This is a genomic window from Vibrio coralliilyticus ATCC BAA-450 (assembly GCF_000176135.1).
Lineage (GTDB): Bacteria > Pseudomonadota > Gammaproteobacteria > Enterobacterales > Vibrionaceae > Vibrio > Vibrio coralliilyticus.
The window spans coordinates 403,185-633,870 of the sequence record NZ_ACZN01000018.1 but is presented as its reverse complement, the minus strand read 5'-3'; the positions used below and the strand labels follow the sequence as shown (position 1 = coordinate 633,870).

The window sequence follows — 230,686 nt, the reverse complement described above, 5'->3', positions numbered from 1 at the left end:
ACGGCGCTAGTCGTGAGCAGAGATGTTCAGCCGGGGAGCTATTTGAGTGCGGGCGGCGCAGTCGCCACTTTATACAGTATTGAACGTGTTGAAGTGGAAGTGCCACTGTCAGAGCAGCAATGGGGAAATCTGCCAACCTCCAACGATATGGGGGACTGGCAGGTGACATTGACTGACAGTAGCGGTGCTCACCAATGGATTGGGCAGGTTGAGAGAAAGTTTCAACACGTGACTCAGGACACGCGCCAGCGCTCGCTGGTTGTGGTTGTAGATAAACCTCTCGAAGCCGACTCGCCTCTTTACCCGGGTACCTTTGTAAAAGCAACACTGAGTGGAGCTGAAGTTAATGGCCTTTGGGAAGTGCCAGCGTCAGCGATATCTCAGCAGGGCGAAATCTGGACGGTAGATGAGCAGGGTTTGCTGCACAAGTCGAACGCCAGCAAGCTATTTGGTCGTGATGGTAAAGTATACGTCACTCCGAGTTTGGCTGAAGAAAGGGCACAAGTGGTTGTCAGACCGCTGAGTAATTTCAAACCAGGTATGAAAGTCTCGCCAAGTGAGGAGGGGTAACATGGAGCATCAATCTAAAACGCCAAAAGGGATGATTGCTTGGTTTGCTCAAAATCCGGTTGCCGCTAACCTGCTCATGTTAGGGGTGATTATCGTCGGCCTGCTCTCGGTCAATTCATTGCGCAAGGAAGCCTTCCCAAGTCTAGAACCGGACATTGTGACCGTGTCCGTTAATTATGACAGTGGCGATCCTATCCAGGCAGAAGAGGGGATATCGATAAAGATTGAGGAAGCTCTGGAAACGGTCGCTGGCATAAAACGCATTACGTCGACTTCCAGCGCATCGGGTAGCCACGTTTCCATCGAAAAAGAGACCAACTATAGTCTCGATGCTTTGCTGACTGACGTGAAGACCAAAGTAGATGCCATCAACAATTTACCAGCGGAAGCCGACAACCCTGTGATTGATAAGGCTCGGATGCAGGACCACGCTTTATGGGTTCAACTTTATGGCGACGCAGACCGCGCTACATTGCAGGATTTGGCGGAGCAGCTTAAAGCCGATTTGCTAGCCGAAAGCGCCATTCGTGACCTGGAGATTAAAGCGGAAATTGATCCTATGATTTCGGTCGAGGTCAATGAAAGTCGATTGCAAGCCTATGGTTTAACACTCACCGATGTATCGGATGCGATCAATGCGGAGTCATCCACTAGTATTTCAACCAGTTTGCGCAATGATGAGAAAACAGTACGTCTTAAGGTCTCTGAGCAGGCTTACGAGATTGAAGACTTTAAAGCGATCCCTGTTCTCACCCATTCCGACGGCAGCCAAATTACGCTAGGCGATATTGCCCGTGTTACGGATACCTTTGAGGAAGACACTTTCAGTCTGTCCCGATACAACCAAAGCAACTCGATGGGCATTCAGATTGTCATGGATGAGTACAGCGACGTTGTGCAAATCGTAGAACAAGCCAAACAAGTGGTAGAACAGTGGCGTAGCAGTAACCTGTTGCCTGACAACGTAAGTGTTGAGACTTGGTATGACAAAAGTACGCTGATCAAAGAGCGATTGTCTCTTCTGGCCAAAAATGCCCTCACAGGTATTGCTCTAGTGTTTATCGTACTGGCGCTATTTTTGAACATTCGTGTCGCATTTTGGGTTGCGGCGAGTTTACCTTTCGTATTCTTCGGCACATTGTTCTTTATGACCGATTCTTTTGTCGGTTTAACCATCAACGAGATGACCACGTTTGGCTTTATTATGGCACTGGGAATTGTCGTAGATGACGCCGTGGTCGTCGGGGAAAGTATTTATTCGACACGACGTAAAGAGGGTGACTCGCTCAATAGCACGATTGTCGGAACATTAAAGGTGGCGGCGCCGACCGTATTTGGCGTGCTGACAACCGTTGTGGCGTTTCTTTCAATTGCGGCGGTTGATGGAAAAATGGGCCAGATTTACGCTCAGTTTGCCACTGTGGTTACCATCTGTTTGCTACTATCGTTGGTTGAATCCAAGTTCATTCTTCCGTCGCATCTTGCCCATATCAATACCCATCGAAGTGATAAGAAAGGCATCTGGAACCGCATTCAACAAGGTGCGGACAATGGGCTAGAGTGGTTTAATCATAAAGTGTACAAACAGGTGATTAAGCAGGCGTTAAAGTTCCGTTATGCTGTGGTCATGGCCTTTATCGCTCTGTTTACTCTCGTGATTGGTATGCCACTGACCGGAGCGGTGAGAATCGCTTTCTTCCCTGATATTGCTGGCGATACCGTTAGTGCAGAAATAAGTATGTATAACGATTCCAGCTTTGGTCAGACTCGAACAAATCTTCTTGAACTGGAAGCCAATGCGCTTAAAGCCGATCAGCAGTTGAGAGCGAGTAGCGAGAGTAACGATCAGAATGCATCTTACATTACTAGCCTTCAGGTGATTGCCGATGAAGACCGCACTGGAACCGTCCAAGTAGAACTTTCTACGGATGCGACTTATAGCTCAGGTGAGTTTGCTGACTTGTGGTTGCAGATGTCCGGGCAGATGGAAGGGATGAAGAAGCTTAAAGTGCTCTCTTCAATGGAAATGGTCGATAACTTTAAAGTGGAGCTCAAAGCTAGCGACGACACGATCCTAACTCAGGCAGGTAATACATTTAAACAGGCTCTGGAACAGACACAGGGTGTGAGCGGAATTGATGACAACTTAGATCTTGGTGAGCCGCAATACCGTTTTGAGCTGACCGAGCAGGGACGTGCGCTAGGGATGGATACTTCGAGTCTCGCGAAGCAGGTATTACAATCCTTCGGTGGTGATATTGTTCAGCGCTTCCAGCGTGGGAAAGACGAAGTCAAAGTTCGAGTTCGCTATCCAGAAGGTGATCGTCAAACGCTGGCGGATATTCAGCAATCGAGTGTCCGCACTCCAGATGGAAAAGTAGTTCCAATGTTATCGGTCGCGAATGTCTATTCCGACTATCAGCAAGCGGAAATTACACGTATCGACAACTTACGTGCTGTTTATTTGACTGCGGTGGTAGATAAAGATGTGGTGTCGTCGAATGAGCTGGTGGCTCAGTTGGAGAAAACACTGGTTCCACAGCTTAAATCGGAATACCCGACGCTTAAAATTGACTTTACTGGGGAAGCGGAGCAGCAGCAAGAGTCGACAGATTCGATGCAATCGACCTTTATTATGGCGTTGATAATAATCTTTGCGTTGCTGGCGATACCATTAAAGTCTTACGTTCAACCGCTCATCATTATGGTAGCGATTCCGTTTGGTATAGTTGGAGCAATCTTAGGTCACTGGCTGAATGATCTGACGATCAGTATCCTGTCGCTAAATGGTATCCTTGCCTTGAGTGGTGTCGTGGTCAATGACAGCTTATTGCTGGTATCACGCTTCAATGAACTGACGCGAAAGCATAACGTTCCGGTGAGTGAAGCGATTGTTGAGTCATGCAGCAGCAGACTCAGGGCAGTGTTGCTGACTTCAGTCACGACCTTTGCTGGTTTGGCACCATTGCTGAGCGAAACCTCGATGCAAGCACAGTTCCTAATTCCAGCTGCCGCTGCATTAGGCTACGGTATTTTGTTCGCGACAATGATTACATTGGTGCTGACCCCATCACTTCTACTGATCCAATGTGATATTCATAATGGTCTTAACAAAATGAAGGCAGCGGTGTTGGGTGAGAAAAAGCTCGCTCAAAGCGTTTAACGTCTAAATTAATAGTAGTTTCATAGAGTAAGAGGTAGTCATGGAAAACTTGCAGCTGTTACTGGTCGAAGATGATCTGGATTTAGCTAAGGCGATTGTTGACTACCTCGCTCTGGAAGACATTCAGTGTGACCACGCTGCAAATGGCTTGTCCGGATTAAACCTGATTCAACAAGGCCAGTACGACACGGTGATTCTAGATTTGAACTTGCCAAAAATGAATGGCCTGGAAGTGTGTGCAAGGCTCAGAGAGCAAGGGATTGACGTGCCTGTTCTGATGTTGACGGCAAAAGATACCCTTGATGACAAGTTAACAGGCTTTTCGAAAGGAGCGGATGACTATTTAGTGAAGCCTTTTGCTATGGAAGAGCTGATTATTCGAGCGCAGGTTTTGTCTCGTCGGCGCAGCGGGCAAGTCACTAAGCTTTCTGTTTCCGATCTCGAAGTTGACTTGCAGACTCAGACCGCCACCCGATCTAGTGAGTCATTAAAGCTCTCGCCAATCGGATTCAAGCTACTTGAAACGTTGGTTAGGGCGAGTCCAAATACTGTCTCTCGTGAAAAATTGATGCAGAGTGTGTGGGGAGATGAGCAACCAGACAGTAATAGCCTAAAGGTGCACATGTTTAATCTGAGAAAAGCCGTCGATAGCCGTTTTGAAACCAAATTGATTCATACGATCACAGGACGTGGCTTTGCATTGAAAAAAGAGAGTTTTCAATGAAGATAAGACGTAGCCTGAGGCTTTATTTTTTGTTTGCCATGCTACTGACAGGGTCGTTGACGATTATAGCGATGTCTGGTGTTGCGGTAAGTTACTTCTTTTCAGGTTTGGATATGGCTATGACAGGGTTCATGCGAACGCAGGCGTACCAAGTTGAATTGACGGATAGCACTCCAGTGAAAATCAATGATCTGACAGTGGCAAGACGATGGCAAGACTTACCTCAGCCAATTCAAGATAACCTGAATCCAAACGAACTGGTTCTCAATGAAGTACTTAAAAAAGTTGTCGGAGTCCCTCTTATTGAATCGCCTAAAGCGGGCTATTTCGCAATGAAAATGGAGCACAAAGGAGACGTCAGGTACGCGTCGGTGTTGTTTCTCGATAATGAATTTTCTCCGGGTGAAATGCCCCAGTTTATCTACATCGTGTTTGTTGCCATCGCTGCAATCTTAGCGTTTTCTTTGATACTTATTGCCTTTATTCGCAGTGTTTCAACTCCCGTAGAGGAGCTTAAAGACTGGGCGAAATCCTTGGACAAAGAAAAGCTCAGCCAGCCAATTCCGGGGTTTGACTACAGTGAGCTCAACACATTAGCAGAAATTATTAAATCCAGTCTCAGCTCTGTACAGGAAGGCCTTGAACGAGAGCAGCGTTTTTTGGGTTATGCCAGTCATGAATTAAGAACGCCTATAGCTGTTACTCGTACCAATTCAGAGCTACTAAAAAAGATGATCCTCAAGAAGTTGGATGAGGATAAGCAGCTTGAAGTGTTGGAACGCATTGAGCGTGCAGGGTACACAATGACAGATTTGACTGAAACGCTATTGTGGCTCAACCGACAAGAAGACAAGACACTGCCATTCAGTGATCTCGTAATTGGTGACCTCATTACTCAGATCGATCATGAACTCGAATACCTACTGCAAGGAAAAGAGGTCAAAGTGAGTATCAAAGTAGATGCCACGCAGCATTCATTACCACATGGGCTGTGTCGAATCATCATTACCAATTTGATTCGTAATGCGTTTCAGCATACCTATCAGGGGGAAGTGATTATCGAGCAGTCTGGAAGTCGACTGGTTATCACCAATCACAGCGTATCCCAAGGCGACAGAGAAGAGGAGCTGGGCTTTGGTTTAGGTCTTGAGCTAACCGAGCGATTGATCAATCAGTACGGTTGGTTTTACGACAATAGCACAACCGATTTAGGTCGCCGTGTTGAACTGCATTTTTCTCTACCTGATGACGCTGACTTAAATCAGCCCAATATTAACAAGTAGAACTAGTCCTGCGGTACAGGTGAGAGTTGAGATAACCGTCGTCATGGCAACAATGTTAGCAGCGAGTATTGAGTTTCCGCCCATTGAGCGGGTCATTACATAGCTTGCTGCTGCAACGGGTGAGGCGTTCATGAAAAACAGGATCGCAAGTTCTAGCCCTCTAAACCCATACCAGTAGGCGGCACCGGTGATCAGCAGAGGAGCCAGTACAAGCTTGTAGCTACTAGCAAACCAAGCTGGCCCTTGTTCTTTTCTCATTTTACTTAAATCCAGCGAGCCACCAGTGCACAACAAAGCCAGTGGTAGGGTCATTTTCGCCAGATAGTTACCCGCATCGACGGCGACCGTTGGGACAGGTATAGAAAGCAGATAGAAAACCACGCCAGAAACAATGGCGATGATAAGTGGATTCTTGGTTAACGTTCTCAGCATCACTTTAGCGGCTTTGGCGGGGGACGTTCCCCCTTTGGGTGCTAAGCAGATAACCGCCTGAACGTTGTAAATGAAAGTGGTGATGGCGACATACAGTGCAGCGAGCGCGATCCCTTGTTCTCCAAACGCATTCGCCACGTAAGCAATGCCAATGATGCCCGTGTTGGCGCGATAGCCACCTTGGGTGATGACGCCTTTGTCAGGGGAAGACTTGAATAACAGTGCGACAGAGACCGTGGTAAAGACAAAAAAGGTAATGCTCGCAAACGCGGCAAATCCAAGGAAGCGGCTGGCAGCAGTGAAGTTATGTTCAGATACGACAATACTGAGGAACAACATCGTTGGCAGGGTCACCTGAAAGACTAATTTCGAGGCGACTTCTATGAAATTGTCGTTAATCAGGCCGATGCGTTTGAAAAACACACCTAACAACAGCATCAAACAAATAGGGCCGGTAATCGACAGTGAGAAACTCAATTGCTGAAGTAATGCGTCCATACATGCCCTGAAAGTGAGTTGGTTGGAGTAAAGTTACCCGCTTTTAGTTTAACGGCTGGTGGTGTTTCGCTCGAGCAGTTTCACCGGCACCATCATTTTAACCATACTGGTGTTTTGCTCGTTGATTTGGTCTACCACAATTTTGACACTTTCTCTTGCCAGACGTTTGAAGTCTTGCCTGAACGTCGTTAACTGATAACTCAGCCATTCAGTCTGGGGGATGTTATCGAAACCGATTACCTGCAAGTCTTGTGGAATACGTAAGTTGAATTCGTAGCGAGCAACGTCCATTAATGCCATCGCGAGATTATCCGTTGCACAGAACACCGCATCGGGGCGATCATTCTTTTTTAGCAGCTGGCGAATATCGTCAAGCGCAGCAGTATAGTCATAGTTTGCTTCAACAACCTGAGGGAGCGTACCTGTCAAATCTTCAAATTCACTACTGAAGCCTTTGTGCCGTTCATCATTGGTAAAGGTAGGGACTTCTCCCGTCAGATAAACGGGATGTTTCACACCACAATCCACTAACAACTGAGCGGCTTGCTGTCCTGCTTCGTAGTTGTCGCTGATCACGTAACTGCTTTTGGTTCCTTCCACCACGCGCGCGTACTGAACGATGGGAATATTAAACTCTTCACACTCTTCATAGAGGCTTTTATTGAATGTGGCAGAAGCCGCAATCACGCCGTCTACTCGGTACTGGAAAATATTCGGGATAGAATGATTTTCTTTGTCGTCAACTTGCCACGGAATCAAAACTGCTGAGTAACCCAGTTTTTGCAGTTCTGATGAAATGAGCTGTAGGGTTTTCATATGAATTGGATAATCAGCATCAGGAAAAACCAAGCCAATCAGTTTTGATTCGTTGGTTGTCAGACTACGTGCAAACGCGTTAGGGCGGTAATTGAGCGCTTTCGCCGCTTCGTATACTTTCTGTTTCGTTCTCTCTGACACTGAACTGCCAGGGATAAATACGCGAGAAACGGTCGATTGAGAAACGCCGGCGAGTTTCGCGACATCTTTCGAAGTCACCGTCTGCTTAGTTGAGTTCATGGACCATCATTCATTTGGTAAGAAATTCACAGCAAGCCTAACATAAATAGGTACGTAGTCATAAAAGGAAAAAGCCTTACTCTATTCAAAGTAAGGCTTTTTCACTTTAATTGGGTACAACCCAGAACTATTCAGCTGTTTCAATCTGCTCCGGTTTGGCCGTTTTAGAGCCTCGTAGTGAGTAGACAGCGTAAGCGACAACACTGATTGCAACCACAATTGAGCAGCCACGAACAAAATTAATAAGCATTGGTGCATTATCGGTAAAAGCGTTAATGCCCCACAGCAGAATCAATGAGAAGACAAACATGACCAGCAAGCCATAACATGGTGCGTCAATCTTTCCAGGGATAACATACCAGCCGTCTTCTTTGACAGGCTTGTTCAGACGAGCGTATTCCGCCTGTTGTCCTTTGATTGTGTATAGGTGCATTTCTTCCTGTTTTCCTGTCAGAAGCAAGCTTGCAGCATAAGCCACAACAGCGTTGACCACGACACCAATCACGCAGTACCAAGGCCAAGCGATATCAGTAGCTACCGCGACATACCAGATGGCGATAAAGCTGGCGAAAACACCGATAAGCAGGCCTTTTTCTGTGATGTGCTTTGAGTAGAAACCCAGTACAAACATACAGAAGCTCGCACCCACGAAATAAGAACCTGCTTTACTCAACACTTCAAGCACCGAGCCTGTGCTGGTCGCGAACATCAGAGCGGGAATGATGACCAGAATCGCCCACGCGACAGTAAAGACGCGAGATGCTTTCAGGTAATGCTCTTCAGATTCGTTCTGCTTGTAAAAACGCTTGTAAAAGTCTGCTACCGATACCGTCGCCATAGAGTTGAATGCGGAGTCAAGGCTCGACATACTTGCTGCCAGAATCGCTGCTGCAATGATGCCCATAAGACCCGGCATACCATACTCACTGGCGTAGTGAAGAATAATTGTATTGCCGTTTTCAAACTCTTTACCGTCGTAATACGCGTTGAACAGAACACCAAGTAGAATGAACACGAAGTAGATGAAGAAGGCGACGTAACCCATCATCAACATAGCTTTCTTCGCATCACCCATGCTTTTCGCTGCCATACAGCGCTGAACCATCATCTGGCTACCACCGTAGACTGTTGTGTGGAACATCGTCATGGCAATCACCCCAGCCCAGATAGTCGTTACCTGACTTAAATCCATGCTGGTTTGCAGAGCATCTGTCATGCCTTTGGCTTTTAGCTCGGCCATTACATCGGTCATCGGCTCTGGCATGCCATTCCACACGGCTTCGATAATGATGAATGCACCAATGAAAAGAATCACGGCTTGAATCACATCAGTCCAGATAACAGCGGCGATGCCGCCCATGACGGTATAAATCAGCGCAATGGCAGTAACGATCATGATGCAGTACACCACGTCTATTCCTGTGATGAACTCCAGTATTATCGCTGTCGCGTACAGTACCGCAGCTGAGCTTAACGCCTGCTTAATCAGGAAAATGAATGATAAAGTCACACGTGACGCTTTGCCGAATCGTCTTTCCTGATATTCGTAGATAGAAGTCAGACCGTTGTTGTAAAAGAATGGCATAAATACAGCAACGATAAAGAAGATCACCAGCGGGTAGTTGAGGTGAATTGCGATAACCGACAAACCCTCTTTATATGACCATGCTGGGCCGCCCAAGAACGACATAGCACTGACATAGGTACATACAACAGAAATACCGATCGCCCACCATGGGATATTTTTATCACCGAGTGCGAACTGGCTCGCCGAGGTTACTTTTTTGCCGACCACGGCCCCCAACAATAGGGTGAGGGCAATGTAACCGCCAAGAATAGTCCAGTTAAGTACACCAAACTCATGCATAATTAGGTCCTTCTAATTGTTCTTTCATTTGGCCGAAAACGTCATAACCAAGTTGGAGCAAGATATGAACGATATCAATTGCTACCCAGTTTTCTTTCAGCAAGTCACCTTCTCGTCGCCAGATATCCATGACGCGAAGTTCTATATTTTTTCCTGTTGGGGCAAGGCCTAACCAGCCACTATGACCCGTATGAGTACCATGCATGTGAGGCCAGCCTCCAGTGGATACGTAGTCATTTTTAGCCAAAAAATTGAGCTCAATGTCCACACTTCGGTCGGGGAAGGCGAAGACAAATGGGGCTTGGTGGTGGTTGCGGAAACCTTTGATGCCGCGTGTAGTACCAATACCTGCTGGGCCATACCACATAAAGTCTTTATGCCAGTAGTTTTCCAGATCCATTGAGTAGAGATCTTTTCCGTCAAAACGACCAAGACATGCCAGCATGTCATGCACAAGCTGACCACTTTTTGCGCTGTGTTCTTCACATACGTCAGAGTTTTGAATGCCATCTGCCGTTGCGGGTGAAGGGATTAAACCGTCGTGACCTAAGCTTTTGCGCAGAGGGTTCACACGCGATTGGTTCATGGCATCGATAAAATCTGGGATCATGTAAGATTCAGTGATCTGATCATTTTCGACGCACACCATCTCTGTGTATCTGAGATACAGGGTTTTTCCCGTTGCTGGAATGCCGAACAGTGGTTGCTCAAAAGTGCCAACAAAGTAACCCGTTGAGTTGTACCAAGTACGGCCTTCAAATTCGCCGTTCATCACGATCATCGGGCGTCGCTCAACGTCAGGCATTGCCGTTACCAAAGGTGATAGAAACGAAGTGTGTGCAGCCTCTGGGCCGTTCAGGTCATTGACTGGGTGCGCGACACACCATTTGACGTCTGGGTTCAACGCTTGCTGGGCAACACTCGCCTGCTCACTAAGCGTGGCGTTGAAGTACTGTTGATAGAACTGTTCAATGATATTGAGTGACATTTTGCTTCCTTACTGAATGTGGGTTTATGACTGGGCGGCTTAGCCTTGCTGAAGCAGAATCTGCTTCCAGATCGCGGTTTCGTCGATCAGCGTAAACTCGCGACGCAGTCCCCATGGGCCAAACTCAGCGTGGCTGATGCCCATGATGTAAACGTCTTTGCCTGTCGGCTTACCAAATGCGCCATAACCTTCGTGCTTACCATGTAGAGACCAGCGAATGGCGGCGCGTGGAGACATCATTGGATCTTCTCGACCAATGCGATGGTGAACTTTGAACTCGGCATTTGGGAATGAAGAGCGCAGTGAAATCCAGAAATGATCAATTTCGCTGTGTGATAGGGCGGTACGGCCGCCACTGTACTCACCGATACAGGCTCGGTCGTATTCACGTGGGATGGCGGAAAACTCAGCATTCATGATGCTATTTAGAATGGCTTCGTATTGCTGACCATATTGATTGTCATTGCCAACACCCGTGTAAGGGCCTTGCATATCGACATCTGGAGTAAAAGGGAAGGAGGCTTTTTCTACGCCACCTTCGAAATCAATTTGTTTTCGGGCGAACTCTTCGGACGTCATGCCGAGCTGTCTGGCGATGTCGGCTTGGTCGCGTACTAGCCACTCATCGTTAATTTGATTGTTGATCGCATGGCAGTCGGCGATGATGCGAAAACGCAACTTGCTGTTTGTTGCTTTGCCATAGAACCCATCGCTGCTGTGTGTGGCAGTCGAAATGATACGGTGAGAGGACAACATGCCTTGTTCAGGTGAGCCAGACCAGATGACATCTTCTCCGTAAAGTGTACGATCCGGGAACTCAGCCAGTGTAGCCATGGTCGCGCTGATGACGTCGTCGTTACCTTGCACAATAGACAAAGGTGTACGCACAACAATATCAGGTGAGTAATAGTGCTCAAGGGTATTTAGGCCACGGTCTTCCCAAATCTCTTTTGTAATTCCCAAAATATAATCGGGAAAATCACGCCATTTTTCGTCAAAGCCAACCATAGCCATAAATCACCTCCTGAGTTTAATTCTTGTTTACTTTATTCTTTGGTTACGTATCCAAAATGAAGTTGTGTTGCATTTTTGTCAATAGATTGTTCCTGTGATGTTTTAATATCGTGCTTAAGATCGGGTTTTTAACAAGTGTTCGAAAAGTGTTCAGAGTGATTGCGCTAATTTGTTACTCATATTTCGGTGAATAGAACTGTATTCAGCGGTTTTAAAACAATAGATTAGGTCAATAGTAGGAGTGCTAGTCGCTTTATTACTTGATGAGTACGCGTCAGGGATGGGAAGATTTTCGTTTAGTAGAACAAAGAAAATGAAGTGAGAAAAGTTACCTACACTGTATTCAGTTGTCTTTACTCGGGATAACTTTAATAGATTAATTCTTGTTGCATACGAATGCCATTTGTCTTTGTCTTGAAAAAAACCTCACCGTAGGGTGAGGCTTTTACATGTGTTGATAAGGTTTAGGCTAGCTGAGATGAGTGCTACCGCGCTCAATCAGAGTGCCTTGTTCAAGCAGATAGTCGCCAGACGCGTCGGTATTGTTGTTGATACGATCCATCAAATCTTCGACAGCGCGGCTTACGATCTTGTCGACAGGCTGTGCGACCGTGGTTAAGTCGTAAGCTGGCCAGCCAGACATCGGGATGTTATCGACGCCCATTACTGCATAATCTTCCGGTATCGACGCGCCTGCTTTTCTGAGTCCATCCATCAAACCCAGAGCGATGATGTCGTTGGCGCAGAAAATCGCTTCCGGCTTCACCGCGTGCGACTGAATCTCTGTTGCGGCTTCCATCCCCGCATCGAAGCAGTATTTAGCTTGAATAAATACAGGGGTTGGAACACCTAACTCTTTGAGCTTTGATGAAAAGCCAAGCCAGCGCTCTTCGCTGGTCATTGAACCTGAATCGCCACTGACATACGCCAGTTGTTTATAGCCTTTTTTCACCAGATACTCGGCCGCTTCTTGGCCGGCCTGGCGGTTGTCGACACCGGCACAGTTAGCATTGATGCCATTGGTATAACGGTTGATAAGACTCAGGTGAACGCCAAATTTTTCGCACTGGACAAAAGCGCGTGAAGTCAGACGGCTGGTGGCGATGATCAGGCCATCAACTTGATACTCAATCGCGCGGGAAATCGCCAGATCAAGGTCGTCTTTGTCTATCGGGCAGAGAACCACCTGACCGCCACGTTTTTGGATTTCCATTGCTAACGCACGTGATTGCAGGTCATACATCGGGTTTGACTCACTGTCTAACGCGATGGCAACAAGACCAGAGCGATTTGAGATTAGGCTACGAGCAATCGCGTTGGGGGTGTAACCGAGCTTAGCGGCGGCATCCATCACCATCTTACGCTTCTTCTCGCTGATGCTAGCGGTCGGGCTGAACGCTCTTGATACGGTCGACTGAGAGACGCCGAGCATTTTCGCGACGTCTATCGAAGTTACTTTCGCTTTAATGGTGATACTCCTTTCCGTGGGTTTGCTGACCCTTTTATCTGCCAGAGTGTATGGGTTAGGGGATTTCTCTGTCTAGCGCTGTGCATTGATAGCAATTAAATATCGGATAAAACTCAGGAATTCATCACATTTCTTTCTTGCCTGAAGCCATCGATGATCATTTTGTGCTCCGACCCCACGCCAAAGAAGTTGACGCCAAGCTCGCTCCAGTCTTTTGCTTGTTGCGCTGTGGCAACGAACATACCGACGGGCTTGCCACAGGCTTTGGCGGCTTCAATAATTCTGATGCTTGCTTGTCGCACCTGATCGTCGTTTACGCTTTTAGCGCCATACGCCACGGTGAGGTCGACCTGACCAATAAACAGGGCATCTATACCATCGACGCGAGCGATGGCTTCCACATTGTCTACGCCTTCGGGATCTTCTATCTGAGCCACGATCACAGTATTCGCTTTACTGTCAGCCAGATGTTGCACCATAGGCTTGGTTGCGTAGCTTGCAGCGCGGCTGGAGCCTGCGTAGCCGCGCCCCCCTTCACCGTAGTGACATATCTTAACGATTTTCTCTGCCTGTTCTGCATTGCAGACATGTGGGATCTGAACACCTGTCGCACCACAATCCAAAGCATTAAGAATGGTGGCGGGCTGGCTGTCCTGAACTCGAACTAGACAGGGTAACTGATTAGCGCGGGCAGCAAGGATACACAGGTCGAGAGACTGACGGTCAAACGGAGCGTGCTCGGCATCGAGAATGATGAAGGACAAATCAGACAGTGCTAGCACTTCGATAATGTGGGGGTGAGGGGTTTTAACAAATGTTCCCAGTAAGGAAGGCTGGGTTAGCGTTGATTTGAAATTAGTCATGAAAAAACTCCATTGCAAAGGTATGCAAAAATTAGCACGAACAAATGTAAATGATCAGTGAATTTTATGTGATCTAAATAATGTTTTTGATTATTTAATCATCGATTAATCGTGTCTATTACGCTTCTTTATGTCTTTAATTCTTATTAAAACAAGTAATTAGATGGCTTTTTGGGCTTGCGTACGATTATCTTGAAAGTTGTTAATATTGTGTTTAATCTAATTTTGCATTCGTATCCAAAATTACAAAGAAGCAATTGTCAGTCTAAACCCTCAAGGAGAAAATCGCATGGCACGCATTTTAAAGAACGGAATCACTGAAGAAGCATCAGCATCAAATGACGCGAAAGTGCGTCAGATAGTAGAGAACATTCTTGCTGATATTGAATCTAAAGGTGACAGCGCCGTACGCGAGCTTTCAGAAAAATTTGATAACTGGTCACCAGAGCAGTTTCGTTTAACACCAGATCAGATTCAGGCATGTGTTGATGCATTAGATGAGTCAACTCGCCACGATATTGAATTCGCTCAGGAGCAAGTACGTAACTTTGCTCAAATTCAGCGTGATTCAATGAAAGATGTCGAAGTTGAAACCATGCCGGGTGTGGTTCTGGGTCATAAGAATATTCCGGTTAATAGCGTAGGTTGTTATATCCCAGGCGGTAAGTACCCGCTAGTCGCGTCTGCTCACATGAGTGTACTCACTGCAAAAGTGGCAGGCGTAAAACGAGTGATCGCTTGTGCTCCGCCATTTAATGGCCAGCCAAATGTGGCAATCGTTGCGGCGATGGCGATGGCTGGCGCTGATGAGATTTACTGTTTTGGTGGTGTTCAGGCAGTAGGCGCAATGGCACTGGGTACTGAGACAATTGCCCCTGTAGATATGATTGTTGGCCCAGGCAACGCGTTTGTTGCTGAAGCCAAGCGTCAATTGTTTGGTCGCGTGGGTATCGATTTGTTTGCTGGTCCAACGGAAACGCTGGTTATTGCTGATGAAAAGGGCTGTGACCCAGAGCTGGCAGCAGCAGACTTATTGGGTCAGGCTGAGCATGGCTACAACTCTCCGGCTGTTCTTCTAACAAACAGCGAGACGTTTGCCGAGGAAACGATCAAAGAGATTGAGCGCCAGTTGACGATTCTGCCAACGGCGGAAGTCGCAGGCAAAGCATGGGCAGATTACGGTCAGGTGATCGTGTGTGACAGCTATGAAGAAATGGTTGAAGTTGCAGATGACATCGCCTCAGAACACGTTCAGGTGATGACGGAAGAGCCAAAGTATTTCCTCGACAACATGTCTAACTATGGTGCGCTGTTCTTAGGTCGCGAGACCAACGTTTCTTACGGTGACAAATGTATCGGTACTAACCATACGCTTCCGACAAAGAAAGCGGCTCGCTACACCGGTGGTCTGTGGGTAGGTAAATTCATCAAGACTTGTACGTATCAGCGTGTCACTGAAGCGGCATCTCTGAAGGTGGGCGAATACTGTTCTCGCTTGTGTGCACTGGAAGGTTTTGCTGGGCACAAAGAGCAGGCGGATATTCGTGTACGCCGTTACAAAGGCAAAGTAGAAGAGGCTTAATATGTCGAAACTTGCCTTAGTAACAGGCGGCAGTGGCGGTCTAGGGGCCGCCATATGTAACAAGCTGGCCGATTCCGGCTACCGAATTGTCTTAACGTACAACAGCAATCAACAGTCGGCGCACAAAGTATTGTCAGAGTTGTCTGGTGAAGGTCACTTAGCTTTTCAGCTCAATGTGTCGGATTCGCAAGCGATAGATTCGTTAGCCAGTCAGGTCAATGAAATTAACGGCCACCTGGATTTGCTGGTCAATTGTGCCGGTATGACAAAGTTTGTCGCGCATTCAGATTTGAGTGGTTTGAACGACGAGCTGTTTGACCAAATCTTCCAAGTCAATGTTCGCGCGCCGTTTGCCATGGTCCGCGCCTGTGAATCTTTGCTGCGTGAGGCCAAAGGTTGTGTGGTGAACATTACTTCCATCGCTGCGCAAACCGCGATGGGCAGCAATATTGCTTACTGTGCGAGTAAATCCGCCGCAGAGAATATGACTCGCTCATTGGCAAGAGCGCTTTCACCGGATATTCGCGTACTTGCAGTTGCTCCGGGGCTGGTGGACACCGAGTTTGTTAAAGGGCTCGATGACAGCTGGCGCAATCAGCAGGAGCAGTCGACACCACTCAAACGTCTTGCCAGTGATGAAGAGGTGGCAAATGCAGTCTACGCCGCTGCGGAAGTGCTGACGTTCTCAACGGGCAACACGATTGCCGTCGATGGTGGCAGACCTCTTGGTTCCTGATCTCATTGGTATGAGAGCCAGCAAAGCAAAGCGCTAACAAGGTCAATGGCTAGACCCAAGAAAAGAAAGAACAATTAGGATTATCTATGACTCTACAAAATCGAATTAACGACAATCTTGTTCGTTACATGGAGCTGATACCGGGAACCAGTGCGTTTATCGATGCGCGTACTCCGGGCAGTGACCTGAAAGACAACTTCTGCATCATAGGTGCAGGCGTTGCTGAAAGCAGCCGTCAGCATGTTCACATTCGCGAAACAGCAGGCTTCAATATCGGCGCAGCAGGTCAGCCGCCGGGTATTAAGAATTCACTCCATTCGCACCGAACTGCTGAGCTGTTCGTCGTGTTTAAAGGTCAATTCCGCTTTTACTGGGGTAATGATGGTGAACATGAAGCGGTGCTCTCTCACGGCGATGTGATTTCAATTCCGACCAACCTTTTCCGTGGCTTTGAAGTTGTCGGCCGCGATTATGGCTTCATGTACTCGGTACTGGGTGGCGATGATTCAGGTGGTGGTGTGATCTGGCACCCTAACGTTATCAAAGACAGTCAAGGTTACGGCTTGTACTTAAAAGCGGACGGCACTTTGGTCGATACTATTGACGGTGATGCGGTTCCACAAGAGTCTGAACTGATGCCATTGCTGACCAAAGAAGAGATGGCTTCGTTTGATAGCTACACCGCTGAGCAGATGATGCCTTTCGTGGCGCTAAAGAACGACTACCGCCCGATTGAAAGTGACTTTTCAGCACCAAACGTCAAACAATATGCGCTAACTGGTCATCCGCTGGCTGATTACGATTTCCACGTAAAAAGTGAAGATGAGGTCAGTATCATGGCGTATGAACTCACAGAGGGTGGCTCCATTCCTCAGCATAGCCGTGATGATAAGCAGGTACTGATTAACTTTGATGGTGATACCGAAGTGGTTGTGACCCATCAAGGCGAACAAGCCAGCCTGATCCTTACCCGAGGTGATGTATTCAGCGTACCGGAAGGTGCCTCATACTCACTGACGAACTTGCGTGGTAACAGCTTCACATACTGTGTACTCGGCTCTGATAAGCCAGCCAAACTGTAAGGAGTGCAACATGACACAACCACTGCCTTTGATCTGGTTACCCGGGTTGCTGTGTGATGGTGCACTGTTTGAAGATGTGAATCAGGCGCTACCTAAATGGATAGCGCCTGAGTGCGTTTCACTGAGTGCGTTGCCGACCATGGAACAACTAGCGGCTGATGTGTTGGCTAAAGCCCCACAAGAGTTTGTGCTTGGTGGTTTATCCATGGGGGGCATTTTGGCGTTTGAGGTGTATCGTCAGGCGCCGGAGCGAGTCAACGGTTTGATTCTGATGGATACCAACTCGGCGGATGAAAAACCGGAAGTCTCAGAGAAACGCTATGCACTGGTTAACAGGGCGTTAAGAGGTGAATTTGATCAGATTACGCCTGAGGTGTTGATGTCGGTGTTGATTCATCCAAGTCGTGTTGACGAGTTGGATCTGACGGCGAGAATCGAACAAATGGCGCTCAATGTCGGCCTAGAAGCTTTTCAAGCTCACGCTGATGCTTTAGCGACAAGGCCCGACGCTCGGCCACTTCTGGCAGACATCTCGGTGCCAACCCTCGTCATTACCGGCAAAGACGATTTGCTGTGTCCTATCGACAATCACTTACTGATGGCCAAGCACATCCCAGATGTGACACTGCACGTATTACCAAACTGCGGTCATCTCTCCAGCATGGAGCGGCCAGACGAAGTAGCACGGCGTATATCCCACTGGCTGACACTCAACCAGCCAAAATGGTTTTAGTCCTAGCCCCGCTGATTTTGGCGGGGTTTGTTTTTTATATACGAGTTAGCTCTGCCGAGGAAATGTTACCGTTACTGAGTGAACATCAGCAAATTGGGCCGATTCATCTAGGTATGTTTGCAATGGTCTGCTCTAGAGGCCTACTGCCACACTGTATAAGGGAGCCTGATGCTGAATAGTGGTTCCCAGCCATTGGCACAATGTGTCCTCCATACCACCTCCTATACAGCAATGTTTCCAGCCCTGCTCTGTTGCAAGGAGACTTACGTTTTGTCCAATATGTCCTGCTTCTAAGAAAGCATAACGCCATCCTCTATCACCATATTTCTCAGTGATAGCAGAGTGCTCAGCCGTGAGAAATAGGATAAAGGCAGCATCGGATAAGTTATCGAAAGAGTAGGTTTTATCTACACTCTTATCATGTTCAGTAAGTGCGTAAAGGCGTGATGGTGTTGATTCATGATGATTAGGTAAGTGGTATGCGCCTGGTTCCAAACCTTCGACTCGATTGACGATATAGTAAGGAGTTACCTTATAAAGTCCGCCTGCTGAAGGGTAGCTGCGAGTACGAAAAATTGAACGATGGAAAAACAACAGTTCGCTCAGTTGCAGAGTTGAACCTGAGTAGGAACGATGGCTATTTCGATCTGAAAAAAGGCGTAAAAGCGGGCTGGCATCGTTTTCTATAGTTAATGCTTCAGGCAATTCAAATATTTGGCCTGATGCAGATTCATAAAACGCCTCGAAGCGGTTCACAGATTCCTGATTAGTAAACTGGCTTCGGAGACAAGTATCAATGTACCATTGTGAAATACTACGCGTTAGTTTTCGTTCAAATCTGTTCTTTTGCTTAATGATGGGCATAAGTGCGTTTCTCGTCAAAGAAATGGATGCGGCTCGCGCTCAGCTGCGCAACACCCTGTAATTCTCTTTATCGCTGCCAGTGGTCGACACCGATCATCGTGGTTCAAGGAGATCAAATCCGGAGAATACGACTTGAGTACTATTCCCCCCATAGCGGCGACTTCTAGAGTGGTAAGGTCAGCGGTATAGATACGTATATTTAGCTCTTTCAATCGATTGATAAGCTCAGACAAGGTGCTGATGCCTGCTCTCATTTCTTCTGTAGCTGAAACACCTTGAGTAAGAAAGTGGGTTAGATGGAGATTTTCTTCCTTGTAATAATTGAGGCTATCTTCAAAGGACTTTATACCGCTAGTTTCTTCAACATTTTCTGTATTATCGTGAAGTGCAGATACGATTTTTAGCTGCTCAACTTCTGAAGAGGCCTTGTCTATAGCTTTGTTTTTATTGAAGTCCGCGCTTGTACCTATCAATATATGCTGGCGATAAATCTCCACTACAGCAACACAAGGAACTCCAATACGTCCAGTGATATCCAAAACAAACCGGTTGTCTTCTTGTGAAATCACCGCTGGACTTAACTTAGCCCACCAAACATGAAGAAAAGCGTCTCGCTCTATGAGTTCTAGTAAACTGTTCAAAAAAGCTTCATCTTTTTCGATGTGAAAAGCTACTCCATTAGAGTTAGGACTCCAATACGGTACTTCTTCTGGTTTTTGAGGGACGAAAATCTGTGCCGGCAAATAAGTGCTTTGATTATCAAGGTCAGTCGTCTTTAACCAATAAATAGGCTCTCCTGTTCCCAATTTTTTAAGAGGAAATGTAGGCTCGGAGTACTGGGTTTCTGAAAAAGCATTTATGATTTCGTTAAGTGGCGACGCGAAATTTCCTTCATTGATCATTTGTTCCCAACTTTTGGGGGCTTTACCATGATAAATAGAAAGGCTATACCAGCAATAACGCTCAAAGTATTCGGCAGCAACTTTCACTGCTGACAGATTTAGACTGGCATCATTGCCACATGAGACAATGTCATTTTTCCTTCCGGTTAGTAGACTGATACCAGAATTTGAATGACATCGAGTTATGTATAGTCCGTTCTCAAATTTGAGTTTCTCGGCAGAGGGAATTATGCCTAACTTGTTTGAACATACCTTGCTTAATTTGTCTAAGAAGGCTTGGCTTTTTAAGTTTGGATAAAACATAGTTATCACTCAAAGCAGAAGTTACACGTGTTGATATTAGGTATTCTAACTTTTTCAAAATCAAGGTTTTGAGCATCAAACAGTATTGCATGATCATAGTCGCCGTAAGGTTTTCCTGAAAGTAAACGCTCAATCCATAATTGCAGTGTGGATTCTCCCTGCCTTAATGTACTTTTTGATATTTTGAACTTTTGTTTTCTCTCACTGAAATAATGCTCGATCCTATTATGTTCATCAATTGAAGACAGGTTGGATAGGAAAAGCATACGGTAGCAATTATAACAAGGCCCCATACTCAATCCGAATACAGGGGTAATACTAAAACCGAAATGGTCAAAGATTATGGCCGCCCATGGTGTCGAAAGCGTTTCATGTAGATGCTCTAGGTGTTTATATTGATGTTGACTGACCGCAATGAGGAGTAAAGCTTTCTCATCTAACTGGCTCAAGCTATGTGAGTTTGGGAGTACTTCGATGGAGTTGTGAGCGCGTAGCGTCTCAAGTTCTTCTTCATCGGGTAGGAAGCTCTGGAAGTAGACTTTGTTTAAGATTTTGTTTTCTACTAACTCAAGTTCTTGCAGGGACTTGCAAATATTTCCTTCAAATAGACCATAGTCGTAAAGCGAACATATCATGCCTGATCGGATGTCGCATAGTGAATCAATGTCTATATCATCCAAAGCAACGTTTTGAAGTTCTTCAATAAAAGCATTTAGTTCATTAGATGAAATGCTTCCTGTTTCAAAATAAAGTGAGCTGCCCATATAGTATAAATGAGTTACCTCATTCTTCGTAGAGATAAAATTTACGTTTCGACTGAGTTTCATTATAAAGCCTTTATATCTTAGGGCAGCTAAGTAATTAAATATTAACTAATATTTAGCAAACACATGTGCAGCACATACCTGCTGCTTTCTTCGTTACTTTCTTAGTTTTAACTTCTGTGTTTCTTTTCTTCTTATTTAGTTTTTCAATAGTAGTCATTGTTTTTCTCCAAAAATTAATAAGGTTATGTTGCGATGATTAAACATCGGGTGAATAAAATCACTCTAATAGGATTGGAGTCAATAAAATAAATCTATTAACTTAGGGTTGATTTTAATAACTCGATATATATGCAAAATATCACTGTTAATAATAATTTTTTTGTTTTTAGTGTTATATTTATTTTTGTTATTAGTATGTGCATGAATTATATTTACAATTTTTATTGGTAAGGTGTGAGCATTTGGTTTTTATATTTTTTGTAAATTAAAATTAGATTTTTATTATTTGTTTTGTTTATTTTATTTACGTTATTATTTTTGAAAGATATAGATGTTTGTAATTAACATTAATTTTTAACCCGTATATTTAGATAAAGGTAATTCCTATGATATTAGTATTAATATCCTTATTTGTTTTTTAACAACTAATCACAGGTTTTATAATAAGCCCTATAAAAATATTATGCCTATGGAAAGATATTTTTGGGACAACAAACCTCATAAGGAAAATAATGAAACGTACTATATTGGCTTTATCCTTCCTGTTTGCTACAGCTGCGCAGGCCGACAATCAATGGTCTAAGTATTTGAGTCTTACCTATGGTGGGTTTTCTAACCTAGACTCTGATGGTTTTATGATGACAACTGGTGAAGGACGTGCACCTTTACCGAGTATGCAGCAAGATACGAACCACCGACGTCATCCCATCTATGACTTTACCTCAAAGATCGATGAAAATGGCGAGGTAAGTTGGCTAAAATCATTTGAGCAAAGCAGCTATTACCAAGGTATGGATATTGTCGAGTCTGGCGGAATATACTACCTAGCACTATCCTCGCATCACAACCTTGACTCTCAGTTACTTCTGATAAGTAAAGATGGGGTTGAGATTGACCGAGTCACTTCTGAGAACGCGGAATATCGTTCTTTAGAATCAGATGGTGCTGATGGTGTGATCATTACAGGTCAATATCCGAGCGAAGGAAATGGCTTTGTCGCGCATTATTCTGCTAGCGGGGAAATGCAAACTTGTACCATTGAGGTTGGTGAAGGTGTCACACTAAATAGTTCTGCTTATCAAGATGGTATCGCTATTTCTGTGGGCCATTCCGATTCAAGAGGCGTTATATATGCGACATCATTTTCTGCCGGCGAATGCTACTCAGAGCTGGTTTATGAGGAACCCGCTGCCTCTAATGGGTTTACGGATATCATTATCAGTCAATCACAGCTTTATGTAGCTCACGATTCCTTCGTTACAAAACTTGATGAAGACTACAACATGATTTGGTCGATAAACTATGAGGGAAATATCATTAATGGTTTATCGCAAGGGAGCCAAAACAACATTCTAGCTGCGGGTATGAAAAATGGGGATTCTTGGCTGCTAACCTTTGATACCGATGGGGTAATAGGTATAGATGAAACCTATGCTTATGATGAGTTTGATGACTACGCCAATAGTGTTCTAGAGCGCCCAAGTGGCGATGGTTATATGCTTACAGGCAAGTTTAGCGATAACTCCTTCTTCTTATCTGTTGATGAGAATGGCTATATCGAAGATCTTACACCAGAAGATATCACTCCAACTGGCGTGAGTCGTTAAACCTATGCTTTATTGATTCATATGGGTACGTGTAAAACGTACCCTTTTATTTGGGATACCTAACTATTGGTTTCTCTTATCAACGTAATTATCTAACTTTCCCAACTGTCTAGTATCAGTGTGTAACCCTGTCTAAAAGCAAATTTAAGAGATCAGAGATTGCTCATCTTGCTCACACCCGACTGTGATCGTCCTGATAGTTTAAGTACTCCACACATAAATCGTGAAACGCTTGTGCCTGCGGAGAAATAGTGCGGTCGCTGAGTGTGAAGATACCGATTTGTCTTTCCAATGGCGGGTCGATAAGTGGTATCCATACCAATCTGGTTTCATTGGTAGGGAAGGCCAATTTCGGCAGGGTTGTGACACCGATGCCCAGTTCTAATACGGAAAACAGCGAGGTAATGTTCTCTACCGAGTAGAGGGCTTGCTGACTTAGAGCTCGGGCAGGCGTCGGATCAAGCAAAGTGCAGGTCCCGTTACGAATAAATGGCTGCTTGAGCAATGTTTGCCACTCAATGCCTTCTCGGCTAGTCGCAATCGGGTTATCACTCAAACACACCACACCAATCGGGTCCGATAATAAAGGCGTGAACGTCATGTTGTCATCATCGAGATGAGACGGGTTTCCCAGTGCTAAATCAACCTCGCCAGAGAGTAATCTCGCTTCGACCCCTGCGGCATTGTCATCGATCAAACTGACTTCTACGTTTGGGTGTTGCTCGCAGAATGCCCCTAAAACGCTCGGAATGAGTTTAGCGGCAACAGAGGGAACACTGGCAATTTTTACCCTTCCTTGCTGGCCGGCTGCAGCAGCTCGCAAATCATTGTCTAGCGCTGTGTAGATATTGAGAAACTGAACGATCTTCGGCAAGCAGATTTCACCAAATGGGGTTAACTTGGCTTTGTTACCCGCTTCGAATAATGCTTGTCCCAATATCTTTTCCAGCTCTTTTATTGATGTGGATAATGCGGCCTGAGAACGGTTGGCTCGATGTGATGCTGCGCGAAAACCGCCTTCTTCGACCACCATCACAAAATGCTTTAATTGTTGAAATTTGATGCTCAACTCGGACTCCTTACCATCCCTTTATTCACCATAGTCTCAGTAAGGTGATAAGTTTTTTTTATCGAATGTAAGAAATTTACCGTTCGATTTATCGTCTGTCAAAGTGCAAGATTTAACTATTGCGAAACAATTTTGTTACAAAAGGTTGAGGGCACGTGAATACTCAAACTCAAAAACACCCAGTCAAAACATCACTGTTCGCCTCTAAGGCTCCTCTGGAATGGGCGATTGTTAATAATGGCACTCTCTATACCGCGCAAATCCCGATTGATGCCACTGGTACTGTCGTGGAAGGGGGTATCGAAGCGCAAACCCGTCAGACATTTAACAACTTGGTGCACACCCTAGAATGCGCAGGCGAGTCACTGGACTCTGTTCTACAAGTGCTGATTTACGTGACTGACCGCGAATATCTCAAAACGGTTAATCAAGTTTACGCCGAGTACTTCAACGCGCCGTACCCAAATCGCGCTGCCATGGTCGTTGCTGGCCTGGCAAGAGAAGAGATGTTGGTGGAGTTTGTCGTTTACGCTTCAGCGAGCCAAGACCAGTAACCCCTTATTACGAATAACAGCCTGATGGCGAGTAAAGCCGTCAGCAAGAACAAAGGAAGCAATCATGACATCATTAAACAACGTTCAGGCCGAAAAATCGCTCTACATTGGCGGCGAATGGCAATCAGGCATCAATACCGTTGCCAACATTAACCCATCCGACATCAGCGAGAATCTGGGTGATTTTGCTCAGGCGAGTGAAGCTCAGGTTCAACAAGCTATTCAGGCGGCTAAGCAGGCTCAACCGGAGTGGGAAAAAACACCCATCGAGCGCAAGCAGGCGGTACTGCAAGCGATTGGTGATGAACTGATTGCCCGTTGCGATGAGCTAGGAAAGCTACTATCGAGTGAAGAAGGCAAGCCGTTTGCTGAAGGTCGCGGTGAAATCTACCGTGCAGGCCAGTTCTTCCAATATTTCGCTGCTGAAGTGTTGCGTCAGATTGGCGATAACGCTGCCTCCGTCCGTCCAGGGGTCTCTGTTGAAGTGACTCGCGAAGCCGTAGGCGTTATCGCCATTATTTCTCCTTGGAACTTCCCGACTGCAACCGCTGCTTGGAAGATAGCGCCAGCGCTGGCATTTGGTAACAGCGTTGTTTGGAAACCTGCCAACTTGACGCCAGCCAGTGCCGTGGCACTGACTGAAATTGTTCATCGTCAAGGGCTGCCAGCAGGCACATTTAACTTGGTATTGGGTAGCGGTTCTCAAGTTGGTAACACACTGATTAATTCAACAGACGTGAATGGTGTGAGCTTTACTGGCTCCGTCGATACAGGGCGCAAAGTGGCGGCGGCAACAGCACCAAACTTTGTTCGGTGCCAGCTTGAAATGGGCAGCAAAAACGCCCTAGTTGTTGCCGATGATGCAGACATTCAAATTGCAGTTGAAGCAACCATCGCGGGTTCATTCTCCGGCGCGGGTCAGAAGTGTACAGCCTCTTCACGTTTAGTGGTGATGGACGGGATCCATGACGCTTACGTAGAAGCGCTGATCAAACGCATGAGCGAACTTAAGGTAGGCCATGCGTTGGAAGAAGGCATCTTTATGGGCCCTGTCGTCGATGGCAATCAGCTAGAGGCAAACTTCGAGTGGATTGAGAAAGCACGTCAAAGCGGTGCTGAGCTAGCGTTTGGTGGCGAGCGTTTGAACCTCAAACACGATGGCTACTACATGTCGCCAACGTTATTCCTCAACACGCAAAACAGCTGGGAAGTGAACCAGGAAGAGGTTTTTGCACCAATGGCGAGCGTGATTCGAGTTGCTGACTTAGATGAAGCGATTGCCGTCACCAACGATACTCGCTTTGGTCTGACTGGCGGGATTGTGACGCAAAGCCTGCGCACGAGTGCCATCTTCAAGCAACAAGCGCAAACTGGCTGTGTGATGGTCAACCTACCGACAGCAGGGACAGACTACCACGTTCCATTTGGTGGCCGTAAAGAGTCTAGTTTTGGTCCTCGCGAGCAGGGTCAGTATGCCAAAGAGTTCTACACCGTAGTGAAAACGGCATATCAACGTCCGTACTAAGTCTGCATTGGGCAACCGCTGCGCTGCCCGACATAGAGCGGTTCTAAGAATTATTGAGGAATGGTTATGTACCAACAACGAATCATCATTGATGGACTTCAGTACTGCAACTGGGACAGAGAGTATTTCCAAACTCTCAAGGCCAGTGGAATCACCGCAGTACATGCGACCATTGTTTATCACGAAAATGCACGTGAAACCCTGAGCCGATTTGCTGAGTGGAATTTACGTTTTGAACAAAACTCCGATCTCATCATGCCCATCTACTCAATGGCCGATGTGGAAACCGCTAAGCGACAAGGCAAGGTCGGTATCTTCTTTGGTGCGCAAAACTGCTCGCCAATTGACGATGAAATTGGCCTGATTGAGGTGATGCGCCGCCAAGGTTTGCTGATTATGCAGCTGACCTATAACAACCAAAGTTTGCTTGCGACCGGATGCTACGAGGCGAACGATACGGGCATTACTCGCTTTGGTAAGCAAGCCATCGCGGAAATGAACCGAGTGGGGATGATCATTGATATGTCCCACAGCGCGGAACGTTCGACGCTGGAAGCGATTGACCTTTCTTCCCGCCCGATTTGCATTAGCCATGCGAACCCGAGCTTTGCTCACGATGCGCTTCGTAACAAATCCAACACAGTGATTAAAGCGCTGACCGAGCGTGGTGGCTTGATTGGCTTCAGCCTCTACCCATTTCACTTGCCAAACGGCAGCCAATGTTCACTAGAAGACTTCTGCCAGATGGTGGCGAAAACGGCCGAGCTATTCGGTGTTGAACACCTTGGTATTGGCAGCGATCTATGCCTCAACCAACCACAACAAGTGTTGGAGTGGATGCGCAATGGGCGCTGGTCTAAGGCGATGGATTATGGCGAAGGCTCTGCGAGCAATTCGGGCTGGCCGGATGCGCTGCCGTGGTTTAGCGGAAGTAAAGGGATGGAGAACATCTACAACGGATTAGTTCGTCATGGATTCAGTGAATCCGAGGCGGGACAAATACTGGGTGATAACTGGTTTAACTTTCTGAAAGAAGGACTTGAGCCTATTTCATAAACCTTAACCCAAACATGGAGCAGCCCACCACAACAACTAAAACAAGGTGGGTCGTTGAATACACTCGTGTAGCTGGCCTGATGGCCACTACCGAAAAACTTCTGGAGTCAGCATATGTCTGATTTAACCAATAGCATGAAAGCTGCCGCAATGAACATGGCATCTGACAAATCACAGGCTAAGCACAATACGTCTGCCAATGAAAATTCGCCTGACAAGCTTGGGCTGAGCAATCCCGCTTTCTGGTATAGCGGTGGGTTCATCGCTCTGTTTGTTGCTTTAGCGCTCTATGATGGCGAACTGCTGTCTAATCTGGTCAATGCAGGATTTGGCTGGTCAGTGAAAGTGTTTGGTCCATACTGGCAGTTGCTACTGCTTCTCACCTTTCTTATTGGCCTTGGGCTCGCTGCAGGGCGAACAGGTAAGGTGATACTCGGTGGCACAACCAAACCCGAAATGGATACTTTCCGCTGGACTGCGATCATCTTCTGTACCTTACTCGCTGGTGGTGGAGTGTTCTGGGCTGCGGCAGAGCCAATCGCCCATTACGTTAGCCCACCGCCTCTCTATGGTCCACAAGATAACCCTCAACAGTTAGCCGTCAACTCACTGTCGCAATCCTTTATGCACTGGGGATTCCTTGCATGGGCCATTGTTGGCAGCCTGACAGCTATTGTGGTGATGCATCTTCATTACGATAAAGGTCTGCCGCTGAAACCTCGTATTCTTCTCTATCCGGTTCTTGGTGAACGTGCATTAAAAGGCCATACGGGTGCGATCATTGATGCGTGCTGCATCATCGCGGTTGCTGCAGGGACGATAGGTCCAATTGGCTTCCTAGGTCTACAGGTTAGCTACGCGTTAAACGCATTGTTTGATATTCCCGACGGCTTTACCACTCAGCTGATCATTATTCTGATTGCCATCGCACTTTATACTTTGTCTGCTCTGAGTGGTCTGAATCGTGGAATGCAGATGCTTAGCCGTTACAACGTAATTTTGGCTATCGCCCTGATGATCTACATTCTTCTATTTGGCCCAACGAACTTTATCTTCAACGGCTACATTCAGGGTGTGGGCAGCATGCTCGATAACTTCATACCAATGGCGACTTATCGTGGGGATGAAGGCTGGCTTAGCTGGTGGACGGTCTTTTTCTGGGGATGGTTCCTTGGCTATGGACCTATGATGGCAATCTTTATTGCGCGCATTTCCCGCGGTCGCAGTATCCGCCAGTTAATCTCGACTATTAGCATTGTGGCACCACTGGCGACCTGCTTCTGGTTTACTATTGTTGGTGGTTCTGGTCTGGCGTTTGAAATTGCCGAGCCGGGCAGTGTCAGTAAAGCCTTCGAAGGTTTCAACCTGCCAGGTGCGCTATTGGCGGTTACTCAACAACTACCGTTACCTATGGTGGTGTCGGTGCTGTTCCTTATCCTGACGACGATCTTCATCGTTACAACCGGTGACTCTATGACGTACACCATCAGCGTGGTGATTAGTGGAGAAACCGAGCCTAATGCTATCGTTCGCACATTCTGGGGTGTCGCCATGGGTGTGACGGCGCTGATTCTGATTTCACTGGGTTCAGGCGGAATCTCCGCATTGCAGTCTTTTATCGTGATCACTGCGGTTCCGGTGTCATTGATACTGCTGCCATCACTTTGGAATGCGCCACAAATCGCAATCAAGATGGCGAAGGCGCAAGGGTACTAGTGGTTAATTATTAACGACAAATAACGTGAACAGTGTGCGGAAATTGTCCGCACACTCCAACCATTCTTACAATAACAACAGGTGGTGAGCAAAATGGATGCACATCGTTCTACTTACACTGAAACATCGCTGCGCAATGCAGAGGTGGTCATGGCGCCAGAAAGGCTAGGAGCTATGCACCAGAATCGAATCAGTTTTGTACGCAGTCTGATTCGTAAAATGGCTAGACAACAATGGCAGGTGAGTCGTCATGATTGGCAACTTTGCCCGCAAGGGTTTGGCCATGTCATTTACCGACTTAACACCCCACACCATGTTTATCATCTCGTGGTGTTTTGTGATCAGATTGCAGACGAAGAGCGCAATGACAGAGTCATCGCGGAAAGGTGGGATGTCACGTTTGCCTTGGTTTACGGTGATGTTGATGTGAGTTTGCTTGAACAATTGCGTGCCAATGTTCCGCTTCAGGAAGCAGGGCGCAATCCAAACAATGTGCTGGTGTTGGCAAGAGCAAATAAAAGTGTACGAGTGTTCGAACATATTGTCTCGGCGCTGGCTAAAGGCCTTCAACCACAAGGCGAAGAGCTGGCACAGGTGGGTTATATCCTCAGAACAACAGCCGTGTATGGCAACGGTAAGTTTGGGATTGCGGACTTCAAGCTACTGGAGAACAATCCGGACTTTAGTCTGTCCTTCAGTGCGCAGATGTGTGCTGTGTACCTGCTACGTGAGTTCAGTCTCGATTGGGTGCATTATCTTGCACGTCAGGAAGGTGGCGATAATGCAGTCGAGCTAGACCGAGGGCTGCAACGCTATCTTGGCGTCGGCAATGCCACTGGGTTGGGCATGGCGCCTTATTTGATTAATCACCCATGTATCGTTGATCAATGGATGACGGCCCGTGAAAGTGCTTTAGCGCTTGTTCTGGCAAAGCCATGCGATTCAGAGATGCATGGGCCTTTGAGTCAGTTATTGAATAAAGCCATCAAACACTTAGAGCAGGTAGTGACCATCAATCCGCATCAGGATACGTTGAATCAACAGGCGATTGCTGAGCTTACTATTATTCATAAAGATCTGGCGAACATCACCTCACAGCAGCCCAACTGGCAGAGTGTGATGGAGGGTTTGACGACCTACAGTTTGGAAACTCAAGAGATTGTCACTTCTTGTTTGATTGAACTTTACCCAGAACTGGTTAACGGTTTTGAAGAGCAGATGAACACCGACGAAACGTTGTCTGTTGCTACCGGAAAAAGCGTTGGTGATTTGCTTAGTGTGTTAAACGATAAGTATCGCTGGGCGATTGACGCCGATTACTCGCTGGCAGAAAACAACTATTGGTTCTGGTATCGCTCTCAGGATAAAGAAGAGCCGAGACTTGGGGTTCGCGGAGAAGAGTCCGGTGAAGACCGAGAGCTGCCGCTCGATATTGGTCGTCAGGTCAACCGCCTGTTTAACGCAGCCTCTCAGCAGCCGAGTGAGATGTCACTGGCTCAGTTTCTATTACAACATCCTCAATATCGCTCTGTTGCGCGTCGAGTCTGGACCTTGGGGCATCGCCAGATGGGCGATATTCAGATGAACGTGTTACGCCAAGATGCACTGCCTATGCACTTGCTGCGCTGTAAGCTGTCTTTCTTTGGTGCGACGAAGTTTGATCCCCGCTCAGATCGCTGGGTACGGGTGACCTTCTTTCAAGGTGCCCCTTTGCTGGACGAAATCGACTCAGACCAACACAACGACAATTGGATTTTCCCTTTGATGCCAACCGAAAGTGAGATCCAGAATCGTCAGCCGAACAAGGTCCAAGGAGGAAACGCATTATGATCGTGTCACACAATGAGCTGGTTGCTGCAGTCAATAAAGCGTTCTTAGGCGCACGTCGTTTGTGTGGTGAAGCGGATGTTATTGCCAATATGGTGGCCGATTTACAAATGGCGGGGCTGCATGGTGTTCGTCAATTTAATAATGCCAGCCGCTTTCTCGGTTTAGACTCTGACTGCGCGGTGTCGATTTCACAACGTTCTGATGAGAGCCTAGAGGTGGATTTGCACAATAGCAGTGTGGCTTGTCACTTACCTGCCGTGTTGGACTTTGCGCTGGAGAAAATGGTCCAGTCTAAAACCATTACTATTGAGCTTAAGCAGTGCCATAACCGTTGGCTGGCGTATAGCGAGTTAGTGAAGTTGGCAGCTAAAGGTATCGCGTGTCGTGCCCGCTGGACCAATGGCACCAGCCCTAAAAATGTATTGTACGTGTTAAATCGAGGCCAAATTGCGCCGGAACTGTATTTCTCAGAGGAGAGCCGTGGTTCGATAGAAAGTGAACACTCGATGACGATTGAATTAGCGGTAAGTGATTTTGATGTCAGTGCTAGTTCGCAAGGCTACAACGTGTATGTTGATGCTAAGGAGCTCGTCGATGCACAGCAGTCCTCATGGCGAGAGGGTATTTTCGTTGAAGACGAAGAATGGGAATTACTAAAGCAGACCGCGACTGTGTTTCTGGTCGAGAATAGCGAACGTTCAAGGCAGGGTGCTGGAGAGCTGGTCTAACACTGAAAAAGCCAAGGTTAAGACCTTGGCTTTTTCATTCAATCACACATCCAATGGTGGCATGCCATGTAAAGACGCAAGTTGTGAGAGTGAGAGATTGCTTTTCGCCAATGAACTGCGGGAGGCGACTGCTGGTTTTACCGCGGCGGGTTTCACTGCGAATTCGTGTCCATCCAGTATGCCTTTACCCTCCTTGAGTTCATTAAGTCGAGCGTTAACCACGCCATCGGTGCTGGAGAAATCAATTTTGTAACTGCCGACGTATTCCTGAACGTATTTGGTCGAAAGCGATTTAAGCTTATCAATGTAAACCACGGCTTTATCATACTCGCCTTGAGAAACAGCATCTAACTTAGGCGTAAGCAATTGTGCAAACTTCATTGGATGGCCGACAAAACCACTGCCCATAACGAGTGCGGCAACAATTGGAGTCGTCACCACCGCATTCTGAAACCACTCAGAAAACATCTTGTGATCACTGACCAAGCTGCCATTGGCGGTGCGATTGTGCCATTCTTTTTTGGCACGTTTGAGGACTTTGTCGAGTAGAGCGCGCTGAACAAAAAAGTCGACCAATTTGATAATACGCTCTAAAACAGCAACGATAAGGCTGATGATAGAACCAATGCCGGCGGCAGTGGCTCCCGCGATCCCAGCGACGCTAAGCGCAACACTTTTGATGCCACCTAGTGCGCCAGTTGCAGAGTGGCGAGCCAACGCTTTGGATATAATGCTAGGGTGGCCGCCCAGTAGCTCGACACCACGACCTTTATAGATTTGAGTAATGAGGTCTTTCGATTTCAGAACTGACTTTTTGACTGCTGAATAAAGAGAAGAAGCACTTCTTACATGCCCCCAACCAGGAATCAGATCCGCGAAATTACCGGCAAATTTACTGATCAGCCAGCTCCCAACCTCGGCTAGCCACTCCAGACCATGCAGTAAATCACCATAAACATGGCTGACTTTGTTGAGCAAGGTGCGGAAAAAATCAGACAAAAGGTCTTTGATACCATTCTTCATTGAAGTGGTGACTTCCGCGACTTTTGAAGCGGCTTTCGAAATCTTTTTCGCTGCTTTGCTATTTTTGAGCTTAGTCATGGTCTCAGTGTTGTTGAGTAGGCCCATGGCAGCATCTTTGAAGTCTGTGAAGGGTTCGGTGCCTACAACAAATGCACTAAAAAAGTGTGCATTCGAAATTTTGGCAACTTTAGTAATTTCTGTACTCGCTAACATGTACATGGCGCCCATGCGAGCATCCGCCATTTGTGCAACCTGAACACCGCGCGCAGTATTAGAAGTATTACCAAAGATTTTGTCTTTGATGAGACGTTTAAGTAGTTTGACTTGCATAGAAACCTCCACTTAACGATGTTGAACGCACCGGGTCATCTTTGAACAGACATAGCCGAGGCTTGGGGATGTATTAACTACATTAACGAAAATGAACTCGGTGATCTTCGACTTTTGGTTGAAACTTTCTAATTAGAGGTACGACCACTAAGTTTCAAGGAATAACCACTCTTTATCCATAAGTGCTGAGAATATAAAACGTTACAGGCAGTGTAAAGATGGCAAGAAAAGTCTGGTGAGCAATGATAGATGCCATGGCGGTGCTGTTTCCACCGAGCTGTTTTGCAAGAATGTAAGCGGAAGGGGCGGTGGGAACTGCCATCATGATGGTAACAATCGCGAGTATCATGCCTTCAAGCCCAAGTGAAAGCGCGAACACAAAAGTCATTCCCGGTTTAATAAGCAGCTGCATCACAGAAGCAACGACGACCATTTCTTTGAATGATTCATTGCGGTCTGTTTTCAGAGCTGCGCCAATGGCAAGCAGTGCTAACGGCAGTGCACATTTGCCTAATAAACCAAGGGTTACATTGATTTCATCGGGTAGAGACAGCGGGCTTAGATTAACCGTTAATCCAATCACGCAACCAAGAATAAGGGGGTTGCGCGATAGGCTGATAAATATCGATTTCCAGCTTTTCACTTCCTGACCATAAAAAGAAAACACCAAAAGACACAGTACGTTTACGGTGATGATGATTACTGACATCGATATAGCGGCGGCAACGATGCCAGACTCCCCAAACAAGTTGTAGACGATGGCCAACGCCACAAAACTATTAAAGCGCACGCCTCCTTGAAATATTGACGTAAAAGACGCTGGGTCAACAGAGCGCACATAGCGTTGCCAGACGATGAGTAAAACACTGCAGGTAAGAAGGACGACAACCAAGACGCTAGCAATGCTGAACCATGGCAGATCATCCAATGGTTTGTTGCCAAGCGAGTAGATTAATAAAGCGGGAGTGAGGAGAAAATAGGTCAACTTGGCCAATTCGTCCCAGAATGAATCGTTAAAACGCATTAAGCGACGAATCAAATAACCCAATAATATGATGAACATGACCTGCAGTAAGGCCGAGATAGCAGCTGACATATTTTTCTCCTTTCTTCATCCAAGAGTACAAAGAAAGAAGGCGAAAAAATAATTATGGATTTTTAACAAAAACGTAAAATTAATTTATGGGTAACAACTCATCGAGCAAGACTTGAACTAGCTCTTTTCTGCTGTGATGTTCTCTCTGGTACAAACCCATGTTGCGGTGCAGTCGTGGTATACCAAAGGGAACGAGTTTGTATTCTTCTCGTAGTTTGTTTGCTCTGGCTTCCCCTAAAGCCATAACGGTAACGCCCAGTTTTTCCTGCACCATGATCAACGACGCTTGGAGGGAATCCAGTTCCATCACAGTATCTGTGATCAAATTCCTACGTTTGAGCTCGTTATCAATCATTGTGCCAGCCCAAGCTCGCGCGTCCAGCTTTATAAATGGGTGGTTTTTGAGTAAATCGCTATCGGAAGTTTCGGCTGTATCCTTATGAGCGACAACGTAAAAAGGTTCTTGCTCTATGGTCGTCCAGCTAAAGCCAGTCGGTATCTTCCGTTGTGGTTCAGTAATTAAAACCGCGTCCAATTCTCCGGTCTCAACCCGCTCAGCCAAATCGACTGACATACCTCGAAATACTTTAATCGAGAGCTTGGGATATTGGCGACGAATTGAAGCTAGGGCAGGGCCAAGTGCGCCAACCTGAACACTAAATACTGCCCCTACCAGTAGCTCGCCGCTGTAGAGACCGTTTTGACCTAAACCGTCGCCGAGAGAATCATACATTGATAAAATTTGCTCCGCTCGTTGCATGACTTTTTCGCCATCACGAGTAAGAGCCAAATTGCGACCGATCTTCTCAAACAGTTTGGTATCAAGTTCCGTTTCAAGTTGTTTCATTTGGGTACTGACCGCCGCCTGCGTTAAACCTATTTTGTCACCTGCTGCAGAAAAACTGCCGTGGGCAATAATCGCCCGCAAGGTTTTCAACGCTTTGATGGACATAAATAAAGTACTCCAAACTTTAACCAAAAACGACTTTGAGAATAACATAGCTGGTTGAGATATTGTCTGAACTTGCGAGTAGGTTTATGTGGCTGACTCAGATGATAGTGAAACCAAAACGAACAAGTAGTAACATTTCGGCTGTTTCGCAAAATTTGTTGAAGAGAAAAGAGTCGCCAATGTTGTTACCTACAAAGTACGCCATTACCCGTAATGAGAAGAGTCTAGATGAGTTGGCGCAATTACTTGTTTTGCAAGGCGTTGACAGTTTGTGCCAGGTACGAGCCAAGTCGTACAGTCTATCGTCTCTAAAGCAAGCAATTGGTCCCTATGTGAAAGGGATTGTGTTGGTCAATTCTGCTTCCTATGACGGCTCGGATGTAGCTCCTTTTTATGGCGTGCACTTTACCTCAAAAGACCTCTCAGATAAGGCTTTGATTCAGTCAGTTCGTCACAGCGGCGCGCAATATCTGTCGGCATCGTGTCACAATGAGCAGGAGATTGAGCTGGCGAATAAAGCAGGGTGTGATTTCATTACTATTTCGCCAGTGGAAGCGACGAACTCTCACCCTGATGCCACTCCGATTGGTTGGCAGCGTTTTGCTGAGTTGTCCAAGTTGGCGAACATGCCAGCCTTTGCCTTAGGTGGGCAAAATACCCATAACGTAGAACATGCTCAAAGCTACGGTGCGCACGGTGTTGCCGGGATTTCAGACTTTTGGCAGGTTGAGAAATGAAAAAGGCTGGTGATTTCACCAGCCTTTGCATTTAGCCCAAGTAACGATTCTTGAGATGATCTTTAAAGAATTGCGCGTTGAGTGTGTCACCTGTTGCTTGCTTCACCAACTCATCGGTAGTGAGTAAACTTCCCTTACTCCAGATATTGTCTGATAGCCAGCTAAAGATTGGCGTTAAATCGCCAGATTGAATGGCTGCATCCACATCGACAGTTTGCTTCATTGCTGCCATAAACTGCGCGGCATACATTGCACCCAATGTGTAAGATGGGAAGTAGCCGAATGCGCCGTCGGTCCAGTGGATGTCTTGCATGCAACCGTTCTTAAAGTTGTCTTTGGTCGACAACCCAAGGTAAGCCTGCATTTTTTCATTCCACAGTTCAGGCACATCGGTGTGTTTGATCTTACCGTTGATCAGATCGCGCTCAATCTCGTAGCGCAGAATAACGTGAGCAGGGTAGGTTAGCTCGTCGGCATCAACACGAATGAAGTCTTTTTTCACGCGGGTGTATAGTTTTTGGAAGTTTTCCTGCGAGAATAGCGCTGGGTTATGACCATCGAAATGCTTGGCTGCAAAACCTGCTAGATGAGCGATAAAGGCGTCGCTGCGCCCGACCTGCATTTCAAAAAATAGCGATTGTGACTCGTGAATACCCATAGAGCGAGCTTCACCAGAAGGTAATCCAGCAAGAGATTTTGGTAGTCCTTGTTCATAACGAGCGTGACCTGTTTCGTGCACAATGCCCATCAGTGACTGAACGAACTCGTTTTCATCGTAGCGAGTCGTAATTCGTACATCCGATGGCACACCGCCACAGAATGGGTGCACACTCTCATCTAGACGACCATGTTCAAAGTCAAACTGCAGTAGCTTCATCACTTCGAGACCAAGTGCTTTCTGCTTGTCTGTTGCGAATTTACCTTCAGGTTGAATAAACTGCTCAGAAGATTGCTTTTCAATCACTTCATCAATAAGTTCTGGCAACCAGCTTTTCACATTGCTAAACAAGGTGTCTAGGGAAGCGGAGCTGGTGCCGGGCTCGTAGATATCCAACATGGCATCGTATGGAGTGAGTCCGTTTGCCTCTGCTCGGATTTGCGCTTCTTCCTGAGAAAGTTTCACTACCTCAGCCCAGTTCTTCTCGAACCCAACCCAGTCATTGTCACCACGTTGTGTACGCCATGCATGTTCACATTTGGAACCTGCAAGGGATTTAGCTTGCACCAGTTCTTCTGGGAGAAGGTTGGCTTGCTGCCACTGGCGTTTCAACTCGCGAAGTGTCGCCTTGTCATCTGTATTGAGTGATTCACCTTCGGCTTCTGCAAACCAGTCTGCCAGTTGAGGCTGAGTATGAAGGCCGTGAATATGAACCGAGAGTTCCGCCATGGCTTCAGAGCGAGCTTGGTTACCGCCGCTAGGCATAACTGCTGCTTGGTCCCAACCACAAATAGAAGCAAGGTGGCTGAAATGAGAGATTTTTTTAGAATGTGCTTTGAGTTTTTCGAATGCGCTCATGGGTCGCCTTCCGTGACTATTTAGGAGAAGGAAAGTGTATCAACCTCGCGTAGTCAGACCAAGTACTATCCGGTTACATCCTTTGGATTGAGTCTCTGTTAAATCACACTATTTCGAGCATTTAGTGATTTAAATGTTATTGGTATGGCGGAAAAGAATTCCGTTTCGTTGTTTATTCACTGACGTTTTGATGATAGAAGAGGATTATCAAATGGCCTCGATGAATTCGAGAAGAGGCATAGAAAGGAGTAGATGTGATTAACAATATGGAAGCGTTTCTGATCGCCATTACCATTTTAACGCTAACACCGGGTCTGGACACTGCGCTGGTGCTACGCAATTCTTCCCGAGGTGGAGTGAAAGATGGCGTTGCCACCAGTCTAGGTATTTGTTTAGGTCTGTTTGTCCACGCGACGTTTTCTGCAATTGGTATCTCCGCTATTTTGGCTCAGTCGGCAGAACTGTTTAATGCAGTAAAGATGGTTGGTGCCGCTTATCTTATATGGCTGGGGGCGACAACTTTAAGAGAGGTCTGGAAAGGAGATGTGGCTCTGTCGAATATGGAGTCTCATACGCATAATCTGGATATGAAACGCTCTCTTCGAGAAGGCTTTCTGTCAAATATTCTCAACCCGAAAACAGCAGTTTTCTATCTCGCGTTCTTGCCGCAGTTTATCAATCCCGAGGGTTCGGCATTTTTGCAATCCAGTTTGATGGCGGCTATCCACTTTGTGATTGCCATGATTTGGCAGTGTGGCTTAGCAGGTACTTTGAACTCAGCAAAGAACCTACTTAAAAGCCCTAAGTTTATGCGCCGAATGGAAGCAACAACAGGAGTGGTTCTCGTTGGCTTAGGTGTGAAACTTATAGTGGAAGAATAAAAAAACAGCGGCTTAAGCCGCTGTTTTTTTTATTGGTTAGCTCTGCATCTGAGGTTGCTTTAAGTTATCGACAGCGGCTGAGAAATACGCTTTCGTTTCCTCAATCACGACATGACGGAGCAAGATCAAACCGATCAGGTTAGGCACCGCCATCAAGCCGTTAACGATATCAGCGATAATCCAAATCATATCGAGGTGTAGGAAAGCGCCTGATGCCACCAAAGCAAGGAAGATAACCTTGTATGGCAGAACGGCTTTGGTGCCGAACAAAAATACGACACAGCGCTCACCATAGTAGTTCCAACCCAGAATGGTTGTGAAGGCGAAGAAGATCAAACCAACGGAAACCAGAATAGGGCCAAGCGTTTCAGCATTCAGGCCAACAGCAAAAGCGTGAGTCGTCATCGCTGCACCAGCAAAGTCACTTTGCCATGCACCAGTCAGGATCAGTGCAAGACCTGTCATCGTACAAATGATAATGGTATCGAAGAAGGTACCTGTCATCGAAATCAGACCTTGTCTCACACACGAATCGGTTTTCGCAGCCGCTGCTGCCATGGGAGCACTGCCAAGACCCGATTCGTTAGAGAAAACACCACGAGCAATACCCGACTGGATGGCTAGCATGATGCTTGCACCAAGGAAGCCACCTGTTGCCGCCGTTTGTGTGAAAGCAGACACCAGAACTAGCTCGATAGCATTGAACAGTTGATCGCTGTTGATGACAATCACGCTCAAACAAGCCAATACGTAGAACAGCGCCATCGTTGGAACGACTTTGCCTGCAACTTTAGCAATTGACTGAATACCACCCAGCGTGACAAACGCGACTAGTACCGTCAGTACCACTGCGGATGCTTCTCGCGGCACGCCAAAAGAGATCTGGCTGGCGTCTAGAATCGCGTTTACCTGAGGGAAAGTACCAATACCGAAGCAGGCAACACCCAAAGCGAAGAAGGCGAATAGCGAAGCGAGCGTACGAGAACCCACCCCATATTGGAGGTAGTACATTGGTCCACCAACCATCTGGCCTTTGTCATCTACCTTGCGGTATTTAACAGCCAATAAGCATTCCGCGTATTTAGTCGCCATTCCGAACAGAGCAGCAAGCCACATCCAGAACAGTGCACCCGGACCACCGAGTTTTATTGCGGTTGCGACACCAACAATGTTACCTGTACCGATGGTGGCAGAAAGCGCGGTACAAAGAGCGGCGAAGCTTGAAACATCACCTGGTTTTTTGGAATCATCTTTGCTGAAAACCATTTTCAGTGCAGTCGGCAGGTGTCGAAACTGAAGTAAGCCTAAGCGAAAAGTAAAGTAGACACCGGTTCCCACTAACAGGATAAGTAGTGGTGGACCCCAGACAAAGCTGTCGATAGTTTTAAGTAAAGATTGAAGGTTATCCATGATTTCCCCTTAATTGATAAAGCATTACTAAGGAGAAGAGTGAAAGGGCAGAGACGACGAGTCTCAACAAACGCTACAGGCAGCAAAGCGATCATAGCTAGGTTGTTCTTTTCACTCCTCTGTCCTTTTGCCTGAGAGTTTCACCACACACCTGATGGTGTGAGGTTTGCTCCTTCGGCGACCGATTTAACGGTTCTCTCCAGAGGTTCCTCCAACTACAGTCCTCGCTGTTTTCACAGCACCTGAAAGATTTACTTCTTCGGTAGGTTATTTCGTCCAAATGTTAAAATTTGGTTAATAACCACTCTCCTGTAGTCTTCATCGGAACGATTGCTCGTAAAGTGAGCAAAAGTTGGTTGATAGCACTGGTTGCTACCAACGTGTGAACTCTATCATTATTTTTGTGTAATTCAATTAGTTTTTTGCATGAATAACAAAATGGGGGAAATGAGGATAATTAGAGCCTTTGAAAGCTTCAAAGGCTCTTAGTTAAAACTCATTCTTTGTTTTGAGTACGGATGCTAAAGATGGAATTTTCATCCACGAAGTCATACTCAAGTTGCGAAGGGGTAACGTCACAGACTTCGGAGACAGGTGTTAAGGTGCCGCTCGTACCATAGCGAAGATCAAATTGAATAAATCGACTAAAGACATTGTCTTGATCTCCTCTAGGAATCTCCTCTATGTACATTTCAGTATCGCGGCAGCTTCCTGAGATGGTCATGATGGTGGGAAACATAATCGGTTCCGAAATAGTAAAGTCTTCGAGCGTGACATCTCGATATGTTCGATTGAGGTCAATGGGTTGACTGGTGTAAATCGCCCCAGCAAATTTTTCTGCGTAAAGGCTGCCACTCCAACCTCTTGGAACAGGTAAGGTGTATGCGCCATTAGCGTCTGTTTTAGCGCTGGAGAAGTAACCTCTTACATCTGCGTTTTGGACAGGGATGCCATCCTGAGAGTATACGTATCCTTCAATGTTTACTTTTGAAGTAGGGCGCGTAAATAGGTGTGAATTGCTAATATCACCAATCAATAAAGTGCCTGATTCAAACCCAAAACTGGAACCATACCTACTGTTCCCGTCTCCAGTCTGAAAGATTTCAGCCAGCTGCCAAGACAACTCTTTACCTTTTTGGATATCGAAACGATAAACTTTCCCTAGTGCGTCATCACCAATCATGAAGGTGGTCCGATCTAGCTCCACGTCATGACCAAAATAGCCTGTTTCCGTATCGATATCCGCTTGATTGATCGTCTGCTGAAGGCTCCAAGATTCGTAAGGATGACGTCTCATGAAGACATGCACGTACGACGTTGTGTAACTACTTACGACTAAAAAGTGCTTATTCACATCAAAGGCGAAACCAAACTGACTGGATTGAGTTGGGGTCTTATCCGGCGACTCAATAACATCACCTAAGTGCCAAGTATTAAGATCTCGACTGCGGAAAATAAAGATACGCTCTGCTGACGATTCGCTGATGTACAACTCGTTGGCATAACGGCGAACAGTAAACCCTAAAGACTGATAAGTAGGGTCGGGAAAGCTGTTGACGTCTAGCTTATCGACCAGTTGCCATTCCCCAGAGTTTCTGAGGTATACATAAACGCTTCTTTGCTTGGGATCGGAAATTGTGAGTAGCTGGTCATCAAGGTAAACAGACTCACCAAATTGAGAAAGTTGTGGGTCAACGTCGTCCGGCAGTTCGATTGTGCTAGATAACGTCCAGTTTGGTTTGAATGCGTTCTCGCGCTCGTACAGCCAAACTTTGTGCTCAGAGTTGGAACCGATAGCAATAAAGCGGTCTGTGTTGTAGACGTACTTATCGGTATATCCACTGCCGGTAACCGGAAGCTTTGGACCAAACTTCCAAACGCCAAAATCTTTAAAAATAATTTGGTTTTCGATGACGCCGACGTTACGCGAAAGTGACGTTGTTCCTGATACCTTGTCGATTTTTTGATAATCGGATAAATCAGGAAAATTGGGTGATGCATTTGTACCTAATGAAAGTAGGGCAGCGAGTAATGCTAAATATCGCATGGAGGTCTCTCCTCACTAATGAAGTAGTAATTCATGGTGGAATGAGACTTACAACAAGTTGACTACGAACTAACTTAAGTTCTCGATGAACATCAGAGCAGGCGAAAAAGTTGAATCTCGTCGCTCTGAAGAAGTCATACTACATATAAAACAATCATCATATCAATAGTGTTTTGAGTATTTATACTAAGTGATATATATGTAATTTTAACCCATTAAAATAATTGGAATTCAACTGGTTTAAAACTGTTGAGTGGAGTGTGTCGAGGGGGTTAAGTTGAGTTCGGTTTTAAAGACTCTATAGTGTCTTTTTGACTTTATTGTTGTGATGTCTTATTGACACTATTTTTGTTGGTTTGATTTCTATTGTATTGATTATACGGAGATTTTAAAGTTGGCAAGAAGAATGCAATGTAGAGAGAAAAACAAAATAATCTAGTGAGGTCTCTATGTTTGTTCAACCAACTCGCACTACATTCAAAACACTTTTGACTGTTTCAAATATTGGACTGGTCGTCACTTTTCTCGCACTGGTGGTCAGCGTGCTGATTTCGTATCCATACGCTAACTCCTTCAGCCTGAATGCTCAAATTGCTGCGCATATCAGTACCATCGTAATAGCTGCATTTTTGAAAGTGAGTTATGTCACCCGATGCTTGGCGCAATACAATCTAGGTTTAGAAGTGAAATAGATATGACATAGCAATAGCGCCCTAAGTAGGGCGCTATTGCAAAGCTTAGAAGTAGTTCGCGTCAACCAGCTCGCTTACTTGCACTGATTTCACATCAGCGCGAGCATCCAGCCATTCAGCGACTTTTGCTTGTTGTTCTTCTGTTACGCTTTGGTATCTTTCTGAGTGACAGATAAAGCCTTCAAACAACTCAAGACCACCGCCGCCAAAGCTTAGACCAAGCGCATCAATGTAATCAATGAACTCGTCAACAAACGCGTCGTAGTTGTCAAAGTCAGTGATCGTTGTTTCACAGCTGACTTCGAATCCAAGCATCGCGAACTCACCCAAAAATAGCTTCTTCTGGATACGACGTTTCTTATTTTCTAACTTAAATGGTTTCATTATTTTGCCTCAAACTTTCGAGTTAGCTCCTTATACCTCAAATTCTATGCAAGCCCAAATATAATTCTGTTAAAGGGGTAAAATTCTAATGTTGTTTGGGAAAGGTCGCGTTTTGTTACGATTAAACCACGTGGAAGTGGAGGAAGCGGGAATGGGAGTGTATATAATTAAATCAAATGGGTATAAAACAAACCTAACTCTGACCCAATGCTCTTAAAAAATGGTATAAATGAACGAGTTAACAGGCCATTGAGGTTCGCGCAGAGTCTGGCTAAGGAGACGGTATGACAAGATTGATTGCGATTGTTTTTTTGGTGGCATTGGCGTTTGTTCTGATCCGGTATCGAACCAACGAAAAGCTGCAAAAATATGTCGTTGTTACTCTGATCTCCGGCTTTTTAGTTTATACCGCCACTTTGGTGGTAACCGAACTCATGCGCTAAACCAGTAGGAGCAAAGAAGTGAACAACGAGTCTGAAATGGATAACAATGATGATGTGGTGGTTATCGAAGAAAGAGATAAGCGCAGTTATTTATACATCATTATTGCTGGTGTCTTAGGATTAGCACTAGGTGGGTTAGTTGGCTCCGTCGTCACGGCCGGTAAATGGCAAAATGCCTACAATGGGCTGGAAGAAAAATATCAGTTACTTGTAGAAGACAAAAAACAGCTGGTTGTTGAAGTCGAAGATAAAGTGGCGAAAGTGGATGATGAAATCGCAGTTAAGCTGCAACAAGCCATCGAGGAGCAGCAGCAAGAGCACGAAGATGCATTGGCAGCTCTACGTTCAGAGGTTTCTGAGCTGGAAAAAGTCAATTTATCCCTTGAGGAACAACTGAATCAGCAGAAGCAGAAGATTGCTGAAGCGAACCGAGAGAATAATCAACTGAATCGACAGGCTGATATGCAAGCGACGATGTTTGAGCGATCACGAGAGTTATTCCAACAAGAGCTCAAAGTTAAGCAAGAACTGGAAGCATTAGAAAAAGAACGCGAAGAGCTCGAACCTAAAGTCAAACAGCTGAAAAAAGATTGTGATTTGTACCTATCAGGTACGTCATGGGATGCAAAATCTGACTCATGTGATAAGCAAGATGAAGCAAACTCTCGCTTAAGTCAGGTCAATCAGATGATCAGAGTGCATCAGATGGATCTAAAACAAATGAAGGCACTTACAGACGAATTAGGTTTGCAGTAACATCGCGCTGAAATTGTTATTAAACCTCCCACTAGGGAGGTTTTTTTATATCAAAAGTAGGCAATTAATAGATTTGTTACTAATTTTAATGGATAGACCAATAACCTCGACAAACGTGCTTATGCGGTTAAGGAAGCGGCGTGCAGAAGAATAATGGTACAGAGTGGGTAAAAATCATTGCTAACCTTGCCTTTCTCTGTGCGGTAGGGGTTGTCTCCTATGGGTTGGTAAATCAGGACCACAGCTGGTCACGCATTTTCTTTATTTTTCCGATACTCATGATCTTGGCTTTGATTGCAAACGATCTCACGTTGCGCCACTTATTTGCCTTTTCTTCAGTCGCGATGTTCCTAATTGGTGGGTTGGTTCAGCCATTTGAAATCGGTTCTGTCAGAGACGCCTTAATACTCATTCCACTCTGCTACATCGTACTTTTCCCAGGGACTTTGTGGCCAATCGCCGTTGGGGCGGCGCTAGTGAATGGTTATCTATACCAATTAACTTCAACGGACTTACAGCTATTTATTGAGGTAGCGACAGAAGTCAGTGCGATTACTGTGTTCGCGACCATCATGGCGTATTTTTATGTCAAAGTGCGTGAGCAGGCTATGGCTTACAAGCAGGAGAGTGTGACGGATTACCTGACCAAGCTGCCAAACCTTCATGCTTTCTATAGTGATATCAAACAAGTAAACAAAGACAACGCAGAGCATTTTGGCTTATTGCACATTGGGCTTGATGGGTTCAAGAACGTCAATGATCGTTTAGGATATCGCCATGGTGACATATTACTAGTGGCGTTTGCCAACCATATCAATGAACTCATTGGAGGGTACGGAAAACTCTATCGCCTAGGAGGTGACGAGTTTGTTTTAATCGCTGAATCCCATGATGTCGAATTGGTTTTAGATGAGACGATTGAAATCTTGCTTAGACATAAGAAGACTCTTTTCAATGTTAACAACACTTCTCACAGGCTTGGTTTTTGTATAGGTATAGCATTCGCCAGAGACGCAGTCGATAATCTCGATGTTTGGGTTAAAAATGCCGATTTTGCTTTATTTAAAGCTCGCTCTGAAGGCGCGGGTTCTGTGTGTTGGTTTGATGACGAGTTGCTTGGTGAAACAATTAGGCAGCATCAAATTGAAACTGAAATTAAAAACGCGCTGGTTAAAAACCAGTTCTCCTTGTATTACCAACCTAAAGTTTCGGCGACGACTTCAGAAGTGGTCGGGGCAGAGGCGCTGGTCCGTTGGAAACATCCTCAGCTAGGTTCAATCACTCCTGCTGAATTTATTCCAGTGGCTGAGAAAACGGCTCAGATAGTTCCCCTTGGGCACTGGGTTTTACGAGAGGCCTGTAATCAGATCAAAGAGTGGCATGATGCTGGTGTAGATTTGTGCGTGTCCGTCAATGTCTCAAACGTGCAGTTCGATCACACTGACCTGTTTAAAGTGATTTGTGAAATTTTGCGTGAAGTTCGTTTACCTTCACATCTACTTCAGATCGAAATTACCGAATCTGCTTTGATGAGTGACCCAGATGCAGTGACCGATATATGTGGGCAGTTGAGAGCACTGGGGATCTCTGTGGCGATTGATGATTTTGGGGTGGAGTATTCCTGTTTGCGTTACTTGAAACAGCTCCCCGTTGATGTACTTAAAATTGATAAGTGCTTTGTTGATGAATGCGCGATTCATGAAGCGGATCGTATGTTACTCAGAACAATCGTCCAGATGGGTCACAGTCTGAATATTAAGGTTATTGCTGAAGGCGTTGAAGACGAACAGCAGCTAGAGGTACTGCGTCAGGAAAACTGCGATGAGTATCAGGGCTACCTTTTCTCCCAGCCTCTTTCAGGTAAAGAGTTCTTTTCGCTCTTTAATGTCAGCTCTGACTCCAGTAAAGCCTCGGCATGAAGTGGATTGTCAGGTAGAGTATCTCGGTTGTTCGTTAACTGAGCCCTGCAATGCCGTCAGAAAACCTTGTTATATCTCTCCCTTCGCTTATTCACAGAATTGGTGGTGACGCGAACAAGCAGTTGCGTATTGTCGCTAAACAGCACGATTGTGAGCTCAAGCGTGTTCGTCGTTCGAGAAACTGGCAACTGATTGGTCAACCCGAGGCGCTACTCGACCTGTTTAATAATCTATCTGAGCAATCTACAGAATTCGACTTTGTGTTAAGCAAGTTGAATGTACAAATCAGTCAAAGTGTTAAACCACGTGAATCCACTGAAGAGCGCCTTAAGCGCATACTGCTTGCCGACCCGACAATCACGCTCACCGAGTTGATGGAACGCACTGGTTGTTCACTCTCAGAAGCTCGTACCGCTAGATTTGAGTCTGAAATCTTATAACTTAGTTCAGGTTATCTAGAGGGCTGGTGGTTCCTGCATAGTGTTGACCGATAACATGGGTGTAGATCTGTGTCGTCTTTACGTCATTGTGACCCAGCAGTTCTTGAACACTGCGAATGTCTCTTCCTGCCTGCAATAGGTGTGTTGCAAAGCTATGACGAAACGTGTGGCAAGTTACCTTTTTATTGATGGTCGTTTTTGCGACGGCACGACTCAACGCTTTTCTAATCACACTGCTATGAAGGTGATGACGAGAAGGATGATCACTATTGTATTGACTATGCGAAATAGAAGGAGAGGGGAAAATAAACATCCAAGCGAGTTTACGAAATGCGTTCGGATATTTTTTATGGATTGCGTAGGGGAGTGAGGGGCCGATCCCGTGTTTGTTGTCGGCAATTTGAACTTGCTCGGCCTGTTCAATCAACAGTTTCAGGACATCGACACACTGTTTACTAAGTAATGTCTGCCTGTCCTTTTTTCCTTTTCCATCTCTAACTGTAATGGATAGATTACTCAAATCGATATCTTGAACTCTCAGCCTTAAACATTCTGAAATTCGTAATCCACTTCCATAAAGCAGCTCGACGATAAGCTTTTCCTTTCCGTTTAGATGAGAAAGAACCTGCTTGACTTCATTTGGTGTTATTACAACGGGTAACTGCCTTTGCTTGGTTGCGTGGCGAAAGCCCAATTCTCCCAGTTCAATTTTGAGGAAGGCTTGATAAAGGTAAACCAGAGCATTTAGCGCTACTTTTTGTGTATTGATTGCCACATTGCGAGAGTTGGCTAAATAGGACAGAAATTGAATGACTTCCTCTGATCCCATTTGCATAGGGTGACGTTTTTCGTGATAGAAAATATAAGACCGAATCCAGTACAGGTACGATTTTTCCGTTCGAATACTGTAACCACTTAGTCTCATGTGCTCACATACTTCTCTAAGAAAAGGACTTTTCTCAGGCATAACGCTTCATCATCTTTCTAGGCATTGTGTAGATGCGTTCATTTATAGCGTGTTTCCCGACAACAAAAGTATGACTTTAGGATTAATTATGTTGAGTTATCTAGGGTAACTTTTGAAAGGGAAGTTGATGCTTAACATAAAGCACAACCTGCACGGAATGTTTCTGATTTCACTAAATTGCTAATTACCTTTGGTTAAGAAAGGAATCATTTTGTATAATTCCTTTTATTTTTCAGCTACTCAGCACCAATTCTAAGCAAATTATCATGCCTTTCTTTATTCTTATCGCGCTCCTTTTTGTTCTATTAACCCTCTTTGCCTTGTACTTCTATTTTGAAGCTAAACGGAAAAAGGAAGCCCAAGACGCGAAAAAAACACTGACCGTGCGTGTCGAAAAAATGAAAAAGCGATTCAAATCAGAAACTCAGCAATGGGTGTTTTCTGGTGCCTTATCGAAGCAGGATGAGAGCACGATGATTCGATTGCCGAACTATTTTTTTGTTTTTCAGCCGATAACGCCTGAAAATGTAGAACATTACGAACAGTCATTAGAAAGCGTGTTATTGACGGTTAATGAAAAGGTGTTGCTTGTCCCTAATGATAGTGATGACGTCACTGCGCCTTGCGAGCCATTGTGTCAGTTTGTTCAGTCTCTACCATCTGCTGCTCAAGGTTACAATGCAAGTTTTTATCGTAATGATCTGCCTGTTCTCATTCAAAAGCTAAGAGATGCTGAGATTGAGCCATTAGATGAGCAGAGCCAAGAAGAGACAGAAGTTGCCTAAGAGCTTTTCATTCAAATGGAGAGCGCGTTATAGATTAAACCTGTCACATTTTACGATGTAACAACCTATAGCTATTTGTAAATCAATTGGTTTCTTCAATTGAGTATTTACATACCTTACCTGTGATTAATAGCATTCGTTAATTGATTTTAGGTTATTAATAACAAATGGCTATAGGTTGATGTAATGAAAACAAAACTTCTGTTGGCTCTTCCCTTTCTCTCATTCGTCGCTGTTGCGAATACTAATCCTCACTTGGAAACGTTCAATACTCAAGTAAGTCAGACGTTATATAAAGGTCAGCGCTTGAATATCCCTGTTAACCTTTCACTACCTGCAGACAGACGCCACTTGGCAACGTTAGGCTATGACAACAACCAGCCGTCTTCAATGGATTGTAAGATTAGTATTTACGATAGTGCGAGTACGTTACTGCACTATCTAGACTGTCGCGCCGGTATTGGTGAGCACACATTTGCTACGCCTATCGCTTACTGGCAGGATAATTATCGAGCTGTTATCTCTTTGTATAATGCAGATTTTTCTCAATCGAGTCAGCGATTTGAAGGGAATTTTCGTTTTAACTTTGGCGAAAGCTCGCGTATAGACAACGATCATCTACCGACATGGTGGAAGAAAACTTATAACTCAGTTGGACTCGATGCTAATACAGATTATGACGGAGACAGCTTTAGCTTAATTCAAGAGTACTTTGGTAACAGCAAACCGAACGATGCAAGCAGCTTTCCTGACCATGACCCCGTGATTGATTTTGACGAAACACACTCGGCAGGAACATCAATGTATGTCCGTTTTGGTCAGGCAGTGACGGATTGGATTGAAATTACCCCAACTTATAATAAGAAAGTGAAGTCTTTAGAGTTGGTCGTTGAAACAAATGACAACGCTCGAAATCAATCTGTTGTTGCATTCGTTCATGATGAAAATGGTAACCGCGTATATCCAAGCTATCTGAAATTCCCAGGCCGACAGTCTGTTGCTTTGGAACAACCGGTTGATGTAGAGAAGCTGAAGATAAAACTGGTTGCAAGGCACTACTCATCAAACATTTATGCTCACTATAAAGTGAAACTGAATGCCACGTTTACAGAGTAAGCTTTGAACTTCTCGAGAGAGCGCCAATGGGCGCTCTTTTTGATTGTTAGCCCTGCATTGACTTTTTGGAGTACGAGATTTTTAGCATTGTTAATGTCGGGTGATGAAACATCGATAAAACTGAGCTGCAATCTTTTGCTCTGAATTAGAAACAACGATAAAGTGCTGCCTATATAGCCACCAGACTCTCTGCCATGAAGGTGGACCATTAAAATTAAGAAGGAAATTTTGTGTCAGATACCGTGATTAGTATTAGGCCCGCTAAGCCGGATGAGCTGGAAACCATTCATGCTCTTGTGGTATCCAACGATGAATGGACAAAGTTCAATGGACCCTATTTCCCATATTCGCATCCTTCACTTGAACAGTTTGAAAGAGGGTCTTTTCAACGAATGATAAAAGGTGAAGATCTTCAATTGGTGACGGTAAATGATGCCCCTGTTGGTACCGTGAGTTGTTATTGGGAATGTGAAGAAACACGCTGGCTCGAAGCTGGAATTGTCGTTTACGACTCTGCTTTTTGGGGAAAAGGAATAGCAGCGACTGCAATTCCTCTTTGGGTTACTTATTTGTTTAAAAACAAGCAAATAGAGCGAGTTGGGATGACAACGTGGTCCGGAAACCCTCGCATGATGTCACTTGCACTCAAGCTCGGTTTTCAGCAAGAAGCTCGACTGCGAAAAGTAAGATACTTCAATGGCGAGTATTATGACTCAGTTAAATACGGAGTATTGCGTTCAGAGTGGCAAAAACTCCACTCAATAAGTTAACCAATTACTATCTACATGTTTAATGGTGACTTTTATGGAAACACAGAGGATTAAATTAACCCCGCCTTCTTTAGAATATTCAGAATCCATGTTTACTGTTATTGAAGATAGCAAAGAGGAGTTTGCTCCTTTTCTCCCTTGGGTCACAGATTCACTAACATTGGCCGATATCGAAGAAAACACCAAAACTGCGTTAGTGAACTTTGAGCAGTTTGTCGATGAGTTTTGGTTCAACATTATCGAAAAAGCGACTGGGCATTTTATCGGTGCAATAGGCTTTATTGTTAGAGATAAAAGTCTCCCTTATTTCGAGATCGGATATTGGCTACGCACCTCAGAGACAGGAAAAGGGTACGTTACAGAAGCTGTTAGTCTGGTTGAGCGATACGCATTTCAGGTTCGTTGTGCGAGGAGACTGGAAATAAAAATGGCTGAGTCAAATACTAAAAGCCAGGCCGTGGCAACGCGGTGCGGTTATCACTTTGAAGCTTGCTTGGTCAATGGCAGACGACTACCTAGTGGTGATTTGGATAACACCTTAATCTATGTGAAAACACATTTATAGCCATTTTGAGGTCAAGCTAAACTGGCCTTAGCTTGACGAAAAAAGCGATACCAATCTTGGTATCGCTCTAAGAGGGCGTTGCATGAGTCCGTTATCTATCAAGTCCGCAGTGGGGCCCCCAATTTGCCCTTGAGCTAACTTTTAAGAGCACAGACACACGCAACAATCTTTAAATTCAGTTTTCACCCACAAGTCATTACTGGCCGAGGCAAGTGTCACCAATACGGGCAGGTGCGATCTTATCCAGCACTTGGTTGAGCTCTTTCCAATCACTTGCCATCTTGTTGGCTTGCTCTTTCGTTAGAACCGCACCATTTGCAGCTATACGATCTTCTTCAACTTTGGTGTAGTGGAAAATCGTCATGTCGACAGAAGCGTCATCTTTATATGCTTCTTCCATATTCACGATGTTTTTCTTACTGTCATCAATAAATACGACGCTGCTGAAGCTCTGGCCTGTTTTATCCAGAATATAATCCAGCATTGTGCCCTTGTTCATACCTGTCGTCATCATGATGCCGTTGATGTAGCTCAGAGGACGCTTAGGGTTATCAATGTAAACAGGAAGCTGATCAGAACCCTTCTCTTTGAGTGCGGTACGTGTCATGTCGTACTGGTTGCGAATCATTTCACGCTCAGTTGCATAGCGATAGTTTGGTGAACGGGATGTCAGAGCCATGACGGTTAGCCCCTTGTCCTGCCAACCGCTTACCGTTGCTGGAACGTCGTCTTCAATGATTTTCATTGGTACTAATTCGTAGAGTAGGCCAATTGAATCTTGGAAAAGACAGTCGACTTTATCGCCTTCCGCAGGTTTTACATCCAGTTTACCTCGTTGCCATTGGTACCAAATGTCGCCACCGATATCAGAAGTAGAGGTCAGAAGAGTGTTATCTATATCAATAACAATCAGCGGTTTCTCACCTTGTTTCGTCAATTGATTTACTTTCGCAGCCACATCCTGAAACTTGGTTGTTTCCTTCACGACTACGTCTGCCATTGCATTGCTTGCAAATGAAAGAGCACAAAGTGCTGCTACTTTTTTTAGCATCATATGGAAAATCTTCCTTAGATTGGTTCTTCTTTGGCGACCTGATGAACGCCAAGTAATATAATGGTTATGTTATAACATTGCAAAAAATATCGCAGATTGTCGATCGAATCTAATTTTCAAACTAGATCGGCATCACACTAGAAAAGGTTTTCTGGCAAAGAAGCGAAGGAACAAGTGCGCAAACCATTAATCAACACAAAGCGTTATATTCTGAAGCGTTGGTTGTTTTGCGTTTGAAGGGAAATGGTTTAGCTTAGTGGTGAGAAGCCAACACAAGGTGCGTGAAAAGTGAAAATCAACACAATGAGAATCCCATGTCGTTGTTTAATCGAGTCAGAAAAGTTCTACACGGAAAAACTTGGACTTAACAAGGTGTTCGGTTCACCAGAAGAAGGGTTCATCGGTTACCAGTTGGAGAACGTTCAGGTGTTGCTGGAGGGAGAAGAAAGCGGTGAGTTTGAAGCGGGGCGATTTTTAGGTTTTAGCCTGGAAGTCAAAAACATCCATAGCTTCTACGAGACCTTAACAGCAAAAGACGTTGAATTTACGGGGCCGCCTGAAAAACAGCTCTGGGGCGGATTGATGACTCATATCGTAGACTGCAACAAGAATAGCTTCTCCATCGTGCAAGTTGATTTGGCAGAATAATGAGTCGTTGTGTCAGAAAATATTTTTTGGTTAAGGGTTAAGAAATGGAACTTACCTTATACGTGTCTGCTTTACTTCTGATTGCCATTTCGTTCATTCATTCCTACCTTGGTGAACGCTATATCCTGATGCGGCTATTCAAACGAGACAATTTGCCTAAGCTTTTTGGGAGCGATGACTTTACCAAACGCACTTTACGTTTCGCTTGGCACCTAACCTCTGTCGCTTGGATAGGGTTTGCTGCCATTGTTTTCAGCCTCACTCTACCTGGGTTTAGTCAATCGACAGTCGTAAAAATAATCGCGATCACATTTGCTATCCATTGTGTAATGGCTTTTTGGGGCTCGAAGGGCAGGCACCTTTCGTGGATTGTATTTGGAACAGTGAGTGTTCTGCTCTTTTTCTATTTAATGGCTTAGATAAGGAATCTTTATGCGCCAACAATATCATTTTCGCCAATCTGAGCAGGGTTTATTGGCGTGGGATGTTCTTAGGTTAATCGAAATTACTAAAAAGCTTCCCATTATAGACGTGCCTATCTCTGATATTAGTGAGCTGGATGAAGAGTTTTGGTATGAACTCGGTGGGGCGAAACCGACTTGCCGAAGTGTTCTGGAGCATGCTGCTTTAATTAACTATGTGGATTTATCCTATCCAATCATATTGTGTCATCAGGGAAGGATAATGGATGGTATGCATCGAGTATGTAAGGCTCTACTCATGGGGCAAAACTCGATACGTGCGGTTCAGCTTCCTGAATACGTTGAACCTGACTACATCGGTGTAGATCCAGAAGATCTGCCATATGACGACGAAACAACCCGAACCTTCCAATTAATTCTGATTAAGCGCGCTCGTCTCTTGGCGTTCCCTAGCATTACTAATACAATTCTCACTTTTTGAGGGAGAGCACGTATGTTCATTAATGAAGAAGAAAGAGATGCACTTTATAAAGTGATTTTTTCCCGTCGGGATGTACGTCGCGATTTCATTCCTAAAGCGATTCCAGAAGATGTGTTGTTGAGAATTCTTACCGCTGGGCATCATGCACCCAGTGTAGGTTTTATGCAGCCTTGGGACTTCATTCTTGTCACCGAAGAGGAAACCAAGAAGGCGATCAAGCGGGGATATGAGAAGGCTAGGGTCGAATCAGCCGAGCAATTCTCCGAAGAGAAACGTGAACAATATCGTAGCTTCAAACTTGAAGGCATCTTGGAAGCACCGCTTGGAATATGCGTCACATGTGACAGAGAACGCAATGGCCCTGTGGTTATAGGGCGGACAATTAAGCCTGAAATGGACCTCTATAGTACGGTTTGCGCCATTCAGAATATGTGGCTGGCAGCCAGAGCAGAAAACATTGGCCTTGGCTGGGTTAGCATTATTCATGATGAAGTGCTTAGAAACGTGCTGGGTATTCCTGAAGACAAGGATATTATTGGCTACTTGTGCTTAGGTTATGTGTCAAAATTTAATGATAAGCCCGAGCTTGAAGAGTTTGGCTGGCTCAAGCGAGAAGAGCTCAACCAGCTGATTCATAAAGAAAAGTGGTCACAGTAAGTGGCCGCCTCATTTTAATTCTGTATACTTATTCAAGGCTTTAAATGGCCTAGCACTCCAAATTCCTCCATCTCCCCTTGATTTGTCCTTGAACAAATTATGAGCGCTTTACTCGGTTGTCAAACCGATAACTAGCTCACTTATTAATAAGCCTAATAGTTATGCCGATCACAATAATCGTGCTGATTACTTTCCTTGATTAAATTATCACTTCAGGATGGGATCGATCCCATGGGATTGTTCCCATAAATCATAAAATATACAAACTTGAATGAATCAATTGAGCTTTAACGCTACAAGGAAAGGATTATGAAACTATTACCTATTGCCAGCGCACTTTCCGTTGCCATCCTGTCAACCAGTACATTAGCCGCCACTTCTCCCGTCGAATTTTATGGCTACATGCGTGGTGGTGTCGGGCTGAGTAATGAGGGCGGTTCTAACAGCAAGTGGGAGGTAAACAAAGTCGGTCGTCTTGGAAACGAAGATGATCTGTATGGTGAATTTGGCCTGAAAAAAGAAGTGTATGCAGAAGACGATGTGTCATTCGTTGTTGACTCGATGCTTAAATACTGGGAAGGGCAAGACCAAAACTCCAAAGATCGCAGTGTTGAGTTAGCACAGCTGAACGTTCAGGCAACAGGTTTATTTGAAGATAAAGACATCACTATCTGGGCGGGTGAACGTTACTACCAGCGTCACGATGTTCATATCGTAGATAACTACTACTGGGATGTCAGCGGTATCGGTGGTGGTGTTGAACACATTAATATGGGGCCGGGTAAGCTGTCCGTTGCGCTTCTACAAGATACTGTGGCTGGCGATCTAGATGACGGTCAGGAAACGACGGCTGTTATTGCCGATGTTCGATACGCTGGTATCCCAATGTGGGAAAACGCAGATCTGGAAGTGGGCTTGGATTATCACGCAGGTAACGAACGTAGTGGTCAGTCTCTGGATGCTGACAACAGCCTGATGTTTACGGCAAGCCTTCAACAATCATTAGACAATGGTTTCAACAAAACAATCCTACAGTTAGCGAACTCTGGTTACGCGGAGCAAATGACGACATTTGGTCATGGTAATGGTCTGGTTCGTGATGCTGCAAACAACGATGCGAAAGGTTACCGCCTGATCAACTGGGGTGTCGTTTCTGTCGGAGACAAAATTGAATTTGGTCACTCCATTCGCTATGCCGCAGCTACAGATGTGGATGGCACCGCGACGGATGATTCCACACTCAGCGTTGTGGTTCGCCCGCTATACAAATGGACAGATAGAATGCGTACCATTCTGGAAATTGGTGGTTTCTCAGAAAAGATCAATAACGTAGACAGTGCGGGCAGCAAGTTTACTGTTGCACAGGCTTGGGTACCTAAAGCGGGCTTTTGGTCTCGACCTGAGATTCGCGTATTCGCTACATATCTGAATGATGCAGAAAATGATAATGCTTTTGGTACTGGTAAAGACACAGAAATCAGTGTTGGTATGCAGGTAGAAGCTTGGTGGTAAGCGCTTCGTAATCGACTGATTTTTCTTGCTGGGCGGGATCGAGTTATCCCGCCTAAACTCTTCAAGGTAGCTCTTCTCAGATTTCACTTCTTTCTTGATAACACATCATTGCTGTACCATTAGTTTTTCGCTAAGTCGCAATAAAATAAGATTTATCCTTTCAGCCAATAGGAATTCAATGGAACGTTTTATTGTATTTACAGGTGGGCCCGGATCAGGGAAAACATCGGTAATTGAACACCTGCAAAATCTGGGGTACAAGACCGCTGACGAAATTGGTCGACGAGTGATTCAACAACAGGTTGAGAGCGGTGGCAATGCCCTTCCATGGTTGGATAAAACCGCTTTTCGTGACGCCATGGTTTCAGAAGAAGTCGACAAGTATCGTCGAATCGGTGTTGGGGAAGAGTTCGTATTTTTCGATCGAAGTATTGTCGATAGTTACGGTTATAGCTTATTAGAGGACTTGGCCCTCACTGAGAGTCTCACGCAGCACTGCAATCAACTCAGGCACAATCTACAGGTGTTTGTTTTCCCTCCTTGGAAAGAGATATTTTCCAACGATGCGGAAAGGAAGCAAGACTTTGCTGAAGCCGTGGCCACTTATGAAAAAATGCGCGAAGCGTATCAATTGTTTGGCTACACCTTAACGGAAGTACCGAAAGGTAGCATTGAGCAACGATCACGATTTGTTCTTGAGGCGCTAAGCTCTCGTTAACCTCAATCTATAAGTGACTGAAGAGATAAGTATGACTTACGAGCAGTTTAATCAGTTTTGTTCTGAGCTTCCCGCGACTACCCATATCGTGCAATGGGGGGATTCTCATGTTTGGAAGGTGGGAGGAAAGGTATTTGCTATCGGCGGTTGGGGCAAATCGGACAAACCCGCCTTTACGTTTAAAACCTCCCCGCTAAATTTTGATTTTCTCAGCGATCATGACGGGTATATTCCTGCGCCTTACTTTGCGAACCGAGGAATGAAATGGATTCAGCAAGTGGAAACGTCAGGTGAACTCGATGAAGAGCTGGAGTACTACCTGCGAGAGTCTTATCGGCTGGTGGCTTCAGGTTTGAGTAAACGTAAGCAAAGTGAACTTGGGTTGAATCTGGAAGCGAAAAGTTAGCATCCTGTCATTTCCTTTCTCCAATCTATACTTTGTTTCTCGCGGTTGTTAGGATCCGCATTCGCGGCTGCACATGGATACAACTTACGAATTAAGTGACTCATTATGAATGTAGAAAATGTGCTTCCTGAAAATTTCGCAGAGATGCTGGATGTTTGGGAAAACTCAGTCCGAGCGACTCATGACTTCATAACAGAAGAAGATATTGAGTTTTTTAAACCTATTATCATTGAAGAAGCTTTTCCGGCCGTCACACTGAAGTGTATAAAAAACGAAACCGGCAACATTCTCGGCTTTGTGGGTGTTCATGAAGCAAAAGTAGAAATGCTGTTTGTGTTAGACGCCGCGAGAGGCAAGGGAGTGGGGAAAGCATTATTGCAATATGCCATTAAGCATCTTGGTGTAAACAAAGTAGATGTGAATGAGCAAAACCCAATGGCGGTCGACTTTTATAAACACATGGGGTTCCATGTTGAGTCGCGCTCGCCTGTTGATGATATGGGAAAACCATTTCCAATTTTGCATATGACGCTCTAAGTCTCGGTTTGTCGTCACTCAATCTGTTAGAAGAAACGCTCAAAGCTAATAACTTTGAGCGTTTCCGTATATATTCATTATTTACAGTGACTTATATAGCCTAAGTGATAGGTTATTTACGCAATTTAATTTTCATATAAGGAACCTAATGGCTGTTTTAAAGATTCTTACCGCACCAGACCCAAAGCTAAAGATAAAAGCTGAAAAAGTATCGGACATTCAATCCGTTCAGACCCTAATCGATGACATGCTGGAAACGCTCTACGCGACAAGTAATGGAATTGGTTTGGCGGCAACTCAAGTGGGCCACCGTGAGGCTATCGTGATTATTGATCTGTCGGAGAGCCGAGATCAGCCACTGATATTAGTGAATCCAGAAGTAGTAGAGGGTAAGAATCGAGCGATGGGACAAGAAGGGTGTTTATCCGTCCCGGATTATTATGCTGATGTTGAGCGTTACACATCCGTTGTCGTTGAAGCTCTAGATAGACACGGCGAACCTGTGAGGATTGAAAGTGATGATTTTCTTGCGATTGTCATGCAGCATGAAATTGATCACTTGGCAGGTAATCTGTTTATCGACTATCTTTCTCCATTAAAGCAGCGTATGGCATTGAAAAAAGTGAAAAAACACATCAAAACAATGGCAAGCTAAACATGACAAAATGATAAATACTGGGAGTGTACTTAATGCAGCCTTTTGAATGTGTGTCATTTCTTTTAGTGGATAATAACCAAATACTGCTGGAAAAGAGATCGATACATAAAGCGAGTGACCCTGGCTTAACCTGTATTCCCGGTGGACATATAGAAGATGGCGAAACTCAGCCACAAGCTCTGTGCCGTGAGCTAAAAGAAGAATTGGATATTACCGCCAATAAGTATCACTACTTGTGTTCTTTGTACCATCCCACCTCTGAGCTACAGCTACTGCATTATTACGTGGTGACTGAGTGGCAAGGTGAGATTAAAGCACTGGAAGCGGAAAGCGTAAGTTGGAAAAAGCTTGAATCAGATTCAGTTTCGATTGAGGCCGATAAGCGAGCGATAGAAGAATTCAAACGAGTGAATCATCATCTTTGTTAGTGACTTGAGAGGGGGGACTATGAACCAAGCTGAGGCATTGTTACCTCTCTTCTGGCGTGAATCCCATGAAGAGCTGCGTGAGCTTAAAAATATAGACGAAACGGTGCAGGCTAGTGACCGGTATGAAGCGTGGTTAAATGAAAAACGTCCGCTCACGTTTTGCGATATTCAAGATACGCATTGGATTAAATCCTGCACTGGCGGCTACATAACGGAAGTCGTCTTTCATGCTGATGGAACGTTAGAAGAGTACCGTTTGTTTGACCGATTTCCGACTCAAGGTCATTGGCAACTGCACGACGGTATTCTGCACGTGGAAATTTATAAAGCGGAGAACCGCTACAAATTTGCCGTAGTAGGCTGCCAAGCCGTCAATATTCATTCCGCCATCGAATACAAAAACGGTGAGCTACACTCATATCTCAAGCTCGCTCAGGTTAAGCCAAACTAGTGTTTTAGAGGTAGAGGAATCTTCCCTATGTCAAAAGGCCTCATTCTACTGACTTCTGCCGTATTCTTTTTCTATGGTCTGGCGTTCGCTTTTGCCCCAGTCAGCATGCTTAGCCATGCGACCGGTGGGTATGCGACATCCGCATCTATGTTAGTTGACATGCGGGCAACCTATGGGGGCATGTCTGTCGGTGTCGCGCTTATCCTGTTCCTGCTTTCGCAAAAACCATCAACACTCGCCACTGGCTTGCTGGCCGTCATTTTTGTCAATGCGAGTATGGCAACAGGGAGAATCATCGGCTTGGTGAGTGATGGTGAAGCTAACAGCACGATGCATTTCTATCTCATGTTGGAAGTTGGAGTGTCGCTGCTTGCCCTGTATCTGTTTAAATCGGAAAAAGCTGGGGGCTGATATGCCAATAGCACATTGTACAATCTCGCCAGATTTGGTTTTCAAGGTAGAGACTGGTGAAGTTATGGAACGCTGGGGCAGTTTGTCTGAGCAGCCTACCACAGATATGACTATTAATTTTGTTCGGGCGAATCGACAAGAGGGGAGGCCGTACCTAATCATTGCCAACCTTTTCTTACCGTCAGTCTGGTCAGAAAAATCAGTGAGCGCGCTACAGTTGGGGTTGGCTAAAGCCCTATCGGAGAGTTTTTCTGTCGAGTCCCAAAACGTATTGGTTATGACAACGATTTTAAGTTCAGGCTTCGTGGTGGAAAATGGACGCGAAGTGACTTGGTAACGTCGCGCCCAGATTTTAATCTTCGTTATGAAGTTAGTTCTTCATATTAAGAATGAGTACCGCTGCTAACGCTAGAAAGGCGGTCATCATCAGGAAGACATCGTTGTAGGCCATGATCGCGGCGTCGCGTTGCATTGTACTGAGTAAACTGGCTTCAGCTTGCATCATGGCTGTTGCGGCGTCACTTCCAGATTGCATAAAGAAGGCTTGCTGCTGGTGCAGCGTGTCCCAACCTAATGTACTCACCGACGGCAGAGATTCTTTAATATGTGCGAGGTGTTCACGGGTTTTGTTGTCGAGCAAGGTCGCAATAATAGCAATGCTAAAAGCACCGCCAAGGTTACGCATAACATTGGTCAGTGTTGAGGCATCTGGAGTGTCAAGCTTGCTGATGTTTTTCATCGCGACCAGAGATAACGGCACCATAATGAACGGGCTGCCAATTGCTCGTAGAATCATCGACAGAATGAGCTGGTGACCACCAAAATCCATCGTCATGTGAGTATTGACGTAGCAACTCAAGCCAAACATCGCGAAGCCAAAGGTAACTAAATACTTAGGTTTGATGATTTGAGTCAGCTTCGGAACCAGCGGAAAGATCAGGAGCTGAGGAAAGCCCATCCACATCAGGACTTCACCAATCTCCATCGCGTTGTATTGCTGGATCTGAGTTAGGTAGAGAGGCAGTACATAGATTGAACCTAGTAAGGCCATGCCCAAAATCAGATAAGCAATACACGACATGGCAAATTGCCCATCACGCAGTAATCTCAAGTTCACTAGTGGTTTCTTGTGCTGTAACTCATTGATAACGAAGTACACTAAACTCACGGCGGAGATAATGCTTAGCGTAATGATAAAGCTAGAGCTGAACCACTCTTCACGGTTTCCTTCTTCCAATACTACTTCGAGGCAGCCCAAACCTAACGCCATAGTCACAATGCCGAACCAATCGGCTTTTTTGAGGGTATTTAGATTTAGCTTCTCGTCATCCAAACCATAGCGAATCATTGTAATCACCAGAAGCGCTGGTGGAATGTTGATATAAAAGATGTAATGCCAGGAAAGATTTTCTGTGAGCCAGCCACCAAACGTTGGACCAATGGACGGAGCAAACGTAGCGGTAACACCGAACAACGCCATACCGACGGCTCGCTTGTTAATCGGAAGTAGCTGAATAACCAGAGAGAAGGCGAGAGGAATTAATGCACCGCCACTAAACCCTTGCATTGCACGGAAGACGATCATCGAGGTCATGTTCCATGAGAAGGAACAAAGCAGTGATGACAGTGTGAAGATTGCTGTAGTCCAAGTCAGGTAACGACGCTTGCCTAGGGCTTTAGACAACCAGCCACTGAGTGGAATAGCAATCATTTCTGCGACTAAATAGGACGTCGAAATCCATGAGCTCTCATCCAGAGTCGCAGACAACGCACCTTGTATGTCTTTCAGTGACGAGTTGGTGATCTGTATGTCGAGAATGGCCATGAAGGCACCAATCAAACCACCAAATAAAGCGATCCAGTGGCGTGTTGGCACTTCATTCTCTTGAGCTGAAGGTGCGTTTAAGGTTGCTTCCGACATGGATTAACCTCTTGTGTCTATGGTTGCCACAACCGATAACCCCGGTAGCAGTCGGCCTTTCAACGCTTGTTGGTCAGGGATGGTGATCTTAACTGGTACTCGCTGGACGATCTTGGTGAAGTTACCCGTCGCGTTCTCCGGAGGTAGTAGCGCAAACTTAGCCCCTGTTGCTGGCGAAAAGCTGTCTACGATGCCTTCTAATGGTTGCCCCGGAAAGGCATCCAGCTCTATCTCAACTTTTTGCCCCTGATGAATGCCACTCAATTGAGTTTCTTTGAAGTTCGCTTCTATCCAGACGTCACTTGTCGGTACCAAGCTCATTAATGGTGTACCAGCTTGAACCAACAGACCTTCACGTACACTGCGCTTGCCTACGATACCATCTACCGGCGCGTAGATTTTGGTGTAGTCTAGGTTGAGCTGGGCTTGCTCTACGGCTGTTTGAGACTCAACAATGGATGCTTGAGCTTGTTTAATGTCGCTATCGATGACCGCGAGTTGATCGTGAGCGGCAACCAGACTGGCTTTTGCTTCATCTAGTTCGGCCTGAGTAACTTTTTGTTGCGCCAGCATGTTGTCGACTTCATCTTGCGAAGCGTAATTGCGTTTAAGAAGGCTACGCGAGCGTTGTACTTGCTGAACAGCGCGGTCATATTCTGCTTTTGCTGAATCTACGCGGCTTTCTGCTTGATGGATTTGACTTTGCTGCAAGGTTTGCTGCGCTTTCAAATTTTCAACGCTGGACTGTGTGACGGTAAGGTGCGCCTTCGCTTGTTCGAGAGCAGTGCGGTAGTCACGGTCATCAATTTGGACTAACAGATCGCCCTTTTTGACTTTTTGGTTGTCACTGACAAAAGAGTGTTCAATGTAGCCAGCCACTTTAGGGCTAATCGTAGTGATCTCTCCCTGAAGGTAGGCATTGTCGGTGGATTCGAAATACTGACCGTATCCAAACCAGTACCCACCGCCCAGTAGCCCTAGTGACAGCATAATGGCTGTCGCGATAAGAGGGGCTTTTCTGGATTTTGCTGGCTTAGTCTCGGTATGTGTATTCGTCATTATTTTTCTCGTATTCAGTTTTCGTCTTCGGCAGATGTTACAAATTGTAAATGATTTGAATTGATTGATAAGATAGGAAAAAAGAGAAACACTGTTGCAAAAATTTAACTAATGAAGGCGTGAGGTGATGAGATGGATTTGAATGCGATTGCTGTTTTCGCACAAGTTGTTGATTGTGGGAGTTTTACTCATGCAGCGGATGCACTGAATATGACCAAGTCAACTGTGAGCCGAAAGTTAGTTGAGCTGGAAAAGCATCTAGGCGTGCGCTTGATCACGCGTTCAACGAGAAGTTTAGTGTTAACACCGGAAGGTGAGCGGTTTTATCAATCCAGCCTGCAAATGCTGGAGATTATGAATCAGGCTGAGCTTGAAGTATCTGCCAATCAGGATTTGATTCGCGGGCCTTTAAACGTGGTGTTGCCAGTAGAGTTAGGCCATCAAATCATGGGCTCATACATCAATGCGTTTTTAAAAGAGTACCCAAGTGTGACGATTAACCTTGAATTGTCGAATCGAGAAGTCGATATCATCGCAGAAGGCATTGACTTGTATGCGCAAATTGGTGAGTTAGAAGACTCTGCTTTGGTTTCTCGCCCACTGACGAAATCCCAGCGCGTACTGGTTGCCAGCCCAGAATATCTTGAGGAGCATGGAGGAATTGAGTCTCATCGTGACTTAATTCCACCGCATCAAATGGTTGAGGTATTTAACCGCGCGGTGAGGTTGCCTAAGTGGCATCTGATTCCGGAAGACGGAGACTCCTTGCAAATTGACCTGCCACACCGATTACGAGTCAACACCATTACCGCCTGTCTGAAAGCCTGTCTGGACGGGCTTGGCATCGCAGTATTACCTGAATTCATTTGCCGAGAGCACTTTGCCAGCGGGCGACTTATTCAACTGCTTCCTGAGTATCAAATGCCAGAAGTGCTTGTGAGTTTGGTCTACGCAGATAGGCAACTCATGCCGAAGCGTAAAAAGGTCTTTATCGACTTTTTATTAGAGGCATTCAGCAAAGACCTTGCTGCACGCGGGTGAGCCAAATTCGCAAGCCTCTGTTATATCTGCTGGACTAGACTCTATTTAGAAGGATTGATAAAGGTAAGGTCTGCGAATGAGGTTGAAGCCTTGGCTTGTTAGTGTGGTACTACTGATGGTTACTTCAGTTTCCTACGCCAGTGATAGTAAACGAATTAAAATAGTTAGTCAGGAATGGCTTGGATACACCAATAGCGACGGCACAGGCCTTTACTGGGAGATCGTTAAAGCCGTTTTCCAACCTTTGAATGTTTCCCTTACCCTAGAAGTATTGCCATGGAAACGAGCCAAGCATCTTGTCCGAAAACAGGAAGCCAGCGCTTATTTGGGCGATTACTTTTATCCAAACGCGGATGCGTTTCTATATCCACAGTGGCACCTTAGTGTGGAAGAAGATGTAATTGTTGTGTTTGCTCGAGGCTCGCTTGATTGGGAAGAGCAGCAGCTTTCATCATTGGTAAATAAGAAGGTCGCTTGGGTTCGGGGTTATGGCTTTGAGAAGGGCTTCCTTAAAGATATTCCGCTTGAATTGGTAGAGGTAGACAGCGCCGAGCAAGGGATGAAACTTCTAAAAAAGGGCAGAGTGAGCGCTCTAATAGATTATCCATCAAGCATGGCTAGTTCAGAATTGTTAGCGACAGACGCGTTTGTTACTGAAGTTGCCAAGAAAGGGGAGAAACTTTACGTCGTATTTTCTAACACCGAGTCATCAAACACACTCATTGAGATGTTTGATACCCATATGCCACAACTTATCCAGTCTGGTGAACTAAAACAAATTTATCTTACTCATGGTCAAGATTATGAGGCTTACATGTCATCGATTGGGGAGTGAGTACAAATAAGTAGAAATTGCCCCAGAGGGGACTGAGGCAATCAAAATGTATATGTGGCTACTATATTGTTGTCGCCTTCAATTCACCCACAGAAAGATCGCAAGACTTCATCATGGCTAAATTAGTCTCCCACGCGTTTGCATCTAACTTAACTAGAGAGCTAGATAAAAATGTGGAGTAGATAACTAAACTAGTATCCACAACGGATAACCCTAGCTTGGTCATTTCTCGGGAGATATCCGCACATGCTGTGTTCATATCTTGGATACCGTCGCGGTTTAGGCTTCCTGATGCAAAAGCCGTCAGGTAGGTTTTGTCATTCAACCGTTTTACGCTAGGCAGTTCACCGATCAAACTACTGACTGAAACTTTATTGCTGTCATTAAGTTTGTAGAGTTCGGTATCAAGAACGCGGTGATAATCCCTATTTCGCTTAAACTCACCAAACACTGCTTCCTTAGCTTTGGCGTAACTTTCAAAGCAATTCTTGCCTTTGATGGCATTTGGTTGGCCCGAAGAGTCCTTACCACATACATGGTAAGGGTATATCGCGCTGATTCTTGGAGCGTCGAATCTAACTGACCATATACCTACGGTTGCCAATTTTTCCGCTTCCCAGTCGGTTTTTTCGTCCTTCGGAAGTTTCATCTTCAGCGTATAGGTATCACCGACAGACCAGCTGTCCATTCTAAGCCCGAGCGTTTTCGTTTCAATCAAGCTTTCTGAAAATGCATTCGCTATCGCTTTATCTATTGCCGCAGATTTGTCTGACACAGATTGCTTGTTCAGAGACGTAATCAAACTTGATGTTGGTGACACGATAGAAACAGCGCCAATGGCTATATCTAACGCTTTGGCTGAACTAAAACTGGTATCTTCATTTCCAGTGAAGCTGTAATCGAGCGTAGCGTGAGTGATGTTTTGTGGAACAAGGAATAGTGGCTCAGTAGTATGGTCATCAATGATATAGCGTTCCCAACGAGAGCCGACTTCACTAGAGCTTGTTTCATCAATACTGAGCAGAGACACGGTTGTTTTGTAAACGCCAAGGTCAACTTTGGCAGAGGCATTTAATGTGACGCGCTTGGGGAAGAAAAAACGAGTTAGCCCCCATCGCTTCTTGTATTCGAGGTCTTTAATCACACAGCTTTTATCTTGGCTACAAGTGTCATTGTCATAGGCCGTATATATCAGCAACTTTGTATAAAGACCGTTTAAAGGTATTCGCTCATTTTGTTCGTTAACTGATTTTGACGTATCAATGAATCTGACGGTGTTCAGAAATATGTCGACGTCATGACCACTTGCGGAAATAGGGTTAGGCGTTAGAGGAGCACTCTCTTGTCCATTCTTTTGAGATGTAGGGTTCTGAGGTTCATTTATTTGAGCAGATTTTTGTGCATAGTCGGAACTGGCGCATCCATAGACGAATACCGACAGCATGAGAACTCGTAGAATTGCGAACATAACATGGTCCAGCTTATCATTAACCAAAAGACACCTAAGGCATAGTGCGGTTAATGGTATATGTCAATGGTTGCGCATTTTTTGTGTGAATAAATTGCTACCGAGTAGGGCAGGGCTCTTGCTAAACCAGTAATAATACCGCGCCGTTGCTAAGCGTTGGCGCGGCACAAAGCTTAAGAGCGTTGTAGAGGATGTGCTGTTGTATGAGTCAGAGCGTTGAGACTGCTGCCTTGCGCAGCGAGAAACTGCTCGAAGTGAGGCAGTAAAGGCCCTAAGGTCTCAGCGACAGATGCTTTGATGGTATCGACAACCACTTGAGTTCCACGGTCAATTTCAATGTTAACTCGGTCGCCAACCAACTTGCTACCCAGCGTCGTCTGTCGTCGGGTCTCGGGAATAAGCCAGACTTCAAACCACTGAGCTTGATGATCGACAGCGGACACGGTCAAGCTGGCACCATTGATGGCGATGTATCCTTTTGCAAACACATAAGAGCTCAAGATTTCAGGGAGCCCAAAACGCAGACGATAATTGCTGTCTATTGCTTCGATTAAGACAACCGGAGCTTGCGCATCGATATGCCCGGACAAAGGATGACCACCAATCTCGGCGCCGTCTTTGGCAGCCCGTTCCACATTGACGAGTGAGCCGACCTGCTCGCGACCGAGAGTCGTAATCTGAATGCTCGGTAGGACAACATCAAAAGACGCTCGGGTGTCACTGATTTGGTCTGTGACCGTTAAGCAGACACCGTCAACGGCTACACTTGCTCCGATGGTTAAGTCCTTACAAAAGTCATCGGCAAACTCAAGCTCAAAGGTTCGAATTCCTCCGCGATCGTCAATCCGTTGGATCGTCGCGATGGAGGAGACAATTCCTGTAAACATAGGCGTTACTCCTTACGATCAGCTGGCTAAAGCGCTGGTGTTTTGTAGTCGATAGGCGACGATGTCTTCGATCGTTAATACCGGCATCCCATGCTCTCGTGCGAACTCAACAATCTGTGGAGCGCGAGCCATGGTGCCATCAGGGTTTGTTACTTCACATAGAACGCCAGAAGGAGCTAAGCCCGCTAGAGTCATTAAGTCGACCGTTCCTTCTGTGTGGCCGCGGCGACTTAAAACGCCACCAGAGCGTGCACGTAAGGGAAATACATGCCCAGGGCGCGCCAAATCCTGCGGCTTTGCATCTGGCGCAATAGCGGTCTGGATAGTGGTGACGCGGTCATGGGCTGAGACGCCGGTGGTAACGCCTTTTTTAGCTTCAATTGAAACTGTGAATGCCGTCTGATTCGCACTGTCGTTACTGCTAACCATAGGCGGTAAATCGAGTTGAGTGGCTTTGTCATCCGTTAAGCACAGGCAGACAATCCCGCTGCATTCTCGAATCATTAGTGCCATTTGCTGGGGTGTGAGATGTTCAGCAGAGTAAATTAAGTCACCTTCATTTTCTCTGTTTTCATCATCAAGTAATAAAACGCCTTGTCCGCGCTTTAGAGCATCAAGAGCCGCGTTGACGCGGTCGATAGGAGTGCCAAATTCGGCAAGTAAAGATGTCTGATTCATGGTGTTTCCTTATCGTTTACCAGAATCAGGGCAATATGGGATAGAAGACAACGCAAAATGCACCAGCGTTTCGCAATGAAACATCTGGTGTGCATCAATTCTCTCTCATCCGGACTATAACCGTCGGCTCTGGCATCTCACCAGATCTGCTGACCTCGACGAATCGAGCGCTCGCGGGCTCATCTTGTTAAAGATATACCGCCGGTGGGGAATTTCGCCCCGCCCTGAGAATAAATATATGTATTAAGTACCCATTGTTATGGGCGGCCTTAGCATAGTGCATTTCGGGATTGCAGGGAATGGAAAAGTGACACAGAGTCTTTAGAGGCCGAGTGAGCAATTTGGACTCTTTCGTAAACAAGGTGCATCTAAGAAATTGGTTCTTGATCTCAAGTTAGGTTGAGGTTTTATCCTGCGTTTTCTTAGTTTCAAGGAGGCCCAGAGATGGGCCATCGCTGAGCACAGGATTTTGATAAGGAGCAACTATGATCCCAAGGAACTCAACATTGCGTGTCGCTCGACCAACGAACGATCTAGATACTCTCACCAATATGTATATTAACGGCTTAGGCTTTGAATTGCTGAGCAGCTTTACCGACCATGAAGGCTTTAGTGGAACCATCATCGGTCATCCAGCTCACCCCTATCATTTAGAATTTACACACCACTACGGCAGCCATGTAGGGCCTGCACCAAGTCAGGATAATTTGCTGGTGTTTTACGTACCCGACGAAAGTGATTGGAAGCGTTGCTGTCAGAATATGCTCGGTGCGGGTTTTCAGAAAGTGACCTCATTCAATCCTTATTGGGAAAACGTTGGATGTACTTTTGAAGACATCGATGGTTACCGCGTTGTATTGCAGCGTCAGGTTTGGGAGGCGTAATGGGCAATTTAGAGCATGTAAAATTAGATCGAGATATGCGAATCGCGATTGTACTTGGCTCGTCAAAGGCAGATGGCAATACACATCAATTCGCTGAAGCTGTTGCTGCGGTTTCCGGGGGGCGCGTGTTTGACTTGTCAGATTATGACATCACATATTACGACTACAAACATCAGAACGAATCCGATGATTTTCTTGAGTTGATGCGTACATTGGTGGATGCAGACCATATAGTTTGGGCGTCCCCTGTGTACTGGTATTCGATGTCAGCTCAGATGAAAGTGTTTTTTGACAGGTTGTCGGACTTGACGGAGAACGACAAGCTTTTAGGTCGGCGATGGGCAGGAAAAAGCATGTCGGTCATTTCTACGGGCTATCAATCTACGTGTCCATCGTGTTTTATTGAACCATTTGTGATGACCGCTCGGTATTTTGATTTAGATTTCAGAGGCCACCAATATCTCTCTATTCAAACGGAAGCTGATCTTACGCATATAGAATCGGCTGCTAGAAAAGCGGCAGCGCATATCAACAGCCAGCAAATTCGTGAGAAAGACGTCAGCGTACAATAACTGTGAAAGCGTTCAATCTGGGCGTTGAAACTTTCGCCCAGATTGAAGCCGAGCTATTCGTAGTCGCTAATGATAAGTGACTGTTAAAACGGGGCCCATTCCCAGTTCGCGGGAGCTGATATCAAGACCATTGAGGCTCTTGGGTACAATGATAAGCCCAGTGTTTTCTCCGTTAAGCCAAGATTGAAGTAAGCCCGAGTTGGTCAAATCGATACGGTAAACACCAGTCTCTTTTGGTGAGAAGGTGGTTAGGTAGTCGCCAGAACCGCCATTATCGTAAATCGATTGCCAGGTCGCCGTCTGCTCATTCCAATTTTGATTGACGCGATACAATTCAAAATTGCCAGTCGAAGCATTGGTCACGTGTAATGCCAATATCACTGAATCGAATTCAACGCCTTCAGGTAATGCAGAGACATCAAACTTCATCAGCGCATTGGTTTTTCCATATTTGGTATCAAGCAAGTCAGCAAGTAAGCCGTCTGCATGATTGTTGAAGCTTTCAGAAGCTTTGCTGGAGGCGATAAAGGTATCGTCGCTGGTTGGTAACGATAATGAGTTAACAGGTGCCTCACAGTCTTTGCGTTCGTTGTAGCTCACGACTAGTGCTGGTGGTGTACCTGTTTCGCTTGAATCAAAGTCAAGGCCATCTGTCGTACCGGCTGACGCGATGACTAGGCCAAAATTGCCATCATGCTCCCATAAGTCGAGTAGGTGGCTGTCGGTTAGATCAACATCGACCGTTCCCGTTGATGATGGTATGAATTGGGTCAGTGTTCTTCCGGCGATTTGTTCACCATCCACTGAATTCCAGGTCGCCGATGAGTCTTTCCACTCCTCTGCAGCGACATGAACGCCATACTCTCCATAAGATTTGTTGGTGACTTGCAATTCAAGCTTAACACCGGCTATATCGACACAAGTTGGAATGGATGAAACGTCAAAGGCCATTAGGCTCATAGTTCGGCCATAGGTAGAATCAGATGCATCGGCGAGCAAGCCATCTTCGTGTCCATCAAAGTTAGTGTCTGGCTGTGATTGTGCGACAAAAACATCTTGTGTGGCGGATAAGCGAATGAACGAAGGGGAGGTATCAGGATCTTGATTTTTAAGTATCGAGAGACGATCCGCGGATTGAACCAATTCCATCGTTTCTCCGACTTCGTTGAGTGACCACCAATTCACGTTCTCTGGTAAACGGAGGCTATCCGCTTCTCTCTCCTCTCTTGTCAGCGTTGAAGCTGAAGTATCAAACTGCGCAGTTCGGACGGTCATGGAGTCTTTCAATACTTGAATGACTTTTACTTGCTGAATACTTGCTGCGTCTAGAGTCCAGCTTTTAGGGTCATTAGCAGAGCGGGCTGCTGCCCCCCAACTGCCTTCACCGATGTACACTGTTCCTCCGGTTGGCGAACTAACAAAGTTGTTACCGTCCGGTTTTAGTTCTCGGGTCGCTTTGGTTAAGTGACTATCTGATTCGACAACGAGATTCATACTGTGCTGGTAAAACAACTCTGCCCACCAGCTAAACAGATCTGGGCTATCAGACTTGGATGAAACGTGAGGAAACATTGGTCTGTGGTATTGTGCCACGCGCCAGATATTCTCTTCGCCATGAGTGGCCAAATCCTGTTCTAGCCATTCGTTCATTTGGGAGGCATAGCTTGACCAGCCACTTTTGCGAAACTGGCTGTTCAGTGTATAGATGCGAAGTAATGGCGAAATGTTAACAACGTTGTAGGTATCAAAAGGATTACACTCGCCATTACCGTCAGCATCGACTCCAAACACTTTACACAGCGTTGAGTAATCGTAATCTTCGTGGTTGCCGTGGGTTGGAATGAATGGGTAGGTACGTTTGTACGCTTTGCCATCTATCTGGTCACTGGAAAAGGTCAATGCCCAATCTTCTAAGTACTGAGCCATTTGCGACGCGCTGTTTTGGCTGGTGTAATCGCCGCCGTGAAGGATGAATAAGGGGCGAACCTTCGCTACTAGCTGATTCCCCATTCTTCGGTTGGTCCACCCTGTGCGAGTATCGCCCCCAGCGATCATGACAAACTCACTATTGTCTATAGGAGCGGTGCGGAACCAAAAGCGCTCACCACAACCTTGTTGGTCACAGACACGATAGTAAACGGGGGAATCCGGCATCAGGTTATCCAATCGGACAAAATAGCTGAGTAAGTCGCCAGCAAATACATGATCGTAGCTAGGTTGTTTGGTTAGCCATGTGGCTTCATCGGTTGACGTTCCATATTGCACATAGGGTTGTTCACTCTCGCCGTTAGGCGAGAATCCAATGACCGCTTCTCGCGCAGGGTCACCGTCCCAGACTACTCGATGATATTGTGTCGCGGCTCCCGCATTCAGGCTCGTGAGCCCGGCTACGGCTAAAAGTGACAATGTTGCAATCCTTCGAATCATAATAAAGTCCATAGTTTATGGGTTAGAGTCGGTCTAAACTGACCATGAAAATTCGACTACCGAGCTTGAGTGACCAAGATTAAAAAGGCGGCATTTCGATAGGGGAGGGTTTTCACTTGGCCATCACGAAAGTCAACGGCGTTTGCCCCTTCGCCCAATCGAGAGTAAAAGCCGCTTAAAGGAATCGAATGGTCTGCTGTCCAATAATCACCTTTGCGCACCCTAGGAAAAAATCCGCCACTGATTTTGGCCTGCCCATTTGGAACCGAGAGGTTAATCAGTGTGGAGAGCTCGTCCGTTGTGGGGACTCGCCAATCACTGCGGCCACACAAGGATTCGGCGTTGGTTCGAGTGACATGGTCGAAACTGTCGCAGCGACCATCGTCAAAGAAACAATCGCCGCGATCTGGGACACCTCGCGTGCCATCAAACCATGAGTACGACCAATACGAATCATGGATGTTTTCAGAGTCTGTTTTTACTTCCCAGAGTAATCCCGTTTTCTTATCCAACACGCAGCTCCAAGGCCCACTCCAGATATCGATTGGTTGACCTCCCATAGTTATCTTTTGCCATCGTGATGGTTGTGGTTCTTCTTGCTCAATAGGGTTGAAGTAAGCGATGACTACTAAGCTTGAAATCAAAGTAGCGAGTATCGACAGTCGTTTGATCATTGTGTTACCTCAAGTGCTAAACGTATGCCTTGAGCATGTCGCGTGTGTGCTATTTGGGAATGGTCAAAAGCGGCAACCCAAAGGCATACACCATCACGTATTGCAATGTCCTGAGCTGATCCTGTATCTAATTTTCGAGCGATTTCGAGTGACCATGCTCCGTTGTTCCACTGCCCAAATGCACGGACATCACCTCGGTCACCTTCAAACTGATTGGAGTTATGTAATACCGAAGGAAGGGTCGTCTTGAGGGGAGATTGCTCAATGTTATGTGAGTAAACCTTAGTGTCGTGCCAGCTCAGGTAAGGAGCGTGATTCGTAGATTGGTTGATAGACGAAAAAGAGCCGGTTAGGTCTGTATTAGGCAGTCGTTTCGGGGTGACGCCATTAGGTGAATACCACTGCCAATTCATGACGTAAGCCCCAGATTCTTTGCCGTCAGTCATATAGCCAGCGGTATAGCGCCTCTTAGCTGGGTCAACTTGCTGAGGAGTAGTGAACGAATTGTCATCCGCCTGATACATGCCATTGGTTCGTACAGCCTTCCAATGCCATAGATCACGAAGGCTGTTATCTGGCGAATAGTGATAACCTTTGCCGTGCCAATTGGCAGGTTTTCCTTCTAGTGGCTTAGGCCCAAGGTGAGCGGTTCCATCGGCGCCTAGGTTGCATGAATTGGAGATCATGATTGCAAGTTTGTCTTCATAGAATTGCTTTTCGTCGAAGCGATAAAAGCCGTCTTCTTGGACTTGCCAACCTTTGTCTGTTTTAACCAAAGGGAGGTGATCCAGACTTTCGGTTGGATCATCCCAAGTGATGTGGAAGAAAATATCCTGCTGGTTCTGGAGCGCTTTGATACTGATGCGAGTATACCCATTTTCAAACCCTTCTCCACCATAGGTTTCTACGTAGGTCGACGGTGTATTTTGCCAAATGGGCTCTTCGGCAATGCCATCAATGTTGATAACTTGCTCTGAAGGTAGGGTTGTGGCCGTCAGCACCGCAGAGGAAGTCAGAAAGATGCCCGCCCAAGGGAGAAGGGTAAGCGTTAATACTGCTAATATTTGCAGTATTTCATGCTTGGTTATTCGAGTTGAAAAGATAGTGAGAAATGTCGCCACACCATATTGGAGAAAGTAACCGCCAGCGTGCAGAAATAAGTAAAGTAGTGCCCCGTGTGCAAGATAAAAGTGAAGCTTGCTTGCATCACCTGCGTAACCGCTAAGTAGCAGCCACCCAGTCACAATTAATGCAGGGAAGAGCACGTAGCTCACTTTAATGAAGCGTTTGTTAAATGCGTTGATGCCTCGACGCTGGCTCGATTTAACACTCGGCTTGAGCTTCCAACGATAAATACAATATGAGAGCGCCAAAGCACTTAACGCAATACCGGAATAGATGTGGATGGAATGCAATTGCCCTTGAGGAAGCCACACCGAGAAGAAAAGCCATTGCGGATGGCTTACTGTTGCAATGCGAAAGCCTGTTAAAAGATTCATCAGAACACACAGCATGGCAAAGCCATGCAGCACGACCCAAAGTAGTGTCCGTTTCATTAACCAGATTGAGCAAGTTGATAAGGGTGAGCCAACTTTAAAGTAAATGATTCAAAAGGATAGGATATGAATCACATATGAATAATGTTTAATATGAATTTCTTGTCGTTGTAACAATTGGGCGATGGGGAACCAGTCAATGCTATCACTCAAAAAGGCGGCCAACATCGCGATTTCCATGCTTGGAATCTTTTAGCTCATGGCTTATCTAGTATCAATAACTTATATGCGCTTGATGGGACAACCTATCAAAGGACGCCAGAACTTTCGTTCCGGCGCCTTCCATTTTAGGCAGTGAGATCAGCGGTTTGTTTATGGTTGGAGAAGGTTTTCCATACCATACGCGGTGTAGATCGTCTGCATGGCTTTTTCTGTTGAGGCGTTAATCTCGCCTATTACTGGGTTTAAACCTGTTCCGTCAACAACCGTTCTAAAAGTACGTTCTTCCGGTATGGTTTCTATCAGTTTCAATATTGCATCAGCAACCATTTGAGGGTTTGGAGCGTCTTCTGCATCGTGGCTCTGCTCAGTCCCTGCCCACATCTGCTCTGGTGCATTGGCATGTTCGCCATAACTTTGTGAAACGGCTGTGTCACTCGACTTGAGTAAATTGGCGCCGAAGTCTGTGCCAAACCCGCCTGGCTGAACAATCAGCGATTGAATTCCAAACTGAGTGAGCTCGGCGCGATAGTTTTCGACCAGACCTTCAACCGCATGCTTTGAAGCGTTATAAGAGCCCAGGAAAGGCAAAACGAACTTACCCAAAATGCTGGATATCTGAATAAGAGTGCCTTGCTGCTGTTTTTTCATATAAGGCAAAACAGCTCGCGTTAGTCTTTGAACACCAAAGACATTGATATCAAACACTTTCTTGAAGTCGTCGATGGTGAAGCTTTCCTGCCAACCCAGAGTTCCGACACCTGCATTGTTTATGAGGATGTCTATTGTTCCTGTTTTTTCTAGGGCATGCTGCACACCTCGAGTCACGCTTTCATCATCGGTAACATCAATGTCAACGATCATGACGCCTTTCGCTGCAAACTCGTTGGCGATGGAAGCATTGCGGCCTTGCGGGTCGCGCATTGTCCCAATAACGGTGTAACCATTGTCACTAAGTGTATTTGCGGTCAGGTAACCGAAGCCTGAATTGACACCTGTAATAAGTACTGTCTGAGTCATAATATGGTTCCTAATATATAGATTGTGTAAGTTGTGGACTGAATAATGAACGATTTACTTGTCCAGCAGCTCTAACATGGCTAAAGCGACACCTGTCGATGATTTGTTGTTCTGACCTGTGACTAGCTCTCGGTCGACAACAATATGTGGCTGCCAATCTTCTGCACCACGAGAGTAGTTGCCGCCTGCTTTTATTAATGCGTCCTGCGGCCAGTAGTACAACTCATCGCCTCCTAGGTAATACTGAGTAGCTACTGTTTCTTCGGAGTTGCTGAATGTGGTCATGTTGTAGTCGTCATAGATCCAACCTTTGGCTGGTTTTGCTCCGGAACCACTCTTCATTTGCGTTTCGAATTCTTTGCTGTTGTCTAGTGACGAAAGGAGAGCCACAGGGCCATGGCAAACCAGCCCAGTAGGTTTTGATTCAGCATTGAAGTAGCGTAAAAAATCACCTAACTGATCGTTGGCAACCAAATCGCCTAATGGTGCGTGACCACCAGGTACAAACACTGCGTCATAATTTTCAATCCCAATTTGTTCAACGCGTGAGAAGCTAAGTACTGGGCTAAGCTCGGAATTTGTTAGTTGGAGTTTGTTCAGTAATGCTTTGTGTGCTTCGTAGTTGGCCTTACTTTCATCTAAGAAGTGGCCAGGAGTATCCGAAACGGGATCAAGCGTTGGTGCTTGTCCTGTTGGTGATGCGAAAGTCAGTGTGTGCCCTGCGTCCAAAAAGATTTTCACCGGTTCCATCAGCTCATTGAGATAGAAACCAGTCTGGTAGTCGTAGCCACCTTTTAACTTCATCTCAGATACGTCAGATAGAACGACTAAGATATTGTCAGCCATGGTTACAGGGCTTGCGATTAAGGCTGCTAGGGTAAGAAGCTTTGGTGTTTTCATGTTGTTCCCTCATTAGATTACGTTGGATTCGAGATAAGAATATGTCTGCCCTATTCATTAATGAAATTAATTGGGGTAATCTAGGTATGAGTATTTTTAATGGGATGTAATGGATGTCAAACATTTCGGATATTGAGCTGAGCCAACTTAGGCTGCTGCAAATTATCTTTGAAACCAAAAATCTTACCCAAGCAGGAGAGCGGGCAGGGCTAACGCAATCGGCTGTGAGTCATACGCTTAAAAAGTTGCGTCACAGTTTTAATGACTCTCTAGTTATCCGCCAGGGTAATAAAATGGTGTTAACACCCAGAGCGGAGTCACTTCAAACATCCTTAGGACGTTGGCTGAACGACTTTGAGAGAAACATTCTTTTCCAAGAAGTATTTGATCCCTTGACGTCTGATCGCACTTTTTACATCGCCACCAGTGATCTGGTTGAACATATCCTCGCCCCCCATTTAAGCCGTCATTTTGGGCGAATAGCACCGAATATCCGGATTGTTTTCAGGAAAATTGAAAAACGAGCATTGGCTAGTCAGATAGAGAGTGGGGAAGTGGATTTTGCGATTAGTGTTATAGACTCAACCCACCCTAACTTAATGGTGAGGACGCTTTATCGAGATGATTTCGTTTCGGTAGTGAGAGCAGGGCACCCATTGTTAAATTCAAAGATAAAGGCTAAGGACTTTTGCCAGTACCCCCATGTTCTCGCTAGCACAGGCAATGATAATCGAGGCATGGTTGATGATGCACTTGAAGGTTTAGGGCTATCACGAGTGATGCAATACAAGGTCGCGAACTTCTCTAGCGCACCATACATTGTCGAATCAAGCGATGCGATCCTGACCGCGCCCAGAACGTTTGTCGATTTGATTGCAGGTAAGTTTAATGTGTCGTCTTTTACGCCCCCTGTTGAGCTTGAAAGCTACGCCATGAAAATGTACTGGCATATCAAAAATAAAGACGATCAGGCTAACCGATGGTTTAGAGAGCAAATTGCGGAGATTACCGCAGCAGCAGAATGACTAATGAACGCGGCTGATCGTTAGTTTGCATATCGTGACAGTAAAACTGGTACGCTATAGAGAGGTTTTATGATTCAGGTGGTCTCTCAATAGGAAGGCCATCTTAAATGGGGGATTCACTGATTTATTTTGGTCATTCTCTTTTTCAATTCTCTTTGAAGAGTGTTGATAGCGTAAGGCTTCATTGTTTTCCAGTTCTGACACTCTTCACGTGTTCGAGCGCACCCCAAACACCAACCTTTTGGACCTGAAAAGTCACACACATCAATACACGGGCTTTTTTGTTTCTTCATATCATCCCTTACTTACATGTAGCGGTTCGGTCATAGTCTCTGTAGTACTTTCTCAATGCTGGCTTCCAGCATTCGAAGGCGATTGAACTCTTCAAATAGCCTCTGTTCGAGATTTTTAAAGTTCAGAGGCAGCGTACGCTGGCAAATACCATAGCTATTATCCAGAGCTTTATAACCTTTCCAGCCTTGGATTCGCTCACCTTCTAGCTCCATTAACTGGCGAATAAATTCAGATTGAGATGGGCAATCTTCCTCAGCGTGAACGCATACCGGAAACTGTTTTTGCTTGATCTGCGGTGCTTCGATGAAGGTCTCAAAATGGACACCGCCTTGGTTGTGATTGAACCAATTTTCTTTGTAAAGCTGAAGGTAATTTCCGCGATTGTAAATTTCCCAGCCGTCATCAAACCAGCTTGCTTGCTGGAGCATTTTCTCAAGGTTACGGAAGACACCTTTAACATCTTTCATCGGTTGATTCTCTTGTTTTACTTCGATAGCAGATACAAAGCTCAGTGCGTTATGGGGGAGAGCCTTGTATCTGAAATAAACTATACTCCCCCATAGTATAAAATACTACCCCCCAGTATAATGCAAGTGCTACATTATCAGGTAGAATCTCGCCACTGAATAAAGGGAGTGAGTAAGCCATGTCACACATAGCGAAAGATCAAAAGAAGCTCAAGGCACGGGTTAGCAAGATACAAGGTCAGGTAAACGGCTTAAAAAAAATGTTGGATGAAGAGCATGAGTGCCAGAATGTGCTCCAGCAAATAGCAGCGATTCGTGGGGCGGTGAATGGCCTGATGCGTGAAGTGATCAAAGGCCATCTACTGGAGCATGTTGTGCGTGAAGAAGATACTAAGCAGAGAGAAGAAGATATGGAGATCGTGTTGAAAGTGTTGGATTCCTACATCAAATAATCTTGCTCAAACGATCCCATTGAAGCTTTAAACCGAGGCTGCTCGTTACATTCCTCTTCAGAAAATCGCCTTCTTCCTATGTTTGACATAGAAAAAAGCGCTGATTGCGATGAACAGAAACGTAAAGTAATAGAAAAATGAAGAGAGTGAGGCGATGAAGTCGATGTGCTGTTCTATCTCCTGCTCAGTATAATTCTGAGACACCAGCTTATAGTAGTAGGCGTATAGAATACCGATTGAGCCGTATCCTAAGTTGAACATTAAACCTTTGAAACTCAACACCGTTGCTCTGTTGTGAGACTCAGTCTTTTTATTGAGGTGATAACTAATGAAGATGTTCATCGTCATGATAATAAAGATGAGTAACAGGGCAGGGATTACCCCATAGATTGACCACCCTAGGCTGATCCAATAGTACGTTGCCATGCTTGCTAACCCCATGATCGCAATAAACCTTTTGGGGGCGATACGTTCCGCTAGTTTACGACTCTGCCCAGCCAATAGGATTTGCAAGACGCTTATCCCCGCACCGATGAAGCCGAAATAGATAATCGGAATATCTATTGCGCGATAGTATTGGCTGTTCATCGTTAAGAACATCCGCGATGTATGCTCGAACAAGCTGTAGTAGAGCAATATGAATAGTACGTAAGGGGTGGAAAGCACCCACTTACCCGTATTCAGTGTTAATTTGAGGCTGGCGATTGTGGTGGCAAATTTGCTGTCGTGCACAGGCAATGCACTGTTGTCTTCTTCCATATTTATTGCGGCATAAAAGGCGATAAGCGCAACGAACAGAGTGGCATAGACTGGAATCCGCATGATGTCTTGTGTCTTTTCTGGAGCGTCGAGGCCAAGGAGGTTAAACACCGACGCCATAAAGTTCACGTCATACATGGCTGCGCCAATTAGGGTGACCAAGATCCCCACGCTGGAGGAAATACGCAGCTGGATCTGCAGCACTTGCGGCCAGACGTCCTCTTTCCCTTGTTCTTTGAGTGTGTCGTAAGCCAAAGCCTCATCGGCGCCACTCGCTAATGCCATCGCCAAGCCACTCAACACTCGGTTAATCAAAAAGACAAAGAAAACAATAGTAGGGTTACCCGTCGGCACGAAAGCGATCATGGCGATCTCTATAAACATGACCACCGAAGATAACACCACCAGCTTTTTACGCCCCAAGGTATCAGCAAAGGCGCCAGATGGGACTTCTGCAAGAACAATGGTCGCCGCCCAAACGACGTTAAGCATCGCGAACTGAGACAGGGTTAAGCCATAATCGAGATAGAGTAGGGTGAATACAGGGTAATAAAAACGCGCAAAGTAACTGCTCCGAAAGATTAAGAAGCTGCGGACATTACGGATATGAAGAATTTCTCGGAGCGTCATGAAGTATTCAACATTTTGATGATCTTAAGATTATGTATATACCTTTTGAGGCTCAATGGTAAAGGTTTTGTGCTTGATTTAATTAGATTATTGCCACGTTTAACCCGTAAGTGAAGGAAAGCGCGTTCAGAACTTGTCTTGCGATGAAACCGCTTTCCAGTTGAATGGCCGTTATTCATCCATAGTAAGTGGTGTATTTGTCAGCATAGATAGTAGTCTTGCTACTCGTTTCTTCATATCACGTCTATCGATAATCATATCGATTGCTCCATGATCCAAAAGAAACTCACTTTGCTGGAAATCTTCGGGCAATGTCTCACGTACGGTTTGTTCGATTACACGACGCCCAGCAAAGCCGACTCTTGCCTTTGGTTCGCCAATATTAATGTCTCCAAGCATCGCTAAGCTTGCGGAGACACCACCATAAGTTTGGTCAGTGAGTATTGAAATGTAGGGTAATTTAGCAATTGAGAGTTGTTTCAATGCTGCACTGGTTTTAGCCATTTGCATTAACGCCATCAAGGACTCTTGCATCCGAGCGCCGCCACAAGCCGAAAAGCAAACCAAACCGCAGTTGTTCTCTATCGCAGTGTTAACAGCTTGAACAAACCGAGCACCCACCACGGAACCCATCGAGCCGGCCATAAATGAAAACTCAAAGGCGCAGGCTACAACAGGTAGGCCCATAAGCTCACCTTTCATTGCGATTAACGCATCTTTTTCGCCTGACTCTTTTTGAGCCAAAGCAATACGGTCTTTGTATCGTTTTTGGTCTTTAAAGCCCAGCGTATCTCGTGGTTCATGATGACTCGCAATTTCAACCTTTTCCCCTGCATCTAAGAAGCGATCAAGCCGACAGCGTGCTTTCATTCTCATGTGGTGATTACAGTGAGGGCAGACGTCCAAGTGAATTTCCAGCGTTTTGTAGTAAAGAACTTGATTGCACTGAGGGCATGTTTTCCATAAGCCTTGCGGTATTTCTGATTTTCCAGCACGGACAATATTCTTTTTATGTATTAGCTTTTCAAGCCAACTCATGAGTCACCTTTAGTTGTTTAATCCAGTTCATGCATTGTATAAACCCAAATTAGGCAATAAAGTGTGATTAATGAGTTAGTAAATCCAATTTAATGGGATAATCGATCGTGCTTGAGAAAATTGAACAGCAATGGCTGACAAGTTTTCACTCTGTATATGAAAACATGAGCTTTAAACGTGCATCCGAGTTTCTCCAGTTGCCAACTTCCAACGTCAGTCGCCACATCAGTATGCTCGAAGAGCGACTTGATACACGACTATTTGATAGGACGACTCGAAAAATAGCTCCGACAAACGCGGGAGAACACCTATATTTGCTGACGCAGCCGTTAATGAGCAAATTGAACGATGCACTTGAAGAGGTCACTCGCCACTCTCAAGAAGCTGTTGGGCAGCTTAGGGTATTGATGCCAGACTCACCGCCATTAGCGAATGCCGTGGTCAGCTTTTGCGAACAATACCCATCCATCTCATTGTGCTGTGATACGAGCATCAGCCCTAAAGAAGATTTGTTCGATGGGTTTGATATTATCTTGAAATTCCATCGCGGACGTCTTGAAGATTCAAATCTGGTTGCGAGAGAGATTAAGCGCTGGCCGAGTGTTGTTGTCGGTTCTCCTAAACTGCTAGAGCGGTACCCGGCACCTTTTCAGACGACTGATTTACAACACATTCCATGCATCAGCAGCCTGACCGCAATAAACGGAGCTCCGTGGGTTTTCAAAAAAGATAGCGGCGAACTTAGTACTCAGAAAGTACGATCTTCGTTTAAGGTCAACAGTGGTCATCTGGCGAAAACGGGCGCGATATCTGGGTTAGGGCTTGCGATACTGCCAATTGAAACGTGCCAAGCTGAAATCAACTCAGGTGCTTTAAAGATCATAGAAATGGAGTACCAACCCGATGACTTGGTTCTTTATGCCTTTTACGCATCAAGAAAACACGTAGCCAATAAGATTCCTATGTTCATTGAGCATATTAAGCAACATGCGAATTTTGGCAGCTGAACAGCGTTCTAATTCGCATGAAGTATTAGAATTTGGCTGGCTGAAAGTAATCTGGTCATGAGTGTAAGCAAGGGAACCCCGCAAATCATAGGTTATCCAAACATTGGCGTTCCCAAGCTGAGAGACTATGAAGGGCAGGGGGACACACCTTCAGTCCGCCAAACCTTGTTCATATCATTTTGCCTCTCGTAACGACGTTAAATTAGAATTCGTAGAACAGACGTACACGAGCACCGAAATCATCTTCTTCAGCAAACGCAGATGCGTCCGACTGCTGATCCAACTTGTTGTCGACGGTTGTGTAGTATGTACCTAGAAGAATCGAAAAATCTTGTACCTCCAGTACATCACGGAAAGCGTATGATGCATACCATGTTGATACATTTACGTCGCCTTCAGCCCACGAAGAAAACTCTTTATTTTTATACTCATTTGTCGAGTGAATGTAACCCAATCCAAAGTTATTCCACAGTGCATTAACACCGGCTGATAAATTGTTTTCGTCAACGGCATCCAAATACGCAACGTTGGCATTACAGTCCAATCACCGCTCGTCCAGTTACCTGTTAAGCCATAACCTGTACGATCTGAGATATCCACACCATCAGCGACAACTGCGTTAGAAACGAGGTTGGTTTCAACCGAAGCGGCTACCTTGAAATCACCCATTTGGTAAGCGACAACTGGGCGAACTAGAAAGGAATCTTTGCTCGATTCGATCTCTTTACCGTGGTACTTGCCGTCAAGGCCGTCATCGAACAAATTAGAACGATCACCAAGCATAGCGCCAACTTCAATGTAGAGATCACCAAATGTTTGGCTATACATGATTTGTCCGTCAGCGCCACGGCCACGGGCTTCTTTTGCTTGGTATGAATATGCAGCTCCATCTGAATACAGATCATTCGCTGTATCACCTGAGTATTCTAGGAATACATCAAGGCCAACAGGGAACATGTCGTAAGCTTCAAATCGCCCCGCTTTAATTGCCCAGCCATCTTTTTTACCAAACTCAAAGTACGCATCATCCAATGCAATATTGCCTGTGCTCTCAAACAGCGGCTGCGCTTTCACACCTACATAGTGTCCCTTACTTGTGTATTTTTCGCCTGCAAACTCAATTAGAACGCGGCCGTCTTGGTTAAACTCACTGTCGTCACTAATGTGTGATTCACGATCTTGGTAGTTGAAGTTCAGCTCCACGTTACCACCAACAGAGAAGTTGCCTTCTTCAGTATCAACAATGCTGATTCCAGCGTTTGCTGTCGTTGCGGCCATTACTGCAGCCGCAGCAAGCGACATTTTTAATGTATTTTTCATGTTAAACCCTATATTTTGGCAATAAGAGGCCCTCCCCGACGAGGGCCTTATTTTTTGTTTTGGAATAATTTACTGGTGGCTAGCGAGTAGCCTGTATCGCAGACATGTAATGCAGTGTGCCACTTGCCTGATTGAGAGAGACTAGAGACAACTCATCGATGAAGATTCGAGAGGTGAACACTGTCTTGCCGTTGTCAGCAAAAATTTCAATCGCTGAGTTATCGACAAAGACGCGAATGGTTTGCGCTTGCTCTAGACGATGAGCATAGCGAACCGTGCCGTATGCTTCTGCATGTAGGTGAGAGACTTGAGTACGGTCTAGAATTAACTCATCTTGATCGCCTCGGAACACCATCTGCTCACCTTTCTGGTTAGCCAGAGTCAAAGTGAAAGACTCATTTACATTCAACTCCAACTCGAATGCTCGTGACGTTAGCTCTAGAGCTTCAGAGTCCTCGACATCAATCGAACTTTGGCGCAGTGCTTCAAGCTCTTTCAATGGTTTTTGAATTAGGTAGTCGCCATCGATGATCAACTCACGTGGTAGCGTGAGCATATGCGCCCAGCCGTTTTTATCCGTCGGATAGTCGCTCTTTGAGTTACCTAACCAACCAATAAGAATGCGACGTTGTTGGTTATCGAGATACGTTTGTGGTGCATAGAAATCAAAGCCTTTGTCTAGCTCTCGATAGCCTTGGTTTTTAAATACTTTCGATTCAAAATCAATAGGCTCACCCACCATATAAACCACAGAAAATACGTTTTTAAGGTCATATTTATTCTCTGAGCTCACGCCCTGTGGTGAGAAGATATAAACCCCATTTTCATCCGTCTCATAGTAGTTCGGACACTCCCACATGTAGCCAAAATCTTCTAGCCCCACATCGATATCACCTTGGTGATGGTAGTCATCAATATCGCTACCGCGGTAGTAAGCGAGAGTACCCTTTTCGTTATGACCTTGAGCGCCAATAAGCATGTGATACTCGTTGTCACGACACACCAACACTGGGTCACGAATCTCTGCGGTATACGCACTCGGATCGAAGTCAACTACGATACCTTTCTTTTCCACGTTACCTTGCTTGTCCATAATCGCGAGAACTTGGGTCGGATGACGTTGGTCATTCTCCTTTTTCAAGTTCGCTGTGTAGAAAATGTACAGCTGGTCATCGTGTGGTACACCAACACCGGTATAACAACCATGATGATCGTAATCTTGGTCTGGGTACATCGCGATACCGCGGTCAGTAAAGTTCACGAAATCTTTGGTCGATACGTGGTACCAGTGCTTCAAACCATGTACTGGGCCAAGTGGAAACCACTGATAGAAAATGTGGTGTTCACCATTGAAGTAACTCAAACCATTTGGGTCATTCAGTAACCCGTGTTTTGGTGCGATGTGATAACTCGGATAAAACGGGTCTGTTTGCGTTCTATATTTAATGTCTGCCAAATATTCCTCACTCACCTCATGAATTCGGACAAAGCGGTTTTGACGATTAGAAAAATCCATAACAACTCCAGAAAATGCTATTCACTCAAATTAGTGGTGAAAAATTATTTAGGCTCTTTGTAAAGTAGCTTTGTTAGCGCGAAAGCAGAGGCTGCGCCGACTAGCATCACAAGAACATACATTCCTAGACCGCCGCCAAGATAAAGTAGGACACCCGGTAGCATGGTTGCGCCCGTACCCGCTGAGCCGATACCCGCAATTGCGCCCAAACAGCCACCTAGCGCACCACCAACACAGCCGTATAAGAAAGGTTTTACGCGAGGTAAGGTAATCGCGAACATGGCTGGCTCAGTAATGCCAAATAGAGCTGGCAGTGCGGCACCAAACATTCCCGTGCGTTTAACCTTGTCTGTCTGCATCGACATCACTGCCATTGCCGCTCCAAACTGGCCAGCGATTGCAGCGGTACCCAATGGGTTGATGTAGTCAAAGCCTGTGTCTGTCACCATCGCGATCGTGATAGGCACGATGGTGTGGTGCATACCTGTTACCGCCATGAATTGAATTGCGCCGCCGTAAATCAAGCCACCAATGCCGTATGGGATTTGTAAGAAGTAGAGCACGGCTTCGGTAATCAGCTTCTCAATTCCGAGTAGGATTGGACCAACGAACACCAAACCTGCAATCAAAGAGACCAATAGAGTGATAAATGGCGTCAGAATGAGGTCCAATACTTCAGGGATGTATTGGCGTGATTTACGCTCAACTAGAGCAGCGAACCAACCCATAAACACCGCTGGAAGAATTGAACTCTGTAAACCAGTTACCGCAATCTCAAAGCCCATAAACGGAATCATCATCGCTTCTGCGTTACCGAAAGCGACATCCCATTTACTAGCTAGTTGCGGAGCCACCAGCATCAAGCCCAAAACAATACCGAGCACTGGATTACCACCAAATACGCGCATCGCCGACCAAGTCACTAATACTGGAATAAAGATGAAGGCTGTGTCGGTTAAAACTTGAGACAGCGTATTGAGCTGTGGAGAGAGCTCAATCCCGAATCCGTTGACTAACAATCCACGCAGCCCCATTAGCAAACCAGTGGCAACTAGGGCTGGAATAATGGCGACGAAGATGTCAGAAAAAGTACGAGTTAACGTTTGGAAGGTGCTTACTTTGTCATTTTTCTCTTCTGCTTCTGGCGTTTCTTCAATGGCTTCATTGCCTTTCATGATGGCAAAAACCTTACCCACAAAGCCTGTACCCAAGATCACCTGGTGCTGACCATTTTGGAAAAAGTACCCGTGTACGCCTTCCGTTGCGCTGAGTCCTTCAGCGTTGACTTTTTCATCATCCTTGGCCACAACACGCAATCGTGTTGCACAGTGATTCAGTTGTACGATATTGCCCTCACCTCCCAGTAAGGACATGACTCTATCCGCTACAACTCTCGCATCTCGCGCCATAAATTTCGTCTCCAAAGAGTGCAAAGAAATAACAACCTGTATTTAACTTGTATTTATGATAATACAGGTAGGATACAGGTTGTATTTTTGGTTGTCGTTTTTTGTTATTCGTCACACTTGTTGTTTACCTGAAATGCATAAGATTGCTTACCTTCAAAAACCTATAGATAAAAAAATAGCCCACAAACGTGGGCTATTCGACATTCTCTAAACTCGTGCGGTTATCTCAAAGTCATACAGACTAGATTTATAATAAACCGTTGAGTATTCGTATATTTTCTGCTCTTCATAGAAGTTCTGAGAGTGGTTGATCAAGATGGGATCAAGCTCTCCAACATCCAAAAATTGCTGAACTGTCACGTCGGGCAACGCGGGTAACAGTTTCTGTTGCGTCTTGACCATCTCAATACCGTGACGACTCAAATATTCGAACTTTGATCCCTTGAGATCGTCTTTTGTTAGGTTGGGAAGTAGTACTCGAGGGATGTAGAACTCTTCAAATGAGACGACTTGGTCGTTAACCAGTCTTAAACGACGAGCAAAATTAACGGGCTCACCAACAGCGATATTGAGTTTTTGAGCGACAAGCTCGTCTGCAGGCTGCACCTCAAAGGCATCGACAATATTGGTCGCTTCTAGACCCGCACCAGCTGCCTCTTGCGCCAATCCAGACATAGATAAGAAGTCATGACGCAGCTTATTGGATTTAACAAAGCTGCCTTTGCCCTTTTCGGAAAAGATATAACCGCCATCATTGAGCTGTTGCAACGCTTTACGCACCGTAACACGGCTGACTTTCAACAGCTCCACCAACTGATTCTCAGACGGTAGCTTACTGCCTGCTGGATAAGTGCCTTTATCAATCTCGCGCTTTAACTCTCCCGCGACTTGAATGTACAACGGTTGCAAATTTTTTTGCTCAAATAACTCAGTCATAATTCCATAAAAACTAAGGGGGGTAGGGGCATCTTACTTAAGGTACGAGGGAATACCAAGTCTACCCGGTGAGAGAAAATGACGTGTATCCTAACAAACAGTGGGTAGATTACCTGAAGAAAGTATATTTAAATCAAAATTGTTCTGACTCAGAGGTGCCTTGGTAAGGGGGCATTTCCTAGCGGTACCACGCTGAGTTTGCTTTACGATGACAAAGACATGGCTACTAAATTGGAAATGTGAGATTGTGAGGGGCCAAAAACGGTGAAACCCCGATGTTGGTAGCATCGGGGTTTCGAATTTTTAGAAGTCTCGGTTGGTAAGGCCGATATTCTTTATGCAAAAGGCTGGATGTAATCCGATTTAATTCCTTGGTAGGGAATTAGATGCGGATGAAGTCCATGTGCTCAACTTTTGGCTTGTAAGCGTGACGTTGAACGTCTTGTGGCTTAACTTTAACTTCAGCGCCGTCGATCACTAGAACGATGCCTTCGTAGAACTCAGGCTTGTCCATTTGGTTAACAACGTCGTCGTGGTTAAGAACGATAGATACTGGCGCAGCCTCACCACCGTAAACGATAGCAGGGAATTGACCAGCGTGACGTAGGCGGCGGCTCGCACCTTTACCTAGTTCAGTACGTACTACTGCTTCAAATTTCATAGTATTTACTCTCAAATATGAAAAAAATAACGTCACATTCTGCGATGCGACCTCGCGTGAATGTGGTAAACGCTTTCGAGTAATTGGTAGTAACTCTTCAAGCGAGCGCGGATACTATCACTCTCTCGATTTTCCCGCAATAGAAAACCCGTTTAACTGGCTATCTTTTGAGTAAATATTTTCAGTCGCTTACCGTTGTTTGAGGCAGGCACAAGATACTTACATTTTTACACCTAAACAAGCGGTCAATATGAACCGAATCTGAACATTCTTCTCACGCGTGATTAAGTCTCACCACGGTATTGTTCATATCGTGAATGATAGATTGATTGAGGAGTTGGATATGGGACCAGTAAGTATTGTTGTCATTACCTTGAATGAAGAAAAGCGCATTGGGCGTTTGATGGAAGATTTGAGCAAGCAGACGCATCGTGACTTTGAAGTGATTCTTGTCGACTCAGACAGCGAAGACGCGACAAGAGAAGTGGCGAGCGCATATGAAGCATCTTTGCCTGCATTAACCGTGCACAAAATGGATACACGCGGTGTGAGCCTAGGGCGCAATATAGGCGCGTCTATGGCAAAGCATGAGCGTTTGTTGTTTCTTGATGCAGACGTTCAACTAGCGCCGAACTTCTTAGCTAACGCAGTCAGTCAGTTAGAAGAAAAGCAGCTTGAGGTTGCGGGTGTGTATATGGGCGCCAAAGATCTGCCTGTGGTACACAAGCTAGGTTATGGTTTGTTTAATTTAGGTCTGTTTACGACGCAGTTTATTTTTCCCACCGCGGTTGGGGCGTGTATTTTCTCGACCAAACGCGTGCATGAACAACTGAATGGCTTTGATGAGCAAATCGTTTTGTGTGAAGACTGTGACTATGTGAAGCGTGCCAGCAAAACATGGCGGTTCCGCTTCTTGAATCTGACGTTTGGCTTTGATCCTCGCCGCTTAGATCAAGATGGTATTTTCAAAATGGGTATGACTTACTTTAAAGCCAATGTTCGTCGTTTCTTCTTTGGTGAAATGCGCAATAACGAAATGGATTACAAGTTCGGCCACTATAAAGAGCAGTAATACTCAGGGACTTTGGTTATGTTTGAAGGAGCTAGCCTGTTTGTTGGGGCCTTACTGGATGCGTTAATAGGCGCCAATCTATTTGTGCCGGGAGAGCCTTTTCTGATCGCAGCGGGTTATCAGTTGCATCAAGGGGTTATTACTGGCGTCTTCGCGGTACTGCTTGGTGGCTTTCTTGGCGATCAGGCGAGCTATTTCATTGGGCGAAAAGTAGGCGTGCCTGCTCAGAAAAAATTGATTAAGTGGCAGCCTAAGACCAGACGCCCGATAGCCCGATGTCGTCATCTAATGGCAAAGCGAGGTAACGCGGTATTAGCGTTTGCTCGCCTACTTGGGCCTGTAGCATGGGTTGTGCCGTTTATTGCGGGCACCAATAAGATTACCTGGGTGCGATTTAGCGTTTTTTCTTCTATTGGGCTGGTGCTGGGGGTAGGCCAGTTTGTGATGTGGGGCTATCTGCTCGCTTATGGCATCGATAAATTTCCAATGTTCGCTGAAGTCAAAGCCGTCATTGTTGAGCACCAAGCCAGCCTCATTGCCGTTGCTGCCAGTCTGGTTTTTCTGTTTATTGGTAAACGCTTAAAGTGGCGTTTGATGTTGCCTAAATTCTCGTTGTTTCTGCTGGGTGCGATGCTGTACGCCAACTACACGCACTTTTTCCATATGTCCGATGACTTTGTTGAGCAGACAGGGCCGGCTCCAAAAATTGCACCCACTGCGCTGAAGTTCAAAGCGTACCCAGGGAAATCATCGGTATTCGATGCACAGGCTATCAACGTGCTCTATTTTGGCGACTCACCACGTGAGTTGATGTTGCAGCTTGGCTGGATTGAGAATCACACATTTTCACGTCATGACATTGACCCATCCGTATATTTAGATTTGATTAATAACCAGACTCCGCCAGTGTCTGATTTATTTTGGAACCAAACCCCTCAAAATTTGGCATTCCAGCTTCCCGGAGATTTGGTTCAGCGAAGCCACATTCGCTGGTGGAAAGGAGGAGTGGACCCACAAAGTCATCAGACGATTTGGCTCGGTGCAATAAGCTATGACAACGGATTAAAATTCACTGCCTATTCGGGCATTTTCACTGTACTGCACAGCATTGATCCAAATGTGGATAAAGAGCGGGATAAACTTGCCCAACAGGTAAAGTCGATATTGCCGCAGCAAGCAATCGCCTTTCAGCCGCTATCTGTACCTACCGCGATTGATGGCCAACATGACTATTTTACTGACGGTCAGATATTGGTCATTCAAGAAACAATAATCCCTCAGACTGGAAGCTAGATAACAAAAAGCCTAACGAAAACTCAGTCTTAATCGGTTGAGTTTTTCTTTTTTATAAGTTTTAAGATATGGTTAAGGTATAGAAAGTACCTATATTCAGTCTATTACGATGCTGATAATTAATAATAATCATATTCTCAACTTGCTTGCTGGTTCAGTGGAAGACGCTGATTCCGGTCAGAAAACTATGCTTGGTGGTAACGAAGTTGCACTACTTCAATACATGATTGAGCACCCCCATAAGCCCCTCTCTAAATCAGAACTTTTGGAACAGGTCTGGCATAAAAAAGGCGTTATTGTTGAAGAGAGTAGCTTGCTGCACTGTGTATCAAGCTGCCGAAAAGCACTTCAAGATAAAAACAGCGAAATCATCAGTACGATTCGTGGTGTTGGTTATCAATTTAACGGTGAAGTCAGGGATTACGAACCAGAGGCTTTAGCTGACAACTCTGTTTTATCTTCTTCGGCGGAAAGCGAAGTTCTCTCCGATGTATCTTCAACGGTATTGAAAAAGCGCAATGCGCGCTATCTGGTTATGTTTAGCCTGAGCGCTTTGGCGGGATATCTGCTTGTTTCTACTCTACGTACGCCTTGGGTTGAAGCTGACTATACTGAAACCCGTTACTTAGGGTGCACGGTTCAGACAGACGAGCCTGTTACATTGGCTAATGTCCGTGCTTTCCAGACCGGTAATCAGGTGATCTTGGTTGATCAGGATGGAACGTCAGTCAGTTACCTACCTGAAGAAGTGGAGGTGATTTGTGAATAAGACGATGACGATCACCAGCGTGTTAGCGGGTTTAGCGATTGGTGGAGTGGCAGCTTACGTCAACTCACCGACCATGAATCAGAACTTTGAAAGTCATACGCAAATAGTTATACCCAAGCGAGAAGGTAGTGAGCTGGTTAAAATGCGTGCGTCACTGAACCTGAAACGTTCTGGCCAATACGAACTGTATTTCTTGACTGGGAATCTGGTTGGGTTTAATACCACAGGGCATTATGACTTTGACTCATATGGTTTGTCTCTGATGCCAATCTCCGCTGAGCAAGTTGTGCCAGAGGGTAAAAAGTTGAACATTATGGAGACTATGTTCAGTCAACGAGGAATGCATTCAATGGAAGAGTTGAAAGTCATTCGTATCGGTAAGGAGCAAACGATTCTGGTTGCACCAAGATACTCCTACCTGTTTGTCACTGCTGAACAATAATGTTCAAAAATAGTGCAAAAGCCAGCATTTAGATGCTGGCTTTTTTTGTGCGTTTTTTCTTTTAAAAACATGGCTTTGAGGTTTTTTAATAATGGTTCATGATTAAATATCATCCACCTGACAAAGCCCTAACTTAGCAAGGAAAATCTTAGGTATAACAAGCGGCAAGTTTCATCAATTAGAGACAAATCATGAAAAATTCTAAGGCTCTGCCGCTGTCTATTTTATGCACTGCTAGCTCCGTTTATGCCGTTAACGTGATAGCAGAAGATCAAGTTCCTGCGACTCCGGTAACCGTCGAAGTGGTTGCCGAGCAATCAAGTGCAGCTTCACTTAACGAAGTTGGCAAAATTAAAGCAACAGATTCTGCCGCGCTGACGTTCAGTGCTGGTGAAAAACTTAAGTCGCTAAAATTCAGCGATGGTGATGTGGTTAAGAAAGGCGAGCTAATTGCTCAACTTGATGATGACCAAGCTAAAGCTGAACTCGATAAAGCTGAGAGCTCATTGGCATTAGCTGAGTCTAAGCTAGACCGTGTGTTGGCATTGCTAAAGAAACAACCAGATTCCATGTCTGCTCAGGATGTAGAAGAGCTTAAACAACAAGCGAACCTTGCGCGTGCAGACTTCCGTCAAAAGAAAACCGACATGCAGAACTACCAGTTGATTGCACCATTTGACGGTCAACTGACTAACTTTACTCATTCTGTTGGTAGTCGTGTTGAAGCAGCAACGGCCTTGGTTAGCCTGATTAAACTTGATCCGGTTGAAGTACATTACTCAATCAGCCAGTCAGAAGTCGGCAAAGCGAAGCTAGGCCAGGCAGTCTCTCTAACCGTCGATGCATACCAAGACCAGACGTTCACTGGCAAGGTAAACTATATCGCTCCACTTGTTGATGAAAGTTCTGGCCGTGTAGAAATTCACGCGCATTTTGATAACCCAGAAAATGCTCTAGTTCCGGGTATGTTCGCCAAGGTTTCTCAAACGATTGGTGAGGCAAACTCACATCTAGTGGTTTCTCAGACGTCTATTGGCGCTGACGGAGACCAGCGTTTCGTTTGGGTCGTTGAAGACAACAAAGCGATCAAGCGTCCAGTCGAGCTTGGTGAAAACACCAATAATGGTTACGTGACGATTGAATCTGGTCTCAAGCTAGGCGAAACCGTTGTTGTAACAGGCCGACAAAACCTCAATCACGAGGCTCCTGTATCTGTTCAAAACACTAAATCACCAGTGACTTTGCCGTCACGCACTTTACCTGCTCAGCCAGTCAAAGAAGCGGAGGCAGAGAAACCTGCCGCTGAACTTCCGACCGAAGTAGAAAAAGAAGAAAAAAAGGTAGCTGAGCCGGCAAACGAAAAGCCAGCGGAGGTAACGAATGAAGCTGCCTGAAATATGTATTAAACATCCAGTGCTCGCCTCAGTGCTGAGCATTGCGATTGTTCTACTGGGGATAGTCTCCTACCAAAAACTTGCGATTCAATATTTTCCTGAGCGCCAGACTGCATCGGCTACAGTAAGCGCTTCAATTACCGGGGCGAGTGCTGAGTTTATGTCACAAAATGTGGCAGAAGAACTCATCACTGCAGTCACAGGTCTCGATAAGATCAAAACGATGACAACGGATTGTCAGGAAGGCAGCTGTTCTCTCAAGATCCAATTTGAAGATGGGGTCAGTGAGGTTGAGTACGCAAGCCTGATGAACAATCTGCGCAGCAAGGTGGATGGTATCTCTGATTTCCCGCCAGCGATGACAGACAAACCGACAGTAACGGATGACTCTTCTGACACGGCAATGCCAAGTAACATTATCACATTCGTTAACCGTGGTGAGATGAAGAAGCAAGAGCTGTTTGACTTCATCAGTCAGCAGATTGCTCCTCAGTTCAAAAACGTACTGGGTGTTGGTGGTGTGTGGGGGCCATATGGTGGTTCCAACCGTGCTATTCGTGTTTGGTTGCAACCTGAGCGTATGGCGGCTCTGAATGTCAGTGCTTCTGACGTAGTAGGTACGCTGAGCACTTACAATGCGACGTTTACTGCAGGTACGATTAAAGGTGAAGTTCGTGACTTCTCAATCAACCCTGTCAATCAGGTAACGTCTATTGAAGATGTGCGTGACCTCGTTATCCGTGTCGATAATGGCAACATCGTTCGTGTTAATGATGTGGCTGACGTTCAAATGGGTGAGGAGAGCCTTGAGCCAAGCATGCTTCATGTTGATGGCGATATGGCGATGTCTCTTCAGGTGTTACCACTTAAATCTGAGAACCCGGTTACGGTTGCGAACCGCGTAAAAGCGGCCATGGAAACCATGGAAGTACCGGACAATGTTGAGATGAAGATGGTCTACAATCAGGCTGACTTTATCGAAGAAGCAATTGACCAAGGGTTTATGACGTTGGTTGAAGCGATTGTTCTGGTATCGGCAATTGTAGTTTTGTTCTTAGGTTCACTGCGCGTTGCAGCGATTCCTCTCATAACTATTCCTGTCTGTGTGATCGGCGTGTTTGGTGTAATGGCAATGCTAGGCTTTAGCATCAACGTGTTGACTATTTTGGCTATTATTCTTGCGATTGGTCTGGTGGTTGATGATGCTATCGTTGTGGTGGAAAACTGCTACCGACATATTGAAGAAGGTCTTTCACCATTTGAAGCAGCACTTAAGAGCTGTAAAGAGGTTGTTTTCCCTGTCATCGCAATGACCTTAACGCTGGCTGTGGTGTACTTGCCGATTGGTTTGATGTCAGGTTTGACGGCGGATCTGTTCCAACAGTTTGCCTTTACGCTAGCAGCATCAGTCATCATCTCAGGATTCGTAGCATTAACCCTGTCTCCGATGATGAGTGCCTACATGTTGAAATCAGTGACAACGTCACCAAAGTGGTTCCAGTGGGTGGAAACCAAACTGAACGCCATGACTGACAAGTATATGGTGTACCTGAATGCATGGTTCAAGCGTCCACGCCAGGTTTTAGCGGGTACTGCAGTGCTTACTATTTTGTCTGTTGTTGCTGTATGGTTTATGCCAAAAGTTCTTCTGCCTACAGAAGATACTGGTTTCATTGAAGTGACTTCTCATGGCCCTGCTGGTGCTGGTCGTCTATACGACTTGGATAACGCTGACCAAATCAACGCAGTGTTTGAAGGTAACAAAGAGATTGAAGCTAATCTTGCTTACATTGAAACTGCACCGACTAATCACGTGTTGTTGAAGCCATGGGAAGAACGTAATAAGAGCGCCGATGAAATCATCAATGAGATGATTGCTAAAGCGAAGGAAACTATCTCGGCGTATACGACGTCTTTCTCTGTACGTTCTGCTGACAACCTTGATGTAGCAGACAATCTGATTCTTCAAGTGACAACCGTTAACCGTGACCTAGACGAGCTGTCTGATACTGCAGCGAAAGTCGTTGAGTTACTTGAGGATTATCCAGGTCTGTCGAACGTTGATAACTCAACGCACCGTGACCAGCTACGATTTGATATGTCGATTGACCGCAATGCGATTGTATTGTCGGGCGTTGATTACGGCAACGTAACCAATGCAATTTCTACTTTCTTAGGCTCTGTGAAGGCTGCCGATCTGCAAGCAGATGACGGATTTACCTACCCAATTCAGGTACAGGTAAACCGCCAAGCGTTAGGTGACTTTAAAGTTCTAGATAAGTTATACGTTAGCTCTGAATCTGGTCAAAGGTTGCCACTGTCTCAGTTCGTATCGATTAAGCCTGTGACGGCAGAATCAAATATTAAAACCTATGGCGGTAAAGACGCTGCAGAGATTACTGCAGACTTGGTACCAGGTTACAGCGCGGATGATGTTCAAGCATTCCTCGATGAGAAGCTTCCTGAGTTACTGAAAGCGGGGCAAAGCTACGAATACGATGGCGTGATTAAAGAGCTTAACGAGTCATCAGCGGGTATGCAGATGCTGTTTGGTCTGGCGCTGATCTTTATCTTCCTGATCCTTGCTGCTCAGTTTGAGAGCTTTGTAGACCCATTGGTTATTCTGATCACCGTTCCTCTGTGTCTGGTAGGTGCGATACTGACGTTAAGCGTCTTTGGTCAAAGCCTGAACTTGTACTCTAAGATTGGTTTGCTGACTCTGGTTGGTTTGGTGACCAAGCACGGCATCCTGATGGTGGAATTTGCCAATCTTAAGCGTAAGGAAGGTGTGGAAGTGATGGAAGCGGCGTTGATGAGTGCACGCTCTCGTCTACGTCCTATCCTGATGACGTCTCTGACGATGATCATCGGTTCACTACCTCTTGCTCTGGCAGAAGGTCCGGGTTCGTTAGGTCGAGTAAACATTGGTCTGGTTCTGGTCGGCGGTTTGACGATTGGTACTTTCTTCTCGCTGTTCTTTGTACCAATGGCTTATGTTGCAGTAGCAAAGCTTCGCGAAAAAAGCGTATTGCGTAAGCAGCTTGTTGAGGGGTAAAACATGTTACTGATTAATGAAAGCCATATTCTCGATGTTGAGCAAGGTTATATTCACAGTCAGGGAAGTAATGTTCGTCATCCGATAGGAATCAATGAGATTGCGCTACTGAACTATATGATCGAGCGCACTGGTGAAACACTGACAAAGCACGAATTGATGCATGAAGTGTGGCTAAAGCGTGGCATCGTAGTAGAGAGCAGTAGTTTATTGCACTGTATCTCCAACTGTCGCCGAGCGCTGGAAGATCGCGCTGGTGAAATCATCCGCACGGTTCGTGGTACTGGCTATGAATTTGTGGGTCGGGTAGATGCCTATCAGCCAGCAAACGAAGTCGAGCAAGTTGAAGCAGTCGTTCCTGAGGTGGTGGAAATACCTGTCCCTCAGGAACCCAAAGAGACGCTACGCAGTCGTTTGGTGAAGTACCGCTCCCAGCTTGTTGCAACTGGATTATTTGTTATCGGCGCAGTCGCCAGCTACTCAATCATCGAAAATTCGAGCTCACCATTGGCTTATGCATCTTTTGAGCAGCAAGAGTTTGCCTCTTGCTGGTTTACGCCGGAAAACAACGGAGCGAAGGTGCATTACCAGAACTCGACTTTATACGATTTTGGCGAACTAACGTTATTAGTGGACGGCCAAGGTCGCTCTTTGAGTTTCAGTTCAAATAGTGGAGTCATCAGTTGTGAATAAGTTATTAGCCATTGTTCCGCTTATTGCGGGCGTTGCTGTCGGGGCTGCGGTTTCGTACATTGATGACAACCAGCTTAACCGTCATATGATCAGCCACACAGTAGCACATGTGTCATCCACTGATCCGGATGATGATTTTGCTACCACGCTACCAATGAGAATTGAACTGACTCTTAAAGAGAACAGCAGCTACGACGTTTACGCGGTATTGCCTAAAAGTCGTGTTGGATATACCGGTTCAGGCCGATACGAGCTTGATAGTGATGGTGTGTTTTTTGCGATGGAAGAACATCAACCGCTAGATATAGAACCGTTACGTAAGGGTATTATCGAGCAACTGTTCGTCAGACCTGGTTCCTTTGACGGTCACATGAAAGTGGCCAAGTTGGGTGAAAACAATGCGGCACTTGTGGGGCATAAAGTCATATTGCATATGACATACTAAATCGGCGTTAATCGCAGACAAAAACGGCAACTTGTTAAGTTGCCGTTTCTTTAACTTGAAGAAGTGCTGGTGGAGAACCGATAAACGATGATACCGGGTTTGCTTTTCAGATATTCCAGCATTGGCGTGTCGACGACTTTACCTTCGATAGAGGAGGCATGGCGGAAAATGGGTTTGTCACCATTTTCGACGAAGATACCTGTATGAGAGACGTCTAGTCCGCGTTTATGGCTGTATATACCGATTAAGTCACCGCTTTTCAGTTCTTTAATTAAAGAATCATCGACAAATTCTCGTGGGATAAAACTGATGTTCTTGTCTTTAATCGGAACAGAAGGGATCCAACGTTCACCTTCAGGTGTTTTTTGATTAATGTGCTTAACGGTCGTGACCGCTCGACTATCAAGATTAAGCGTAATGTCTTGAACATTAAATGGGCTGTTTTCCAACCAATCAGAAAAGAAATGGCGGCGCATGAGAAAGTCTACGTTACCGTATAAGTAGCGCGCTAGCTTAAGATTCTTATCGAACTGGCCGAAGGAGTCGGAAAAGGCGAGGGAAGTAACGTAGTCGAGCAGAGTAAAGCAATCGACGTGGTTGAAGTTTTTAACCAGCACTTCTTTATCTGAATTGATGGAAGTAAGCGTATTTGCTTCATAGTCGACTCCGATAAACATACCGGAGGTTTGAACGATGCGATCAGGTGTGCTGAGTTGGTTGTCGTTCTGAATCGTTGTCAGAATCTCTTGTTCATCTACGAGTTTGTCCTTCTCCATTCGCAAGTAACTGGAGAAAAGGTTGCCACCGGCAATGGTGGTGGCAGTAATTGACAACACTACGAGGGCTTTTTTCATACAATCATCCTTGTGTAGCCTCTTGCTTTTATGAGTTTTGACGTTGTTTCCTAACTCAAACCTACCTGACCGCAAAGCTAATTAATAAATGAAATAACCTTAAAAATCGTAACTAAGACTCATCGTCGAGTAGATTTCATCATTAGATTGATCGTCAGCGACGGTGGTGTTGTAGATGTATTCCACATCGAAAACCAGCGCCAAACTGCCCATCAGGATGTTCTTTACGTATGCTTTGGTGTTGTAGTGAGTATTCTCTTCACCGTGTGCTACGTCCATAACTGCGCCAACAGAAAATGTTTCTGAAAACGATACAGAGCCATCCAATGTTGAGGTCGCAATGACTTCGTAGTTGCGTAGGGAGGGGAATTCACTATCGGTTGGTTGACGTTCAGAGATTCGGTAACCCGGACCGAGTGACACAGACAGTTTGGCTGTATCGGTATTATGCAAATAGAAACCGAGGCCACTCATTAAGACCCATTGTTTGCGATACGTGCCGTATAGGTCGTTCTCAAAACGAGTAGCAGCTCTTAAGAAGCTGGTTTCAGTATAGTCATAGGTTGACCCAGCATTAATAGTGTAGCGGTTGGCACCATCGTCGGCGTTGTCGGCGTCCGTATAGTAGCTTTCAAAACCACCTTTGTGTTCCCATTGGTCTTTGCTATAGCCTAAAATCAACGCGGTATTGTAAGACAGCGATGAACTGGTGTTTTCGGTGTAGATAAAGCCCAATTTTGTCTGAGCCGAAAAAGGGTCTTGAGGAAGTGTCTCTTCTTCCTCTGCGTGTGCTGCACTCGTAGCCAGAGCGACAGCCAGAGCAATCATTGATTTTGTTTTCATTTGAATAAAGCGGACTTTGTACAATGTTTGCTCATTATGTTTGCATGTCCGCAAATGTTAACTGAATCATCATAAATCATGATTGACTTAGCTTTAGCCTTCTCAAATGTTGTCAAAGGAAGTTCGTTGGTGTTCTGGACAGTATTGTTACTGAGTCAAGAAGATTGAATGAAGTTTAATGAAGCGCTTTAGCTGAAATTGAAAATAGAAAAGCAGGCAAAAATGCCTGCTTTGTTTGTAGTGTTTTGCTGAGAGTTTGTTAGTGAGTGGTTTTCATCGATAGAATGGCTTTTAGCCCGCCCATCGAACTGCGATCTAACGTTAACTTACCCCGATAACTGTGGGCCATTTCACTGACAATATTCAAGCCTAGCCCTGTGCCCGGAGTTGTCTCATCTAAACGTACACCACGTTTAATAACTTGTTTGAGCTTCTCTTCGGGGATGCCTTGGCCGTCATCTTCAATGATGATGTCGATGGTTTCGGCGTCTTCGCTATTGGCAGTAGCATGAACACGGATGATGCTGTCAGACCATTTATAAGCATTTTCCAAAATATTACCGACCATTTCGTCAAGGTCAGTTTCTTCGACTGCAGTGACCAAGTCAGAGTCGAGCTCGTTGATCAGTGTGATATCGCGTTCCGCATAGACTTTATCAAAAGCCATAGAGATTGCATCAACACGCTCAGACGGGCAGGATTTCACAGAAAGGATGTTCTTAGAACCCGCCATTCGGGCGCGGCCTAAGTGGTAATCTATCTGGCTTTGAATTTGATCGAGCGAAGGTTGCAGTTGTTGCTTGGTTTGTTGGTCTTGGTTGGCAATTTCATTCTTTAACACAGAAAGAGGAGTCTTTAGTGCATGAGACAAATTACCCGCATGGTGACGAGCACGTTCTAACAGCTCCTGATAGTGGAAAACAAGAGCATTCAAATCCGATACGACAGGCGCGACTTCGCGTGGATAATCTTCTTCGAGCTGGGTCTTCTTACCTGAACGAAGTTGAGAGAGCTCTTTGTGCATCTTGGACAATGGGCTCAGAGACCACTGTACCTGAATAACAATGAGTGTCAGGACGCCAAGGTAAAGTAGCGCAAGTATGACCCAAAGTTGGCCCATCAAGCTTCGTACTGTATCTTCTATCGGTTGCTCGTCAATACCAATAGTGACTTCGATAGGGCCATCGTAATCAGGGTAATAGAGTGTCGATTCGATATAGATGAGTTTTTCATCTCGCGCACCCAACAGATCATGATCGCCTTTTTTGGTCAGTGCTTTGTCCCAGAGAGAACGAGAACGTAGTAAATCTTTATCCGTTTTGGCGGACCAGTATAGGCCACTGTAGGGGCGGTTGAAGCGCGGGTCCGAAAGGGGAGTGCCGATGGTCACATTGCCTTTCTCGTCCGCTTCAATTGTCGCGGCAATCTCGTCCATGTAAGTTGCCAATTGTGCCTTGGCATCATCTTCCATGTAGACGTACACCTGAGAAGGGACCATGACACCGGCGGCGATGATCATCGCGGTCAGCCAAACAACCGCCGCCAGAACGAGGCGGCTTTTAAGGCTGAGCTTTTTAAGTAAATGCGCTTTTTTATTCGGCATTAAGCTGGTATCCCAGTCCTCGGACGGTTTTGATCACTTTAGGTGCGATTTTCTTGCGTATACGCCCGATAAATACTTCGATGGTGTTGGAGTCGCGGTCAAAGTCTTGCTTGTAGATGTGTTCTACCAACTCGGTTCGCGAGATTACCTTTTCTGGGTTATGCATGAAGTAAGCAACGACTTTATATTCTAGTGCGGTTAGGTCAATTGCTTGGCCTTGCCACATGACTTTAGAAGAGCGGGTGTCTAAGCTTAGGCTTCCCACTTGCATCACAGGAGACGCGTTACCTGATGCGCGGCGAAGCTGGGCGCGAATTCGTGCGATCAGTTCAACCATTTCGAACGGTTTGGTCTGGTAGTCGTCTGCACCTGCATTAAGGCCTTCAACGCGTTGAGTCAGGGTATCACGCGCGCTCAGAATAATGACGGGCGTGTTGATGTTTTCATCTCGGATACCTTTTAGGACGGTCAAACCATCAAGCTTTGGCAGGCCAAGGTCGAGTACAATAGCATCCCATTCTCGGACGTCGCACGATAGAGTGCATCAATGCCATCTGCTGACAGTTCAGGTACCCAACCATTCTGTTCAAGGGCTTCTATGATTTGTTCCCCAAGGCGAGGTTCATCTTCCACTACAAGTATTTTCATGACGTTCTTCTTCTAATTCTTAAGGGCTTGTTTGAAATTGCGACCTTTGATGAGCATCATTTCCAGCGTTCTGGCGTTGTACTCAACTTTGATGATGTTGTTGTTGTAATTTAACTTTAGTTCGTAAATCCAAATATCATCGTCTTCTTCAAGTTCGACTTTGATAATGCGTCCGTGAAGGTCTTGTTCCACCGCAGCGTAAAGATCGGAGAATGGGCGAATATAGCCTTTACGAACAGCGTCGTAGACCTCGTCCTGGTCTTCTTCAAATTCAATTTCTGTCCCTGCTTTATGGACATCCTGCACCAGAGCATGACCATCTTTATCATCGTGTCTGTCAGCGTAGGTAGGGTAAGCAAGCACCATACAAAACGTGACAGCAAGGGAGCAAATTAACTGCTTATGAAACATAGCGTTACCTTCTCGGAAATTCTATGACTCAGTATAATGAATCTTTTCTGAATACAAAGTGAATATTAAGAGTGAGCGGATAGTGTGCTTAGGGTCTGTTGACCTTTTGAGCTGATTTTTGCAGCAGTTTGTGGGTTCTTTATACAAGGCAGAGGATTTGAAATGTAGTTGCCCTACCTGATAAGCCGATAACGCAGTAGAAAGGAACCACAAACGCTGCCCAGAGGGTTCGGCTAAAAGCGTTTTACTCTTTGTTGAGAGGTGTTTTGCTTAGGTCACTAGGCGACAAACCTCTCGCCGCGACTAAAATGCTTTTATCTCGAACAAAATTTAACCGCAAAAGGTCAACAGACCCTAGTTGGTTAGCTCATCCTCAAAAATTTTGTCACGCATTTTCCAGAATCGCCCTGCTTTACGCGCGATCACGAACTGAGGTGGCCTAAAACGATGCTGATTATTGACCACCTTGGTCGGAGAAGCATCGTTAAACGGACGATGTTTGTCAGCGAGATGAGGCCGAACAAACATATCTTTGAATGTCTGCTTCTGTTTCTTGGTCGTTAAAGACCAGAATTCGTGCACCTGAGCTTGGTTTTCCCCCACATAAGAGACCTTGAGGCTACTTTTGCCTTTGTCATCTTTGTGAACACTCAAATCCATCGACAGGCACTCGAATACCAAGGCGTCTTTTAAGTTTAACGCCTCTTTAAGCTTCTTGTCGGGATCCACTAAGGTGGCATCGCATTCGTGACAAATTCGCGCAGCAATGTCATTGTCTGCGCCGCATTCCCCGCAGTATTTGGCGCGGAAACGATAATTACAATGCTCTCGTTCACCAGTCTCTTCGTCTTCGAAAAAGCCCTGACATTTTCGACCGTAATGCTCAATTAAGAAGCCATTGTTATCCAGCTTTCCCCAGAAGTTGTTGTTGAAGCCACAAGCCGGGCAGGGGATGGTAATGATTTCGCTGTCGGAGTCAGGTTTGGCATCACCCACTTCAGGCTGATAGAGATCGTAGCTGTTACCCGCATAATCCAATACCAGACACTCTTCTTTGCCCGGAGAAAGACGCAGCCCTCGTCCAACGATCTGTTGATACAAGCTGATTGATTCTGTTGGTCGCAAAATTGCTATCAGGTCGACATGAGGGGCATCAAATCCTGTGGTTAACACAGAGACATTAACCAAGTACTTAATTTTGCGGTCTTTAAAATCTTGGATGATAGTGTCGCGTTCAGGTGTTGGGGTGTCGCCAATCACAAGAGCAGTTTGACCTTCTGGGAGCAAACCATAAATTTCTTGAGCATGTCTAACCGTTGCGGCGAAAACCATGATGCCTTGTTTGTCTTTAGCAAGATGAATGATTTGCTCGACAATTTGAGGCGTCGCCCGTTTGGCCTTGTCAATCACCATGTCCAGCTCCGCCTCTTTATAGCGACCTGTGGTTGCGGGTTTGAGCTGTGAGAAGTCATAGCTCAGTACGGGGGCGTCCATCATGCGAGCAGGGGTGAGGAACTTTTCATCAAGCAAGTAACGAATAGGTAGCTCGAAAATGCAGTCTCGAAAGAATCTTGGTTCCTCTGTTCTGACTAGGCCGCGCGTGTGATATTGGTAAATCCAACCCATGCCAAGCCGATAAGGCGTGGCGGTTAAGCCGAGCACTTTGATGCCTGGATTCAGCTCTCGAAGATGAGAAATCACTTTCTGGTAGCTAGTGTTTTTGTTATCCGGAACGCGGTGGCACTCGTCAATTACAAGTAGCGAGAATTGGTTTTTGAAGTCATCGAGATTTCTGACCACAGACTGCACTGACGCAAACACCACTTGCTGGTCGGTTTCCTTACGGCCTAAACCCGCAGAATAGATTGATCCTTTGAGATCGTACCCCTCGTACTTAGCGTGGTTTTGTTCCACCAGCTCTTTGACGTGCGCCATGACCAATACCCGACCTTTAGCCAATCTGGCGAGTTCAGCAATAACCAGACTTTTTCCTGCTCCAGTTGGTAGTACAAGGACTGCTGGGCTGGAGTGTTTGCGGAAATAGTGAATAACGGCTTTCACCGAGTCAGCTTGGTAGGGGCGAAGTGTATACATAAAATGTGTGAAATAGCTCAACTATTTAGTCTAGTGGCTCTATAATACCTCACCTGATTGAGATGAGGTATTCATGCGTTTAGATAAATACTTGTGTGATGCACTGGGTGCGACACGTAAAGAAGCAACAAAAATCATTAAAAGTGGTGACGTCACCGTTAACGATATCGTGCAGAAAAGTGGTGCGGTGAAAGTGACGGACGACTGTATTGTCGAATGGCAAGGACGTGAGATTCAGAAACCGGGTCCTCGTTACATCATGCTGTTTAAACCCGATGGTTTTGTCTGTTCGCATGAAGATGGATTTAATCAAACAGCCTTTATGTTACTCGACGAAGTGAAGATGGAAGATCTTCATTTCGCAGGGCGCTTAGATGTAGATACAACGGGTCTAGTGTTGATCACCGATGATGGTCAGTGGTCACACCGTATTACGTCGCCGAAACACAAATGTGAAAAAACTTATCGCGTTTGGCTGGTTGACCCGATTGAGGCTGATTACGTTGCACAGTTTGAGCAGGGCATTGAGCTTCGCAATGAAAAGGCGGCCACTTTGCCAGCGAAACTGGAAATCGTTGATGAAGAAGAAAAAGAAGTACTGCTGACCATCACTGAGGGTAAATACCATCAGGTGAAACGCATGTTTGCCGCACTGGGCAACAAGGTGGAGCACCTACACCGTGAACGTATCGGCAATATCGTTCTGGATGACGAGCTGGAACCAGGCGAATATCGCTATCTGACGCAAGAAGAAATTGAATCAGTCTGGAACTAATCATCTAAATTGGAAATAGTTTAGTTCCAATTAGGAACTAGTCTTTTATAGAGATATCGCTCAATATAGATCGGCTACAGACTCGTGGATGCGAGTCTCTCTTTTCTGTTTGGTTGCAGCACGGAAGCTGCATATCTAACGCAACCGAGTAGGAGATTTATGTCTGATACTGCATTAGAGCAAACCAAAGCACCCCAAATCACTTTTCTTCTTTTTCTTGTTCTGGGTGCCATCGGCGCATTGACGCCACTAGCCATCGATATGTACTTGCCAGCGATGCCGACCATCGCCCGTGATCTGGGTGTTGCAGACGGGGCAGTGCAAATTACCTTAACCGCGTATACCGCAGGTTTTGCCATTGGTCAGTTGATCCATGGTCCACTCGCTGACAGTTATGGCCGTAGGCCCGTTCTGATCTTAGGCGTTTTGTTTTTTGGTCTTGCTTCCGTCGTCAGCGCAACTACGACCGGCATTGAGGCGTTGACTTGGGTACGCACAGCTCAAGGTTTTGCGGGCGCAGCAGCGGCTGTCATCATTCAGGCTGTGGTTCGCGATATGTTTGATCGAGAGGATTTTTCTCGCGCAATGTCGTTTGTGACCTTAGTTATTACGATTGCTCCTTTGATAGCTCCTATGATTGGGGGCTATATTGCAGTTTGGTTTGGCTGGCGCGCGATTTTCTGGATTCTGGCCGCGTTTGCTGCGGTGGTGATCGCTTTGGTTTTCTGGAAAATTCCAGAAACGTTGAGCGAAGAGAACAAACAGCCCCTTCGCTTTGGTACGACGATACGTAACTATTTCCGCCTGTGTAAGAATTCAGTCGCTATGGGCTTGATTTTATCTGGCGCATTTTCTTTTGCTGGTATGTTTGCCTTTCTGACCGCAGGTTCGTTCGTCTACATTGATATTTATGGTGTACAGCCGAATCACTTTGGTTATTTGTTTGCGTTAAACATCGTCGCGATGATCATTATGACCATGATTAATGGCCGTCTGGTGAAGAAGGTCGGCTCCCATGCCATGCTCAGATTTGCTCTGTTGGTTCAACTTGTCGCTGGATTAGGGTTATTTGTTGGTTGGATGCTTGACCTAGGGCTGTGGGGCACTGTACCTTTCGTGGTCCTTTTCATTGGTACCTTGTCGACAATTGGTAGTAACACCATGGGCTTATTGCTCAGTGGATACCCAGCGATGGCAGGTACGGCTTCTTCTCTGGCAGGAACGCTGCGTTTTGGCACGGGTTCTGTGATTGGCGTTGTCGTCGCTATGTTGCCTGATGGGGCGACTTGGCCAATGATTACTGTTATGACGGCGTGTTCAATTCTGTCCGCCGCATTTTACTGGATATTTGGAAGAAAGGCGTAATGTCTCAGTACACTGTTGAAATACAAAACTTGGTCAATACTGCTCTAGAAGAATTGGCCGCCGATCATAAATCAGGTAAAGCCGTGGATGCACCTGTGGCAAACAATCATTATCTGGTGCGTTGGGTAACCCGTGCTCTCAAGTCACAGCGTTTTCATCGCTGTGTGGTTGATGATCTCATTCGTTGGCAAAAAGCGGGGCGCTCGAAAGGTAACGAAGCCGGGTTGATGTTCACATTCCAGCGTATTTCTAAGTTCTACGCTGAGTTTTTCCCTCAAGGGGAAGCGGAGCGAGTGATTAAAGACAGTGAAATTAATGCATTTCTCGACCAGATGGAAGAAGGTGGTTGGGAAGTGTCAACGTCAGAGCCGCTTCTTAACTGCGGTAAAGTTCAGATTTTTACTGAAGGCCCAAACTCTTTCGCACTATGTACCAACCAATGTGACGACTGTTTTGACGGGGAAACTCTTATTAAACCTATGAGTTGGTTTGTTCGTGGTAACCACGCGCAGTTTGTTGAAAAAGCATCAGCCGCAGGATTCATGCTACATAAGATTACCGACTACAAATCAAACGTTAAGTACCATGGGGAGTATCTGGTTTATCCAGGCAACCAAGGAAATCATTTAGCTGAGATTCCAATTGGATATCAAGTTTAGCTTGCAGTGTTTATTTTATTTGAAAAGAGCTTCCATTAAGGACGCTCTTTTGCTTTTCGGACAATGGCTTTCACCATGCCTTTAAAGATAAATAGATGTGCAGGCATCATGGCGAACCAGTAAAGTAAGCCTCTTAAACCTTGCGGGTGCCACCACGCTTTGACCGTCAGTTTGCGTTTGCTGCCCAAGTCTTCCAATGAAAACTCCAAGCGCCCTAGGCCGGGGCCTTTCATACCAAACAGCAGGGACAGAAATTGCTCTTTTTCGCAGCGAATCACTTTCCAAGAGTCTATATAATCACCCACTTGCAGCTCTGGCCCGGGAGGAGAGCGCCGCACAGGTCGCCCTCCGCCAAAAAATAGATCGAGCCATTCCCTTGCACGCCACATTGGGTTAGCAAAAAAGTAACCCTCTTTCCTGCTGCCAATTTGTTTGACTATTTCCCACAGTTGTTCTGAACTTAATTCCGTTTCTATACTGGCACCTGTTTGTTTTGGGTAATAGCCATAGCCAGCTTGCCAGCGCTTTAGAGCTGCAGGGTCGAACCCCCAGACTTCGCTGCGAACAAAATGACCTTCTTCGTCGATGCTCTTTCTGACCATTTGTTCGTAGCTGACAAGTGCTTGAGGGTAGCGTTGGCGAATGTCGTCGGAGTTGGCAACAAAATCGTGCTCTAAGCCAGATAGCAGAGCAGCCCCAATACTGGCAGGAACAGAAGTAACAATACCCAACCAGCGCGATGCGAGTTGAGGCGTTAATAATGATGTTGACCAGAGCTTGATGGGCTTTCGAATTACAGTGCTGATGGTCTCGAATTGCTCACGATAACTGAGAGTATCCGGTCCTCCCACTTCGTATAGCGCATGACTGCTAGGGGATTCCTCAATAAGCGACAACAAATAGTGGTTGAGGTTTTCCAGCGCGATAGGGTTGGCTTTCGAGTCTACCCATTTCGGAGTGACGAGTAGAGGCATGTTGTAGACAAAGTCTCTCATGATCTCAAAAGCCGCTGAGCCGGGGCCTATGATGACCCCCGCTCGTAGCTCAGTGACGGGTATTCCCGCTTTGCGAATAATGTCGCCCGTCATTCGGCGCGCTTTAAGGTGTTCTGAATTGCCAGTCTGAGGTTGAATTGCGCTGAGATAGATGACGTGTTTAGTATGACTGCTCTTTTTTAGTGCCGATTTGAAATTTTCGGCAAGGGATATTTCATACTCAAGGAAGTCATGGCCGTGCGCCATTCCGTGAACCAAGAAATAGACGACTTCATATTCTGGAACAATGCGCTGTGTTGTCTCTTGGTCAGCGAGATCGAGATAAATCAATTCAAGGTTAGGGTGGGGGGTGACTCGGGCTTTCAAATACTCGATTTGCCGAGCTGCTGCCGTTACCTGATAGCCTTTGCTACACAGTTGAAGCAGCAATTGCGAACCTACATAGCCGGATGCGCCCAGTACTAGCACTTTTTTCATCTCGACCCCTTATTAATAATATGGTTTATGCGCAAGGCTGATCATATAATAAACGGTATATTTTTTCCCTTCCTATCATAGTGTTGTCGTTTGAGGTGAGTAATTGAGCACGGTCTCACAGATTCTATTCCATACGCGCGGTGAGTTTTTGCGACGAATGATCGCTATCGCTTTACCTATTACGTTGCAAAGTATCATGTTCTCTAGTCGTGGTTTAGTGGACGTGTTAATGCTTGGCCAATTAGGTGAAGCAGAAATTGCAGCAGTGGGCGTTGCGGCCAGAGCAACCTTTGTTACAACGATTATGCTGGTAGGCGTGACGACAGGCGGAGCGCTGCTTACAGCCCAATATTGGGGTGCAGCTGACCGTCAGGGCGTCAAAGAAAGTACTGCCCTGACTTGGTTGGTATCAATGATTTTTGCTGTGTTTACCGTAGCGATTTTTGTTTTGTTTCCAAGTGAAATTATGGCTCTGACCACTGAATCTCAGGAAGTCAATCAGTTAGGTAGTCAGTACTTGGTGATTACAGCAGTGACAATGTTTGCTGTCGCGTGCGTTGCCAGCATGTCTGTTGGTCTCCGCTCGATGCACAAACCCGGTATCAGTACCTTTTTTAGTGGTATTGGTATTGTGTCCAATATTTTTCTTAACTGGGTACTTATCTTCGGTAAGCTGGGTTTTCCCGCGATGGGGATCAAAGGTGCCGCAATCGCCACAGTGCTAAGTGGAGCGATTGAAGTTGCAACACTATTTGGCTACATCTACGCAAAAAATCACTTGCTGGCTTTCGGAGCTAAAGATCTTAAAGCGGTAATCCAATGGAAAAGGGTTGTACGTTTTTTGAAACTTTCTTTACCCACCACGTTTAACTTTCTCGCTTGGGCTGGTGGGTTGTTTGCCTATCACGCGATCATGGGGCAGTCCGGAGTTCAGGGATTGGCTGCGCTGTCGGTCATGTCGCCGGTTGAATCGATCGCTTTGGCACTGTTGATCGGAATGTCCAATGCCGCTGCTGTGCTAGTGGGTAACCAGATTGGCGCCAAGAATTATGAGGCAGTCTATTATCAGGCGATTGGCATGACCATACTGAGCTTGATTGTAGGCATTGTTGTCGCTCTGATTTTGTACTTATGTCAGGGACTTGTTCTTGATGCTTTTAGTGCATTGACTGATGAGACTCGTGCTTTGGCTGAGAAGTTCATGGTTATTCTGTGCTTTGGCATTATTTTACGCTCAATTCCTATGATGGTGATCGTCGGTGTACTAAGAGCTGGCGGTGATGTGAAGTTCTGCCTCTATCAAGACTTGATTGCTCAGTGGCTGATTGGTATACCGCTCGCCGCGTTCGCGGCCATTGGCCTAGGATGGGAGCCTGAGTGGGTTTTCCTACTATTTTTGACCGAGGAAGTCATTAAATGGGGCGGTTCGCTTTATAGGATGAAAACACAGCGTTGGATGAAAAATTTGATCGAAAATTAGACATGAATCGTCCAGGAGGTGTGTTTAGATGCATATCTTGTGATCTAGTATCCAAAATACTTCCTCCCAGCGTGGTTTTAGTGTAGATTCACAGTCCAATTTTGAACGATTGCGAGACTTTTAATGCTTCAGCTAACAGACCTATGTAAAGGCTATGTAGATGGTGGTGAATTTCACCCTGTCTTGCAAGGTGCTGAGTTGTCATTAGAACAAGGTGAGCAAGTCGCTCTGATGGGTGAAAGTGGTTCAGGAAAGAGTACGTTACTGAATTTGATCGCGGGGTTGGATACTGTCGATTCTGGCGAAATTTGGTTTCCGAATTTCTCTATGCATGAAATTGCCGAAACCAAACGTACTGCATATCGTCGTAACAACATTGGCCTTATCTTTCAGCAATTTAACTTACTTCCAACACTCAACGTCGCTGATAATATTCGTTTTTGTCGCCAGCTTAAGGGGCTCCCTGAAGACAAGGGACTGTGGCGTCAAATCCTCTCTGCATTAGATCTAATGCCATTGCTGGGTCGTTACCCTGAAGAAGTCTCAGGTGGCCAGCAGCAACGAGCAGCTATCGCCCGTGCGCTTTACATGGAGCCCAAAATCCTCCTTGCCGATGAACCAACCGGCAGCCTTGATGAGCGAAATGCCGAAGCAGTGATGCGCCTTCTTACTACGTTGACTCGCCAGCTAGAGTGTACATTATTACTGGTGACACACAGTGAGCGGGTAGCGGAACACATGGAAGGTCGAGTGCGTCTTCAAGGAGGGCAGCTTCATGTTATGGCCCGTAGTTAAAGCACTACTCGGCCATTACAGACGCTACCCTTTTCAAATCCTTCTTGTCTGGCTCGGTCTTACGTTAGGTGTGTCACTTTTAGTGGGTGTGACCTCTATTAACGATCATGCGAGGCAAAGCTACGAACACGGTGAAAAACTTTTTTCTAATCCTCTTCCTTACCGTATTCGCCCTAAACACATCACCAATAAGATCCCTCAGGGCTTCTATGTCCAACTCCGTCGCGATGGGTTCAACCAGTGCGCACCATTTGAAAGCCTACGAGTAAACATGGCCAATGGGACGGATCTGATGCTAGTTGGTGTTGATCCCGTGGCTATGTTGCAATTCAGGCCCGCGACGATTCTGAAAGATTTCTCTTCTCTGCAATTAATGAACAGCCCATATCCGATTTTGGTCAGTTCCGATCTCGCCGCACATATGAAATGGCAGGACAATGACTTTATCCCGCTCAGTGATGGCAGTAAATTAGGGCCGATTGTTGTTGATACCCAAGACCGATTGAACGGTACTCGGATTATCGCCGATATTTCATTGCTTAGAATGTTAGAGCGTAGTTCCGGAATTTCAGTCATTGCCTGCGGTGAAATGCCTCCGGAAAAACTAGCACGTCTCAAAGAGTACTTACCCAACGGCATGAGCATTATGCGTAATTCACGTGCTGAGCTTGAATCACTGACGCAAGCCTTCCACATGAACTTAAGCGCTATGGGGATGCTGGCGTTTCTCGTTGGTCTATTTATCTTCTACCAAGCGATGTCACTTTCGTTGACTCAAAGGCAGCCGTTAGTCGGTGCGATGCGTCAAACCGGCGTTTCTGGTTGGCAACTGGCTAAGGCACTCTGTTTAGAGCTTTTGGTGTTGATCACGATCAGCTGGTTGTGTGGTAACGTGCTCGGCATTTTGCTTGCTAATCAGCTTATTCCTGCTGTTTCGGCCAGTTTGGGCGACCTTTATGACGCGAATGTTGGCTTGTTGATCTCGTGGAGCTGGAAATCCAGTATATACAGCCTATACATGACGATCATTGGTGCTTTTGTTGCTTGTGCTTGGCCTTTGGTACGTTTGTTGCGTTCACAGCCGATTCGATTAACAGCACGTTTATCTTTAGTTCGTTTTGCGGGCACTGAGTTTACGATCCAAGCCTTGCTAGCTTGCGCGTTGTGTGTGGCAGCAATCGCCATTTATCAGGCGCCGCAAACACAGGAATCTGGCTTTGCGATCGTCGCTTTGATGCTTCTGAGTGTCGCGTTGTTTACACCGTTCCTAATCTGGAAGGTATTCGATAGTCTTTCCTATTCGCTTAAATGGGTGAAGACACGCTGGTTCTTCGCTGACGCGGCAGCCAGCATGAGCTACCGAGGTGTAGCGACCATGGCGTTTATGTTGGCAATGGCAGCCAACATTGGTGTTGAAACCATGGTTGGTAGCTTCCGTGATACAACCGACAAATGGCTGAGCCAACGTTTAGCCGCTGATTTGTACATTTACCCGAATAATAGTGCAGCGGCTCGCATGAGTGGTTGGTTGTCTAAGCAGCCTGAAGTCGATTCTGTTTGGTGGCGTTGGGAAAAAGAGGTTAACTCTAATAAAGGAGTTCTTCAGGTTGTCAGTACAGGTGCCTCAGAAGGGGAGTTGGACTCCTTAACTGTCAAGCTGGGCATTCCTAACTACTGGTATCACTTACATCACTCTAAAGGTGTGATGATCAGTGAATCGATGGCACTGAAACTAGGTATTCGCCCGGGCGACTCTATCGATTTATCTGGCAAGCTTGGTAAAGGCTGGCAGGTGGTTGGTGTCTACTACGATTATGGTAACCCCTATAATCAAGTTCTGCTTTCACACCGTAATTGGCTGTATGCCTTCGCTGGCGGAGGTACGGTTGCTTTAGGCGCTGTATTGAAAGATGGCGTTAATTCTGTTGGTCTTAAAAGGCGAATGGAGTCGGTGTTCCGTTTGAATTCGGAAAGGATTTTCGACAATAGCCATATTCATAAGCAGGCGATGAGGGTGTTTGACCGGACCTTCTCAATAGCCGATACACTCGGCAATATCACCTTGATCATCGCAGTATTTGGTATTTTCTTTGCCACGGTCGCTGGTGAGGTATCACGTCAACGTCATGTCTCGTTGCTGCGTTGCCTAGGGATGTCTGGTAAAGAATTGGTTGTTATGGGTGGTCTACAACTGTTTGTCTTCGGGGCAATATCGATTCTAATTGCGTTACCGCTTGGCTTGGCTCTGGCTAATTTAGTGGTTGATATCGTCATTAAGCAGTCTTTCGGATGGACACTTGAGCTTCAGTTAATCCCTGAAGAATATCTTCACACCAGTTTGATGGCGATGGGCTCGCTGATGCTGGCTGGTGCTTTGCCAGTATTGAGGATGATTCGAAACACACCAATGAAATCACTAAGGGACGCATTGTAAAATGAGGAAGTCCATTCAAGCGAAAACCCTTGTGAGAGCTTTGCTATTGCTCATAGTAGTAGGTGTGCTCGTTTGGGCTGCTTATCTCAGATACTACGTTATGCCTCAGACGGCGAAAAACAGCTCGGTGAATCACGTGATGCAGTCAGAGCCGACTCAGGTGTTTGAACCCGTCCTGCCCAATAACCCGGTTAAGATTCCAGTGGATTTTCGATTCCATAATGAATATCAGCATGAGTGGTGGCATTTCTTCGCGAATGTGAAAGATCAAAATGGTGAAGAATATGGTATCCAATGGAGCTACTTTCGAGTCTCAATGGATGATAGAGACGGAATTGGATGGCAAAGCCCTCAACTCTATATCTCTCACGTGGTGGTCTCCAATAAAGATGAGGTCTGGAAAGAACAGCGGCTCGCGAGAGGTGGAATCGGTCAGGCAGGTATGACGAATCGACCGTTTCGTATTTGGATTGATAACTGGTTTTGGCGTTCGCTTGGCAAAACGCCATTCCCAGGGCAACTAAGTGCTGCAAGCGATAGCTTTAATGTCCAGCTTCAAACTATGGCTCACGGCCCTTATGTATTACCGGGCGACAAAGGGTACGTCGAAAAACACGATTTACTGCCAATTGCTTCCTATAACCTCACCAATCCGTTTCTGAAAGTGAAAGGGATGCTTCAACTGGGTTCGCGCAAGTTGATTCCTGTCGAGGGGGAAGCTTGGATGAGTAAAGAATGGGGCAGTGGATTGATGGCAGAGGGCCAAAAGGGCTGGGACTGGTTTGTACTCCATCTAGATAATGAGACCACACTCTCCATCAGTCGCTATCGGCATGCCCAACAGTTGCCATATCTGTTTGGTACCTTGTCCCGTAAAGATGGTAAGGCAGTGAAACTGTCAGCCGAGGATATGTCGATTGAACCCCATGAATCTACGTTGTTCAATAATGGCAAACATATCCCGTTGCAATGGGATATCAAAATCCCTGAGTACGATATTAACCTTACAACTCAAGTGCTTAACCAGGAGCTTTGGTTGCCATTTGTTGTTCCGTATTGGGAAGGGCCTGTTCAAACTTCGGGTAGCCATCAAGCGAAAGGTTTCATGCAGTTGACAGGTTACTAAATTAAAAAAGCGGTGCTAAGTGACTAAAAACGCAGTTTCTCATTTAATGAGAAACTGCGTTTTTGTTTGTGTTGGTAATTCTCTGAATTTACCTATACTTACGTAAGGAATAAACGTTGCATTAGAATTTTTATATCGAAAATTCCGAAGTTAAACATCCAAACAAGCGATTTTTCCTTAAGATTCGATATATATAAACTCAACTCTATTCTTTGTTAATCGTTTATTAACATAATAAATATAAGGACGATATCATGAGTGATATTATTCGCGATTTCTTCAAAATGGAGTCAGCAGGGGGGATTCTTCTAGTAATCGCTGCTGCAATCGCAATGACCATTGCCAACACGCCACTGAACGAATCTTATCAGGCAATATTGCATTCTTATGTGTTTGGCATGTCTGTATCTCACTGGATTAATGACGGCCTAATGGCTGTATTCTTCCTTCTCATCGGTTTAGAAGTAAAACGTGAACTTCTAGAAGGCGCGCTTAAATCCCGCGAAACTGCTATTTTCCCTGCTATTGCTGCTGTTGGTGGTATGTTAGCGCCGGCATTGGTTTATGTCGCATTCAACTACAGCAACGCTGAGGCAATTCAAGGCTGGGCGATTCCCGCTGCTACAGACATCGCATTTGCACTTGGTATTATGGCGTTGCTAGGTAAGCGTGTCCCTGTCAGCCTGAAAGTATTCCTACTTGCGCTGGCAATCATTGATGACTTGGGTGTTGTTGTCATTATCGCTTTGTTCTACACAGGAGACCTGTCGACTTCAGCTTTAGCCGTCGGATTTGCCATGACCGCAGCCTTGTTCATTCTCAACTCGAAGAAGGTCACCAAGTTGCTCCCCTATATGATAGTAGGTGCGATACTCTGGTTCGCTGTTCTGAAATCGGGAGTGCACGCAACACTAGCTGGTGTAGTGATAGGTTTTGCGATTCCTCTTAAAGGAAACAAAGGTGAGGGTTCTCCGCTGAAGCACATGGAACATGCGCTGCACCCATACGTTGCTTTTGGTATTCTTCCAGTGTTTGCGTTTGCCAACGCAGGTATCTCTCTTGAGGGAATCTCGATGGAAGGGCTGACTTCGATGCTACCACTGGGTATTGCATTAGGGTTGTTGGTCGGTAAGCCTCTAGGTATCTTCAGCTTTAGCTGGGTTGCGGTTAAGTCAGGTGTAGCCAAATTGCCAGAAGGGATAACGTTCAGACATATTTTCGCAGTCTCAGTGTTGTGTGGTATCGGTTTCACCATGTCGATTTTCATCTCTTCGTTGGCCTTTGGTCCGGTTAAGGCTGAGTTTGATACCTATGCGAGACTGGGCATCCTGATGGGCTCGACGACAGCTGCGATTATAGGATACGTGTTACTGCACATTTCTTTACCAAAAAAGACAATGCTGGCAGATAAGCCAGCGACCGAAGCAAACCACTGAGTTTAAGACAAACAAAACAAAGCCCCGATGTGAAAACATCGGGGCTTTTTCTATTGGCTAGATTATCGGTCTATGGCAGAAAATATGGTCCACTCTTCAACGACCGTCTCTGTTAAGCCGACGACCGTTGCAGTTACTCTTCGATTTAACGCGTGGTCCGTTTCCTCTTCACCAGTCGATTCCAAATGGGTTGCCCCAAAGCCTACGATAGTCACTCTCTCAGGGTTTATGCCATATGAGAGTAGCAGCTCCTCTACAGCGACTGCCCGTTTCTTTGAGAGTTCTACATTGTAATCCGAGTTACCTGTTTTGCTAGCATAGCCTTGGATTTCAATTGAAGCGGAGCGGTACCTATCCATGAAATCAGCCATTGCGCTGATTTGATCGGAAAACACTGGGCTTACATCATAAGAATCATTGGCAAACAGAATCCTGAGTTGCCGCTCTTCTTCTTTGGTGACTTCCAAGCTACAGCCATCATTATCGATTTGAGCACCTATTGGTGTATCTGGACAGAGGTCTCGCGCATTGACGACACCATCCCGATCATCATCGGTTAAATCAGAAATTTGCTCGGCATCCGGCGTTTGAATGTATTCGTACTGATCATCATAAGCGAGGACCGGAAAAGCCAATGAAGCGCCTAAAAATGGTAAAGAACAAAGGATTGTGCGTTTCATAATCAGTACTCCACCTTTTCAGTCCACTCTTTAGGGATATCAACAAGCAAAGCGTTCAGTAAATTTCCGGTCGCATTCATGACTCTATATTTGGCGTATTGCTCTGAATAATGGGCGTCTAAATAATCTTTACGCGCTTCGAAAAGTTCATTCTCCGTATTGAGGAGGTCAAGTAAGGTTCTCTGCCCGATACGGTATTGCTTTTCGTAGGCAATGACCGTCGCAGACGCTGAGTCAACGTGGTCGGCGAGAAAGTTTTTTTGTTGTAATGTTAGGTCAAGTGCACTCCAAGATAAACGTAGGCTCTCTTCCACTTGGCGGTAGGAGTTATCTCTCAGGTCTTTGGCCTTGTTGAGCTGGTACGCGGCCCTCTCGGACAAATCACTATCAGACCCACCGTTAAACAAGTTGTATCTTAGCCTTAACATTGCCAGAGACTCGTTGCTACTACCTACATCCCCCCCAGCATCGTCTCGCCAAGTCTGGCTAGCTTCTACAGATAAAGTAGGGTAGTAGTTGCCTTTTGACTGTTTGTATTGATAACGGGCGGAGTCGACATCGGCTTTAGATACTTGTATGACTGGGTGTCTTTCAAAGGCAATACTGATGGCGTCTTCTAAGGTGATAGGAAGTTTGGATTCATCCGCCCTCGGATATATCAGTCCAAGAGGTTGCTGTCCTACAAGGCGCCGAAACTGTGTGTGGGTGTCAATGAGGTTGTTTTGAGCTGCCAGGAGGTTACCGTGTGCTTTAGCCAACCTTGCTTCTACCTGAGATACGTCAGCTGTGGAGCCTATTCCGGATTCTGCACGTCTTTTAATATCCCGATATATATCTTTGTGTACGGCTAGGTTGTTCTCGGATAGCGTCAGCACTTCAGTGGCTTTGATCGACTCTAGGTATATATTGGTCACTTGAAGAGCGATATCAGACGCATCAGCTAAAAGTTGTAGTCTAATAGATTCAGCTTCTGCAGCGGTTCTACTCATGTCATTTAAAGTGGCATTTCCATCCCAAAGCAATTGAGTCAGGCTCAATGTGGCTTCTTTTCTGGTTAGGTCTGTATCGTCTTGCGCGGTTGAATCCGCAGGATTGATACCTTCATAGCCAATACCAGCATCTAAATCTAATGATGGCAGGTATGCGCCTTCGGAAGCGTCTGCTTGTTTTACCGCACTTCTGTACTCGTTGAATGAACTCTTAATTTCTGGGTTGTTCGCCAACGTGAGAGCGACGGCTTGTTCAAGTGTTTGTCCAACAGCATAGCCGTGGCAAACGGCGAGCAGAGCAACGATTGGTGCAAACTTGATGGTAGACACATCGTCCTCCTTATTGAAAGGCATTCATGGAATATCGATAGATTATTAAAATCGTAGTACATGAAGACTCAACACGGAGAAATTATTGTTAATTTAGTACTATAAGGCGAGTTTTGATACTTGAACTTTAACTGAATATGGTGAGTTGTAACGTTCATTTGGTCAGTACTATGTATTGCTACTAATATTTATGTTGATAGTAGTAATTGCAAGAGAAGGTGAGCTATGGGATTCAGTGCGCTCGCTTTAATCGCTTTGGCAAACACCACTGTGGTTATCGATATCAACGGACAAGTTCGTGAACTATTGCCCGGGGAGATACCCAACCCCGGAGAAGTTATCGTCATTATGGGAAGCGGAGCAACCGTCTATACTGACGTAGAAGCACTGCAAGTTGAAGATGATGGTACGACTGTTCCCATCGCTATTAGTGATGAACTTAAACCTCTCATTGATGCGATTGATCAGGGAATCGATCCGTCAAAAATCGAAATACTGTCTCCAGCTGCTGGCTATGAAAGTTCCAAAAAACCTATTAATGATAATGATGATAATTAGAAGGAGTTTTACACAAGTTGGGATTTGACGTGCTCGAATTCAAAAAATGTTGCGAACCGTTTTCATTTTGTGATAACTTCGCGCGCAATCTCGGAGGTGAGTCGCAAAAAGACATTCTGGGGGATACGCGTAGTGAGCATTCAGGCTGAGTGAACACTCCGTAGGGTAGGTATCGGCAAGTCCTTTTGTCGATAGACGGGATACTGTTGTCGCTGTAGCGGCATGTTTATAGGAAACCCAACATTGAACTCACATAACAAACAACCATTAATCAGCTTAGTTCTTCCTAAATGCCCTGTTTTACAAAACAGCAGCATTACTGAACCTTGATTTACCTATTGAACATGTAGTCCATCGAAATGATGGAGCGATTTCGTGTACGCGCTATTTGAGTTGCTAACACGAAATGGGTAACTGTACCTGCTATTTGCATTTCACGTATGGCAGGAGAATTACATTTCAAAGGGATTAAATCATGAGCACAGCCTTTGAAGTCGATAATGCAGTGAACGACACTGTTATCGCAACACCATTTTCCACCCAGATTCCTGCTGTAGAAGGCGTTTATGATCTGACACCTGATCTGGTATTACAAGATCAGGCCGAGCACGAATCAGCGGTACGTTCTTATCCTCGTCGTCTTCCTATTGCGATCAAACAAGCTTATGGCGCACTGGTTGAAGACACTCGCGGTCAAATATTTTTAGATTGTCTTGCCGGTGCGGGTACGTTGGCTCTGGGTTACAACCATCCAGAAATCAACCAAGCACTCAAAGATCAGCTCGACTCTGGTCTTCCTTATCAGACACTGGATATCGCAACAGAAGCAAAAACGAATTTCATTCGCTCGGTGAAGAATTTTCTTCCTCAAGAGCTGAGTGATAACTGTGTACTCCAGTTCTGTGGCCCTTCAGGTGCGGATGCTGTAGAAGCCGCAATCAAACTCGCAAAGCAAACAACAGGTCGCAATACTATGTTTGCTTTCCGTGGTGCTTATCATGGCATGACAAACGGCACGATGGGCATGATGGGTAATCTAGGGACAAAAGCACGTCGCACAGGCCTAATGTCGGACGTACATTTTATGCCTTTCCCATACAGTCTGCGCTGCCCGTTTGGTTTGGGCGGCGACGAAGGCGCCAGAGCGGGTATTCGCTATATTGAACGCCTACTCAATGACGATGAAGCTGGAATCATGAAACCAGCCGCTATAGTTGTCGAGCCTGTTCAGGGCGAGGGCGGTGTTGTACCTGCTCCTGCATTTTGGTTGAAAGAATTACGTCGTATCTGTGACGAGCACGGTATCTTACTGATCTTTGATGAGATTCAGTGTGGTGTAGGTAAATCAGGCTACAACTTTGCGTTTGAAGAAGCGGGCATTGTGCCAGACATTCTTTGCTTATCGAAAGCGATTGGTGGCGGTATGCCAATGTCGCTCCTAGTCATCAATAAGAAACATGATACTTGGCTGCCAGGTGAGCACACGGGCACTTTCCGTGGCAATCAGCTGGCTATGGTGTCTGGCGCTAAAGCATTGGAAATCATCGAGCGAGATAATCTTGTTGAACACGCGAATGTTGCTGGTCAGTACTTGCGTTTGGGACTCGAGTCGATTCAGAAACGCGTCAACTGTATTGCTGAAGTTCGTGGCAAAGGTCTAATGCTTGGTGTGGAAATCCGCAAACCCGGTACAGAGCGCAATAAGTTTGGTGAGCCAGTCGCTGATGGTGAATTGACCTTGGCGATTCAGAGAGCTGCCCTTGAACGCGGGCTGATGGTTGAAAAAGGTGGACGTGACGGTTCGGTGATTCGATTCCTGCCACCATTGATTATAACCTTTGAGCAGATCGACTTTGCACTTCGAGTGCTGGAAGAAGCGATTCTGGTTGCTGGTGGGAGCCATGTTGAGCCACAAGACACCAATCAACAATGGAAACAGCATTTCATTCATACCGGTGAGTCTGGCAGTGATGAGTTCTGCAAAGTCATGAACCACACAACAGCGACAATGAAACAGGTCTTTGAACAAGTCGATGCGCCTTATTCAGGGCTTGACCCAAAGCAGTTAGAACAGGCGATTAATGCCGTTGATCTAAACAACAAAAATGCCAGCCTGACGGATGTGATCACGGATACCGCTGAACTAGTCGCAAAGAATGCTATTTTCACTCAGCATCCTGACTGTATCGCTCATCTTCATACTCCGCCGTTAATGTCTGCAGTGGCAGCAGAAGCGATGATTGCCTCTCTAAACCAGTCAATGGACTCCTGGGATCAAGCCTCTTCTGCGACTTATGTTGAGCAGAAAGTGGTGGATTGGCTGTGTGAGATATACGAGCTTGGCACACAGGCTGACGGCATATTTACCAGTGGTGGTACCCAAAGTAATCAAATGGGTTTAATGCTGGCTCGTGATTGGGTTGCAGACAAGCTATCAGGACACTCTATCCAGAAATTTGGATTGCCGGATTTCGCCGACAAACTTCGTATCATCTGCTCGAAGAAATCTCATTTTACGGTTCAGAAATCTGCATCTTGGATGGGGTTAGGTGAGAAAGCGGTGCTAACCGTTGATGCTCATAGTAACGGTACGATGGATGTCGCTCAGCTTGATGAAGTGATTAGCGAGGCGAAATCTCAAGGGTTGATTCCATTTGCCATCGTTGGGACGGCAGGAACCACTGACCATGGCGCAATTGATGATTTGAATGTGATTGCCGATGCAGCGCAAAAACACCAGATGTGGATGCATGTTGATGGTGCTTACGGTGGTGCACTGATTTTAAGCTGCCACAAAGAACGTCTAGCGGGTATTGAGCGCGCAGATTCAGTCAGCGTCGACTTCCATAAGTTGTTCTACCAAACAATCAGTTGTGGAGCTTTGTTACTTAAAGACAAACACAACTTTAAGTATCTGCTGCATCATGCGGATTACCTCAACCGTGAGCATGATGAGTTGCCTAACTTGGTAGATAAGTCGATTGCGACGACGAAGCGATTTGACGCATTGAAAGTCTTTATGACGATGCAGAATGTCGGTCCAGATACATTGGGTGCAATGTATGACCATCTTCTCGAACAAACTCAGCAAGTGGCGGATCTCGTTCGTAGCGACGACAACTTAGAATTGTTGTCTGAGCCATCATTGTCGACCGTGTTATTCCGCGTAGCAAATGCTCAAGTAGCGGATCTGGACGAGCTGAACAAAGTCGTAAGACTAGAAGCGTTGACTCGTGGCGTTGCGGTATTAGGTGAAACCATTGTTGATGGTAAAACCGCATTGAAATTTACGATTCTTAATCCGTGCCTGACGATGGCTGATTTTGAATCTTTACTAATTAAAATCAATAAGCTAGCTGCTGAGCTGGCGTAATTAAGGTAACGGAAAACTATGGCAATTCTACAGATTGGTGCAGGCGGCGTTGGCTGGGTAGTTGCACATAAAGCTGCGCAAAACAACGAAGTACTGGGTGACATCACCATTGCATCGCGTACCGTGAGCAAGTGTGAAAAAATCATCGAATCTATTCAGAAGAAAAACAACCTGAAAGATCCATCGAAGAAACTGGAAGCGCGTGCTGTTGATGCGGATGACGTTGATGCATTAGTTGCTCTTATTAAAGAAGTTCAGCCTGACCTTGTCATTAACGCAGGCCCTCCTTGGGTTAACATGACGATCATGGAAGCATGTTACCAAGCAAAAGTGAACTACCTAGATACCTCTGTTGCTGTTGATCTATGTTCTGAAGGCCAGCAAGTTCCTCAAGCTTACGATTGGCAGTGGGGCTACCGTGAGAAGTTCGCTGAAGCGGGCATCACAGGTATTTTGGGTGCTGGTTTCGATCCGGGCGTGGTTTCGGTATTTGCAGCTTACGCAGTGAAGCATCTGTTTGATGAAATCGACACCATTGATGTAATGGACGTAAATGCTGGCGATCACGGTAAGAAGTTCGCAACCAACTTCGACCCAGAAACCAACATGTTAGAAATCCAAGGTGATTCTTTCTACTGGGAAAATGAAGAGTGGAAACAGGTTCCGTGTCATTCGCGCATGCTTGAGTTTGAATTCCCGCTAGTGGGCAAGCACAAAGTGTACTCTATGGCGCACGATGAAGTTCGTTCTATGCAAGAGTTCATTCCAGCTAAACGTATCGAGTTCTGGATGGGTTTTGGTGACAAATACCTGAACTACTTCAACTGCATGCGTGACATCGGCTTACTAAGCCCAGATCCGCTGACGCTTCACGATGGTACGGTTGTACAGCCTCTACATGTACTTAAAGCACTGTTGCCAGACCCAACTTCTCTTGCTCCGGGTTATACTGGTAAAACTTGTATCGGTACTTGGGTTCAGGGTACGAAAGATGGCAAGCAGCGTAGCGTATTTATCTACAATAACGCTGATCATGAAGTCGCGTACGAAGATGTTGAGCATCAAGCAATTTCTTACACCACAGGTGTACCAGCGATCACCGCTGCACTTCAGTTCTTCCGCGGTGAGTGGGCGGATAAAGGTGTGTTCAATATGGAACAGCTAAATCCAGACCCATTCCTTGAGACTATGCCAAGCATTGGTCTTGATTGGCATGTTCAGGAACTAGAGCCGGGTCAACCTGTTATCCACAAACTAAAGTAAGCACTTATTGTTCTTAATTTGGATTTATAAGATTAAGCCGATGCACTAGTGTCGGCTTTGTTCGATTTTTACGGTAGTAATTAGGTCAGAATATAAAATGCAAAAAAACGAACTGAAAACACCATACTTTATGATCAATGAAGATAAGTTGGTCGAAAATCTAGAAAAAGCCAAGCAACTCAAAGAAATCTCGGGTGTGAAGTTGGTATTGGCGTTGAAGTGTTTTTCTACATGGGGTGTTTTCGACATCATTAAGCCTTACTTAGATGGCACAACGAGTTCTGGCCCATTTGAGGTTAAACTGGGGCATGAAACTTTTGGTGGTGAAACTCACGCGTACAGTGTCGGATACAGTGAGGATGATGTACGTGATGTGGCTGATATTTGCGACAAAATGATTTTTAACTCACAAAATCAATTGGCTGCGTATCGACACATTGTAGAAGGAAAGGCTTCACTTGGTTTACGCCTTAACCCAGGTGTGAGTTATGCAGGGCAAGATTTAGCAAATCCAGCACGTCAGTTTTCTCGCCTTGGTGTGCAAGCGGACCATATTGATCCAGAAGTCTTTGAAGATATTGATGGTGTGATGTTCCACATGAATTGTGAGAACAAAGACGTCGATGCGTTTATCGATCTGCTGGACTCTATTTCTGAGCAGTTTGGCCACTACTTGGATAAGCTTGACTGGGTCAGTATGGGCGGAGGTGTGTTTTTCACATGGCCGGGATACGACATCGAAAAACTTGGCTTAGCGCTTAAAGCGTTTTCTGAGAAGCACGGTGTTCAGATGTACCTTGAGCCGGGTGAAGCTATCATTACCAAGACAACAGACTTGGTTGTGACAGTGGTGGATATTGTTGAGAACGTTAAAAAAACCGCGATTGTAGATTCTGCAACGGAAGCTCATCGTTTGGATACGCTAATTTACAATGAACCCGCTTCTATTCTAGAAGCTGTGGATAAAGGTGAGCATGAGTATGTGATTGGCTCTTGTTCATGCTTGGCTGGTGATCAGTTCTGTGAGGCTAGCTTTGATAAACCTTTGGAAATAGGTCAGCGTCTACATATCTTAGATAGTGCGGGTTATACAATGGTGAAGCTCAACTGGTTTAATGGTTTAAGAATGCCTTCCGTGTACTGTGAACGCTCAGGTGGTGACATTCAGAAGCTCAATGAGTTCGATTATTCAGACTTTAAACGCTCGCTCTCACAATGGAGTGTTGAGTAGTTCAACGAAAAAGAGCAGCCGAAAAGCTGCTCTTTTTGTTACACCTCAACCATCACTCGTGTATCTTCACTGAGAGCTTCGAGTTCTTTGGCTACATCGTCTATTTGAACTTCGGTCGGTAATTTCAATGCGATATTTGCCGTGAACAAGCTGGAACTCACTCCTCCACCACCTGCGATGAACACACGTTGGCAGTCCATATCCAGAATGTTGATGCCTTGATTGTCCAGAACGTGCGTAATCTCATTAACAATGCCGGCTCGGTCATTGGAGTCTAACCGGACCTGATATATGGCATCGGCATTGTGTGTGTGGCTATCTGAATCGACAAACTGGACCAGTAGGTCGTCATGGTTGCGAAACGCTTCTTTAACGTACTCCGCTTTTTCCTCTGGCATTTCGACTTTGATGACTGCCGCGACTTGATCTTCGATAAAGTTCACTTTACTGATCAGCCACTTCCCTCCATTTTCATGAGTGATAGCCGCCAGCTGCTTGATTGTGGCAGGTGTTGCTTTACCGACGAAATTGACGATAAAAGTGCTATTCATAACGGCCTCCTAAATGCAAGCAATTCTTTTTATAGGGCTAAATTTAGTGTAGGAGTAGGGCGGAAGTTAGGTTTGATTCAGGTCAAGTTTTTGACCTGATAGCGGATTGTCTTGACCATTATGGTATGGCAGACACAAAAAAAGCGGCAATTCGCTGCCGCTTTCTTTGCTCAAGTGTCAGATTAAAAACTGATTTTCATCTCGACACCATAAAATACGCTGTCATAGCTAGCGCCAGCATCCATTGCAAACTTCGCTGCGTCTTGGTTACCAAACCAAGGTTTACTGTTGTATTGGAAATCTGCGCTACCGCCCCAAGCATCGCTTACCCACCCGTGGATGTGCCCAACAGGGTTAAGGAAGAATAAGGTTACGTCACCCATGGTTTGAGAGCCCCAGACTTCACCGCCAGTCGCAACGATTTCTTGTTCAGCCTCAAACATCATCTCACCCACAACAGCCCCGAAGAAAGGCGTAATGAACAGATCCTGCCAAGAAGGAACTTCAGCAAAAGCCTCAACACCATACTCCCAGAAGAAGGTCGACAGAGTTGCAGAATACAGGAAAGATTCGAATTCATTGAAGCCAGCGTGACGGGCTGCTGTATAGTAAACACCACCAAAGTAAGGGTGCATCACATAGTTTAGGAAATGGTCATCTCGGTCCCAAACCGGCCCTGAGGTTACGTTATCCTTCCACTTAGTGCCTAAGCCACTCAAATCGCGGTCTTCTTCATCCCATTTTGTAATAGATTCTGGAAGGAGAGTCATCAGGCCTACGGTCGCAACACTAAGACCCAAAATCGTGTAAGTTTGGCCTTTAAGGTAGTCCCAATCTTTCTCACTTTGTACGGTGAGGTATTTAGGCAACTCAGGCTCTTCCAGTTTTAATTCGCTTTCAGTTAAACCTAAGGCATAACTATTGCTAGGCTTATAAGAATAAGAGTTGCTGAAAAGACTGTAGTTTTCTGTGTTATCTACGGTGTATGAAAACTCAATGTGTTTCGGAGAATCGTAGGTATTGGCATTGGCGCAAGCAGAAGCCGACAACATCAAAGCGGTGATGTGTTTTTTGTACACGGATAAACTCCACAGTCTATTTCTAATAATGATCAGGCTCACAATTATCCACCAAAGCAAGAGGAATGGAAACCGGAAATTGTCCTAATTAAGAAACTTAGTTTCTAAAAAACACTCAAACAATGAAAATGATCAGTTTGATTGTTCATGTTTGTGACTCAGGACCAGAGGTTTCCTGAAAAGGAAAATAATTATGTTGAAAATAGCGATGTTAAGTACCGGTGAAGAAGTGCTTCACGGCGATATCGTTGATACCAATGCGGCGTGGTTGTCTGAAAAGTTTTTTCAGCACGGTTTTTCCCTGTCGAAACGTTCAACCGTTGGTGATAGTCAGTCAGCGTTGGTGGAAGAGCTGATGATGCTGAGCTTCAACTGCGATGTAGTGATTGTGAATGGTGGACTTGGCCCAACATCCGATGACCTGAGTGCCGAAGCGGCAGCTCAGGCGTCAGAGACTGAGTTGGAGCTTTACCCTGAGTGGTTAGAAAGGCTGGAGCAGTTTTTCGCCGCAAGAGGGCTTCCTATGCCGGAAAGCAACCGCAAGCAAGCGATGCTTCCGAAAGGCTCACTCATGCTAGACAACCCAGTGGGTACGGCCTGCGGATTTTTAGTGAATTTCAATGAGTGTGATTTTTACTTTACGCCTGGCGTACCGAGTGAATTTAAGTTAATGGTTGAAGCGCAAATTATTCCGCACCTCAAGCAAAATCACAGTGATGTTGTTGGTTATGAATGCAGTAAGCTACATACCTTTGGCACTTCTGAATCTGCGCTTTCAGATAAGCTGGACAAAGTACAACTTCCAGAAGGCTACTTTTTAGGTTACCGCTCCTACATGCCTTACATTGAGGTCAAGCTGTTTGGCCCTAAGGATGACTTGGACAATCGCGTTAAGTTACTCCAGCTAGTCTACAACTTGATTGAAAGTAACGTAGTGAGTGTTGATGAGTCTATGCAAGACAATGTTGGTCATTTGATTCTCGAGAAGAAATGGTCAATTTCAACCGCAGAACAGTCTACACACGGTAACTTATCATTATGGCTTCACTCCAACGAAGAAGCGGCAGACTACTGCGGACATGGCTGGGTTTTGGGCAATAAAGTCGATGTCGGTAATAGCGATAACGATGACTTAGCGGCTGCATTTGCTTTAGCTGGAGCCACGAAAGATAAATGTGCGACCGATGTAGCGATTGCAACGGGAAAAGTTAAAGAACGCACATTCTCAGTAGCGATTTCTGCAAGAGAAGGTGAGTGGGGGCAGACGTTGACCTTTAATCGTCATTTCTCTAGAGCAGATCAAACCACGATTATTACCACGGTGGCTGCGGACATGTTAAGGCGTTATTTGTCAGGCAAAACCATGTTTCCTAACTACAGCTCACTAACTCGGGACAAAGAAATGTATGTCCCTCAAAACGTTATTTCTGGCTAGAACAGAGCCGAATATCTGTCAAACTCCTACCGAGTGGCATGCAGTAATAAGTGAATGAATATGTTTGTTATTACTCGCATGCTTTCATAATTATTTCTTAGAAGAAAATCATCTATAGCTTAAATGGATGATTTTAAATAGATGCCAACTTTGTCTCCTAATTGCAACGTGCATTTGTTGCAATTGTGCTTAAAATGATAGTTCGTCGCAGGTTTTGCTCAGGGAGGTTAGCATGTTCCATCATTCAAAAATAATGGTTTGGTATCAGGTGGCGAGTCAGAAAGTTGTTTTGGGAGAAGCACTTAGTGATGATAAACAGGACGTTATCTCTATGTGGCTTCATGCTCCGGAAGAAAAAAATCAAGAAAATTCATTAGGCTATCGCTTGTCCCTATTTGACGATGATGGGCGAGAGATTGCCGACAAAGCAGTGTCTATGTTGACCGCCGATGAGTTCTTATCCGGTATTCAGATTCGTGCCTAAATAATAAAAGAAAACCCGGCAATGCTAGCCGGGCTTTTTATAATTTGCATATTTATGCGCGTTTTTCCTTCAGGGAATAGTTGACATCTTCAATTTCAATGTCTGACTTTGCTTTACAAATGCAAGGCAAAATTTCATCACTCTGAGTGTACGCCATCGCAAAACCAACATATTCTACTTCACCTTTGACGAGCTTACAGCGGCATGCACCACAGTGGCCATCTCGGCAGTTATATTCAGGTTCAATCCCCGCTTGTTCCATCGTCTCTAGGATGGTGTTTGAAGGATTAGACTGAATCGCAGTAATACCGTTGATTTTTATGTTGGGCATTACAGTTCGAAGTCCTTGAAGTCGTCCGCTTGTACATCGCTGTCAATCTGACCAACAAGGTAAGAGGAGATCTCTGCTTCCTGCGGTGCTACCTGTACGTTATCTGAAGATAACCAAGCGTTAATCCATGGAATCGGGTTAGATGTTGCCTCTGGGTAAGCGGCATCTAGTCCTACTGCCTGCATACGGATGTTAGTGATGTACTCAACATACTGGCAAAGGATATCTTTGTTCAGGCCAATCATTGAACCATCTTTAAACAGGTATTCCGCCCATTCTTTTTCTTGCTCAGCCGCATCTTTAAACAGGTCAAAACACTCTTGCTTACACTCTTCAGCAATTTGCATGAATGAGAAGTCATCCTGGCCGTTGCGTAGAAGGTTGATCATGTGCTGTGTACCCGTCAGGTGAAGGGCTTCATCACGCGCGATAAGCTTGATGATCTTCGCATTACCTTCCATCAGTTCACGTTCTGCAAATGCAAATGAACAAGCAAAGCTGACGTAGAAACGGATTGCCTCTAGTGCATTTACAGACATCAAACATACGTACAGTTTCTTCTTCAATTCGTGAAGGCTGATTTTAACGTCTTCACCATTGATAGTATGCGTACCTTCGCCGTAACGATGGTAGTCATTCGTCATTTGGATCAGATCGTCGTAGTAGTGTGAAATGTCTTCAGCACGCTTCAGAATATGCTCATTTTCAACGATGTCATCAAACACTAGGCCTGGATCATTCACGATGTTGCGGATGATATGGGTGTACGAACGTGAGTGAATCGTTTCAGAGAACGACCACGTTTCAATCCACGTTTCTACTTCTGGTAGTGATACTAGAGGAAGTAGGGCAACGTTCGGGCTACGACCCTGAATGGAATCCAGTAGTGTTTGGTACTTCAGGTTAGAAATGAAAATGTGCTTTTCATGTTCTGGTAACTTGTTGTAATCGATGCGATCGCTTGATACGTCGACTTCTTCTGGACGCCAGAAGAAAGATAATTGCTTCTCTATCAGTTTTTCGAAGATCTCGAACTTCTGTTGGTCGTAACGAGCAACGTTTACTGACTGACCTAAGAACATTGGCTCTTTTAGTTGGTCATTTTTGTTTCGGTTAAAAGTACTGTAAGCCATGATGCCTCAATTCCTTTTAAGCCCCTCAAGCGAGGGGCAGATAATCTGTTAAGCCTTGCTAATCCTATTGTCGGATTAGTGATTAGATCTTACAACCGCCGCCTGCACAATCGTCGTCTTGTGGTTGTACAGCGTCTTTCTGGTCATCGCTCGCACCATCGCGAGTGTTATGGTAGTAAAGTGTCTTCACACCATACTTGTACGCTGTTAGCAGATCTTGTAGCAGTTTCTTCATTGGCACTTTGCCACTCTCGAAACGGCTTGGGTCATAGTTAGTGTTGGCTGAAATTGCCTGATCGACAAACTTCTGCATGATACCAACCAAATGTAGATAACCGTCATTAGAACCAATATTCCAAAGAAGCTCGTAGTTATCTTTGTATTCAGTGAACTCAGGAACAACCTGCTTCAGGATACCGTCTTTCGATGCTTTTACAGATACGTAGCCGCGTGGAGGCTCGATACCATTTGTCGCATTTGAAATTTGAGAAGACGTTTCTGAAGGCATTAGCGCCGTTAGCGTTGAGTTACGCAGGCCGTGAGTCATGATCTCTTCACGAAGACCGTCCCAGTCGTAATGAAGGGGTTCATCACAAACTAAGTCCAGATCTTTCTTGTAGGTGTCGATTGGTAGCAAACCTTTCGCATAGTTGGTTTCACCAAATAAAGGACACTTACCTTGCTCTTTCGCTAGCGCCACAGACGCTTTTAGCAAGTAGTATTGAATCGCTTCAAAAGTACGGTGCGTCAGGCCATTAGCGCTGCCGTCTGAGTATTTCACGCCATTCTTAGCTAGGTAGTAAGCGTAGTTAATAACACCAACACCCAGAGTACGACGGTTCATCGTTGACTTGTATGCCGCTGGTAGAGGGTAGTCTTGATAATCTAGTAGGGCATCAAGCGCACGAACAACCAGATCAGATAGCTCTTCAAAGTCATCAAGAGACTTAATAGCACCCAAGTTGAATGCTGAAAGCGTACACAGTGCAATCTCACCTGAGTCGTCTTCTACGTTTGTCAGAGGTTTCGTTGGAAGAGCGATCTCCAAACATAGGTTAGACTGACGAACAGGTGCAACTTCAGAGTCAAATGGGCTGTGAGTATTACAGTGGTCAACGTTCTGAATATAGATACGACCTGTAGAAGCGCGTTCCTGCATCAAGATAGAGAACATCTCGATAGCTTTAACGGATTCTTTCTTGATTGATGGATCGTTTTCGTATTTAACGTACAGACGTTCAAACTCATCTTGATTCTCAAAGAACGCATCGTATAGGCCTGGCACGTCTGATGGTGAGAACAGCGTAATGTTTCCGCCTTCAACCAAACGCTGATACATCAGGCGGTTTAGCTGAACACCATAGTCCATATGGCGAACACGGTTTTCTTCGACACCGCGGTTGTTCTTAAGCACCATTAGTGCCTGAGATTCACCGTGCCATAGAGGGTAGAATACGGTTGCAGCACCACCACGCACGCCACCTTGCGAACAACATTTAACGGCAGTTTGGAAGTATTTGTAGAATGGGATACAGCCTGTGTGGAACGCTTCACCGTTACGGATTTCTGAGCCCAGCGCACGAATTCGACCAGCGTTGATACCAATACCTGCACGTTGCGAAACGTAACGTACGATAGAGCTTGCTGTTGCGTTGATAGAGTCTAAGCTATCGCCACACTCGATCAGAACACATGAACTGAACTGACGAGTCGGAGTACGCACACCAGACATAATTGGCGTTGGCAGGGAAATCTTGAATGTTGACGTCGCATCGTAGAAGCGCTTGATGTAATCAAGACGCGTTTCTTTTGGATACTTAGCAAACAGACATGCCGCTACAAGGATATACAGGAACTGAGCACTTTCGTAGATTTCACCAGATACACGGTTTTGAACGAAGTACTTACCTTCTAGCTGTTTAACTGCTGCGTAGGAGAAATCGAGGTCACGTTTGTGATCTAGGTACGCATCTAGTTCATCCAGCTCAGCTTTTGTATAGTCTTCCAAAATGTGCTGATCGTATTTGCCCATGTCGATAAGGCGGGACACATGGTCATGTAGCGTCGGCGGCTCGTATTGACCATAAGCTTTTTTGCGCAGGTGGAATACGGCTAGTCGAGCGGCTAGGTATTGATAATCTGGCGTTTCTTCTGAGATCAAATCGGCCGCTGATTTGATGATTGTTTCATGGATATCAGTAGTAGTGATTCCATCGTAGAACTGAATGTGAGCGCGCAGTTCTACCTGAGATACAGAAACATTGTCTAGACCTTCAGCAGCCCAGGTAATTACTCTGTGGATCTTTTCCAGATCAATACTTTCTTTGCGGCCGTCACGTTTGGTAACGGTTAGTTGTTGGTTCATTCTGCTTAATTTCCCTAACAAAACTGATAAAAGCCGTGTTTTCGTGTAATTCTTGTAAAAAATGTTCCGGCTTTGTGATCAAAGTCTATCTATATATTGTAGTACAAACACAACATATAGGGGTGCATTGCTGTGCGAGTTACAAGATAGTGCTATCCATGCCCCTTTTCAAGTTGCAGATCTGGGATGACTTGTGGATAACTAACAAAAATGAAAATTTCAGTAAGTGGACACTAACCGATGGGGTTAGAGTCTAATTGATTGTATAAAATTACCGTTTTGAGATCGGTTTATAAGTAACCACAAACAAAAAAAAATTCCTTGATCTTTCAGGAATTCTGAGCGTGATTTTATGGCTGTATATTTTGGAATCAGAGCCCCAAAAATGGGCGAAAAAATAACAAAAAAAGCGGGGCAATATGCCACCGCTTTCTATATGTTAGACTTATGAATGATACGTGTTGTTATTAAAACTTTTGCGTATGAACAATATAATTCACATCAACTTTATTGCCGAGCTTATAGCTATCCGTTAATGGATTATAAAGTAGGCCCGTTATCCCCATTTCTGTTAGGTCGGTATGATCAATCATCTTAATTAGCTCTGCTGGCCGAATGAACTTTTCATGATCGTGTGTACCTTCTGGAACAATACGTAGTAGCTTTTCAGCCCCAACAATAGCGAATAGGTAAGACTTAAAGTTTCGGTTTAGTGTTGAGAAAAACACGTGACCACCGGGCTTGACCAATGCAGCGCAAGCACTAATGACAGATTGAGGGTCGGGAACGTGCTCAAGCATTTCCATACAGGTGACGACATCATACTTGCCTGCATTGTCGCGAGCATGGTCTTCAATTGTACTTTGTATATAGGACAACTCAGTGCCTGTCTCCAGTGCGTGCAATCGAGCTACCTCTAGTGGCTCCTTACCCATATCAAGGCCAGTCACTGTTGCGCCTTCTTTCGCCATGCTTTCAGCAAGAATTCCACCGCCACAGCCAACATCTAGAACGGTTTTTCCAAACAAGCCATTCGTGTTATCCAATACGTAATTCAGTCGTAGTGGGTTGATTTGATGCAGAGGCTTGAACTCACCCTCTAAATCCCACCAGCGAGAGGCCATCTCTTCAAATTTTTTGATTTCGTTTGGATCGACATTTTGTGACTGGGTCATAACTACTCTATTTACTTAACGACTTCCTTGAAACAGGTGGGCATTATAACCCTTAACTCTCAACTCTCCATAGAAGGGATCACTTTTCTCAAGAGGTGGTGAAAATATAACCATTAATCAGCGAGATAAATTCAGAGTGTGCAATTTCTCAGCATTTGATTCACAACCAAGCTCACAACCTGATAAAAGGAGAGGGAAAGTAATGCCGAACTGTTGATTTGTGTGTTATATTTTTGCACCTTAAACGTATTGTACATACGATCTATAAATAGAGGGATATTGGCTCTATGAGCGATCTAGCTAAAGAGATCACGCCCGTAAACATTGAAGATGAGCTTCGAGGTTCGTACCTTGACTATGCGATGTCCGTTATCGTTGGTCGTGCTCTTCCAGATGTGCGTGATGGCCTAAAGCCTGTACACCGCCGCGTTTTGTTCGCGATGAATGTACTAGGTAATGACTGGAATAAACCATACAAAAAATCTGCCCGTGTAGTTGGCGACGTAATCGGTAAATATCACCCTCACGGTGATAGCGCTGTGTACGACACTATCGTACGTATGGCTCAGCCGTTCTCACTACGTTACATGCTTGTTGATGGCCAAGGTAACTTTGGCTCCATCGATGGTGACTCAGCGGCGGCAATGCGTTATACCGAAGTCCGCATGGCGAAAATCGCCCATGAACTTCTGGCTGACCTAGACAAAGAAACTGTCGATTACGTACCTAACTATGATGGTACGGAGCAAATCCCGGCAGTTCTCCCGACAAAAATTCCTAACTTACTGGTGAACGGTGCTTCTGGTATCGCGGTAGGTATGGCAACCAACATTCCTCCGCACAACTTGACTGAGGTAATCGATGGCTGTCTGGCTTACATCAATAATGAAGAGATCACTATTGATGAGCTAATGGATTATATTCCTGGTCCTGATTTCCCTACGGCAGCGCTTATCAGTGGTCGTAAAGGCATTGTAGACGCGTACAAAACAGGTCGCGGTAAGATCTACATGCGTTCTAAAGCGGAAATCGAAGCAGACAAGAATGGCAAAGAAACCATTGTTGTCACAGAGATTCCGTACCAGGTTAACAAAGCTCGCCTAATCGAAAAAATTGCTGAGCTGGTTAAAGATAAGAAAGTTGAAGGCATCAGTGCACTACGTGACGAGTCTGATAAAGACGGTATGCGTATTGTCATCGAATGTAAGCGTGATGCGGTAGGTGAAGTTGTTCTGAACAACTTGTACGCAAATACTCAGCTACAGACGACTTTCGGTATCAACATGGTTGCGCTGAACAATGGTCAGCCACAACTGTTTAACCTGAAAGATATGCTGAAGTGCTTCGTTGACCACCGCCGTGAAGTGGTGACTCGTCGTACTATCTTCGAATTACGCAAAGCTCGTGAACGTGCTCATATCCTTGAAGGGTTAGCACTTGCACTTGCAAATATTGACGAAATCATTGAATTGATCCGTCGCGCTCCAACACCTGCTGAAGCCAAAGAAGGGTTAGTAGCTCGCGGTTGGGACTTAGGCAATGTTGCAGCAATGCTTGAGCGTGCAGGTACAGATGCGGCTCGTCCAGAGTGGCTAGAGCCTCAGTTTGGTATCCGTGATGGTCAGTACTTCCTGACTGAGCAGCAAGCACAAGCGATTCTAGATCTTCGTCTACAGAAACTGACTGGTCTAGAGCACGAGAAGATTCTTGATGAGTACAAACAGCTTCTAGAAGAAATCGCAGAGCTAATGCACATCCTTGCAAGCACTGAGCGCTTGATGGAAGTGATCCGCGAAGAGCTTGAAGCGGTTCGTGACGGTTTCGGCGATGCACGTCGCACAGAAATCACTGCTGCAATCCATGATATCGACATGGAAGAGCTTATTGCTCGCGAAGACGTCGTTGTAACGCTTTCTCACGAAGGTTACGTTAAGTATCAGCTACTGAGCGACTACGAAGCTCAGCGACGTGGTGGTAAAGGTAAGAGTGCAACCAAGATGAAAGAAGAGGATTACATCGAGCGTCTGCTTGTTGCTAATACTCATGACAACATCCTATGTTTCTCTACTCGTGGTAAAACATATCGCTTGAAGGTATACCAATTACCGCAAGCTAGCCGCACTGCACGTGGCAAACCAATCGTGAACATTCTTCCGTTAGAAGAAAATGAGCGTATCACAGCAATTCTACCTGTTTCTGAATTCAGCCCAGAGAAGTTCATCTTTATGGCAACGGGTGATGGAACGGTTAAGAAGACTTCTCTCGATCAGTTTGCGAACGTACGTTCTAATGGTCTGATTGCGGTTAACCTGCGTGAAGATGACTCACTGATTGGTGTTGATATCACCGATGGTGACAGTGACATCATGCTGTTCTCTAAAGCAGGTAAAGTGGTTCGATTTAGCGAAGATAAAGTTCGTGCCATGGGTCGTACTGCGGCAGGTGTACGTGGTATGAAACTGGCTGATGATGATCAGGTTGTTTCACTGATTGTTCCTTCTAACGAAGGTGACATTCTGACAGTGACGCAAAATGGTTACGGTAAGCGTACAGAGCTGGCCGAGTATCCAACGAAAGGTCGTGCAACTCAGGGCGTTGTGTCTATCAAGGTTTCTGAGCGTAACGGTAGTGTCGTTGGCGCGGTACAGGTAGAAGAAGGCGATGAGATGATGATGATCACCGACGCTGGTACTCTAGTCCGCACACGCGTAGCGGAAGTTAGTCAAGTTGGTCGTAACACGCAAGGTGTTACTCTTATCCGTACTGCTGAAGACGAAAACGTTGTAGGTTTGCAGCGTATTGACGAAGTTGAAGAGTCTGATTTGCCTGAAGGCGAAGAATTAGAAGGTCAGGAAGGTGAAGTATCTGAAGCCGCTCCAGAATCTACACCAGACGCTGAGGTTGATACTGACGCAGACGAGCAAGAATAATCGTTGACGTTATGTTTAAAAGCCGGGTTTGAACCCGGCTTTTTTGTGTCTGAAATTCAGAGATCTTGCCTTCCCAAATCACCATGTTAGAAACAAACTAATAGTAATCAGTCGCTTAAGTTGAGAGTGATAAATTTCATCAATATCTAATTGATAAAATTATCTCTGACAAAGGTATGACGCCAAAAAAATAACGTTATTACAAATAGTTACAGGTAAATAATATTTCAATAATATTGCGTGCATGAATGCGAAATTGCCTATAAAATTCGCAGCTTCTGTCTGTTCCACAACCAATATTAACTATCATGAAACTGTCACTGAAACAAAAACTCATCGGTGCCAGCTTATTAGCCGTTGTGCTAATGGCGAGTGCATTGACTTGGCTTTCTGCCGACCAACTTTTCCAGCAAACTCGCAATGGCGTAAATGCCAGAGCAGAAAGTCTAGCTACCGCTGCCTCGGAAGGTATTTCAGATTGGATTACCATCCGTGAGGATATTGCTAAAGCGTTTAACGATTACAGCCAAGAGCAAGACGTTGTTCCTTATCTTCAGCAGGCCCGTAAAGCGGGCGGCTTTGATGATATTTTCCTAGGCACGCCAGAAGGTGGTATGTTCCGTTCCCACCCTGAGCGCAATCGTGCGGATTACGATCCGCGCGTTCGTCCTTGGTATAAAGATGCGAACGCAGCCGGTCGTCAGATCATTACCACAGCGTATAAAGATGCAATCACTAATGCACTGTTGGTTACTATTGCAGAACCTGTTCGTCGCAATGGCAAATTGGTAGGCGTAGTGGGTGCTGATGTATTGATTGACCAGCTTATCGATGATGTTATCAACCTAGATGCGGGTGAAAATGCCTACGCAATGCTGATTGATACGCAAGATGGCACATTCCTAGCACATCCGAACAAAGATCTTTCTCTCAAACCTGTGACTACGCTATCTAAAAAGCTGACAATGAGCGCGATTGAAAACGCTGCGAATTCAGGTGCAATGGAGATCATTGAGCGCAAAGGTCAGGAGAAATTCTACTTCTTCAAAAAGGTTCCTGGTACGCAGTGGATTTTCGCCATTGAGATGGATCGTCAAACAGAAGAAGCGGCGCACACCGCATTGCTGGAAAACCTGCTGCTGACGGCAACGATCATCACAATCATTGTTATCGCGGTTGTTTCTTGGCTGGTGAGCTTCTTGTTCCGCGATCTTGGACGCGTATCTCACGCTCTTGAAGAAATCGCATCTGGTGAAGGGGATCTCACACAGCGCCTTGAACCTCGCAGTGATGATGAAGTGGGCCAATTGGCAACGAACTTCAACACCTTTGTTGGCAACATGCATGCGATGGTTTCCAAGCTAAGTCATGTATCGGCGTCACTCTCAGAGCAAGCTAAGCAGACGGCGGAACATGCTGAAGAGCGCAGCGCACGTATTCGTCTCCAGCAAGATGAGATTAATATGGTAGCGACTGCAATCAATGAAATGGCAGCAGCAACCCAAGAAATTGCTGGCAATGCAGATAACACTGCGCAAAACTCAACGGAAGCGGTGACAGCGTGTGTTCACGGTGGTAAGCAAGTTGTTCAGACTCAGTCTTCGATTCAGAATCTGGCCCAAGAAGTACAAGTTGCTACAGATGTTATCCAAGAACTTGAAACGCACGGTAATAGCATCAGCACGATTCTATCCACAATTCAGGATATCGCTGAGCAAACGAACCTGTTGGCACTGAATGCTGCGATTGAAGCGGCACGTGCTGGCGAACAAGGTCGCGGTTTCGCTGTTGTCGCTGATGAAGTTCGTGTTCTTAGCCAACGCACCCATGCGTCGACGCAAGAGATTCAGCAAATGATCGAAACATTGCAAAGTACCACGGGTAAAGCGGTGAGCATTATGGGCGATAGCCGTCAGCTTGCAGACACCAGCGTCACCGATGCGGACTCAGCAGCGGTCAGCTTAACTCAGATTCAATCAGCGGTTGAGCAAATCAGCGATATGGCGACACAGATTGCTTCTGCCGCGGAAGAACAAGCCTCGGTAACCTCTGAGATCACTCGCAATACGGTTGGTATTCGCGATGTATCAAACGAGCTTGCTGATGAAGCTCACGACGCTGCAGCACAAGCCGCTCAGCTTTCAGAGCTGTCTCACGAACTAGAACAGGAAATTGGCCGCTTTAAACTGTAAGTGTCTAATTAAATGACGAAAGGCTCGGAATACTACCGAGCCTTTTTTATTGTCTTTGTATTTCCAAATTGGAAAAGAGGGATTAAATATATTTCAATTGTCGACAAGGAGAGCTCGGGTCTAAAATCCTTAAAAACAATAAGGAATATACAATGTCTGAAGCTCTCAACTCTTTCCAGCAACGCGTACAAGAAATTGTCACTGATGCCAAATTAAACCCTAAACAGAAGAATCAATTCTTAGCCTTAGAAGCAGAGGCTAGCCTCCCTTATATGCCTGTCTCAGAGCCTGTTCGTCTTGCAATGGAAGAAGGCATTTTATGCGATATGTTTGAAGGTCATGCACCATTTAAACCGCGATATGTCTTGCCTGATTATGCCAAGTTTCTTCAACAAGGTTCTGAGTATCTAGAGCTAGAGCCAGCGAGTGATTTTGACGATGCGATTAACCTGCTGACAATCATTTATCATCATGTGCCGTCAGTGACTAATATTCCAGTATATCTAGGGCAGCTTGATGACGTATTGCTTCCCTATGTGGGTGAGTTAAGTGAGCAGGCGATCTATCAGAAGCTCAAGCGCTTTTGGATCATGCTAGACCGAACACTGCCTGATGCATTTATGCACGTTAATATTGGTCCTTCGGATAACATCATTTGTCGAACGATCTTAAAAATAGACGCTGAGCTCAAGCAAATTGCACCAAATCTGACTTTTATGTACGACCCGACTGTGACACCGGATGATTTGTTACGTCAGGCAACGAGTAACATTTGTGAATGCAGTAAACCTCATATTGCTAACTACCCAATGCACGCAAGCAGCTACGGCGAAAAACGATTTGGTATTGTGAGTTGCTACAACTCTCTGCCTCTGGCTGGTGGGTCGAATACTCTAGTCAGAATGAATCTTAAGCTGCTGGCGAACCTAGCATCAGACACCGAAGACTTTCTCAATCAACTGTTGCCTTATTACAGTGAATTAATGGTCGAGTTGATGGACTCACGCAGCTCACATTTACATGAGAAGTCGAATTTCTTTAAAGGCTTTTTAACCAAAGAAGGTTTGATTGACGAAGAGCGTTTTGCACCAATGTTTGGCATCTACGGTATGGCTGAAGCGGTTAATCTTCTTATGGATAAGTCGGGAGAAAAGGGTTGCTATGGACATGACCTAGAAGCGAACGAGCTAGGCCATCTAATTTCTGAGAAACTGGCTGAAATCGTGCAAGGTTCAGAGGTGAAGTACGGTCTTGAAGGTAAGGCGCTTCTACATGCTCAAGGGGGGATTAGCCTCGATGAGGGAGTGACCCCAGGAGTTCGCATTCCTTATGGCACCGAGCCAGACCCAGTTGCTTATGTACAAGCAACCGCCAAGCACCATCAGCATTATACCTCTGGTATTAGTGATATTTTGACGATAGATGAAACGGTGAAGTCAAACCCGGAAGCGATGTTTAATTTGTGTAAGGGGGCGCTGAGTTCAGGGTATAGAGAGTTCACGGCCAATGTTGCTTCAAATGACTTGGTGCGAGTTACTGGCTATATGATCAAACTGTCAGATATAGATAAGTTCTCAGAGCAAGGTTCGCGCAAAAATACGACTTTCCTTGGCGCTGAAGCGGCTAATAATACAGGGATTTTGGATAGAGCTCCGCGAGTTGTGAGTATGGAAAGTCAGCCGGTTTACAAATAGGGTAAGCATATGAGCGAAAGGCAGGCCATTGTGAGCCGTATCCTCAAGTTCTCGTGCGTGGATGGACCAGGTAATCGACTGGTCCTTTTCCTACAGGGGTGCAATTTTAACTGCATTAACTGTCATAATCCCCATACGATTAATTATTGTAATCACTGTGGGGATTGTGTCGCAGGGTGCCCAGAAAATGCGCTGTCATTCGATACGAAGCGGAAAGTCGTATGGGATGAGAGCAAATGTACGCATTGTGACCAGTGTGTTGATCTGTGCACACATCGTTCTAGCCCTAAAGTGCGTCACTACTCGATACCAGAAATCATCGAGCTGATAAATGAGCAAAAGTGGTTTATCAGCGGTGTCACGATATCCGGTGGCGAAGCGACAATGCAGTTGCCTTTTATTATCGAGTTATTTAAACGCATCAAATCAGACAAAGAGCTTTGCCATCTTACCTGTTTCATTGACAGCAATGGCTACCTAGGTGAGTCTGGTTGGGATAAGGTTCTGCCTTATCTTGACGGTGCAATGATTGACCTTAAGTCTTGGCAGGAAGAGACACATCACTGGTTGGTTGGGCGTGATAATCACAAGGTGGTTCACTCAATACGCTATTTGGCAGATAAGCAGAAGTTGCATGAGCTTCGCTTACTACATATACCGTACAGAAGTGATTTGGACAAAGAAGTCACAGAAGTCGCACGCCTTATTAATACGCTGCCTGACAATGTTAATGTGCGGCTAAATGCGTTTCAGCATCATGGCGTGATGGGTGAAGCGCTAGAGTGGCCGAAATGTACAGAATCGCAAATGTTGCAGTTTCATGATGCATTGCGGCCACTGATTCACCAAAACATTCAGCTACCCAGTGTTTATGTCTAAACTGGTTTAATCAGTTGAGAGTGCAACCACTTCAGAGCTGGGTCGTTTAGGCTCGCTTGGTTCCAGACCAAGCTGTAAGTAACCTTTCCATAGGAAAACGGCAGAGGCTTTTGGATCAGAGTTTCTGCCTGCAGCGATTTCTCTGCCCACATTTTCGAACAAGTTAGTAACAACTCAGTTTGGTGACAGATAACCGCTGCCGAACCAAAATCAGCGACGGAGATGGCGATGTTTCTCGGTGTGAACTGCTGGGTGAGTTTCTGCTCAAAGTAGGGGGCGGACAGATCCTTATCCAAAATACCGATGTGCTGGTAAGCGAGATACTGTTCAGTGTTCATCGATTGGTTAGCCAGAGGGTGCGTTGGACTCATCAAACAGACCATTTCATCCTCCTGAATCTGCTCCCAGACCAGATCGCGACTGCGTGTTGGCGGTTGGCTGATATCGTGAGGTAAAATCATAAAATCAACTTGTCCACGCAGCAGGGCATCAAAGCTGAGCTCTTCTTTGGCGAAAATCTGGATGTTAGCTGACGTTAACTCCCGACCGATTTTGGTGATTCTCCCAGAAAATAGCTCGAAGGTGCTCTCTCGCATCGAAAGTGACACCGTTCCGGAAAAATTCTTAGGTTCAAACTCCCCTTGGTGGAGAATTCCGTTCATACAAGCAAGGATCTTGTGTACGTCTTTGGCAACGGATAACGCAAAGGGTGTGGGGACCAGTGATGTTCCTTCCCGATAGAAGAGCTCATCCTTAAGTTGTTCTCTAAGCTGGCTGAGTGTTTTACTGACGCTTGATGGGGTAACACATAAAACTTGAGCGGTACCACTGACACTGTGCGTACTTAATAGTACATGCAATACCGTCAGGTGCTTTAAGCTGATTCGAGAAAGGGCAACGTAATCCATTGAAAAGGCCAGAAAAGAAAGACGGGCCAGTTATACCTGTGATGGCCTAAATTAGATACGAGCCTGATCAAAAATTCTGTCAGTTGTAAGTGGTCGATTTATCTAGGAACCGTTTAACCACGTCATGTTAGGATTAGGCAGAATGAGAAATTCAGAAGAATGAAATGGAAAACTACAACGCCAAGATAATCCTGTGGATTGAAAAAGACAGTTTTCGGATGCGCGCTTTAGAGTGTGTTTTTAAGTCTGAGATCCCTCACGCTTTTTTAGCCGCAGGATTTGTCAGAAACCTAGTGTGGGATGCGCTACACCACAAAGAAATCCCGACTCCACTCAATGATCTGGATGTCATCTATTTTGATTTGGATGAATCCGACCCAGAACGATACAAAGCCTACGAATTGAAGCTTCAGGAATTGATGCCGGAAGCGAACTGGCAGGTTAGAAACCAAGCCATGATGCATGAGCGCAATGGTGATCGCGCGTATACGGATTTGATTGATGCCATGAGCTTCTGGCCGGAAAAAGAAACTGCGGTGGCAATTAGACAGCTTGCGCGTGGAGAATACCAGTGCCTTTCATCATTTGGTTTTGATAGCTTGTTCGCTTTGAAAGTGACGCACAACCCTAAGCGCTCTCAAGCATTGTTTCATCAAAGGGTGAAAAGTAAGCGCTGGATGGAAAACTGGCCTCGATTACGAGTTGTGACAGACACTGATACGCCACTACTGTGAACCGAAATACACACTGGGAGTGACGCCAAAACGTGCTTTAAAAGCAGTGATAAAGCTGCTGGTATTACTGTAGCCGCAGGACAGTGCGACGTAAGTGATACTTAAGCCTTTTTCCAACATAGGCAATGAGCTGACGAGTCTGGCTTGTTGCCGCCAGAAGCCAAAAGCCATCCCGGTTTCTTTCTTGAACAGCCGACTCAAAGTCCGTGTGCTGGTACCAAAATCATGCGCTAATTCTGTTTGTGAGCGAGCGTCATCTGGTGTTGCTAATAGGGTATCGGCGATTTGGCGCATTTTTGCCTCCTTGGGTAGAGGTAAATAGAGATTACTCGCAGGGGCAAGGTGAATCTCATCCAGCAGAACTTGAAACTGTCGCTGTTGAGGCGCTGTCATCGCTGATAAGTCGAAATGGGTAATTCGCTCAATGAGAGCTTGAATAAGGGTGTTGGATTGAATGACCTTCGCTTGTTGCGGAAAGGCATTGAGCCAAGTTAAAGGTACGTAGATCATGACTGCTTCTATGTCAGCGACAACATCAGATCTGTGTTGTAAATGGGGAGGAATCCAGCCTAGGCATGCGGGAGTAATCGTCCATTGCTGATCACTTGTTTCAATCGTAAATATACCCTTGTTCAACCAGTAAAGCTGCGCATACTCATGCTGGTGCCATTCGGTTTCGGATGCCGCTGGGTGATGAATCTTCAATAATTCAATGCAATTCATATGGCGTAATAAGTAAATATTATGTCTATTTAAAGAAATTATGCCTATTCGTTAGCCGTTATTCTATCCCTGTGTTTGAGGTTTCAAGCGTTATGACTTGGCAACCCCACGTAACAGTAATCAAAAGAGGATTGAAAAATGGATAAGAATACATCTCTAGCGCAGCAGCTTTCGGCGGTTAACCACAAAATAGTTGCCGAAGGTCAGGTACTGCCGATCGTAACATTGAAAGATGGCACTATGATTCCAACCGGAACCGTTGGGGCGATGCTGCACAATATAATCAGATACAACGAAGGGGAGCGTGGCGAAGTTGTGCAGGATTTAAAATTAGCCATTCCAGCATTGGCAAGCTTTGGTTTGTTTGAATTGTTTACGCCAGAAGAATGGATCCTAGGGGATAATCCGGGCCGTTGCTTTGTAGGGCGTTTGGCTCAGGCTTATATTGAACAGGGAACCGTAGAAGGTTTTAAGGGATAGTAAGTTAGAGAAAGACGCCCAAGTGATGACTTGGGCGTCATTGATTAGTCAACCAAACCGTATTCTCTGCTCAGTACATCGATAATTTCTTGTTTCGGATTAGCACTCAGTTTGATCGGTTGCCCGGTGATCTTCTCTGCGATGCCTGTATAGGTCTGTGAAATGTCCATCAGCGCCTCAAGCGGAAGCTCGTTATCGCGAGCTAAAGCTTCACGTTCAGGCATGCGCTCTTTGTTAAGCAGAATATCAGGGTCAGGGAAGTGGCTCAGTAAGAACTGACGGAAGCCTTCTTTAGAGTTCTCAACAATATGGCCATTTTTGTATTCTTGCTCATCCCAAATACGAGAAGAATCTGGAGTGCCAACCTCATCCATGTAAATCAGCTTTTCATTACCTGAGGCATCGTGCACGTAACCAAATTCAAATTTGGTATCAACGAAGATTTGCTCAACTTGGGACAGGGCATTACTGATCACGGCAAACCCTTCGCTCAGCAGTTTTTCATACAGGCTGATATCATTCGCGCTAGAGAAGTTGAACGCAGCAAAGTTATCTTCGATGTTCTGACGCGTGATATTCACATCATCAGCTTCAGGGACTCCGGGAATGCCTTTCAGAATGCCTTTAGTTGACGGTGTCATCAAAAGTTCAGGTAACGCGGTGTCTTTCTCTAAGCCTTCTGGTAGCTGGATTCCGCAGAAGTCACGTTCGCCTTTGTCGTAAGCGCGCCACATTGAGCCAGTAATGTACTGACGACAAATCGCTTCAATCATGATTGGTTTCGCTTTCTGAACGATCCAAACCAAAGGGTGAGGAATATCCAAGATATGGCTGTCCGCCAGACCGTTCTCTTTGAAGAGCTTAAACCAGTGATTGGAAATCGCGTTGAGTGCCGCCCCTTTACCGGGTACGCCCTTTAATCCGCCTTGTCCGTGCCAGATACAGTCGAATGCAGAGATGCGGTCGCTGATAACCATGATGGCAAGCGGTGCATCTTCCGCAACATCGTAGCCTTTTTCCTTAATCAGACGTTGGCTGTCTTCCTCTGTTAGCCAGTATACAGAGCGTACTTTGCCACTATGAACGGGTTTGTTGGTACGAATGGGAAGATCATCATTAACAGCAAGAACTTGATCAGCGAGACTCATTTAGACATTCCTATCTTTGTCAAAAATGGAAGGTTGCCGGTGAGAGGCAATCGATTTGCAGAGAATCATACCAGAACTAAATTAACCTTCCAGAGAAAAAGCAAACGTTTGCTTGTAAATATTCTTTAGGAATTAGAAATTAGCTAAAAACAAAAAAGCCTCTCGAAAAGAGAGGCAGAAGACAGTGCAAATGAAATTAGTGGAATTGATTGTGGCTTTCAACAAAGAAGACTTCGCAATGGTATTGGCTCGCGAGATCACGAAGCAATGATTGTTCTACGAGTTCAATATTATCTGATGCGACAACAGCGCTGGCATTACCGGATTTAATTGCTTTGACTACGATTTCAAACTCTGACTGTGTTTGCGAAGACTTCATCTGAATGATCTTTTTACAGCTGACATTGTATGAAGAGAACTGTTCGTAATCTGGACGAGGGCATTCGGCAGTGAACAAGATCCATTGTTTCTGGTTAGACAACCCTGCTAAACGGCTGAGCGTCGAGTCTGCAATGTTCATTGGTTGAGTTGGTTGAGCCAATACATTGAATTTAGAAACTGAGCGATTTGTAGTGTGTACCTGAAACATAATTACTGTCCTTACATACATGCTGTATGTCTATACAGTAGTTTGGTTGTGTCAGTTGATCAAGCAATATTTGTTGTCTTTTTGTACGTTTACTTTGCGTGGTATCTGAAGTTTTTTGTTTAACTGTTTGTTTTTAAGCATTAATTTTTATTTCTATTCTAGCGTTGCGATGAGATAGAAGTATGAGGAAATGTGATCTAAAACACTATTTTCATACAGTGTTATACAGTGGTTGTCGAGGTGCCTGAATAACGTCTAGTGATGCGGCAAGTAAAGAAATGCACATGTTGAGTACCATGAGACTTTGGTATCGGGGATTTTTTCATCAAGTGCCACCATATTCTCTGTATATATAATATTGGGCACGAAAATAGGATTAGACTTTTCTTGGTAATTCTTGAACAAATCTGCGACTATCGGAAATTCCCGAATTAACAGAATAATAATTAAAGAGAATTTGTATTGAACTCAGAAAGCAAAGCCGCTTGGATTCTTGTTGCCACTACCGCATTGGCCGGTTTAGGGTGGATTTTTTCCAAAGAAACGATTCAAGGTTTACCGCCATTTGGCTTTGTTGGTTTACGCTTTGTGGTCGCTTCAATATGTTTGCTTCCTTTCTGTTTCAAATCACTCAAACAACTCAGCCTAAAACAGCTCACTCAAGCAATGGGTGGCGGTTGTATTCTGGCGCTTGCGCTTCTTGCTTGGGTACATGCTATCGCAGTCAGTGAAACCCTTGGTGAAGGGGCGTTTATTGTTAGCTTATCTATGATTATTGTTCCTATAGTAGCTTGGGCGCTGTACAAGGAACGGCCAAAGCGTGCGTTCTGGATTGCGACGCCGATTGCGGTATCCGGTCTGGCATTTCTTTCTTTGCAAGGAGAGTGGAACAGTTCAGCTGGGCAACTTTGGTTCTTAGCCAATGCCTGTCTACTTGCTTTGCATTTCAATGTGAATAGCCGACTAGCACAAAACCTACCGGTACTGACACTGACTTGTATTCAGCTATTTGTTACTGGCGTTATTGCTTTAGTGGCTTCCGCTTTATTTGAGACAGTACCTGTTAGTGTGGATGCCAGCATTTGGGGATGGTTTGCTGCCAGTGCCGTTCTTGCAACTAGCTTGCGATACGTGATGCAGACGCTTGGCCAGAAACACAGCAATCCAGGCAATGCCGCCCTTATCATGCTACTTGAACCGATCTGGACCGTGATACTCAGTATCCTTTGGTATGGCGAACAGCTCTCGGCCAACAAACTGCTAGGGTGTAGTTTGATTTTACTCGCTCTGATTTTCTACCGCACAGATGGACGTCTCTTGAAACTCAAACGCTAATCCTCATATTTGACTAACTGGTCCGATGTCACATCATGGAGTATTTGCTCTGTTCATTTATTGGCTTATTGCTAAATTGGAAAATGTAAATACATTGTTAAATTGGCAGTTCGAATGAAGCTTCATACCATTGATGGTTATATTCAGAAAATGTACTTAGCCGAGTATCCAGATAAGCTGATGCTACTGGATGGGGCGAGTAGGGCAGATGTTCCATATTTAGAGCGCTACATCACTGAAACGCTCGGGAAGCCTTTTCATTCCCTTAAGGTGGTGGTGGTGACCCACATGCATCCAGATCACGCCGGAGCCGCTCACAAGCTGAGAGAGCTGACGGGCTGCAAAATTGTATCAGCTGAGAAAGACAAGCAATGGTACGGTGGATGGGATGGTATATTAATGCACTTGACGGATCTGGCTTTGGCTCGTTGGGTCGCAGGGAGAATGAAGCGTCCTAAGCGAAAATTATGGTATTCGCGAAACCTGCACCCTGATATTAAGCTTACCGATGGGCAAGCCATTCCCTGTTTTGAAGATTGGAAAGTGCTAGAGACCCCAGGTCATACTGATCGGGATTTATCTCTTCATCATGAACAACAAGATATCCTTTATGTTGCCGACTTAATGGTTGAAGTGAAGAAACGACTGATCGCCCCTTTTCCTATTTTTCATCCGAACAAGTACCGCCATTCCCTTCATCGTGTTTACGAAATGGAACCTAAAACTTTGCTACTCGCTCACGGAGGCGAGGTCCAGTTTGATCAAAGCGCTTATGATCATTTACTCAAAGTCGCGCCGCGCACTCCTGCCACCCATTGGCGAGCAACGAAAGTGAAGTTACGTGGTTTACTCGGTGCGTTGTGGGCATTTGGAGTGAAGAAAAAGCGCTGAATGACAGCGGATTTGAACAAGAAATAGCATAACAATGGGAGTGGATAAAGAACGGTATTGTCACTGATAATAATGCAGATTAGAATGCGAAATCTTTTCATTTGCAATATAACAAGATGTCCCGAATTCTAGTCGTTGATGATGATATTGAACTGTGTGCACTGCTAGTGGACGTGCTCTCTGCAGAAGGCTATCAAGTAGAGAGCGTTCATTGTGGCGAGAGCGCGCTGCAATACATTGAGAAAAAGCCTGTTGATCTCGTCCTCCTTGACGTTATGTTACCCAAACTCAACGGCATGCAGGTCGCGAAGCGTATCTGCCAACGATTTGCCACGCCGATATTGATGCTAACTGCACTGAATGATGAAGCGTCGATGCTTGACGGTTATCAGGCAGGTGCAGACCAATACATTGCTAAACCTTTTAAAGTGCCTGAGTTGTTGACTCGTATTAAAGCGATTTTCCGTCGAGTTGGATTGGAAAAACAGCGCCAATCAGGTTGCCAGAGCAGTGCAGGCTTTGCTGAACACCTGTCCGGCGTGCCACTGACTGGCACAGAATCTGATTTACTCAACTACCTTATGCGTAATGATGGTGTAGTTGTCTCCAAAGCGGAGCTTCAGATTGAAGTACTGAAAAAAGAACTCAGTCCCTTTGACCGAAATCTGGATATGCATATCAGCAATGTTCGGCGCAAGTTGGTTGAAGCGGGCTTGTCGAAACAACACATCAAAACAGTGCGCGGCAAAGGCTATAGCTTTGTCGACTCTGTCAGGGGCTAGCCGTGTTTTCTCTTCGATGCCCAGAAGTCATTGCAACACGTAAGGATGCGCTGGTCTTTCAGTTATTTAGCTACATGTCCGCTGTTATCATTTCAATATTGCTCCTTCAAGCTGTCGCGGAGCAAGCGTTAATGAAAGCGGTACTAAAAGTGCCGCCAGCACTGAAAGCGCAGATGTTAACGTTAGCTGAAGAGGCTAATGTATTGATCGAAGAAGGGGACATGGATGATTTAGCCGACTGGGCAAATGCGCAGCCTTTTTATCTGTTCGTTTTGAATGAAGAGAATAAGCCGCTTTCTCATCGACAGATGCACCCACATTTTGAATTCAAACTGCGTTTCTTGCGTGAGCTTGATGGACCACTCAATGATCAAGTCAGCAAACCCCTGATAGGCATTCCGCTAATAGAAAGAAATACCTTGGTTATTCAGTTACCTAGTGAGGTGCATCCGGCTCACCGCTTTATTGTTTATCTGACGGTGAGCAAAATTATCATCGCCATTATCATGTTGATTCTCTTTTCTCAGATATTGGCGCGTAAGTTACAACGGCCTCTAGACCGGTTACGTGAAGCAAGTAATAAGCTTTCTCAGGGCAATTTTCGAGTCAATGTTGTCAGTGAGTTGAACTCCAATATTACCGAGTTTAACCAGCTTGCCCATGATTTTGATGGCATGACCAAAGAGATTCACTCACTGGCTGAGAAGCAGCGAAGGCTGATTAGAGACGTGTCTCATGAGCTGAGAACGCCTTTAGCTAGGCAAAACTTGGCGCTGCATTTACTGCGCAGAAAAGCCGGTGAAGAAGAGCAAGCTTTGGTTGACCGATTAGAAAAAGAGGTCGATGAAATGGATAAGTTGGTGGGTGAGATCTTAGAGTTCAGCAGACTAGAGAATTCTCGTTACGTGACCGACGTTCAGCCTGTCTGCCCGGAAAGCATTGCGAACACGCAAGTAAACCAAAGCCGACTCCAGTTGGGAGCGGATCAAAAACTGGTTCTCAATGTAGAGCCATCTCTTCCTATGTTACATGCTGATGAACGTTTAATTTTGCGTTGTCTTAGCAATCTAATATCAAACTCAATGAAATACGCCGGTTCGGATGCGTACATTGAGGTGTCGATTAAAGCCTCTTCTGAACACGGCAATCAGTATTTAGTGTTTGACGTCGCGGATGATGGGCCGGGTATTCCTGAAGCTGCGTTAGAGGATATATTCAGTCCATTTACTCGGATGGAGTCGGCACGCGACAAGCAGTCAGGGGGCTATGGTTTAGGATTAGCAATTGTCAAAGAAGCCATGACTTTGATGAAAGGCGAGGTCAGGGCGCAGAATCGTTCGCCTCATGGCCTGAGTATTCAGCTCTATTTCCCAATAAAAGCACAGCCTTAATGGCTGTGCTTTTCATTATGGATGTCAGTGTTTTCTGTATTGATACCCTTGTAATCAAGAGTGTTGCCGATGTTGCGGTAAGTTTGACTGCTCTCAGAACAACATTTTTATTCCGCAAGCCTGTAGAGGCTTTCATTCACCGGTGAACTTAATATTTATGTATCGATAAATTTACGAATGCAAAGAATGTAAATTTAATGCAAATGATATTGGTTATCACTTATATTCTCGCCGAAATAATTAGTCAGGCGGCTTTTGGGGTCGTCATTTAATTCGGAGATGAATATGTTTACTAAGAGTCAGTTAGCACTGGTCATCGGTGCTGTATTAGCTGCACCTTCAGTTAGCGCGCAAACCACTCAGACTGATGAGCACATGGTTGTTGAAGGCCGTGAGTATGGTTATAAGGCTGACACAAACTCGACATCAATGCGTATGGAAGTGAGTCAGTTGGAAACGGCTGGTCAAGTGACCGTCATTGATAGTCAGGTGATGGAAGAGCAGCGTGCTACGACTCTTGGAGATGTTCTGAAAAACGACGCTAGCGTGAGCGCAGGTGGTACAGGTCGGAACCGTGAACGCTTTGCACTGCGTGGATTTGATGTAGAAAGCTCTTCTGGTTTCCTTCGTGATGGCCACCAACACTGGTCTCACTACCGCCAGCCTGTCGAATTACTGGAAAGAGTAGAAGTACTAAAAGGACCATCTGGTCTTCTTTACGGTATTTCGGCTCCGGGTGGCTTGATCAACATGGTGGCAAAGAAGCCAACATACGATACACAAGTTCAAGTCAGTCAAGATATCGGTTCAGATGACCAGTCTCGTACCATGGTAGATGTGAGCGGGTCACTCAATGACGCTCAGACGCTGCGAGCTAGAACTATTGTATCGAAAGAGAGCTACAGTTCATGGCGCACGTATGGTGATGGTTCAAAACCTCAAACTGAGCGACTTGTCGCTGGTCTGTTCGTTGATTACGACGTCAACGACGATATCACAGTTTCTGTTCACTACGACAAAACCAACGATAAAGGCAGCGTTGACTCGGGAGCAGTTTATACGCTGGACGGCCAACTGGTTGGCAGCAAAGAGCACATCTGGGACGCACAATGGTCTGAGATTGAAAATGACGTAGAAAACATTGGTTTCAACGTCAATGCAACACTGACGGACGTATGGAGCCTGAAAACAGGTTACAACTATCAGGATTTCGAGCGTGTAGATATTGAAAGCTACCCGGGATTCTCTAACCTAAATTCTGATGGAACAGGTACTGTATCTCATGGTGGTAGCAACCGTCATGATAAATGGCGATTCCGCACCGCTTATGTTGACCTAGTTGCGAACACTGAGATGTTCGGTGTCGAGCACCAATTCCTAATGGGGTCTAACTGGTTAGGTTACAGTTATGATCGCAACCAGAAAGGGTTCAATAGTCAGGATGTGGCGCCGGGCGAATCCGTATCTGTTCCAACATTTAGCGGGAGCGATAAAGTCAGCCACAGCGCTTACGATACTTGGGGTTTCTACGCTCAGGATATGGTGACGCTGAACGAACAATGGCAGGTTATTGCAGGCCTGCGTTTTGACCGTAAAGTCGCAAATGGTGTTGCAGAAGAACACGTCGCTCCAAAATTGGGTGTGATTTACCACCCAGCTGACAATGGTAGTGTTTACCTGTCTTACTCAGAAAGCTTTGAGCCTCAAGGTCAGGTATCAAGCGGAAGCCGTACTTACCTCAACGATGGTGCTTTGCTGGATGCGAAAACAGGCGTTTCCTATGAGCTAGGGACTAAGTGGGAGCTGCTGGACAATCGTCTGTTTGTTTCTGGTGCTGTATTTGATATCACTCAGGAAAACATCTCGATGGATGTTGAAGACACAGCAACAGGGAATTACATCAAGACTCAGAATGGTCAGCAAGAACACCGCGGCGCGGAATTGTCAGCACAAGGCTTTCTGACAGAGCGTTTCTCGCTAACGGGTTCGGCTATGTACTTGGATGCCGAAATCACGCAACACGAAACTTACGCAGGTAATCGCCCTGTGGATGTACCTGAGTTTGCGGCGAGTGTTTGGTCCAGCTACGCGGCAACCAACGAAGTTGATCTCAATGTCGGTGTGATTTACGAAGGTTCTCGCTACGGTGACGATGCGAACACGTTCAAGAAAGACGCTTACACACGTGTCGATATGGGTATGGCCTACACGCTCAAATACGATGAAAACCTTGATATGGTGGCTCGTCTGACGGTCGAAAACGTGTTTGATACAGATTACCTTGCTGGTGGAGGTTCAACATCTTCAAAACACGCTTATGCCGAAGACGTTGTGATTGGTGAAGGTCGAAACTATATGGCGACTCTACAAATCAAATACTAAAACACAATACGGTTAATCAACTTTGATACATTAGGGGAAAGGCATGGTCTTTCCCCTAAATGCATATTGAGCATATGGTTGATTGAAATTTTATGTAATCGCGTTACTATGTCGGGCGAGTGAAAATGAGATTGCTTCTCACTAATCAGTTTGACATCATTGAAAATTACACGTTATGAATCTATTTAAAACCAGTTTGGCGTTGATGGTTGCGACAGCAGGCTTCAGTGCAACGGCCTCGAGCCTTGATAGCGCTCAATCCATTCAAAGTAAAACCAATTCCTCATCCGCTGCGAGTCAGAAACGTATTGATGTCAGTGCTGAAAATACACTTAGCCTTCAAGCTGAAATTGAACAGCTTCAGGAAGAAGTAAAAAACCTTGAGGTTTATCGCTCTCACCTGACGGCGTTAGTCAAAAGCCAAGAGCAGGAAGCGGGTAACCTTGAAAATCAAATTGATGAGATAAAAACCACTCGTCAGGGTGTAGTTCCACTGATGTATCAGATGATCGCCGGTCTAAAAGCGTCGATTGCTGATGATATGCCGATCAAACAAGAGCAGCGCCAAGAGCGTGTCGCGAAGTTGGAAAAAATGATGACTCGCGCTGATGTGAGCGATGCAGAGAAGTATCGTCGTATTCTAGAGGCGTATCAGATAGAGCTTGATTACGGTACCAAGCTTGGTTTGTATCAAGACCAGATTGCGGTAAGTGAGGGCTCGCGTGAAGTTGACATCCTTCATCTTGGTCGCGTTTCACTGGTAGCTCGCAGCCTGAACGGCACGAAATTCTGGTCATGGAACCAGTCTGATAAACAGTGGCAGAGTGTCGATAGCTCGATGAAATCAGAGTTAGACAAAGCGTTTAACATCGCAGCGAAGCAAGCGGCGCCAAGCTTGATTACTCTCCCAGTTTCTCTAAACGTTGCGGAGGCGAAATAATATGAAACGTACGTTAATTGCTTCCCTTATCGCTCTTGCTGGCCTGTCGTTTAACACTCAAGCTTCTTCTGAGTTGGTCAACAAAGCTCAGGCTGAAAACCAACAGCAAGCGAAACATAACGTCGCTCGCGAGTCAGGTTTTAAGCAGACTGAAAAAGAACTTAAAGCGCTCAAAGCACAACTGATCAAGCAGCGTGACGATTTGCAAACGCAAAATGACAAACTAGCGGCAAAGTTCAGTGACAACGAAAATACCTTAGCTCGCCTGGAAGAAAAACTCCGCTTAGAGACAGGAAGTCTAGGTGAAGTATTTGGCGTTGTGCGTCAAAACGCTAAAGAGTTGGAGTCTGAACTGCAGTATTCAGTGACCTCAGCAGATGCACAAACTCATGCCGGTGTGGTTAAAGAGATTGTGGCAGCGACAAAACTGCCTTCTATGTATCAACTTAATGGTCTTTGGAAAGCGTTGGAAGAGCAGATCAAAGCCAGTGGTGAAGTGGTATCAACTGAAGTCCGTTTTGTTAACGGTGACGGGATTGCTAAAAGCGAATCAGCCCTTCGACTTGGTTCGATTGGTTTAGTTGGAGAGCAGGGCTACTTAAACTGGAATGCCTCAAAAGGTGAAGCTCAGGCTTATATTAAGCAACCTGAGCAAGCGCCAACCATTTCATCTCTTTCTCCTTTAACAAATGGGCAGGTTGAGAACATTGTTCTTGATCCTTCTCGTGGTGTGATGCTGGAGCAACTGGCGCACAGCCCAAGCCTGATGGAAAGACTACAAGCTGGTGGTGTGGTAGGTAAGATCATTCTTGGTCTGCTTGTGATTGGCTTGATCATAGCTGTAGTACGTGGCGTGAGTTTGTCTATTGCTCGCCAGAAGATTCGTGCTCAACTGAAGTCACCTCAAAATCCGGGTAATAACCCACTTGGCCGTGTGTTATCCGTTTACGGCAAAGAGAAAAACCTCAGTGTTGAAGCGCTTGAATTACGTTTGCTTGAAACTGTCGTTGATGAGCAAGCAACGCTGGAAAAAGGATTGTCCATGCTCAAACTGTTGGCTGCTTTGGCACCAATGCTGGGTCTTCTGGGTACGGTTACGGGTATGATTGAAACGTTCCAGGTCATCACTCAGTTTGGCAATGGTGATCCTAAAGTCATGGCAGGTGGTATTTCGATGGCACTTGTGACCACCGTACTTGGTCTTGTTGCCGCTATGCCTCTTCTTCTGGCTCACAATATTCTGAGCTCGCAAGCCGAAACGATTCGCAACATCCTTGAGAAACAGGGAATCTCTCTAGTCGCTGAACAAGCAGAGAAAGATCTCAAGCCATCTCAGGAAGCGCTAGGGAATGTTGCCTAATGGATGCAATATTTGCATTGTTACCTGAAGCATTAGCTGGCAGTGACTGGCTACTCTCGTTGCAAAACTTTATGCAGCAGGGTGGTCAGGTGCTGTGGTGGCTGTCTGGTGTGGTAGCGTTATGCTGGTTATTAATTCTAGAGCGCATCATTTATCTGTTTGTCGAGTTTCCAAAGCATAAAGCAAATTGGGTCGACGCTTGGCGTGAACGGAGCGACCAAACTTCTTGGTATGCTCGCTCTATCCGTGAAGGGTGGTTATCACAAGCGCACAGCCAGTTATATCAAAACCTGAACATCATTAAGGTTCTGGTTGCCATTTGTCCAATGTTGGGTTTGCTGGGCACAGTGACGGGTATGATCTCCGTTTTTGATGTCATGGCTAACCAAGGTAGCAGTAACCCTAAATTGATGGCTTCAGGCATCTCACTCGCCACATTACCAACAATGGCAGGTATGGTCGGCGCATTAACAGGCATGTTTTTCTATGCGCGATTAGTGAAAGCCTGCCAGTTGAGAGAAATTAAATTAGAAAAATCTTTAAGGAGTCAGCGATGAGACTCGGTCGACGTCACCATAAACAAGATGAAGCTCAGGTCGACCTGACTTCTATGCTTGATATCGTTTTTATCATGTTGATCTTCTTCATCGTCACCAGTTCGTTCGTACGCGAATCTGGTGTTGAAGTGAATCGCCCTCAGGCATCTAATGTGGTGAGTCAGAAGGACGCTGGCATTTTTGTCGCTGTGACTTCTGCAAACGACATTTATATTGATAAGCGCAACGTTGATATTGAACGTGTACAAGCGACACTAGAGCATTTGTTGCTGGATAAACCTGACGCTTCGCTGGTTATTCAGGCCGATGAACATGCCTACAGCGGTACTGTAGTGAAAGTAATGGATGCGGCGAAAGGTGCTGGTGTTAAGAACATAGCGCTGGCAGCGGAGAAAAAGTAGTGGGACGTTTGTTAATCGCCACGCCCTTTGCTGTTGCTTGTGCTTTAGCTATCTTCAGCTTTATGGCTTGGATGGTGGATAGCGGGCATCGTAGAGCTCCTGAGCCTAGTGAATCATTAAGCTTCAATATGGTGATGGTGGAAAACGAGCAAGATGTTCAGCGTCGTCAACGCACGGTACCGGAGCAACCTAAAGCACCAGAAGTACCTGAGCAGATGCCAACTTCCCAAGCCAATACTGAATTGTCGCAGATTTCACCGATTTCACAGCCGTCGCTTGGTCTGAATACCAGCATTGAAGGCTTGGCGATCAGCGCACCAACGTTTGGTGACTTCGGCGTCAATCAGCAAGTCATGCCTTTATATCGAGTCGAACCTCGTTATCCTGCCAAAGCCCTAAAGCGTAAAGCAGAAGGCTATGTGATCCTGAAGTTCACTATCGATCCAACGGGTAAACCGAGAGACATCGACATTGTTGAAGCCAATCCGAAGCGCATGTTTGAGCGTAATGCGATACAGGCGCTTCAGAAGTGGAAGTATCAGCCTAAAGTCGTGGATGGGACCGCTGTATCTCAGGAAAACCAAACTGTAAGACTGGAGTTTAAGTTAGCCAAATGATGAAACGATTAGCCCTTATCGCTTTGCTTCTGGCTTCGCCATTAACCGCGGCTCAGGAGCTGACTCAATACACTGCGGTTCGTGTTCAGAAAGCCAATGAACTCGCTCAGGAAGAACAGCTGAAAGAGGCGATTGCTTTACTTAAAGAAATCGACACCTCGCGCGACTACGACAAGGCATTTGTCGCTCGTATGTTGGCGGTATTCTACTGGCAAGATGGCAACACAAAGCAAGCCATTTCGAAAATGGAGTATGCAGTTGAAAGTGGTCTACTGCGTGATGAACAGGCGTGGATCAGCCAACGTATGCTGGCTGATCTGTACCTTAATGACCAGCAGTTTGCTAAGGCACTTAAGCACTATTACCAGTTAGTTAAGTCGGTTCCTGAAACCCAAAAAGCTCAGGATTTGTGGTTGCGAATTGCACAGTCGCACTATCAACTAGAGCAATGGGATAAAGTAGTACCTGCGGTCGATAAGTACCTAAAGGTCGAGAAAAAAGAGATTCTTCAACCGCTATCACTCAAGCTGGGTGCTCAACTGGAGCTGAAACGCTGGAGCGCAGCTATCCCAACCCTTGAGTTGCTTATTAGTATCCAACCGGAGAAACTGAGCTGGTGGCGCCAACTGGTTGGCTTGCAAATGAAAGTCGGCAAGGACAAAGAGGCGCTTGATACCTTAGCTCTGGCCAAAATCAATGGGTTGCCGTTGAGCCAGAGTGACAGACGCATGCTAGCCCAGATGTATGCCAAACGTGGTATCCCAGAAAGGGCCGCGATTGAAATAAGTGAACTGGATGACGCGCAAACGGATGTTCAGTTGTTATCGGAGCAGGCCACTTACTGGCAGTTGGCAAAAGAGTGGGATAAATCTTTATCTATTTGGAAGTTAGCAGCCAAGAAAGACGCTAAGTATAACTGGAGTGTCGCTCAGCTCATGGTTCAGCAAGGCTATTACAAAGATTCGTTGTCGGTGCTAGATAAAGTGAAAGGCCGTGATGCGGACGTGGCGCTAGCCAAAACGCGTGCTTTGTACAAATTGAATCTGCTTGAGAAAGCGCTAGTACAAGCGAAAAGAGCCAACAATATCGAACCATCAAGCCAGGCGAAGAGTTGGATTAAATACTTGTCTCAACTCAGGGCTGCCGCTCAAGAGGCGACAGGGTAGTAGATTTAAAGAAGGGAAGCAATTTGCTTCCCTTTTTTTGTTGTCGCTTATTTTTGATTTAAGCAGACATATTCCGCTCGCCATAGTAATTGCTTGGAGGATTGAATCGTCGTCAGCAGCTCCTGACCGGATAATTGCGGAAAGGCATGCATAACCTTCACGTCGTTATCTAAGTCGGACTTTTCATAGGCCCTTACGTGAGTAAAGGTGCTGGACAGATTACGTGACAGCATAGATTTTGACAGGCAGATACCAAACATATCCCGTTTCATCGTCTTTCCCTCTGACATTGTATTGTGGACGGTTATTTATCGTGTTTTTATTAGTACTCACTGCCCACTTCTAACGTTCCTACATTTTTCATGCTCAATAATTATACAGTCTAAATAAGTGAGTAGTACAAAAAATGTTCTAAAACTCTTGTGATCAAAATCAATTATTCTACTGGTTTTATATAAAAGTGTGTTTAAAACTATCAAACAACACATAAGGCGAATTGTTGGGAGTAGCTCAATAACAGGAGGGAATGGTTAGGATAATAAGCCTCACAAAATAGCGCCCAGTAACTCGTATAAATGTTAATTGGATGTTAGCCTCGCTAGGTTAAATGGGAGAGTTTATGAAATGGAGTAGTATCAGTTTTCGCAAGCGAATGCTGATTATCATGACGCTTTCTGGCTTGATTGAATTGTTGTTGCTTGCTGCCGCAGGTTTCTTCTACGTTAAGCAAGAGCAGGAAGAAAAGATGGGAAAGCAAGCGCTTGGTGTCGCCTCATTTTTGGCAAACTCTCCCTTCGTCGTAAAAATGATAGAAGATGGTGGTGGCTCAGAATATCAGCTTCGATATCGTAATCTTACCGAGTTAATTGGCGCTGCGTTTATTGTTATTGGCGATAAGGACGGTATTCGCATCATCCATCCTATTGATGAACGCATTGGCAAACCAATGAAAGGGGGCGATAACGATCGTGCTCTGATAGAAGGTAAGAAATACGTTTCTTTCGCCCAAGGCTCGTTGGGTTACTCCGTTCGAGGGAAAGCGGCCGTTTTTGATTCGGATGGCAATATCATAGGTGTGGTGTCGGTTGGCTATCTCATTGACCGCCTTCAGGACCGACTTGAACCTTTTCTGATATTTTTGATTTTAATGGCGTTATTGGTGGTTGCAGCGAATGCTATTGTCTCAAGCTATGCATCTCGGCGTTTCCAGAAAGCGATCCTTGGTTTTGAACCTGAAGAAATCGGTCGTTTGTACGTTGAGTTAGACGTGACGATGGAAACGCTCAAAGAAGGCATTTTGAGCATCGATCAGTCGGGCAAACTGCGTTCAATTAACAAGAGTGCGTGTTATATATTGGGTTTGGAAAAGTCTCAATGCCTGAATAAGCCGTTAAAAGAAGTATTGCCTGAGAGTGACCTTCACACTGTTCTTACGACAGCCCGCACCGATCACGACATAAACCTTTATCTCAACAAACAAAGATTAATTGCAAACCGTAGCCCGATAATTGTTGAAGGAAAAGTGGTGGGGGCCGTATCGAGTTTTCGCTTGAGGGATGAGCTTAATGAGCTATCGGAGCAGCTAGCGAAAACAAAAGAGTACGCAGAGATGCTTCGTTCTCAGACTCATGAACATCGCAATAAGTTGAACACTATTAGTGGTATGGTTCAAATGGGTGAGCTGGACGCGGTTCAGCATCTGATTGGCCAGGAAACCGCGCATTACCAATCTTTGATTGAGTTCTTACGTGAAACCGTCAAAGAGCCATTGATCGCAGGCATGCTGCTGGGCAAGACGGAGCGTGCTCGAGAGCTTGGGCTTGAACTTATCGTCGAAGAGGGCTCCCGACTTGAGCCTCTGCCTGAGCGGATTAATGCAGAAGATCTTGTGACTATTTTGGGCAACCTTATTGATAACGCTTTTGATGCCACGCGCAGCGCGATTACTTTGGATGCCATGTTTGCCCCAGTACGAAGACAAATTGAAGTTTCCATTGGTGATTTCGGGAATGAAATCATTCTCGAAGTCACGGATCAAGGTTGTGGTTTACCCGAAGATCTTTCAGTAGAGCATTTGGTTGAACGGGGTGTGTCAACCAAAGACAAGTCGACCAGAGGAGTGGGCCTCTACTTGGTGAATGAATTAGCAGTGCGCTATCACGGCGCGCTGGAAATCACGAATAACGAACAGCATGGAGCTAGAATGACAGTGTATTTACCGAAGGAAGAGCAGGTATGACATCCGTAACACGAGTGATGATTATTGAAGACGATCTCAACATTGCTCAATTACATCAACGTTATCTGGAACAGATGGAAGGCTATGAGGTTATCGGGATTGCCACTACGAAAGTCGAAGCTGAGATACAGCTTGATGTGTTGAACCCAGATCTCCTGTTACTTGATGTGTATCTTCCGGATGGAACAGGGTTGGAGCTTTTACAGGAACTGCGTGCCCGCAACCAAAGCTGCGATGTCATTCTTATTACCGCAGCTCGTGATGTCGATACACTGCAACAGGCGATGCGTGGTGGTGTTGTCGACTATCTACTTAAGCCTGTTGTATTCCCAAGGCTGGAAGCAGCATTGAAGAAATACGTAGTACAAAAGCATCAGTTCACGAGCGCTTCGGATCTTGACCAAAATTTGGTGGACAAGATGCTACAGAGCCCATCTACTGCAGAATCCAGTGTTCAAAGGTTGCCTAAGGGTATCGACAGTGTCACTCTCGACAAAATACGTGCGTTGTTTTCTGGTGCAGAAAGTATCACAGCAGATGAAGCAGGAGAACGCATTGGTGCGAGCCGTACAACAGCTAGACGCTATCTAGAATACCTTATCAGCTCTGGTGAACTAGTGGCTGATCTTAACTACGGCACGGTCGGAAGACCTGAACGCTGCTACAAGCGATCGTAACTACAACTTTCGATTAGATAATTCTCCCCCAAATTACCTAGACGTATTTTGCATCCACCTCTACAGTTTATTGATAGATGTAACACTATTTACTGTTAGAGGTGGCTATGAAATCTTTACTCAGCCTGTCTCTATCGCTCTTGTTGTTTTCATTTCCGATTGGAGCGATAGAGCTCAATGAACTTCAGTTTTTGACCGAAGAGTACCCACCATACAACTTTACCCAAGATGGCGAGACAAAAGGCATTTCGATCGATTTGCTGATTGCTGCTGCTAAATCTGAGGGGATAGAAATCAAGAAAGAAGATATCAAGGTTCAGCCGTGGGCTAGGGCATACCGAACCACACTGATTAAGCCTGATGCGGTACTGTTTTCGACTACTAGGACAAGATTGCGTGAACACCTATTCCAATGGGTGGGGCCTTTGAGTGAAACGCGGATCGTCGTTATGGCGAAAAAGTCCCGTCAAATCAGTATCGAGAACACAATCGACTTTGCTCAATATCGGATTGGAGTCATTAGGGACGACGTGGGAGAACAGCTGATGTTAGAGCTTGGCGTGCCGAGAGATTCAATGCAGGAGAACTCTGTCGCTGAGACTTTAGCTCAGCAACTGGCTAAAGGGCGTATTGATCTTTGGGCATATGAAGAAAACGTCGCTAAGTGGTGGATAAAGCAAATCGGATACGACACCAGCGATTTTGAGGCAGTGTTTGTGCTCAGAGAAGGGGAACTCTACTATGCTTTTAATTTAGCGGTAGATGAAAAATTAACTGAGAAGCTACAACGCGGTATCGATGAAATGAAAAATACCATCGGTGAAGCGGGTATGTCTAAGTATCAGGAGATTGTTGATACCTATCGCTAAAGCACTTTGGTTGAAATCAAATCAGGAAGCGGCGGTATGCGTATAATCGTCATTTTGCTGTGCATGATGTGCCAGCACGTTTTTGCAAAAAATGAAATTGAACTTACTTTGCCATCTCAGATGGATGGCGGTCATGTCTTCTATCATGAGTTGCTTTACAGAGCATTAGGCGATGCAGGTTACACGGTCACAATATCAGTTCCTCAAGATCATATTCCTCAAAAGCGTGCGACTAAAATGGTTGAAAGTAATCAGCTGTCTTTAACTTGGCTGATTGAGACAGAAAAAAGAAATCAGCAGTATGTACCAGTCAAGGTGCCGCTAACCAATGGTTTGATAGGTAAACGTGTGTTGCTCATTCCACCTCAATTGCAGAATGAGTTTAACACTATCAGGAGCTTGAAAGACTTGCAGGATTCAGGTCTGATCGCAGGGATGGGAATGCAATGGTATGATGTGGCGATTTGGCAGGCTAATCAATTGCCTGTGCATTTAGAAGATGGTGAGTGGAGGGCACTATACTCCAAACTCACTCCAAAAGGCGATGTGAACTACTTCCCGAGAGGGATGACCGAAATTCTAGGAGAAGCAGCACAAAACCCCCACCTAGCGATAGAACAACGCCTACTTTTAAATTACGAGAAAGACTTTTATTTCTATCTATCTGATGAAGCTGCGGGTTATCGCCAGATTTTGGAGCAAGCGTTAAAGCAGGCCAAAAACAGTGGCCTGATAGATCGATTGGTACGTAAGTACTGGCAGCAGACGTATGAACAAATTAAACCCGATGATCGGGTGGTGATCAATCTGGCTTTACCCGAGGCTGGATCCCACAAACAATAAGCCATTCCTACATAAACACTGACATATCCCCTAAGTTAGCGTATAAATTCTTTAAGAGTTTCATACATTTCCTAAGTGGTGGAGTAGATAAAGCGAAATGGAAAGTGTTTTCATCGTTGTTGTTTTGTTGGTTTTATTTTTTGTCTTTGTGCAAAAACGTTATTTGAAACAAGATGAGTTAAAAGACAGTGTCTATAAGAAAAAAGGCCCCTTGATGAATATGCAGGAATCGGCATTTTACAATGCTCTGATGACTGCTGTAGGCCAGCATGGCATTGTCATGGCTAAAGTAAACATGGCAAATATTGTTGCCCCACTGGCTACTGATAAAAAGCAGTGGTTTATCGCCAATAACCGCATCGCTAAGAGTTACTTTGATTACGTGGTTTGCGACCCGCGTACACTTCAGGTTCGTGTAGCAATCGAACTGGATGATGGCAGGACACTTGATAAAGGCAAAATAGAACGCCAAAAGCTATTAATGCACGTGTGTAAGTCGTCAGGCATTCCCTTAATCGGCACTTCCGTTAAACACAGCTATCAGGTTGGCAAGTTGCGTCGTCTTCTGGCGTCTCATATCGATTTGATCGAACCAGAGAAAGAGATACGTTTCTGTAAGCGTTGTGGCAGCCCTATGGTGATTAAGACTGCTTCTCAAGGGGAGTTCAAAGGTCGTCGTTTCTTTACCTGTAGCCGACAACCTCAGTGTACTTATACAGAAAACTACAATGTTGTATTTGATGAAGATGACTCAGAAGGCTAATGACTAAAAGTAACTGTTATCAAGAGCAGGTCATTATGGCCTGCTCTTTTTGATTGCATACCATGACTTGGTTACGCCCGTTCTTCTTAGCCTTATAAAGCTCTTTATCTGCTTCTTTCAGTACGCTTTCGAGATCGTTGTAGAGATCACACTGATAAATCCCAATACTCGCCGTGAGAGATATTGGCTGCTCATTGCTGTTGAATCGGTAGCGTTCAATCGCCATTCGGATTTGTTCAGCCTTAATCATGGCATGTTGAATATTAGTGTTGTGTAAAGCAATGCAGAATTCTTCTCCACCAATGCGATACACCAAGTGTTCATCGCTTAATCCATCAATGAGTGCTGCTGTCTGAACTAGCACCTTATCACCAATGTCATGGCCGAATTCGTCATTGACCTGTTTAAAGTAATCCAAGTCCAAAACCAGAAGCGACAAAGGTAGTGTTTCACTTTCTTGTCGGTAGCGGTCAAAGTTATGAATTAAAGCGTGGCGGTTATAGACACTAGTGAGAGCATCACGTGAAGCAAGCTGCCCCAGTGATGCTTCTGATGTTTTACGCTTGACCTCGAGAATGTGGCTGGCGAGCCAGACACTCAGATAGGCGAGGGCAAAATTAACGATGAGCTCAAAATAGCTGACAACACCATCGACGAACGATTTATCAACCACAAGGAATAGCTGGCTAATGAAGCCCATCATGGTCGCAACAAATCCATACCGTTTACCCAGAATAAGGTAAAACAGAACCGGGTAGAGGAAACTCCAGAGGAACAAACCATTCTCTATCGGGTATGCCAGCGTCGTGAAATAAACCAAACCTATGATGCTATAGACGTAGCAGTTTGAGAGTAAAAGGGAAGCAGTGCTTCGGTAGCTATTGAAAGCGACATAGAGAGAAAAGCTACAAAAAAGACTCTGAATGATCGCCAAGAGGTGATAAACGCCAAAAAACACATTAAGAGTGGCAATAATCAATGACATCAGGGCAAGAAGCATACTTAGCCAGAACAAGACTGCTCGACGTAACTGTCTGGAAGGGTTAAATATGTCAAGCTCCATCTTGAGTAGCCTTTGTAGGAATATGCCTAAGTATGAATATCAGACAATAGTATGCTTTTCGTATGGGGAATCAAGCATAAGACTGAACAAGGATCACACTTTAAAGACTATAAATGATACAGCGTATTAAAACTATACAGGTATTATGTGCGCAAGTTAATGTAATGTATAAGAAATAGTCAATTTATATCATCTTTTTACCAGTCTATACTTAATCAGAAAATTATCAAATAGTGGAACTAGTATCACTTTTATTAATGGTTTTGATTTCGTATTTAAAGTCACAAAAATGCGACAAAATGTAGAGAAATACCACTTCTGAGCCCTAATAGGCCTAAGCCTGTATCATTGATAAGATTGTTAAACAGATTTGACCTTATTTTAGTGATCTTTTTGTAGTTATCAGGGCTGGATGATGGAGAAGAAAAAGAGCCCGAAGGCTCTCCAATTATTTCTGGAACTGTTTCATTAAACGTTCCAGACCTTCCAGGTTGTTAACCAAATGGCTGGTTCGTTCGATTGAAGATTGTGACGTTTGGGAAGTGTCATCGGCGAGTTGTTTGATGTTGATGATGTTGCGGTTGATCTCTTGCGTAACGCTCGCCTGTTGCTCGACCGCAGTGGCGATTTGGATGCTGCTGTCGGTCACTTGATTCAATTTGTCTGAAATCGTGCTGAGAACATCACCCGTTTCATCCGCACGGTGCTTGCAGCGGCTTGAAAGAGCAATACCTTTTTCCATTGCACCTACTGCACTTTCGGCCGTTTCCTGAAGCTGGCGAATCATGGTATGAATTTCACTTGCAGAGGAACCGGTTTTGGACGCCAGATTTCGCACTTCATCCGCGACTACAGCAAATCCGCGGCCAGCTTCTCCCGCTCGCGCTGCTTCGATAGCGGCATTTAGGGCAAGTAGATTCGTTTGTTCTGAAATAGCAGTGATGACCTCTAAAATGCTGTCGATCTTTTGGCTGTCTTGAGATAGCTGATTAATGATTGTCTGTGCTTGCGCCAGCTCAGCTTCAAGAGCAGTCACTTCCGCAATGGTGGAATGTATGCTGCTTAGCCCTTTTTCAGATTCGTGATCTGCTTCTTCAGCGAGCATTGAAGCAGCAGATGCGCCGCTTGCGACTTCATTGATAGAATGGGTGAGTTGTTCAACAGCTGCGGCAACTTGCTCCGTTTCATGACATTGTTGGTCTAGGCTTTGTCCGATTGATTGAATCGTGCCAAATTCGTCTTCTGCTGAAATCAGGATTTCTCCGGACGTTTCCGTTGCCCTAGCGGTCACTGCTCGCAGTTCGGCTTGTTTCATTTTCAGCGCTAATTCGACTTGAGAGTAGTCATCGAAGTGGTTGGTGTAGGGCTTTTCCATCAATGGGTTACTATAGGCTTGCTGGGCGAGAGCTGCCATGCTTTTACTGCGTCGGTACTGGTACGCGAGGCCAAATGTCATCATTGCCGCAACTAAGGTAATTGCAGCGCTGAGAACACTCGGGGTCGTACCCAGCATTAAAAGCGACAATAATGCCAGTAACGTAGAATAGCCTAATGTGAGTTTGTGCAGTGGCAGCCTAGGTTTTGTTGCAGATTTGTTCTGTTGTAGCCGACGATAAAGAGCTTCAGCCCTTTCAACCTGCCCTGAATCGGGCTTAGAACGAACCGACTGATATTCAACGATGTCACCGTCAGGGTTTTTAATGGGAGTTACAAAGGCGGATACCCAATAGTGAGCTTCATCTTTACATTGATTTTTTACTAGACCCATCCAACTTTTCCCTTGTTTAAGGTAGGTCCACATCTGTTCGAATGCTTGCTTGGGCATGTCATCATGACGAACCATATTGTGGGGGTTGCCCACTAATTCGTCAGTTGAATAGCCTGCAATATCACAGAAGTCTTGATTGGCATGAGTTATAAGGCTGGATCGATCCGTGGTAGATATTAGATTGGCATTAGCGCAATAGTCTTTGTTGAGCTGTTGATTGTTCATTTTTATTGGTTATCTCAAATAGTATGGCGGCGTATTTCAGCTAGCGGTCTATTACCATTTGCTAAATTACTTCTGGTTTTTCCTTGACTTACCGCGCCATGCTATCCCTAGGGCAAAAGTTCTATAAATGACCTAAATCAATTTGAGGTAACTATTCACAAACTGCTCAGCGAAGTTTGACTGTTCGCAAATAATTGCTGCAAAAATAACCTTGTTACATGTTGTTTCTTTTTGTTGAGATATTAATTCCAATTATTCATATGTGCTCGATTGCAATTGTATTCAATTTGTTAACCCGAGCTTTATCGTTCAGAGCTCCTGTGAACAAGTGTTTACATAAAGTACACATTGCTAACTCTTATAGAGGGTTAGGAATTCATTATTGTAATTTTAATACATAAATAGGCTGATTAAATCTTGCTCCTACCCCTTTAGGGTAGTTCAATTTCGTAATTGATTTACATCATATATTAATTTTCTTTCACATTTAACAATGCACATAGTGATAAGAACCTAACCCTTAGGAAGTACTATGAGCAAGTTGAAGCTGGTCATTATAGGTAACGGCATGGTCGGGCACCGTTACATAGAAGACCTCGTTGAGAAGACGGATGTTTCTCAATATGAAATATCTGTCTTCTGTGAAGAACCTCGTGTCGCTTATGACCGTGTCCATCTCTCTTCTTACTTTTCCCATCATACTGCAGATGAGCTTTCGCTTGTAAAGGAAGGCTTTTACGAAAAGCATAATATCAACATCTTGATGGGCGAACGCGCTATCAACATCAATCGTGAAAAGCAGACCGTTTATTCAAGCACTGGACGTGAAATTCAGTATGACAAACTTGTCATGGCCACGGGGTCTTTTCCTTTTGTTCCACCAATTAAGGGCCACGAGAGCAAAGACTGTTTTGTCTACCGTACAATCGAAGATCTCAAAGCGATCGAAGCATGTGCCAAGAACAGCAAAGTTGGTGTCGTTATAGGTGGCGGCTTACTTGGCCTTGAAGCTGCAGGTGCACTGAAAGCATTGGGTGTGCAAACTCATGTAGTGGAGTTTGCTCCGAAATTGATGGCTGAGCAGTTAGATCAGGCTGGTGGTGATCAATTACGTCAGAAAATTGAACGTATGGGCGTAACGGTACACGTTAGTAAAAACACCCTGGAGATTGCACCGGAAGGCAAAACAGCAAGAAACGTAATGCGATTCGCTGATGGTAGCGAGTTAGAGACGGACTTTATTGTTTTTTCTGCCGGCATTCGCCCTCAAGACAAACTTGCTCGCCAAATGGGGTTAGGTATAGCACCACGTGGTGGTGTAGAGATCAATGATTGCTGTCAGACAACTGATGAAAATGTTTATGCTATCGGTGAATGTGCATCTTGGAATCGCACGTTTTATGGCCTTGTGGCACCGGGTTACAAGATGGCGACAGTCGCCGTTGACCACTTATTAGGTAACGACAGCAAGTTTGAAGGCGCGGACATGTCTGCGAAACTGAAGCTGCTTGGTGTCAAAGTAGGCTCAATCGGTGATGCAAACGGACGTACACCGGGATGTAAGAGCTACGTTTACCAAAACGAAGAGCAGGAAGTGTACAAGCGAATTATCGTTTCTGAAGACGGTAAGAAGTTGCTTGGCGCGGTGATGGTAGGTGACACATCTGATTACGGTGATTTGCTGCAGCTTAAACTCAATGAGATCGAGCTTCCAGAACATCCAGATACGCTAATTCTTCCGGTTCATGCTGGGGCAGAAAAGCCAACACTAGGGGCTGATGCGCTTCCCGAATCAGCGGTTATTTGTTCTTGCTTTGATGTTACTAAAGGCAAGATTGCTGAAGCCGTGGCTCAAGGCCATCACACTATTGGTGATATCAAAGCGGTAACTGGCGCTGGAACGGGTTGTGGTGGTTGTATTCCACTGGTGACATCCGTGCTAAACGCTGAATTAGCCAAAGCAGGTGTCGAAGTAAAAAATGATGTGTGTGAGCATTTTGCTTATTCTCGCCAGGAGCTGTTCCACCTTATCCGTATTGAAGAAATCAAAACATTTGATGAGCTGTTGGAAAAATACGGTAAGGGATACGGCTGTGAAGCGTGTAAGCCACTAGCAGGCTCAATCCTCGCATCTTGCTGGGGTGAGCACATTCTAAAACCTGAATTGGTCAAACTCCACGATACCAACGACAACTTCCTCGGCAACATGCAAAAAGACGGAACCTACTCTGTGATTCCTCGTATGGCTGGTGGTGAAGTGACTCCTCAGGCACTTAAGGTATTGGCTGAAGTTGCTGCCGAGTACAACCTTTACACCAAAGTTACTGGTGCTCAGCGCATTGGTCTATTTGGCGCTCAGAAAGACGACCTACCTGCGATATGGAAGAAGTTGATCGCGGCAGGCTATGAAACAGGGCAGGCCTATGCCAAAGCGCTTCGCATGGCAAAGACTTGTGTAGGCTCAACTTGGTGTCGTTATGGCGTTCAAGATTCTGTTGGCCTTGGCGTGATGATCGAAAACCGCTACAAGGGCATCCGTACCCCGCATAAGATGAAATTCGGTGTATCGGGTTGTACGCGTGAATGTGCAGAAGCACAAGGTAAAGACTTAGGCATCATAGCGACAGACGCAGGCTGGAATATGTACGTGTGTGGTAATGGCGGAATGAAGCCAAGACATGCTGACCTTCTAGCGAGCGACCTCGATAAGGACACCCTCATCAAATACATCGACCGTTTCATGATGTTCTACATTCGTACGGCAGCGCCACTGCAACGCACTTCTGTGTGGATGGAAAATCTGGAAGGTGGTGTTGATTACCTGAGAGAAGTCATCGTCAACGACGAACTTGGTATCAATGCACAACTGGAAGCCGATGTAGCCAAGTTAGTAGAAGAGTTCCGTTGTGAATGGACTGATACTATCAACGACGAAGCTCAGCTAAAACGTTTCGCACATTTCATAAACTCAGATGAACGCGATAGCAATGTTGTCTTTGTCCAAGAGCGTGAACAGCATCGTCCGGCGACGTACACAGAAAAACATCCAGAAGAGAAGGGTGACATCCTTCACGTCGAGTTAGTTTAGGGAGACAACATCATGGCATTTACAAAAGTATGCAGTATTGAAGATATCATCCCGGGTACTGGCGTGTGTGCGTTGGTTTCTGGGGAGCAGGTTGCCATTTTTCGCCCTTCTCACGCTGAAGAAGTGATGGCTATCAGCAACACTGATCCGTTCTACCAGTCAAATGTCCTTTCCCGTGGATTGATCGTTGAACACAAGCAGGAGTTGTGGGTCGCTAGTCCTCTGAAAAAACAGCGTTTTAACCTATCAACGGGTGTATGTATGGAAGACGAAAACTTCAGTGTCAAAGCATACAAAACACGCGTTATTAAAGGTCAGGTTGAAGTTTCTGCTTAACCGGGTGTTTGAAGAGATTTAATAGCTTAAAGGCTTGTTGCTTTTCCATAGGGGAGCAGGTGAAGCAACGAGCCTTTCACTATTCAATTTCAACTTTTAACTTTCAATTTTAAAAAGGACGTAGCTATGTCTTCAGCATTAAAACCTGCCGAATTCGTACAAACCATGATCAATGTCGGCGAAGCGAAAACAAAAACAAGTACGCGTGACTTGATTTTGCGCGGCACAATGGCGGGTATCATCTTATCTTTGGCTGTTGTAGTCGCCATTACGACTATCGTACAGACAGGCATCGGCATCGTGGGTGCTTTAGTGTTTCCGGTCGGCTTTTGTATCCTAAGTCTGATGGGCTACGATCTGGTCACTGGTGTTTTTGGTCTCGCACCTCTTGCCAAGTTTGACAACCGACCAGGTATCACCTGGAACCGTATTTTCCGTTGCTGGGGATTGGTTGGCCTTGGTAACTTGATTGGCTCGCTGATTGTTGCTTATTTGGTTGCTATCTCTCTGACGGGTAATTTCTCTTTAGACCCAAATGCTGTGGTTAAGAAATTTATCGCAGTATCAACAGCGCGTACTGTTGGCTTTGAAAACATGGGAATGGACGGATGGATTACCTGCTTTGTGCGTGGCATTTTCTGTAACCTGATGGTCTGTCTTGGTGTGATTGGTAACATGACTGCCCGAAGTGTTGCTGGCAAGATCGCAGCCATGTGGCTACCGATTTTCATCTTCTTTGCCTTGGTGTTTGAGCATACGGTTGTGAACATGTTCTTGTTCCCACTGGGTATGATTCTTGGTGCAGATTTCGGTATTGCAACTTGGCTGAACTTCAACCTTATTCCAACGATTCTGGGTAACATCGTTGGTGGCTTGTTGTTCACTTGTATTCCTCTTTACCTGACTCACGCGAAAACTGCTCCATCAATTGATTCTGAGCGGGAAGTTAAAGCTAAGCCTGCAATGGCGAAATAAATTGATGTGGCCCCATGGCGCAGCATGGGGCCTTCGCAGAATCCTTTTATATGGTTAAAGGTTTGGCGATAAAAAGTCGTGATTCGATGAGTACTTTGATTGAGCGCTACTTTTTATATCCAAATTTGAATCAGCAGGTACGGCTATGAGTGCTCACCCTAACTCTTCTCCAAAACGTGGTTTTGTTTCTCTTGTTGGCGCTGGTCCCGGTGATCCAGATTTACTAACCTTGAAAGGTTACCGAGTGATACAGCAAGCAGAAGTGATCGTTTATGACCGCCTTGTTTCTAAAGAAATATTGGCGTTAGCCAATCCTCAAGCTGAGATGGTTTATGTCGGCAAGAAGCTTGATTTTCATTGCGTGCCTCAGGATCAAATCAACCAGATTTTGGTGGAAAAAGCACTGGCAGGAAAACGTGTTGTTCGGCTCAAGGGGGGGGACTCATTTATTTTTGGTCGTGGTGGTGAAGAGCTGGAAGAGTTGGCTGCCCATGGAATTCACTTTGAAGTGGTACCGGGCATAACAGCGGCTGCTGGCGCAACTGCATACGCAGGTATTCCGTTGACACACCGTGACCACGCTCAGAGCGTTCAGTTTATTACTGGCCATGTGCAGAAAGATGGTCGGGAAATTGAATGGCAATCACTGGCCCAATCTAACAACACACTGGTATTTTATATGGGTCTAAAGCAGAGCCAGCGAATTACCACCAAGCTTATCGAAAACGGTTTGGATGAGCAGATATCTTGCGCCATTATTGAAAACGGAACACGCAGCGAACAGCGTGTATTCACTGGGCCGCTAAAAGACTTACCCAAGCTGGCAGAGCAAGCGATCAGCCCTGCGCTTATTGTTGTTGGTAGCGTGACCTCGCTGCACGATACGCTTAAATGGTTTAATTAAAGAGTCTTTGCCTTTCGCATCAGAATACATAGAAAACCAACAGCTTGAGTTCAATAACTGTTACTATGCCTGCGTTATTGATTAAACAGGATTCCTGATGGAAAAAGTCGCCATTTTCGTTGATGTCCAGAACATCTACTACACAACACGAGAAAAGTACCGCGCAAACTTTGACTACAATGAGTTTTGGTACGTTGCAACGGAAGGTCGAGACGTCACCGAGGCTCATGCGTATGCGATTGCTTCACATGACCCGAAACAGAGGCAGTTTCATCATATCCTTCGCGGTATTGGCTTTAACGTTAAACTGAAGCCATTTATTCAACGACAAGATGGCAGTGCCAAAGGCGATTGGGATGTGGGTATTGCTTTGGATGTGTACGAAGCTGCCAGCAAGGTTGACCGAGTTATTCTGTTATCCGGAGATGGCGACTTTGACGTGTTAGTCAAACGAGTCCAGGAAAGGTTTGGCACCAAAGTGGATGTATTTGGTGTGCCGGGCCTTAGCGCACAGTCACTAATCGACGTGTGCGATAAGTTCATCCCGATTGAAGAGGAATTATTGCTCAGACGAACCTGAGTCTAGGCTTTCTTCATTTTCCGCTTGTGCAGCGGTTTGCTGTTCTTGCTCTTCTGCTTCAAGCTTTGCTCTTTCCGCTTTTGAAATGTAGCGAGGCTTGTTGCTTTTATGTAGCTTAGCGTTTTGCTTTTTCTGCTTCGCTTTTAGGATCTGGTTAATTTTCTTCTTACGGTTCATCGTTGTCGCCCAGTATTCAGAGGGGCGCGCATAGTAACAGACTTTGTACCACACTTCACCTTAACAAGATTATCTACGTTTTTGATGAAAGAGATCTGACGTTAGTACGGTCTGGTTAAATCATTGAACAATCGATTTGTTTCTTGCTCAGTGAGTAAGTCGTATCAGGGGAAGACTATGTGGATAAAGAAAAATCATCGCTGGGCGTTATCTGAAAACGAGGCAACACCAGAGTCGGTGTATAAAGAGCGAAGAGACATTTTAAAAAAACTGGGTATTGCTGTTGTCGGTGTGCCGTTGGCGGCGAACTCTCAGGCGGGTGTTTTGGACCTGTTCTCCTCAAAAGAGGAGCCTGTTCAAGATCGCCGTATTGATTTATCTGCCTCAAAGCCGAATAAGTATCAAGCTGACCTTTCATTGACACCTGAAGACAAAGTACTGAAGTACAATAACTTTTATGAATTTGGAACAGGAAAGTCTGATCCTGCGGAAAAATCAGGTGGTTTTGTTTCCGATCCTTGGAGCGTCAAAGTTGATGGGTTAGTCGGTAATCCGATAACGTTGAATTATGAAGACATTTTCAACAAGTTTACTCTTGAAGAGCGCATCTATCGCCTAAGATGCGTAGAAGCATGGTCAATGAATATACCTTGGATTGGCTTTCCGTTGTCTGACATCATCAAAATGGCCAACCCGAAGAGTGAAGCGAAATACGTTGCTTTTGAAACACTCTACGACCCTGAACAGTTCCCCGGGCAAAACTCTTGGGGTGGCAGTATCGATTACCCCTATGTTGAAGGCCTGAGACTGGATGAAGCGATGAACCCGTTAACGCTTATCTCAGTAGGTTTGTATGGCAAAACCTTGGCTCCCCAAAATGGCGCACCTTTGCGTTTAGTTGTGCCATGGAAATATGGCTTCAAGAGTATCAAGTCTATAGTACGCATTCGTTTGACAGATCAAGAGCCACCAACCACTTGGAATAGACTCGCGCCCCACGAATATGGGTTTTATGCCAACGTGAACCCGCAGGTCGATCATCCGCGATGGAGTCAGGCGAGCGAACGTTTTATCGGTGAAGGTAACTTATTTAGCAGCCGAAGACAGCCTACATTGATGTTCAATGGCTATGAAGAAGAAGTCGCACATCTATACAAGAATATGGACTTGAGGAAGTTCTATTGATGAGGCTGTCTCCGAAGGCGATTACCGGGCTGAAGGTAGTTATCCATGGCGTGTCTTTGAGTTTCTTGCTGCTGTTGGTGCTCAAGGCTTTCGCAGGTGATTTAGGTGGGGACCCGGTTCAGGGCATTATCCACTACACGGGTATCAGTGCACTCAATACGCTGTTTGTTTCTTTATTGGTCTCACCATTAGCGAAATGGACTAAGCAAGGGACGTTAGTCAGAGTCAGACGATTGGTTGGGCTATATAGCTTTTTCTGGGCGGTATTACATTTAGTCGCCTATGCGACGCTGGATCTGGGCTTGGACTGGAGTTTACTGGCTTCGGAGCTCATCAAACGTCCTTATCTCACCGTAGGTGGAGCTGTGTGGCTGATATTGTTGTCGCTGTCTGTAACATCGACCAAAGCGATGCAGCGTAGACTGGGAGCAAAATGGCAAAAGCTACATAATTGGGTTTATTTAGCCTTGCTGCTTGCACCGATACATTTCTACTGGTCGGTAAAGTCTGAGGTCACTGAACCAACAATCTATATTCTGATAGCCCTTGTGTTACTTGGTGTTCGTTGGAAAACTCTTAAACAACGATTACTTCGCTAATCGTGCAAGAGAAGTGTTGAAAGGCCAGCAAACCAAACGGTTTGCTGGCCTTTTTATTAGTCGGAGATAATGGCGTAGCCTCGGTATCTGTCGACATCGATTGTATTCATCGCTTTAATCATGCTGGTGGCATCAACCCAATGCCACAAGTAGTCAGCGTTATTAGGATCTAAGATGAGAAATGAATCCGAATCTCCATCATAAGCAGCCACTGGCGCGTAATGCCCACCACCTTTTTGCTCAACGCCTTTTCGAGCGTAGTTTACCACCAGATAATGTTCTGGCTGACTCAGTGCCGTGACCATATTGGCCTTAATTGCGTCGATATCGTCAATGTTTTGTAGCTCGTAGCTGACGACTTTAGCGCCATTGGATTTAACCAGATCGACGAATTGAGAGAGCTGCAACCCGTAGTCGTTAAACTGGCTGCCTTTCGCGGGCTTGCCTAGGATTTCAATTCTGGATTTCGGTGAGTGGATTAACACGGTGTTTTGAGTATAACGGTGAAATAGGGGAGACCAGCTGACATAGGATTTATCTGAGTGCTCGACATTGCCACCGCCGTTTGGCAGGTAGCCGGACTCCAACGTAGAGAACTGACTTGAATCAAGTGGAATTTGTTCTGGTGTTCTATCAACACGCAGTGCATTTAGCACCATCGCAGCCGATGCGACACCACAGAACATTTTGTTTTCTTGCGGTTGGTAGTAAACCGAGAGTCTCGCAAAGTCTGTCTTGTTTTCTGACGAAACCAAACGTTCAAAAGATTCAACATCGTCCCAATAGACAATTTTTGCCGCCAGTGCGTTAAAGCTGCAGCTAATAATCAAAGCTGCCAGAGACCATTTAATAGCGTGTTTCATGAGATTGTATTCCGATGATGATTGGGGGAATTTAGAAAAGAACGGCGCAAACGAATGCACCGTTCTGAGTCATTTTCAAGTGACTAGAATGTGTATTTCAGGCCAACTGAAACGGTTGAGTTGTGGTTATCCAAGCCAGCGCCATTGGGTACTACTCCAGAGTCACCAGAGCTGTTGTCAACGATGGTGGTATCTGCCTTCGCTTCAGAGTATTTGGTATAAACATATTCGGCATATAGCTTCATGCTTGGCGTAAAGTGGTAACCATAGTTGAGCGACAACGAGATAAAATCAGAATTACGATTGCTTTGCTCATAGAAGGTCAGATCGCGCATGTTGTGATGGTCTACATCTTTCGCATCAACCCACGGGCTCCATTTAAGTTGTGCACCAAAGTCCGATTTATCCAGCTTGTATTCTCCAGCTAGTCCAAGATATAGCACGCTGAATTCCTGCTTATAGTCTATGCCTACGACGTTTGGGAATGAGCCTACGTCAGCCCCATTATTGTAGGAATAAGTGCCACCAATGCCGTCCCACTTGAAGAGGTTGTATTGATAGCCCGCTAGAGCACCGACTTTGTAATTGCTTTGGCTAAGCAGCCAGTAGGTTGCATTGATGTCAATCTCATGAGCATCTCGCAACTTAGTGTCTGGGCTTATGGATATGTCTGTCGGTGATGATTGATTAGCATTAAGCCAATCGCGGTCCTCCATATGAGCGTCGCCATCATCAGTCAGCACAGACCAAAAGCTCCCCCTTAGCGTCCAATTCTCATTAATATCCCAAGCAGCACCTAGCTTGATTATCGGGACATTATCGATCTCCCAGTCAAGCTGACTTAGCTTCCTTCCTGTACTGTCGTAAACCAGTTCCGTTGATGAGCCATTCAAGACGCCAAGAGATCCTTCTAGCGTGACATTATTCGTATCGCCTGCTGCCATAGCTTTAGGAGCCAGAGCGAGCGGAATTAGCATCAAAGTTAACTGTTTCATAAGTGTTTTAAATACTCCGGTATGGGCAAGTGTTTAGCCAAATGATTGAAATAGTGGTGAATTCCAGAGGCTTACTAGCTTGACTAATCAGCATGAAATTGGAGTGGAGTATAAAAATTGGACGAAAAACGAAATATCAGGTGATTACCTGAGATTGAGGTCAATACAGAGGAATGAAAATCAGAGAGCTAGTTTGTGTTACATCAACCCCCTTTGTATCAAGGAGAATTCGCCGCGAATAGTAATTATGGACATTAAAGAAATGAACTATAGACAATAAGTCTATAATCATTATGTAACTCTTTGAGTTAACATATCTGCCTTATCAATAAGTAAGCTTGGCTTTTAAAGACAGCTTTAAACTGGAGGTAGTATGGACTTTGCAAATCGGCTGGAAATGTTACTTGAGGTCTCGGAGTCAGGGTCATTTGCAAAAGCTGCTGAACGTTTACACATGGATCGCTCTGTCTTGTCTAAGCAGATCAAAAAACTGGAAGAGACACTGGGTGTGCGTCTGCTCAATCGCTCGACACGTTCTTTAGCGCTGACATCAGCAGGGCAGGATATTGTTCATCAAGCCAGAAAAGTCAGAGAGTTATTGGCTGACACCCGCAATATTGCAGATACTTACCACAATGAGCCCAAGGGCCACTTAAGAATTTCAAGCGCGACAGTTTTTGGTCGTATGTACCTTCAGCCTGCTATCGAAAAGTTTATGGCTAAGTATCCGCAAATCACCATTGAACTGATTTTGGATGATCGTAGGGTGGATGTGATTGGTGAGCGCTTTGATGTTGTGTTCCGCATCGGCAAACTTCAGGATTCAAACCTTGTAGCCAAAAAAATCGCACCGAATGACTTTTCACTTCTCGCCTCTCGAGAGTTTGTTGAACTTCATGGCAACCCAGAAACGCCGGAGGAGCTCGTTTCTCTACCTGCGATTGTGTATACCAATGGCAGCATGACCGCAGACCGATTCCAAATGCCTAGCGGGACAAATGGGGATGAACTCGCCTCATATGAAATGAACGGTAAGTACTTCGTTAACGAAGCCGAACTGATGATAGAAGGTATGAAAGCAGGCATTGGCTATGGTTTAATCTGTGATTTCATGCTGCCAGAACCTCTCAATGAGATGGGGTTGGTGAAGCTGCTACCCTATGCTGATATTTACACGCAGAGCGGTATTTACGCCATGTATTCACATCGAAACCAGCCGCCTTTGGTTAAATTTTTCATTGAAGCTGTTGAAGAAATCATAGGTTCTCCGCCAATTTGGGAACAACGGTTTCATTGATACCCAGTTCGATCTAGAGCGCCTATCAGGCGCTCTTTTTTTCTTCACTCTAGCTGCAAAATCCAACCATTTAGTTACATTGGGGTGACATCTATTGGTGCAATATTTTCCACAATGAATAGACAGAATACCTATTTACTGCACGGTCGTGCAATATAAAATGAGCTCTGTTGATTGGAGAAACATTCTGTTTAACCAATGTTAATAAATACAAAATGTGGGGAAATAATTATGAAACGTTTAATTACTCTTACTTCAACTATGTTACTAGCAACTTCTGCTTTCGCTTCTTCTTTTGTTAACATCAGCGGTGAGCAAAACATTTCTGCTGGTTCATTTGATAGCAAAACGGCAGCTTATGAAGCTGGCTTCAATTTGAAAGATTCTATGCAGGACATGTCCCAAGCAGAGCGAAAAAACGAGTTTGCAACATTAGGCTATTCACATGTAGGCGACATCAAATTGGATGACTTCAAAGTGAAAGTAGAAGAGTACGCAAGCAATCGTGGAGAGGTGAAGTATCGCTCTATCCTGAATTTCGATTACCAATTTAAAGCGAAGCAAAAAGACTAATATGAGTCTACTTACTGCCTTAAGCCTAGGAGATAAGGATTTCCCTAGGGCTTACATTCCTTTTCGATTCCCTTACCATAAGTACCCAGAAAAACCTCTCCAATAATTTAGCTGCAGCCTTGACTAAAAAGTGTGTTGCCTCGCATCAGTGATAAATCAGATTGCTCTACTACTGGTGAAGCGGATACTTCTTTAATAAAGATGGCAACCAATAAGAAACCGAACCTAATTTTGCTCCAGCAGCGAACAATCGCATTTCGTCATCAATAACCAAACTAAGATAAAAACATAAAAGCAGGTATTGTGAAGAGCCGCTTTCCAAATGAAGTGCTTTTGTCGACATGCATTTCTAAAGGAATGCGATTGAGAAAAAAGTGGGGTGAGAAGAGTCACCCCAAAGCACACAGCTAATCACGTCTAGATGTCCAAACTAGCTCTGTAGGGAAATGGAGTAACGATAAGCTACAAGACGCCGTAATAGAGCCAAAATTCGTCACTCCGCACCTCGAACTTAACGTGTTAATCCGCTTCACGTTAGTTATTAAGGATGATTTATATTTCTAAATATTTTTGATGATCTAAATAGCGGTGGTTTAATGGACTGGTTTCTTCCCTGTAGCTCTGTCAGCTCATTAAGGATAACTCCCGTCTCATAATTGAACTGTGTTCAAAATAAATCTATTGGGCTCATCTTTGTTACGGTAATCCTTATAGCTTTAAGCTAATATTACTCAATCTCAAATTCAGAACTCTGGTTATATAGTCGATGAGCTCTTTGCAATCCTTATTTATTGTTGAAGACGACGTAAAGCTTCGCTCAATGCTGGAAGAATACTTCGTTAAACAAGATTTTGAAGTCACTACTTTCGAAGACGGTAGCAGTGCTGTTGATGCTATTGTTGAGCAACAGCCGGATCTACTTTTACTTGATCTGATGCTGCCGGGAATGGATGGCCTGACAATTTGTAGACAGATTCGAGCGAAATACTCCGGTAAAGTCTTAATGTTGACGGCAAGTGATGATGATTTTGACCATGTTGCGGCACTTGAAATTGGTGCCGATGATTTTGTCAGCAAACCGATAAAACCACGCGTATTACTCGCTCGCATGCGGATGCTATTAAGGCGAGGCCCAGTTGGGGAACAGTCTGCTGAGGTAGATTCCAAACCAGTGAATACTCTGACATACGGCCAACTAAGCCTGAATCAAGCGCGCAAAGTGTGTGTTCTTGATGGTGCTCAGGTCAGCATGTCTGACAGCGATTTTGATCTGCTTTGGATACTGGCTAGCACTCCGGATGAAGTGTTATCGCGCGACTTTCTGACCCAAACGTTGAGAGGTATCGAATACGATGGTTTGGATCGTACGATCGACAACAAAGTGGTCAGTTTGAGAAAAAAACTGGGTGACAATTCCGCGACACCTAAACGTATCATCACTGTCAGAGGTAAAGGTTATTTGTTCGTACCAGATAGTTGGTAAAGAATTTTGAGGATAATGAGGTATGCGCCGAATCTACATTGAGGCATTTTTCGGGTTGTTGGTGTTGTTCACCCTGAGTCTGGTGGCGTATGAAATCATTATTTATCAACTAAATACAGACTATGACTATGTTCTAGAAGATTTAGAGGGCGCCGCATTTAGGGACGTCCTAATGACAATTTCAGACCATCAGGGCAAAGATCAAGCTTTGATAGTTCTGAATGAGTTTATCGCCAATACTGCGAAAATATTGACGGCTTTTCCGAGCTCTGATGTGCCGGAGGAAGTGAAAAACTACTTCACTAATGACCGTATTCATCCATTCACATTTTATGATGACGAGCGTGATTTCTGGTTCATGTTATCGTCACCAGACACCATCTATCGAGTCCAGCCTGATGTCGAGTCAGATCTTCGCAAAGCCATAGAGTTTGATGACGATATTCTCTGGGGTTTTATTCTGGGCGGCTTCTTTATCTACACCTCAGGGCTTATTTGGTTCCTAAGTAGGCGAGTTCGTACTCTTGAAGAGGTTACCATGAAATTCGCACAAGGTGATTTTAACTCAAGAGCGCCAACGGGCAGTAGACATCGCGTTGGCTCTCTCAATGACAGTTTCAATTACATGGCCGATAAAATCTCTGATCTTATTACCAGTAACCGTTCACTTACTAATTCCGTCGCACACGATTTAAGAACCCCCGTTTTCCGTATTCAGTGGCAGGCCGAAATGCTCCAGGACGAGAGCCTAACTAAGGATCAGCACGATAAAATTGCCAGCATTATTGAAGATACGGAAGAGATGGAACAAATGGTCGATGAGCTGCTCTACTTCGCTAAGGTAGAGCGCCCAGACTCAGTACTTAACATTGAAGCCATTGAACTCGACCCGTTTATGCACGGACTGACGAACAAACTGCCTGAAACTAAAATGAACTTGGTGTCGTTAGAGGTTCAAGATAATTTGTTTGTCGAGGCAGACAGCGCACTGCTCAAACGGGCAGTCAATAACCTGCTTTCTAACGCGTTACGTTATGCGGATCAGAAAATCCAGCTTTCTGCGAAGTTGGAGAATGAAACCGTCCTACTTACTGTTGAAGATGATGGCCCAGGAATTCCAACCGATCACTGGAACTTTATCTTTGACCCTTTCTATAGTGCAGACCCCTCTAGGAACAAAGCCAATACTGGCTTTGGATTAGGACTGGCGATTGTCAAATTGATCGTTGAACGTCATGGTGGACGTGCCGAAGTGGGTGCAAGTTTACTTGGTGGAGCTAAATTTACTCTACAAATCCCACGTATGTCAGATGAGTCTGACAAACGGTGACAAAGGCGTGACAAAGTAAAGATATTGTCAGGATGAATCGTTTTGTACAGTGTTCATAACAAGTTAACACAAGGACAAAACGATGAAAAAGCTAACGATTCTAGTTTCAACTTTAGTAGCGGCAACAGCGGCACATGCCGCCGGTGATACATACATTCGAAACGGTAACATCTATACCAAAGAAAATAGCTGGATTGCTGAACTAGGTGGAGCAGGCGTAAGCGATCTCTACAAGGATCAGAAGCATAACGCGACGCTTCTTGGTAACTTTGGTTACCAAGGCGAAGATTTCAATGCGAGCCTGCAAGGGATCAACTACCGATTCCTTGGTAATACTGGTGATATGTTCAACATGAGTGCCTACTTGGGTTCCTCTGGCTTGATGTATGACCATGACACTTCAGATTTCCTTAAAGGTATGGACAAGCGTAAAGCGAGTCTGGACCTTGGTATCAACGCTGACTTCCACTTATCTCAAGGCACCATTTCTACTTACGCTCAGCATGATGTTACCGATACTTACGATGGCTACCTAGCGGGTGTAACTTACTTCTTGCCAATGAGTGTTGGCAGCATGGACTTAGTCCCATTTGCTGGTTTGACTTATCAAAGCAAAGATTACGTGGACTACTACTTTGGCGTAAAAGACAAAGAAGCGACTCAAGCACGCAAGGCGTACAAGGGAAGCGGTGATGTGTCTTACAACTTAGGCTACAAGCTTATCCTTCCAATTAATGACAGTTGGGAACTTACCCAGACGACGGCTTACACTCGTCTTGGCGACAACATTGCGGACTCCCCAATTGTTGATAGCGCAAACCAGTGGACCGTTGGCGCGACCGTCGCATACCGCTTCTGATCTTAGCGGCTATCTCCTAAGGCCTGACTGACCGTCAGGCTTTCCTCCTTCTATTTTTAACCGCTGCGTTTGAGTGTTAGTGAATCTATGTCTGCCAACTACTTCCATTTTGTTAAATCCCTCCCTCGCGTTGCTGAGAGTGTTTACCCAGATATCCGTGGGGTGAAAAAGCTTCGCTATAACGCCCGTTTTTGTTTGTGGTCAATGTTCAAACCTAATGTGTTGAAACAAATGCAGCAGTTGTTTGATCAGCCGGAGTTTCGTCCGATCAAAGAGACAAACCCAAGGATGTTTGAAAAGCCCCTAAAACCATTCGTTTGTCTAAAGTGGCGCCCTCAACAAAGGGCTGCAAAAATCTATGAGCACTTTCAGACGCTACACCAAATGTACGGACGCGCATTCCTCGACTTTTATTCTGAAGAAGGTTGGTGCTTGATGGATATTCAGGATTGCAGACTCATGTTGTGTGCGGGTCCTGAAAGGGAAGGGTCTTTGGCTTTGAAGTTGGTCGATGAGAACAAACAGGACTTATTCACTTTAGCCTTCAATATTTCATCTTCGCCAAAACGCGAAATCCACATTGGTGCCTTACAAGGGCCAGGTGAGCACATCATTGACCGTGGTGAAATCATTAAACACCTGACGCGTGGAATGCATGGACTTCGCCCAAAAGCCCTTATGCTAGAAGTGCTTTTGATGCTTGCTCGTGAGTGGGGTGTTGAGGCTGTGTATGGCGTGACGAACCGAGGTCATATTTACCAAGCGCTCAGGTATACAGGGTCTAAGCGCTCTAGTATTACGTACAATTACTCTGAACTGTGGTCTGAATATGGCGGCGTAGAGGTATCCAAATATTTGTATCAGTTGCCTCTTAGCCCTGCGCGTAAGGATCCTAGCTCATTAAAGAAAACGAAGAGGCGCCTTTACACTAAACGCTATGCCTGGCTCGAAGAGACGCATACGAACATTCAACAGCGCCTTAGCGAGCTGGCTTCCTAGTTACGTAGCGTAGACGCGTCGCGAGCATTTTATCCACACAACTTTGAGTCAAATTAATTGCAATGAGCACTATGTGAGTGCTCATCTTTCTGAAATAAATCGATTGGCCACTTCGGCTTCTTGTTGAACCATTAGTTGATGTGCGGTCAACATGTGTTGTTGCATTACCTGTTTTGCTTTCACTGCATCCCCGGAGCGTAACGCATCGACTAGCGAACGCTGGCTTTCAATTCCGGTATGCCATAATTTATGATTCCCTGCTTCATACAATTTCCGGTATATGGTGAGTTTTGTCAGCATTTGCGCAGTAAAGCGGACAATAAACTTGAGCAGTTCATTGTCTGAGTAGCTTGCAAGGAGGCTATGGAATTCAATGGAAGCGATGTGGTGCTCTCTCTCTTGATAAACATCTTCGGGAGGCTTCTGATATTTGTCGATTTGCTTATCGAGGGCGTTCAGTTGTGACTCGTTTAGCTTACCCGAGAGTGACGCAGCGATTTCCGGTTCAAGTGATAGACGTAGCTGGTATAGATCCGAAATAGATATATCTTTAAAGAACAAATAGTTGCTCATCAATGACTGAGCTTTGCTCTCAGACATTTCACTGACGAAAACGCCACCTTTGGGGCCTGTTTTGGTTGCAAGAATGCCTTGTGCCTCAAGGATACGCATACTTTCTCGAACGGTGCTCTTTGACGCTTCAAAGGTCTCCATGACTTCTGCTTCGTTTGGAAGGCGGTCTCCTGGTTGGAGTGCTTGCTCCACAATCCAATCCTTTATGGACTCCGCTAATTGTTGCGTTCTTCGTCCTTTCGCGCTGCTTACCACTTTAACCTCGCTGCACTTTATCATTTCTCACAAATTTTGAAGCATTTCTGCCGAAAGTCATCTGTTTTCTATCGAAATACTGGACTAAATCGCCCCTAAGTTTCGTTATGAAACTATCCGATTAATGATCTTATCGTACTCACAAAAATGTAATTTATCATGATAAATGTATTTTATTTGCTATTTATCATGATAAATTAAAGTGAGATATGGTCAAAAGTAGAGCGAAAAATGAAGAATTTTAAACAAACAGCTGACCTTGCTTGGGAATGGCTTGAGTCTATTGCTCAATGCAGCCAAACAAGTAATCCCGATAAAGAAGGTGTGACTCGACTATGTGCCACTCTGCAGCATGCGGGTGCCAATCGAAAACTTCGAGATTGGATGACGGCTTCTGGGATGAATGTACATATGGACAATGCCGCCAACTTGATCGGACGTTACCCAAGTTCAAATCCAGATGCCAAAACGCTTATGTTTGGTTCGCATCAAGATACGGTTCCAAATGGAGGCAAATACGACGGTATTCTTGGCGTTATTCTGCCTATTGCATTGGTGAACTACTTTCATCAAAACCAAATTGAGTTCCCCTTTCATATTGATGTCATAGCATTCAGTGATGAGGAAGGGACTCGTTTTCAGTCCACATTGCTTGGCTCCAAAGCGATATCTGGCACCTTTGATCCTCAAATGCTTGATGCGAAAGACGCTGATGGAGTGAGCATGCGAGAAGCGCTGATCTCATTTGGCTGCCAGCCGGAGTTGATCAGTGAAGATGCTTACGATGAGAACAGTGTTCTTGGTTTTGTTGAGCTGCATATAGAGCAGGGGCCGCAGCTAGAGCAGGCTAATTTGCCTGTAGGTGTTGTTACGGCGATGACAGGTATCGAGCGTCATACCTTGTCGATAGTGGGTAAGGCGAGTCACGCTGGTACCGTTCCTATGCACATGCGCCAAGATGCGCTGGTGGGAGCGTCTCAAGTGATTCATATGTTTGATCAACTATGTAAGCGCGAAGAGGACTTGGTGGGTGTTGTAGGCAAAATTGCCAACTATCCAAATGGCGTGAATGTGATTCCCCAACAAACGGATCTTACAATTGAGCTGCGGTCACCAAACGACGCCTCGCGTATCGCAGCAAGAGAAGAGATGTTATCAAACATTGAATCTTTGATGCGCCAATACAATCTCGCATACCAGCATGAGCAAACCTATGAACAGTCAGCGGTGAAGTGTGCAGATTCACTTTCAGCCACGTTAAGTGAAGCAGTGCAATTGGCTGGAATTGAACCTAAGCATATATACAGCGGCGCAGGCCACGATGGATTGGCTGTGAGCAAGCTTACTGATATCGCTATGCTATTCCTGCGTTGTACTGATGGAATCAGTCACCATCCTGAAGAAGCCATATTGCAAGAAGATTTAGTCGCAGCGGCGGAAGTTCTTAGTCACTTCTGTCTGTTAATGAAGCAACAACCAGATATTGGCAAGTGAAAACATCAGCCATAGTCGTTGATTTGGCTTTGCTTGCAAGCAAGAACGCTCTTATCTAGCAGCGTTTATCCCTATACTAAGGAGATATTTTGTTATGGACATGACAAACAACATGGAAACCGCTCAAAAGAGGCGATGGTATCAAAACATTCCAGACCCGATGGTTCTAATTTTTATGATTTTGGTCGCAACCTATTTGTTGACCTTTATTGTACCAGCGGGTCAGTTTGAACGTATTGTCAGTAATGGTAAAACGTCCGTGGTGGCGGATTCGTTTACCTATTTGAAAGACGTTCCTTCGGTTCACTTCTTTGATGTTTTCGTTGCTATCCCCAAAGGTTTGATCAGTGCTGCGCCTTATTTGTTCATCGTCTTTATTGCTGGTGGTTTGTTCCACATATTGCAACGAACCGGTGCACTAGAGAACGCGATTGGGGTTGCAGTCAACCGCGCTGGCGTGAAGAAACGCAACATGATCATTACCATCGGGACGTTCATTTATGGTTTCTTCGGTGTTGCGGTAGGGTTTGAAAACAACATTGCGCTTGTCCCTGTTGCCGTTCTGATTTCTGCTGCTGTCGGGTATTCGAGTTTAGTGGGTACGGTGATGGCTGTCGGTGGTATTGGCGTGGGCTTCGCCTTGTCTCCGATTAACCCATATACAGTAGGTGTCGCTCAAGGTATTGCTGAACTGCCAACATTTTCGGGGGCTTGGCTGCGTGTTGTCATGGTGCTCTCTTCACTAGCGCTTTTGTCTTACTATATCTGCGCTCGAGTGACCAAGATGGAGTTTAAAGAGCCAGAATCGTCGGAGGGATTAAGCAAAGATCTATCTGATTACCGTTTAGGAAAAAAAGACAAACTGACGCTTTGCGTTTTCCTTGCGGGCTTGGGTGTGATGCTTTATGGCGTGTTCGTTAATGGCTGGTACATCAATGAAATCGCAGGTCTATTTTTGTTGATGGCCATCGTGATTGGTGCAGTCAACGGCCTGAATGCCAACGCTATTGTCAAACAGATGATGGAAGGCGCTTCAGGTGTCACCGCTGGTGCGTTAGTGATTGGTGTTGCTGCTTCCATTCAGGTGATTTTAGATCAAGCACAAATCATCGACACTATCGTTCATGCGTTGAGCTCACTGATCAAAGATATGCCAATTGCGATCTCGGCAATTGTTGCCAGTGTTGTTCAAGGTGTGATCAACTTGTTTGTTCCTTCTGGCTCAGGTCAGGCAATGGTGACAATGCCAATTCTCATTCCTGTTGCGGATCTGGTCGGAATGAGCCGTCAGTTAATGATTACCGCTTTCCAGGTGGGTGACGGTTTAACGAATCTCATCGTGCCAACTTCTGGTGGAACACTTGCGATGTTAGCTCTTGGCCGTGTCTCTTATGAGCAATGGTTAAAAGCGATCTTACCTTTCATGGTGTTTGTGTACGCATTGTGTTGGGTTGTCCTGTTTATAGGTCAAATGGTGGGCTATTAAGCCTTTTTACTGCAGAGAATTTATGACGATTTCACTTATACATGTAAACCCTAAAACGGGGTTATCTGCATCAATAACAGCAACAGGTGGTGTTGCTGTCGGAGGCTATGTTAATCATAGCTGGCGCAATCTAGGTGGTTGCGCCACCCAAGGCTTGTTCACTAACCCATGGTATGCAGATCTGGCTCGAAAGTGTTTAACCGAAGGCATGAGTGCTGCAGAGACAGTCGATGCTCTGAAAGCGGGGGATGCTGAGTTTTCAAAGCGTCAGTGTCTGGTGATGGATAAAAATGGTAACAGTGCTTTTATCCATGGTAACGACAATGTTCCAGTGACAGGGTCCATTGCCTTTCCAACGTTAGCCGTTGCCGGAAATATGCTGGAGAGTAACTCTGTTCTGGCGGCCCTTGCTGACAGCTTCTTAGAGCAAGTAGCCATTAACGTGGAGTCAGTTAAGGCAGGCGGCGTTCCCAAATATCGTCATGATTATGAAGACCAACTGCCTGAAACCTTGATCTCCGCATTAGAGAAGGCGTTACAAGCTGGCGGGGATAAGCGAGGAACATTTTCTGCGTCATTAAGAGTAGAGAGTATGACGAAGGCGCCCGTTGATATTCGAGTTGATTGGGCGGATGGAGACTTAATTGAAGCACTGCGAAAGGTGTTGCGTCATGTTCGGGGCGCTGAGTTTCAAGAGTTTCTCAACAACTTGCCAAATCAGTAACTACTTAGGTTATGAAGGCAAAGAGGGCCAAGCGGTAACCTGCCGCTTGGCTCTCTCATTTATTGAAGCGCTGTTTCCCGTCTGTTTGCTGCATTAATCAGCAATACACCTACAAGAGGGACAACAATGGCTGCGTAAGGAATCATACTTGCTCCCAGTTGGCTATCCAAAATCGTCCCACCGATAAAGCCTCCAAACGCGTTAGCTAAGTTAAAAGCGGAGATATTTGCTGTTGCCGCTAGTTCCTGTCCTTTACCGCCGTGCTTCATGACTCGCAGTTGCATTGCTGGCACATTGGCGAAAGAAGCAATGCCGAAAATAAAACTTGCGACAACGAACAGCCATTGATTCTCTGATACCAGACCAACAACGATTAGTGATAGAACCATGGCAACAGACCACCAAAGTGACGCCTTTGCTAAATCTTTATCTGATGAGCGGCCGCCAAGGTGGTTCCCGACAATCAGACCAAAGCCGACAACGACCAGAATCCAAGTAACGGCATGTGAAGAGTAACCAGCGACATGCTGAGCAATAGGGGCGATATAGCCGTAAAAGGTCATGAAACCTGACCATGCAAGTACAGTAATAGAAAGGCTGATCAGTAGCATCGGGTTCTTAAAGGCCATGATCTGGTCTTTCACATCAGACTGAGAATGAGCGTGATCGGACTTGATGAACATAAAAATGGCCAAGAATGCAACAATGCCGAGTATTGAAACCGTAATAAACGTTGTGTGCCAGCCAAGCTCAAGCCCTATCCACGTACCTCCGGGAACGCCAAGCACATTCGCGAGTGTTAAACCTGCGAACATTTGACCTACAGCACGACCTGCCATTTTTTCTGCCACCAGGCTAGTTGCGACAACGGAACCTATGCCGTAAAAAGGCCCTTGTACCAATCCAGTAATGACTCTGCTCACCATCAATACGGTATAGTTTGGCGCAAATGCAGAAATTAAGTTGCCTGCGATGAATAGCAACATTAAAAACAGCAAGACGAGCTTTTTATTAAATTTAGCCAGATAGATAGTAAGAATCGGTCCGCCGAACACGATAGCAAGAGCGTAGGCGCTGATAAGATAACCTGCTTGTCCTTCGGTGATTCCCATAGAGCCGGAAACTTGGGTGAGTATCCCGGCAATTACAAACTCTGCGGTGCCGATAGCAAATGCAGAGAGAGTGAGTATCCAAACCTGCAATGGCATTTTCTGATTCGTCATAAATGTATCTCGGTAATGAAATTGATGATTCCATTTTATGTATTTGCTCATTTTTGATAATTGAGTGAGAATTGAATTTATAATTCACTATTTCTGAATAATGCTGGTGAGGAACAATGAACAAACTAGCGGATATGGAATTGTTCACTCTGATCGTCAAGCATCAGGGGTTGGCAAGTGCAGGCAGGGAACTTGGTCTGTCGCCAGCGAGTGTGACATCAAGGCTTCAAGCGCTTGAAGAGAGGTACGGAGTGAAGCTTCTCAACCGCAGTACGCGGCATATTGCGCTAACAGATTCCGGTCTCAATTATTATGAGTCTTGTCTGCAGATATTAGAAAGTGTCCGTGAAGCGGAAGCAAAACTGCATAACACTGCTGTTCAGATAGAAGGGCAAATTCGAATTTCAGCCCCTAAAGATATTGGTAAGCAGTTTGTGATGCCAGCTATCGATACTTTTCAGCAGCAGTATCCCAAAGTTGTGCCTCACTTGCTATTGCATGACAACCTATCGAGCTGGTCGGAAAGCAACATTGATCTCCAGATACGTTATGGTTCTCCTCCAGATAGCGGCATGATTGCCAAAAGGCTAGCCGTAAGTGAGCGTGTTTTAGTCGCATCTCCTGCTTATATTGATAATCACGGCTTGCCAAACGATCCTGAACAACTTCGCTCACACCAATGTTTATCTTTGCTGAGAAATGAACAGGAAATGAAGCTTTGGTACTTCCAGCACAAGGAGTCTGATGAGACATCATCGCATCAGGTGCTGAGCTTTCGTTGTTCAGATGATGGTGAGGTGATTCGGCATTGGGCAAAGCAAGGTGTGGGTATCGCACTTAAGTCTCGATTAGATGTTGAGGCTGATGTTAAGGCTGGCACACTGCAAATCCTACTGCCGGATTTTCGCGTCGACTTTAAACCATTTTCTTCGAACAATGATTCTGAGCTTTATGCGGTGTACCGCGATCGTAAATATCAGCCTAAACGTCTCACACTGTTTTTGAAGCATCTGATTGACGCATTTGCCACGGCTGCAAGGTGAGGGGACGGTGCGGATACCGTTCTACTCGCTCACTCTCATAAGTAGTATCAATAAGGCTCGTTTGTCACTTTTGTGCAAAACAATGAAAATCTTGTAGGAGCAAGGTTAGAGATCTGTCAGACTCTCTAAAGTATAAGAAATCAAATAGTTCAGGGACGATCATGCTAGATGCTCAACTCGCTCAACGAATTGTTGATCGCACAATGCCGATTATTGGCTACAACATTAACGTGATGAACAATGCAGGTCTTGTGGTCGCAAGTGGAGAAAGCTCGCGTATTGGTCAGACACACGACGGGGCATTGTTGGCATTAAGCAGAAAGACTTCAGTTGAAGTGACCTCAGAAGACTGCAAACTGCTTTCTGGCGTCAAACCCGGTGTTAACCTTCTGCTCAAACATAAAAATGCCATTTTAGGTGTGGTTGGCATCACTGGTGAGCCTAATGAGATTCGTGGTGTAGCTGAACTTGTGGCAATGACGGCTGAACTTATCATCGACCAAGCCGACTTATTAGAAAAAGTTCAACGTGATAGACGATACAGAGATGAGTTCATCTTAGCTTGTTTAACAGGGCGCTTGTCTCCCTCCGAAATGCGAGATGGTGCTGAACAAATCTCAGTGAATCCGAGTGATTCGTGGGAGCTGTTGCTGGTAGAGATGCCTACTCAAGATAGCTCCACAGCAACACTCACAGAACGTCTTTACCAAAAACCGGGTCATCACCTTTGTGCTCATTTGTCAGCACGCCATTTAGTCATTTTTGTTCCGACAGAACAGCCCTTGAGTGCAGATAGCGTCAATGAGTGGCTTCACTGGCTAGAGCAGACACCATGTCGAAATCTAAAGGTTTCCACGGGAAAATTTGCCCACCGTCTTGAGGAATGGCAAACCGCTTACAATTCGGCGCTTCAGGTAATGAAAATAGGGAAGGCGGCACGTCCGAAGAATACAGTGTACCTTCTCGATGATTATCAACTGCCTGTTTTGTTAGCACCATTACATGGTACTTGGCAGGGGGAGCAACTGTCACAAATGACAGCGACCTTGGTCGAGCATGATAAATCAGGCCAGCTTATCGCGACCTTGGAGGCCTACTTTGATGCAAATGGCAGCGCAAATGAGACGGCATCCAAACTGTTTATTCACCGAAATACTCTGAAATACCGTTTGGACAAGATCACTGAAATTACAGGATTTGAGACAACAGATTTCTCTCATATGGCGCAGCTTTATCTGGCGATTCAGCTTGGTAAGCTTAGTTGAGTTGTGCATATTTACCGTAATTAGGTTTTATTTAGCTATTATTTTGTTAATTTGCACAATGATACGGTTCTTGTTTTGTTCCATAATGTCTACAGTCATCAGTGGAAAGGAATAGGCCAGTATGAAGATTGTTATCGCTCCAGACTCATTCAAAGAAAGTTTGTCCGCAATAGAAGTCGCTCAATCAATCCAGGCGGGGTTGGAAAGAGTATGGCCTGATGCTGAGTTTTTAAAAGTGCCAGTGGCAGATGGTGGTGAAGGGACGGTTCAGTCTTTAATTGACGCCACTTCAGGACAAAAAGTATTCACTGAGGTAACAGGACCATTAGGTCAACCAGTGCAAGCTTTTTATGGCGTTTTGGGTGACAACAAAACCGCTGTGATCGAAATGGCTGAAGCAAGTGGTTTACACCTAGTCCCAGCAGAAAAACGAGACCCTAAGATTACAACCAGCTTCGGAACTGGTGAGCTGATTAAGCACGCATTAAATCAAGGTGTAACCAAGCTGATTGTTGGGTTGGGGGGCAGCGCGACTAATGACGCTGGCGCTGGGATGCTTGCCGCATTAGGTGTTACTTTCTTAGATAAAACAGGCGAAGAGTTTGTGCCTGTTGGCGGTGCAAGTCTAGCAAACCTAGAAAGTGTTGATACTTCCAAGCTGGATCCGCGACTAAAGCAATGTGAAGTGGTCGTCGCGTGTGATGTAGATAACCCTCTTTGTGGTGATAAAGGTGCATCCGCTGTCTTTGGACCACAAAAAGGGGCAACTGAGCAAGATGTGGCCCTGCTGGATAAATCTCTAGAGATTTTTGGCCAAGTAACAGAAAAAAATGCTGGCGTTGATGTGCTTACTGCGGCTGGTGCCGGTGCAGCTGGTGGAATGGGTGCGGCTTTACTTGGTTACGCTAATGCAGTGTTAAAGCCGGGTATAGAGATTGTTCTGGATACGGTTGAGCTAGAATCGAAACTGATAGGCGCGAATTTAGTGATCACTGGTGAAGGCAAAATTGATGACCAAACGGTTCATGGCAAAACTCCCGTAGGCGTATCAAAACTGGCTAAGCAACTTAATCTTCCTGTTATTGCGATTGCGGGTTGTACTGGAGATAATTTCCAAGCAGTCTATGAGCACGGTATTGATGCTGTCTATGCCTGTTTACCTAGGCCAATGTCGCTGCAAGAAGCATTTGATGAAGCCGCAAGCAATCTAGCAAACGTTGCGGAAAACGTGGCTCGGACTTATCAGATAAGTCACTAGGTTTCAGCGAATACGGCAGTGATTAGCACTGCCGTCATTATGCTGCCACTTTAGATAGACAAATCACACACTGTTGAAACCATGCATAGTGACTCTCCAAAGTCCTAGAAATTCCTTTCGAAGTCAGATAATGGTTCGATTCGAACCTTAAACTATTTTTACCACTTTTCACTAAACGAACGACATCGAACTCAAGGATCTCCTGAACTTGAGGGTAGATAGCTTTGTAGAGTGATTCTTTCGCTGAAAACAATAAAGTGACCGCTTCATTTCGGCTCAGACCTGTTTGAGCAAGCAGATCTATCTCCTCTTCTCTAGCGATAAAAGCGTGAGTATCTTTTACTTCCTGACCTGAAAGGAGACGTTGGATGTCGACACCGATATGATGATCTGCCAGCTTTTCTTTCCTCTCGACCACTGCAACCGCGTAGTTTTCACAGTGAGAAATTGAGCCGCTAAGGTGAGGTGGGAAATTGGGAGAACGATCTAAATTTATGCCTATTTGATGAGATTCTCCAAGGAGAGCAAGAGCATTGTGAGCCGCAGAGCGACCTGCGACAAATTCAGCCTGACGTGAAAAGTGCGCCTTCTGTATGGAATAGGGTAGCTCTTTTCTCGGATAAAGTGACTTAGGGAACAGTGACTTATCGTATGACACGATGCAAACCACCAGTTCCGTTTGATTAACAGTGAATGGCAGGTTTGGAAGCCCTTGAAGCCAGTTTTGTTTATTTTTAGTACTTTCAGTCAGCGTGTTCATTTCTTAAATCTACCGCTCTTAACCTATGCCCAGGCCTTATATATCAACCAAATACCTTAACAATTGTGTATATAATTGCAAATGAAAATGGTTTGCATTTATATATTTACTGTTATATAACTTCCACCTTGTTAATCAGTCGTTTTTTATTGATTAACCCTATGTAAAAAGAGAGTTTAAGGGAACGGATATGCTCGAAGCTAGAAAACTAGCATTTAGCGTTGGCGACAGAAGCTTGTTGTCAGATTTTGATATGAATTTTGAACCAGGCAAGATTTACGCTCTGGTTGGCCATAACGGCTCAGGTAAATCAACGCTACTTAAACTTCTCGCACAGCAACAAAAATCCACCAGCGGAGATGTCTTGCTACAAGGCAAATCAGTTTCCGATTGGTCAGATAAGAAATTCGCTCAGCAAATCGCCTATCTTCCTCAGCATTTACCACCTACCGATAGCCTTTCAGGAAAAGACCTAGTGAGTTTTGGCCGTTACCCATGGCACGGCTTACTTGGGCGTTTAGGTACGAAAGATAAAGAATTCATCCAACAAGCGATGCAGATGACGGATACGGAAAAGTATGCAGACCGCTTGGTTGATACATTGTCGGGTGGTGAACGTCAGCGAGTGTGGTTAGCCATGCTTCTGGCTCAGAGAACTCAATATCTGCTTTTGGATGAGCCCTTGTCAGCTCTGGATATCGCTCACCAAGTAGAAATGCTTGAACTAATAAAGAAACTGGCAACTGAACTCGAATTAGGCGTTCTTATCGTGATACACGATATCAACATGGCCGCTCGCTTTTGCGACCATATAGTGGCACTTCATAGCGGTAAAATGATCGCTCAAGGCTCTGTCTCTGAAGTGTTTAACGAACAGCAGCTAAACGATATTTATGGTATCGAAATGCAGATCACCGACCACGCTGCAGGTTATCCGGTTGCAATGCCATGCTAAACATCAAACGAATGACAATCGCCTGTATTACTACGTTGACGGTAATCATGCCTGCCATGGCTGGAACAGAGGTGTCACAAGATAAATTACGAGTGATGTCCATTGACTGGTCTCAGACGGAAACCATGATTGCTCTTGGCGTTACGCCTGTGGCATCGGCTCAACAGTCGGATTACAACGACTGGGTGAGAAGTCCGAAAATACCGGATGAGACTGTAGATGTTGGCCTGCGCACTCAACCCAACCTAGAAAGATTATCTGAGCTAAACCTAGACACCATATTCCTGTCTCCTCGTTTCGCTTCGCTTGAGACTCAGTTATCTCGTATTGCACCCGTAAAAATTCTTGGCCTGTATAAAGTGGGTGAGGTTAACTGGGAGGCCGTCACTGATTTCACTCGCCGCATGGCAAAAGAGGTTAACGCTGATAAGCAAGCTGAACAGCTTATCGCCAATAGTGAAGCTGAATTGAATGGCCTCAAGGCAGCACTGCCTGACAACCTGCCTCCAGTGCTTTTAGTGCAGTTTATGGACACCAAACATGTTCGAGTATTTGGTGAGAACAGCATCTATAAAGTGGCATTGAATCAGTTAGGCATTCAAAATGCTTGGGACAAAGCCACTAACGCGTGGGGCTTTGCTCTCACAGGTGTTGATAAGTTACAGGGTATCGATGCGCAATTTGTCGTCATAGAACCTCTTCCTGTTGGCGTAAAGGAACATTTAGCGCAAGACCAATATTGGCAGTATTTGATTGGGCAAACGGGTCGTCCGGTAATCACTGTAAAACCAACATGGAGTTTTGGTGGTTTACCCTCAGCGATGCGTTTCGCTAATTTGGTCACCTCTGCTCTGGCTGAGGAGGTCAAACGATGAGAATCTTATCCCTGAGTCTTGTTGCGATACTCGCGGCATTTATGCTGACCATTGCAGGCTTTCAGTTGAATGCCTCTGGCAATTTCTCAGCAGGCATGAATAGCCTGTTCCAAGCAGATTGGATGTCGCCAGAATCGGTTAGATTGCATTTAACTTGGTGGCCTAGATTTTTCACGACACTGATTGCAGGTGCTGCTTTGGCTGCTGCTGGCGTACTGATGCAGCAAGTGTTGCGTAACCCTTTGGCGTCACCATCCACTTTAGGTGTGGCAAGTGGTGCCAGTTTTACTCTGATGATGGCAACCTTGTATGCCCCTTGGTTACTGACATTTTCTAAATCACTGATTGCTTTGCTTGGTGGCGTGGGAACAATGGCGCTGGTATTTGCACTGTCATGGCGTCGTGCTCTTTCACCGACAGTTGTGGTGGTTTCAGGTCTGGTCATTAACCTCTACTTCGGCGCCGTCAGCACTGTCCTGTTGATGATGAATCAGGATAAGCTAGCAGGCTTAATGATTTGGGGAGCGGGTTCTCTCGTCCAGACAGGGTGGTCTGATATTGCTTATCTCGCGCCAAGACTCGGGTTAGCGATTGGTATTTCATTCCTATTTGTTAAGCCGTTAACCTTGCTGGAATTATCTGAAGAAGGCGCGAAAAGTCTTGGCGTGTCTTTGGCTAAGTTGCGCGTTATATGTCTTGGTCTCGCAGTGTTACTGACATCTTGGGTGGTCGCTAAAGTTGGCGTGATTGGCTTCGTAGGTCTCGCTGCTCCAGCGATTGCTCGTGCAACCGGTGTGCATCGTCTTGTGCCTAAGTTAATCGTCTCCATGCTGTTAGGTGGTTTACTACTAACGCTTACGGATCTGCTTATCCAACAGCTCCCAGGTATTGCCGCCATGATTGTGCCAACTGGTGCCGCAACTGCCGCATTAGGTGCACCTCTCTTATTGTGGCTGCTGCCAAGGTTGTCGATGCGTAGTCAAACCCAGACGCAAACAGTCATGACGCGTCATAGTGAGCAAGTTAAGAGCCTCAACCGCCATGCCATTGCATTGGTTGCGCTCGTTATTCCAGTTGCTCTATTTATCTTTAGTACCACTTCAATTCAGAGCTCTGGCTGGCAGTGGCTAGTGTTCTCAGGTGAGTGGAACCTGCTTGAGTGGCGTTGGCCCCGACTTGTTGCCGCCGCCTTAGCTGGTGTGATGTTGGCTACCGCAGGTACGCTGATCCAGCGTTTAAGTGGTAACCCGATGGCGAGCCCTGAAGTAATCGGCATCAGTTCGGGTACCGCTTTGGGTTTGATCATTGCCATGTTCTCTGGCATTGGCGTTAGTCTCGTTGGTTTGTATTTAGGTGGACTTGTGGGCGCGATGGCGTCGCTATCTGTGATTGTTCTTTTGAACCGTAAGTCTGGATTCCAACCAGAACGAGTACTGCTTACTGGTGTGGCTATCACAGCTCTGATGAATGCGGTACAAAGCTTCGTATTGGCAGGTGGAGACCCACGTAGTTACCAAGTTCTAGCCTGGCTTTCTGGCTCAACTTACTTTGTTACAGAGGCGACCTTACTTCCTTTAGCAGTCGCGACTTTCGTGCTTGTTGGCTTTAGTTTCTTAACGGCTCGCTGGTTGGACATATTACCTTTGGGAGAGGCCAGTTCTCGCGCACTTGGAGTGAAAGTAGGGCAGGCGAGAGGTTTGCTATTACTGCTGGTGGCATTGCTGACAGTTAGTGCCACTCTCGTTGTTGGCCCATTGAGTTTTATTGGTTTGATGGCGCCGCATCTCGCTCGTTTGTTTGGTTTTAGCCGAGCTAGAGAACACCTGATTTGTTCAGCGCTTGTCGGTATGGGGCTAATGCTTCTCGCTGATTGGCTAGGACGCCAAATGTTGTACCCACAAGAAATCCCAGCCGGTTTGGTGGCGTCTTTGATTGGCGGTATGTATCTGATGTGGGGGCTTCGCAGACTCTAATTTTTAGTCGTGAGGGAGGCAATGCTCATCTTCCCTCAATGCTGTTTTAAAATTTGTTGATAATGATAATCACAATAATAATTAATACATGGATTTGAGATGAAATTACTTTTTCAGTTGGCCCATAAACAACATAAAGCGCTCGCTTTGGTTATTTTGCTGAGTGTGGCAAGTGCCTTTCTCAGTATTGGCGTGATTGCTTTTATTCAATATGAACTGTTGAGTCAGACAACCAGTGTCCATAGTGCTATTTGGCAATTTGCTGGATTGCTGGTGCTGCTATTGATCACGGCTACCGTCGCGCAGGTGTCACTGCACAAGTTAGGCCACCAATTTGTCTATTCAAAGCGTTGTCAATTGGTTAAGCAACTGATCAACACGGATATTGAACAAATAGAAGATGTGGGTAGTGCTGGCGTGCTGGCATCGCTGAATACCGACATTCGCAACATTACGATTGCCTTCGTTACCCTGCCGGAAATGATTTACGGCTTGGTACTTACCGTAGTGGCATTGTCTTATCTCGCCTTTCTATCACTACCACTGTTTGGTGTAAGCCTTCTGATGTTAGGGGCGACTGGCATCATTGGATATGGATTGGTGACACGCATTACGTTTCACGTTCGCAAAGTTCGTGAGTTGGAAGACAAGCTTTATCACGACTATCAGGCCTTGATTGACGGCCGCAAAGAGTTATCACTCAACCCAAATCGCGCTCGTCGTTATTTTGAGGATGAGTTTGGTCCAAATGCCGCGGGTTATCGAGACGAAGTCACAAGAGCGGATATCTACAACGGTTTTGCTGCCAATATGGCTAACACGATTGTGCTGGCACTTATTGGTCTCAACTTTTATCTGGCGCTGGGTTTAGGCTGGGCTGGATTTGACGTTGCTTCTACCTTTGCTCTGGTCATTCTTTTTATGCGCATGCCACTTATGGCCGCGGTCGGTGCGCTGCCAGGTCTGATTAGCGCCAATATTTCTATGCGCAAGCTTGAATCTCTCGATTTAAGTGACAATGAAAACCTTGTTGAGGCTAACGAACAACCAGAAGTATTTGAAGGCATCGATCTCCAACAGGTGACTTACGAATACCGCGCTGATGGCGATGACCGTCCGTTTAAAGTTGGCCCAATCAATTTTAAAGCCTCAAAAGGTGAGATGATCTTCATCATTGGAGGTAATGGCAGCGGAAAATCAACGTTTGCTCGTTTACTGACCGGCCTTTATCGCCCGCATACAGGTAATGTTCTCTTGAACGGTCAACCTATGAGTGAGCTCAACTGGCCTCACTATCGCCAGCAATTTTCTACCGTATTCAGTGACTTCTACTTGTTCCATCAGATTACCAATGGACAAGGTCAAGACGTTCCAGAAGCCGATATCAAAGAGTGGATGGACCGTCTGGAAATGAGCCACAAAGTGACTCAAGAGAATGGTCGCTTGTCAGATGTTCGCTATTCACAGGGGCAGCGTAAGCGTCTGGCGTTGCTGATGGCCGTTGCTGAACAGCGAGGCTGCATGCTTCTCGACGAATGGGCGGCAGATCAAGACCCTCGCTTTAGAAAAGTCTTTTACCAACAGTTACTGCCTCTTCTTAAAGAGCGTGGCGTGACTGTAATCGCTATTACCCATGATGACCGTTATTTCGATGCGGCTGATCGCATCTTCAAAATGGACAGTGGGCAACTGACGGAACTGGATACTGCAGATAAATCACAAGCTCAACAAGCAGTAGAAAGTGTCGTCGCTTAACGAAACAACAATCCAGAAAATCAAAACAATAAAAACAACGATCTAGTTGAGGATATTATGAGTATTGACAGCCCAAACACAGAATTTACCGTCGTTATCAACCCGCAAGAACAGTACAGCATTTGGCCTACTTATCATCCAATTCCAAATGGATGGAAAGCCGTTGGTGTTACTGGCAACAAAGAAACTTGCCTTGCCCACATTAATGAAGTGTGGACTGACATGCGTCCGAAAAGCCTGCGAGAAGCGTTAGCTGAGTAATGTCACTCACTTTTGCTTAATTTTGGTGCCTACTGTTTAGGTACCTGACATTTAACAGTTTTTAGGTATATGTATGTCAGTGGATGATATCACGATGACTCCGGCCAATGGTGGTTGGGGTCCACTTTCTCATTCTCAGCAACGTCTGTGGTTGTTCCAGCAGCTCATGCCAGAAAGTATTGCCTACAATACGGGTGGCTTATTACGTTTGTCTGGAGAAGGTATCAGCAAAGAAGCCATATTTGAGGCATTCGATGCGCTGGTAGAACAGCAAGATGTTCTTCGGCTAAGACTCAAAGAACATGATGGCGTGCCTCTTCAACGAGTCTCAGATTCTGGTCCAAAACTGGAATTTGTTGACGCACAGAAATATTCTGACCCTGAAGCATTCGTGTTAAAAGATGCAGAAAGACGGGTTCGAGAGCCTTACATCATGGTCGGTGAAGCCTTGAATAGGGTGTGCCTATATCAAGTGAGTGACCAAGAGTTTGTGATGGGAGTAGCCGCTCACCACATTACAACGGATGCTTGGTCTTTACAGCTTGTTGTTCGCGCGTTGGTTGATCGCCTCGCTGGCAAGCCAAAACGTAAACTACGAGGCCAAAGCTTCGTTGAATTCGCTTCAATGCAAGGAAGTGAAGAGCATGAGGAGGCGATGCAGCAATGGCAAGCATTGAATCTAATCAGCGATGAACCTTGCGTATTGCCGGCTTCCAATCAGATCGACGCCAGTGCTTATACGGCTACACATATTGAAGAGTCATTGACTCTGGAAGAAACTGAGCGCGTGTCTGAAGCTGCGAAATCTTTTGGTGTCACACGCTTTGAAGTGCTTTCTACGGCTCTATTACTTACTCTGTCTAGCTACTCAAATCATGCGCATCCTTCGATCACTGTACCTGCCCTAAACCGAAACTCGAAAAGCCGAAGAAACATTGGTTTTTATGTCAATAATGCTGTACTAGGTTTGCAAGTTTCTCCTGAAAATACGCTTGCTGAATTGGTTGAGAGTGTCCGAACAAACCTGACAGAGTCAATGAAGTTCGAGCATTTACCTCTAGAGAAATTAGCAGGGCAACTTCCATTACCGACTGTTGCATTCAACTACCGCAGTCATGGTGACAAGCTGGTCGTAACTTCTGGAGAAATTCAGGGCTCATTCACAGAGTTCCCTCTCGCTGAAACACCGTTTGAATTGGTGTTGGATGCAGTAACGGGTGAGCAACTATCACTGCGACTTGTTTATGCACAAGAGAAGTTCACTCAAGCTCAAATTGACAGCATTTTAAGCACATACAAAAACGTTCTGAACCAGATCTGCCAATCTCCTCAACAGTCTCTAGCACGGACTAACGCGCTTTCTAGCTCAGACACAGTGGCCTTGGAAGCGCACTCAGCGGTACAACAAACATGGAATCCAGTGACCTTTATGGCGCTTGTGGCTGAGCAAGCAAAACTGCGTCCTGAAAAAGTTGCCTTAAAACATGGCCATAACACGCTGACTTACGCTGAGTTAGATGCTCAATCGAATTTAGTTACAGATTCACTGCATCAAAGAGAGGTTCAATCAGAAAGTGTTGTCGGTGTGATGATGGAGCGTGGTACCGATATGTTGGTCGCCATGCTTGGCATCATGAAAGCAGGCTGCGCATTCCTGCCACTTGATCCGGATTACCCTGCTGAGCGCATCAGCTTTATGCTTGAAGACAGCGAAGCTCAGCAATTACTGACTCAGCAGAACTTGATGGATAAGGCTCAAGATCTTTTCATCCGATCTGAAAATACTCAAGAGTGTATCGCTATTGAATCTTTGTTAGCAGCTGAGGTTCCAGTATCTGAGCCTAGTGAGTGTTCATATCAAGATATCCATTTAGACCAGTTGGCGTATCTGATCTACACCTCTGGTTCAACAGGTAAGCCTAAAGGTGTGGCAGTCAGTCATCGCGGACTGACAATGCATGTCCAGACGATTGGCGAGCAGTATGGCATGACGCCTGAAGACACAGAGCTGCATTTTGCCTCTATCAGTTTTGATGGTGCTGTTGAGCGTTGGACTGTGCCACTGGCGTTTGGCTCAACACTTATCATTCGAGACCAACAGTTGTGGACACCAGAAAAAACGACTCAAGTATTGGTGGACGAGAAGGTCACCATCGCTTGTTTCCCACCAAGTTATGCAGGCCCTTGGCTAGATTGGGTTGAACAAACTCAGCCAGACTTGTCTTTGCGCTCATTGACACTGGGTGGTGAGGCATTTACCCGAGATACGTTTGAACGAATTCAACGGGTGGTTAATCCACCTCGCATCGTCAATGGTTACGGCCCGACAGAAACGGTCGTTACTCCGATGATCTGGCGTGCTTATCCAGAAGATAAACTGGAAAGCTCCTACGCACCGATTGGTCAGCCTGTGGGTGACCGTAAGTTGTATGTGTTGGACGAGAACCTTAAGCAGGTCCCATTTGGAACAGTTGGTGAACTATACATTGGCATGGAATCTGGCCTTGCTCGCGGTTACTTGAAACGACCTGACTTGACCGCTGAACGTTTTATTCCGGATCCATTTACCGCTAACGGCGAGCGTATGTATCGCACTGGTGATTTGGTCCGATTCAGACAAGATGGTGTTGTTGAATACCTTGGCCGTGCCGATCAACAAGTAAAAATTCGTGGTTTCCGTATTGAGCTTGGAGAGATTGAATCTCGCCTACAGACGCTTGCTAATGCTGAGTTTTGTGCTGTTGTCGCACACGAGTCGCCAACAGGAAAGCGCCTAGTCGGTTACGTTCAATTGAGTGAAACAGAGCAAAAATCTGAATCTCAATGGCGTATAGAGTTAGCCTCCCAGTTGCCAGATTATATGGTGCCGTCACGCATCATTGTTAGCCAGACACTCCCTCTGACACCTGCTGGTAAGGTGGATCGTAAGCAACTATCTGCACCGGATTGGGATGAAGAACAGAAAGCGGGTGCACCGCTGGAAGGGGACATCCAATATCAGTTGGCAGAAATATGGCGTGAGCTCCTAAAAGTAGAGTCTATTGGTTCTGACAGCCATTTCTTTGCACTTGGCGGAGATTCAATTACCGCTTTGCAAATGGTAGGGAAGCTTCGTCAACGAGGTTTGATGCTGACACCAAAGCAAGTGTTTGACCATCCAGTACTCGATGAAATGGCGTTATGTGTTCTCGATAGCCAAATCAAACCAGCTGAACAAGGTGAGCTGAATGGCAAAGTAGCCTTGCTACCAATGCAGAAGCGATTCATTGAGAATTATCTGGATAAGAATGGTCAGCTAGAACTGTGCAACCAGTACGCAAAACTTAACTTGCCAGCTCCGGTTAATGCAGACGCGATTGTCCGAGCACTTAAGCAAGTGGTGCAGCATCACGATAGTTTGCGCCTTTCTTTCGAGGCTCCTAATACCACAACATCTGATGTAGCAGAGTGTCTAGCTGAATATGTGACTACCGCAGATTTTGCATTCCACCTTTATACCGAGCAGATAGACATCGATGCTGTGCAGAGTGCGATTAATCCGTCTGCTGGTAAGCAATTGTCGGTCGGCTTGAATATTGAGACGGGCGAAATGCTGGTTGCCGTTCACCACCTTGTCATTGATGCGCTTTCTTGGCCTGTGCTTATTCAAGATTTGCTGGGCAGTTATCAGCAAGAAATGGGGGTCGACTCTTATGCCTTCGCTTCTAAAACGCACAATCAGGCTGACTGGTATGAGGCATTAGAGAATCTACATATCAGTCATAAACAGTCCGAATTCTGGAATGCTCAGCGAGCAGAACGAGCTTTTGCTGAAGGTTCTGCTAAGGAGGGCGAAAGCAAAGGAATTCATAAGCACAGTTACCATTTAACCAAAGAGCTCGCCGAGCCACTGCTTGCATCGACTCAGGCCTTTGCCAGAATGAGCAAGGAGCAGACTTTGATGGCATTGTCTGCACTTGCAGTAAAACAAATAACCTCTGCAAATGAGATCGTCATTCATCGTGAAAGCCATGGTCGATTCAGTGAGTCGTTTGGATTGGATCTTTCACGCAGTGTTAACTGGCATACTGCGCTGTTCCCGCAAAAAGTTGTGCTAAGTGAGAGTATTAGTGAACTGTTAGCGAGTGTAAAAGATGGCTCACATGCAATCACCGATGGTGGCTTGAGTTACTCAGCTGGCGTAGCTCAGCAGCAATGGCAGTATCAAGACAATGTTGATGTGCTATTTAACTTCCTAGGCCGAGCAACGAAGGCTGATGTAAAAGGGGCTGAACTGGGTGAGTTTGGCTTATGGCGACCAGAAAATGCCAAAGCTGATGCCGCAATTGTACTGAATATCAGCGAAACTGATGATGGCTTTGACGTCGATTTGGAGTTTTCACTTTCTGCTCTGTCGAAATCTGAATGTGATGCTTATGTTCATCACTTAGAAGCGGCAATCAAAGCAATGACGGAACATTGCACGTCTAACTCAGCCGTTTTGACACAAGCTGATGCGCCAAACACTAACCTGAGTCTTGCTACGCTAAGCCATGTAAGTGATAACGCTCATCAACTTCCGAATCAAATACTACCGCTGTCTACGCTACAGCAAGGTTTGTATTTCCACGCTCAGCTATCGCAAGACACAAGTACCTACGTCAACCAAATTACCTTACCAATATTTGGCGCTGATGCTGGCCAGTTAGAAGAGGGTTGGAAAGCCTTGATGAAGCGTCATTCGATTCTACGTAGTACGCTGCATCAAGTAGAAGGTCAGACACACCTTTATGTTTGGGATGACCTTCCTATCACGAGCAGAGTCTTTGATGGGCGAGAGGAAGTAGGCTTTGAACTAGAGTCGTATAAACGTTCGCTCATTGAACAAGGTTTCGAACTGGAACAAGATGCGAGCGTACAGCAGCTAAAACCTTTGTGGCGAGTAGATCTAGTGACAACGGGCGACAATGAGATCGCTTGTATCTTCACGATTCACCACATTCTGATGGATGGTTGGAGCACTGGTGTTTTGCTCAGCGAACTGTTTGCCCACTATCAAAACATGAGCCTGCCTGTTGTCAGCCATAATTTTGCGGATTATTTAGAATGGGTTGTACAGCAAGAACCAGAAAGTGCTCAAGAGTACTGGCGTGGTTATCTGAATGGTGTAGAAGCGCCAACAATCTTGGTTGAACAATACGGTTCGAACACAGATAAACTAGGGCATGTGCGCCACAACGTGGACTTCAGTGCTGAGGTACTAAGTGGCTGGCAGTCTCAGTTGAAGTCATCTGGCATCACGCTGAATACTCTCATTCAGGGCGCATGGTTACTAACGCTTCAACGCTACACGGGTCAGTCTCAGCCTGTTTTCGGCAATACGGTTGCAGGTCGGCCATCGTCACTGGCAAACAGTGAAGCCATGGTTGGTCTTTTCATTAATACCTTGCCTGTTACATCAATGGTGAACTGGCAAGCGAAAACCGGTGAATGGCTTGCCGATATACAAGAGCAGGCGAGTGCACAGCGTGAATTCAGCCACGTCTCTTTGTCAGAGGTACAAGCACAATCTCCACTGGCTGGTGAGAATCTGTTTGATTCGTTGGTGGTCTTTGAAAATTACCCATTGGATGAGAGCCTGTTTAGTGAAACTGGCCTTAAAATTGGCGAGCCTGACAGTTATGAGTTTACGCATTACCCGTTAACGCTGGCGGTATTGCCAAGTGAATCATTACGTATTGTTTTTGCGTACGACTCAGCGAAATTCTCGCAGTCAGATATTGATGCGCTGTCAGCAACGATGTCTCATTATCTTGAGCAGCTTGTCGATAAGTTGACTCATAGCCTGAGTGATATTGATGTATTGGACGCCGAGCAACAGTCTCGCTTGTCCGGTCATGTAAAAGAGCCTGAACCCTGGGCTTACAAACCCTTCGCTGAACTGTTAAAAGAGCAGGTGCTTGCACAACCAGATAGTGAAGCGCTTGTGGCGAATCCTCTTGGGGGAACGGCCTTATCAACTAATGGCTCGGAACGGCTTGCTTTGACATACCAACAGCTGGATAACTTCAGTGATGGTGTGGCTGCTGAGCTAATTGCGCGCGGTATTCAACGAGATCAGCGAGTTGGTGTAATGTTTGCCCGTGGCGCAGACATGCTGGTGGCAATGATCGGTGTCTTGAAAGCCGGAGCTGCATTCCTACCTTTAGATCCTTCATACCCTCAAGACCGACTGGCCTACATGGTTGAAGATAGCGATGCTCAATGGCTGATTTCTGACGGTAGTTCGCAACAATTGGCAAGTGAGATTTGTCAGCCAGATAACATCATTGCGTATTCTGAAATCGACCTTCAGCAGCCTCTTTTAAATCGCCCTGAAATTTTGGAAGAGCAGCTGGCGTATGTGATCTATACCTCCGGCTCAACGGGTAAACCTAAAGGTGTGTGTGTTTCTCATTCAGGTCTGAGTATGCACGTTCAAACTATTGGCCAACGATATGGCATGACACCAAAAGACATCGAGCTGCACTTTGCTTCGATCAGTTTTGATGGTGCCGTTGAGAGATGGACTGTCCCTCTGGCCTTTGGTTCAAAGCTGGTGATTCGAGACCAGCAGCTTTGGAGTGCTCAAGAGACATGTGAAGTGCTTGAGCGTGAAGCCGTGACCATTGCGTGCTTCCCGCCAAGCTATGTTGGACCACTGCTAGAGTGGATTGAGGTTGAACAGCTAACATTAGCCGTACGCTCTTGGACTCTGGGTGGTGAAGCCTTTACACGAGAGACCTATTTCAAGCTTCAGCAGGTACTGAATCCGAAGCGCATTATCAACGGATACGGCCCGACGGAAACAGTCGTGACGCCAATGATCTGGCAGGCTTATCCTGAAACGCCACTAGAAAGTGCTTATGCGCCTATCGGTACTGCTGTCGGTGCACGTAGTCTGTATGTATTGGACAGCAACCTTCGTCCGGTTCCGTCTGGTGTCAGTGGCGAACTGTACATTGGTGAAGAAGTTGGCTTAGCTCGCGGTTATCTAGATCGTCCAGATTTAACGGCCGAGCGTTTTGTTCCCGATCCATTTGCGAATAATGGAGAGCGCATGTACCGCACTGGCGACTTAGTTCGCTGGCGCGAAGATGGTGTGATGGAGTATCTGGGGCGGGCAGATGACCAAATAAAAATTCGAGGCTTCCGTGTCGAATTGGGTGAAATCGAGTCACGATTACAGAGTATCAGTGGCAGTAAACTGAGTGCTGTCACCGCCTTTGAAGGTTCAGCTGGAAAATACTTGGTCGGCTACGTAGAAGGTCAGGCTGACCTAATAAACGGCGATGATATTCTCGCTCAAATGGCGAAAGTACTGCCTGACTATATGGTGCCTTCACAGCTTGTAGTCATGGAGTCAATGCCGTTGACGCCAGCAAGTAAAGTCGACAAGAAAAAACTGCCGCAGCCTGACAACCATGTTCAGCACAAAGCCTATGAAGCGCCAGAAGGTGAGGTTGAACAGCTTCTGGCACAAGAATGGCAAGCCTTGTTCGGGCTAGAGAAGGTAAGTCGTAATGATGATTTCTTCGCTCTGGGCGGTCAGTCATTGCTCGCTACCCAGCTCGTTGGACGTTTGCAGCAAAAACACCAGATTCGTCTTTTACTTCAGAGTGTCTTTGATTCTCCAGGACTAGATGTGATGGCAACTCAGTGTACATCGCTCAAAGAACCTGCAGTCACGATCAAAGCAGTGCCGCGCATGGAATACATGCCAGTGAGCGCTTCACAGAAGCGTTTATGGTTTGTTCAACAGCTGATGCCTGAAAGCTCTGCTTATCACATGCCGCTTGGACTTAAGTTAAAAGGCGAAGTGAATAGAGAGTGGCTAGAGCAGTCGTTGCGCACTGTGATAGGCCGCCATGAAGCTCTGCGTACCAGCTTCATGCAGGTAGATGGCGAGCTGATGCAGTCTATCCATTCTGATGACGATGTAAGTCAATTTGCATTAGAAGAATACTCAGCTGATGAGTTCTCTAGCATAGAGGAGCAGCGCCTTAACTGGATCGGTGAAACCTTTGATTTGTCATCGCCTTCATTATTGAGAGCATACTTAATCAAGCATTCAGAACAGGAATTTGAGTTACTTCTGGTTGTCCATCACATCGTCTCTGATGGCATTTCGATTCAAAACCTAATGCGAGAGCTGTCGGCTGTTTATTCGTCATACAGTCATTCTGGACACTTTGAGTCAAGCGTAGAGACTGTCGCGCTGGATTACGCCGATTACGCTAGCTGGCAGCAAGAATGGTTAAAGTCAGATAGCGCCAAAGAATCACTTTCATGGTGGAAAGCGACGTTAGCGAAAGATATTGAGCCGCTTGTTCTCCATAGCGATGTCGCGAGAGACCAGCTCGAAACCACCGGTCAGCGTCATCACTTCACTCTGACCAAGCAGCAGGTCAACGCGATTGAGACTCTTGCTGCACAAAGCGCAACGACTCCTTTTAACGTTATGTTAAGCCTGTGGCACTTATTGCTTCACAAGTATTCTGGGCGTGATGAAATTCGAGTTGGTATTCCTGTCGCAGGTAGAACACAGCCAGATACTCAGCAGATGCAAGGCTGCTTCATTAACAACTTGGTGATCCCTGCGCAGTTAGACGCGGCAATGAGTTACGACAATCTGCTCCAAGACACAAAACGTTTTACTGAGCAGGCGTTGACGCATCAGGATGTGCCATTTGAGGTATTGGTAGAGTCACTTGGCGTGACGGGTAATTTGCAGCACCATCCGTTGTACCAGACGAGTTTCAACTTCCAACGTATTGAGCGCTCAATTCTCGCTGAATGGGGAGGATTACAAGCAGAAGCGTTTGATCCGGGCGTGGTTGCGGCTCAGTTAGAGTTGAGCTTAGATGTTCAGGCCTATGATGACGGCGAATGGAGTGGTTTTGTTAACTACGCAGCACCAGTATTCGATCAAACGTTTGTCGAAGCGTTACTTGGTCACTGGCTCAAGCTGCTTGAACAAGTTGCCTTGAATCCCAACGCGACGCTGTCTGAACTCAAGTTGGTTGATTCTGACGAGTTCGCACAAATTGAAGCATTCAACGCGACGAAGAAATCATGGGGTGAAATGCTCCCTCCGCCAGTCGCTGTTGAAGCTCAAGCACAGCGCACCCCTGAGGCGATTGCTTTGTCCATGGGTCAGCAGTCAATGACTTACGCTGAATTCGACAGCAAAGTTAATCAGTTGGCTCAGTGGCTACGCCAACAAGGTGTGGGCGAAGAAACCAGAGTCGGCCTTGGTTTACCACGCTCGTTTGAACTAGTAATTGGATTACACGCGATTACTCGTGCCGGTGGTGCTTATGTGCCATTAGACCCAAGTTATCCAGCAGAACGTTTGAATTACATTCTTGAGTCTGCGGACGTATCCATCTTACTGACCGATAGTGAGACCTTGCCACAATGGCCAGAAAATCCTCAATGTCAGTATGTGGCGCTAAATCAGGCTGAGATCTTACAGCAAGTCAACGAGCAGAGCACTGAGGCTCCAGTGGTAAATTGGCAGGCTGAACAGTCGCTGTATGTCATCTTTACTTCCGGTTCTACAGGACTACCAAAAGGCGTGGTAAATACCCAGTCGGCACTGCACAACCGTTTGGCTTGGATGCAAAACGAGTATCAGTTAGATGCCAGTGACTGTGTCCTTCAGAAAACACCGTTTAGCTTTGATGTCTCTGTATGGGAGTTCTTCTGGCCGCTTATGTATGGTGCAAGACTAGCGATTGCTGAGCCAGATCATCACCGACAACCTGAGTTATTGCATAACACCATTCGCGAGCAGGGCGTAACGACGATCCATTTCGTTCCTTCGATGCTTCATGCGTTTGAAAGTGAAACGGATATTGGAGAGTGCAGCAGCCTGCGCCGTATTATTTGTAGCGGTGAAGCCTTACCTGCTGAGTTGACAGAAAAAGTGTTGACGGGTGCGCCAGATTGTCAGCTGCATAACCTTTATGGTCCGACTGAAGCGGCTATCGATGTGACTTACTGGCAATGTGAATTGCCTGTCGGTAAGCGCATCCCGATTGGTCATGCGATTAGCAACACTCAACTTCATGTATTGGATGATTGTTGGAATCCAGTCCCAGTCGGTGTACCTGGTGAGCTATACCTTGCGGGTGATGGCCTCGCGCGTGAGTACCTATCCAGACCGGATTTGACCGCCGATCGCTTTGTGCCAAATCCTTTTGCGTGCGAGCAAGATGGAAACATCGGTTCTCGTATGTACCGCACCGGTGACCAAGTGGTCCGCATGCCAGATGGCAGACTTGAATATCTGGGCCGATTAGATCATCAGGTAAAAATTCGTGGGCTTCGTATTGAGCTGGAAGAAATTGAGAATGTTCTTAACCAACATGATGACGTCGATGAATCGGTAGTCATTGCTTATGAACATCAAACAGGTACGCAGCTTGTCGCTTACGTGGTTTGCGGTGAGTGGAATTCAGAAAAAGAAACCGCTGCTAAAGCGCACTTGAATGATCACCTTCCCGACTACATGGTTCCTGCCATCTACGTTGCACTGGATGAAATGCCTCTTTCACCAAATGGCAAGCGTGATCGCAAAGCGTTGCCTTCTCCAGAGTGGAGTAAGGTGGAATATCGCGCCCCAGAGAGTGAATTGGAAATTTGGTTTGCCAATACATGGCAGCAAGTCCTTGGCTCAGAAAAAGTCGGCTTAGACGATAACTTCTTTGCGCTCGGAGGCCATTCTCTGTTGGCTACACGTATCGTCGCTCAAGCACAAAAAGAGCTCGACTTAGCGATCTCATTAAAAGACTTCTTTGCTGCTGGGACGCTACAGGCGCTAACGGATGCACTTCAGTCTCAGTATCAGGCAAACAATGAACAAGAACAGGATGAACTCGACGCCATGGCAGCACTAATGGACGAGTTGGAATTGTTATGACCCAAGAATCAAATTCAAAAGCACAACAAAAACCAAAAATAGACAAATTTGCATTAGCAAAACGTTTTCTAAACCTTGGCGAGCAAGAGCAGGCGAAATTTATCGCTCTGCTTGATGCCAAAGGAATGAGCTTTGAAAAGCTACCGATTGTCTCAGCAGAAGAGGTGCGTGATGTGCCTCTTTCTCCGGCGCAGAAACGACTTTGGGACATCTACCAGCTTGATGCTGGTAATAGTGCTTACCATATCAGTGGTGGTTTTGAGCTCACTGGTGATCTCTCTACCGACAAAATGGAACTGGCGCTTGCTGAAGTCATGAGCAAGCACCACGCCTTGAGAACACGCTTTGTTGTTTCGGACCAAGGTGAACCGAAGCAACATGTTGACCAGCACTGTATTGCTCACGTTGAGCTTAAAGATGCTAGGCACTTAACGGAAAGTCAGCTGGGCGAATGGACAGCTGAATTTATCGCTAAGCCGTTTGATTTGCTTCATGAGATGCCAGTGCGAATGGCGTGTATTCGTGCATCTGAAGACAAAACCCATGTGATCATCGTGATGCACCATATCGTCTCTGATGGCTGGTCTATCGGATTATTTATGCGGGATCTGGTCACCGCCTATCAGGGTGAGTCTCTAGAGCCATTGAGCATTCAGTACAGCGACTTTTCTGTCTGGCAGGATGCACTGCTAAAAGCGGGCAAAGGGGATGAGGATCTTCAATTCTGGCAGCAAGAGTTAGGTGAGAAGCAGCCACAAAAACTGTTTGAATGGACGGGCGATATTACGCCTAATCAGCGTCGAGAAGCACAGCAGGTAAGCCTTAAATTTGATAGTAATGTTTCTGAACATATTGCGCGCCTTGCAAGGCAAAATAACGTCACCACTTCGAGTTTCTGGCTAGCCATTTGGCAGGCTGCGCTGTTCAAGTTGACAAGACGTAACGATATCAACATTGGTATGCCAATGGCTAACCGCGCCCGACCAGAAGTATCTAATGTTATTGGCTTTTTCGTAAACACTAATGTGGTTGCGCAAAACGTACAACCTGAGCAGAGCTTTGGTCAAATCATGGCTAGATCTCACAGCAAAGTGCTAGAGATTCAGGAACATCAACTATTGCCGTTCGATCGTGTGGTTTCTTCATTGCTGACGGAAAGGTTGGTTGGCGAAACGCCTTACTTTCAAGTGTTGTTTAATCATCAGGTCAATCAAACCGAATCGGTCGAGTTTGCTCCGGGTGTAGCGGTAAAGCCGCTGGCACTTAAAGGCAACTTCGCACTGTTTGATGTCGCTTTGGATGTGTTGGAATCTTCGAGCAGCACTCAGGTAACGCTGACCTATGCCAAAGATCGTATCGACCCCGAGATGATGGTTTCGCTTACTAGTACTCTGAACCTGTTGGTCTCGCAAGCAGAACAAAACCTGAATACACCATTGGCTGCGCTTAACTCACTGGATCAGGCTCAACTTGCCAGATTATCGGAACTGTCGCAGCCAGAAGGTGAGTGGCGTTATCAACCAGTCACTGAGTTGTTCGATCTTCAGGGTTTTGAGCAACCGTCAGCCATTGCATTAAAACACGGCCAGCAAAGTGTCTCGTTTAAACAGCTGGAAGAAAAATCGAACCAGCTGGCGAGCCAGTTAGTGGAACAGGGTGTCGTTCGCGACCAAGCTGTGGGCGTTCTTTTCGAGCGCGGCAACGATATGATCATAGCGATGATCGCCATTATGAAGGCTGGTGGGGCGTTTCTACCACTTGACCCTGATTATCCGACCGACCGATTGGCTTACATGATCGAGGATTCTGCTGCGAGCTTGGTCATCAGCGATCAATCATTGCGCTCACGTTGGGAAGAGATTAACTCACACGTCCTCTCACATTCGGATCAGGCGGCTTCAGTTTCACCGCTTTATATGGATACGTTAGATTGGCAAGGTCTCTCAAAAGCCAAGCCAGAAGTAAAACTCTTGCCAGAGCAGTTGGCTTACATCATCTACACATCAGGGTCGACGGGTAAACCTAAAGGCGTCGCGATTGCCCATGATGGCCTGAGTATGCATGTGCAGACGATTGGTGCTCAGTATGGGATGACGCAAGATGACGTTGAACTCCACTTTGCTTCAATCAGTTTTGATGGAGCAGTAGAGCGCTGGACAGTGCCATTGGCGTTTGGTTCTCGTTTGGTGATTCGCGATCAGCAACTTTGGAGTGCGGAGAAGACCTGTGAAGTCCTCAAACAGGAAGGGATTACGATAGCCTGTTTCCCTCCAAGTTATGTCGGGCCTTTATTGGACTGGATTGAGACGACTCAGCTTCAGTTGAATGTACGTTCCTGGACTTTGGGTGGTGAAGCCTTTACTCGGGAAACCTATGACCGGTTGCAATCTGTTGTAAACCCACCGCGTATTATCAACGGCTATGGGCCAACAGAAACTGTGGTGACACCAATGATCTGGCGTGCTTACCCACAGGATAAGCTGACCAGTGCCTATGCACCTATCGGTCAACCTGTTGGGGCTCGTAGACTTTATGTGTTAGATGGTTTGCTTAACCAAGTTGTCGAAGGCTCAGTCGGGGAGTTGTACATTGGTGAAGAAGTCGGCCTAGCACGTGGTTATCTGGGTAAGCCCGATATGACCTCAGAAAGATTTATGCCGGATCCATTTGCCAATAATGGCGAGCGCATGTATCGCACGGGTGATTTAGTTCGTTGGCGAGAAGACGGTGTCATGGAGTATTTTGGCCGTGTTGACCAACAGATAAAAATCCGTGGATTCAGAATCGAACTGGGCGAGATTGAATCAAGGCTTCAGCAAATATCCGGTGTCGAGACTTGCGTGGCTGCGGCGCATCGTCATGGTTCTATGACCCACCTTGTGGGGTATCTACATGGCGCAAATGCAAACAAGGCTGATAGCGTTTCGATATTATCTGAGCTTGCTGAGCATCTGCCTGAGTACATGGTACCAGCGCATCTCGTGGTGCTAGATGATTTGCCGTTAACTCCAGCAGGTAAGGTGGATAGAAAAGCACTGCCGGAACCAGAATTCAAATCTGAACTGTCGCAAGGTTTACCACCAGAAGGAGAAAAAGAAACTCTCCTTGTTGAGATTTGGCAAGAGCTACTGGGTATTAATTCTGTCAGCCGAGAAGACAGCTTCTTCGCGCTAGGTGGAGACTCTATATTGAGCCTTCAGCTAGTGAGCAAATTGAAACTAGCAGGCCTCAACGTATCTCCAAGGCAAGTATTCCAAGCGCCAGTACTGAGCGAGTTAGCACAAGTACTTGAAGCAGCAGTTGAGCAAGAGCAAAGAGAGTTACCAAAAGAACCATTTGGTCTGATGCCAATTCAGGCTCATTTCATGGCGCAAAACTTTGCTCAGCCAAACCACTGGAACCAGCACGTGTGTGTTGAGTTGAAGCAGGATATGGATATTCAGGCACTGGATACTGCGCTTAAAGGGTTAGTAGAGCATCATCCTGCGTTGAGATTGTCGTTTTCTCAAAATGAGGGTAAATGGCAGCAGCAATACGTCGAGAATGTTTCCCATGCTCTTCTATGGAAAACTCAGCTAAACAGCTTAGAAGCATTCGAAGTGTTCGCTCACGAGTTGCAAGCAAGCCTTGATATCGAAGCAGGCCGACTGATTCAAGCAGGCTACGCTCAAATCGAGGGGCAGAAATCTCGCTTGATGATCGTAATTCATCACCTGGCTGTAGATGGCGTCTCATGGCGAGTCCTGATGGATGACTTATGGCGTGCTTATCAGCAAACGCTTTCAAGTGACGAAAAGTCAAAGAAAACAGTTGAGCTACCACCTGTTTACACCTCTTTGGATATGGCGGTAGATAGCCTCAACAACTGGGCATCAACAGAACAGGGCAAAGCTAGGAAAGCCGTTTGGAACGAACAAGCTTTCCATGTGGAAAATACACACGCTAAAGCAATCTATGGCAACAAGCGCTCACTCAAGGTTGAGCTAAGCCGTGAGGTGACGTCGGCTTTACTGAGTTCTGAAAACATCACAGTTGAACTTGTTTCTGCTTTGGCAGCAATTGTGGGAAGCAACGAAGATGGTCAAAGCGTGTATCTAGAAAGTCATGGTCGTGACGAGTCTGTCTTTGAAGGGTTAGATCTAAGCCGCATGGTGGGCTGGATGACGAGCCTCTATCCGATGACTTTGAATACCTCAGATTCTCGAGATGATATCGCCGAGCGTATGGCGCTATTGAGCCAAGACTCAGGCATTGGCTATGGACTGCGCTACTTAGAGGATGAGTCTCAAGAACAAATTACGCAGCTAACATTCAATTACCTAGGGCAGTATCAAGGCAATAGTTTTGCTCATTGGTGCCAACCAGTGTCGTCAAACTCGCGTGATCAAGCAGATGATAATACTATGTTGACGCCCTTGGTCATCAATGCCCAAGTTGTGGATGGTGTATTAAGCGCTGATTTTGAATATGCAACGAGTCATTATTCGAAATCAGATATCGAGATCAAAGCAAATGCATGGCAAGAAAAACTTGAATCGATACACTCGGCATCTAAATCGCAAAAAGGCGAGGGGATAGCAGCCAAAGCTGACCTTAAATTGATCGAAAAGCTTAATACCGATGTTGAAGGTAGTGCTCCTGTATTCTGCATTCACCCAGTGACAGGCCGAACAGTTGGCTATCAGAAACTGGCTCAAGCATTGGCGGGCAAACGCACCGTTTATGGTGTTCAGTCTCAGAGTTTCGTCTATCCAAATCGCTTTGACATTTCGTTTAGCGCAATGGCTGATACTTATTGCGCGACTATTCGTCAAATACAGCCATTAGGGCCTTACACATTGATTGGTTGGTCGCTTGGTGGCGCGCTCTGTCAAGAAATCGCAGCTCGCCTCGAAGCAGCAGGTGAAAGTGTTGCTTTCCTCGGGCTATTGGACTGCTATGTGCCGGGCACTGAAATTGCCGAAGATCAATGGGAATCACCAACAGCAAAAGCCAAGCTGATTGGGCATCTAGAATTGCTCTTGGGTAAGTTATCGGAAGGGCAAAAGCAAAGCTGTCTTGCAGGGTTTGACCAATCATCACCGGATAAATGGCCAAACGTGTTCTCATCATGGTTAGCGTCACAAAACTTTGATCACTACCTGTCGGAAAGTGCACAGCAAATGCTTTACAGCTGGGCGGTAGAGCAGCACATGAGAGCGCTGTGTCATGAGTATCAGTTACCTGAAATCAATACCAAACCAACCGCATATTGGGCAGGGCAACCTGAAGGTCGACACAAACTGCTGAGTTCGGAATTGTCGAAAGTTAACGCTCAGTTAAGCAGTGAAGTGCTGGATACGGATCATTTAGGAATAGTGCAAGACAGTACGCTTATCGAGAAATTACGCCACTTATTAATAATCAATACATTATAGATCCATAACGACTAATTTATAGATTCCATTTTTCTATAAAACTCGTTACACTCCATTCGCACTCGAAATGCTAATGATAATGGTTATCATAATTATTAATATAATATTCGGTAAAACCGAGAGTTAAGGAGAAAGACATGAATCGGCAGTTTATGCTGAGCCCGGCTTGTTTGGCAGTAGCGTTCGCTCTGTCTGCTGGCGTAGTTAACGCAGCGGAAGACGAAACAGTAGTGGTAGTAGGTCAAGAGCACGATAGTGCCGTAGGACCAGATTTCAGTTATCTAGGACAAAAAAGTCGTACAGCAACCAAAACAGATTTAGGAATCCATGAAACGCCACGAGCTGTTTCTGTTGTTACTCGCGAACAAATGGATGACCGTGCGTCAATCAGCATCTCAGACGCACTTCAGTACACCCCAGGTATTCAAGCTAATTTCTATGGTGAGGATAACAAACAAGATTGGTTTGTTATTCGTGGTTTTACACAGGCGAATAACGGACTTTACCAAGATGGCACACGTCTATATTCAGCAGGTTTCTACAGTTGGCAAATTGACCCGTTTGCTCTAGAGCGAGTTGAAATTCTTCGTGGTCCTGCATCTGTTCTGTACGGACAAAACCCTCCGGGTGGCTTAATCAATACCGTCAGCAAACGCCCTCAATTTGATGGTGGTTCCGGTCAGGTTGCTGTTGAGTATGGCTCTTATGATAGAACTCAAATTAGCTTGGATGTAAATCATGAGCTCAATGAAGATGTTGCTTTTCGTCTAGTCGCTATGGGCCGTAAGAACGGCACTAAAGTGGATAATGTCGATGCTGAGCGTATTTTAATTGCTCCTTCCTTAGCGTGGAATATCAACGACAAGAGCAGTATTACATTCCTAACTAGCTATCAAAAAGATGATTCTGATCCATATCTACAGTTTTTGCCTGTCGAAGGTACATTAACAAGCAACCCTAATGGCAAAATTGCTGATGATGTGGCTCTGGGCAACCCAGACTGGGAAAAGTTTGAACGTGAACAGTTATCCTTGGGCTATGAGTTCGATCACCAGTTCAATAGCGCTTTGAGTTTTGGGCAATCTGCTCGCTATAGTCGAATGGATATTGATTTACGTCAGATGTTTTTTGCCGGCTATTCAGCGGATGCTACTTTCCAAGGCCTTAATATCGGTGCTCTATTGGACCCCACGGGATCACGCCAAACTATTTCACGAGGTGCATCTATTGAAAAAGGGCAGTCTGATGCTTTCAATATTGATAACAGGTTAGTTTATGAGTTTAAAACTGGTGATTTTAGCCATACTTTACTAACAGGAATTGATTATCAGAGTATAGATATAGACAGCAAAACGTTTGCAGACAATCCAACTATAGCTAATGGTAATGAATCTAAAACTATACCTGGCGTGGGGAGCATACCTGACCCAACCTTCAATATCTTCAACCCTAGTTATACAAATAACATTGTATTGCTTAACGGCGTAACCCAAGTCACCGAAGACGATATGCAAACAACAAGTACTAAGAACAGCCAGCTTGGTTTCTACGTACAAGATCAGATTAAATATCACAACTGGGTGTTCCAAGCCGGTCTACGATATGACGATACGTCAAACGAAGATAGTAACCAGTCCACAGGAAAAACTTACAAAGCTGATTACGAAGAATGGACCTCTAGTGCGGCCGTTGCCTACGTTATGAACAATGGCTTCACTCCATATGTGACTTACGCGCAATCTTTTGAACCAGTCATTAAGACAGTGGACAATCAAGCTGCTAAACCAGAACGGGGCGAAGCAATTGAAGCAGGTGTGAAGTATCAACCGAGAAGCTTTGATGGTTACTTTAACTTTTCTGTCTATGAAGCCACTAAAAAGGATGTTGTCCAATCGGTTAATTCAGAAATCAAGCAAATCGGGGAAATACGTAACCGAGGTATGGAACTTGGTGCGGTAGCGAATGTTACTCAGGCTCTTACTTTGATTGGTAACTTATCTTACGTTGATTCTGAAATCAAAGATGATACAAACTCGGCCATAATAGGCAATCAACCCCAGCAAGTGGCTGATACTACAGCTTCGGCTTGGGCTAAATACCAGTTCTTTGGTGGTACTTTTGAAGGCCTTAGTATAGGCGGTGGTTTGCGTTATACAGATGACACATATGCTGGTAATGATAACGTAAACACAGTTCCTTCATATACACTTTACGATGCAACGGTTAGCTACCGAATTGATGACTATAAGTTTCAAGTCGCAGCGAAAAACATCTTTGACAAAGAGTACATAGCAACATGTACGAGTAATACTTGGTGTTACTACGGTGACCGCCGCAATGTTATCGCGAGCGTGAGCTATGACTGGTAACAGCGATGCCCTCAACACTCTGCCCTTTGGGCAGAGTGTTCAGCAACAAGGGGATACATGTTGCGTTGAGATGCCAAGCGGTCAGTTAACACTTAGCAAGGAAAGTGGTGGTTATTGGCGTGTAACCAGCAGTGCCATCAACGATAAGGAAGTAGTTCAAGCTTTTGTCCTTATGCTTGAACACCGAACGGATATTCGTTGTATTGATCTTGGCGAGTTTACTTTCTCATCATTAAACGACTTCACTCATGTTACAGGTGAAGGTATTCGCTTGGTTTGGCGAGAAGCTTTGCTGCAGTTGCCAGAACTTTGGCTAAAGCAGCAGCGTCGCGCTATTCCACATAAGCAGATTCTTGCTTCTAATGGCTACCATCCTCTTCGCCCAAGACCTCAAAAAGGTGAGCTATACAGCCGCTACATTCCTGAGCTAGAGCAGACGCTGTCTCTGGTTGGGCTAGATGTAGAGCAGCATGCTGAGCTGTTTTCAAAATGGCAAAACAGTGAACGAGTGGCTGCGTTTTGGGAGCAGACAGGCACTTTAGAAGAGCATAAAGCTTATCTAGAGGAGCAGTTGGTCAATGATAAAAACCAGCTCTTGATTGTGTGCCTCAATAACGAACCCTTTGCTTATATTGAAGCCTATTGGACGAAAGAAGATCGCATCGCGCCGTATTATGCAGCAGGCGATTACGATCGCGGTATTCACATGCTTGTTGGTGAAGAGCATCACCGTGGCAGTCACAAGGTCGCCGCTTGGCTTCCTTCAGTATGCCACTTCCTTTACCTGTCCGATCCAAGGACAGAGAAAATCGTCAGCGAACCAAGAGCAGATAACGCCAAGATGATTGGCTATCTGCAGAAATTCGGTTTCGCCAAGTTAAAAGAATTCGACTTCCCTCATAAGAGGGCAGCTCTAATGTGTCAGTTGAGAGATACCTTCTTTAGCGATTGCTTTTAGTATCGCAACCCAGTTTTAGGGTGTCTCGGGGATAGAGAGCCAAAGAGCTCAACGGAAAAACATGAGGTTACAAAAATGACAGACCAGATTAAGGAATATGATGTGCTTGGCGTGGGCTTCGGCCCTGCTAACCTGTCAATTGCGATTGCGTTAGAAGAGACGGCGCAGAACCAAGAATTAAGCTACTGCTTCCTAGAGCAGAAATCTCATTTCGAATGGCATGGTGGCATGTTGCTAGATGGCACTCGAATGCAGATTTCTTGTTTGAAAGATTTGGTGACGCTGCGCAATCCAACCAGCCCTTATTCCTTTGTGAACTACCTACATTCACATGACCGCTTAAGTTCGTTCATCAACTTGGGCTCTTTGCACCCTTCACGCGTCGAATTCAATGACTACCTGACTTGGGTTGCAAACCAGTTTGATTCTGTCGTGACCTATGGACAACGCGTTATCGACATCGAACCGATTGAAGTCGATGGCGAAATTACGAAAGTTCGCGTTGTCTCAACGGATATCAACGGCAACCAAACAGTACGTATTGCGAAAAACCTATTGATTGGTATGGGTGGTATGCCGAAGCTTCCAGAGCTGTTTAACGGCCTGAGTGACGAGAAGGTGATTCATTCATCGAAATACAAGGTGTGGCGTGAACAGTTTAATGCTGGTACGGAGACACCTAAGATTGCGGTTGTCGGTGCTGGTCAAAGTGCTGCCGAGATCTTCGTTGACCTGACAAACCGTTATGAAGAAGGTGAAGTTCACTTAGTGAACCGTAATTTTGCTCTACATCCAGCAGATGACAGTGCATTCGTTAACGAGATCTTTGACCCTGAGTTCACAGATCACGTATACAAGAGCACCGATGAAGAGCGTAAAACCATCCTTTCTCGCTTCAATGGTACAAACTATTCAGTTGTCGATACAGAAGAGCTTAGCGCGATTTATGAGCGTCTATACCTTCAGCGCGTGACTGGCGAAGGCAAGCACCAACATCTACGCTGTCATGATATTCAAGAAGTAGGGCAGAAAGAAGGTAAGATTGCGCTTCGTTATAATGATCGCATTCATAGCGAGCAAAACTGGCACGACTACGATGCGGTTGTCCTTGCTACTGGCTATCGCTACGATCAGTTCAACCAAATGTTGAACAAGCTAGAACCACTAATGTCGGACAAGCAGGTTGAGCGTCATTATCGTCTACCAATGCAGGAGTCTTGCAAAGTGAATGTATTCCTTCAAGGCTGCTGTGAATCATCACATGGTCTGAGCGATACTTTGCTTTCTGTTCTGGCAGTGCGTTCGAAAGAGATTGTAGACTCGCTATTTGCGAACTTTGAAACAGAAAAAGTCGCAGAAGAAGCATAAAGCATCAAACAGACTATAAGGGCCGTAACATAAAGTGTTACGGCCTTTTTGTTTTTGGGTTACTTATTGATAATTAGGAGCTTAATGAACAAAAATATGCCTCATAACTAAGAGGAATCAAAGAACTGTGAGCGAGCTCTGACGGTTGTTTCTTTATCACGCCTATGTTTGTGCTGGTTGTAAAACCACTACTTTAAACACAACGTTGGTCCAGAGGCTTTTATGAAGAAGAAAATAATAACTACCGTTCTACTTAGTGCTCCTATTTCGCTCAATGCAGCAGAGTTCCCACGATTGGATGAAGCACTACCCAGTTTGATTGATATATCGGCTCAGGTTCCTGTTTTCGATTGGGATGGTGATGGTTGCTATCCCGCTGCGGGTGTAAGCCGTAATGGAGAGATGAATCCGGGGTTGAAACCAACTGGTGCGCTCAATGGAAGTTGTAGAGATGCAGGCTTTCTCGATATTTCAAATACCCTTCACCGTTACGCTTGCATACAGGGAAGTGATGGGCAGGAGTACTGTGCTCAAGCCTATGACACCTATTATGAAAAAGATCAGGCAATTCCGGGGATTGGATTAGGGGGCCATCGCCATGACTGGGAATCAGTCATCATCTGGACAATTGATGATGCTGTCGCATATGGTTCAGTGAGCTGTCACGGCGATTTGGAAACTAAGCCAAGAGAACAATTACCAATGGAAGGCGAACATCTAAAAGTGGTTTACCACAAGGATGGTATTTTGACCCATTGCATTCGTTTTGCCAAAGACAATGAGGTTGCAGAAAATCACTATGGACAATTTGTAACGCCGCCAATAACTTCTTGGTATGAACTGTCAGGTGACAACCTCTCCAATGAAGCTATGCGCAATAAACTCAATAGCTTTGACTATGGAAAAGCGTCAATTAAAGTGAAAGACAGCTCTTTTCTGACCCACATTAATCAGTGGCGACCAGCTGGGTTCCCGCCATTTACCCAGCAAAGTGTCGAAGCGTCCAATCCTTATTAAACGTAGTAAATTGAATGGCCTAATTCGTATTAGGCCATTTCTCTTCTTCTATGCGTGATTCAGCATGTTCGGTCAAATTGAAAAATTGACACAATCTTCATGAAGCAATTAATCAACGTGTTACTTTCGGTTGGGTTATATCTCAACGTATTGCATGAGGAAGTTGAATAGATGCAAGTACAAGCGAAACCAGGGTTAAAGCTGATTGCGATTCTCGAAGCACTGAAAGGGCTGTTGTCATTTGCGGTTGCGTTGGGTCTGCACCTTTTAGCCGGAAAAGACTTGCAGCAGTGGGCTGAGTCTTTAGTGCTGCATGCTCATTTAAACCCTGCCCATCATTTACCGGGTGTGTTTATAGAAGCGATGGGGCGATTTCCGCAAGGCAATGTTCAATGGTTTATGCTGGGTGCATTGGCATACACGATTATTCGATGGGTTGAGGCTTATGGCTTATGGAAAGGGCTTCGTTGGACGGAGTGGCTAGCACTGATAGGCTGTGTGATCTACGTGCCTTTCGAAGTGTATGGCCTGATTCATCACCCGGGCATAATTGGAGCTGTGATACTTATCGTTAATCTCTTGATCATTGCCTATATTGCAAGAACGTTACAAGCCAAGCCTGAATTTGCAATAGAAAGTTAGCTTGTGCTGGAAATCATGTTTGTTATGCAAACATGATGATGAGTACAGCAGATACTGTAATAGAGTGTAAAAAGCTGTAAACCCGAGAGCGGTATCGCTGGTTTCGAATCTGAAAATAGCTAGAGTGACTAGTGCAGGGTTATGAACCTGTATGTACAAGGCAGACAACGTCAGGAGGTTGCCATGGATAGATATTGCCCGAACTGTGGAATAGAGATGATCGATAAGAATCATGTTTCCATATGTCCGAGAAACGATATTGGAGAGTGTTCTTATGATGGATATCAGAACACGCTAGAGCAGGCTAGCCAAGAGTACACGATACTCGGTAATGAAAAACGGCTAGAAGAAGCGCATTAGATTAACTCAATCTAATGAGGTATCTCCAAAAACAACAAAGCCCGCTATAAGCGGGCTTTGTTATAAAATTTGGTGGGTCCGGGCGAACTCGAATCGCCGACCCCTACCATGTCAAGGTAGTACTCTAACCAACTGAGCTACGGACCCAAATTTTTGTTCTTAGTGCATTTAAGCAAGGAGTGGTGGGTCCGGGCGAACTCGAATCGCCGACCCCTACCATGTCAAGGTAGTACTCTAACCAACTGAGCTACGGACCCATTCCTTAAGAACGAGATGGATATTACCGAGACTTTTTGGGTCGTGCAAGAGCAAATTATTGGTTTTTAAACTGTTTGCTTCACAACTAATCGAATTGGCGTTTTTTTATACCAAAATAGAAAAGGAGAGCATGATTTCTCTCCTCTAAATGATTGATTTATCGTCCTCGTCCGTCGACCATGACGATGAGTGTTTTGGTAATGATGCTGATATCCATCAGAATCCAAGATTTTAGCGAACGCAGTGATAAGGCATAACTATGGTCAAAGCCGACTTTTCTGCGAACGTCATCGATACAGGTGTCATAGCCTTGATTAACCTGCGCTAGCCCTGTAATGCCTGGCATTACTCCATAGGTACGGTCAGCAAAGTAAGGGATGGCCGTTTCTAGCTTGTTATAAAAGCTAGGGCGTTCAGGGCGCGGGCCGATCAATGACATATCGCCTCGGATGACATTAAACAACTGCGGGATCTCATCTAGGCGTGTCTTTCTCAGGAAACGACCAACTGGAGTAATTCGTGGGTCGTTCTCTGTCGCCCAGACTGCACCTGTACGCGTTTCTGCATCGACATACATGGTGCGAAACTTAATGATTTCAAAGAACATCATTTGTTCTGGTGTCGATTTGCCCACACGCAGCTGCTTATAGAAAATAGGTCCTTTGGAGTCGAGTTTTATGGCTAAGGCAATCGCGGGCAAGATGGGTGACAGCATCAAAAGCCCGATTACAGCGCATAGAAAATCGAAGATACGTTTTGCTAACCAGATTGAATATAAAGAAGATACGTTGCTCATAAGATGCTCCTTATCATTGAATTCTTGTCCAACGAGTGGCTTCGAAACCGAACAAATAGCGTAAGCCACCAATTAGGTTGGCAAAGTGCCCTGCTACTATGTATGTGATTAACTGACAGTATTTATGGCTAAATATGTGTGGGAACACATGCCCCAGAATCGCAATTGAGTAAACAGCGAGCTGTGCAATGGTCCCGATGAAAAATAGTGGATGGTGAATAAGTACGACAGAAAGCGCCAGACACAGAATCATGAGGTACGGTGTTATTAGTCTTAAACCTTTGCCTGAAAAGAAAGCAAAAGCGACGCCTTTGTATCGTGGCAAAAACAATTCTGCCAATTGCAGGGCTTGCTGCATGTTGCCAGCAGAAATTCTGAGTCGACGTTTAAAATCGTTGTCGGTGTTGGTTGCTTCAAGCTCTAATGCGATCATGTCCTTGTCGTAGTCCACTCGATATCCCTTACGAATAATCTCCATTGGAATGATGAAATCGTCGTTGATAACGTTTTGCTTGAGCGGTTCAAACAAGTGAGTTCTGAACAAATAGAAAGCACCATGAGCGCCAAGTGTGCTGCCCAAACTCGCCTCATGCAGTTTCATTCTGCTTTGGTATTGCCAGTATTTGCTTTCACCTTCACTGCCACTAGAAAGTAATTGGTAATGTCCGTTAACAGCACCTACAGTTTTATCTTTGAAGTGTTGGTTGGCGACCAGCAGGGCATCGACAGAAATCAGAGCTGACACATCGCTCAATGCTGTAATGTCACTTGATATCGTTAGCATCTGCTCATTCACTAGTGCAACCTTTCCGCGGTTCTCTTCAAATACTCGAATTTCAAAATGGGTATCACAGCAAATGGCTTCTTGAATCGTGTTCTGAGCCACTTGAGCAGTATTGTCGGTACAACCATCACAAGCGACGATGACTTTATAGTGCTCTTTCGGGTAATCCAGACAGGCTAAGTTGCGAATTTTGTCTGCGATCCACTGCTCTTCGTTATATGCAGGGATAAGAATGGTGATGTCAGCACATTGTCTATCTGAACGAGCGATCTTGTAACCACGTTCGATTGGCTTTAACGCTTCCACTGGGTGGCGCTTAGAATACCAAGCAAGCACAAGAGGGTAGCCGACATGGTGATAGACGATGAGCCCTGCACAGATTGTGAAGAAAATTCCAATGGTCAGATCAATCATGCGTATTCCTCCTGTGTTATTGCGCTATAGGCATCCACCATTTTTCGAATGTCGTTATTGTTGACAACAAACTGGCGTGGTGAGGATTGAGGGGACTCAAGCAACATTTGGGATAGCTTTAAAGCAAGCTCACTACTATTTTCTGCTTCCGCGAGCTGACTTGTTATAGGACATAACGTTTCATTGGTACCACCAACGTTTGTCGCGATTGTAGGAACGCCACACGCTTGAGCTTCCAGTGGAGCAAGGGGAAAACCCTCGCATCTTGATGGCATGCAAAATACATCGAGAGCACGATAAAAGGTTGGCATGTCCTCAACTAAATCGAGAAATCGTACTTGATGAGAGATAGATAAGTCTTCAGCCAGTCGTGTTAATGCGTCCTTTTGGCTTCCTATGCCTGCAATAGCGAGAGTCACATTGCTATTAATGAGAGGGAGTGCCTTGAGAAGAATATCGTGACCTTTTACTTTTTCGAGGCGTCCAGCGGAACCTATGATTTTTCCATGCGCAGGTAGGCCAAGCTCACAGCGTGCCTGTGCCTGAGATCCCGGCTTGAATCTTTCACAGTCTATGCCGTTTTTTATTACAGTGATATTGGCATAGTTGAGTTTCTCATCTAATTGCTCTTTTACTAGCCCAGCATCTGCCACCAGATTGGGACGGGATAGTTTCAAGGCAAGGCTTTGCAACAGAAGATGTTTTTGGTTGTTAAGATGCCAAGCGTCGTGTTCTGTGTGGACTATGTGTTGAACACCTGCCAGTTTAGCTGCAGTCGCTCCATAAATCAGAGGCCCAATGTGGTGAGTGTGAACGACTCTAGGTTTAATTTGTTTGAATAGTTTACGCAGTTTAGATATCGCCTCGAAATCAAAACCGGGCTTCTTTGTTAGAAAGATAAGTTTATCTTCAACGTTCTTTAAGCTAGGCCAGTTTGCCAATGTTTCGCAGCGACTTCCTTCGAGACTGATCAGGAAAACGTTCTCGTCTGGTTTAGCAAACTTGAGCATGTTGATGGCTAATGTTTCTAATCCACCTGGTGCCAAATGCTGAACAACATGTATGGTTGTTTTCGGTTGACTGGTCATGCGATTTCCTTGGTGTTCGATGGTTAAATTACGAACTGCATAACCTGTGCCAAAAAAAAGTACCTATATAACAGTGCTTTAAGTTTTCATGTGTGAAGTGTTTTATTTTGAGATTCTTTATGATTGAAACGGTTTTATTTTAGGAATTGCAGTGATCACCTGTTTGCCTGTTAGAGATTGCAACTCACTCGCGCTTCGAACCGAAGTATCAAAAAGCTCAATGAGCGTAGCGATACCACAGCCTAGGCCAATACCTGCGACGAACCCTGCGATAATAAATATGACTATGGGTAGGTTAGCTGGTGAACTTGGCGTATAAGGTAAATCAATGATCTTGACTCGCTTGTTTTGCTCAAAGATACCTAATGAGCCTGTAAGTTGAGCCATCTCATACCTTTGAATCAACTCATCGTAGAGTTGTCTTTTGATTTGAACATCCCTCTGCAACTGGAACATGTCTTTTGCGTTGTCGCCGAAGCGGTTCGCTTGTTGCTCAAGATCTTCAATCATTTTACGCAAGCTTTTGGTTTCTTCACTCAGGGATTCAAATCTTCCCCGCACTAGCTGAAGGCTGTGTAACTGGGTAACGAGCAAAGGTTGAATTTGGCTGATGTCAGACAAAGTGTTGCTACTCGCGATATCCCAAAGTTGGTCGCTGCTGATATTTGGCTGCTCAACTTTAAGAAGTTCCGAACGTTCGTTTTCAAGTCGACGAAGTTCCCGCTGTTTGCCGAGTACAGCACTATGACTATCAGTATATTTAGCTCTTAGTAAAGTTAGCTCACTGCGAATTTCAATGATTTGGTCTTCAATTTTACCAACGACGGGGTTGGTTTTAGACAGTTGCTGATCGAGTGAGCCCAGACTCCGCTCAACCCCAGCAAGTTCCGCCTCTTTCTCGGCTAAGTTTTGCTTGAGGCTAGCAAGCCTCGCAAGACTCTGACTTTGCATTTCAGGTGTAACGGAGGCGTTTTTGTTCTTAAAATCAGCAAGCGCTGTTTCTGCTAAGTCGAGATCTTCTCTTCGCTTATCAATATGCATGGTGAGAAACTCACTTGAATCTTTGATTGAAGAGCGTTCTGGGGCCAGCATTTGCTCTATAAAGTGCTCGCTGACAGATTCTAATAGTTCTTTCATGCCTTGAGGTTGAGTAGAAGAAAGCTGGATTTTAAGGAAATCCTTTCCAGGCTGGGTAACCGTTAAGCTTGCTGCGAGTTCTGCGATGACTTGATCCACTTGAAAAGGGGACATTGAATCGTCAATCAGTCCACGCTCTTTGGCAACGGATCTTAAAATATGTCGACTCTTGAGCAATGTACTCAGAGCTGCCAAACGCTCCTTGAGCATGGTTGAAACTGCGATATCTTCCAGAAACGGGTTCATTTTTGCCGTTTCCTGAATCAGCATACTGGTATGGGAAACGTATTTCTCCGGAGCCATTTTCCCGACGAAGTATCCAGCAAAAGGCATGATCAGCATTGGTAGAACAATTACGTACCTCTGTCTCCAAGCTGCATTAAGGATAATGATAAAGCGCAGTTTCAGTTCATTCATAGTGACTCCAGAAGCTGATTGACAACTCGGCTTCGAGCATCCCAGCTGTCGCGACGAACAATCTCGGTATCAGTGTTTCCTATACTGAGAACCTGATTAAGTGATTGGCTAAACTGTTTCGCATCGTTGGCAATACTGACGTGTGATCGATAAGGAGCAAGTGCTGGAAACGGCGTTGTAACAACAGGTGTTCCGGCTGCTAGATACTCCATCAGTTTTAAAGGGCTACAGGCTTGAATCTGATCATTGAACAAGAAAGGCAGCATGCTCGCATCCCAGTGCTGACTGTATCGAGGCAACTCTCGGTGTGGTTTTGGGCCCAAGTAAAATACATTTGGAAAATTCGGCAGAGGATTATGATCTAGCTCCAATGGCCCGATAAAAACGAAGTTCCAGTGAGGATTATCTAAACAGACTTGAGCTATCAATTTATAGTCCAGCCATTGGGATATGCTGCCGTAAAAACCAGCAATGGGCTTACCGTCTAAGGGAAGGTCTCGAGCACGGCTTATTGAGGTGTTAAATAATTCATAGTCTACGCCATGAGGGATGTGCGCGGTTTTTAATCCGTCAAACTTTTTGCAGATTTCCTCGCTTGCACCCAAGATAAGGTGAGCTTTCTCAGCCAGCCTTCTCTCATGATTACTCACTGTTTCATGATCAACACCAGCAAGCGAGTTGAAATCGTCCCCACAGTAATAAACAACCGCAGCTTCATCTAGGTTGCCACATAAATCCGCTGCAGTCGGAAGAGAAGTCCACAAAATCGGTTTGGTTAGCCCCAGCTTTTCGATGATGGGCTTGAGTTGAGCTAATAGCATCGACTTTGCTATTTCCCTTGCCCACGAAGATTTTGGAGCAGGGATGGTTTTTAAGTTTACGACAGTGATATTTGTACTCAGTTGCTCATTCTTCGATGAGTAGCCTTTTTTGCTTTGGCCTAGTAGCTTGGCGAAAGCGCGAGCAAAATCTTTTTTATTGAGCTTAGGCTGACGTAGGCCGATTGAGTTAACCCAAAGCACTTTTCTATTCGCAGCTAGTCGAGAAACGATGTGTTGCGTACTTGAAGGTAAGCCTCCGAAGTCTTCGCCAAATACGATGAGATCACGCATTATTCCATCTCCTTACTCGTTAGTTTACGAACCACTTTGGCGGGGTTGCCAGCTGCAACAACATAGGAAGGAAGGCTTTTCGTTACGACACTGCCAGCCCCTACAATGGTACCTTGACCGATAGTAACGTTCGGGCAGACGGTAACATTTGTACCTAACCAAACGTCTCTTTCTAAGGTGATGTTGCCAATGTCTCTTTCGCTATCGCCAGCCCCCAAGGCTCTTTTCCCCGCGTGTAAAGAATGGCCAGAATAACCAAAGAGAAACGCTCTACCAGCCATTCTTACGTTGTCGCCAATAACAATGCGTTTACCAACCGCTATTGTAGTTTGCCATCCTATGTCGACGTTATTGCCAACGATAAGCTCTGTTTCTAATGATTGGGTGCGACCGCTGAATGTGCTTTGTCCTGAGATCCTGCAGTCGTCTCCCAAATAAATTTTAAGGGGGCCGGTTACGAGTGGAACACCACCAAATAGATAAAGTCGTTTGCCAAATTGGGTGAGGCGGCCTTTAAAGGCTGGCGTGTGAATCAGAATTCTAACCATATTGGCAAAGAGGGCTTTGCTTCCGTTGTAGAGAAAAGCAGTTGTTTTATTGAAGATACTTGGAGTTGGAAGGTCGCAAGCGCGAATGTTTTTCAAAATGACAAACAATTTGCGATAAACAGGGTTCGGGTTCTCTTTTAGCCAAATCTTGACCTCGTTAATGTGTGTAGCCAGCATAAGCGCCTCCGCATTTTTATATTTCAATAGGAGGTGTTACACGTAACGTGCCAAAAATTAAACTTATTAAAAACAATTGGTTATATATGAATCTTGTCGTTCTTCTGCGTATTCTCATTTTGAGAATGGTTTTGAACAATACGATTCAGGGCGATGCATAGAGCGGCAAGGATATAAATAGGCCAGGTAAAGCCTTGAGTGAGGAATGTGCCCGACACGATTGTCCCCATAATGCCAGCGTATACTGCTGCGGCTGTTGCATGAAGGTAAGGAGAGTAGTTATCTGGCACTGCATCTAGAAGTGACAGCGTTTGTTTGCTGGTTTTGACCAGTGAGTAGATACACCCAATGAATACAATCAGGCCAAGGAAGCCTGTTTCTGCAAGCACACCAAACCAGGTCGAATGTACGGCATGGTTTAGTCCATCCCAGTGAGGGCTATAGAAAAAGTAATTAGCGTAGAAGTTATTCAATCCAACGCCTGTTAAAGGATTGGCCACAGCCATACCAAAAGCCGCTTCCCAAGCATAGAGTCGGCCCATGGCCGAAGCATCAATGCCTTCTTCAGCGGCGCCTCCTGATTGTCTGTCAGAAATCCCCGCTGCTGCAAACAGAACAAGTAAACCGATAGTTCCAATCAACGCGAGTAGAAACTTGGAACGTATAATACGCAAGCCGAATATTCCGAATACCGCGATTGAACCGAGTAATCCACCTCGGCTTTGGGTTGCGATAACAGCACTCAACGCCAATATCGTAGCGACTAAACCTAGAATTCGAACGCTGCCAAGGTTTTTTGTGGTCATCAAACTGATGGCAAAGGCAAGGGGGAACATAAGTACTAATGACAAATCATTTGGGTCACCCAAAACTGAACCAAGTTGACGGCCAATGGTGACACGTGTTCCTTCTACTAGGCCAATGCCATTGATGGAGTTGGATAGGGCTACAAATGCAATCAGACTTCCTGCTAATACGATTAGAATACTAATGCGTTTGACATTTTGAACGCTATTTACGAGCCATGCGATTGCCAGAGTCATGACGATGATCTTCCAATAGATCGACTTGAAGTAGGTAATCGCTAAACCGGGATTGGATGATAATACGGCTCCAACAAGCACCAACAGCCAAAACACTGTGAACCAAGTCAGGCTCTGATGCCAGAACATCTGAAGATTTTTGCTGATTAAACTATGCCACAACAGAGCACTTAAGGCTCCGACTGAAAGTAACAAAGGGATTTTTAGCGAGTAAAGAGCAGGGATTGCTTCGTGAATTCTGAAAAATGAAAACAGGACGAATAAGCTGACCAACCAAAAAGTTTGGTTTAGCACGAAAAGTATCCCAAGAGGCATCATGCTAAGCACAATGGCAACAGCAGGATGAGGGACGAGCTTCCAAACCAGTGCAATGAAGATACATACGCCAGAGGTAATGATGGCTGGATAAAGCTTATCTGCATGCATCATAGCGTACGCTCCACATGATTATGACGATGAGTTTTTTGGACAGAACTTGCAGAAAGTGAAATAAATCTTAGTTTGTGCAGCAATGCGATTAGCGCCATAGGTTGCAATACAAGCATTACCCCAGCCGTTTCTAATGAATGATTGAACCACCCACTGATCGTGAATATTGAACTAATAAGGACAAACGCCAACAATGCGCCATATCTATAGGGAATATGGCATAGTGACTGGCTTAGGTGGTATATCAAAGTAAGGCGAATAAATTGGCCCATACACAGGCTGAGTAAGATAGCTGTCACGCCTGTTTCTTTAGTCAGCCAAGCACTGACGAGTGCCACTGCTGTAGCAACAATATTGATAATAAAAAGCTTGCTTGTCTGTTTTGCATACAACACACCGATATTGAGCATTTCTACCATTTCTTTGAGCAACATTATTACGATACACAGAACAACAAGCTGACTTGCGGATTGGTAGCCACTGGGTAGCGCAAGGCTGATAAAACATTGGCTCATCCACATAACAATGACACCCAGGAAGCACAAAGCGATAATACCGTGTTGAGTGTTAAGCGCGACTTTTTCTTTGCCGAGAGTTTCAAGTACTTCAAAGCGCTTTGGCATCCACCACATATGGAAAGGTTGAATCAGAATCCCCAACGCAAGGGCAAATTTGGCGGCAACTGCATAAATACCTAAGGTTTCTAATGTGTGCGCTTCGGCAATGATCCATCGCTCGGCACCAGAAAGTCCAAATGCGACTGCGGCTGATAACATCAAAGGGAACGAGTATTGGATGTAGCGTTTGTAGTGAACAAGGGTAGGCAGTTTGAAAGAAAGCTTGTTGTGGAAATGGAGATAAGTTACCTGGAGTACAGCACACAGAACGCCAACGCTAAATAATAAAGTAACATCTGGATTGTTGGTGAGTATCAAAATGACCAGAGAGACCTGAATGAGCAAAGTAACAAAACTGATTTTGAAAAAAGTTACCGCCTTGTTGTTTAGTCTTAACCAAGCTAAGCAGATTGCGAGAGGGGCCTCAACTATTACTACGATCGTTATCAGTGCCATTTGTTCAGTGTTGATGGTTAACGCTGCATGAGACACGGCAAAATAACCTGCGAATAATACCCCTGCGAGTAGCAAGGATGTCGAAAAAGAACTGGAGTACAATTCGCATACTCGAGCAAAGCGAGTTGATGCATCCTTTATCGTACCAATGAAGCGATAAAGATTTTCATGCATTGCTAAACCGACCATCAGGCTGAAAAAAACAGTGGTGATAGAAAGTAATTCAAGGTGGCCAAACTGTGATGGAGTTAAGTAACTTGCCATGAAGGGGAGCATGAGTAGTGATGTCCCTTTCATCATAAGCAGGCTCAGAGCATAGAGCGCCATACTGGTGACGTTGTCTTGTTTAAACCACTGCAATATTCTATGTCGCATAACATGTTCCTTAGTGGCTCTGAGGTTTAGGCTCACGAGATAGCTTTAGGTACGGATTAGGGTCTATGGTTTTAACAAAGTCTAAGTAGCGCTGTTCTGCTCTATACTCTTCAGCAATCATCATTCCATTATCAATACAGCGTTTGAAGTTGGTGCGATCTTTAACGGCATATAACAGGGCATCACACAACGAGTTAGCATCATCAGGTAAATATTTGATGCAGTTGAGATTGTGTGTCAGGCGTTTATCCCAGTAAGAACCATCTTGAGGGATAACGACACACATCCCCGCAGCTAAGGCTTCTAAAATGGACAAACCAAACGGTTCTTTGTGGCTGGTGGAAACAAAGATGTTGGATTGGCTTCTAATCGTGTCTAATTCTTGCGGGTCTTGGTACCAATTCGTGTATTTAATTACAACGGGCGCGGTACTTGTCGGAATGGCTGTATCAACGGGCCTGATGTAACAGATGTTAGATGCGATTGGTTTGATATGTGCAGCATGTTTAAGTGCCTCGACAAACAAGTCCAGTCCTTTCCATTTCAATAAAGATGCAGCCCAAAAGCAGACGGGGAAATCTGTTTGGCAACGTGTTGGCCATCTGTCCTCGGGTAAACCGTTAACGAAGGTATGGTATTTGCGAGACGTCAAATACATCTCCACAAGGGAACCTGAGTCTTCTATGGACGTTTTGCGCTCCAGATATGTTCTCAGCGCGACAGAAATACTTGGTCTGCAGGAGGGCAGATAAAACACCTTGTCAGCAACGATTAAGCAGTAACCGATAGACCTTGAGTTTCCAACGTGTCCATGAATAAACTGAACTAATTCAATGTTTTTTAATAACTTTACAATGTAAAGTGGCATGTCCATACCGGGCCCAGATGCACCGATAGCTCTGTCAATGCTCTTGTACTTGATCAAGAAAAATAGAAGGCATAGGGCGGTATAACACTGGCTTAGCCAATATAGGAGGCCGTAATGCTGCTTAGCCAATGGTTTAATAAGAGGCAATGCAACTATATCAACTGAGTGTGATGCTGTAAGTTTACAGCTCCTCCAGAATTCCACATCAGCTGTGGCGATAACAAAGTGGTTGATATCTGCTCGACACAAACTTAACGCTTCGACAGTGGCGATTTTTGATCCGCCTTTGAATGTTATGGGATCGAAGACCAGTGTTTTTGTCACGTTTGAATTAACCATGCTGACCTCCCATAGCAATGCGCTTTGCCAAATAGGTTTTTAGCGGGATAAATGTGCGCCAGAAAGAGACTGAGGGTTGGTGGGATACCATAATTTTCTTGTAAACACCGATGATACGATGGCTTGATAGCGAAACATTGAATTTGGTTCCGATGTGTTCGCTGGCATTACTGGCGAGTTGTCGCCCAAAGTCAGGGTTGTCGACTAATACTCTCATGGCCTTGCTTAATGGGCCCACACCACTGTTGGGGTAGAGAATACCGGTCTCGCCATGTTGAACAAACTCTGGGATACCACCTTCAAAAGGTGCCACAACTGGAATCTTGGCGACAGCGGCTTCAGCAATAACGAGTCCAAAAGCTTCGCTTCTAGCACCGCTTACAAAGGCATCACAGCCTTTTAACCAACCTACTGCATTGTTTTGTTCACCGACAAAGTGAACCCTGTTTTCCAAATACAACTTCTTGGCGTGTTTTTCTAGCTCGTTTCTGAGTGGACCGTCGCCAATGACTAAAAGGTGTGTATTCGGATATTCAAAGTTCAAATGTCTTAACGCTACGATAAGCCGATCGATACCTTTGCGGTGAATTAGAGAACCGACTGTCGCATAAAGGAAGTCGTCGTCGTTAATGCCGAGTACTTTTTTTGTTTCGACAGTCTGTTGCTCGTCGAGTTTAGAAACATGCAATCCGTTATGAATGACTGACAAATGCTCACGTGGGTACCCCTCAGATTTGAGCTGGCTGGCAACATATTCACTTACAGAGATGATGTGGGGGGACAAATGCAGGCCTAGTGTTAATCGGTCTCTGGCAGGATAGGGGCTGTGTAGCTGAGTCACCATTGGAACCTGTTTGATTCGGGCTGCGAGTACCATCCATTGACATGGAGCACCACTGTTGACATGAACGACGTCAATGCTTTCTCTTTGGAGGATTTTACAAGCTTTACGGACCAGATAGCCCCAACCTAGAAAATCGAATCTGGGGGCGAGCCAGCCAAGTAGGAGAGGGAATGCATCAGCTTCGGATGAGATGTTGTTGCGTAAGGCATAACGGTGCAAAGAAGAGTTATTGGTCCATAGATGTACGGAGAACCCTTGGTCAGAGCACTGTTCCATTAGGTCAATGAGGCACTGCTCGCTTCCGCGAATCCAGTCATTTCCGTAGTGAACAAACAGTATTTTTTTCTTCATTGTTATTCCCCTTTGCCATTTGTACGAGGAACAACGCAATTGAGATGCCAAGATTTAAGGCTGGCTAACTTTATGAAAAGTAGACAAAAAAAATATTAACTATTTTACGAGAGTGTTTTTCTCAATATGAGAATCAGATTGACGACCAGATTTTTTGTAGAGTTGTAGCAATTTAGGAATGACTGCAGAAGAGGAAAATTGTTCTCGAACTGTGCAAATCGCTTGCTGAGATATCTTTTGTCTTTCGTCGTCTGTTAACTGTTCTAGAGTTCGTAAAACATCAGCAATCTGAGCAGCCGTATCGACCAAATATCCATTCTGACCACTGGTAATCAGTTTAGGAAGATCTCCAACCTTTAACGCGATGACAATACACCCTCTGGACATGGCTTCAAGCGCCGCCATAGGCAAACCTTCAAATCGAGAGCAAATGATAAGTACGCCTATGTGTTTCCAAACCACATCCATGTTGCTTTGATGACCGTGGAGTTGAACATTTTGCGGCGCTAATTGAGAAATCTCTGCTTCTAACGGACCTGAGCCATAGATGTGAAAGGATAAATCTGGGCGGATTTTAGCGCATCGAATGAACCTGTCTGGTCCTTTTTCATGGCTTAGGCGACCAACAAAGGCGATCTGTTCTCCTGTGCTCACACAGGCTTTTGAATCATCAATGAAATTATTCAGCCTAAGGGTGGTAGCAGGAATCTTTTGGCTCACTTTCTCA

198 protein-coding genes, 2 tRNA genes, 2 pseudogenes and 2 riboswitches (2 of these 204 only partly in view) are annotated in these 230,686 nt (G+C 45.5%); of the genes and pseudogenes, 122 read left to right on the top strand and 80 right to left on the bottom strand.

Translation table 11 applies throughout. From position 1 onward, the window contains the following. The 4 genes in view from VIC_RS22260 to VIC_RS22245 are tightly spaced (at most 40 nt apart) and all read left to right on the top strand, a layout consistent with a single transcriptional unit that may run on beyond the window. Positions 1-570, top strand: the final stretch of a protein-coding gene (locus tag VIC_RS22260) for an efflux RND transporter periplasmic adaptor subunit (RefSeq protein ID WP_006962623.1). 615 nt of this gene lie to the left of the window's left edge; the window shows 570 of its 1,185 coding nt (coding positions 616-1,185); its start codon lies off the left edge, out of view; it ends in the stop codon at positions 568-570. A gap of 1 nt (position 571) precedes the next feature. Continuing rightward, positions 572-3,733 carry an efflux RND transporter permease subunit gene (locus VIC_RS22255; RefSeq protein WP_006962622.1) on the top strand — a complete coding sequence of 1,054 codons (3,162 nt, stop codon included), beginning with the start codon at positions 572-574 and terminating at the stop codon, positions 3,731-3,733. 40 nt (positions 3,734-3,773) lie between these two features. Further along, positions 3,774-4,457, top strand: coding sequence for a response regulator transcription factor (locus tag VIC_RS22250; protein WP_006962621.1), 684 nt, complete (start codon positions 3,774-3,776; stop codon positions 4,455-4,457). After that, positions 4,454-5,740, top strand: a complete 1,287-nt coding sequence (locus tag VIC_RS22245) for a sensor histidine kinase (protein WP_039952516.1) — start codon at positions 4,454-4,456, stop codon at positions 5,738-5,740. The genes VIC_RS22250 and VIC_RS22245 overlap by 4 nt, the downstream gene beginning before the upstream one ends. Here VIC_RS22245 and VIC_RS22240 read toward each other — a convergent pair. The 7 genes from VIC_RS22240 to VIC_RS22210 all read right to left on the bottom strand — a co-directional run bounded on the left by VIC_RS22240 (position 5,714) and on the right by VIC_RS22210 (position 13,926). Further along, positions 5,714-6,670: an AEC family transporter gene (locus VIC_RS22240; RefSeq protein WP_006962619.1), complete on the bottom strand. Its 957-nt coding sequence runs from the start codon at positions 6,668-6,670 to the stop codon at positions 5,714-5,716. The two genes, VIC_RS22245 and VIC_RS22240, sit on opposite strands and share 27 nt — an antisense overlap. A gap of 48 nt (positions 6,671-6,718) precedes the next feature. Then, on the bottom strand, positions 6,719-7,726 hold the full coding sequence (locus VIC_RS22235) for a LacI family DNA-binding transcriptional regulator (RefSeq protein WP_006962618.1): 1,008 nt from the start codon (positions 7,724-7,726) through the stop codon (positions 6,719-6,721). A 127-nt stretch (positions 7,727-7,853) separates the two neighbouring features. Then, a complete protein-coding gene (locus VIC_RS22230; protein ID WP_006962617.1) occupies positions 7,854-9,593 on the bottom strand; it encodes a sodium:solute symporter family transporter in 1,740 nt (579 codons plus the stop codon). Next, the gene (locus VIC_RS22225) at positions 9,586-10,581 is read right to left on the bottom strand and encodes a nuclear transport factor 2 family protein (RefSeq protein ID WP_006962616.1); all 996 of its coding nucleotides are present in this window, start codon (positions 10,579-10,581) and stop codon (positions 9,586-9,588) included. The genes VIC_RS22230 and VIC_RS22225 overlap by 8 nt, the downstream gene beginning before the upstream one ends. A gap of 39 nt (positions 10,582-10,620) precedes the next feature. After that, positions 10,621-11,595 carry a nuclear transport factor 2 family protein gene (locus VIC_RS22220; protein ID WP_006962615.1) on the bottom strand — a complete coding sequence of 325 codons (975 nt, stop codon included), beginning with the start codon at positions 11,593-11,595 and terminating at the stop codon, positions 10,621-10,623. A 469-nt stretch (positions 11,596-12,064) separates the two neighbouring features. Beyond that, positions 12,065-13,027 carry a LacI family DNA-binding transcriptional regulator gene (locus VIC_RS22215; RefSeq protein ID WP_039952514.1) on the bottom strand — a complete coding sequence of 321 codons (963 nt, stop codon included), beginning with the start codon at positions 13,025-13,027 and terminating at the stop codon, positions 12,065-12,067. Between the two features lie 149 nt (positions 13,028-13,176). Further along, positions 13,177-13,926 carry an HpcH/HpaI aldolase family protein gene (locus VIC_RS22210; RefSeq protein ID WP_006962613.1) on the bottom strand — a complete coding sequence of 250 codons (750 nt, stop codon included), beginning with the start codon at positions 13,924-13,926 and terminating at the stop codon, positions 13,177-13,179. A 289-nt stretch (positions 13,927-14,215) separates the two neighbouring features. Here VIC_RS22210 and hisD point away from each other — a divergent pair, with 289 nt between their 5' ends. From hisD to VIC_RS22190, 4 genes are all read left to right on the top strand, one after another. Next, positions 14,216-15,508, top strand: coding sequence for a histidinol dehydrogenase (gene hisD, locus VIC_RS22205; protein WP_006962612.1), 1,293 nt, complete (start codon positions 14,216-14,218; stop codon positions 15,506-15,508). Position 15,509: 1 nt separating this feature from the next. Continuing rightward, complete coding sequence (locus tag VIC_RS22200) at positions 15,510-16,244, top strand: SDR family NAD(P)-dependent oxidoreductase (RefSeq protein ID WP_006962611.1); 735 nt, start codon at positions 15,510-15,512, stop codon at positions 16,242-16,244. Between the two features lie 86 nt (positions 16,245-16,330). After that, a complete protein-coding gene (locus VIC_RS22195) occupies positions 16,331-17,326 on the top strand; it encodes a cupin domain-containing protein (RefSeq protein WP_006962610.1) in 996 nt (331 codons plus the stop codon). A 10-nt stretch (positions 17,327-17,336) separates the two neighbouring features. Beyond that, complete coding sequence (locus VIC_RS22190; RefSeq protein WP_006962609.1) at positions 17,337-18,059, top strand: alpha/beta fold hydrolase; 723 nt, start codon at positions 17,337-17,339, stop codon at positions 18,057-18,059. A gap of 132 nt (positions 18,060-18,191) precedes the next feature. Here the strand turns inward: VIC_RS22190 and VIC_RS22185 are convergent, their stop codons facing one another. The 3 genes from VIC_RS22185 to VIC_RS22175 form a co-directional block, all read right to left on the bottom strand. Beyond that, on the bottom strand, positions 18,192-18,815 hold the full coding sequence (locus VIC_RS22185) for a SagB/ThcOx family dehydrogenase (protein ID WP_236612201.1): 624 nt from the start codon (positions 18,813-18,815) through the stop codon (positions 18,192-18,194). Positions 18,816-18,937: 122 nt separating this feature from the next. After that, entirely contained in the window at positions 18,938-20,128 is a 1,191-nt protein-coding gene (locus VIC_RS22180) for a YcaO-like family protein (RefSeq protein ID WP_006962607.1), read from the bottom strand. Between the two features lie 5 nt (positions 20,129-20,133). Further along, positions 20,134-20,955 carry a hypothetical protein gene (locus tag VIC_RS22175; protein ID WP_006962606.1) on the bottom strand — a complete coding sequence of 274 codons (822 nt, stop codon included), beginning with the start codon at positions 20,953-20,955 and terminating at the stop codon, positions 20,134-20,136. A 671-nt stretch (positions 20,956-21,626) separates the two neighbouring features. On the opposite strand from VIC_RS22175, the gene VIC_RS22170 reads away from it, so the two are divergent. Further along, positions 21,627-22,721, top strand: a complete 1,095-nt coding sequence (locus VIC_RS22170; protein WP_006962605.1) for a hypothetical protein — start codon at positions 21,627-21,629, stop codon at positions 22,719-22,721. A 172-nt stretch (positions 22,722-22,893) separates the two neighbouring features. Here VIC_RS22170 and VIC_RS22165 read toward each other — a convergent pair whose 3' ends face one another. Next, a complete protein-coding gene (locus tag VIC_RS22165; RefSeq protein WP_006962604.1) occupies positions 22,894-23,790 on the bottom strand; it encodes a LysR family transcriptional regulator in 897 nt (298 codons plus the stop codon). A gap of 155 nt (positions 23,791-23,945) precedes the next feature. On the opposite strand from VIC_RS22165, the gene VIC_RS22160 reads away from it, so the two are divergent. The 6 genes from VIC_RS22160 to VIC_RS22135 all read left to right on the top strand — a co-directional run bounded on the left by VIC_RS22160 (position 23,946) and on the right by VIC_RS22135 (position 31,199). Next, a complete protein-coding gene (locus VIC_RS22160) occupies positions 23,946-24,344 on the top strand; it encodes a RidA family protein (protein WP_006962603.1) in 399 nt (132 codons plus the stop codon). 64 nt (positions 24,345-24,408) lie between these two features. Further along, positions 24,409-25,869 carry an aldehyde dehydrogenase family protein gene (locus VIC_RS22155; protein WP_006962602.1) on the top strand — a complete coding sequence of 487 codons (1,461 nt, stop codon included), beginning with the start codon at positions 24,409-24,411 and terminating at the stop codon, positions 25,867-25,869. Positions 25,870-25,935: 66 nt separating this feature from the next. Next, positions 25,936-26,925, top strand: coding sequence for a membrane dipeptidase (locus tag VIC_RS22150; RefSeq protein WP_006962601.1), 990 nt, complete (start codon positions 25,936-25,938; stop codon positions 26,923-26,925). Between the two features lie 114 nt (positions 26,926-27,039). After that, complete coding sequence (locus tag VIC_RS22145) at positions 27,040-28,641, top strand: BCCT family transporter (RefSeq protein WP_006962600.1); 1,602 nt, start codon at positions 27,040-27,042, stop codon at positions 28,639-28,641. 93 nt (positions 28,642-28,734) lie between these two features. Continuing rightward, positions 28,735-30,471 (top strand): hypothetical protein, encoded by a 1,737-nt coding sequence (locus VIC_RS22140; RefSeq protein WP_006962599.1) that lies wholly within the window; start codon positions 28,735-28,737, stop codon positions 30,469-30,471. After that, positions 30,468-31,199 carry a DUF3726 domain-containing protein gene (locus VIC_RS22135; RefSeq protein ID WP_006962598.1) on the top strand — a complete coding sequence of 244 codons (732 nt, stop codon included), beginning with the start codon at positions 30,468-30,470 and terminating at the stop codon, positions 31,197-31,199. The genes VIC_RS22140 and VIC_RS22135 overlap by 4 nt, the downstream gene beginning before the upstream one ends. A 42-nt stretch (positions 31,200-31,241) precedes the next feature. Here the strand turns inward: VIC_RS22135 and VIC_RS22130 are convergent, their stop codons facing one another. The 3 genes from VIC_RS22130 to VIC_RS22120 form a co-directional block, all read right to left on the bottom strand. Then, on the bottom strand, positions 31,242-32,552 hold the full coding sequence (locus tag VIC_RS22130; RefSeq protein WP_006962597.1) for a hypothetical protein: 1,311 nt from the start codon (positions 32,550-32,552) through the stop codon (positions 31,242-31,244). A 172-nt stretch (positions 32,553-32,724) separates the two neighbouring features. Then, positions 32,725-33,648, bottom strand: coding sequence for an AEC family transporter (locus tag VIC_RS22125; protein ID WP_006962596.1), 924 nt, complete (start codon positions 33,646-33,648; stop codon positions 32,725-32,727). A gap of 79 nt (positions 33,649-33,727) precedes the next feature. Continuing rightward, positions 33,728-34,600 (bottom strand): LysR family transcriptional regulator, encoded by an 873-nt coding sequence (locus VIC_RS22120; protein ID WP_006962595.1) that lies wholly within the window; start codon positions 34,598-34,600, stop codon positions 33,728-33,730. A gap of 179 nt (positions 34,601-34,779) precedes the next feature. Here VIC_RS22120 and VIC_RS22115 point away from each other — a divergent pair, with 179 nt between their 5' ends. Further along, entirely contained in the window at positions 34,780-35,337 is a 558-nt protein-coding gene (locus tag VIC_RS22115) for a thiamine phosphate synthase (protein WP_080555964.1), read from the top strand. Between the two features lie 31 nt (positions 35,338-35,368). Here the strand turns inward: VIC_RS22115 and VIC_RS22110 are convergent, their stop codons facing one another. Next, positions 35,369-36,853 carry a carboxypeptidase M32 gene (locus VIC_RS22110; RefSeq protein WP_006962593.1) on the bottom strand — a complete coding sequence of 495 codons (1,485 nt, stop codon included), beginning with the start codon at positions 36,851-36,853 and terminating at the stop codon, positions 35,369-35,371. A 266-nt stretch (positions 36,854-37,119) separates the two neighbouring features. Here VIC_RS22110 and VIC_RS22105 point away from each other — a divergent pair, with 266 nt between their 5' ends. Continuing rightward, complete coding sequence (locus tag VIC_RS22105; protein ID WP_172974072.1) at positions 37,120-37,734, top strand: LysE family translocator; 615 nt, start codon at positions 37,120-37,122, stop codon at positions 37,732-37,734. Between the two features lie 36 nt (positions 37,735-37,770). On the opposite strand, the gene VIC_RS22100 is transcribed toward VIC_RS22105, so the two are convergent. Continuing rightward, positions 37,771-39,144 carry an alanine/glycine:cation symporter family protein gene (locus VIC_RS22100; RefSeq protein ID WP_006962591.1) on the bottom strand — a complete coding sequence of 458 codons (1,374 nt, stop codon included), beginning with the start codon at positions 39,142-39,144 and terminating at the stop codon, positions 37,771-37,773. 109 nt (positions 39,145-39,253) lie between these two features. Further along, positions 39,254-39,357, bottom strand: a riboswitch (glycine riboswitch). Positions 39,358-39,640: 283 nt separating this feature from the next. Continuing rightward, positions 39,641-41,191, bottom strand: a complete 1,551-nt coding sequence (locus VIC_RS22095) for a carboxypeptidase-like regulatory domain-containing protein (RefSeq protein WP_006962590.1) — start codon at positions 41,189-41,191, stop codon at positions 39,641-39,643. Positions 41,192-41,640: 449 nt separating this feature from the next. Here VIC_RS22095 and VIC_RS22090 point away from each other — a divergent pair, with 449 nt between their 5' ends. Beyond that, the gene (locus tag VIC_RS22090) at positions 41,641-41,883 is read left to right on the top strand and encodes a hypothetical protein (protein WP_006962589.1); all 243 of its coding nucleotides are present in this window, start codon (positions 41,641-41,643) and stop codon (positions 41,881-41,883) included. A gap of 45 nt (positions 41,884-41,928) precedes the next feature. Here VIC_RS22090 and VIC_RS22085 read toward each other — a convergent pair whose 3' ends face one another. Beyond that, positions 41,929-42,267, bottom strand: coding sequence for a YggL 50S ribosome-binding family protein (locus tag VIC_RS22085; protein ID WP_006962588.1), 339 nt, complete (start codon positions 42,265-42,267; stop codon positions 41,929-41,931). Between the two features lie 284 nt (positions 42,268-42,551). Between VIC_RS22085 and VIC_RS26915 the strand changes: the two genes are divergently transcribed. The 4 genes from VIC_RS26915 (at position 42,552) to VIC_RS22065 (ending at position 45,825) form a co-directional block, all read left to right on the top strand. Then, positions 42,552-42,710 carry a hypothetical protein gene (locus VIC_RS26915; protein WP_006962587.1) on the top strand — a complete coding sequence of 53 codons (159 nt, stop codon included), beginning with the start codon at positions 42,552-42,554 and terminating at the stop codon, positions 42,708-42,710. 36 nt (positions 42,711-42,746) lie between these two features. Then, positions 42,747-43,466: a chromosome partitioning protein ParA gene (locus VIC_RS22075; protein WP_413788340.1), complete on the top strand. Its 720-nt coding sequence runs from the start codon at positions 42,747-42,749 to the stop codon at positions 43,464-43,466. Positions 43,467-43,606: 140 nt separating this feature from the next. Continuing rightward, positions 43,607-45,385 (top strand): putative bifunctional diguanylate cyclase/phosphodiesterase, encoded by a 1,779-nt coding sequence (locus tag VIC_RS22070; RefSeq protein WP_006962585.1) that lies wholly within the window; start codon positions 43,607-43,609, stop codon positions 45,383-45,385. 50 nt (positions 45,386-45,435) lie between these two features. After that, positions 45,436-45,825, top strand: coding sequence for a ribosome recycling factor family protein (locus VIC_RS22065; RefSeq protein WP_006962584.1), 390 nt, complete (start codon positions 45,436-45,438; stop codon positions 45,823-45,825). A 1-nt stretch (position 45,826) separates the two neighbouring features. On the opposite strand, the gene VIC_RS22060 is transcribed toward VIC_RS22065, so the two are convergent. Then, positions 45,827-46,792 (bottom strand): integron integrase, encoded by a 966-nt coding sequence (locus VIC_RS22060; RefSeq protein WP_006962582.1) that lies wholly within the window; start codon positions 46,790-46,792, stop codon positions 45,827-45,829. 266 nt (positions 46,793-47,058) lie between these two features. Here VIC_RS22060 and VIC_RS22055 point away from each other — a divergent pair, with 266 nt between their 5' ends. The 4 genes from VIC_RS22055 to VIC_RS22040 all read left to right on the top strand — a co-directional run bounded on the left by VIC_RS22055 (position 47,059) and on the right by VIC_RS22040 (position 50,028). Beyond that, positions 47,059-47,577: a hypothetical protein gene (locus VIC_RS22055; RefSeq protein ID WP_006962580.1), complete on the top strand. Its 519-nt coding sequence runs from the start codon at positions 47,059-47,061 to the stop codon at positions 47,575-47,577. Positions 47,578-47,763: 186 nt separating this feature from the next. Continuing rightward, positions 47,764-48,693 carry a hypothetical protein gene (locus VIC_RS22050; RefSeq protein ID WP_006962578.1) on the top strand — a complete coding sequence of 310 codons (930 nt, stop codon included), beginning with the start codon at positions 47,764-47,766 and terminating at the stop codon, positions 48,691-48,693. A gap of 230 nt (positions 48,694-48,923) precedes the next feature. After that, entirely contained in the window at positions 48,924-49,463 is a 540-nt protein-coding gene (locus tag VIC_RS22045; protein WP_039952510.1) for a GNAT family N-acetyltransferase, read from the top strand. Positions 49,464-49,497: 34 nt separating this feature from the next. After that, positions 49,498-50,028, top strand: a complete 531-nt coding sequence (locus VIC_RS22040; protein ID WP_039952508.1) for a GNAT family N-acetyltransferase — start codon at positions 49,498-49,500, stop codon at positions 50,026-50,028. Between the two features lie 196 nt (positions 50,029-50,224). On the opposite strand, the gene VIC_RS22035 is transcribed toward VIC_RS22040, so the two are convergent. Continuing rightward, a complete protein-coding gene (locus VIC_RS22035; RefSeq protein ID WP_006962574.1) occupies positions 50,225-51,082 on the bottom strand; it encodes a DUF2608 domain-containing protein in 858 nt (285 codons plus the stop codon). A gap of 288 nt (positions 51,083-51,370) precedes the next feature. Between VIC_RS22035 and VIC_RS22030 the strand changes: the two genes are divergently transcribed. From VIC_RS22030 to VIC_RS21970, 13 genes are all read left to right on the top strand, one after another. Continuing rightward, positions 51,371-51,730 carry a VOC family protein gene (locus tag VIC_RS22030; RefSeq protein WP_039952506.1) on the top strand — a complete coding sequence of 120 codons (360 nt, stop codon included), beginning with the start codon at positions 51,371-51,373 and terminating at the stop codon, positions 51,728-51,730. A 44-nt stretch (positions 51,731-51,774) separates the two neighbouring features. Next, on the top strand, positions 51,775-52,149 hold the full coding sequence (locus VIC_RS22025; RefSeq protein WP_039952504.1) for a hypothetical protein: 375 nt from the start codon (positions 51,775-51,777) through the stop codon (positions 52,147-52,149). A 13-nt stretch (positions 52,150-52,162) separates the two neighbouring features. After that, positions 52,163-52,633 (top strand): hypothetical protein, encoded by a 471-nt coding sequence (locus VIC_RS22020; RefSeq protein WP_236612200.1) that lies wholly within the window; start codon positions 52,163-52,165, stop codon positions 52,631-52,633. 12 nt (positions 52,634-52,645) lie between these two features. Continuing rightward, complete coding sequence (gene bluB, locus VIC_RS22015; RefSeq protein WP_006962571.1) at positions 52,646-53,290, top strand: 5,6-dimethylbenzimidazole synthase; 645 nt, start codon at positions 52,646-52,648, stop codon at positions 53,288-53,290. Between the two features lie 309 nt (positions 53,291-53,599). Further along, positions 53,600-54,802, top strand: coding sequence for a maltoporin LamB (gene lamB, locus VIC_RS22010; RefSeq protein ID WP_006962570.1), 1,203 nt, complete (start codon positions 53,600-53,602; stop codon positions 54,800-54,802). A gap of 178 nt (positions 54,803-54,980) precedes the next feature. Further along, positions 54,981-55,520 carry an AAA family ATPase gene (locus VIC_RS22005; protein WP_006962569.1) on the top strand — a complete coding sequence of 180 codons (540 nt, stop codon included), beginning with the start codon at positions 54,981-54,983 and terminating at the stop codon, positions 55,518-55,520. A 31-nt stretch (positions 55,521-55,551) separates the two neighbouring features. After that, positions 55,552-55,926, top strand: a complete 375-nt coding sequence (locus VIC_RS22000) for an MmcQ/YjbR family DNA-binding protein (protein ID WP_038510982.1) — start codon at positions 55,552-55,554, stop codon at positions 55,924-55,926. A 105-nt stretch (positions 55,927-56,031) separates the two neighbouring features. Then, positions 56,032-56,463 (top strand): GNAT family N-acetyltransferase, encoded by a 432-nt coding sequence (locus VIC_RS21995; protein WP_006962567.1) that lies wholly within the window; start codon positions 56,032-56,034, stop codon positions 56,461-56,463. 148 nt (positions 56,464-56,611) lie between these two features. After that, on the top strand, positions 56,612-57,118 hold the full coding sequence (gene def / locus VIC_RS21990) for a peptide deformylase (RefSeq protein ID WP_006962566.1): 507 nt from the start codon (positions 56,612-56,614) through the stop codon (positions 57,116-57,118). Between the two features lie 35 nt (positions 57,119-57,153). After that, on the top strand, positions 57,154-57,549 hold the full coding sequence (locus tag VIC_RS21985) for an NUDIX domain-containing protein (protein ID WP_006962565.1): 396 nt from the start codon (positions 57,154-57,156) through the stop codon (positions 57,547-57,549). Between the two features lie 19 nt (positions 57,550-57,568). Beyond that, positions 57,569-58,000, top strand: a complete 432-nt coding sequence (locus VIC_RS21980) for a hypothetical protein (protein WP_006962564.1) — start codon at positions 57,569-57,571, stop codon at positions 57,998-58,000. Between the two features lie 27 nt (positions 58,001-58,027). Next, entirely contained in the window at positions 58,028-58,411 is a 384-nt protein-coding gene (locus tag VIC_RS21975; RefSeq protein ID WP_006962563.1) for a DUF4345 domain-containing protein, read from the top strand. A 1-nt stretch (position 58,412) separates the two neighbouring features. Beyond that, positions 58,413-58,748: a hypothetical protein gene (locus tag VIC_RS21970; protein WP_039952503.1), complete on the top strand. Its 336-nt coding sequence runs from the start codon at positions 58,413-58,415 to the stop codon at positions 58,746-58,748. Positions 58,749-58,781: 33 nt separating this feature from the next. Here VIC_RS21970 and VIC_RS21965 read toward each other — a convergent pair whose 3' ends face one another. Beyond that, the gene (locus VIC_RS21965; RefSeq protein ID WP_006962561.1) at positions 58,782-60,332 is read right to left on the bottom strand and encodes a DHA2 family efflux MFS transporter permease subunit; all 1,551 of its coding nucleotides are present in this window, start codon (positions 60,330-60,332) and stop codon (positions 58,782-58,784) included. Between the two features lie 3 nt (positions 60,333-60,335). Next, positions 60,336-61,391, bottom strand: coding sequence for an HlyD family secretion protein (locus tag VIC_RS21960; protein WP_006962560.1), 1,056 nt, complete (start codon positions 61,389-61,391; stop codon positions 60,336-60,338). A 132-nt stretch (positions 61,392-61,523) separates the two neighbouring features. Between VIC_RS21960 and VIC_RS21955 the strand changes: the two genes are divergently transcribed. Together VIC_RS21955 and VIC_RS21950 are read left to right on the top strand one after the other, a co-directional pair. Further along, positions 61,524-62,432, top strand: coding sequence for a LysR family transcriptional regulator (locus VIC_RS21955; RefSeq protein ID WP_006962559.1), 909 nt, complete (start codon positions 61,524-61,526; stop codon positions 62,430-62,432). Between the two features lie 76 nt (positions 62,433-62,508). Beyond that, entirely contained in the window at positions 62,509-63,267 is a 759-nt protein-coding gene (locus VIC_RS21950; protein WP_006962558.1) for a substrate-binding periplasmic protein, read from the top strand. A gap of 61 nt (positions 63,268-63,328) precedes the next feature. On the opposite strand, the gene VIC_RS21945 is transcribed toward VIC_RS21950, so the two are convergent. From VIC_RS21945 to ribB, 3 genes are all read right to left on the bottom strand, one after another. Next, positions 63,329-64,735, bottom strand: a complete 1,407-nt coding sequence (locus tag VIC_RS21945; protein ID WP_006962557.1) for a hypothetical protein — start codon at positions 64,733-64,735, stop codon at positions 63,329-63,331. A gap of 173 nt (positions 64,736-64,908) precedes the next feature. After that, positions 64,909-65,622 (bottom strand): riboflavin synthase, encoded by a 714-nt coding sequence (locus VIC_RS21940; protein WP_006962556.1) that lies wholly within the window; start codon positions 65,620-65,622, stop codon positions 64,909-64,911. Between the two features lie 18 nt (positions 65,623-65,640). Beyond that, positions 65,641-66,300 (bottom strand): 3,4-dihydroxy-2-butanone-4-phosphate synthase, encoded by a 660-nt coding sequence (gene ribB, locus VIC_RS21935; RefSeq protein WP_006962555.1) that lies wholly within the window; start codon positions 66,298-66,300, stop codon positions 65,641-65,643. A 93-nt stretch (positions 66,301-66,393) separates the two neighbouring features. Beyond that, positions 66,394-66,536, bottom strand: a riboswitch (FMN riboswitch). Between the two features lie 249 nt (positions 66,537-66,785). Here ribB and VIC_RS21930 point away from each other — a divergent pair. Both VIC_RS21930 and VIC_RS21925 read left to right on the top strand, forming a co-directional pair. Then, positions 66,786-67,184, top strand: a complete 399-nt coding sequence (locus tag VIC_RS21930) for a VOC family protein (RefSeq protein ID WP_006962554.1) — start codon at positions 66,786-66,788, stop codon at positions 67,182-67,184. Beyond that, complete coding sequence (locus VIC_RS21925) at positions 67,184-67,756, top strand: flavodoxin family protein (RefSeq protein WP_021456819.1); 573 nt, start codon at positions 67,184-67,186, stop codon at positions 67,754-67,756. Before VIC_RS21930 ends, VIC_RS21925 begins: the two co-directional genes overlap by 1 nt. Positions 67,757-67,822: 66 nt before the next feature. Here the strand turns inward: VIC_RS21925 and VIC_RS21920 are convergent, their stop codons facing one another. From VIC_RS21920 to VIC_RS21900, 5 genes are all read right to left on the bottom strand, one after another. After that, positions 67,823-70,183 carry a DNRLRE domain-containing protein gene (locus VIC_RS21920; RefSeq protein WP_006962552.1) on the bottom strand — a complete coding sequence of 787 codons (2,361 nt, stop codon included), beginning with the start codon at positions 70,181-70,183 and terminating at the stop codon, positions 67,823-67,825. A gap of 56 nt (positions 70,184-70,239) precedes the next feature. After that, the gene (locus VIC_RS21915; RefSeq protein ID WP_019274642.1) at positions 70,240-70,857 is read right to left on the bottom strand and encodes an Lcl C-terminal domain-containing protein; all 618 of its coding nucleotides are present in this window, start codon (positions 70,855-70,857) and stop codon (positions 70,240-70,242) included. Then, positions 70,854-72,413, bottom strand: coding sequence for an ethylbenzene dehydrogenase-related protein (locus VIC_RS21910; RefSeq protein WP_039952501.1), 1,560 nt, complete (start codon positions 72,411-72,413; stop codon positions 70,854-70,856). The genes VIC_RS21915 and VIC_RS21910 overlap by 4 nt, the downstream gene beginning before the upstream one ends. Positions 72,414-72,725: 312 nt before the next feature. Continuing rightward, on the bottom strand, positions 72,726-73,592 hold the full coding sequence (locus VIC_RS21905; protein ID WP_006962548.1) for an SDR family oxidoreductase: 867 nt from the start codon (positions 73,590-73,592) through the stop codon (positions 72,726-72,728). Between the two features lie 54 nt (positions 73,593-73,646). Next, on the bottom strand, positions 73,647-74,492 hold the full coding sequence (locus tag VIC_RS21900; protein ID WP_006962547.1) for a type 1 glutamine amidotransferase domain-containing protein: 846 nt from the start codon (positions 74,490-74,492) through the stop codon (positions 73,647-73,649). Positions 74,493-74,605: 113 nt separating this feature from the next. On the opposite strand from VIC_RS21900, the gene VIC_RS21895 reads away from it, so the two are divergent. Continuing rightward, the gene (locus VIC_RS21895; protein ID WP_006962546.1) at positions 74,606-75,517 is read left to right on the top strand and encodes a LysR family transcriptional regulator; all 912 of its coding nucleotides are present in this window, start codon (positions 74,606-74,608) and stop codon (positions 75,515-75,517) included. 116 nt (positions 75,518-75,633) lie between these two features. Here VIC_RS21895 and VIC_RS26450 read toward each other — a convergent pair whose 3' ends face one another. After that, on the bottom strand, positions 75,634-75,810 hold the full coding sequence (locus VIC_RS26450) for a DUF1289 domain-containing protein (protein ID WP_006962545.1): 177 nt from the start codon (positions 75,808-75,810) through the stop codon (positions 75,634-75,636). A gap of 30 nt (positions 75,811-75,840) precedes the next feature. Next, the gene (locus tag VIC_RS21890) at positions 75,841-76,278 is read right to left on the bottom strand and encodes a hypothetical protein (RefSeq protein ID WP_006962544.1); all 438 of its coding nucleotides are present in this window, start codon (positions 76,276-76,278) and stop codon (positions 75,841-75,843) included. A 179-nt stretch (positions 76,279-76,457) separates the two neighbouring features. Here VIC_RS21890 and rcnR point away from each other — a divergent pair, with 179 nt between their 5' ends. After that, positions 76,458-76,730 (top strand): Ni(II)/Co(II)-binding transcriptional repressor RcnR, encoded by a 273-nt coding sequence (gene rcnR / locus VIC_RS21885; RefSeq protein WP_006962543.1) that lies wholly within the window; start codon positions 76,458-76,460, stop codon positions 76,728-76,730. Positions 76,731-76,787: 57 nt separating this feature from the next. Here rcnR and VIC_RS21880 read toward each other — a convergent pair whose 3' ends face one another. After that, positions 76,788-78,119 carry an MFS transporter gene (locus VIC_RS21880; protein WP_006962542.1) on the bottom strand — a complete coding sequence of 444 codons (1,332 nt, stop codon included), beginning with the start codon at positions 78,117-78,119 and terminating at the stop codon, positions 76,788-76,790. 171 nt (positions 78,120-78,290) lie between these two features. Further along, a complete protein-coding gene (gene accD / locus VIC_RS21875) occupies positions 78,291-79,157 on the bottom strand; it encodes an acetyl-CoA carboxylase, carboxyltransferase subunit beta (RefSeq protein ID WP_006962541.1) in 867 nt (288 codons plus the stop codon). Between the two features lie 107 nt (positions 79,158-79,264). Here accD and VIC_RS21870 point away from each other — a divergent pair, with 107 nt between their 5' ends. Then, a complete protein-coding gene (locus VIC_RS21870) occupies positions 79,265-80,164 on the top strand; it encodes a LysR family transcriptional regulator (protein WP_006962540.1) in 900 nt (299 codons plus the stop codon). 202 nt (positions 80,165-80,366) lie between these two features. Here VIC_RS21870 and VIC_RS21865 read toward each other — a convergent pair. The 5 genes and pseudogenes from VIC_RS21865 to rplY form a co-directional block, all read right to left on the bottom strand. After that, positions 80,367-81,484 (bottom strand): annotated as a pseudogene (locus VIC_RS21865) (carbohydrate porin). 79 nt (positions 81,485-81,563) lie between these two features. Then, complete coding sequence (locus VIC_RS21860) at positions 81,564-83,000, bottom strand: sucrose-6-phosphate hydrolase (protein ID WP_006962539.1); 1,437 nt, start codon at positions 82,998-83,000, stop codon at positions 81,564-81,566. Between the two features lie 44 nt (positions 83,001-83,044). Further along, positions 83,045-84,409, bottom strand: a complete 1,365-nt coding sequence (locus VIC_RS21855) for a PTS transporter subunit EIIC (protein ID WP_006962538.1) — start codon at positions 84,407-84,409, stop codon at positions 83,045-83,047. Between the two features lie 207 nt (positions 84,410-84,616). Beyond that, on the bottom strand, positions 84,617-85,345 hold the full coding sequence (locus VIC_RS21850; protein WP_006962537.1) for a GntR family transcriptional regulator: 729 nt from the start codon (positions 85,343-85,345) through the stop codon (positions 84,617-84,619). 382 nt (positions 85,346-85,727) lie between these two features. Then, a complete protein-coding gene (gene rplY, locus VIC_RS21845) occupies positions 85,728-86,006 on the bottom strand; it encodes a 50S ribosomal protein L25 (protein ID WP_006962536.1) in 279 nt (92 codons plus the stop codon). A 343-nt stretch (positions 86,007-86,349) separates the two neighbouring features. Here rplY and VIC_RS21840 point away from each other — a divergent pair, with 343 nt between their 5' ends. The 8 genes from VIC_RS21840 to VIC_RS21805 all read left to right on the top strand — a co-directional run bounded on the left by VIC_RS21840 (position 86,350) and on the right by VIC_RS21805 (position 95,169). Next, positions 86,350-87,078: a glycosyltransferase family 2 protein gene (locus VIC_RS21840; protein WP_006962535.1), complete on the top strand. Its 729-nt coding sequence runs from the start codon at positions 86,350-86,352 to the stop codon at positions 87,076-87,078. A gap of 18 nt (positions 87,079-87,096) precedes the next feature. Next, positions 87,097-88,371, top strand: a complete 1,275-nt coding sequence (locus VIC_RS21835) for an LssY C-terminal domain-containing protein (RefSeq protein ID WP_006962534.1) — start codon at positions 87,097-87,099, stop codon at positions 88,369-88,371. A 109-nt stretch (positions 88,372-88,480) separates the two neighbouring features. Next, positions 88,481-89,140, top strand: coding sequence for a winged helix-turn-helix domain-containing protein (locus VIC_RS21830; protein ID WP_039952500.1), 660 nt, complete (start codon positions 88,481-88,483; stop codon positions 89,138-89,140). Beyond that, the gene (locus VIC_RS21825) at positions 89,133-89,582 is read left to right on the top strand and encodes a hypothetical protein (protein WP_006962532.1); all 450 of its coding nucleotides are present in this window, start codon (positions 89,133-89,135) and stop codon (positions 89,580-89,582) included. The genes VIC_RS21830 and VIC_RS21825 overlap by 8 nt, the downstream gene beginning before the upstream one ends. 191 nt (positions 89,583-89,773) lie before the next feature. Further along, positions 89,774-90,976 (top strand): efflux RND transporter periplasmic adaptor subunit, encoded by a 1,203-nt coding sequence (locus VIC_RS21820; protein ID WP_006962531.1) that lies wholly within the window; start codon positions 89,774-89,776, stop codon positions 90,974-90,976. After that, entirely contained in the window at positions 90,963-94,031 is a 3,069-nt protein-coding gene (locus tag VIC_RS21815; RefSeq protein ID WP_006962530.1) for an efflux RND transporter permease subunit, read from the top strand. Before VIC_RS21820 ends, VIC_RS21815 begins: the two co-directional genes overlap by 14 nt. Before the next feature lie 3 nt (positions 94,032-94,034). Continuing rightward, the gene (locus VIC_RS21810) at positions 94,035-94,724 is read left to right on the top strand and encodes a winged helix-turn-helix domain-containing protein (RefSeq protein WP_006962529.1); all 690 of its coding nucleotides are present in this window, start codon (positions 94,035-94,037) and stop codon (positions 94,722-94,724) included. Further along, entirely contained in the window at positions 94,717-95,169 is a 453-nt protein-coding gene (locus VIC_RS21805) for a hypothetical protein (protein ID WP_006962528.1), read from the top strand. Before VIC_RS21810 ends, VIC_RS21805 begins: the two co-directional genes overlap by 8 nt. A 50-nt stretch (positions 95,170-95,219) precedes the next feature. On the opposite strand, the gene VIC_RS21800 is transcribed toward VIC_RS21805, so the two are convergent. The 6 genes and pseudogenes from VIC_RS21800 to VIC_RS21775 form a co-directional block, all read right to left on the bottom strand. Next, positions 95,220-96,023, bottom strand: a complete 804-nt coding sequence (locus VIC_RS21800; RefSeq protein WP_006962527.1) for an N-acetylmuramoyl-L-alanine amidase-like domain-containing protein — start codon at positions 96,021-96,023, stop codon at positions 95,220-95,222. Positions 96,024-96,122: 99 nt separating this feature from the next. Further along, positions 96,123-96,866, bottom strand: a complete 744-nt coding sequence (locus tag VIC_RS21795; RefSeq protein ID WP_031342848.1) for a DUF481 domain-containing protein — start codon at positions 96,864-96,866, stop codon at positions 96,123-96,125. A 259-nt stretch (positions 96,867-97,125) separates the two neighbouring features. Next, complete coding sequence (locus tag VIC_RS21790) at positions 97,126-98,469, bottom strand: ATP-binding protein (RefSeq protein ID WP_006962525.1); 1,344 nt, start codon at positions 98,467-98,469, stop codon at positions 97,126-97,128. Then, a pseudogene (locus tag VIC_RS21785) lies at positions 98,459-99,117 on the bottom strand (response regulator transcription factor). Before VIC_RS21785 ends, VIC_RS21790 begins: the two are co-directional and overlap by 11 nt. Before the next feature lie 12 nt (positions 99,118-99,129). Continuing rightward, on the bottom strand, positions 99,130-99,483 hold the full coding sequence (locus tag VIC_RS21780; RefSeq protein ID WP_413788339.1) for a PepSY domain-containing protein: 354 nt from the start codon (positions 99,481-99,483) through the stop codon (positions 99,130-99,132). Positions 99,484-99,882: 399 nt separating this feature from the next. Next, on the bottom strand, positions 99,883-101,622 hold the full coding sequence (locus VIC_RS21775; RefSeq protein WP_006962521.1) for a DEAD/DEAH box helicase: 1,740 nt from the start codon (positions 101,620-101,622) through the stop codon (positions 99,883-99,885). A 73-nt stretch (positions 101,623-101,695) separates the two neighbouring features. Between VIC_RS21775 and rsuA the strand changes: the two genes are divergently transcribed. From rsuA to VIC_RS21760, 3 genes are all read left to right on the top strand, one after another. Continuing rightward, a complete protein-coding gene (gene rsuA, locus VIC_RS21770) occupies positions 101,696-102,397 on the top strand; it encodes a 16S rRNA pseudouridine(516) synthase RsuA (RefSeq protein WP_006962520.1) in 702 nt (233 codons plus the stop codon). A gap of 159 nt (positions 102,398-102,556) precedes the next feature. Continuing rightward, positions 102,557-103,762, top strand: coding sequence for a Bcr/CflA family multidrug efflux MFS transporter (locus VIC_RS21765; protein ID WP_006962519.1), 1,206 nt, complete (start codon positions 102,557-102,559; stop codon positions 103,760-103,762). Beyond that, positions 103,762-104,421, top strand: coding sequence for a DUF2913 family protein (locus VIC_RS21760; protein WP_006962518.1), 660 nt, complete (start codon positions 103,762-103,764; stop codon positions 104,419-104,421). The genes VIC_RS21765 and VIC_RS21760 overlap by 1 nt, the downstream gene beginning before the upstream one ends. Positions 104,422-104,456: 35 nt before the next feature. Here the strand turns inward: VIC_RS21760 and VIC_RS27310 are convergent, their stop codons facing one another. Beyond that, positions 104,457-105,893: a DUF2867 domain-containing protein gene (locus VIC_RS27310; protein WP_006962517.1), complete on the bottom strand. Its 1,437-nt coding sequence runs from the start codon at positions 105,891-105,893 to the stop codon at positions 104,457-104,459. 103 nt (positions 105,894-105,996) lie between these two features. Between VIC_RS27310 and VIC_RS21750 the strand changes: the two genes are divergently transcribed. From VIC_RS21750 to nhaA, 5 genes are all read left to right on the top strand, one after another. Then, a complete protein-coding gene (locus tag VIC_RS21750; RefSeq protein ID WP_039952497.1) occupies positions 105,997-107,373 on the top strand; it encodes an MATE family efflux transporter in 1,377 nt (458 codons plus the stop codon). A gap of 123 nt (positions 107,374-107,496) precedes the next feature. Further along, positions 107,497-108,168, top strand: a complete 672-nt coding sequence (locus VIC_RS21745) for an ABC transporter ATP-binding protein (protein WP_006962515.1) — start codon at positions 107,497-107,499, stop codon at positions 108,166-108,168. Continuing rightward, complete coding sequence (locus tag VIC_RS21740; RefSeq protein WP_006962514.1) at positions 108,149-110,602, top strand: ABC transporter permease; 2,454 nt, start codon at positions 108,149-108,151, stop codon at positions 110,600-110,602. Before VIC_RS21745 ends, VIC_RS21740 begins: the two co-directional genes overlap by 20 nt. A gap of 1 nt (position 110,603) precedes the next feature. Next, positions 110,604-111,728, top strand: coding sequence for a lipocalin-like domain-containing protein (locus VIC_RS21735; RefSeq protein WP_039952496.1), 1,125 nt, complete (start codon positions 110,604-110,606; stop codon positions 111,726-111,728). 254 nt (positions 111,729-111,982) lie between these two features. After that, complete coding sequence (nhaA, locus tag VIC_RS21730) at positions 111,983-113,164, top strand: Na+/H+ antiporter NhaA (protein ID WP_006962511.1); 1,182 nt, start codon at positions 111,983-111,985, stop codon at positions 113,162-113,164. 62 nt (positions 113,165-113,226) lie between these two features. On the opposite strand, the gene VIC_RS21725 is transcribed toward nhaA, so the two are convergent. Continuing rightward, on the bottom strand, positions 113,227-113,844 hold the full coding sequence (locus VIC_RS21725; RefSeq protein ID WP_006962509.1) for an OmpA family protein: 618 nt from the start codon (positions 113,842-113,844) through the stop codon (positions 113,227-113,229). Between the two features lie 2 nt (positions 113,845-113,846). Further along, complete coding sequence (locus VIC_RS21720) at positions 113,847-115,163, bottom strand: TolC family outer membrane protein (protein WP_006962507.1); 1,317 nt, start codon at positions 115,161-115,163, stop codon at positions 113,847-113,849. A gap of 225 nt (positions 115,164-115,388) precedes the next feature. On the opposite strand from VIC_RS21720, the gene VIC_RS21715 reads away from it, so the two are divergent. The 4 genes from VIC_RS21715 (at position 115,389) to nspC (ending at position 121,588) form a co-directional block, all read left to right on the top strand. Continuing rightward, positions 115,389-115,721: a hypothetical protein gene (locus VIC_RS21715; RefSeq protein WP_006962505.1), complete on the top strand. Its 333-nt coding sequence runs from the start codon at positions 115,389-115,391 to the stop codon at positions 115,719-115,721. Positions 115,722-116,196: 475 nt separating this feature from the next. Next, on the top strand, positions 116,197-119,094 hold the full coding sequence (locus VIC_RS21710; RefSeq protein WP_006962503.1) for a pyridoxal phosphate-dependent class III aminotransferase: 2,898 nt from the start codon (positions 116,197-116,199) through the stop codon (positions 119,092-119,094). Between the two features lie 18 nt (positions 119,095-119,112). Beyond that, the gene (locus VIC_RS21705) at positions 119,113-120,357 is read left to right on the top strand and encodes a carboxynorspermidine synthase (RefSeq protein WP_006962502.1); all 1,245 of its coding nucleotides are present in this window, start codon (positions 119,113-119,115) and stop codon (positions 120,355-120,357) included. Between the two features lie 97 nt (positions 120,358-120,454). After that, positions 120,455-121,588, top strand: coding sequence for a carboxynorspermidine decarboxylase (gene nspC, locus VIC_RS21700; protein ID WP_006962500.1), 1,134 nt, complete (start codon positions 120,455-120,457; stop codon positions 121,586-121,588). Positions 121,589-121,626: 38 nt separating this feature from the next. Here nspC and VIC_RS21695 read toward each other — a convergent pair whose 3' ends face one another. Further along, positions 121,627-122,139: a glycine cleavage system transcriptional repressor gene (locus VIC_RS21695; protein ID WP_006962498.1), complete on the bottom strand. Its 513-nt coding sequence runs from the start codon at positions 122,137-122,139 to the stop codon at positions 121,627-121,629. Positions 122,140-122,321: 182 nt separating this feature from the next. Further along, complete coding sequence (locus VIC_RS21690; RefSeq protein ID WP_006962496.1) at positions 122,322-123,218, bottom strand: DUF3943 domain-containing protein; 897 nt, start codon at positions 123,216-123,218, stop codon at positions 122,322-122,324. Positions 123,219-123,411: 193 nt separating this feature from the next. Between VIC_RS21690 and VIC_RS21685 the strand changes: the two genes are divergently transcribed. Further along, positions 123,412-124,653, top strand: coding sequence for a CinA family nicotinamide mononucleotide deamidase-related protein (locus VIC_RS21685; RefSeq protein ID WP_006962494.1), 1,242 nt, complete (start codon positions 123,412-123,414; stop codon positions 124,651-124,653). Positions 124,654-124,885: 232 nt separating this feature from the next. Next, positions 124,886-125,137, top strand: coding sequence for a hypothetical protein (locus tag VIC_RS21680; RefSeq protein ID WP_006962492.1), 252 nt, complete (start codon positions 124,886-124,888; stop codon positions 125,135-125,137). 52 nt (positions 125,138-125,189) lie between these two features. Here the strand turns inward: VIC_RS21680 and yfaE are convergent, their stop codons facing one another. From yfaE to ubiG, 4 genes are all read right to left on the bottom strand, one after another. Continuing rightward, positions 125,190-125,468: a class I ribonucleotide reductase maintenance protein YfaE gene (yfaE, locus tag VIC_RS21675; RefSeq protein ID WP_006962489.1), complete on the bottom strand. Its 279-nt coding sequence runs from the start codon at positions 125,466-125,468 to the stop codon at positions 125,190-125,192. Next, entirely contained in the window at positions 125,468-126,601 is a 1,134-nt protein-coding gene (nrdB, locus tag VIC_RS21670) for a class Ia ribonucleoside-diphosphate reductase subunit beta (RefSeq protein WP_006962487.1), read from the bottom strand. The genes yfaE and nrdB overlap by 1 nt, the downstream gene beginning before the upstream one ends. Before the next feature lie 82 nt (positions 126,602-126,683). After that, complete coding sequence (gene nrdA / locus VIC_RS21665; protein WP_006962486.1) at positions 126,684-128,966, bottom strand: class 1a ribonucleoside-diphosphate reductase subunit alpha; 2,283 nt, start codon at positions 128,964-128,966, stop codon at positions 126,684-126,686. A 467-nt stretch (positions 128,967-129,433) separates the two neighbouring features. Then, complete coding sequence (gene ubiG, locus VIC_RS21660; protein ID WP_006962484.1) at positions 129,434-130,141, bottom strand: bifunctional 2-polyprenyl-6-hydroxyphenol methylase/3-demethylubiquinol 3-O-methyltransferase UbiG; 708 nt, start codon at positions 130,139-130,141, stop codon at positions 129,434-129,436. 287 nt (positions 130,142-130,428) lie between these two features. Between ubiG and gyrA the strand changes: the two genes are divergently transcribed. From gyrA to VIC_RS21640, 4 genes are all read left to right on the top strand, one after another. Continuing rightward, complete coding sequence (gene gyrA, locus VIC_RS21655; RefSeq protein ID WP_006962482.1) at positions 130,429-133,071, top strand: DNA topoisomerase (ATP-hydrolyzing) subunit A; 2,643 nt, start codon at positions 130,429-130,431, stop codon at positions 133,069-133,071. A 308-nt stretch (positions 133,072-133,379) separates the two neighbouring features. Then, a complete protein-coding gene (locus tag VIC_RS21650) occupies positions 133,380-135,263 on the top strand; it encodes a methyl-accepting chemotaxis protein (protein WP_006962480.1) in 1,884 nt (627 codons plus the stop codon). A 152-nt stretch (positions 135,264-135,415) separates the two neighbouring features. Then, positions 135,416-136,957, top strand: a complete 1,542-nt coding sequence (locus VIC_RS21645; RefSeq protein WP_006962478.1) for a YjjI family glycine radical enzyme — start codon at positions 135,416-135,418, stop codon at positions 136,955-136,957. Between the two features lie 9 nt (positions 136,958-136,966). Next, positions 136,967-137,836 (top strand): YjjW family glycine radical enzyme activase, encoded by an 870-nt coding sequence (locus VIC_RS21640; RefSeq protein ID WP_006962476.1) that lies wholly within the window; start codon positions 136,967-136,969, stop codon positions 137,834-137,836. Here the strand turns inward: VIC_RS21640 and VIC_RS21635 are convergent. Then, positions 137,833-138,744: a LysR family transcriptional regulator gene (locus tag VIC_RS21635; protein WP_006962474.1), complete on the bottom strand. Its 912-nt coding sequence runs from the start codon at positions 138,742-138,744 to the stop codon at positions 137,833-137,835. The genes VIC_RS21640 and VIC_RS21635 overlap by 4 nt on opposite strands. Positions 138,745-138,908: 164 nt before the next feature. Here VIC_RS21635 and VIC_RS21630 point away from each other — a divergent pair, with 164 nt between their 5' ends. Then, a complete protein-coding gene (locus VIC_RS21630) occupies positions 138,909-139,478 on the top strand; it encodes a nucleotidyltransferase family protein (RefSeq protein ID WP_006962472.1) in 570 nt (189 codons plus the stop codon). Here VIC_RS21630 and VIC_RS21625 read toward each other — a convergent pair. Further along, complete coding sequence (locus tag VIC_RS21625; RefSeq protein ID WP_006962471.1) at positions 139,470-140,201, bottom strand: helix-turn-helix domain-containing protein; 732 nt, start codon at positions 140,199-140,201, stop codon at positions 139,470-139,472. The two genes, VIC_RS21630 and VIC_RS21625, sit on opposite strands and share 9 nt — an antisense overlap. A gap of 138 nt (positions 140,202-140,339) precedes the next feature. On the opposite strand from VIC_RS21625, the gene VIC_RS21620 reads away from it, so the two are divergent. Beyond that, a complete protein-coding gene (locus tag VIC_RS21620; RefSeq protein WP_006962469.1) occupies positions 140,340-140,681 on the top strand; it encodes a DUF7709 family protein in 342 nt (113 codons plus the stop codon). 44 nt (positions 140,682-140,725) lie between these two features. Here the strand turns inward: VIC_RS21620 and VIC_RS21615 are convergent, their stop codons facing one another. Both VIC_RS21615 and VIC_RS21610 read right to left on the bottom strand, forming a co-directional pair. After that, positions 140,726-141,829, bottom strand: a complete 1,104-nt coding sequence (locus VIC_RS21615; protein WP_006962468.1) for a phosphoribosylaminoimidazolesuccinocarboxamide synthase — start codon at positions 141,827-141,829, stop codon at positions 140,726-140,728. 196 nt (positions 141,830-142,025) lie between these two features. After that, complete coding sequence (locus VIC_RS21610; protein ID WP_006962466.1) at positions 142,026-142,418, bottom strand: SulA-like leucine-rich domain-containing protein; 393 nt, start codon at positions 142,416-142,418, stop codon at positions 142,026-142,028. A gap of 462 nt (positions 142,419-142,880) precedes the next feature. Here VIC_RS21610 and VIC_RS21605 point away from each other — a divergent pair, with 462 nt between their 5' ends. From VIC_RS21605 to VIC_RS21555, 11 genes are all read left to right on the top strand, one after another. Further along, positions 142,881-143,753: a DMT family transporter gene (locus tag VIC_RS21605; protein WP_006962464.1), complete on the top strand. Its 873-nt coding sequence runs from the start codon at positions 142,881-142,883 to the stop codon at positions 143,751-143,753. Between the two features lie 114 nt (positions 143,754-143,867). Then, the gene (locus VIC_RS21600) at positions 143,868-144,644 is read left to right on the top strand and encodes an MBL fold metallo-hydrolase (protein ID WP_006962462.1); all 777 of its coding nucleotides are present in this window, start codon (positions 143,868-143,870) and stop codon (positions 144,642-144,644) included. Between the two features lie 116 nt (positions 144,645-144,760). Then, positions 144,761-145,426: a response regulator transcription factor gene (locus VIC_RS21595; RefSeq protein WP_006962460.1), complete on the top strand. Its 666-nt coding sequence runs from the start codon at positions 144,761-144,763 to the stop codon at positions 145,424-145,426. Positions 145,427-145,428: 2 nt separating this feature from the next. Further along, the gene (locus tag VIC_RS21590; protein WP_006962458.1) at positions 145,429-146,817 is read left to right on the top strand and encodes a histidine kinase sensor domain-containing protein; all 1,389 of its coding nucleotides are present in this window, start codon (positions 145,429-145,431) and stop codon (positions 146,815-146,817) included. Positions 146,818-147,102: 285 nt separating this feature from the next. Then, a complete protein-coding gene (locus VIC_RS21585; RefSeq protein ID WP_006962456.1) occupies positions 147,103-149,199 on the top strand; it encodes a TonB-dependent siderophore receptor in 2,097 nt (698 codons plus the stop codon). Between the two features lie 175 nt (positions 149,200-149,374). Next, positions 149,375-150,139, top strand: a complete 765-nt coding sequence (locus VIC_RS21580) for a DUF3450 domain-containing protein (protein WP_006962454.1) — start codon at positions 149,375-149,377, stop codon at positions 150,137-150,139. Between the two features lies 1 nt (position 150,140). Next, positions 150,141-151,499: a MotA/TolQ/ExbB proton channel family protein gene (locus VIC_RS21575; protein WP_006962453.1), complete on the top strand. Its 1,359-nt coding sequence runs from the start codon at positions 150,141-150,143 to the stop codon at positions 151,497-151,499. Continuing rightward, positions 151,499-152,056: a MotA/TolQ/ExbB proton channel family protein gene (locus tag VIC_RS21570; protein WP_006962451.1), complete on the top strand. Its 558-nt coding sequence runs from the start codon at positions 151,499-151,501 to the stop codon at positions 152,054-152,056. Before VIC_RS21575 ends, VIC_RS21570 begins: the two co-directional genes overlap by 1 nt. Further along, positions 152,053-152,457, top strand: coding sequence for an ExbD/TolR family protein (locus tag VIC_RS21565; RefSeq protein WP_006962449.1), 405 nt, complete (start codon positions 152,053-152,055; stop codon positions 152,455-152,457). Before VIC_RS21570 ends, VIC_RS21565 begins: the two co-directional genes overlap by 4 nt. Next, positions 152,457-153,074, top strand: coding sequence for an energy transducer TonB (locus VIC_RS21560; RefSeq protein WP_006962443.1), 618 nt, complete (start codon positions 152,457-152,459; stop codon positions 153,072-153,074). The genes VIC_RS21565 and VIC_RS21560 overlap by 1 nt, the downstream gene beginning before the upstream one ends. Beyond that, positions 153,071-154,240: a tetratricopeptide repeat protein gene (locus tag VIC_RS21555; protein ID WP_006962441.1), complete on the top strand. Its 1,170-nt coding sequence runs from the start codon at positions 153,071-153,073 to the stop codon at positions 154,238-154,240. Before VIC_RS21560 ends, VIC_RS21555 begins: the two co-directional genes overlap by 4 nt. Positions 154,241-154,287: 47 nt before the next feature. Here VIC_RS21555 and VIC_RS21550 read toward each other — a convergent pair whose 3' ends face one another. After that, positions 154,288-154,512: a hypothetical protein gene (locus VIC_RS21550; RefSeq protein WP_038511146.1), complete on the bottom strand. Its 225-nt coding sequence runs from the start codon at positions 154,510-154,512 to the stop codon at positions 154,288-154,290. Positions 154,513-154,859: 347 nt separating this feature from the next. On the opposite strand from VIC_RS21550, the gene VIC_RS21545 reads away from it, so the two are divergent. The 5 genes from VIC_RS21545 (at position 154,860) to VIC_RS21525 (ending at position 159,631) form a co-directional block, all read left to right on the top strand. Continuing rightward, positions 154,860-156,479 carry a sensor histidine kinase gene (locus tag VIC_RS21545; protein ID WP_006962439.1) on the top strand — a complete coding sequence of 540 codons (1,620 nt, stop codon included), beginning with the start codon at positions 154,860-154,862 and terminating at the stop codon, positions 156,477-156,479. Beyond that, entirely contained in the window at positions 156,476-157,156 is a 681-nt protein-coding gene (locus VIC_RS21540) for a response regulator (protein WP_006962438.1), read from the top strand. Before VIC_RS21545 ends, VIC_RS21540 begins: the two co-directional genes overlap by 4 nt. A gap of 107 nt (positions 157,157-157,263) precedes the next feature. After that, positions 157,264-158,025: a substrate-binding periplasmic protein gene (locus VIC_RS21535; RefSeq protein ID WP_006962436.1), complete on the top strand. Its 762-nt coding sequence runs from the start codon at positions 157,264-157,266 to the stop codon at positions 158,023-158,025. A gap of 36 nt (positions 158,026-158,061) precedes the next feature. Continuing rightward, a complete protein-coding gene (locus VIC_RS21530; protein ID WP_006962434.1) occupies positions 158,062-158,868 on the top strand; it encodes a hypothetical protein in 807 nt (268 codons plus the stop codon). Between the two features lie 97 nt (positions 158,869-158,965). Beyond that, positions 158,966-159,631: a DUF2726 domain-containing protein gene (locus VIC_RS21525; protein ID WP_006962433.1), complete on the top strand. Its 666-nt coding sequence runs from the start codon at positions 158,966-158,968 to the stop codon at positions 159,629-159,631. Positions 159,632-159,650: 19 nt separating this feature from the next. On the opposite strand, the gene VIC_RS21520 is transcribed toward VIC_RS21525, so the two are convergent. Further along, positions 159,651-160,694: a GGDEF domain-containing protein gene (locus tag VIC_RS21520; RefSeq protein ID WP_006962431.1), complete on the bottom strand. Its 1,044-nt coding sequence runs from the start codon at positions 160,692-160,694 to the stop codon at positions 159,651-159,653. A gap of 448 nt (positions 160,695-161,142) precedes the next feature. Then, complete coding sequence (locus VIC_RS21515) at positions 161,143-162,687, bottom strand: methyl-accepting chemotaxis protein (RefSeq protein WP_039952484.1); 1,545 nt, start codon at positions 162,685-162,687, stop codon at positions 161,143-161,145. Positions 162,688-163,219: 532 nt separating this feature from the next. Between VIC_RS21515 and nirB the strand changes: the two genes are divergently transcribed. From nirB to VIC_RS21490, 5 genes are all read left to right on the top strand, one after another. Beyond that, on the top strand, positions 163,220-165,775 hold the full coding sequence (gene nirB / locus VIC_RS21510; RefSeq protein WP_006962427.1) for a nitrite reductase large subunit NirB: 2,556 nt from the start codon (positions 163,220-163,222) through the stop codon (positions 165,773-165,775). A gap of 12 nt (positions 165,776-165,787) precedes the next feature. Next, positions 165,788-166,111 (top strand): nitrite reductase small subunit NirD, encoded by a 324-nt coding sequence (nirD, locus tag VIC_RS21505; protein ID WP_006962426.1) that lies wholly within the window; start codon positions 165,788-165,790, stop codon positions 166,109-166,111. 126 nt (positions 166,112-166,237) lie between these two features. After that, entirely contained in the window at positions 166,238-167,086 is an 849-nt protein-coding gene (locus tag VIC_RS21500; protein ID WP_006962425.1) for a formate/nitrite transporter family protein, read from the top strand. 145 nt (positions 167,087-167,231) lie between these two features. Continuing rightward, on the top strand, positions 167,232-167,990 hold the full coding sequence (cobA, locus tag VIC_RS21495; protein ID WP_006962423.1) for a uroporphyrinogen-III C-methyltransferase: 759 nt from the start codon (positions 167,232-167,234) through the stop codon (positions 167,988-167,990). Between the two features lie 97 nt (positions 167,991-168,087). Then, complete coding sequence (locus tag VIC_RS21490; RefSeq protein WP_006962420.1) at positions 168,088-168,570, top strand: LabA-like NYN domain-containing protein; 483 nt, start codon at positions 168,088-168,090, stop codon at positions 168,568-168,570. Here the strand turns inward: VIC_RS21490 and VIC_RS21485 are convergent. Then, positions 168,550-168,747 (bottom strand): DUF2986 domain-containing protein, encoded by a 198-nt coding sequence (locus VIC_RS21485; protein ID WP_006962417.1) that lies wholly within the window; start codon positions 168,745-168,747, stop codon positions 168,550-168,552. The two genes, VIC_RS21490 and VIC_RS21485, sit on opposite strands and share 21 nt — an antisense overlap. 177 nt (positions 168,748-168,924) lie before the next feature. Between VIC_RS21485 and msrP the strand changes: the two genes are divergently transcribed. Continuing rightward, on the top strand, positions 168,925-169,932 hold the full coding sequence (gene msrP / locus VIC_RS21480) for a protein-methionine-sulfoxide reductase catalytic subunit MsrP (RefSeq protein ID WP_006962415.1): 1,008 nt from the start codon (positions 168,925-168,927) through the stop codon (positions 169,930-169,932). After that, a complete protein-coding gene (gene msrQ, locus VIC_RS21475; protein WP_039952479.1) occupies positions 169,929-170,531 on the top strand; it encodes a protein-methionine-sulfoxide reductase heme-binding subunit MsrQ in 603 nt (200 codons plus the stop codon). Before msrP ends, msrQ begins: the two co-directional genes overlap by 4 nt. A gap of 56 nt (positions 170,532-170,587) precedes the next feature. On the opposite strand, the gene VIC_RS21470 is transcribed toward msrQ, so the two are convergent. Both VIC_RS21470 and VIC_RS21465 read right to left on the bottom strand, forming a co-directional pair. Further along, on the bottom strand, positions 170,588-171,394 hold the full coding sequence (locus VIC_RS21470) for a phytochelatin synthase family protein (RefSeq protein WP_006962411.1): 807 nt from the start codon (positions 171,392-171,394) through the stop codon (positions 170,588-170,590). A gap of 83 nt (positions 171,395-171,477) precedes the next feature. After that, positions 171,478-172,389 carry an omptin family outer membrane protease gene (locus VIC_RS21465; protein ID WP_006962409.1) on the bottom strand — a complete coding sequence of 304 codons (912 nt, stop codon included), beginning with the start codon at positions 172,387-172,389 and terminating at the stop codon, positions 171,478-171,480. 373 nt (positions 172,390-172,762) lie between these two features. On the opposite strand from VIC_RS21465, the gene VIC_RS21460 reads away from it, so the two are divergent. The 6 genes from VIC_RS21460 to VIC_RS21435 all read left to right on the top strand — a co-directional run bounded on the left by VIC_RS21460 (position 172,763) and on the right by VIC_RS21435 (position 178,930). Beyond that, a complete protein-coding gene (locus tag VIC_RS21460) occupies positions 172,763-173,686 on the top strand; it encodes a LysR family transcriptional regulator (RefSeq protein ID WP_006962407.1) in 924 nt (307 codons plus the stop codon). 231 nt (positions 173,687-173,917) lie between these two features. Beyond that, positions 173,918-174,259, top strand: a complete 342-nt coding sequence (locus tag VIC_RS21455; RefSeq protein WP_006962405.1) for a DUF3316 domain-containing protein — start codon at positions 173,918-173,920, stop codon at positions 174,257-174,259. 766 nt (positions 174,260-175,025) lie between these two features. Then, positions 175,026-175,742: a response regulator gene (locus tag VIC_RS21450; protein WP_006962401.1), complete on the top strand. Its 717-nt coding sequence runs from the start codon at positions 175,026-175,028 to the stop codon at positions 175,740-175,742. A gap of 22 nt (positions 175,743-175,764) precedes the next feature. Then, positions 175,765-177,072 carry an ATP-binding protein gene (locus VIC_RS21445; RefSeq protein WP_006962399.1) on the top strand — a complete coding sequence of 436 codons (1,308 nt, stop codon included), beginning with the start codon at positions 175,765-175,767 and terminating at the stop codon, positions 177,070-177,072. Positions 177,073-177,154: 82 nt separating this feature from the next. After that, a complete protein-coding gene (ompV, locus tag VIC_RS21440) occupies positions 177,155-177,931 on the top strand; it encodes an outer membrane protein OmpV (RefSeq protein ID WP_006962397.1) in 777 nt (258 codons plus the stop codon). An 87-nt stretch (positions 177,932-178,018) separates the two neighbouring features. Further along, the gene (locus VIC_RS21435) at positions 178,019-178,930 is read left to right on the top strand and encodes a VirK/YbjX family protein (RefSeq protein WP_006962395.1); all 912 of its coding nucleotides are present in this window, start codon (positions 178,019-178,021) and stop codon (positions 178,928-178,930) included. Between the two features lie 81 nt (positions 178,931-179,011). Here the strand turns inward: VIC_RS21435 and VIC_RS21430 are convergent, their stop codons facing one another. After that, the gene (locus VIC_RS21430) at positions 179,012-179,758 is read right to left on the bottom strand and encodes a FadR/GntR family transcriptional regulator (protein ID WP_039952622.1); all 747 of its coding nucleotides are present in this window, start codon (positions 179,756-179,758) and stop codon (positions 179,012-179,014) included. A gap of 231 nt (positions 179,759-179,989) precedes the next feature. Here VIC_RS21430 and VIC_RS21425 point away from each other — a divergent pair, with 231 nt between their 5' ends. The 3 genes from VIC_RS21425 to VIC_RS21415 all read left to right on the top strand — a co-directional run bounded on the left by VIC_RS21425 (position 179,990) and on the right by VIC_RS21415 (position 183,462). Beyond that, a complete protein-coding gene (locus VIC_RS21425; RefSeq protein WP_039952475.1) occupies positions 179,990-181,252 on the top strand; it encodes a M20 family metallo-hydrolase in 1,263 nt (420 codons plus the stop codon). Between the two features lie 94 nt (positions 181,253-181,346). Then, complete coding sequence (locus tag VIC_RS21420) at positions 181,347-182,738, top strand: YfcC family protein (protein WP_006962390.1); 1,392 nt, start codon at positions 181,347-181,349, stop codon at positions 182,736-182,738. Between the two features lie 22 nt (positions 182,739-182,760). Continuing rightward, complete coding sequence (locus tag VIC_RS21415; protein ID WP_006962389.1) at positions 182,761-183,462, top strand: DUF1028 domain-containing protein; 702 nt, start codon at positions 182,761-182,763, stop codon at positions 183,460-183,462. 59 nt (positions 183,463-183,521) lie between these two features. On the opposite strand, the gene VIC_RS21410 is transcribed toward VIC_RS21415, so the two are convergent. Continuing rightward, the gene (locus tag VIC_RS21410; RefSeq protein WP_039952470.1) at positions 183,522-184,685 is read right to left on the bottom strand and encodes an MFS transporter; all 1,164 of its coding nucleotides are present in this window, start codon (positions 184,683-184,685) and stop codon (positions 183,522-183,524) included. Positions 184,686-184,801: 116 nt separating this feature from the next. Here VIC_RS21410 and VIC_RS21405 point away from each other — a divergent pair, with 116 nt between their 5' ends. The 3 genes from VIC_RS21405 (at position 184,802) to VIC_RS21395 (ending at position 188,251) form a co-directional block, all read left to right on the top strand. Continuing rightward, complete coding sequence (locus tag VIC_RS21405; protein WP_006962387.1) at positions 184,802-185,728, top strand: LysR family transcriptional regulator; 927 nt, start codon at positions 184,802-184,804, stop codon at positions 185,726-185,728. Positions 185,729-185,889: 161 nt separating this feature from the next. Next, positions 185,890-186,993, top strand: coding sequence for a sugar diacid recognition domain-containing protein (locus tag VIC_RS21400; RefSeq protein WP_006962386.1), 1,104 nt, complete (start codon positions 185,890-185,892; stop codon positions 186,991-186,993). 121 nt (positions 186,994-187,114) lie between these two features. Next, positions 187,115-188,251, top strand: coding sequence for a glycerate kinase (locus VIC_RS21395; RefSeq protein ID WP_006962385.1), 1,137 nt, complete (start codon positions 187,115-187,117; stop codon positions 188,249-188,251). A 37-nt stretch (positions 188,252-188,288) separates the two neighbouring features. Here the strand turns inward: VIC_RS21395 and VIC_RS21390 are convergent, their stop codons facing one another. Then, positions 188,289-189,011: a 4'-phosphopantetheinyl transferase family protein gene (locus VIC_RS21390; protein WP_006962384.1), complete on the bottom strand. Its 723-nt coding sequence runs from the start codon at positions 189,009-189,011 to the stop codon at positions 188,289-188,291. A 190-nt stretch (positions 189,012-189,201) separates the two neighbouring features. Here VIC_RS21390 and VIC_RS21385 point away from each other — a divergent pair, with 190 nt between their 5' ends. The 13 genes from VIC_RS21385 (at position 189,202) to VIC_RS26770 (ending at position 217,906) form a co-directional block, all read left to right on the top strand. Beyond that, positions 189,202-189,966, top strand: a complete 765-nt coding sequence (locus VIC_RS21385; RefSeq protein ID WP_006962383.1) for an ABC transporter ATP-binding protein — start codon at positions 189,202-189,204, stop codon at positions 189,964-189,966. Next, positions 189,960-190,841, top strand: a complete 882-nt coding sequence (locus VIC_RS21380; protein WP_039952466.1) for an iron-siderophore ABC transporter substrate-binding protein — start codon at positions 189,960-189,962, stop codon at positions 190,839-190,841. Before VIC_RS21385 ends, VIC_RS21380 begins: the two co-directional genes overlap by 7 nt. Then, a complete protein-coding gene (gene fhuB / locus VIC_RS21375; protein WP_006962380.1) occupies positions 190,838-192,814 on the top strand; it encodes a Fe(3+)-hydroxamate ABC transporter permease FhuB in 1,977 nt (658 codons plus the stop codon). Before VIC_RS21380 ends, fhuB begins: the two co-directional genes overlap by 4 nt. Positions 192,815-192,913: 99 nt before the next feature. After that, positions 192,914-194,569 carry a multidrug ABC transporter permease/ATP-binding protein gene (locus VIC_RS21370; RefSeq protein ID WP_006962379.1) on the top strand — a complete coding sequence of 552 codons (1,656 nt, stop codon included), beginning with the start codon at positions 192,914-192,916 and terminating at the stop codon, positions 194,567-194,569. A gap of 57 nt (positions 194,570-194,626) precedes the next feature. Further along, positions 194,627-194,830 carry an MbtH family protein gene (locus tag VIC_RS21365; RefSeq protein WP_006962378.1) on the top strand — a complete coding sequence of 68 codons (204 nt, stop codon included), beginning with the start codon at positions 194,627-194,629 and terminating at the stop codon, positions 194,828-194,830. Positions 194,831-194,903: 73 nt separating this feature from the next. Continuing rightward, positions 194,904-205,775 (top strand): non-ribosomal peptide synthetase, encoded by a 10,872-nt coding sequence (locus VIC_RS21360; RefSeq protein ID WP_039952463.1) that lies wholly within the window; start codon positions 194,904-194,906, stop codon positions 205,773-205,775. Then, positions 205,772-211,192: a non-ribosomal peptide synthetase gene (locus tag VIC_RS21355; RefSeq protein ID WP_039952460.1), complete on the top strand. Its 5,421-nt coding sequence runs from the start codon at positions 205,772-205,774 to the stop codon at positions 211,190-211,192. Before VIC_RS21360 ends, VIC_RS21355 begins: the two co-directional genes overlap by 4 nt. Before the next feature lie 137 nt (positions 211,193-211,329). After that, complete coding sequence (locus VIC_RS21350; RefSeq protein WP_006962377.1) at positions 211,330-213,561, top strand: TonB-dependent siderophore receptor; 2,232 nt, start codon at positions 211,330-211,332, stop codon at positions 213,559-213,561. Beyond that, complete coding sequence (locus tag VIC_RS21345; RefSeq protein WP_006962376.1) at positions 213,551-214,519, top strand: GNAT family N-acetyltransferase; 969 nt, start codon at positions 213,551-213,553, stop codon at positions 214,517-214,519. The genes VIC_RS21350 and VIC_RS21345 overlap by 11 nt, the downstream gene beginning before the upstream one ends. A 75-nt stretch (positions 214,520-214,594) precedes the next feature. Continuing rightward, on the top strand, positions 214,595-215,887 hold the full coding sequence (locus tag VIC_RS21340) for a lysine N(6)-hydroxylase/L-ornithine N(5)-oxygenase family protein (protein ID WP_038159101.1): 1,293 nt from the start codon (positions 214,595-214,597) through the stop codon (positions 215,885-215,887). A gap of 222 nt (positions 215,888-216,109) precedes the next feature. Beyond that, positions 216,110-216,904 carry an NPP1 family protein gene (locus tag VIC_RS21335; RefSeq protein ID WP_006962374.1) on the top strand — a complete coding sequence of 265 codons (795 nt, stop codon included), beginning with the start codon at positions 216,110-216,112 and terminating at the stop codon, positions 216,902-216,904. 171 nt (positions 216,905-217,075) lie between these two features. Next, complete coding sequence (locus VIC_RS21330) at positions 217,076-217,546, top strand: DUF2127 domain-containing protein (protein WP_006962373.1); 471 nt, start codon at positions 217,076-217,078, stop codon at positions 217,544-217,546. Between the two features lie 183 nt (positions 217,547-217,729). After that, positions 217,730-217,906, top strand: a complete 177-nt coding sequence (locus VIC_RS26770) for a hypothetical protein (protein WP_019277768.1) — start codon at positions 217,730-217,732, stop codon at positions 217,904-217,906. 70 nt (positions 217,907-217,976) lie between these two features. Here the strand turns inward: VIC_RS26770 and VIC_RS21325 are convergent. The 13 genes from VIC_RS21325 to VIC_RS21265 form a co-directional block, all read right to left on the bottom strand. Beyond that, positions 217,977-218,053 (bottom strand) — tRNA-Val (locus tag VIC_RS21325). A gap of 33 nt (positions 218,054-218,086) precedes the next feature. Further along, a tRNA-Val gene (locus VIC_RS21320) sits at positions 218,087-218,163 on the bottom strand. A gap of 158 nt (positions 218,164-218,321) precedes the next feature. After that, the gene (locus tag VIC_RS21315; protein ID WP_006962371.1) at positions 218,322-218,960 is read right to left on the bottom strand and encodes a sugar transferase; all 639 of its coding nucleotides are present in this window, start codon (positions 218,958-218,960) and stop codon (positions 218,322-218,324) included. A gap of 13 nt (positions 218,961-218,973) precedes the next feature. After that, the gene (locus VIC_RS21310) at positions 218,974-220,158 is read right to left on the bottom strand and encodes a glycosyltransferase family 2 protein (RefSeq protein ID WP_006962370.1); all 1,185 of its coding nucleotides are present in this window, start codon (positions 220,156-220,158) and stop codon (positions 218,974-218,976) included. After that, a complete protein-coding gene (locus VIC_RS21305) occupies positions 220,155-221,246 on the bottom strand; it encodes a glycosyltransferase (protein ID WP_006962369.1) in 1,092 nt (363 codons plus the stop codon). Before VIC_RS21305 ends, VIC_RS21310 begins: the two co-directional genes overlap by 4 nt. A 117-nt stretch (positions 221,247-221,363) precedes the next feature. Continuing rightward, positions 221,364-222,800, bottom strand: coding sequence for a GumC family protein (locus tag VIC_RS21300; RefSeq protein ID WP_006962368.1), 1,437 nt, complete (start codon positions 222,798-222,800; stop codon positions 221,364-221,366). Next, positions 222,797-223,912 carry a glycosyltransferase gene (locus VIC_RS21295; protein WP_006962367.1) on the bottom strand — a complete coding sequence of 372 codons (1,116 nt, stop codon included), beginning with the start codon at positions 223,910-223,912 and terminating at the stop codon, positions 222,797-222,799. Before VIC_RS21295 ends, VIC_RS21300 begins: the two co-directional genes overlap by 4 nt. After that, entirely contained in the window at positions 223,912-224,637 is a 726-nt protein-coding gene (locus tag VIC_RS21290; protein ID WP_006962366.1) for an acyltransferase, read from the bottom strand. The genes VIC_RS21295 and VIC_RS21290 overlap by 1 nt, the downstream gene beginning before the upstream one ends. 80 nt (positions 224,638-224,717) lie before the next feature. Further along, a complete protein-coding gene (locus VIC_RS21285) occupies positions 224,718-226,109 on the bottom strand; it encodes an O-antigen ligase family protein (RefSeq protein WP_006962365.1) in 1,392 nt (463 codons plus the stop codon). Continuing rightward, on the bottom strand, positions 226,106-227,557 hold the full coding sequence (locus VIC_RS21280) for a lipopolysaccharide biosynthesis protein (protein WP_006962364.1): 1,452 nt from the start codon (positions 227,555-227,557) through the stop codon (positions 226,106-226,108). Before VIC_RS21280 ends, VIC_RS21285 begins: the two co-directional genes overlap by 4 nt. Before the next feature lie 10 nt (positions 227,558-227,567). After that, entirely contained in the window at positions 227,568-228,764 is a 1,197-nt protein-coding gene (locus VIC_RS21275) for a glycosyltransferase (RefSeq protein ID WP_006962363.1), read from the bottom strand. Then, positions 228,757-229,959: a glycosyltransferase gene (locus VIC_RS21270; RefSeq protein ID WP_006962362.1), complete on the bottom strand. Its 1,203-nt coding sequence runs from the start codon at positions 229,957-229,959 to the stop codon at positions 228,757-228,759. The genes VIC_RS21275 and VIC_RS21270 overlap by 8 nt, the downstream gene beginning before the upstream one ends. Before the next feature lie 99 nt (positions 229,960-230,058). Next, positions 230,059-230,686, bottom strand: partial view of a glycosyltransferase family 4 protein gene (locus VIC_RS21265; RefSeq protein WP_039952453.1) — the 3' portion only. Its footprint extends 440 nt past the window's final position; 628 of the gene's 1,068 nt are visible here — the last part of the coding sequence; its start codon lies off the right edge, out of view; the stop codon is at positions 230,059-230,061.

Bases quoted from the DNA above. Each gene is read 5' to 3' on its own strand.
- VIC_RS21575 (WP_006962453.1), top strand. From the start codon at position 150,141: ATGAAACGTACGTTAATTGCTTCCCTTATCGCTCTTGCTGGCCTGTCG.
- VIC_RS21830 (WP_039952500.1), top strand. From the start codon at position 88,481: ATGCTGATAATTAATAATAATCATATTCTCAACTTGCTTGCTGGTTCA.
- VIC_RS21840 (WP_006962535.1), top strand. From the start codon at position 86,350: ATGGGACCAGTAAGTATTGTTGTCATTACCTTGAATGAAGAAAAGCGC.
- VIC_RS21520 (WP_006962431.1), bottom strand. From the start codon at position 160,694: ATGGAGCTTGACATATTTAACCCTTCCAGACAGTTACGTCGAGCAGTC.
- VIC_RS22225 (WP_006962616.1), bottom strand. From the start codon at position 10,581: ATGTCACTCAATATCATTGAACAGTTCTATCAACAGTACTTCAACGCC.
- VIC_RS21595 (WP_006962460.1), top strand. From the start codon at position 144,761: ATGTCCCGAATTCTAGTCGTTGATGATGATATTGAACTGTGTGCACTG.
- ribB (WP_006962555.1), bottom strand. From the start codon at position 66,300: ATGAATCAGACATCTTTACTTGCCGAATTTGGCACTCCTATCGACCGC.
- VIC_RS22235 (WP_006962618.1), bottom strand. From the start codon at position 7,726: ATGAACTCAACTAAGCAGACGGTGACTTCGAAAGATGTCGCGAAACTC.
- VIC_RS22230 (WP_006962617.1), bottom strand. From the start codon at position 9,593: ATGCATGAGTTTGGTGTACTTAACTGGACTATTCTTGGCGGTTACATT.
- VIC_RS21600 (WP_006962462.1), top strand. From the start codon at position 143,868: ATGAAGCTTCATACCATTGATGGTTATATTCAGAAAATGTACTTAGCC.
- VIC_RS21420 (WP_006962390.1), top strand. From the start codon at position 181,347: ATGGACATGACAAACAACATGGAAACCGCTCAAAAGAGGCGATGGTAT.
- VIC_RS21425 (WP_039952475.1), top strand. From the start codon at position 179,990: ATGAAGAATTTTAAACAAACAGCTGACCTTGCTTGGGAATGGCTTGAG.
- VIC_RS21945 (WP_006962557.1), bottom strand. From the start codon at position 64,735: ATGTTCGCAATTCTACGAGTTCTCATGCTGTCGGTATTCGTCTATGGA.
- VIC_RS21795 (WP_031342848.1), bottom strand. From the start codon at position 96,866: ATGAAAACAAAATCAATGATTGCTCTGGCTGTCGCTCTGGCTACGAGT.
- VIC_RS21390 (WP_006962384.1), bottom strand. From the start codon at position 189,011: ATGAACACGCTGACTGAAAGTACTAAAAATAAACAAAACTGGCTTCAA.
- VIC_RS21465 (WP_006962409.1), bottom strand. From the start codon at position 172,389: ATGAAACAGTTAACTTTGATGCTAATTCCGCTCGCTCTGGCTCCTAAA.
- VIC_RS22255 (WP_006962622.1), top strand. From the start codon at position 572: ATGGAGCATCAATCTAAAACGCCAAAAGGGATGATTGCTTGGTTTGCT.
- VIC_RS22200 (WP_006962611.1), top strand. From the start codon at position 15,510: ATGTCGAAACTTGCCTTAGTAACAGGCGGCAGTGGCGGTCTAGGGGCC.
- VIC_RS21570 (WP_006962451.1), top strand. From the start codon at position 151,499: ATGGATGCAATATTTGCATTGTTACCTGAAGCATTAGCTGGCAGTGAC.
- rsuA (WP_006962520.1), top strand. From the start codon at position 101,696: ATGCGTTTAGATAAATACTTGTGTGATGCACTGGGTGCGACACGTAAA.
- VIC_RS22065 (WP_006962584.1), top strand. From the start codon at position 45,436: ATGCCGTCAGAAAACCTTGTTATATCTCTCCCTTCGCTTATTCACAGA.
- VIC_RS21705 (WP_006962502.1), top strand. From the start codon at position 119,113: ATGGCAATTCTACAGATTGGTGCAGGCGGCGTTGGCTGGGTAGTTGCA.
- VIC_RS21800 (WP_006962527.1), bottom strand. From the start codon at position 96,023: ATGAAAAAAGCCCTCGTAGTGTTGTCAATTACTGCCACCACCATTGCC.
- VIC_RS21650 (WP_006962480.1), top strand. From the start codon at position 133,380: ATGAAACTGTCACTGAAACAAAAACTCATCGGTGCCAGCTTATTAGCC.
- VIC_RS22135 (WP_006962598.1), top strand. From the start codon at position 30,468: ATGATCGTGTCACACAATGAGCTGGTTGCTGCAGTCAATAAAGCGTTC.
- VIC_RS21380 (WP_039952466.1), top strand. From the start codon at position 189,960: ATGCTAAACATCAAACGAATGACAATCGCCTGTATTACTACGTTGACG.
- VIC_RS21395 (WP_006962385.1), top strand. From the start codon at position 187,115: ATGAAGATTGTTATCGCTCCAGACTCATTCAAAGAAAGTTTGTCCGCA.
- VIC_RS21490 (WP_006962420.1), top strand. From the start codon at position 168,088: ATGGAAAAAGTCGCCATTTTCGTTGATGTCCAGAACATCTACTACACA.
- VIC_RS22195 (WP_006962610.1), top strand. From the start codon at position 16,331: ATGACTCTACAAAATCGAATTAACGACAATCTTGTTCGTTACATGGAG.
- VIC_RS21925 (WP_021456819.1), top strand. From the start codon at position 67,184: ATGGGCAATTTAGAGCATGTAAAATTAGATCGAGATATGCGAATCGCG.
- cobA (WP_006962423.1), top strand. From the start codon at position 167,232: ATGAGTGCTCACCCTAACTCTTCTCCAAAACGTGGTTTTGTTTCTCTT.
- VIC_RS21625 (WP_006962471.1), bottom strand. From the start codon at position 140,201: ATGAATTGCATTGAATTATTGAAGATTCATCACCCAGCGGCATCCGAA.
- VIC_RS21965 (WP_006962561.1), bottom strand. From the start codon at position 60,332: ATGTCGGAAGCAACCTTAAACGCACCTTCAGCTCAAGAGAATGAAGTG.
- VIC_RS21635 (WP_006962474.1), bottom strand. From the start codon at position 138,744: ATGGATTACGTTGCCCTTTCTCGAATCAGCTTAAAGCACCTGACGGTA.
- VIC_RS21315 (WP_006962371.1), bottom strand. From the start codon at position 218,960: ATGAGCAACGTATCTTCTTTATATTCAATCTGGTTAGCAAAACGTATC.
- VIC_RS21820 (WP_006962531.1), top strand. From the start codon at position 89,774: ATGAAAAATTCTAAGGCTCTGCCGCTGTCTATTTTATGCACTGCTAGC.
- VIC_RS21455 (WP_006962405.1), top strand. From the start codon at position 173,918: ATGAAACGTTTAATTACTCTTACTTCAACTATGTTACTAGCAACTTCT.
- VIC_RS22000 (WP_038510982.1), top strand. From the start codon at position 55,552: ATGACTTACGAGCAGTTTAATCAGTTTTGTTCTGAGCTTCCCGCGACT.
- VIC_RS21940 (WP_006962556.1), bottom strand. From the start codon at position 65,622: ATGTTTACAGGAATTGTCTCCTCCATCGCGACGATCCAACGGATTGAC.
- VIC_RS22060 (WP_006962582.1), bottom strand. From the start codon at position 46,792: ATGCCTGAGAAAAGTCCTTTTCTTAGAGAAGTATGTGAGCACATGAGA.
- VIC_RS21895 (WP_006962546.1), top strand. From the start codon at position 74,606: ATGTCAAACATTTCGGATATTGAGCTGAGCCAACTTAGGCTGCTGCAA.
- VIC_RS21330 (WP_006962373.1), top strand. From the start codon at position 217,076: ATGCAAGTACAAGCGAAACCAGGGTTAAAGCTGATTGCGATTCTCGAA.
- VIC_RS21415 (WP_006962389.1), top strand. From the start codon at position 182,761: ATGACGATTTCACTTATACATGTAAACCCTAAAACGGGGTTATCTGCA.
- VIC_RS21710 (WP_006962503.1), top strand. From the start codon at position 116,197: ATGAGCACAGCCTTTGAAGTCGATAATGCAGTGAACGACACTGTTATC.
- accD (WP_006962541.1), bottom strand. From the start codon at position 79,157: ATGAGTTGGCTTGAAAAGCTAATACATAAAAAGAATATTGTCCGTGCT.
- VIC_RS21905 (WP_006962548.1), bottom strand. From the start codon at position 73,592: ATGACTCAGACAGTACTTATTACAGGTGTCAATTCAGGCTTCGGTTAC.
- VIC_RS21580 (WP_006962454.1), top strand. From the start codon at position 149,375: ATGAATCTATTTAAAACCAGTTTGGCGTTGATGGTTGCGACAGCAGGC.
- VIC_RS22155 (WP_006962602.1), top strand. From the start codon at position 24,409: ATGACATCATTAAACAACGTTCAGGCCGAAAAATCGCTCTACATTGGC.
- VIC_RS21645 (WP_006962478.1), top strand. From the start codon at position 135,416: ATGTCTGAAGCTCTCAACTCTTTCCAGCAACGCGTACAAGAAATTGTC.
- VIC_RS21360 (WP_039952463.1), top strand. From the start codon at position 194,904: ATGTCAGTGGATGATATCACGATGACTCCGGCCAATGGTGGTTGGGGT.
- VIC_RS21305 (WP_006962369.1), bottom strand. From the start codon at position 221,246: ATGACCAGTCAACCGAAAACAACCATACATGTTGTTCAGCATTTGGCA.
- VIC_RS21350 (WP_006962377.1), top strand. From the start codon at position 211,330: ATGAATCGGCAGTTTATGCTGAGCCCGGCTTGTTTGGCAGTAGCGTTC.
- VIC_RS21355 (WP_039952460.1), top strand. From the start codon at position 205,772: ATGACCCAAGAATCAAATTCAAAAGCACAACAAAAACCAAAAATAGAC.
- VIC_RS21775 (WP_006962521.1), bottom strand. From the start codon at position 101,622: ATGTATACACTTCGCCCCTACCAAGCTGACTCGGTGAAAGCCGTTATT.
- nirB (WP_006962427.1), top strand. From the start codon at position 163,220: ATGAGCAAGTTGAAGCTGGTCATTATAGGTAACGGCATGGTCGGGCAC.
- VIC_RS21525 (WP_006962433.1), top strand. From the start codon at position 158,966: ATGGAAAGTGTTTTCATCGTTGTTGTTTTGTTGGTTTTATTTTTTGTC.
- VIC_RS22215 (WP_039952514.1), bottom strand. From the start codon at position 13,027: ATGCTCGGCGTCTCTCAGTCGACCGTATCAAGAGCGTTCAGCCCGACC.
- VIC_RS22190 (WP_006962609.1), top strand. From the start codon at position 17,337: ATGACACAACCACTGCCTTTGATCTGGTTACCCGGGTTGCTGTGTGAT.
- VIC_RS22125 (WP_006962596.1), bottom strand. From the start codon at position 33,648: ATGTCAGCTGCTATCTCGGCCTTACTGCAGGTCATGTTCATCATATTA.
- VIC_RS21310 (WP_006962370.1), bottom strand. From the start codon at position 220,158: ATGATTGATCTGACCATTGGAATTTTCTTCACAATCTGTGCAGGGCTC.
- rplY (WP_006962536.1), bottom strand. From the start codon at position 86,006: ATGAAATTTGAAGCAGTAGTACGTACTGAACTAGGTAAAGGTGCGAGC.
- VIC_RS21920 (WP_006962552.1), bottom strand. From the start codon at position 70,183: ATGATTCGAAGGATTGCAACATTGTCACTTTTAGCCGTAGCCGGGCTC.
- VIC_RS22250 (WP_006962621.1), top strand. From the start codon at position 3,774: ATGGAAAACTTGCAGCTGTTACTGGTCGAAGATGATCTGGATTTAGCT.
- VIC_RS21880 (WP_006962542.1), bottom strand. From the start codon at position 78,119: ATGACGCTCCGAGAAATTCTTCATATCCGTAATGTCCGCAGCTTCTTA.
- ompV (WP_006962397.1), top strand. From the start codon at position 177,155: ATGAAAAAGCTAACGATTCTAGTTTCAACTTTAGTAGCGGCAACAGCG.
- VIC_RS21470 (WP_006962411.1), bottom strand. From the start codon at position 171,394: ATGAAACACGCTATTAAATGGTCTCTGGCAGCTTTGATTATTAGCTGC.
- VIC_RS21715 (WP_006962505.1), top strand. From the start codon at position 115,389: ATGGGATTCAGTGCGCTCGCTTTAATCGCTTTGGCAAACACCACTGTG.
- VIC_RS21810 (WP_006962529.1), top strand. From the start codon at position 94,035: ATGTTACTGATTAATGAAAGCCATATTCTCGATGTTGAGCAAGGTTAT.
- VIC_RS22240 (WP_006962619.1), bottom strand. From the start codon at position 6,670: ATGGACGCATTACTTCAGCAATTGAGTTTCTCACTGTCGATTACCGGC.
- VIC_RS22105 (WP_172974072.1), top strand. From the start codon at position 37,120: ATGGAAGCGTTTCTGATCGCCATTACCATTTTAACGCTAACACCGGGT.
- VIC_RS21275 (WP_006962363.1), bottom strand. From the start codon at position 228,764: ATGGTTAATTCAAACGTGACAAAAACACTGGTCTTCGATCCCATAACA.
- VIC_RS21985 (WP_006962565.1), top strand. From the start codon at position 57,154: ATGCAGCCTTTTGAATGTGTGTCATTTCTTTTAGTGGATAATAACCAA.
- bluB (WP_006962571.1), top strand. From the start codon at position 52,646: ATGTTCATTAATGAAGAAGAAAGAGATGCACTTTATAAAGTGATTTTT.
- VIC_RS21765 (WP_006962519.1), top strand. From the start codon at position 102,557: ATGTCTGATACTGCATTAGAGCAAACCAAAGCACCCCAAATCACTTTT.
- VIC_RS21890 (WP_006962544.1), bottom strand. From the start codon at position 76,278: ATGAAAGATGTTAAAGGTGTCTTCCGTAACCTTGAGAAAATGCTCCAG.
- VIC_RS22130 (WP_006962597.1), bottom strand. From the start codon at position 32,552: ATGCAAGTCAAACTACTTAAACGTCTCATCAAAGACAAAATCTTTGGT.
- nhaA (WP_006962511.1), top strand. From the start codon at position 111,983: ATGAGTGATATTATTCGCGATTTCTTCAAAATGGAGTCAGCAGGGGGG.
- lamB (WP_006962570.1), top strand. From the start codon at position 53,600: ATGAAACTATTACCTATTGCCAGCGCACTTTCCGTTGCCATCCTGTCA.
- ubiG (WP_006962484.1), bottom strand. From the start codon at position 130,141: ATGACCCAGTCACAAAATGTCGATCCAAACGAAATCAAAAAATTTGAA.
- VIC_RS21410 (WP_039952470.1), bottom strand. From the start codon at position 184,685: ATGACGAATCAGAAAATGCCATTGCAGGTTTGGATACTCACTCTCTCT.
- VIC_RS21850 (WP_006962537.1), bottom strand. From the start codon at position 85,345: ATGACTGAGTTATTTGAGCAAAAAAATTTGCAACCGTTGTACATTCAA.
- VIC_RS21745 (WP_006962515.1), top strand. From the start codon at position 107,497: ATGCTTCAGCTAACAGACCTATGTAAAGGCTATGTAGATGGTGGTGAA.
- VIC_RS26770 (WP_019277768.1), top strand. From the start codon at position 217,730: ATGGATAGATATTGCCCGAACTGTGGAATAGAGATGATCGATAAGAAT.
- VIC_RS21485 (WP_006962417.1), bottom strand. From the start codon at position 168,747: ATGAACCGTAAGAAGAAAATTAACCAGATCCTAAAAGCGAAGCAGAAA.
- VIC_RS21970 (WP_039952503.1), top strand. From the start codon at position 58,413: ATGCCAATAGCACATTGTACAATCTCGCCAGATTTGGTTTTCAAGGTA.
- VIC_RS21295 (WP_006962367.1), bottom strand. From the start codon at position 223,912: ATGCGTGATCTCATCGTATTTGGCGAAGACTTCGGAGGCTTACCTTCA.
- VIC_RS21790 (WP_006962525.1), bottom strand. From the start codon at position 98,469: ATGCCGAATAAAAAAGCGCATTTACTTAAAAAGCTCAGCCTTAAAAGC.
- VIC_RS21900 (WP_006962547.1), bottom strand. From the start codon at position 74,492: ATGAAAACACCAAAGCTTCTTACCCTAGCAGCCTTAATCGCAAGCCCT.
- VIC_RS22210 (WP_006962613.1), bottom strand. From the start codon at position 13,926: ATGACTAATTTCAAATCAACGCTAACCCAGCCTTCCTTACTGGGAACA.
- VIC_RS21545 (WP_006962439.1), top strand. From the start codon at position 154,860: ATGAAATGGAGTAGTATCAGTTTTCGCAAGCGAATGCTGATTATCATG.
- VIC_RS22120 (WP_006962595.1), bottom strand. From the start codon at position 34,600: ATGTCCATCAAAGCGTTGAAAACCTTGCGGGCGATTATTGCCCACGGC.
- VIC_RS21550 (WP_038511146.1), bottom strand. From the start codon at position 154,512: ATGAAACGGGATATGTTTGGTATCTGCCTGTCAAAATCTATGCTGTCA.
- VIC_RS21345 (WP_006962376.1), top strand. From the start codon at position 213,551: ATGACTGGTAACAGCGATGCCCTCAACACTCTGCCCTTTGGGCAGAGT.
- VIC_RS21540 (WP_006962438.1), top strand. From the start codon at position 156,476: ATGACATCCGTAACACGAGTGATGATTATTGAAGACGATCTCAACATT.
- yfaE (WP_006962489.1), bottom strand. From the start codon at position 125,468: ATGCCCAACATAAAAATCAACGGTATTACTGCGATTCAGTCTAATCCT.
- nrdA (WP_006962486.1), bottom strand. From the start codon at position 128,966: ATGAACCAACAACTAACCGTTACCAAACGTGACGGCCGCAAAGAAAGT.
- VIC_RS21555 (WP_006962441.1), top strand. From the start codon at position 153,071: ATGATGAAACGATTAGCCCTTATCGCTTTGCTTCTGGCTTCGCCATTA.
- VIC_RS21910 (WP_039952501.1), bottom strand. From the start codon at position 72,413: ATGAAACGGACACTACTTTGGGTCGTGCTGCATGGCTTTGCCATGCTG.
- VIC_RS22180 (WP_006962607.1), bottom strand. From the start codon at position 20,128: ATGTTTTATCCAAACTTAAAAAGCCAAGCCTTCTTAGACAAATTAAGC.
- VIC_RS21640 (WP_006962476.1), top strand. From the start codon at position 136,967: ATGAGCGAAAGGCAGGCCATTGTGAGCCGTATCCTCAAGTTCTCGTGC.
- VIC_RS22085 (WP_006962588.1), bottom strand. From the start codon at position 42,267: ATGAAACCATTTAAGTTAGAAAATAAGAAACGTCGTATCCAGAAGAAG.
- VIC_RS21980 (WP_006962564.1), top strand. From the start codon at position 57,569: ATGAACCAAGCTGAGGCATTGTTACCTCTCTTCTGGCGTGAATCCCAT.
- VIC_RS22100 (WP_006962591.1), bottom strand. From the start codon at position 39,144: ATGGATAACCTTCAATCTTTACTTAAAACTATCGACAGCTTTGTCTGG.
- def (WP_006962566.1), top strand. From the start codon at position 56,612: ATGGCTGTTTTAAAGATTCTTACCGCACCAGACCCAAAGCTAAAGATA.
- VIC_RS21975 (WP_006962563.1), top strand. From the start codon at position 58,028: ATGTCAAAAGGCCTCATTCTACTGACTTCTGCCGTATTCTTTTTCTAT.
- VIC_RS21995 (WP_006962567.1), top strand. From the start codon at position 56,032: ATGAATGTAGAAAATGTGCTTCCTGAAAATTTCGCAGAGATGCTGGAT.
- VIC_RS21620 (WP_006962469.1), top strand. From the start codon at position 140,340: ATGGATAAGAATACATCTCTAGCGCAGCAGCTTTCGGCGGTTAACCAC.
- gyrA (WP_006962482.1), top strand. From the start codon at position 130,429: ATGAGCGATCTAGCTAAAGAGATCACGCCCGTAAACATTGAAGATGAG.
- VIC_RS22005 (WP_006962569.1), top strand. From the start codon at position 54,981: ATGGAACGTTTTATTGTATTTACAGGTGGGCCCGGATCAGGGAAAACA.
- fhuB (WP_006962380.1), top strand. From the start codon at position 190,838: ATGAGAATCTTATCCCTGAGTCTTGTTGCGATACTCGCGGCATTTATG.
- VIC_RS21300 (WP_006962368.1), bottom strand. From the start codon at position 222,800: ATGAATGAACTGAAACTGCGCTTTATCATTATCCTTAATGCAGCTTGG.
- VIC_RS21950 (WP_006962558.1), top strand. From the start codon at position 62,509: ATGAGGTTGAAGCCTTGGCTTGTTAGTGTGGTACTACTGATGGTTACT.
- VIC_RS21725 (WP_006962509.1), bottom strand. From the start codon at position 113,844: ATGAAACGCACAATCCTTTGTTCTTTACCATTTTTAGGCGCTTCATTG.
- VIC_RS21630 (WP_006962472.1), top strand. From the start codon at position 138,909: ATGGAAAACTACAACGCCAAGATAATCCTGTGGATTGAAAAAGACAGT.
- VIC_RS21680 (WP_006962492.1), top strand. From the start codon at position 124,886: ATGTTCCATCATTCAAAAATAATGGTTTGGTATCAGGTGGCGAGTCAG.
- VIC_RS26915 (WP_006962587.1), top strand. From the start codon at position 42,552: ATGACAAGATTGATTGCGATTGTTTTTTTGGTGGCATTGGCGTTTGTT.
- VIC_RS22115 (WP_080555964.1), top strand. From the start codon at position 34,780: ATGTTGTTACCTACAAAGTACGCCATTACCCGTAATGAGAAGAGTCTA.
- VIC_RS22035 (WP_006962574.1), bottom strand. From the start codon at position 51,082: ATGATGCTAAAAAAAGTAGCAGCACTTTGTGCTCTTTCATTTGCAAGC.
- VIC_RS21535 (WP_006962436.1), top strand. From the start codon at position 157,264: ATGAAATCTTTACTCAGCCTGTCTCTATCGCTCTTGTTGTTTTCATTT.
- VIC_RS22020 (WP_236612200.1), top strand. From the start codon at position 52,163: ATGCGCCAACAATATCATTTTCGCCAATCTGAGCAGGGTTTATTGGCG.
- VIC_RS22150 (WP_006962601.1), top strand. From the start codon at position 25,936: ATGTACCAACAACGAATCATCATTGATGGACTTCAGTACTGCAACTGG.
- VIC_RS22090 (WP_006962589.1), top strand. From the start codon at position 41,641: ATGTTTGTTCAACCAACTCGCACTACATTCAAAACACTTTTGACTGTT.
- VIC_RS21610 (WP_006962466.1), bottom strand. From the start codon at position 142,418: ATGTTTCAGGTACACACTACAAATCGCTCAGTTTCTAAATTCAATGTA.
- VIC_RS22170 (WP_006962605.1), top strand. From the start codon at position 21,627: ATGAAACGTACTATATTGGCTTTATCCTTCCTGTTTGCTACAGCTGCG.
- VIC_RS21445 (WP_006962399.1), top strand. From the start codon at position 175,765: ATGCGCCGAATCTACATTGAGGCATTTTTCGGGTTGTTGGTGTTGTTC.
- VIC_RS21855 (WP_006962538.1), bottom strand. From the start codon at position 84,409: ATGGCGCGAGATGCGAGAGTTGTAGCGGATAGAGTCATGTCCTTACTG.
- VIC_RS21280 (WP_006962364.1), bottom strand. From the start codon at position 227,557: ATGCGACATAGAATATTGCAGTGGTTTAAACAAGACAACGTCACCAGT.
- VIC_RS21450 (WP_006962401.1), top strand. From the start codon at position 175,026: ATGAGCTCTTTGCAATCCTTATTTATTGTTGAAGACGACGTAAAGCTT.
- VIC_RS21835 (WP_006962534.1), top strand. From the start codon at position 87,097: ATGTTTGAAGGAGCTAGCCTGTTTGTTGGGGCCTTACTGGATGCGTTA.
- VIC_RS27310 (WP_006962517.1), bottom strand. From the start codon at position 105,893: ATGAAAAAAGTGCTAGTACTGGGCGCATCCGGCTATGTAGGTTCGCAA.
- VIC_RS22140 (WP_006962599.1), top strand. From the start codon at position 28,735: ATGGATGCACATCGTTCTACTTACACTGAAACATCGCTGCGCAATGCA.
- VIC_RS22110 (WP_006962593.1), bottom strand. From the start codon at position 36,853: ATGAGCGCATTCGAAAAACTCAAAGCACATTCTAAAAAAATCTCTCAT.
- VIC_RS21370 (WP_006962379.1), top strand. From the start codon at position 192,914: ATGAAATTACTTTTTCAGTTGGCCCATAAACAACATAAAGCGCTCGCT.
- VIC_RS21735 (WP_039952496.1), top strand. From the start codon at position 110,604: ATGAGGAAGTCCATTCAAGCGAAAACCCTTGTGAGAGCTTTGCTATTG.
- VIC_RS22175 (WP_006962606.1), bottom strand. From the start codon at position 20,955: ATGAAACTCAGTCGAAACGTAAATTTTATCTCTACGAAGAATGAGGTA.
- VIC_RS21365 (WP_006962378.1), top strand. From the start codon at position 194,627: ATGAGTATTGACAGCCCAAACACAGAATTTACCGTCGTTATCAACCCG.
- nirD (WP_006962426.1), top strand. From the start codon at position 165,788: ATGGCATTTACAAAAGTATGCAGTATTGAAGATATCATCCCGGGTACT.
- VIC_RS21695 (WP_006962498.1), bottom strand. From the start codon at position 122,139: ATGAATAGCACTTTTATCGTCAATTTCGTCGGTAAAGCAACACCTGCC.
- VIC_RS22055 (WP_006962580.1), top strand. From the start codon at position 47,059: ATGCCTTTCTTTATTCTTATCGCGCTCCTTTTTGTTCTATTAACCCTC.
- rcnR (WP_006962543.1), top strand. From the start codon at position 76,458: ATGTCACACATAGCGAAAGATCAAAAGAAGCTCAAGGCACGGGTTAGC.
- VIC_RS21405 (WP_006962387.1), top strand. From the start codon at position 184,802: ATGAACAAACTAGCGGATATGGAATTGTTCACTCTGATCGTCAAGCAT.
- VIC_RS21500 (WP_006962425.1), top strand. From the start codon at position 166,238: ATGTCTTCAGCATTAAAACCTGCCGAATTCGTACAAACCATGATCAAT.
- VIC_RS21960 (WP_006962560.1), bottom strand. From the start codon at position 61,391: ATGACGAATACACATACCGAGACTAAGCCAGCAAAATCCAGAAAAGCC.
- VIC_RS22075 (WP_413788340.1), top strand. From the start codon at position 42,747: ATGGATAACAATGATGATGTGGTGGTTATCGAAGAAAGAGATAAGCGC.
- VIC_RS21515 (WP_039952484.1), bottom strand. From the start codon at position 162,687: ATGAACAATCAACAGCTCAACAAAGACTATTGCGCTAATGCCAATCTA.
- VIC_RS21290 (WP_006962366.1), bottom strand. From the start codon at position 224,637: ATGCTGGCTACACACATTAACGAGGTCAAGATTTGGCTAAAAGAGAAC.
- VIC_RS21740 (WP_006962514.1), top strand. From the start codon at position 108,149: ATGTTATGGCCCGTAGTTAAAGCACTACTCGGCCATTACAGACGCTAC.
- VIC_RS21915 (WP_019274642.1), bottom strand. From the start codon at position 70,857: ATGATCAAACGACTGTCGATACTCGCTACTTTGATTTCAAGCTTAGTA.
- nrdB (WP_006962487.1), bottom strand. From the start codon at position 126,601: ATGGCTTACAGTACTTTTAACCGAAACAAAAATGACCAACTAAAAGAG.
- VIC_RS21585 (WP_006962456.1), top strand. From the start codon at position 147,103: ATGTTTACTAAGAGTCAGTTAGCACTGGTCATCGGTGCTGTATTAGCT.
- VIC_RS21435 (WP_006962395.1), top strand. From the start codon at position 178,019: ATGTCTGCCAACTACTTCCATTTTGTTAAATCCCTCCCTCGCGTTGCT.
- VIC_RS21780 (WP_413788339.1), bottom strand. From the start codon at position 99,483: ATGGTGCTTGCTTACCCTACCTACGCTGACAGACACGATGATAAAGAT.
- VIC_RS21860 (WP_006962539.1), bottom strand. From the start codon at position 83,000: ATGGATTTTTCTAATCGTCAAAACCGCTTTGTCCGAATTCATGAGGTG.
- VIC_RS21460 (WP_006962407.1), top strand. From the start codon at position 172,763: ATGGACTTTGCAAATCGGCTGGAAATGTTACTTGAGGTCTCGGAGTCA.
- VIC_RS22050 (WP_006962578.1), top strand. From the start codon at position 47,764: ATGAAAACAAAACTTCTGTTGGCTCTTCCCTTTCTCTCATTCGTCGCT.
- VIC_RS21530 (WP_006962434.1), top strand. From the start codon at position 158,062: ATGCGTATAATCGTCATTTTGCTGTGCATGATGTGCCAGCACGTTTTT.
- VIC_RS21400 (WP_006962386.1), top strand. From the start codon at position 185,890: ATGCTAGATGCTCAACTCGCTCAACGAATTGTTGATCGCACAATGCCG.
- VIC_RS21270 (WP_006962362.1), bottom strand. From the start codon at position 229,959: ATGAAGAAAAAAATACTGTTTGTTCACTACGGAAATGACTGGATTCGC.
- nspC (WP_006962500.1), top strand. From the start codon at position 120,455: ATGCAAAAAAACGAACTGAAAACACCATACTTTATGATCAATGAAGAT.
- VIC_RS22040 (WP_039952508.1), top strand. From the start codon at position 49,498: ATGGAAACACAGAGGATTAAATTAACCCCGCCTTCTTTAGAATATTCA.
- VIC_RS21955 (WP_006962559.1), top strand. From the start codon at position 61,524: ATGGATTTGAATGCGATTGCTGTTTTCGCACAAGTTGTTGATTGTGGG.
- VIC_RS22245 (WP_039952516.1), top strand. From the start codon at position 4,454: ATGAAGATAAGACGTAGCCTGAGGCTTTATTTTTTGTTTGCCATGCTA.
- VIC_RS21285 (WP_006962365.1), bottom strand. From the start codon at position 226,109: ATGATGCATGCAGATAAGCTTTATCCAGCCATCATTACCTCTGGCGTA.
- VIC_RS21340 (WP_038159101.1), top strand. From the start codon at position 214,595: ATGACAGACCAGATTAAGGAATATGATGTGCTTGGCGTGGGCTTCGGC.
- VIC_RS22095 (WP_006962590.1), bottom strand. From the start codon at position 41,191: ATGCGATATTTAGCATTACTCGCTGCCCTACTTTCATTAGGTACAAAT.
- VIC_RS21335 (WP_006962374.1), top strand. From the start codon at position 216,110: ATGAAGAAGAAAATAATAACTACCGTTCTACTTAGTGCTCCTATTTCG.
- VIC_RS21615 (WP_006962468.1), bottom strand. From the start codon at position 141,829: ATGAGTCTCGCTGATCAAGTTCTTGCTGTTAATGATGATCTTCCCATT.
- VIC_RS21385 (WP_006962383.1), top strand. From the start codon at position 189,202: ATGCTCGAAGCTAGAAAACTAGCATTTAGCGTTGGCGACAGAAGCTTG.
- VIC_RS22145 (WP_006962600.1), top strand. From the start codon at position 27,040: ATGTCTGATTTAACCAATAGCATGAAAGCTGCCGCAATGAACATGGCA.
- VIC_RS21760 (WP_006962518.1), top strand. From the start codon at position 103,762: ATGTCTCAGTACACTGTTGAAATACAAAACTTGGTCAATACTGCTCTA.
- VIC_RS26450 (WP_006962545.1), bottom strand. From the start codon at position 75,810: ATGAAGAAACAAAAAAGCCCGTGTATTGATGTGTGTGACTTTTCAGGT.
- hisD (WP_006962612.1), top strand. From the start codon at position 14,216: ATGGCACGCATTTTAAAGAACGGAATCACTGAAGAAGCATCAGCATCA.
- VIC_RS21815 (WP_006962530.1), top strand. From the start codon at position 90,963: ATGAAGCTGCCTGAAATATGTATTAAACATCCAGTGCTCGCCTCAGTG.
- VIC_RS22025 (WP_039952504.1), top strand. From the start codon at position 51,775: ATGGAACTTACCTTATACGTGTCTGCTTTACTTCTGATTGCCATTTCG.
- VIC_RS21930 (WP_006962554.1), top strand. From the start codon at position 66,786: ATGATCCCAAGGAACTCAACATTGCGTGTCGCTCGACCAACGAACGAT.
- msrP (WP_006962415.1), top strand. From the start codon at position 168,925: ATGTGGATAAAGAAAAATCATCGCTGGGCGTTATCTGAAAACGAGGCA.
- VIC_RS22220 (WP_006962615.1), bottom strand. From the start codon at position 11,595: ATGGCTATGGTTGGCTTTGACGAAAAATGGCGTGATTTTCCCGATTAT.
- VIC_RS21565 (WP_006962449.1), top strand. From the start codon at position 152,053: ATGAGACTCGGTCGACGTCACCATAAACAAGATGAAGCTCAGGTCGAC.
- VIC_RS21685 (WP_006962494.1), top strand. From the start codon at position 123,412: ATGTTGAAAATAGCGATGTTAAGTACCGGTGAAGAAGTGCTTCACGGC.